This is a genomic window from Enterococcus sp. DIV1337a, from assembly GCF_051712285.1.
In the GTDB taxonomy this organism is placed as follows: Bacteria; Bacillota; Bacilli; order Lactobacillales; family Enterococcaceae; genus Enterococcus; species Enterococcus faecalis.
Genome location: NZ_JBIOOP010000001.1, coordinates 1,276,374 through 1,507,059 on the forward strand (window position 1 = coordinate 1,276,374; position 230,686 = coordinate 1,507,059).

General features: G+C 37.8%; 213 protein-coding genes, 5 pseudogenes, 1 CRISPR repeat array and 2 riboswitches (1 of these 221 running past the window's edge). Of the genes and pseudogenes, 42 read left to right on the forward strand and 176 right to left on the reverse strand.

Features of this window, described 5'->3' with window-relative positions:
- Positions 1 to 15 precede the first annotated feature (15 nt).
- Positions 16 to 1,185 carry a tRNA epoxyqueuosine(34) reductase QueG gene (gene queG, locus IGL49_RS06200; protein WP_104854837.1) on the forward strand — a complete coding sequence of 390 codons (1,170 nt, stop codon included), beginning with the start codon at positions 16 to 18 and terminating at the stop codon, positions 1,183 to 1,185.
- A 12-nt stretch (positions 1,186 to 1,197) separates the two neighbouring features.
- Here queG and lexA read toward each other — a convergent pair whose 3' ends face one another.
- On the reverse strand, positions 1,198 to 1,818 hold the full coding sequence (gene lexA, locus IGL49_RS06205) for a transcriptional repressor LexA (RefSeq protein WP_002357566.1): 621 nt from the start codon (positions 1,816 to 1,818) through the stop codon (positions 1,198 to 1,200).
- 150 nt (positions 1,819 to 1,968) lie between these two features.
- Between lexA and IGL49_RS06210 the strand changes: the two genes are divergently transcribed.
- Positions 1,969 to 2,211, forward strand: a complete 243-nt coding sequence (locus IGL49_RS06210; protein WP_002384502.1) for a DUF896 family protein — start codon at positions 1,969 to 1,971, stop codon at positions 2,209 to 2,211.
- A 71-nt stretch (positions 2,212 to 2,282) separates the two neighbouring features.
- Complete coding sequence (gene tkt, locus IGL49_RS06215) at positions 2,283 to 4,277, forward strand: transketolase (protein ID WP_104854838.1); 1,995 nt, start codon at positions 2,283 to 2,285, stop codon at positions 4,275 to 4,277.
- Positions 4,278 to 4,327: 50 nt separating this feature from the next.
- Here tkt and IGL49_RS06220 read toward each other — a convergent pair whose 3' ends face one another.
- Positions 4,328 to 5,518: an MFS transporter gene (locus IGL49_RS06220; RefSeq protein ID WP_104854839.1), complete on the reverse strand. Its 1,191-nt coding sequence runs from the start codon at positions 5,516 to 5,518 to the stop codon at positions 4,328 to 4,330.
- A 354-nt stretch (positions 5,519 to 5,872) separates the two neighbouring features.
- Between IGL49_RS06220 and IGL49_RS06225 the strand changes: the two genes are divergently transcribed.
- The 4 genes from IGL49_RS06225 (at position 5,873) to IGL49_RS06240 (ending at position 10,114) form a co-directional block, all read left to right on the forward strand.
- Positions 5,873 to 6,733: a glucosaminidase domain-containing protein gene (locus tag IGL49_RS06225; RefSeq protein WP_002357562.1), complete on the forward strand. Its 861-nt coding sequence runs from the start codon at positions 5,873 to 5,875 to the stop codon at positions 6,731 to 6,733.
- Between the two features lie 228 nt (positions 6,734 to 6,961).
- Positions 6,962 to 7,894 carry a cysteine synthase A gene (gene cysK / locus IGL49_RS06230; RefSeq protein ID WP_104854840.1) on the forward strand — a complete coding sequence of 311 codons (933 nt, stop codon included), beginning with the start codon at positions 6,962 to 6,964 and terminating at the stop codon, positions 7,892 to 7,894.
- A gap of 138 nt (positions 7,895 to 8,032) precedes the next feature.
- Positions 8,033 to 8,476, forward strand: a complete 444-nt coding sequence (locus tag IGL49_RS06235; RefSeq protein ID WP_002357560.1) for a Fur family transcriptional regulator — start codon at positions 8,033 to 8,035, stop codon at positions 8,474 to 8,476.
- Positions 8,477 to 8,773: 297 nt separating this feature from the next.
- Positions 8,774 to 10,114 (forward strand): NADH oxidase, encoded by a 1,341-nt coding sequence (locus IGL49_RS06240; protein WP_002361833.1) that lies wholly within the window; start codon positions 8,774 to 8,776, stop codon positions 10,112 to 10,114.
- A 47-nt stretch (positions 10,115 to 10,161) separates the two neighbouring features.
- Here the strand turns inward: IGL49_RS06240 and IGL49_RS06245 are convergent, their stop codons facing one another.
- Positions 10,162 to 10,770, reverse strand: a complete 609-nt coding sequence (locus IGL49_RS06245) for an NUDIX hydrolase N-terminal domain-containing protein (protein ID WP_104854841.1) — start codon at positions 10,768 to 10,770, stop codon at positions 10,162 to 10,164.
- Positions 10,771 to 11,003: 233 nt separating this feature from the next.
- On the opposite strand from IGL49_RS06245, the pseudogene IGL49_RS06250 reads away from it, so the two are divergent.
- A pseudogene (locus IGL49_RS06250) lies at positions 11,004 to 11,108 on the forward strand (GNAT family N-acetyltransferase); the annotation flags it as partial.
- A 19-nt stretch (positions 11,109 to 11,127) separates the two neighbouring features.
- On the forward strand, positions 11,128 to 11,655 hold the full coding sequence (locus IGL49_RS06255; RefSeq protein WP_104854842.1) for a GNAT family N-acetyltransferase: 528 nt from the start codon (positions 11,128 to 11,130) through the stop codon (positions 11,653 to 11,655).
- A 54-nt stretch (positions 11,656 to 11,709) separates the two neighbouring features.
- On the opposite strand, the gene IGL49_RS06260 is transcribed toward IGL49_RS06255, so the two are convergent.
- On the reverse strand, positions 11,710 to 12,528 hold the full coding sequence (locus IGL49_RS06260) for a helix-turn-helix transcriptional regulator (RefSeq protein WP_104854843.1): 819 nt from the start codon (positions 12,526 to 12,528) through the stop codon (positions 11,710 to 11,712).
- A 136-nt stretch (positions 12,529 to 12,664) separates the two neighbouring features.
- Between IGL49_RS06260 and IGL49_RS06265 the strand changes: the two genes are divergently transcribed.
- The 4 genes from IGL49_RS06265 (at position 12,665) to IGL49_RS06280 (ending at position 17,849) form a co-directional block, all read left to right on the forward strand.
- Positions 12,665 to 14,413, forward strand: a complete 1,749-nt coding sequence (locus IGL49_RS06265; protein ID WP_104854844.1) for an ABC transporter ATP-binding protein — start codon at positions 12,665 to 12,667, stop codon at positions 14,411 to 14,413.
- The gene (locus IGL49_RS06270) at positions 14,406 to 16,184 is read left to right on the forward strand and encodes an ABC transporter ATP-binding protein (RefSeq protein WP_104854845.1); all 1,779 of its coding nucleotides are present in this window, start codon (positions 14,406 to 14,408) and stop codon (positions 16,182 to 16,184) included. Before IGL49_RS06265 ends, IGL49_RS06270 begins: the two co-directional genes overlap by 8 nt.
- An 89-nt stretch (positions 16,185 to 16,273) precedes the next feature.
- The gene (locus tag IGL49_RS06275; RefSeq protein WP_104854846.1) at positions 16,274 to 16,699 is read left to right on the forward strand and encodes an NUDIX domain-containing protein; all 426 of its coding nucleotides are present in this window, start codon (positions 16,274 to 16,276) and stop codon (positions 16,697 to 16,699) included.
- A gap of 139 nt (positions 16,700 to 16,838) precedes the next feature.
- Positions 16,839 to 17,849 carry a hypothetical protein gene (locus IGL49_RS06280; RefSeq protein ID WP_104854847.1) on the forward strand — a complete coding sequence of 337 codons (1,011 nt, stop codon included), beginning with the start codon at positions 16,839 to 16,841 and terminating at the stop codon, positions 17,847 to 17,849.
- A gap of 275 nt (positions 17,850 to 18,124) precedes the next feature.
- Here IGL49_RS06280 and IGL49_RS06285 read toward each other — a convergent pair whose 3' ends face one another.
- The 9 genes from IGL49_RS06285 to cls form a co-directional block, all read right to left on the reverse strand.
- The gene (locus IGL49_RS06285; protein WP_104854848.1) at positions 18,125 to 19,558 is read right to left on the reverse strand and encodes a cryptochrome/photolyase family protein; all 1,434 of its coding nucleotides are present in this window, start codon (positions 19,556 to 19,558) and stop codon (positions 18,125 to 18,127) included.
- A 132-nt stretch (positions 19,559 to 19,690) separates the two neighbouring features.
- On the reverse strand, positions 19,691 to 20,572 hold the full coding sequence (locus tag IGL49_RS06290; RefSeq protein ID WP_162782477.1) for a helix-turn-helix domain-containing protein: 882 nt from the start codon (positions 20,570 to 20,572) through the stop codon (positions 19,691 to 19,693).
- 315 nt (positions 20,573 to 20,887) lie between these two features.
- A complete protein-coding gene (locus IGL49_RS06295) occupies positions 20,888 to 22,309 on the reverse strand; it encodes a family 1 glycosylhydrolase (protein ID WP_104854850.1) in 1,422 nt (473 codons plus the stop codon).
- A 16-nt stretch (positions 22,310 to 22,325) separates the two neighbouring features.
- The gene (locus tag IGL49_RS06300) at positions 22,326 to 24,179 is read right to left on the reverse strand and encodes a beta-glucoside-specific PTS transporter subunit IIABC (RefSeq protein ID WP_104854851.1); all 1,854 of its coding nucleotides are present in this window, start codon (positions 24,177 to 24,179) and stop codon (positions 22,326 to 22,328) included.
- 3 nt (positions 24,180 to 24,182) lie between these two features.
- Entirely contained in the window at positions 24,183 to 25,040 is an 858-nt protein-coding gene (locus IGL49_RS06305) for a PRD domain-containing protein (RefSeq protein WP_104854852.1), read from the reverse strand.
- A 226-nt stretch (positions 25,041 to 25,266) separates the two neighbouring features.
- On the reverse strand, positions 25,267 to 25,428 hold the full coding sequence (locus tag IGL49_RS06310; protein WP_010827425.1) for a hypothetical protein: 162 nt from the start codon (positions 25,426 to 25,428) through the stop codon (positions 25,267 to 25,269).
- Between the two features lie 107 nt (positions 25,429 to 25,535).
- Positions 25,536 to 26,945, reverse strand: a complete 1,410-nt coding sequence (locus IGL49_RS06315; RefSeq protein ID WP_104854853.1) for a glycoside hydrolase family 1 protein — start codon at positions 26,943 to 26,945, stop codon at positions 25,536 to 25,538.
- Complete coding sequence (locus IGL49_RS06320; protein WP_104858667.1) at positions 26,945 to 28,819, reverse strand: beta-glucoside-specific PTS transporter subunit IIABC; 1,875 nt, start codon at positions 28,817 to 28,819, stop codon at positions 26,945 to 26,947. The genes IGL49_RS06315 and IGL49_RS06320 overlap by 1 nt, the downstream gene beginning before the upstream one ends.
- A gap of 282 nt (positions 28,820 to 29,101) precedes the next feature.
- Complete coding sequence (cls, locus tag IGL49_RS06325; RefSeq protein ID WP_104854855.1) at positions 29,102 to 30,562, reverse strand: cardiolipin synthase; 1,461 nt, start codon at positions 30,560 to 30,562, stop codon at positions 29,102 to 29,104.
- Positions 30,563 to 30,741: 179 nt separating this feature from the next.
- Here cls and IGL49_RS06330 point away from each other — a divergent pair, with 179 nt between their 5' ends.
- Positions 30,742 to 31,293: a DUF2179 domain-containing protein gene (locus IGL49_RS06330; protein ID WP_002361848.1), complete on the forward strand. Its 552-nt coding sequence runs from the start codon at positions 30,742 to 30,744 to the stop codon at positions 31,291 to 31,293.
- A 58-nt stretch (positions 31,294 to 31,351) separates the two neighbouring features.
- Here IGL49_RS06330 and IGL49_RS06335 read toward each other — a convergent pair whose 3' ends face one another.
- The 29 genes from IGL49_RS06335 to IGL49_RS06475 all read right to left on the reverse strand — a co-directional run bounded on the left by IGL49_RS06335 (position 31,352) and on the right by IGL49_RS06475 (position 60,715).
- Positions 31,352 to 32,236 (reverse strand): DUF1803 domain-containing protein, encoded by an 885-nt coding sequence (locus tag IGL49_RS06335; protein ID WP_104854856.1) that lies wholly within the window; start codon positions 32,234 to 32,236, stop codon positions 31,352 to 31,354.
- A 71-nt stretch (positions 32,237 to 32,307) separates the two neighbouring features.
- Positions 32,308 to 33,234 (reverse strand): manganese-dependent inorganic pyrophosphatase, encoded by a 927-nt coding sequence (locus IGL49_RS06340; protein ID WP_104854857.1) that lies wholly within the window; start codon positions 33,232 to 33,234, stop codon positions 32,308 to 32,310.
- Positions 33,235 to 33,328: 94 nt separating this feature from the next.
- On the reverse strand, positions 33,329 to 34,093 hold the full coding sequence (gene pflA / locus IGL49_RS06345; protein WP_002357530.1) for a pyruvate formate-lyase-activating protein: 765 nt from the start codon (positions 34,091 to 34,093) through the stop codon (positions 33,329 to 33,331).
- A gap of 76 nt (positions 34,094 to 34,169) precedes the next feature.
- The gene (pflB, locus tag IGL49_RS06350) at positions 34,170 to 36,416 is read right to left on the reverse strand and encodes a formate C-acetyltransferase (RefSeq protein WP_002357529.1); all 2,247 of its coding nucleotides are present in this window, start codon (positions 36,414 to 36,416) and stop codon (positions 34,170 to 34,172) included.
- A 289-nt stretch (positions 36,417 to 36,705) separates the two neighbouring features.
- On the reverse strand, positions 36,706 to 39,168 hold the full coding sequence (parC, locus tag IGL49_RS06355; RefSeq protein WP_002357527.1) for a DNA topoisomerase IV subunit A: 2,463 nt from the start codon (positions 39,166 to 39,168) through the stop codon (positions 36,706 to 36,708).
- A 12-nt stretch (positions 39,169 to 39,180) separates the two neighbouring features.
- A complete protein-coding gene (gene parE, locus IGL49_RS06360) occupies positions 39,181 to 41,238 on the reverse strand; it encodes a DNA topoisomerase IV subunit B (RefSeq protein ID WP_104854858.1) in 2,058 nt (685 codons plus the stop codon).
- Between the two features lie 204 nt (positions 41,239 to 41,442).
- Positions 41,443 to 41,871 (reverse strand): CoA-binding protein, encoded by a 429-nt coding sequence (locus IGL49_RS06365; RefSeq protein ID WP_104854859.1) that lies wholly within the window; start codon positions 41,869 to 41,871, stop codon positions 41,443 to 41,445.
- An 87-nt stretch (positions 41,872 to 41,958) separates the two neighbouring features.
- A complete protein-coding gene (locus IGL49_RS06370) occupies positions 41,959 to 42,402 on the reverse strand; it encodes an ethanolamine utilization protein EutQ (RefSeq protein WP_104854860.1) in 444 nt (147 codons plus the stop codon).
- Positions 42,403 to 42,414: 12 nt separating this feature from the next.
- Positions 42,415 to 43,515: an ethanolamine utilization protein EutH gene (gene eutH / locus IGL49_RS06375; protein ID WP_104854861.1), complete on the reverse strand. Its 1,101-nt coding sequence runs from the start codon at positions 43,513 to 43,515 to the stop codon at positions 42,415 to 42,417.
- A 12-nt stretch (positions 43,516 to 43,527) separates the two neighbouring features.
- The gene (locus IGL49_RS06380) at positions 43,528 to 43,791 is read right to left on the reverse strand and encodes a EutN/CcmL family microcompartment protein (protein WP_002357519.1); all 264 of its coding nucleotides are present in this window, start codon (positions 43,789 to 43,791) and stop codon (positions 43,528 to 43,530) included.
- Between the two features lie 12 nt (positions 43,792 to 43,803).
- The gene (locus tag IGL49_RS06385; protein WP_104854862.1) at positions 43,804 to 44,403 is read right to left on the reverse strand and encodes a TIGR02536 family ethanolamine utilization protein; all 600 of its coding nucleotides are present in this window, start codon (positions 44,401 to 44,403) and stop codon (positions 43,804 to 43,806) included.
- Between the two features lie 14 nt (positions 44,404 to 44,417).
- The gene (eutD, locus tag IGL49_RS06390; protein ID WP_002357516.1) at positions 44,418 to 45,053 is read right to left on the reverse strand and encodes an ethanolamine utilization phosphate acetyltransferase EutD; all 636 of its coding nucleotides are present in this window, start codon (positions 45,051 to 45,053) and stop codon (positions 44,418 to 44,420) included.
- 3 nt (positions 45,054 to 45,056) lie between these two features.
- Positions 45,057 to 45,626: a hypothetical protein gene (locus IGL49_RS06395; RefSeq protein ID WP_164982861.1), complete on the reverse strand. Its 570-nt coding sequence runs from the start codon at positions 45,624 to 45,626 to the stop codon at positions 45,057 to 45,059.
- A gap of 67 nt (positions 45,627 to 45,693) precedes the next feature.
- Positions 45,694 to 45,984: a BMC domain-containing protein gene (locus IGL49_RS06400; protein ID WP_002357513.1), complete on the reverse strand. Its 291-nt coding sequence runs from the start codon at positions 45,982 to 45,984 to the stop codon at positions 45,694 to 45,696.
- A 123-nt stretch (positions 45,985 to 46,107) separates the two neighbouring features.
- Positions 46,108 to 47,586, reverse strand: a complete 1,479-nt coding sequence (locus IGL49_RS06405) for an acetaldehyde dehydrogenase (acetylating) (protein ID WP_002357511.1) — start codon at positions 47,584 to 47,586, stop codon at positions 46,108 to 46,110.
- The gene (locus IGL49_RS06410; protein ID WP_002357510.1) at positions 47,577 to 48,095 is read right to left on the reverse strand and encodes a BMC domain-containing protein; all 519 of its coding nucleotides are present in this window, start codon (positions 48,093 to 48,095) and stop codon (positions 47,577 to 47,579) included. The genes IGL49_RS06405 and IGL49_RS06410 overlap by 10 nt, the downstream gene beginning before the upstream one ends.
- A gap of 13 nt (positions 48,096 to 48,108) precedes the next feature.
- Complete coding sequence (gene eutL, locus IGL49_RS06415; protein WP_002357509.1) at positions 48,109 to 48,762, reverse strand: ethanolamine utilization microcompartment protein EutL; 654 nt, start codon at positions 48,760 to 48,762, stop codon at positions 48,109 to 48,111.
- A 13-nt stretch (positions 48,763 to 48,775) separates the two neighbouring features.
- Positions 48,776 to 49,687, reverse strand: coding sequence for an ethanolamine ammonia-lyase subunit EutC (gene eutC / locus IGL49_RS06420; protein WP_104854863.1), 912 nt, complete (start codon positions 49,685 to 49,687; stop codon positions 48,776 to 48,778).
- A 17-nt stretch (positions 49,688 to 49,704) separates the two neighbouring features.
- On the reverse strand, positions 49,705 to 51,069 hold the full coding sequence (locus tag IGL49_RS06425; RefSeq protein ID WP_002357506.1) for an ethanolamine ammonia-lyase subunit EutB: 1,365 nt from the start codon (positions 51,067 to 51,069) through the stop codon (positions 49,705 to 49,707).
- 17 nt (positions 51,070 to 51,086) lie between these two features.
- Complete coding sequence (eutA, locus tag IGL49_RS06430) at positions 51,087 to 52,535, reverse strand: ethanolamine ammonia-lyase reactivating factor EutA (RefSeq protein ID WP_104854864.1); 1,449 nt, start codon at positions 52,533 to 52,535, stop codon at positions 51,087 to 51,089.
- A gap of 66 nt (positions 52,536 to 52,601) precedes the next feature.
- A complete protein-coding gene (locus tag IGL49_RS06435; protein WP_002357504.1) occupies positions 52,602 to 54,035 on the reverse strand; it encodes a sensor histidine kinase in 1,434 nt (477 codons plus the stop codon).
- Entirely contained in the window at positions 54,036 to 54,608 is a 573-nt protein-coding gene (locus tag IGL49_RS06440; RefSeq protein ID WP_002384488.1) for an ANTAR domain-containing response regulator, read from the reverse strand.
- Between the two features lie 27 nt (positions 54,609 to 54,635).
- A complete protein-coding gene (gene eutS, locus IGL49_RS06445) occupies positions 54,636 to 54,983 on the reverse strand; it encodes an ethanolamine utilization microcompartment protein EutS (protein WP_002345864.1) in 348 nt (115 codons plus the stop codon).
- A 159-nt stretch (positions 54,984 to 55,142) separates the two neighbouring features.
- Positions 55,143 to 56,273 (reverse strand): 1-propanol dehydrogenase PduQ, encoded by a 1,131-nt coding sequence (locus tag IGL49_RS06450; protein WP_010707558.1) that lies wholly within the window; start codon positions 56,271 to 56,273, stop codon positions 55,143 to 55,145.
- Positions 56,274 to 56,565: 292 nt separating this feature from the next.
- Positions 56,566 to 56,715: riboswitch (adenosylcobalamin (AdoCbl) riboswitch) on the reverse strand.
- A gap of 44 nt (positions 56,716 to 56,759) precedes the next feature.
- Positions 56,760 to 57,341 carry a cob(I)yrinic acid a,c-diamide adenosyltransferase gene (locus IGL49_RS06455; RefSeq protein WP_104854865.1) on the reverse strand — a complete coding sequence of 194 codons (582 nt, stop codon included), beginning with the start codon at positions 57,339 to 57,341 and terminating at the stop codon, positions 56,760 to 56,762.
- Positions 57,338 to 57,781 (reverse strand): EutP/PduV family microcompartment system protein, encoded by a 444-nt coding sequence (locus IGL49_RS06460; RefSeq protein WP_010707557.1) that lies wholly within the window; start codon positions 57,779 to 57,781, stop codon positions 57,338 to 57,340. Before IGL49_RS06460 ends, IGL49_RS06455 begins: the two co-directional genes overlap by 4 nt.
- A gap of 141 nt (positions 57,782 to 57,922) precedes the next feature.
- Positions 57,923 to 58,690 (reverse strand): ABC transporter ATP-binding protein, encoded by a 768-nt coding sequence (locus IGL49_RS06465; protein ID WP_104854866.1) that lies wholly within the window; start codon positions 58,688 to 58,690, stop codon positions 57,923 to 57,925.
- Positions 58,687 to 59,694 (reverse strand): FecCD family ABC transporter permease, encoded by a 1,008-nt coding sequence (locus IGL49_RS06470; protein WP_104854867.1) that lies wholly within the window; start codon positions 59,692 to 59,694, stop codon positions 58,687 to 58,689. The genes IGL49_RS06465 and IGL49_RS06470 overlap by 4 nt, the downstream gene beginning before the upstream one ends.
- Positions 59,687 to 60,715 carry an ABC transporter substrate-binding protein gene (locus IGL49_RS06475; protein WP_164982885.1) on the reverse strand — a complete coding sequence of 343 codons (1,029 nt, stop codon included), beginning with the start codon at positions 60,713 to 60,715 and terminating at the stop codon, positions 59,687 to 59,689. The genes IGL49_RS06470 and IGL49_RS06475 overlap by 8 nt, the downstream gene beginning before the upstream one ends.
- A 118-nt stretch (positions 60,716 to 60,833) precedes the next feature.
- Positions 60,834 to 60,993: riboswitch (cobalamin riboswitch) on the reverse strand.
- 205 nt (positions 60,994 to 61,198) lie between these two features.
- Here IGL49_RS06475 and plsY point away from each other — a divergent pair.
- Positions 61,199 to 61,828, forward strand: coding sequence for a glycerol-3-phosphate 1-O-acyltransferase PlsY (plsY, locus tag IGL49_RS06480; protein ID WP_104854869.1), 630 nt, complete (start codon positions 61,199 to 61,201; stop codon positions 61,826 to 61,828).
- 41 nt (positions 61,829 to 61,869) lie between these two features.
- On the opposite strand, the gene IGL49_RS06485 is transcribed toward plsY, so the two are convergent.
- From IGL49_RS06485 to IGL49_RS06540, 12 genes are all read right to left on the reverse strand, one after another.
- Positions 61,870 to 62,745, reverse strand: coding sequence for an aldose 1-epimerase family protein (locus IGL49_RS06485; RefSeq protein ID WP_002363997.1), 876 nt, complete (start codon positions 62,743 to 62,745; stop codon positions 61,870 to 61,872).
- A gap of 33 nt (positions 62,746 to 62,778) precedes the next feature.
- Positions 62,779 to 63,561, reverse strand: coding sequence for a GTP-sensing pleiotropic transcriptional regulator CodY (gene codY / locus IGL49_RS06490; protein WP_002357492.1), 783 nt, complete (start codon positions 63,559 to 63,561; stop codon positions 62,779 to 62,781).
- A gap of 20 nt (positions 63,562 to 63,581) precedes the next feature.
- A complete protein-coding gene (hslU, locus tag IGL49_RS06495) occupies positions 63,582 to 64,985 on the reverse strand; it encodes an ATP-dependent protease ATPase subunit HslU (protein ID WP_104853664.1) in 1,404 nt (467 codons plus the stop codon).
- Positions 64,986 to 64,999: 14 nt separating this feature from the next.
- Positions 65,000 to 65,548, reverse strand: a complete 549-nt coding sequence (gene hslV / locus IGL49_RS06500) for an HslVU peptidase proteolytic subunit (RefSeq protein ID WP_002357489.1) — start codon at positions 65,546 to 65,548, stop codon at positions 65,000 to 65,002.
- Positions 65,549 to 65,576: 28 nt separating this feature from the next.
- Entirely contained in the window at positions 65,577 to 66,476 is a 900-nt protein-coding gene (gene xerC, locus IGL49_RS06505) for a tyrosine recombinase XerC (protein WP_002357488.1), read from the reverse strand.
- 211 nt (positions 66,477 to 66,687) lie between these two features.
- Positions 66,688 to 67,995 (reverse strand): FADH(2)-oxidizing methylenetetrahydrofolate--tRNA-(uracil(54)-C(5))-methyltransferase TrmFO, encoded by a 1,308-nt coding sequence (gene trmFO / locus IGL49_RS06510; protein WP_002357486.1) that lies wholly within the window; start codon positions 67,993 to 67,995, stop codon positions 66,688 to 66,690.
- Between the two features lie 107 nt (positions 67,996 to 68,102).
- Positions 68,103 to 70,181 carry a type I DNA topoisomerase gene (gene topA / locus IGL49_RS06515; protein WP_002357484.1) on the reverse strand — a complete coding sequence of 693 codons (2,079 nt, stop codon included), beginning with the start codon at positions 70,179 to 70,181 and terminating at the stop codon, positions 68,103 to 68,105.
- A gap of 184 nt (positions 70,182 to 70,365) precedes the next feature.
- A complete protein-coding gene (locus IGL49_RS06520; RefSeq protein ID WP_104853665.1) occupies positions 70,366 to 71,019 on the reverse strand; it encodes a CPBP family intramembrane glutamic endopeptidase in 654 nt (217 codons plus the stop codon).
- Between the two features lie 90 nt (positions 71,020 to 71,109).
- Entirely contained in the window at positions 71,110 to 71,973 is an 864-nt protein-coding gene (dprA, locus tag IGL49_RS06525; RefSeq protein ID WP_104853695.1) for a DNA-processing protein DprA, read from the reverse strand.
- 60 nt (positions 71,974 to 72,033) lie between these two features.
- Positions 72,034 to 72,801, reverse strand: coding sequence for a ribonuclease HII (locus tag IGL49_RS06530; RefSeq protein ID WP_438748977.1), 768 nt, complete (start codon positions 72,799 to 72,801; stop codon positions 72,034 to 72,036).
- Position 72,802: 1 nt separating this feature from the next.
- On the reverse strand, positions 72,803 to 73,654 hold the full coding sequence (gene ylqF / locus IGL49_RS06535; RefSeq protein WP_104853666.1) for a ribosome biogenesis GTPase YlqF: 852 nt from the start codon (positions 73,652 to 73,654) through the stop codon (positions 72,803 to 72,805).
- A gap of 275 nt (positions 73,655 to 73,929) precedes the next feature.
- Entirely contained in the window at positions 73,930 to 74,871 is a 942-nt protein-coding gene (locus IGL49_RS06540) for a 2-dehydropantoate 2-reductase (RefSeq protein WP_104853667.1), read from the reverse strand.
- A 176-nt stretch (positions 74,872 to 75,047) separates the two neighbouring features.
- Here IGL49_RS06540 and IGL49_RS06545 point away from each other — a divergent pair, with 176 nt between their 5' ends.
- Positions 75,048 to 75,938 (forward strand): LysR family transcriptional regulator, encoded by an 891-nt coding sequence (locus tag IGL49_RS06545; protein ID WP_002369350.1) that lies wholly within the window; start codon positions 75,048 to 75,050, stop codon positions 75,936 to 75,938.
- Positions 75,939 to 75,941: 3 nt separating this feature from the next.
- Here IGL49_RS06545 and IGL49_RS06550 read toward each other — a convergent pair whose 3' ends face one another.
- The 8 genes and pseudogenes from IGL49_RS06550 to ptb all read right to left on the reverse strand — a co-directional run bounded on the left by IGL49_RS06550 (position 75,942) and on the right by ptb (position 83,807).
- On the reverse strand, positions 75,942 to 76,994 hold the full coding sequence (locus IGL49_RS06550; protein ID WP_104853668.1) for a PTS sugar transporter subunit IIC: 1,053 nt from the start codon (positions 76,992 to 76,994) through the stop codon (positions 75,942 to 75,944).
- Between the two features lie 143 nt (positions 76,995 to 77,137).
- Positions 77,138 to 78,073, reverse strand: a pseudogene (locus IGL49_RS06555) (dihydrolipoamide acetyltransferase family protein); the annotation flags it as partial.
- Between the two features lie 192 nt (positions 78,074 to 78,265).
- Positions 78,266 to 78,436, reverse strand: a pseudogene (locus IGL49_RS06560) (biotin/lipoyl-containing protein); the annotation flags it as partial.
- A 22-nt stretch (positions 78,437 to 78,458) separates the two neighbouring features.
- Positions 78,459 to 79,445 (reverse strand): alpha-ketoacid dehydrogenase subunit beta, encoded by a 987-nt coding sequence (locus IGL49_RS06565; protein WP_104853670.1) that lies wholly within the window; start codon positions 79,443 to 79,445, stop codon positions 78,459 to 78,461.
- A gap of 21 nt (positions 79,446 to 79,466) precedes the next feature.
- Positions 79,467 to 80,459 carry a thiamine pyrophosphate-dependent dehydrogenase E1 component subunit alpha gene (locus IGL49_RS06570; protein ID WP_104853671.1) on the reverse strand — a complete coding sequence of 331 codons (993 nt, stop codon included), beginning with the start codon at positions 80,457 to 80,459 and terminating at the stop codon, positions 79,467 to 79,469.
- Between the two features lie 10 nt (positions 80,460 to 80,469).
- Positions 80,470 to 81,879 (reverse strand): dihydrolipoyl dehydrogenase, encoded by a 1,410-nt coding sequence (gene lpdA, locus IGL49_RS06575; RefSeq protein WP_104853672.1) that lies wholly within the window; start codon positions 81,877 to 81,879, stop codon positions 80,470 to 80,472.
- A 5-nt stretch (positions 81,880 to 81,884) separates the two neighbouring features.
- Positions 81,885 to 82,967, reverse strand: coding sequence for a butyrate kinase (gene buk / locus IGL49_RS06580; protein WP_104853673.1), 1,083 nt, complete (start codon positions 82,965 to 82,967; stop codon positions 81,885 to 81,887).
- 18 nt (positions 82,968 to 82,985) lie between these two features.
- The gene (gene ptb / locus IGL49_RS06585; protein WP_104853674.1) at positions 82,986 to 83,807 is read right to left on the reverse strand and encodes a branched-chain phosphotransacylase; all 822 of its coding nucleotides are present in this window, start codon (positions 83,805 to 83,807) and stop codon (positions 82,986 to 82,988) included.
- Between the two features lie 282 nt (positions 83,808 to 84,089).
- On the opposite strand from ptb, the gene IGL49_RS06590 reads away from it, so the two are divergent.
- Entirely contained in the window at positions 84,090 to 85,124 is a 1,035-nt protein-coding gene (locus IGL49_RS06590; protein WP_104853675.1) for a YdcF family protein, read from the forward strand.
- 59 nt (positions 85,125 to 85,183) lie between these two features.
- Here IGL49_RS06590 and IGL49_RS06595 read toward each other — a convergent pair whose 3' ends face one another.
- Positions 85,184 to 85,906 (reverse strand): TraX family protein, encoded by a 723-nt coding sequence (locus tag IGL49_RS06595; RefSeq protein ID WP_010717608.1) that lies wholly within the window; start codon positions 85,904 to 85,906, stop codon positions 85,184 to 85,186.
- A 104-nt stretch (positions 85,907 to 86,010) separates the two neighbouring features.
- Positions 86,011 to 86,709 (reverse strand): DUF7006 family protein, encoded by a 699-nt coding sequence (locus IGL49_RS06600; protein WP_104853676.1) that lies wholly within the window; start codon positions 86,707 to 86,709, stop codon positions 86,011 to 86,013.
- A gap of 251 nt (positions 86,710 to 86,960) precedes the next feature.
- Between IGL49_RS06600 and IGL49_RS06605 the strand changes: the two genes are divergently transcribed.
- The 4 genes from IGL49_RS06605 to IGL49_RS06620 all read left to right on the forward strand — a co-directional run bounded on the left by IGL49_RS06605 (position 86,961) and on the right by IGL49_RS06620 (position 89,900).
- Entirely contained in the window at positions 86,961 to 87,755 is a 795-nt protein-coding gene (locus IGL49_RS06605) for an SDR family NAD(P)-dependent oxidoreductase (protein WP_104853677.1), read from the forward strand.
- Between the two features lie 128 nt (positions 87,756 to 87,883).
- On the forward strand, positions 87,884 to 88,312 hold the full coding sequence (locus IGL49_RS06610; protein WP_104853678.1) for a MarR family winged helix-turn-helix transcriptional regulator: 429 nt from the start codon (positions 87,884 to 87,886) through the stop codon (positions 88,310 to 88,312).
- Positions 88,313 to 88,322: 10 nt separating this feature from the next.
- Positions 88,323 to 89,285, forward strand: coding sequence for a ring-cleaving dioxygenase (locus IGL49_RS06615; protein ID WP_033596522.1), 963 nt, complete (start codon positions 88,323 to 88,325; stop codon positions 89,283 to 89,285).
- Positions 89,286 to 89,297: 12 nt separating this feature from the next.
- Positions 89,298 to 89,900, forward strand: coding sequence for an alpha/beta hydrolase (locus tag IGL49_RS06620; RefSeq protein WP_104853679.1), 603 nt, complete (start codon positions 89,298 to 89,300; stop codon positions 89,898 to 89,900).
- A gap of 78 nt (positions 89,901 to 89,978) precedes the next feature.
- On the opposite strand, the gene IGL49_RS06625 is transcribed toward IGL49_RS06620, so the two are convergent.
- From IGL49_RS06625 to IGL49_RS06680, 12 genes are all read right to left on the reverse strand, one after another.
- Entirely contained in the window at positions 89,979 to 90,947 is a 969-nt protein-coding gene (locus IGL49_RS06625; RefSeq protein WP_174108231.1) for an NADP-dependent oxidoreductase, read from the reverse strand.
- A gap of 123 nt (positions 90,948 to 91,070) precedes the next feature.
- Positions 91,071 to 91,802, reverse strand: coding sequence for a hypothetical protein (locus tag IGL49_RS06630; RefSeq protein ID WP_104853681.1), 732 nt, complete (start codon positions 91,800 to 91,802; stop codon positions 91,071 to 91,073).
- 1 nt (position 91,803) lies between these two features.
- On the reverse strand, positions 91,804 to 92,658 hold the full coding sequence (locus tag IGL49_RS06635; protein WP_104853682.1) for an ATP-binding cassette domain-containing protein: 855 nt from the start codon (positions 92,656 to 92,658) through the stop codon (positions 91,804 to 91,806).
- Positions 92,655 to 93,023, reverse strand: a complete 369-nt coding sequence (locus IGL49_RS06640; protein WP_002357453.1) for a GntR family transcriptional regulator — start codon at positions 93,021 to 93,023, stop codon at positions 92,655 to 92,657. The genes IGL49_RS06635 and IGL49_RS06640 overlap by 4 nt, the downstream gene beginning before the upstream one ends.
- Before the next feature lie 148 nt (positions 93,024 to 93,171).
- Positions 93,172 to 93,621: a hypothetical protein gene (locus IGL49_RS06645; protein ID WP_162782481.1), complete on the reverse strand. Its 450-nt coding sequence runs from the start codon at positions 93,619 to 93,621 to the stop codon at positions 93,172 to 93,174.
- 114 nt (positions 93,622 to 93,735) lie between these two features.
- A complete protein-coding gene (gene lepB, locus IGL49_RS06650; protein ID WP_104853684.1) occupies positions 93,736 to 94,290 on the reverse strand; it encodes a signal peptidase I in 555 nt (184 codons plus the stop codon).
- 18 nt (positions 94,291 to 94,308) lie between these two features.
- Complete coding sequence (locus IGL49_RS06655) at positions 94,309 to 95,751, reverse strand: S41 family peptidase (protein WP_162782482.1); 1,443 nt, start codon at positions 95,749 to 95,751, stop codon at positions 94,309 to 94,311.
- Between the two features lie 230 nt (positions 95,752 to 95,981).
- Entirely contained in the window at positions 95,982 to 96,200 is a 219-nt protein-coding gene (locus IGL49_RS06660) for a YozE family protein (protein WP_002357449.1), read from the reverse strand.
- A 5-nt stretch (positions 96,201 to 96,205) separates the two neighbouring features.
- The gene (gene msrA, locus IGL49_RS06665; protein ID WP_104853686.1) at positions 96,206 to 96,721 is read right to left on the reverse strand and encodes a peptide-methionine (S)-S-oxide reductase MsrA; all 516 of its coding nucleotides are present in this window, start codon (positions 96,719 to 96,721) and stop codon (positions 96,206 to 96,208) included.
- Between the two features lie 17 nt (positions 96,722 to 96,738).
- Positions 96,739 to 97,383, reverse strand: a complete 645-nt coding sequence (locus IGL49_RS06670) for a YpmS family protein (RefSeq protein WP_104853687.1) — start codon at positions 97,381 to 97,383, stop codon at positions 96,739 to 96,741.
- Between the two features lies 1 nt (position 97,384).
- Positions 97,385 to 98,284 (reverse strand): SGNH/GDSL hydrolase family protein, encoded by a 900-nt coding sequence (locus IGL49_RS06675; RefSeq protein ID WP_162782484.1) that lies wholly within the window; start codon positions 98,282 to 98,284, stop codon positions 97,385 to 97,387.
- A gap of 103 nt (positions 98,285 to 98,387) precedes the next feature.
- On the reverse strand, positions 98,388 to 99,230 hold the full coding sequence (locus IGL49_RS06680) for a DegV family protein (RefSeq protein ID WP_002357444.1): 843 nt from the start codon (positions 99,228 to 99,230) through the stop codon (positions 98,388 to 98,390).
- Between the two features lie 131 nt (positions 99,231 to 99,361).
- Between IGL49_RS06680 and trhA the strand changes: the two genes are divergently transcribed.
- Both trhA and IGL49_RS06690 read left to right on the forward strand, forming a co-directional pair.
- Positions 99,362 to 100,015: a PAQR family membrane homeostasis protein TrhA gene (gene trhA, locus IGL49_RS06685; RefSeq protein WP_162782485.1), complete on the forward strand. Its 654-nt coding sequence runs from the start codon at positions 99,362 to 99,364 to the stop codon at positions 100,013 to 100,015.
- 193 nt (positions 100,016 to 100,208) lie between these two features.
- Positions 100,209 to 100,406, forward strand: coding sequence for a hypothetical protein (locus IGL49_RS06690; RefSeq protein ID WP_002360203.1), 198 nt, complete (start codon positions 100,209 to 100,211; stop codon positions 100,404 to 100,406).
- A 106-nt stretch (positions 100,407 to 100,512) separates the two neighbouring features.
- On the opposite strand, the gene IGL49_RS06695 is transcribed toward IGL49_RS06690, so the two are convergent.
- The 9 genes from IGL49_RS06695 to IGL49_RS06735 form a co-directional block, all read right to left on the reverse strand.
- Positions 100,513 to 101,025, reverse strand: coding sequence for an adenine phosphoribosyltransferase (locus IGL49_RS06695; protein ID WP_002357441.1), 513 nt, complete (start codon positions 101,023 to 101,025; stop codon positions 100,513 to 100,515).
- 2 nt (positions 101,026 to 101,027) lie between these two features.
- Positions 101,028 to 103,340, reverse strand: a complete 2,313-nt coding sequence (gene recJ / locus IGL49_RS06700) for a single-stranded-DNA-specific exonuclease RecJ (protein WP_104853689.1) — start codon at positions 103,338 to 103,340, stop codon at positions 101,028 to 101,030.
- A 154-nt stretch (positions 103,341 to 103,494) separates the two neighbouring features.
- On the reverse strand, positions 103,495 to 103,962 hold the full coding sequence (locus tag IGL49_RS06705; RefSeq protein WP_104853690.1) for a LapA family protein: 468 nt from the start codon (positions 103,960 to 103,962) through the stop codon (positions 103,495 to 103,497).
- A gap of 16 nt (positions 103,963 to 103,978) precedes the next feature.
- Positions 103,979 to 104,767, reverse strand: a complete 789-nt coding sequence (locus IGL49_RS06710; RefSeq protein WP_104853691.1) for an SDR family NAD(P)-dependent oxidoreductase — start codon at positions 104,765 to 104,767, stop codon at positions 103,979 to 103,981.
- Entirely contained in the window at positions 104,768 to 105,709 is a 942-nt protein-coding gene (gene rnz, locus IGL49_RS06715) for a ribonuclease Z (protein WP_104853692.1), read from the reverse strand.
- Between the two features lie 214 nt (positions 105,710 to 105,923).
- A complete protein-coding gene (locus tag IGL49_RS06720; RefSeq protein ID WP_104853693.1) occupies positions 105,924 to 106,490 on the reverse strand; it encodes a DUF1269 domain-containing protein in 567 nt (188 codons plus the stop codon).
- Positions 106,491 to 106,610: 120 nt separating this feature from the next.
- Positions 106,611 to 106,856: a KH domain-containing protein gene (locus IGL49_RS06725; RefSeq protein ID WP_002357435.1), complete on the reverse strand. Its 246-nt coding sequence runs from the start codon at positions 106,854 to 106,856 to the stop codon at positions 106,611 to 106,613.
- Between the two features lie 11 nt (positions 106,857 to 106,867).
- Complete coding sequence (gene rpsP, locus IGL49_RS06730) at positions 106,868 to 107,143, reverse strand: 30S ribosomal protein S16 (RefSeq protein WP_002357434.1); 276 nt, start codon at positions 107,141 to 107,143, stop codon at positions 106,868 to 106,870.
- Between the two features lie 146 nt (positions 107,144 to 107,289).
- Complete coding sequence (locus IGL49_RS06735; protein WP_162782486.1) at positions 107,290 to 108,093, reverse strand: GNAT family N-acetyltransferase; 804 nt, start codon at positions 108,091 to 108,093, stop codon at positions 107,290 to 107,292.
- Between the two features lie 141 nt (positions 108,094 to 108,234).
- Here IGL49_RS06735 and IGL49_RS06740 point away from each other — a divergent pair, with 141 nt between their 5' ends.
- Together IGL49_RS06740 and IGL49_RS06745 are read left to right on the forward strand one after the other, a co-directional pair.
- On the forward strand, positions 108,235 to 108,789 hold the full coding sequence (locus IGL49_RS06740; RefSeq protein ID WP_002357432.1) for an NADPH-dependent FMN reductase: 555 nt from the start codon (positions 108,235 to 108,237) through the stop codon (positions 108,787 to 108,789).
- A gap of 117 nt (positions 108,790 to 108,906) precedes the next feature.
- Positions 108,907 to 109,662 carry a MerR family transcriptional regulator gene (locus tag IGL49_RS06745; protein WP_162782487.1) on the forward strand — a complete coding sequence of 252 codons (756 nt, stop codon included), beginning with the start codon at positions 108,907 to 108,909 and terminating at the stop codon, positions 109,660 to 109,662.
- Between the two features lie 74 nt (positions 109,663 to 109,736).
- Here the strand turns inward: IGL49_RS06745 and ffh are convergent, their stop codons facing one another.
- The 3 genes from ffh to IGL49_RS06760 form a co-directional block, all read right to left on the reverse strand.
- Entirely contained in the window at positions 109,737 to 111,155 is a 1,419-nt protein-coding gene (gene ffh / locus IGL49_RS06750; RefSeq protein ID WP_002360194.1) for a signal recognition particle protein, read from the reverse strand.
- Between the two features lie 4 nt (positions 111,156 to 111,159).
- Positions 111,160 to 111,498, reverse strand: a complete 339-nt coding sequence (locus IGL49_RS06755; protein ID WP_002357429.1) for a putative DNA-binding protein — start codon at positions 111,496 to 111,498, stop codon at positions 111,160 to 111,162.
- 83 nt (positions 111,499 to 111,581) lie between these two features.
- Positions 111,582 to 112,046 (reverse strand): DUF523 domain-containing protein, encoded by a 465-nt coding sequence (locus IGL49_RS06760; RefSeq protein ID WP_104853976.1) that lies wholly within the window; start codon positions 112,044 to 112,046, stop codon positions 111,582 to 111,584.
- A gap of 162 nt (positions 112,047 to 112,208) precedes the next feature.
- Here IGL49_RS06760 and IGL49_RS06765 point away from each other — a divergent pair, with 162 nt between their 5' ends.
- Together IGL49_RS06765 and pnpS are read left to right on the forward strand one after the other, a co-directional pair.
- Positions 112,209 to 112,919, forward strand: coding sequence for a response regulator transcription factor (locus IGL49_RS06765; protein ID WP_002360193.1), 711 nt, complete (start codon positions 112,209 to 112,211; stop codon positions 112,917 to 112,919).
- Positions 112,916 to 114,688, forward strand: a complete 1,773-nt coding sequence (gene pnpS / locus IGL49_RS06770) for a two-component system histidine kinase PnpS (RefSeq protein WP_104853977.1) — start codon at positions 112,916 to 112,918, stop codon at positions 114,686 to 114,688. The genes IGL49_RS06765 and pnpS overlap by 4 nt, the downstream gene beginning before the upstream one ends.
- 40 nt (positions 114,689 to 114,728) lie before the next feature.
- On the opposite strand, the gene IGL49_RS06775 is transcribed toward pnpS, so the two are convergent.
- From IGL49_RS06775 to IGL49_RS06790, 4 genes are all read right to left on the reverse strand, one after another.
- Entirely contained in the window at positions 114,729 to 115,619 is an 891-nt protein-coding gene (locus tag IGL49_RS06775) for a phosphate ABC transporter substrate-binding protein PstS family protein (protein ID WP_104853978.1), read from the reverse strand.
- 110 nt (positions 115,620 to 115,729) lie between these two features.
- Positions 115,730 to 116,908 carry a pyridoxal phosphate-dependent aminotransferase gene (locus IGL49_RS06780; protein WP_104853979.1) on the reverse strand — a complete coding sequence of 393 codons (1,179 nt, stop codon included), beginning with the start codon at positions 116,906 to 116,908 and terminating at the stop codon, positions 115,730 to 115,732.
- Between the two features lie 161 nt (positions 116,909 to 117,069).
- Complete coding sequence (locus IGL49_RS06785) at positions 117,070 to 119,760, reverse strand: alpha-mannosidase (RefSeq protein ID WP_104853980.1); 2,691 nt, start codon at positions 119,758 to 119,760, stop codon at positions 117,070 to 117,072.
- Between the two features lie 11 nt (positions 119,761 to 119,771).
- A complete protein-coding gene (locus IGL49_RS06790; protein ID WP_002357422.1) occupies positions 119,772 to 121,061 on the reverse strand; it encodes a glycoside hydrolase family 125 protein in 1,290 nt (429 codons plus the stop codon).
- Between the two features lie 156 nt (positions 121,062 to 121,217).
- Here IGL49_RS06790 and IGL49_RS06795 point away from each other — a divergent pair, with 156 nt between their 5' ends.
- Positions 121,218 to 122,264 (forward strand): GntR family transcriptional regulator, encoded by a 1,047-nt coding sequence (locus IGL49_RS06795; protein WP_104853981.1) that lies wholly within the window; start codon positions 121,218 to 121,220, stop codon positions 122,262 to 122,264.
- A gap of 48 nt (positions 122,265 to 122,312) precedes the next feature.
- On the opposite strand, the gene IGL49_RS06800 is transcribed toward IGL49_RS06795, so the two are convergent.
- From IGL49_RS06800 to IGL49_RS06875, 16 genes are all read right to left on the reverse strand, one after another.
- Positions 122,313 to 123,242: a LysR family transcriptional regulator gene (locus IGL49_RS06800; RefSeq protein ID WP_104853982.1), complete on the reverse strand. Its 930-nt coding sequence runs from the start codon at positions 123,240 to 123,242 to the stop codon at positions 122,313 to 122,315.
- A gap of 18 nt (positions 123,243 to 123,260) precedes the next feature.
- Positions 123,261 to 123,974, reverse strand: a complete 714-nt coding sequence (locus tag IGL49_RS06805; protein WP_373413000.1) for a carbonic anhydrase — start codon at positions 123,972 to 123,974, stop codon at positions 123,261 to 123,263.
- Between the two features lie 183 nt (positions 123,975 to 124,157).
- Positions 124,158 to 124,790: an orotate phosphoribosyltransferase gene (gene pyrE, locus IGL49_RS06810; RefSeq protein ID WP_002360179.1), complete on the reverse strand. Its 633-nt coding sequence runs from the start codon at positions 124,788 to 124,790 to the stop codon at positions 124,158 to 124,160.
- Position 124,791: 1 nt separating this feature from the next.
- Positions 124,792 to 125,505, reverse strand: coding sequence for an orotidine-5'-phosphate decarboxylase (gene pyrF / locus IGL49_RS06815; protein ID WP_104858733.1), 714 nt, complete (start codon positions 125,503 to 125,505; stop codon positions 124,792 to 124,794).
- On the reverse strand, positions 125,498 to 126,433 hold the full coding sequence (locus IGL49_RS06820; RefSeq protein WP_104853985.1) for a dihydroorotate dehydrogenase: 936 nt from the start codon (positions 126,431 to 126,433) through the stop codon (positions 125,498 to 125,500). The genes pyrF and IGL49_RS06820 overlap by 8 nt, the downstream gene beginning before the upstream one ends.
- The gene (locus IGL49_RS06825; RefSeq protein ID WP_104858158.1) at positions 126,430 to 127,221 is read right to left on the reverse strand and encodes a dihydroorotate dehydrogenase electron transfer subunit; all 792 of its coding nucleotides are present in this window, start codon (positions 127,219 to 127,221) and stop codon (positions 126,430 to 126,432) included. Before IGL49_RS06825 ends, IGL49_RS06820 begins: the two co-directional genes overlap by 4 nt.
- 107 nt (positions 127,222 to 127,328) lie before the next feature.
- Positions 127,329 to 130,511 carry a carbamoyl-phosphate synthase large subunit gene (carB, locus tag IGL49_RS06830; RefSeq protein WP_104853987.1) on the reverse strand — a complete coding sequence of 1,061 codons (3,183 nt, stop codon included), beginning with the start codon at positions 130,509 to 130,511 and terminating at the stop codon, positions 127,329 to 127,331.
- Positions 130,511 to 131,590 carry a carbamoyl phosphate synthase small subunit gene (locus IGL49_RS06835; RefSeq protein ID WP_104853988.1) on the reverse strand — a complete coding sequence of 360 codons (1,080 nt, stop codon included), beginning with the start codon at positions 131,588 to 131,590 and terminating at the stop codon, positions 130,511 to 130,513. The genes carB and IGL49_RS06835 overlap by 1 nt, the downstream gene beginning before the upstream one ends.
- A 2-nt stretch (positions 131,591 to 131,592) precedes the next feature.
- Positions 131,593 to 132,876 carry a dihydroorotase gene (locus IGL49_RS06840; protein ID WP_104853989.1) on the reverse strand — a complete coding sequence of 428 codons (1,284 nt, stop codon included), beginning with the start codon at positions 132,874 to 132,876 and terminating at the stop codon, positions 131,593 to 131,595.
- Positions 132,877 to 132,884: 8 nt separating this feature from the next.
- Entirely contained in the window at positions 132,885 to 133,811 is a 927-nt protein-coding gene (locus tag IGL49_RS06845; RefSeq protein WP_002357411.1) for an aspartate carbamoyltransferase catalytic subunit, read from the reverse strand.
- Between the two features lie 13 nt (positions 133,812 to 133,824).
- Complete coding sequence (locus IGL49_RS06850; RefSeq protein ID WP_002357410.1) at positions 133,825 to 135,105, reverse strand: solute carrier family 23 protein; 1,281 nt, start codon at positions 135,103 to 135,105, stop codon at positions 133,825 to 133,827.
- A gap of 16 nt (positions 135,106 to 135,121) precedes the next feature.
- The gene (gene pyrR / locus IGL49_RS06855; RefSeq protein ID WP_301280621.1) at positions 135,122 to 135,661 is read right to left on the reverse strand and encodes a bifunctional pyr operon transcriptional regulator/uracil phosphoribosyltransferase PyrR; all 540 of its coding nucleotides are present in this window, start codon (positions 135,659 to 135,661) and stop codon (positions 135,122 to 135,124) included.
- Positions 135,662 to 135,998: 337 nt separating this feature from the next.
- Complete coding sequence (locus IGL49_RS06860) at positions 135,999 to 136,904, reverse strand: RluA family pseudouridine synthase (RefSeq protein WP_104853990.1); 906 nt, start codon at positions 136,902 to 136,904, stop codon at positions 135,999 to 136,001.
- A complete protein-coding gene (lspA, locus tag IGL49_RS06865; protein WP_164982859.1) occupies positions 136,891 to 137,367 on the reverse strand; it encodes a signal peptidase II in 477 nt (158 codons plus the stop codon). The genes IGL49_RS06860 and lspA overlap by 14 nt, the downstream gene beginning before the upstream one ends.
- A 5-nt stretch (positions 137,368 to 137,372) precedes the next feature.
- Positions 137,373 to 138,077 (reverse strand): CBS domain-containing protein, encoded by a 705-nt coding sequence (locus IGL49_RS06870; protein WP_104853992.1) that lies wholly within the window; start codon positions 138,075 to 138,077, stop codon positions 137,373 to 137,375.
- A 105-nt stretch (positions 138,078 to 138,182) separates the two neighbouring features.
- Positions 138,183 to 139,853 (reverse strand): formate--tetrahydrofolate ligase, encoded by a 1,671-nt coding sequence (locus IGL49_RS06875; protein WP_104853993.1) that lies wholly within the window; start codon positions 139,851 to 139,853, stop codon positions 138,183 to 138,185.
- A gap of 178 nt (positions 139,854 to 140,031) precedes the next feature.
- Here IGL49_RS06875 and IGL49_RS06880 point away from each other — a divergent pair, with 178 nt between their 5' ends.
- Positions 140,032 to 140,238, forward strand: coding sequence for a cold-shock protein (locus IGL49_RS06880; RefSeq protein ID WP_002357404.1), 207 nt, complete (start codon positions 140,032 to 140,034; stop codon positions 140,236 to 140,238).
- A 104-nt stretch (positions 140,239 to 140,342) separates the two neighbouring features.
- On the opposite strand, the gene IGL49_RS06885 is transcribed toward IGL49_RS06880, so the two are convergent.
- Positions 140,343 to 140,804: an EbsA family protein gene (locus tag IGL49_RS06885; protein ID WP_104853994.1), complete on the reverse strand. Its 462-nt coding sequence runs from the start codon at positions 140,802 to 140,804 to the stop codon at positions 140,343 to 140,345.
- A 100-nt stretch (positions 140,805 to 140,904) separates the two neighbouring features.
- Between IGL49_RS06885 and IGL49_RS06890 the strand changes: the two genes are divergently transcribed.
- Positions 140,905 to 141,312 carry a ribonuclease HI family protein gene (locus IGL49_RS06890; protein ID WP_104853995.1) on the forward strand — a complete coding sequence of 136 codons (408 nt, stop codon included), beginning with the start codon at positions 140,905 to 140,907 and terminating at the stop codon, positions 141,310 to 141,312.
- Positions 141,313 to 141,439: 127 nt separating this feature from the next.
- Here IGL49_RS06890 and ybaK read toward each other — a convergent pair whose 3' ends face one another.
- From ybaK to tyrS, 10 genes and pseudogenes are all read right to left on the reverse strand, one after another.
- Positions 141,440 to 141,955, reverse strand: a complete 516-nt coding sequence (gene ybaK, locus IGL49_RS06895; RefSeq protein ID WP_025187416.1) for a Cys-tRNA(Pro) deacylase — start codon at positions 141,953 to 141,955, stop codon at positions 141,440 to 141,442.
- The gene (gene aroD, locus IGL49_RS06900) at positions 141,952 to 142,713 is read right to left on the reverse strand and encodes a type I 3-dehydroquinate dehydratase (protein ID WP_104853996.1); all 762 of its coding nucleotides are present in this window, start codon (positions 142,711 to 142,713) and stop codon (positions 141,952 to 141,954) included. The genes ybaK and aroD overlap by 4 nt, the downstream gene beginning before the upstream one ends.
- A 155-nt stretch (positions 142,714 to 142,868) precedes the next feature.
- Complete coding sequence (locus IGL49_RS06905; protein WP_104858159.1) at positions 142,869 to 144,653, reverse strand: ABC transporter ATP-binding protein; 1,785 nt, start codon at positions 144,651 to 144,653, stop codon at positions 142,869 to 142,871.
- Positions 144,653 to 146,404: an ABC transporter ATP-binding protein gene (locus tag IGL49_RS06910; protein ID WP_104853997.1), complete on the reverse strand. Its 1,752-nt coding sequence runs from the start codon at positions 146,402 to 146,404 to the stop codon at positions 144,653 to 144,655. The genes IGL49_RS06905 and IGL49_RS06910 overlap by 1 nt, the downstream gene beginning before the upstream one ends.
- Before the next feature lie 197 nt (positions 146,405 to 146,601).
- Entirely contained in the window at positions 146,602 to 146,820 is a 219-nt protein-coding gene (locus IGL49_RS06915; RefSeq protein ID WP_002357397.1) for a YneF family protein, read from the reverse strand.
- A 192-nt stretch (positions 146,821 to 147,012) separates the two neighbouring features.
- Complete coding sequence (locus IGL49_RS06920) at positions 147,013 to 147,906, reverse strand: deoxyribonuclease IV (RefSeq protein WP_002361913.1); 894 nt, start codon at positions 147,904 to 147,906, stop codon at positions 147,013 to 147,015.
- Positions 147,907 to 147,916: 10 nt separating this feature from the next.
- Positions 147,917 to 148,384: a DUF1801 domain-containing protein gene (locus tag IGL49_RS06925; RefSeq protein ID WP_104853998.1), complete on the reverse strand. Its 468-nt coding sequence runs from the start codon at positions 148,382 to 148,384 to the stop codon at positions 147,917 to 147,919.
- Positions 148,384 to 149,046 (reverse strand): YdeI/OmpD-associated family protein, encoded by a 663-nt coding sequence (locus tag IGL49_RS06930; protein WP_104853999.1) that lies wholly within the window; start codon positions 149,044 to 149,046, stop codon positions 148,384 to 148,386. The genes IGL49_RS06925 and IGL49_RS06930 overlap by 1 nt, the downstream gene beginning before the upstream one ends.
- Positions 149,043 to 149,222 (reverse strand): annotated as a pseudogene (locus tag IGL49_RS06935) (hypothetical protein). Before IGL49_RS06935 ends, IGL49_RS06930 begins: the two are co-directional and overlap by 4 nt.
- Before the next feature lie 4 nt (positions 149,223 to 149,226).
- Positions 149,227 to 150,489, reverse strand: a complete 1,263-nt coding sequence (gene tyrS, locus IGL49_RS06940; RefSeq protein ID WP_104854000.1) for a tyrosine--tRNA ligase — start codon at positions 150,487 to 150,489, stop codon at positions 149,227 to 149,229.
- A gap of 184 nt (positions 150,490 to 150,673) precedes the next feature.
- Here tyrS and IGL49_RS06945 point away from each other — a divergent pair, with 184 nt between their 5' ends.
- Complete coding sequence (locus IGL49_RS06945) at positions 150,674 to 153,088, forward strand: transglycosylase domain-containing protein (protein ID WP_104854001.1); 2,415 nt, start codon at positions 150,674 to 150,676, stop codon at positions 153,086 to 153,088.
- A gap of 104 nt (positions 153,089 to 153,192) precedes the next feature.
- Here the strand turns inward: IGL49_RS06945 and ccpA are convergent, their stop codons facing one another.
- On the reverse strand, positions 153,193 to 154,194 hold the full coding sequence (ccpA, locus tag IGL49_RS06950) for a catabolite control protein A (protein WP_002357319.1): 1,002 nt from the start codon (positions 154,192 to 154,194) through the stop codon (positions 153,193 to 153,195).
- A gap of 214 nt (positions 154,195 to 154,408) precedes the next feature.
- On the opposite strand from ccpA, the gene IGL49_RS06955 reads away from it, so the two are divergent.
- Entirely contained in the window at positions 154,409 to 155,512 is a 1,104-nt protein-coding gene (locus IGL49_RS06955) for an aminopeptidase P family protein (protein WP_104854002.1), read from the forward strand.
- Between the two features lie 120 nt (positions 155,513 to 155,632).
- Here IGL49_RS06955 and IGL49_RS06960 read toward each other — a convergent pair whose 3' ends face one another.
- The 6 genes from IGL49_RS06960 to hprK all read right to left on the reverse strand — a co-directional run bounded on the left by IGL49_RS06960 (position 155,633) and on the right by hprK (position 160,640).
- The gene (locus IGL49_RS06960; RefSeq protein ID WP_104854003.1) at positions 155,633 to 156,220 is read right to left on the reverse strand and encodes a YtxH domain-containing protein; all 588 of its coding nucleotides are present in this window, start codon (positions 156,218 to 156,220) and stop codon (positions 155,633 to 155,635) included.
- Positions 156,221 to 156,247: 27 nt separating this feature from the next.
- Positions 156,248 to 156,676, reverse strand: a complete 429-nt coding sequence (locus tag IGL49_RS06965; protein WP_104854004.1) for a DUF948 domain-containing protein — start codon at positions 156,674 to 156,676, stop codon at positions 156,248 to 156,250.
- 178 nt (positions 156,677 to 156,854) lie between these two features.
- Positions 156,855 to 157,751: a UTP--glucose-1-phosphate uridylyltransferase GalU gene (galU, locus tag IGL49_RS06970; protein WP_104854005.1), complete on the reverse strand. Its 897-nt coding sequence runs from the start codon at positions 157,749 to 157,751 to the stop codon at positions 156,855 to 156,857.
- An 11-nt stretch (positions 157,752 to 157,762) separates the two neighbouring features.
- The gene (locus IGL49_RS06975) at positions 157,763 to 158,785 is read right to left on the reverse strand and encodes an NAD(P)H-dependent glycerol-3-phosphate dehydrogenase (RefSeq protein WP_104854006.1); all 1,023 of its coding nucleotides are present in this window, start codon (positions 158,783 to 158,785) and stop codon (positions 157,763 to 157,765) included.
- Between the two features lie 68 nt (positions 158,786 to 158,853).
- Positions 158,854 to 159,687 carry a prolipoprotein diacylglyceryl transferase gene (lgt, locus tag IGL49_RS06980; protein WP_162782584.1) on the reverse strand — a complete coding sequence of 278 codons (834 nt, stop codon included), beginning with the start codon at positions 159,685 to 159,687 and terminating at the stop codon, positions 158,854 to 158,856.
- A gap of 17 nt (positions 159,688 to 159,704) precedes the next feature.
- Complete coding sequence (gene hprK / locus IGL49_RS06985) at positions 159,705 to 160,640, reverse strand: HPr(Ser) kinase/phosphatase (RefSeq protein ID WP_002357309.1); 936 nt, start codon at positions 160,638 to 160,640, stop codon at positions 159,705 to 159,707.
- A 209-nt stretch (positions 160,641 to 160,849) separates the two neighbouring features.
- Here hprK and IGL49_RS06990 point away from each other — a divergent pair, with 209 nt between their 5' ends.
- The gene (locus tag IGL49_RS06990) at positions 160,850 to 161,812 is read left to right on the forward strand and encodes a GIY-YIG nuclease family protein (protein WP_104854008.1); all 963 of its coding nucleotides are present in this window, start codon (positions 160,850 to 160,852) and stop codon (positions 161,810 to 161,812) included.
- Between the two features lie 35 nt (positions 161,813 to 161,847).
- Here the strand turns inward: IGL49_RS06990 and IGL49_RS06995 are convergent, their stop codons facing one another.
- The 15 genes from IGL49_RS06995 to IGL49_RS07065 form a co-directional block, all read right to left on the reverse strand.
- A complete protein-coding gene (locus tag IGL49_RS06995; RefSeq protein ID WP_104854009.1) occupies positions 161,848 to 162,204 on the reverse strand; it encodes a phage holin family protein in 357 nt (118 codons plus the stop codon).
- Positions 162,204 to 162,527, reverse strand: a complete 324-nt coding sequence (locus tag IGL49_RS07000) for a PspC domain-containing protein (protein ID WP_002357306.1) — start codon at positions 162,525 to 162,527, stop codon at positions 162,204 to 162,206. The genes IGL49_RS06995 and IGL49_RS07000 overlap by 1 nt, the downstream gene beginning before the upstream one ends.
- Positions 162,528 to 162,601: 74 nt before the next feature.
- Entirely contained in the window at positions 162,602 to 164,203 is a 1,602-nt protein-coding gene (liaX, locus tag IGL49_RS07005) for a daptomycin-sensing surface protein LiaX (RefSeq protein ID WP_104854010.1), read from the reverse strand.
- A gap of 208 nt (positions 164,204 to 164,411) precedes the next feature.
- A complete protein-coding gene (gene phoU / locus IGL49_RS07010) occupies positions 164,412 to 165,089 on the reverse strand; it encodes a phosphate signaling complex protein PhoU (protein WP_002357304.1) in 678 nt (225 codons plus the stop codon).
- Between the two features lie 14 nt (positions 165,090 to 165,103).
- On the reverse strand, positions 165,104 to 165,862 hold the full coding sequence (gene pstB, locus IGL49_RS07015) for a phosphate ABC transporter ATP-binding protein PstB (RefSeq protein ID WP_002357303.1): 759 nt from the start codon (positions 165,860 to 165,862) through the stop codon (positions 165,104 to 165,106).
- Between the two features lie 10 nt (positions 165,863 to 165,872).
- A complete protein-coding gene (pstB, locus tag IGL49_RS07020) occupies positions 165,873 to 166,682 on the reverse strand; it encodes a phosphate ABC transporter ATP-binding protein PstB (protein ID WP_002357302.1) in 810 nt (269 codons plus the stop codon).
- A gap of 16 nt (positions 166,683 to 166,698) precedes the next feature.
- Positions 166,699 to 167,583 (reverse strand): phosphate ABC transporter permease PstA, encoded by an 885-nt coding sequence (gene pstA / locus IGL49_RS07025; RefSeq protein WP_002357300.1) that lies wholly within the window; start codon positions 167,581 to 167,583, stop codon positions 166,699 to 166,701.
- Entirely contained in the window at positions 167,583 to 168,503 is a 921-nt protein-coding gene (pstC, locus tag IGL49_RS07030) for a phosphate ABC transporter permease subunit PstC (protein WP_002357299.1), read from the reverse strand. The genes pstA and pstC overlap by 1 nt, the downstream gene beginning before the upstream one ends.
- Positions 168,504 to 168,625: 122 nt before the next feature.
- On the reverse strand, positions 168,626 to 169,480 hold the full coding sequence (locus IGL49_RS07035; RefSeq protein ID WP_104854012.1) for a phosphate ABC transporter substrate-binding protein PstS: 855 nt from the start codon (positions 169,478 to 169,480) through the stop codon (positions 168,626 to 168,628).
- 275 nt (positions 169,481 to 169,755) lie between these two features.
- A CRISPR array of direct repeats spans positions 169,756 to 171,044; the repeat unit is 36 nt; unit sequence GTTTTACTGATAAGAAATTATTGAGAGTACAAAAAC.
- A gap of 77 nt (positions 171,045 to 171,121) precedes the next feature.
- A complete protein-coding gene (gene csn2-St / locus IGL49_RS07040) occupies positions 171,122 to 172,180 on the reverse strand; it encodes a CRISPR-associated protein Csn2-St (RefSeq protein ID WP_104854013.1) in 1,059 nt (352 codons plus the stop codon).
- On the reverse strand, positions 172,180 to 172,479 hold the full coding sequence (cas2, locus tag IGL49_RS07045; protein WP_113794144.1) for a CRISPR-associated endonuclease Cas2: 300 nt from the start codon (positions 172,477 to 172,479) through the stop codon (positions 172,180 to 172,182). The genes csn2-St and cas2 overlap by 1 nt, the downstream gene beginning before the upstream one ends.
- A gap of 20 nt (positions 172,480 to 172,499) precedes the next feature.
- Positions 172,500 to 173,414: a type II CRISPR-associated endonuclease Cas1 gene (cas1, locus tag IGL49_RS07050; RefSeq protein ID WP_104854014.1), complete on the reverse strand. Its 915-nt coding sequence runs from the start codon at positions 173,412 to 173,414 to the stop codon at positions 172,500 to 172,502.
- A gap of 210 nt (positions 173,415 to 173,624) precedes the next feature.
- Entirely contained in the window at positions 173,625 to 177,077 is a 3,453-nt protein-coding gene (gene cas9, locus IGL49_RS07055) for a type II CRISPR RNA-guided endonuclease Cas9 (RefSeq protein ID WP_104854015.1), read from the reverse strand.
- A gap of 168 nt (positions 177,078 to 177,245) precedes the next feature.
- Complete coding sequence (locus IGL49_RS07060) at positions 177,246 to 177,443, reverse strand: hypothetical protein (protein ID WP_104854016.1); 198 nt, start codon at positions 177,441 to 177,443, stop codon at positions 177,246 to 177,248.
- Positions 177,412 to 186,732, reverse strand: coding sequence for an isopeptide-forming domain-containing fimbrial protein (locus IGL49_RS07065; protein WP_104854017.1), 9,321 nt, complete (start codon positions 186,730 to 186,732; stop codon positions 177,412 to 177,414). Before IGL49_RS07065 ends, IGL49_RS07060 begins: the two co-directional genes overlap by 32 nt.
- Before the next feature lie 288 nt (positions 186,733 to 187,020).
- On the opposite strand from IGL49_RS07065, the gene IGL49_RS07070 reads away from it, so the two are divergent.
- Complete coding sequence (locus IGL49_RS07070; RefSeq protein ID WP_104854018.1) at positions 187,021 to 188,424, forward strand: helix-turn-helix domain-containing protein; 1,404 nt, start codon at positions 187,021 to 187,023, stop codon at positions 188,422 to 188,424.
- 48 nt (positions 188,425 to 188,472) lie between these two features.
- Here IGL49_RS07070 and ftsX read toward each other — a convergent pair whose 3' ends face one another.
- From ftsX to IGL49_RS07105, 7 genes are all read right to left on the reverse strand, one after another.
- Positions 188,473 to 189,357: a permease-like cell division protein FtsX gene (gene ftsX, locus IGL49_RS07075; RefSeq protein ID WP_002360154.1), complete on the reverse strand. Its 885-nt coding sequence runs from the start codon at positions 189,355 to 189,357 to the stop codon at positions 188,473 to 188,475.
- On the reverse strand, positions 189,350 to 190,036 hold the full coding sequence (gene ftsE, locus IGL49_RS07080; protein ID WP_002361935.1) for a cell division ATP-binding protein FtsE: 687 nt from the start codon (positions 190,034 to 190,036) through the stop codon (positions 189,350 to 189,352). Before ftsE ends, ftsX begins: the two co-directional genes overlap by 8 nt.
- 105 nt (positions 190,037 to 190,141) lie before the next feature.
- A protein-coding gene (prfB, locus tag IGL49_RS07085; RefSeq protein WP_141409943.1) for a peptide chain release factor 2 occupies positions 190,142 to 191,243 on the reverse strand; the annotation gives its coding sequence in 2 pieces (ribosomal slippage) (positions 190,142 to 191,170 and positions 191,172 to 191,243; 1,101 coding nt in all).
- Positions 191,244 to 191,319: 76 nt separating this feature from the next.
- Positions 191,320 to 193,857 carry a preprotein translocase subunit SecA gene (gene secA, locus IGL49_RS07090; RefSeq protein ID WP_002381826.1) on the reverse strand — a complete coding sequence of 846 codons (2,538 nt, stop codon included), beginning with the start codon at positions 193,855 to 193,857 and terminating at the stop codon, positions 191,320 to 191,322.
- A gap of 255 nt (positions 193,858 to 194,112) precedes the next feature.
- Complete coding sequence (gene hpf, locus IGL49_RS07095) at positions 194,113 to 194,664, reverse strand: ribosome hibernation-promoting factor, HPF/YfiA family (protein WP_002357293.1); 552 nt, start codon at positions 194,662 to 194,664, stop codon at positions 194,113 to 194,115.
- Between the two features lie 138 nt (positions 194,665 to 194,802).
- A complete protein-coding gene (locus IGL49_RS07100; protein ID WP_104854019.1) occupies positions 194,803 to 195,489 on the reverse strand; it encodes a ComF family protein in 687 nt (228 codons plus the stop codon).
- Positions 195,479 to 196,795: a DEAD/DEAH box helicase gene (locus tag IGL49_RS07105; RefSeq protein ID WP_104854020.1), complete on the reverse strand. Its 1,317-nt coding sequence runs from the start codon at positions 196,793 to 196,795 to the stop codon at positions 195,479 to 195,481. The genes IGL49_RS07100 and IGL49_RS07105 overlap by 11 nt, the downstream gene beginning before the upstream one ends.
- A 272-nt stretch (positions 196,796 to 197,067) precedes the next feature.
- Here IGL49_RS07105 and IGL49_RS07110 point away from each other — a divergent pair, with 272 nt between their 5' ends.
- A complete protein-coding gene (locus tag IGL49_RS07110; protein ID WP_104854021.1) occupies positions 197,068 to 197,784 on the forward strand; it encodes an AAA family ATPase in 717 nt (238 codons plus the stop codon).
- Between the two features lie 324 nt (positions 197,785 to 198,108).
- Here the strand turns inward: IGL49_RS07110 and IGL49_RS07115 are convergent, their stop codons facing one another.
- Entirely contained in the window at positions 198,109 to 198,444 is a 336-nt protein-coding gene (locus IGL49_RS07115) for a PTS sugar transporter subunit IIB (protein ID WP_002360150.1), read from the reverse strand.
- Positions 198,445 to 198,564: 120 nt separating this feature from the next.
- Positions 198,565 to 198,852, reverse strand: coding sequence for a DUF7662 domain-containing protein (locus tag IGL49_RS07120; protein ID WP_002357286.1), 288 nt, complete (start codon positions 198,850 to 198,852; stop codon positions 198,565 to 198,567).
- Between the two features lie 141 nt (positions 198,853 to 198,993).
- On the opposite strand from IGL49_RS07120, the gene IGL49_RS07125 reads away from it, so the two are divergent.
- The 4 genes from IGL49_RS07125 (at position 198,994) to IGL49_RS07140 (ending at position 201,395) form a co-directional block, all read left to right on the forward strand.
- A complete protein-coding gene (locus IGL49_RS07125) occupies positions 198,994 to 199,656 on the forward strand; it encodes a YigZ family protein (protein ID WP_010708717.1) in 663 nt (220 codons plus the stop codon).
- Positions 199,646 to 199,879 carry a DUF2829 domain-containing protein gene (locus IGL49_RS07130; RefSeq protein WP_002357284.1) on the forward strand — a complete coding sequence of 78 codons (234 nt, stop codon included), beginning with the start codon at positions 199,646 to 199,648 and terminating at the stop codon, positions 199,877 to 199,879. The genes IGL49_RS07125 and IGL49_RS07130 overlap by 11 nt, the downstream gene beginning before the upstream one ends.
- A gap of 84 nt (positions 199,880 to 199,963) precedes the next feature.
- Positions 199,964 to 200,728, forward strand: a complete 765-nt coding sequence (locus IGL49_RS07135) for a 3-oxoacyl-ACP reductase (RefSeq protein ID WP_104854022.1) — start codon at positions 199,964 to 199,966, stop codon at positions 200,726 to 200,728.
- 145 nt (positions 200,729 to 200,873) lie between these two features.
- Positions 200,874 to 201,395 (forward strand): QueT transporter family protein, encoded by a 522-nt coding sequence (locus IGL49_RS07140; RefSeq protein WP_104854023.1) that lies wholly within the window; start codon positions 200,874 to 200,876, stop codon positions 201,393 to 201,395.
- Positions 201,396 to 201,435: 40 nt separating this feature from the next.
- On the opposite strand, the gene IGL49_RS07145 is transcribed toward IGL49_RS07140, so the two are convergent.
- From IGL49_RS07145 to IGL49_RS07210, 14 genes and pseudogenes are all read right to left on the reverse strand, one after another.
- Positions 201,436 to 202,170 carry a TIM44-like domain-containing protein gene (locus IGL49_RS07145; protein ID WP_104854024.1) on the reverse strand — a complete coding sequence of 245 codons (735 nt, stop codon included), beginning with the start codon at positions 202,168 to 202,170 and terminating at the stop codon, positions 201,436 to 201,438.
- 20 nt (positions 202,171 to 202,190) lie between these two features.
- A complete protein-coding gene (locus IGL49_RS07150) occupies positions 202,191 to 202,520 on the reverse strand; it encodes a DUF1648 domain-containing protein (protein ID WP_104854025.1) in 330 nt (109 codons plus the stop codon).
- A gap of 124 nt (positions 202,521 to 202,644) precedes the next feature.
- Positions 202,645 to 203,892, reverse strand: a complete 1,248-nt coding sequence (gene purD, locus IGL49_RS07155; RefSeq protein ID WP_104854026.1) for a phosphoribosylamine--glycine ligase — start codon at positions 203,890 to 203,892, stop codon at positions 202,645 to 202,647.
- An 18-nt stretch (positions 203,893 to 203,910) separates the two neighbouring features.
- Positions 203,911 to 205,453, reverse strand: a pseudogene (gene purH, locus IGL49_RS07160) (bifunctional phosphoribosylaminoimidazolecarboxamide formyltransferase/IMP cyclohydrolase).
- Positions 205,450 to 206,022: a phosphoribosylglycinamide formyltransferase gene (gene purN / locus IGL49_RS07165; RefSeq protein WP_104854027.1), complete on the reverse strand. Its 573-nt coding sequence runs from the start codon at positions 206,020 to 206,022 to the stop codon at positions 205,450 to 205,452. The pseudogene purH and the gene purN overlap by 4 nt, the downstream one beginning before the upstream one ends.
- Positions 206,019 to 207,050 (reverse strand): phosphoribosylformylglycinamidine cyclo-ligase, encoded by a 1,032-nt coding sequence (purM, locus tag IGL49_RS07170; RefSeq protein ID WP_104854028.1) that lies wholly within the window; start codon positions 207,048 to 207,050, stop codon positions 206,019 to 206,021. The genes purN and purM overlap by 4 nt, the downstream gene beginning before the upstream one ends.
- A 1-nt stretch (position 207,051) precedes the next feature.
- Positions 207,052 to 208,491 (reverse strand): amidophosphoribosyltransferase, encoded by a 1,440-nt coding sequence (gene purF, locus IGL49_RS07175; RefSeq protein WP_104854029.1) that lies wholly within the window; start codon positions 208,489 to 208,491, stop codon positions 207,052 to 207,054.
- Positions 208,467 to 210,686 (reverse strand): phosphoribosylformylglycinamidine synthase subunit PurL, encoded by a 2,220-nt coding sequence (gene purL / locus IGL49_RS07180; RefSeq protein WP_104854030.1) that lies wholly within the window; start codon positions 210,684 to 210,686, stop codon positions 208,467 to 208,469. The genes purF and purL overlap by 25 nt, the downstream gene beginning before the upstream one ends.
- Entirely contained in the window at positions 210,683 to 211,357 is a 675-nt protein-coding gene (gene purQ, locus IGL49_RS07185; protein WP_104854031.1) for a phosphoribosylformylglycinamidine synthase subunit PurQ, read from the reverse strand. The genes purL and purQ overlap by 4 nt, the downstream gene beginning before the upstream one ends.
- Entirely contained in the window at positions 211,358 to 211,609 is a 252-nt protein-coding gene (purS, locus tag IGL49_RS07190) for a phosphoribosylformylglycinamidine synthase subunit PurS (protein ID WP_104854032.1), read from the reverse strand.
- A gap of 13 nt (positions 211,610 to 211,622) precedes the next feature.
- Entirely contained in the window at positions 211,623 to 212,336 is a 714-nt protein-coding gene (purC, locus tag IGL49_RS07195) for a phosphoribosylaminoimidazolesuccinocarboxamide synthase (protein ID WP_104854033.1), read from the reverse strand.
- Between the two features lie 147 nt (positions 212,337 to 212,483).
- On the reverse strand, positions 212,484 to 213,608 hold the full coding sequence (purK, locus tag IGL49_RS07200) for a 5-(carboxyamino)imidazole ribonucleotide synthase (protein ID WP_104854034.1): 1,125 nt from the start codon (positions 213,606 to 213,608) through the stop codon (positions 212,484 to 212,486).
- On the reverse strand, positions 213,601 to 214,089 hold the full coding sequence (gene purE / locus IGL49_RS07205) for a 5-(carboxyamino)imidazole ribonucleotide mutase (protein ID WP_104854035.1): 489 nt from the start codon (positions 214,087 to 214,089) through the stop codon (positions 213,601 to 213,603). The genes purK and purE overlap by 8 nt, the downstream gene beginning before the upstream one ends.
- 173 nt (positions 214,090 to 214,262) lie before the next feature.
- Entirely contained in the window at positions 214,263 to 215,129 is an 867-nt protein-coding gene (locus tag IGL49_RS07210) for an SPFH domain-containing protein (RefSeq protein ID WP_002357267.1), read from the reverse strand.
- 149 nt (positions 215,130 to 215,278) lie between these two features.
- On the opposite strand from IGL49_RS07210, the gene IGL49_RS07215 reads away from it, so the two are divergent.
- Positions 215,279 to 216,136: an NAD(P)H-hydrate dehydratase gene (locus tag IGL49_RS07215; protein WP_104854036.1), complete on the forward strand. Its 858-nt coding sequence runs from the start codon at positions 215,279 to 215,281 to the stop codon at positions 216,134 to 216,136.
- A 115-nt stretch (positions 216,137 to 216,251) separates the two neighbouring features.
- Here IGL49_RS07215 and IGL49_RS07220 read toward each other — a convergent pair whose 3' ends face one another.
- The 4 genes from IGL49_RS07220 to IGL49_RS07235 all read right to left on the reverse strand — a co-directional run bounded on the left by IGL49_RS07220 (position 216,252) and on the right by IGL49_RS07235 (position 220,074).
- Positions 216,252 to 217,892, reverse strand: a complete 1,641-nt coding sequence (locus IGL49_RS07220; RefSeq protein WP_104854037.1) for a peptide ABC transporter substrate-binding protein — start codon at positions 217,890 to 217,892, stop codon at positions 216,252 to 216,254.
- Positions 217,893 to 217,956: 64 nt separating this feature from the next.
- Complete coding sequence (locus tag IGL49_RS07225; protein WP_164982857.1) at positions 217,957 to 218,277, reverse strand: cupin domain-containing protein; 321 nt, start codon at positions 218,275 to 218,277, stop codon at positions 217,957 to 217,959.
- A gap of 135 nt (positions 218,278 to 218,412) precedes the next feature.
- Positions 218,413 to 219,432 (reverse strand): branched-chain amino acid aminotransferase, encoded by a 1,020-nt coding sequence (locus IGL49_RS07230; RefSeq protein WP_104854039.1) that lies wholly within the window; start codon positions 219,430 to 219,432, stop codon positions 218,413 to 218,415.
- 189 nt (positions 219,433 to 219,621) lie between these two features.
- Positions 219,622 to 220,074, reverse strand: a complete 453-nt coding sequence (locus IGL49_RS07235) for a DUF2188 domain-containing protein (protein WP_104854040.1) — start codon at positions 220,072 to 220,074, stop codon at positions 219,622 to 219,624.
- 199 nt (positions 220,075 to 220,273) lie between these two features.
- On the opposite strand from IGL49_RS07235, the gene IGL49_RS07240 reads away from it, so the two are divergent.
- Positions 220,274 to 220,444, forward strand: a complete 171-nt coding sequence (locus IGL49_RS07240) for a hypothetical protein (protein WP_010707488.1) — start codon at positions 220,274 to 220,276, stop codon at positions 220,442 to 220,444.
- A gap of 228 nt (positions 220,445 to 220,672) precedes the next feature.
- On the forward strand, positions 220,673 to 221,242 hold the full coding sequence (locus IGL49_RS07245; protein ID WP_104854041.1) for a hypothetical protein: 570 nt from the start codon (positions 220,673 to 220,675) through the stop codon (positions 221,240 to 221,242).
- Between the two features lie 47 nt (positions 221,243 to 221,289).
- Here the strand turns inward: IGL49_RS07245 and IGL49_RS07250 are convergent, their stop codons facing one another.
- The 8 genes from IGL49_RS07250 to IGL49_RS07285 all read right to left on the reverse strand — a co-directional run.
- The gene (locus IGL49_RS07250) at positions 221,290 to 221,934 is read right to left on the reverse strand and encodes a DUF998 domain-containing protein (RefSeq protein ID WP_104854042.1); all 645 of its coding nucleotides are present in this window, start codon (positions 221,932 to 221,934) and stop codon (positions 221,290 to 221,292) included.
- 120 nt (positions 221,935 to 222,054) lie between these two features.
- Complete coding sequence (locus tag IGL49_RS07255) at positions 222,055 to 223,209, reverse strand: AI-2E family transporter (protein ID WP_104854043.1); 1,155 nt, start codon at positions 223,207 to 223,209, stop codon at positions 222,055 to 222,057.
- 240 nt (positions 223,210 to 223,449) lie between these two features.
- Positions 223,450 to 227,424 carry an endo-alpha-N-acetylgalactosaminidase family protein gene (locus IGL49_RS07260; RefSeq protein ID WP_104854044.1) on the reverse strand — a complete coding sequence of 1,325 codons (3,975 nt, stop codon included), beginning with the start codon at positions 227,422 to 227,424 and terminating at the stop codon, positions 223,450 to 223,452.
- Positions 227,425 to 227,571: 147 nt separating this feature from the next.
- Entirely contained in the window at positions 227,572 to 227,979 is a 408-nt protein-coding gene (locus IGL49_RS07265) for a PTS sugar transporter subunit IIA (protein WP_104854045.1), read from the reverse strand.
- A 19-nt stretch (positions 227,980 to 227,998) separates the two neighbouring features.
- Positions 227,999 to 228,808: a PTS system mannose/fructose/sorbose family transporter subunit IID gene (locus IGL49_RS07270; protein WP_002357254.1), complete on the reverse strand. Its 810-nt coding sequence runs from the start codon at positions 228,806 to 228,808 to the stop codon at positions 227,999 to 228,001.
- Entirely contained in the window at positions 228,795 to 229,694 is a 900-nt protein-coding gene (locus tag IGL49_RS07275; RefSeq protein ID WP_002357253.1) for a PTS mannose/fructose/sorbose/N-acetylgalactosamine transporter subunit IIC, read from the reverse strand. The genes IGL49_RS07270 and IGL49_RS07275 overlap by 14 nt, the downstream gene beginning before the upstream one ends.
- 13 nt (positions 229,695 to 229,707) lie before the next feature.
- Positions 229,708 to 230,187 carry a PTS system mannose/fructose/N-acetylgalactosamine-transporter subunit IIB gene (locus IGL49_RS07280; RefSeq protein ID WP_002361968.1) on the reverse strand — a complete coding sequence of 160 codons (480 nt, stop codon included), beginning with the start codon at positions 230,185 to 230,187 and terminating at the stop codon, positions 229,708 to 229,710.
- 2 nt (positions 230,188 to 230,189) lie between these two features.
- A protein-coding gene (locus IGL49_RS07285; protein WP_174108271.1) for a glycoside hydrolase family 35 protein crosses the window boundary here: on the reverse strand, positions 230,190 to 230,686 show its 3' portion. Its footprint extends 1,312 nt past the window's final position; 497 of the gene's 1,809 nt are visible here — the last part of the coding sequence; its start codon lies beyond the right edge, outside the window — the gene reads right to left on this strand; the stop codon is at positions 230,190 to 230,192.

A 230,686-nucleotide genomic window follows, 5' to 3' on the forward strand; every position in this document is an offset into this window, starting at 1 on the left:
AGGGAGGCATGAGCAATGCCGACATTGAAAGAAAAAATTATTCAAGAGAGTCAACGTTTAGGCATCGATAAAATCGGCTTTACTCATGCTGAACCATTTATTGAATTAGAAGATTCTCTGCACGAACAACGAGAGCGAGGATATAATTCGGGCTTTGAACATCAAAATGTGGAAGAACGAATCTACCCAGAAAAAACATTTGAGCATCCTAAAAGTATTATCTCCATTGCTTTAGCTTATCCCACCAAAGCTCAGGAAAAAATGCCTAGAGATGAAAAGCGTGGACAGTTTGCGCGAGCTTCTTGGGGGATTGATTATCATCATATTTTACAGGATCGGTTACAAAAATTAATTGCTTTTATTGAAGAGCAAGCTGCCACTGAAGCAGAAAAAGAACACTGGCGCTTTCGACCGCAAGTGGATACTGGCGAATATGTTGACACCGCTGTTGCTCAGCGGGCGGGTTTAGGATTCATTGGTAAAAATGGTCTACTGATTACCGAAGAATTTGGTTCCTTTGTATATTTAGGTGAGGTGACCACCAATATTCAATTTGAACCAGATGAACCTGTGCCAAATGGTTGTGGTGATTGTACTCGTTGTATCATAGGATGTCCTACAGGAGCATTGTTAGGGGACGGTCGAATGAATGCTCAAAAGTGTTTGTCTTATCAAACGCAAACAAAAGGCATGATGCCTGAAGAGTATCGGAAAAAAATGCGTAACGTCATTTATGGTTGCGACATTTGTCAGCTCGTTTGCCCCTACAATAAAGGAAAAGATTTTCATTTTCATGAAGAGATGGAACCAAAGATTGAGGAAGTTTATCCCAAATTAACACCGTTATTAACTATTTCCAATAAAGAGTTTAAACAGCAATTCGGACATTTAGCAGGCTCTTGGCGTGGTAAAAAGCCGTTGCAACGGAATGCGTTAATTGCGTTAGCAAATTTGGGTGGCCGTGAAGCCATCCCACAAATTATTCTCTGTTTAAATGATCAGCGCCCCGTCATTCGCGGAACAGCTGCTTGGTCGTTAGGTCAGCTCGCAAAAAGAGAACCTGAGCAAAGTTTAGAAGCCTTAAATTATCTACTTTCTGTAGAAACTGAAGAAGAGGTTATCGAGGAAGCCCACAAGGCTATTCACTTGTTAACAAGCAAAAAAGGAAGCCGCTCAACAGAGTGACTTCCTTTTTTATTAAATGTGATTGCGATATAAACCAACAACTTTACCTAAAATTGTGACGTTATCTAAAAGAATAGGCGCTAAGGCATCATTTTCAGGTTGCAAGCGGATATGATCTACTTCTCGGAAGAATCGTTTACAGGTTGCTTCATCTTCATCGGTCATTGCGATTACGATGTCGCCATTATTGGCGTTCGATTGCTTCCGAACAATCACTTGGTCGCCATCCAGAATACCTGCGTTAATCATACTTTCTCCTCGAATCGTCAACATAAATAAAGCATTTTCTTCTGTACGTAAATCAGGAGGTAACGGGAAGAAATCTGATGCTTCTTCCACCGCTAAAATTGGTTCACCAGCAGTTACGACACCTAACATCGGAATAGTTGTCGGTTGAATCCCGATCTTTTCCAAGCCTTCTGGTGTTAATTCGATTGCTCGCGGTTTTGTTGGGTCACGTAAGATTAGACCCTTTTTTTCAAGACGAGCTAAATGTCCGTGAACGGTAGAAGTTGAGGATAAATCAACAGCCTTCCCAATTTCGCGAACGGTTGGCGGATAGCCCTTTAATTCGACTTGTTCGTATATATATTTAAGTACTTCTAATTGTCTTGTTTCTGTACGTTTCGCCAAAACCCGCACCTTCTTTCAATTGATAAAATTAGTGTACCATAAAATGCGAACGAAATCAAACAAGCGTTCGTGTTTTATAAATATCAGAATATAGTTGTTTTTTTAAGGGAGTTCTTATAATATAGACAGTGAGAGTAAGGAGGGATTTTGATGTTATCGAAAGAAAAAATTGCCCGTATAAATGAATTAGCGAATAAAGCAAAAGTGGAAGAACTTAGTGCAAAAGAAAAAGTCGAACAACAAGAATTACGTAAAGAGTATTTAGAGGCATTTCGTGGAGGGATGCGTCACCATATTGAAGGAATGAAGGTCGTGGATCAAGAAGGGACCGATGTGACTCCTGAAAAACTAAAACAAATTCAACGTGAAAAAGGACTTCACAACAGAAAGTAATTGCTTTCATTGTCGAAATAAGCTACACTATGAATAAAGGTAAAAAAAACCTAAATTAGGAGATGATTTTTTTGTTTGACAAGACAGATCAATTGGGCGTTAATACAATCCGGACATTAAGTATTGAAGCCGTACAAAAAGCGAACTCAGGACATCCTGGTTTACCAATGGGTGCTGCCCCAATGGCGTATGCACTTTGGACAAAACATTTAAAGGTGAATCCAACAACTTCTAGAAACTGGGTTGATCGTGATCGTTTTGTACTTTCAGCAGGCCACGGTTCTGCGATGTTGTACAGCTTATTACATCTATCAGGATACAACGTAACAATTGACGATTTGAAAAATTTCCGTCAATGGGATAGTAAAACACCAGGGCATCCAGAAGTGCACCACACAGATGGTGTTGAAGCAACAACGGGACCTTTAGGACAAGGGATTGCTATGGCTGTTGGTATGGCAATGGCTGAAGCACATTTAGCTGCAACTTATAATCGTGATAGTTTCCCTGTTATGGATCATTATACGTACGCAATTTGTGGTGACGGCGATTTAATGGAAGGTGTTTCTCAAGAAGCAAGTTCAATGGCTGGTCATATGAAATTAGGAAAATTAATTGTCTTGTACGATTCAAATGACATCTCATTAGATGGACCAACTTCTAAAGCCTTTACTGAAAATGTTGGTGCTCGTTATGAAGCATACGGATGGCAACATATTTTAGTTAAAGATGGCAATGATTTAGATGAAATTGAGGCTGCGATTGAAGCGGCCAAAGCTGAAACAGATAAACCAACATTGATTGAAGTTAAAACAGTCATTGGTTACGGGGCACCAAAAGAAGGAACTTCTTCCGTTCACGGCGCGCCAATTGGTGAAGAGGGCATTACAGCGGCTAAAGCTGTTTATGGTTGGGAATATCCTGACTTTACTGTGCCAGAGGAAGTCGCTGCTCGTTTTAAAGAAACGATGATTGACGAAGGCCAAAAAGCAGAAGACGCTTGGAATGAGATGTTTAAGAACTATGAACATGCGCACCCAGAATTAGCCAAACAATTTAAAGAAGCTTTTGCTAACCAATTACCTGAAGGTTGGGAACAAGAATTACCTAAATATGAACTAGGAACAAGTGCTGCAAGTCGTGTAACAAGTAAAGAAACGATTCAAGCTATTTCAAAAGTTGTTCCAAGTTTCTGGGGCGGTTCTGCCGATTTATCTGCTTCAAATAATACAATGGTTGCTGCAGAAAAAGATTTCGAACCTGGTCAATATGAAGGCCGTAATATTTGGTTTGGTGTTCGCGAATTTGCAATGGCGGCAGCAATGAACGGGATTCAATTACACGGCGGTAGCCATGTTTATGGAGGAACATTCTTTGTCTTTACTGACTACTTACGTCCAGCAATCCGTTTAGCCGCTTTACAAAAAGTTCCTGTAACTTACGTCTTAACGCATGACTCTGTTGCGGTGGGCGAAGATGGGCCAACACACGAACCAATCGAGCAATTGGCAAGTGTTCGTTGCATTCCAAATGTTCATGTGATTCGTCCAGCAGACGGCAATGAAACTGTTGCTGCTTGGAAAATTGCTATGACTTCTACGGAAACACCAACTATTTTAGTTTTAAGTCGTCAAAACTTACCTGTTTTAGAAGGAACGTTAGAACACGCTTCTGATTCTGTTCAAAAAGGTGCTTATGTATTGTCACCACAAAAAGGTGAACAACCAGCAGGGATTTTAATTGCGACTGGTTCTGAAGTAAATCTAGCAGTGGAAGCACAAGCTAAATTAGCGGAAGAAGGCATCGATGTATCTGTCGTGTCAATGCCAAGTTTTGATTTGTTTGAAAAACAATCTGCTGAATATAAAGAAAGTGTGTTACCTAAAGCTGTGACAAAACGTGTGGCGATTGAAGCTGCAGCAAGTTTTGGTTGGGAGCGCTATGTAGGGACGGAAGGTAAAACAATTACAATTGATCACTTCGGCGCTTCTGCACCTGGCGGTCTAGTTCTTGAAAAATTCGGCTTTACTCCTGAAAATGTGGTTAATACCTATAAATCACTATAAATAAACAATAAAAAACCTGAATGCTTTTGATCGCATTCAGGTTTTTTACTTCATTTCTTTTTGGGAGTGAAGAGTATAAAATGAAAAAATAATGCGAACAATTGGAACCCAATACCAGTTAAAGTAACACCGGACCAACCATAGTTTTGCCACATTAATGTACCAATCAATGAACCTAGTGAACCGCCGATGAAATAGAAAAACATAAAGACTGTATTGTTACGATTGCTGGCTTCTTCTCCCAAATTTTGCACGCGTGTTTGATTGGCTACTTGTCCGAATTGAGTACCGATATCTAAAACAATAATTGCTAAGATTAGCAAAACCACGTGTGTTCCACCTAGAAAAAGTAAGATAAAACTACCGAACTGCATCAGCAGGCCAATCAAAACAATCTTACGTTCTGGATAATAATCGGATAGACGACCAATGATGGGTGCTACGAAAGCCCCCGATAAACCAAAAATTGCTAAAATACCGACTTCTTTCGGTCCCCAATAATAAGCTGGACTACTAACAAAGAAAATTAACGTAGACCAAAAAATTGAAAAGGTTGCAAACATAAAAAAGCCATTGACAGTTGCTTCTCTTAACAAAGGTTGCGATTTGATTAGCATAGGAAGACTTTTCAAAGAACCTAAATAAGTTAATCGATTTGAAGTTTTAGTATGTATCGCTGTTTTGGGCAATTTTATTTGGAGTAGAACGACCAATGCTAACACGAAGACTACGGCGATTAGGTAGACTGTTCGCCAAGAAGCTGCACTAGCAATGAAACCCGAGATCGTTCGAGACAATAAAATCCCTGTCAATAGTCCGCCCAGCATTCGACCCGTTACTTTACCACGGTTCGCTGGTCCCGCCATGACCGCAGCATAAGGAATAATAATTTGGGCGACAATAGAGAGCAACCCAATAAAAAAAGAAGAGAGTGCGAAAAGGAGAAAACTTGGTGCAAAAAACGCAGCACTTAGAGACAGCGAGGAGAGCACAGCTACGCGAATGATTAATTTGCGGCGATCAACGACATCGCCTAATGGAACCAGAAAAAGTAATCCTAGCGCATACCCTAATTGAGTCAGCATAGTAACAAAACCAATAGAACCAATACTGACTTGAAAGGCCTGAGCAATTTGGGTGCCGATTGGTTGAATATAATACATATTGGCGACCACGATCCCGCAAGTTAACGCTAATAAAAACGTCACTTGATTTGTTAAACCCGATTGTTGTTTCTTCATCTAACCACCTACATTTCTATGTAATTCATTTTGTAATACAAAAACTACACAGTAATAGTTGTTTTGACTACAAAAGCAGACTTCTCTTATAAAGTTTGTTCAAAAAGTGACAAGTCCATTAAAAAGTTTATCACAATAAATAAAGAAAAGTAAGAGGATAAATAACAAAAATCTCATCAAAGCGAAAAGAAGAAGTGGTTGTTTTCACAAGTATAGAGAGGGTTAATTAAATACAAACAAGATTTCAATTACATTACAGAAATTTTAAAACTCAAAATTTAATACGTTTATTTCTTGTTTCAATAGGAAATTAACGGTAAAATAGAAAAGTGAGATAGTGAGGAGGAAAAATGAATGAGCGAACAGTTAACAAGAAGTAGTAAACATATTCAAAAAGCTCTTAAAAAGCAAAAAGCTTATAAACGTGCTACCGCCGTTGCGGGGACTTCAATGATTTTAGCACCTGTGGTTGGTGCTGCGGTACCTGCCCAAGCAGAATCAAGCCAGCAAGCATTTATTAATGAAATCGGAAATTCAGCAGCAGCCGTTGCCAATAGCAATGATATGTATGCTTCCGTCATGATTGCTCAAGCGTTGCTAGAAAGTAGTTATGGTAGTTCTGGGTTAGCATCTGCACCAAACTATAACTTGTTTGGTGTCAAAGGAAGTTATAATGGACAATCTGTTTATATGCCAACAAAAGAATATTTAGACGGACAATGGGTGACCGTCACAGCAGCATTTAGAAGTTATAATTCTTATGCGGAATCGTTCCAAGATCATGCCAATGTTATTCGTTCCACTGCTTTTGGGGATACATACCATTATTCAGGCGTTTGGAAGAGTAATACTAGCAGTTATCGCGATGCAACAGCCGCTTTAGCTGGAAGTTATGCCACTGATCCAGGCTATGCCGAAAAATTGAATTGGTTAATTGAAGCATATAATTTAACGCAATATGATTGGGGAGCACCAGTCGCTCAAACCACTAGTTATTCAGATACAACGGGAACCGTTGATACAACAATCGATACAGCGGCTTCTGCAACAGCAACAGCAGAAACTGTAGCTAGTCAAAGTTACACTGTCGCAAACGGCGACACATTGTGGGACATTGCTGCACGTTTTGGAACGACAGTTGATAATTTAATGTCACTAAATGGATTAACATTGGATTCTGTTTTATCGGTGGGTCAAACCATCCAAATCGGTTAATTTTGCAATTATTTAGTTGAAGAAAGACCTTACAAAAGCAGTAGTTTTTGTAAGGTCTTTTATCGTGAAAATAGGTAGGGCCAGCAGCAATTATTTGATGAGTATAATCCGTTTTTTTATTTAATTTTTCACAAACTAAAATTCGTTTTTCTGGTAGAAATCGTTTTTTTGAGCTATGCTTAGAGAAAGAATTATTATATTGTTTGTAAAATTGGAGGATGTAGGATTATGACTAAAGGTTATGTAAAATCAGTAACAGAGTTAATTGGTCAAAGCCCAGTTGTGAAATTAAAACGGATGGTACCAGAAGGAGCTGCAGATGTTTTTGTTAAACTAGAGTTCTTTAATCCTGGTGGCAGTGTGAAAGATCGAATTGCTTTAAGCATGATCCAACAAGCTGAAGCAGATGGTCGCCTAAAACCTGGACAAACGATTATTGAGCCGACTAGTGGTAATACAGGCATTGGGTTAGCAATGGTAGGTGCTGCGTTGGGATATCCAGTTAAGATTGTGATGCCAGATACTATGAGTATTGAACGCCGCAAATTAATGCAAGCATATGGGGCTGATTTATTATTAACCCCTGGTGCCGAAGGAATGAAAGGGGCAATTGCAAAAGCCACAGCATTAGCAAAAGAACACGGATACTTCATGCCTTTGCAATTTAATAATCCAGCTAATCCAATGGTCCATGAACAAAAAACAGGAAAAGAAATTGTTGATGTCTTTGGTAAACGTGGCTTAGATGCGTTTGTTTCTGGTGTTGGCACTGGAGGAACCGTTACAGGAGTTGGCCATGAATTGAAACGGATTTTTCCAGACATTGAAATTGTTGCAGTAGAACCAACTGAGTCGCCCGTTTTAGAAGGTGGCGAACCAGGTCCACATAAAATCCAAGGAATAGGCGCTGGTTTTGTCCCAGACGTTTTAGACACCACCGTTTATCAAAAAGTTGCCGCTGTTTCTAGTGAAGACGCGTTAGAAACTGCTCGTTTAATGGGGCCAAAAGAAGGCATCCTTGTGGGGATTTCAGCAGGGGCAGCAATTAAAGCTGCTATTGATCTCGCAGTCGAATTAGGCGCAGGAAAACGTGTCCTAGCGCTAGTTCCAGATAACGGTGAACGTTATCTTTCGACAGCTCTTTATGAATTTTCAGAATAAAAAACATGGAAAAAGACGAGCATTTCTCTTGGTTTAGTAAAATGCTCGTTTTTTCCACGAGAATCCTACAATAATTCTTGTCAATCGTAATAAGAAATAGTATTATTTAAGAAAGATAGACAGGGGAGGGATACAAAGATGGACAACGTATTGGTTAAAAATGCACTTGCTGAATTAAAAGAAGCCAATATCCGAATTACTCCGCAACGTTATGCTATCTTGGAATATTTAATCGAAAATCATACACACCCAACAGCTGATGAAATTTATCGCGCATTAGAAGATCATTTTCCAAATATGAGTGTAGCAACGGTTTACAACAATCTACGTTTATTTACTGAAATCGGTTTCGTTCAAGAAATGAGTTATGGCGATGCATCTAGTCGTTTTGATTTTAGTTCGAAGAAACATTATCACGTGATTTGTCAAAAATGTGGTAAAATCGTTGATTTTCATTATCCAGGGTTAGAGGACGTTGAAATGGCCGCTAGTAAATTAACAGGCTTCGAAATTAATGAACATCGTTTAGAATTATATGGATTATGTCCAGACTGCCAACAAGCACAACAGGAGAATGTGTAAAAAATTACATACTGTTAAAAATTTATCAAAAGATAAGTCACTTGTCTAGGCAAATTTCACAAGCGTAAGAGTTTTCACTCTTATGCTTGTTTTTTTGTATGGTTATTGACTTTTAAATTCTTAAAAACAAAAAATTAACTAGCTATTATTAAGAATTAGTAATGGTTTGTGAATTTTTTTATATGTAATTCACAAGCATAGAACTCGAATAAGCTTGATTCCTCTGATATATTTTAAACAGACAGAGGGAGACGTCACCTCTGCAAAACAAAGATTGTGAAAGAAGGGATTTACAACATGAAAGTCGTAGTCGTAGGATGTACCCATGCTGGAACTTCAGCAGTTAAAAGTATTTTAGCAAATCACCCGGAGGCCGAAGTCACTGTATATGAAAGAAATGACAATATTTCTTTCCTATCTTGCGGAATCGCCTTGTACGTTGGAGGCGTAGTTAAAAATGCTGCTGATTTATTTTATTCAAATCCAGAAGAACTGGCTTCTTTAGGAGCAACAGTGAAGATGGAACACAATGTTGAAGAAATCAACGTGGACGACAAAACTGTTACAGCGAAAAACTTACAAACGGGTGCAACAGAGACCGTTTCTTATGATAAATTAGTGATGACAACTGGTTCTTGGCCAATTATTCCACCAATTCCAGGAATTGATGCTGAAAATATTTTATTATGTAAGAACTATTCACAAGCCAACGTGATTATCGAAAAAGCGAAAGATGCCAAACGTGTCGTTGTCGTTGGAGGCGGTTATATTGGTATTGAATTAGTAGAAGCTTTTGTAGAATCAGGGAAACAAGTCACTTTAGTTGACGGATTAGACCGCATTTTAAATAAATATTTAGATAAGCCATTCACAGATGTTTTAGAAAAAGAATTAGTTGATCGTGGTGTTAATTTAGCTTTAGGTGAAAATGTCCAACAATTCGTAGCGGATGAGCAAGGCAAAGTGGCAAAAGTTATTACACCAAGTCAAGAATTTGAAGCAGACATGGTGATTATGTGTGTTGGTTTCCGTCCAAATACAGAATTATTAAAAGATAAAGTTGACATGTTACCAAATGGTGCAATTGAAGTCAATGAGTATATGCAAACAAGCAATCCTGATATTTTTGCTGCGGGTGATAGTGCAGTTGTTCACTACAACCCAAGTCAAACAAAAAATTATATCCCGTTAGCAACGAATGCTGTCCGTCAAGGTATGCTAGTAGGTCGTAATTTGACTGAACAAAAATTGGCTTATCGTGGCACACAAGGAACTTCTGGTTTATATTTATTCGGTTGGAAAATTGGTTCCACAGGTGTGACAAAAGAAAGTGCCAAATTAAACGGACTGGATGTCGAAGCGACTGTTTTCGAAGATAACTATCGTCCAGAGTTTATGCCAACAACTGAAAAAGTTCTGATGGAATTAGTCTATGAAAAAGGAACACAACGCATTGTTGGTGGTCAATTGATGTCTAAATATGATATCACACAATCTGCCAATACTTTATCATTAGCGGTCCAAAATAAAATGACTGTCGAAGATTTAGCGATTTCTGATTTCTTCTTCCAACCTCATTTTGATCGCCCATGGAACTACTTAAACTTATTAGCCCAAGCTGCTTTAGAAAATATGTAATTAATAAGAGAAAAAGGATGAAGAACCTCCGTTCTTCATCCTTTTTGTTAGTCACTAAGCGCTCCAGTTGTTTGGTTCATTAATGCCATTAATTGCTCTTTCGTTGTTCGTTTGACAGAAAGAGGAGGGAGATTATCTAAAGAAAAATAAGCGCAATTCGAGGTTTCAACGTTTTTTTCAAAGGGATGATTTTCTAAAATCTCACAAGAAAAGATCATTTTATAGTACTGAAATAGTTGAGGAATGTCTTTTCGTTTATCTGTATCATAAACAGCAAGCAATTCTTTTGCTGTAACAACTAAGCCAGTTTCTTCCAATACTTCTTTTTCAATATTTTCTTTAGGGGAGCAGCCAATTTCGGCATAGCCACCAGGTAATGACCATTCTTTGGTCCGTAAATCTTCAACTAATAAAAAACGATTCTCTTTTTTTATCAAACCACGCACATCTACTTTCGGTGTTGGATAACCTTCCTCTTTAGTTAAGATTTTTTCTAAGTCGGACAAAACAGTCGCTTCGGGTCCGGTTGCGCTAATAAGTTGTAACGTAAGTTCTCGTAGTTCTTGGTAACGTTCTTGATCAAAAGCATCTTTCCCGTAAAAAAGACCTGCATCCGCCAATGCTAGCAACCGCTTGTAGGTGTTCAAATAATCCATATACGCACGCTCCTCATAGACTTAATACGTTTAGTTTAACAGAAAAAAATAAAGGAAGGGCAGATTTAGCGAGAAAAGGCGTCGTTTTAAGGAAATAATAAAAAATAAATGACTAGCTTACATTTTTAAACTACCTATGCTATTACTTAATAAAAAGAAGTGAGATTACAATAATTTTATTATGTAAACAAAGCAAAAAGATTGACGTTATTCGCCAGACAAGTTAATATCATACTATTCGTTTTTACGAATCATTGGGTTTTAAGCGCCTGGAGGTTTTTCCGACATTATGGGACGCTTGGAATCCTTGTTTAATTTTAATTAAACAGTTGATTTAATCTACAAAGGAGTTTTAGTATGTCAGTATTTATTAGAGAGTGTACCGTCGCAGACGTACCAGAATTAGAGGCCATTTGCCAAGAGACTTTTGCAGATACTTATGGAGATGGCGAAAACGAAGAGGATTTACAGGCACATTTTGAGAGGAAATTTAGTCCAGCAGTTTTAGAAAGCGAAATCTTACATAAAGATTCGCAATATTTCTTTGCTTTTTATAATAATGAACTTGCAGGTTATGTGAAATTAAATCACGGTGATGCTCAGATTACCTATCAACATCCACAAGCGTTACAAGTTGAGCGCATTTATATTCGTAAATCTTTTAAGCGTTTAGGCTTAGGCAAACATTTGATTACGAAAGCAATTGAATTAGCAGAAGAAGCAGAAAAAGAGACGGTTTGGCTAGGTGTTTGGGAACATAATCATCCAGCGCAAAAATTTTATCAATCATTGGGCTTCGTCAAAACAGATGAACATGATTTTTATATGGGAAATGAACGCCATACCGATTATACAATGACGAAACAGTTAAAAGAGTCAACGTAAAGCAAAAACAAGGAAACGGACGCAATGAAGCCGACGATTCCTTGTTTTTTTATCTTAAAATTGTGAAGGAGATTTTCCATAATATTTTTTGAATAATTTACTGAAATGATAGGCATCTTCGTAACCAACCGTTTTTGCTACTTCTTTGACACTTAAGGAATCATTTTTCAGCAATTCTTTCGCATGGTTTAAGCGGATTTGAATTAAATAATTGATTGGTCCAACGCCTGTGGCCGCTTTAAAGGTTTTCGACAAATAAGTCGGGGTAACATATAACATTTCAGCTAACTGTTCCAAAGTTATTTCTTCGTCATGGTGGGTTTCCAGATAATAAATCGTATGATTGACTAAATTTCGTTTTCTTTTTTCCGTTTTCGATAGCCGAGTTTCAATTTTATTTTCTTGATCAACTGCTAAGCTTCTTAAAATATAAACCAATAGTTCAATAACTAAAGCTTTAATTTGTAACGCTGATTCAACTTCTTGATGGTTTAATTCATGAACAATTTGCCAAGCTTTTTCTAAAAAAGTACCATGTAAATGACTTAAATCTAATAAAGCTGATTTATTTGGAAATACGTTTCGCGCTAAGCCTTCTAAATAGAGATTTGAAATGCCAATGTGTAGTTGATGTGAGTAAGTTCCTGCTTTTTGTTGCTCACCATGCTCCGTTCGCGGATTAAAAAGAAACACCGTACCAGCAGTGGCATGGTACTGTTGCTCTTGCACAATATATTCAGATTCACCTTCTAAAAGAATAGATATTTCCAGAAATTCATGATGATGGCAATTATAAGGGTGGGTCTCTTCGTTCCAAGGATCGAAGGCATATAAAATTTCAGGATTAAACGTTCGACTATTTGTGTAGTTCATAAAAAATCACTCCTACTTGTATCCGCTTTCTATACTATATTGTACATCAAAATATACAAGAATGCCCATTTCTTTTCCTATAAAAAAACAGTAATCTTATACACGTCCATAAAAACAAGAGAGAGTAGGGGAGAAAATGAATAGTTTTGAATGGATTTGGCAATATGCTAAAAAGAATAAGAATAAGTTACTGCTAGCTGTTATTTTTGTCGTTATTAACGCTATTTTAATTGTTATTATTCCATTGTTATCTGGCAGAATCGTAGACCAAGTAATCAATCAGGGGAAAACTGAAGAGCTTGTCCCAATTCTTGGGATTATGATTGGGGTAACCGTTATTCGGACAGTTGTTCGTTATAGTTATCAAGTCTTGTTTGAATCGGTTGGACAATCTGCGTTATTTGACTTAAGAAAAGATATGTATGTCAAACTTCAAGAATTAGATTTTGATTTCTTTAATCATACACGTGTTGGCGACATTATGGCGCGAATGACAGGGGATACAGATGCTATCCGCCATTTCGTTTCTTGGGTCACTTATAACCTCTTAGAATGTATTTTATGGTTCATCGCAGCCGTGATTGTGATGGGGACGATCAATTGGCAATTGATGCTGGCATTAATTTTAATTACGCCTTTGATTTTTCTGTTAACACAAAAAATGTCGAAGGAATCGCATCCGGTATTTTTTGAGATTCGGGAAAGTTTTTCTCGGCTAAATTCGATGGTCGAAGAAAATATTGGTGGAAATCGGGTGGTTAAAGCTTTTTCTCAAGAACCTTATGAAATTGAAAAGTTTAACAAGCACAATGAAGACTATAAAAAATGGAATATGGCTTCCGCAGATGTCTCTAAAAAATATTTACCGTGGTTAGACGGTTTTGCAGGTAGTTTAAATGTTATTGCCTTAGTTCTTGGTGGCCTCTTTGTGATTCAAGGTCGGATGACAATTGGTGATTTAGTGGCCTTTAACGGCTTTCTCTGGATGTTGAACATGCCGATGCGAATGAGTGGCTGGTTGATCAATGATGTCCAACGCTTTACGGCATCGTCCATTAAAATTCGTCAGTTATTAGCAACGAAACCGAAGATTCCCATTGCTCGGGAAAAAGAAGCAAAACCAATCCAAGGCTATGTGACGTTTGAACACGTGTCCTTTCATTTTTCAGATGATCCAGAAACCCCCATTTTATCGGATGTTTCATTTTCAGCAAAACCTGGTGAAACAATTGGTATTTTAGGGGAAACTGGCTCAGGCAAAACCACTTTAGTTAACTTAATCGCTCGGTTCTATGATCCAACAAAAGGCACTGTTTATATTGATGGAAAAGATGCTAAAAGCTATTCTGTTCGTAAATTGCGAGAAAATATCTCCATGGTTATGCAAGATGTCTTTCTTTTTTCCAATACGATAGAAGATAACATTGCTTTTGGTAATGCACTGGCTAACTTGGAACAAGTGCAAATGATGGCTGAAATTGCTGATGCCCATAGCTTTATTTCCAGAATGCCCGAAGGTTACGCAACAATTGTTGGTGAACGCGGCGTTGGCTTATCTGGTGGCCAAAAACAGCGGATTTCACTGGCACGTGCTTTAACTAAAGATCCAGCTATTTTAATTTTAGATGACACAACTTCAGCTGTTGATATGGAAACAGAATCAAAAATCCAAAAAGAACTAGGCCGTTTGACGGAAAAGAAAACAACATTTATTATTGCCCACCGAATTTCTTCTGTGAGAGAGGCCAATTTAATTTTGATGATGGAAAAAGGCCGTGTGGTAGAAAGCGGTACGCATAGCGAATTAGTCGAACAAAGAGGCAAATATTTTGACGTATATCAAAAACAATTAGGTCTGACAAAGGAAGGTGAGTCGCGTGGCTAGAAATACGTTTGATGTGGATGAGACTTTAGAAAAAGAATTTAATTGGTCCCATTATAAACGATTAGGCGCTTATATTAAGCCTTACAAAAAAGCTGTTTTTAAAACGTTATTTGTCATCATATTAGCTAATCTTGCAAGTATGTTAGGCCCTTACTTTACTAAAATTGCGATTGACCAAGTAATTCCACAAAAGAATCTCTCGTTACTCTTGATACTAGGGGCTATTTTCCTATTTTCTTTGGTGATTATTGGTTGGTGTATGCGGTATCGAATATATGCCATCACAGAAATTGGACAAGATATTTTAAAAGATATGCGTTTTTCAATTTTTGAGCATCTACAAAAATTACCATTTTCTTATTTTGACAGTCGGCCGCACGGAAAAATCTTAATTCGGGTGGTCAATTACATCAATACGTTAAGTGATTTACTAAGTAACGGACTGATAAATTTAATTTCTGATTTATTTAATGTGCTTATTACCTTAATTTTCATGTTATTTATTGATGTGAAATTAACCTTGTACAGTTTGCTGCTATTGCCTGTGTTGTTCGTGATGGTTCTGTTTATCCAAGGGAAACAACGGAAAGCTTACCAAGAGCTTAGCAATAAACAATCAAACTTAAATGCCTATATTCACGAAAGTATTGCAGGAATTAAAATTACACAATCTTTTGCACGAGAAGATGAAAATTTCCAGATTTTTAACGAGGTAAGTGAAGAATATCGTCAATCTTTTATGAAAGCTGTGCGTGTCCAATATTTGCTATGGCCAGCAGTTCAAAATATATCCGTCATTACGACTTGTTTTATCTATTTTGTAGGAATCCGTCAATTAGGTGTGTCCGTTACCACTGGGACGCTAATTGCTTTTATCGGTTATATCAATAACTTTTGGAATCCGGTCATCAATATTGGTAACTTCTACAATTCTCTGATTACTGCAACTGCCTATTTGGAAAGGATTTTTGAAACAATGGATGTTGTTCCAGAAATTCAAGATGCGCCGAATGCTATTGAGTTGCCGCCAATTAAAGGAACCGTCGACTTTCAGCATGTTTATTTCCGTTATGAAGAAGGAAAAAATATTTTGACCGATGTTAGTTTTCATATTGAGCCAGGACAAACAATCGCCTTGGTTGGGCCAACAGGTGCGGGTAAAACCACAATCATCAATTTGTTAAGTCGTTTTTATGATGTGAATGAAGGGGCCGTTAAAATTGATGGTTATGATGTTCGCGATGTGACACTCCGTTCGCTAAGAAAACAAATGGGGGTAATGCTTCAAGATACGTTTATTTTTTCAGGAACGATCATTGAAAACATTCGGTACGGAAATTTAGCAGCCACAGAGGAAGAAGTTATCCAAGCCGCAAAAATTGTTCGTGCGCACGACTTTATCAAGGATTTAAAAGATGGCTATGAAACAGTTGTGGAAGAGCGGGGTAGTACACTTTCAGCAGGACAACGCCAATTAATTTCATTTGCTCGTGCTTTACTGGCAGATCCCAAAATTTTAATTTTAGACGAAGCAACCTCCAGTATTGATACAAAAACAGAAGAATTGTTACAAGAAGGACTACAACAACTTCTGAAAGGACGGACATCGTTTATTATTGCTCATCGGCTTTCTACTATCAAAAATAGCGATAAAATTTTCTATATTGATGGTGGTCGTATTGTGGAAGAAGGATCTCATGATCAACTAATGGCAAAACATGCGTTATATCATCATTTATATCAATCGCAATACGACTTATTAAAGAGCTAGATGATAAAACAGAGAAAATTCTTAGTTGAATCTTTCTCTGTTTTTCTGTATCGTAACCTTAACAAAGGAAAAAAATGATGAGGTGCCAAATGAATCGGAATTTTGAAGTGGAATTAACAACATTATGTATGATTAGAAATCAGAAAAACGAAATTCTTGTGCAAGAACGACAAAAAAAGGATTGGCCTGGTTGGACGTTCCCTGGCGGACATGTTGAAAAAAACGAGGGCATGGAAACAGCCATAGTTCGCGAACTCCTTGAAGAAACAGGATTAGTGCTGAAGCCACAATTAGTAGGTGTTGCAGAATGGCTGAATGATTGTTCGGGTGCCCGCGAATTAGCCACATTATTCATTGCAGAAACAGCGGATGAACTACCAGAAGAAACGGAACAACCCTTGTTTTGGGTCACTGAAAAAGAATTGCGAGAAGGTCCTTTAGCTGGCAGTTTAGCAGAACTTTTCCCAGTATTTTTTGGTGAAAAACAATTTTATTTTAAAAATAATACAGCTTAATGATTCAAACCTAAAAGATTAAATCAATCCCACTTATTAAAAGAGAGGAAATCTAAAATTAAACATTGCTATTTATAAGCAATGTTTGCTATTCTTAATAAAAGGGAATTAATTTTTTATATAATGAGGGGGAAAAAGTGTGTTAAAAAGAAAAGTGGGGATTATCGCAGGCGTTTTCTGTTCAGCTTTGTTACTGACAGGCTGTGGCAAAAGTGCGAAAGACGAGTTCATTCAAGGGATTGGCAATCAAAACGCACAAGAATCTGGGGTTTGGGATTTCTCTATGTCAATTAGTGACATGAAATTTTCACAAGAAGATGGTGCACAAACGAATCCTATGATTGGGATGCTCATCACGCAAATCAAAGACGCATCGCTTTCTGGGAAGATTCAAGTAGATGCCAAAAAAGAAAAAGCATTCAGCTTAGAGATGAAATTAAAAGCGATGGGCATGGATGTACCGATTTCATTGATTGGATCATTAGATAACGAGGGCAAAGAGCCAAAACTCTATTTAGCAACAGATATGATGGAATATATTGTCGCTGTCGCAGACTCAATGACTGACGGTGCTATTGACAGTTCTCAGTTAGATACAGAAAAACTAAAAGGAAAATACATTGATCTTTTAGCCATGAACGAGGAAAGTACGAAAGAATGGCAAGATACAATCAAAGAGTATCAAGAATCGGAAAAAGAACGAAAACAGTCTGCTAAGGAATACAAAGAGTTTTTAGAAGGATTAGACAAGGATGCGTTCGAGAAAAAAGGGGACACCATTACCCATACGTTTACAAAAAAAGAATTACAAAAGTTAATCAAAATTACGACAGAAACATCTGAGAAAGGTAAAGAACAAGATCCTTTCGAAAAAGTCAAAGATGTTTCTGCTAAAGTTTCTGTTAATACAAAAGAAAATAAAACAAATATGTTGATTAATGTGAAACCGCAACAAGACAAGAACGTTGACATGGGACTTGAATCATTATCTAGTAAAATTAGCATTACACAAAAAGCCAAAAAAGCGACGATTTCAATGCCTAAGAAAGAAAATATTTTATCAGAACAAGAAGTTGAAAAAATATTTTCCGATAGTACCTCTATGACAGGTCTATCGACTGAAGACACGACTGTTGCGATCAATCAATAATGATGAATGACCAATAAAAAACTGCAGCAAAAAATCAAAGAAAATTTAATTAACAAACATAATTTTTATAACGTAAATGACAAAATCAGTCTAGATAAATTAAAGACTGGTTTTGTTTGCTTTTCAATGCTTTTTACTCTACTTTGTATAATGTATATTATGTTAACTAGAATAAAATGAAAAACTTTAGCCGATAACTTGTCACTTCTCTTTCGACTAATCAATTCACCCAACTAACCGCAACACTAGTTTGCTGAGCTAGTTGGGTTTACTGTTTATTTAAACGTTGTATTGTTCATTTCTTGATGAATTTCTTTGCTCGCTTCATATAGAAACAATGTTTGTTTTTTACTTAATGCATAATCGACAATGGGTTTTGGATAATTTTCTCCTAAATGAACATGATATTGCGTTTGTAAGGCTTCGTTCATTAGATCTGGTTGATGAATATACTTTTGTGGCACTTGTTTAAGTTCTGGGACATATTTTTTGATGAACTGGCCGTCATTATCAAATTTCTTTGATTGGATAATTGGATTAAAAATCCGAAAATACGGGACAGCGTCCGTTCCTGTTGAAGCAGCCCATTGCCAGCCACCAATATTATTGGCCGCATCATAGTCAATCAACATTTTTTGAAAGTATTTTTCACCCCAACGCCAATCGATGTGTAAATTTTTAACCAAAAAAGAGGCAGTAATCATTCTCAAGCGGTTGTGCATCCAACCAGTTTGATTCAACTGCCGCATTGCGGCATCAATTATAGGGTAGCCAGTCTCCCCTTTTTGCCACTTGACAAACATCTCTGGATCATTTACCCATTGAATATAACGAAATTTTTCTTGAATAGCTTCCTCTTTTTGGTGTGGAAACGTACTATAGATCATATTGTAAAAGTCGCGCCAAGCTAATTCTTTTTTGAAGGTTTCTTTACTTAAACTAGGTGGTGCAGATGCAAGTTCTTGCCAAATGGTGCGAATCGAAAGTTCTCCCGTTCTTAAAAAAGTAGACAGATGACTCGTTTGATCCTGGTAAGGAAAATCACGCTTATTTTCATAGGACTGAAGTTTTTGATCAATAAAAGTATTTAAGCGCCTTCTGGCCGTTTCTTCGCCGACACTATAGTGTGTTAAAGGAATCCTCGCAATCTGCTCACGATATATTGCTTCCTCTTCTGGAAAAAGGCACGCACTAAAAATTTTTTCAGCTGTATAGAACACAGGAATCGGTGTTTCTTTAGGCGCCTCTTTCCATTTATTGTAATAGGGCGTAAACACTTGGTACTGGCTGCCATCGTTCTTCTTAATTTCTTCAGAGCCATGCAAATAGGCATCTTGAAAAGAGAAAGACTGAATATTATTTTCTTCAAAAAAGCGCATAGCTTGCTGGTCCCGCTTTGCCCCAAAGCCACAAGTATCTTCATTAAAATAAATAGCTTGCCAATCGGGTAATTTGCGTTTCAAACGTGAAAATAAATCTAACGGTTCACCGACCATGATTTGTAAATGTGCCTCTTGATCGATTCGTTCTTTAAACGAGGCTAAACTTGCAAAAAAAGCGTTATGATTAGCACTTTCTTGAATAAATTGTTGAGGATTCATTTGGAATAATAAAATCAATTCATCAGTTGCAGAATTTCGTAACGCATGTGCTAATGCTTTATTATCCTGTAATCGTAAATCACGTCTAAACCACATTACTGTTTTCATTTTTAAATCCTCCTAAATACTTCGTCTTGCTTATCGTAACCGTGACTGCTGATTTTTAAAAGCAACTTGCCTAGACTTTCAAAAAGCCGATAAAAACTGAGTTTTCAGCTTTTATCGGCTTTTTGCTTAAAATTAATAGGAAATATTAAAAGCTTTCATATCTTTCTCAATATATTGCAGGACTTCTGTATTGCCAAAAAATTGCGTAAAATAATAGGCTTGGCGATAGTCATCGGCTGTGTCTTCCCCGAGCATTTGTTTGTTAAAGGCTTTTTCATATAAAAGATAATCTAGCAAGTAAATGGAGTGTTTATCCCGACAAATCTGAATCCCTTTTTCGCTTAAAATGACACTTTTTTGGTAGTCTTTTATTTCCGAGTAGAATTTAGCAGAATTATAATAAATTCTACAACGCTCTAAGGAACATTCTAATTTAAAATCTTCCAATTCTTGTAATGATTTTTCGTAATAGACTTGCGCTTTTCTCATATCTTTTTCCAGTTCATATAGCGTACCTAGCGCATTCAGGCTTAAAATGTTGTAAATATTGACTTTACGGTCAATTTCCGCCCCGCGGTATAGATAAAACAAGGCCTCTGCTTTATCTTTTTTTCCTAATAAACAAGTAATCCCCTTATAATATAACAATTTAGTCGTTAGTTCATTATTAGATAACATAAGACCTTCAGGCACTTCTTGTAATAAATTGTAGGCCTCTAAGTGAAATAAGCGTAAAGATAAATCCTCAATTTTGTTTAGTAGATTTTCAATTTTCTTTTCTTCAGAAATCATCATGCATTCTTCTACTTCTAAATCTAATCGGAGGCAAATAGATGAGAAAATATCTAAACTGTCACATAGATTACGATTTTCAATATTACTAATTGTTGCTTGCGTACAGATGCCATTAGCCAGCTCTGTTTGTGTGATTTTTTTAAGTTTTCTCGCTTGTTTTATTTTGTCTCCTGCTACCTTCACGAACAGACCTCCACTTGTATTATTATGTAAATTCATTAAAAGATGTTATACTTTGATTATCAATTAAAGGAGGTACATGCTATGTTTGATTTACTTGCATTATTGACTGGAACATCAACTTATGGCAACGTTCCCCATGTTTAATTAGTCAATGCGTGTCAAGTATGGTCTTCCATACTTGGCATGTTTCCTTTAAAACTGACTCAATCATACTACAAATGAACAGACAAATACAACAGGAAATCATTTGTTTTTTATTAAGAAAAAGAACAGCAAGAAGCGATAACTACTTCTTGCTGTTCTTTTGTTTAGTTAGATATATTTAGGTTTAAAATGATTTGTTTCTTCTTTTTAACAACCTTGCGGATAATCTCTAATTAATTGTTGATACCAATAAAAAGAATCTTTCCGATAACGGTCTAATGTTCCTGTATCATCGTCATGTTTATCCACGTAAATAAAGCCATAACGTTTTTTCATTTCACCTGTTGTGGCACTGACTAAATCAATCGGTGCCCAAGTTAAATAACCAATTACCTCAATAAAATCTTCTGTCATGGCTTTTTGGACTTGCTCAATATGTTGTTGCAAATAATGAATACGATAGGTGTCGTGCACAGTTCCATCTTCAAAAACATCAACCGCTCCTAAGCCATTTTCCGTTATCATAATTGGTAACCCATAACGTTGGTAAAGCATATTTAATAAATAACGAATACCCATAGGATCTATTGCCCAACCCCATTTAGAAACTTCCAAGTGAGGATTTTGAGTGCCACCCCATAGAGAACTTTCAGCGTCGTCATCTCCTTCAAATTTCGCAACTTCGCTAGCATAATAGTTTAAACCAATCCAATCAATTTTACCTTCAGAAAATGCTTGCTGATCTTCGGGCGAAATAGTAATGTGGAGTCCAAGTTTCTTGTATTCCTTTTGTTTATAAAGTGGAAAGGCTCCATTGCACATTGCATCTATCTGATAAAAATCACGAGTTGTTTGTTTTAATGAGTTTAACGCATTCGTTGGATGGCAATCTTTTGCATAGGCTGGTGTCAACCCAAAAACACAACCAATTTGGAAATCAGGATTAATTGCATGGCCTAATTGAACGGCTTTAACTCCGGCAAGTGTCATATTATAGCCAATTTCAGCTAACACTTGTGGTCGATTTTGGATTTTATCGTATTCTAAACCTGTCAAAATATAGGTGAAAGGTTCAGAAGCGTTTGACGAGGGATCAAGGTGATTCATTTCGTTAAAAGTAGACCAATAAGTAACCTTCTCTTTAAACGCTTCAAAAACAGTCTGACAGTAATGCAAATAATAATCAATAACTTTCCGATTTTTCCATGAACCATATTGTTTGACTAAATGAACTGGCATTTCAAAATGATACAAAGTGACAATTGGTTCGATTCCCTGACTGAGTAATTCATCAATGATTTGATGATAGAAAAACAACCCTTCTTCATTCGGTTCGGCTTCATCTCCTTTTGGAAAAATTCGTGACCAATCGATGGAAATACGGAGTGACGTAAAACCCATTTCTGCAAATAAGGCGATATCTTCCCGATAGCGATGGTAAAAATCAATGCCAGTATGCGAAGGATAATACTTGTCTGCCTCAATGGTCTGGGTGATTTCTCGCGGCTGATCTACGGCACCCACCGTAACCAGATCCATGATTGCTAAGCCTTTGCCGCCTTCTTGATAAGCGCCTTCTAATTGATGAGCGGCGATACTGCCGCCCCATAAAAATTTTTCTTTTTTCATGATAAGTGTCTCCTTTTTATACCACGATATTTAGCATTTCTTGATCATACGAAGTACATTCTCCTGTCGTTCCGATAACATCTAAAAATTCATTCGTATTGGTAATTACACAAATAACAGTATCTGAAAGTCCCTGTTGGCGAATGTAATCAAAATCAACGGTGACTAATGATTGTCCTTGTTGAACGTGCTCGCCTTCTGTCACATGGACAGTGAAACCTTTACCATTTAAAGAAACAGTATCAATACCGATATGAATCAATAGTTCTACACCGTCTGCATTTTTAAGTCCGATGGCATGCTTTGTCGGGAAAACCGAAACAACCTCGCCAGAAAAAGGTGCAACCACTTCGGTATCAGTTGGAACGATTCCAACACCTTTACCTAATGCTTCTGTTGAAAAAGCCGCATCTTCTACTTCACTTAGAGGGATGACGGTTCCTTTAATTGCTGCAAAAACAGGATTTTTGGTTAGTAGTCGTTCTTTTTGTGTTGTTTTGTTCGTCTTTGTTTCTTTAGGTTGTTCATTTTCTTCTGATGGAATCCCTAGGATAAACGAAGCAACCGCTGCACCAACAAAACCGACAATTACTGCGATTAGCATAGCCATAAAGTTCTTCGTATCATTTGTTTTACCTAAATAAGAAGGTAAACTAGTTAGGCCCCACACATAGCCATAAGTTTTGACTTTCAGCAGTCCAGCAATTAGGCCTCCTAAACCACCGCCAATCATTACAGCGATAAATGGCCGACGGAATTTTACGAATACACCATAGACAGCAGGTTCCGTCACTCCCATCAATGCAGTAAAACTAACTGAGCCAAATAATTCACGTTGTTTTGCTTGACGAGCACGCAAGAAGTAACCAAACATGGCTCCCGCAACAGCAATATCTGAAATTGTTGAAGCATGTAAAAAGATGCTATCATAACCTTGCTCACTTAACATTTGCATAATAACAGGCATAACAAAATTACCAGCACCCAATAAAATTAAGAATGGTTGGCAAGCGGCATACAAGGCTGTTACAGCCCATGAACCAACAGTATTTTGTAAAATATCACAAACGAAGAACAATGCATCGCCAATCCATGTACCTAATGGTCCAAAAATCAATAATGTTACTGGTAAGGTAATCAGCATAATTAGTAATGGATTTAAAAAATATTGCAAAGCATCAGGTATCCATTTTTTAAAGCGTTCAGTTAAAATTCCCATAAACCAAACACCTAAAAAGATTGGCACAAAACTGTTTGAATACGTGATTTGTGGTAGTCCTAAGCCAAAAATACTCAGACCTTTGACGCCATCAATTGAATCAGATAACAACGTAACTGCTAACAAAACGGCTAAATAGGGACTTGCTTTGAGACGTTTAGCTGCCGATGCTGCAATAAATACTGGTAAAAATTGAAAAGCAGCGGTACTAATTGTGTTTAACACAATAAACGTTGAGCTGTCTTCTTGGATAATTCCAAGTAATTTAAATAATGATAAAAAGCCTGCCAAAATCCCTGCAACAAAAATCGGTTCGATTAAGGGTGTCATTGTTTCACTCACGACATCGACAATTGCTTTGAATGGATTAGTCTTTTTCTTTGGTGCGTCTGTAGTTATTTCCCCTATTCCTAACATAGGTAATAATTCTTGATAAATATCTTTCACTTGTGTGCCAACAACGACCTGATAAGCCACATTATTATCGATAACGTCAATCACCTGTTTCATTTCTTGGATTTCGGCTGTTTTGGCTTTACTACGATCTTTTAATTGAAATCTCAAGCGCGTGACACAATGTGCCACACTATCAATATTTGCTGGCCCGCCAACTAAGGCAATTAATTCTTTTAAAAATGTTTCATATTTCATTTTCTACACATCGCTTTCTTTTCGCTTTTCTGTTCGTTCAGTCATGCGATGAATGTGCATCATTAAGTATGTTTTTTCATCTTCAGAAATCAGTTTTCCAAAAGTGCCAATGACATACAATTCGATTTTTTTCACCGCACCATAAGCTTCTGGGTAGAGCTGTGAAATTTGTTGATATAACTCAGAATCGTTTTCACTATACGTATCATTGGTTAAAATCCGTTGGACGAAGTATTGTAAATGCTGCATAAAACGCGTGTAATTAATGGATTCATGGTTGATTGGTGTACCAAGATGGTATTGAACGATGGACACAATATCTTTCATAATTTCTGTGACTTTTTCATTCTCTTGGCTGTTTTGAACAGCTTCTTGGATATTTACTAAATGTAGCGCAATTGAGGCTGCTTCGTCTTCTGGAAATGAAACGTTGTATTCTTTGTTTAATCGTTCCACTACTTCTACTCCTAATTGATAGGACTTCGGATAATAGCGCCGTACTTCCCAAAGAAGAGGATTGGAAATATATTGGCCTTTCTTACCACGTTTCAGGGCGTAGTCAATATGATCTAAAAGCGTTAAATACAGGTAATCAGTTGCTTTTTTTTGAAAAAGTTCCTCCGCTCGTAAAATAATGCTACGAACAATTTCAAATAATGATTCTTCTGTATTCGCTAACAAATAACTAAAATGCTCTAAAACATCTGCCGAGTCTAACACAAAGACTTTGTCTACTTCTTCTTTAGAAACTGATTGGCCTACTTTTTTTCGAAAAGCAATTCCTTTAGAATAGACGATTACCTCATTGGTTCCTTTTGTTAAAATCGCTACATTGTTATTTAGTATTTGTTTGACTTTCATATAACCCCTTCTTCCTATAAAAAACCGCGAAAAAAACTCAACAAACAAACTGTCATCCTTAACCCATGTAAAGATTTATAACAGTTGTCTGTTGAGTTCTGCCTGGTCGAACCAGTGACATACTCTTTTCTTGCAACCCCTTGTTGCAATCGTTTTCTTCTTATCCTTATAGTAACAATTTTTACTCGAAATTACAACATCTTTTTGTCTGTTTTATCAATTCCCCTTAATTCCAAAGCACAGAGATTAAATAATACAACAACATGATTCCTACAAATACACCGAGCATTAGTAAAACATACCACCAATTTTTGGCGCTATAGGTTTCATTTTTATTTTTTTCGGTTCGTTTACCTGCAACCCATTTCCATAAATCGTAATTATTCATCTCTCTCACCACCTTTAACGGGTTTATTAGTAAGCCTAACACGGAACGACAAAACTTGAAAACAAAAGGATCACCCGCTTATGCCAACGGATGATCCTTTTTGGTCATTATTCTTCTGGTAAACCGTTATTTTTAATCACTGATTGGTACCAATAAAAACTATCTTTTTTAATACGTCGTAAATCTTTTAACTCATGGTCTTCACGATTAACGTAAATAAAACCGTAGCGTTTTTTGAATCCTTGATGGGAACTTAAAATATCCATGACCGACCACGGGCAATAGCCAAACAACTCAACACCGTCAGAAATGGCCGCATGACAAGCAGCAATATGGTCATGTAAATACGCAATTCGATAGTCATCATGAATTTTTCCGTCTTCTGTTAGGTGATCTGGTGTGCCTAAGCCGTTTTCTGTAATGATTAACGGCAAACGGTATTGACGATAATAATCATTTAAAACTAAACGTAGACCAGTTGGATCAATTTGGGCACCATACTTAGAGGTTTTTAGATGTCGATTTTTTTCGATTTTAAAATAACCGTATAGATCAAAATCAATATCCTTTTCTTTCGTACCCAATGGGTGTTGCTCATCTGTCGGTAAATAGCTAGCGACTAACGTCCGATAATAGTTAAGGGCGATAAAATCTGGTTTAGCGGCTTTCAAAATAGCTTGATCTTCTGGCTGTGTTTCGGGATAAATACCGCATTTGGTTAAATACTCTTGATAGTAACCAGGGTATTCGCCAAAACAATACATTTCTAGAGCGTAATTCGTTTTAAAGTTATCATTCATACGAGCCGCCCAAACATCTTCAGGCTGATTGGAACTAGGATAAGTCATCGTTGAGGAAACAGAGGGACCGACTTTTCCCCCAGCAACCAATTGGTGACAATCATTCGTAGCTAACGCATGGGCAACAAACATATGGTAATCCATTTGTGCACGAATTTTTTCAGCATTTTCTGGTGCAACATCGTACATATTCATTCGTTCATTGACACGAATCATTAAGTTTTGTTCATTTGTAACTTGCCAATTTTTGACTCGATCACCAAACGCTTGATAACAGACTTGCGCATAGCGTTGAAATGCAGAAACGCAGCGACGATCCGCCCAGCCATTGTATTTTTCCACCAACGCAAAAGGTAAATCAAAATGATACAGTGTGATAAACGGCAAAATATCGTTTTCTAAAAGTGTATCAATGACAGCATTATAAAAATCGATGCCGGCTTGATTAATTTCGCCATCACCTGTCGGAATGATTCGTGCCCATGAAAGAGAAAAACGATAGGTTTTTAAGCCTAATTCTTTCATTAATGCAATGTCCTCTTTGAAACGATGGTAAAAATCGCTGGCGACTTTTGTATCTGCTTGAACAGTTGACTTTTTAAAAGAATTGTAATCAGCGACTGTTAGGCCTTTGCCGTCCTCATTCCAAGCGCCTTCAATTTGAAAAGCGGAGGAAGAAGCCCCCCATAAAAAATCGTTTTTAAATTGTTTAACCATTAGTTTTGCTCCTTTACTTGCATGAAAAATAAATTTGTTTGTGGTGTAATCTCTGTTTGTTTGGTTGTCTCGATTACAGCCATTTCCGCAGTATTCGTTACGATGACTAAGACGGTTGGATCATAGCCAGCAGCTTGGATGATTTGTTTATCAAAAGAGAGCAGTTTTTGTCCTAATCTGACCCTTTCTCCTGCTTTTACGAACGTTTCAAATCCCCGCCCCTTTAATTCGACTGTATTGATTCCAATGTGAAGGAGGATTTCAGCGCCCTTGTCTAACTTTAAGCCAATTGCATGATGAGTTGGATATAAAGCCGTCACTTGCCCATTTCCTGGTGAAACAATTTGTTCATCTTTCGGATCAATAGCCAGCGTTTTTCCCATTTGTTGAGAAGCAAAAACTTCATCGTTGATTTGGTCTAAAGATACGAGTTGTCCTTGAACCGGCGCTTGAATCCGTTGCTTTTCTTTGACTGTCCCTGTCTTTAGGACTGGTTCTTGACGTGACTCGTCAAGCGGTAAATCATTAAAGCCTAGAAAAATCGTTAATAGAAATGCACCAAAAAAAGCAATGCCACAACCTAATAAGTAACAAATAAAGGCTTTGGTCCCTGCTTCTGCGTAAACCGGGATGGTCAAGAGTCCTTGATTAGCGAAGGCTGTCCCGTAGGAGCCGCCCCAGCCCATTAAGGCCCCACCCGCTGCTCCGCTAGCCACCGCATAAATCATCGGTTTTTTTAGCCGCAAGTTTGCACCATAAATGGCCGGTTCTGTGATACCAAATAACGCAGTCACTGTTGCAGAGGCAGCAACGGCTTTCAAGCCTTTATTTTTTGTGCGGACAAACACGCCAAATGTGGCGCCCGCTTGAGAAAAGTTCGCTGCACCAGCAAACGCTAGCAAATTTTGCCGTCCTGTTCGAGCGACATCATTAATCCCAATTGGCACAAGCCCACGGTGAGCACCAAAAATGACTAAGACACACCAAATTCCGCCGATAAAACCGCCTAACAAGATGGGACTAAAATTCATTATATAATAATACAACCAATTCACGCCGTCACCTAAATAAATCCCTATTGGTCCAAATAATAATAAAGTGGCTGGAATCATTAAAAGTAATGACAGCGTAGGAACCATAATAATTTTTAGAACTTCTGGAATAACTTTTTCCAAAAAGCGTTGCACATAAGCTAACATAAATATTGCAAGAATAATTGGAATTACCGTGGAAACATAATTGGCTTTGGTCACATGTAATCCAAACAAGGTAACCGCTGATTTTTCAGTCATTAATGAAACGATGGTCGGATAACATAAGGTAGCACCAATTACCATGGCGATATATTCGTTTGTTTTGAAAACCTTGGCAGCTGAATAACCTAAAATAACTGGCATAAAATAAAAAAGTGCATCGGAAGCGGCGCTTAAAATAATATACGTATTCAAAGGTTTTAAATCGACTTGGTAAAAATTGTTCGCGACCATCACAGCAATCGCTAGAATTCCTTTTAACATGCCAGAAGCGGCAATTGCTGGTACGACAGGCGTGAAAATTGCAGCAACAGTATTTAAAATTCGATTGCCTAATGAATTTTTTTCTTTTGTGGATGTTTTGGTCGTAAGTTGCTGAGCTAACAAAGGTTCCAGAGTATTGTAGACATGCGCAACTTTATTGCCTAAAACCACTTGATACTGACCGCCACTTTCAACAACAGAAATGACACCTTCTGTTTGTAGTAAAGCTTCTTTGTTCGCTTGTTTCGTGTCTTTCAATACGAAACGTAATCGTGTATAACAATGTGTGACATCCACGATATTGTCTTTGCCACCTACGTCTTTCAAAATTTCTTTTGCTATTGCTTGGTAGTCCATGGTGACCACTCCTTATCTATAAAATAACAGCTCAATAAAAAAGACCAAATCACACATGCACGTTTCAGCAAACACACTCAATATTTGCTCGTCGTGAATGTCCCCTTGATCTGATCTACGTAATAACTATGTTTCTCACGATAGAATAGCTGATTGAATTTATTTTTAATTTACCATTATTTAGAGGGATTATCAATGAATTAGGTAGACCACTTCAGTGTTTTGTTACTAAAATCAGCAGTGAAAATAGTAGTTTACTACATTCACTGCTGATTTATTTGATTACAAGACTGGGGACAACAAGCGTGAAAAGTTTTGCTTGAAGCGTAGCCAGTACCCTTGTTTTTTAATTATTTCGTCGGTTAGTAAGACACTTTTTTCTATATCTTCTTCAAAGACTTGCGCTAACATCCACGCAATGTCGGGATTGTAAATAAACGTACTTACCTCAAAATTCAATGAATAACTGCGAATATCTTGGTTTGTTGTCCCCACCATAGCTAATTCATCATCAATCACCATTGTTTTTGCATGAATAAACCCACCGTCATAGATATAAATTTTAATGCCGCGTTTGTGTAAGTAATTTGCGTAATATTGTGTCGCGCGGTAAATAAAGGGATGGTCAGGCATGCAAGGAATCATAATTCGCACGTCGACACCTGAACGAACCGCCACTAACAACGCATTAATCATACTATCGTCAGGGATTAAATACGGTGTTTGAATCCAGACGCTCTTTTCTGCAGAAAAAATCATCCGAACGAACCCGCTTTTCAAAATTTCTTCTTCTGAATCAGGACCATCTGAAACAACTTGTAAGGATAAATGTTCCACTTCATGATCTTCTGGTAATTTAAAATATTTTTCATGATACGTCATACGTTCTTCAGGATATTTGACTGAAGCATTCCAATCCATGATAAATATCTCTTGCAATGAAAAGACGGCCGTCCCGACCAAACGAATATGGGTATCTCGCCAGTAACCAAATTTTTCGGTGACATTCAAATATTGATCTCCAACATTGAACCCACCAGTCCAGCCAATTTTCCCATCGATGACAACAATTTTTCGATGCAAGTGATAGTTTAGACGTGTTTTCCGGATCATATCGCGAGAAGTAATAAAGGGAGCTACTTTTCCTCCAGCATCAACGTAACGTGCAAAAAACTTTTTATTTGCCCCGGGTGAACCCCAAGGATCGTAAATTAAGTAGACTTCCACGCCTTCATGCAACTTTTCGATTAATACATCTAAAAACTGATTGCCAATCGTGTCATTAAAAAACGCATAATATTCGACGTGAACGGTTTCTTTCGCTGCACGAATATCTTCAAATAATGCTTGGAATTTTTCTTGGCCATCTGTAAATAATTGCAAGCTATTTCTTTTGGCCAGCGGTGATGCGTCCATATTCCGGAAATAACGATTTAAAACTTTCGCATCATAAAGTAAATCATAACGTTTATCGCGCCCGGCTTTTTTGTTATCAACGTCCACTTTTTCTTTGATTCGTTGAACCATTTGTTTTTCATCATCAGACAATTTAAAAACTTCTTGTCCATCGATACCCCGCCCACAGAATAAGTAAATAATAAATCCGATACCAGGCAAGAAAATCAACGTCATCATCCAAGCTAAAACGCTGGAGATGCTACGGGGTTTTCTAAAAACAGTAATTAAGGCAGCAATAACGTTAATTACTAATAAAAATAACAAAATCCAAACAAAAATTTTCATTGCTTACCTCCTTCTGACTTCATACTAAGATTATATCAAATAACAGTTAAATTAGGCGAATGATATGAGCGAGTATTCAAAAAAGAATTTATTTCTATAAGTGTTTCGCCTTTGATTCTCAGTTTTTCTGTACTATAATGAGGGCTAGATGTAAAGATTTTGAAAAGAGGTACTTATTTATGGTCGTTGATTTAAAAATGTTAGCCATGATTTTTATCATTAATTTTGCGTATATTACCTTAAACACTATTCGTTTTATGCTAACAATGAAAGGCTATCGAGTCATTGCACCCCTCGTTAGTATGGCTGAAATAACAATCTATGTCTTAGGACTAAGTATGGTTCTGAATCGTTTAGATAATCCGTTAAATTTACTTGTCTATGCGCTTGGTTACGCTGTTGGCATTAGTGTAGGAATCAAAATCGAAGACTATCTGGCCTTGGGTTATATTATGGTATCGGTTATCCTACCTTCTACTACTGAACAATTTCATTTACCAGAAACACTTCGTGAACACGGCTATGGTGTTACGCAAAGTGTCGCCTACGGACGCGAAGGAGAGCGAATGGTTTTAGAAATCCTTTCCCCAAGAAAAAACGAACGTACATTGTACAAATTAATCAATCAATTAGAGCCGAGAGCATTTATCATCTCCTATGAGCCTAAGTTCATTTCTGGTGGTTTTTGGACGAAAAAAGTTCGCAAAAGAAATGACGCCATTTCTCACTAAGAAAGGGCGTCATTTCTTTTTATTGATTTCTAGTTTACATAATAAAATTATCGTAACTTTAATTTATTCTAAGATAACTTAGAGAGTTCATACCTAGTTGCTCAATCAATTGTTGCATAAAAACTAAGCGTTCGAGGGCCGATCGGTCAGCAATTTTTTCATAATAAAAGGCTAGAATATCCGACTGTTCTTCTAATGGCTCTGTTGATTCAGTTGCTACTGGTAAAAGGAGTTTTAAGTGGTCCTGGTCAATCGCAATCACTTGGGTCAGGTGCAAACTTTCTTGAAAAATATTAGGCACAGTACTGACTTTGCGGCCTCGCAGAGCTTGTTTAATGACTCTTCTCGCTTGCGAAAGATAGTATTCAGGATTTACGTCCCCTAGCAAGTCATATAAAGCGCTGAAGGCTTCTGGCAAGACTTGTTCTTTGCCCAAGTAATCAAAATAACGAGGTATTGTTGGAACCTCTGTCTTTTCTTTTTCAAGCGTAATTATAGATAGTTGTGCCGAGGCCAATTTTTGTTTTTGATAAAATGAGGGGCCACCGCTCACGCCAAAAAAATAGTCTTCCTCTTCTGGAAACACTTGTGGCCAAAAAGATTCAGCTAGCCAAAATAATTGCTCTGTTACAGTTCCTTTAAACTTAGGAAGTTCGTCTTCAGCCATGGTCAAACTCGCAACTTCAGCTGCCGTATAAATAGGAAAATTCAAACGATATTGACGATTTTCCCGAATGATTAACTGACAATCAATCATTTCTGATAAAAATTGTTCTAACTTGGCTTCTGTTGCAAAGGCCGCTTTTAATTGTCTTAAAATGATTCTTTCTTCCCGATGTTCATACATAAAAGTAACAAGAGGGAAAAAAAGTGATTGGTTGAGCAAATGATTGTATTGTTTCGTTTGTTGCGGAGAATGATAGTAAATTGCTAAATCATTCATGTTAACGCCCCTTTACTATTGAAGCGCCTAAGCAACAAGGAATTTATCGCGTTGCTTAGGCGCTTACGGTTTTAGTTAAAGACTTCTGTTAATTGTGGTACTACTTGTTTTTTACGAGAAACAACGCCTGGTAAGAACGCACGATTGTTAACTAATGTTACATTGAATGCTGCTTCAATTTTGGCTTGTTCCGCCCCAATCACTAATAATTCAGAATCACTGTCTAGGATATTCGTAATAATTAAGACAAACAAGTCATAATTATTGGCTGCATTTTCTGCGGCCATAGCTGCTTCTAATTCAGCTTGACGATCTAAAACTTCTGCTAAATCGACGGTATTTACTTGGGCAACGCGAACTGTTTTGCCGTTCATTGGGAAGCTTTTAGCATCTAAATCTAAAAGGACTTCAGCTGATTTATCGCTTAAATTTGTCCCCGCTTTTAATAAGTCAAGACCATAGCCTTCTAAATTAATTTCAGCAATATCAGCTAGGGCGTGCGCTGCATTGATGTCTTCTTGTGTACAAGTGGGTGATTTAAATAATAATGTATCAGAAATAATCGCTGAGACCATCATACCAGCAATTTGCGCTGGAATTGTCACGTTATTTTCTTTAAACATTTTATAGATGATTGTACTGGTACACCCTACTGGTTCTGCACGATAATACAATGGATCTGCTGTTTCGAAGTTGGCAATACGGTGATGATCCACTACTGCTAAAATGTTTACTTCAGCGATATCTGAAATGCTTTGTTGGAATTCGTTATGATCCACTAACATGACTTGGTTTGTTTCGCTAGCTGCTTCAGTGACAACACGTGGTGCTTCAATATTGAAGTAATCTAAGGCATATTGTGTTTCTTCGCTTGGTGTTCCTAAAGCGACAGCTTCTATCTCTTTTCCTAATTCTTTTTGTAAGTAAGCAAAACTAATTGCTGCTCCGATAGCATCTGTATCAGGATTTTGGTGTCCAAAAACTAAAATTTTTGACATAATACACACTCCTTGGTTTTGATTCACTCTTAATGATAACAAAAAATAGAAAAGAAACAACAAAAAAATTGTCTTCTTTTCTATTTTTCGTTGGTTAACGTGCTAGATAACCTTGATAGTCCTCGACATGTAGTAGTTTTTTCGCATTTTCAACACGATCATTTTTAGGAGGCTCAATTCCTTCTAATGGATAAGGAATACCTAGTTCTTCCCATTTGTACTTGCCCATCGTATGGTAAGGAAGCACTTCAACTTTATCTACATTGTTTAATGTTTTTATGAAGGCATCCAGACGGATTAAATATTCGTCGTAATCACTACGTTGAGGCACCAATACGTGGCGAATCCAAACAGGTTTGTCAATTTCAGATAAATAGGTAGCCATTTCCAAAATATTATCATTTGATTGCGTTGTTAATAGTTTATGTTGCTCGTTATCAATATGTTTGATGTCAAATAAGAGTAAATCTGTATACTTCATCAATTCATCAAATTGACTAATGAAGGGTTCTTCCCGAGTAAAAGGCTTGCCACATGTATCTAAGGTTGTATGAATGCCTTGTGCTTTGGCTTTTTTAAATAAATCGATTAAAAAGTCCATTTGCAATAGCGGTTCACCACCACTGACAGTGATACCACCTTTTTCGCCCCAATAAGAGCGAAAGCGTAATGCTTCCTCTAATACTTCGTCAGTCGTCACAACACGACCGCCAGAACCAATTTTCCAAGTATCTGGATTATGACAGAATTGACATCTCATGCGACACCCTTGTGTAAATACGATAAAACGGACACCTGGGCCATCAACGGTACCAAAATTTTCTGTTGAATGAATTCTACCTGTAACTGGTGTTGTCATAATGATCCCTCTTCTTTCAAACGAAAAGGATGACACGTTAAATGTCACCCTTTCAGTTAAATAATGTAAATGTTTTTTATAGTCTGTCGTGTGAAGTTCTTGAAATAACGTCTGCTTGTTGTTCAGGAGTTAAGTCACGGAATTTCACGGCATATCCAGATACACGGATAGTTAAGTTTGGATATTTTTCTGGATGTGCTTGTGCATCTAATAATAATTCGTTTGTAAATACGTTTACGTTTAAGTGGTAACCACCTTTATCAAAGTAGCCATCTAATACGTTACGTAAGTTGTTAATTCTTGTGTCGTCGTCTTTACCTAAACCATTAGGGTTGATGGTTTGTGTATTAGAAATACCATCTAAAGCGATTGTATATTCTAAACGAGCCGTTGAGTTTAATGAAGCTAACAAGCCATTTTTCTCACCTAAGAATTTACCGTCTTGATAACTTGGGTTCGCACCTGGTGCAAGAGGTTTGCCGGCACGACGTCCGTCAGGTGTATTCCCTGTTGCTTTACCATAAACAACGTTTGAAGTGATTGTTAATAATGAAGTCGTTGGTTTAGAGTTACGGTATGTGTGTTGACGTTTAATTTGTGTCATAAAGTAATCTAAAATCCAGTTAGCCATTGCATCAGCTTCTTCGTTATCGTTTCCGTATGTTGGGAATTCTTTTGTTGGTACATAATCAATGGCCATCCCATCTTCGTCACGGATTACTTCTACTTCACCGTGTTTAATTGCCATGATACTATCAGTCGCATGAGAGATTCCGGCAATACCAGTTGCGAATGTCCGTTGTAAGTCAGTATCCATTAATGCTAATTGTGGTGCTTCATAGGCATATTTATCATGCATGTAATGAATAATGTTTAATGTGTTAACATACAATTCAGCTAACCAGTCTAAGATGTCTTTATAGCGTTCCATGAATTCGTGGTAATCTAATTTGTCACCAGTCATTGGACGATATTTTGGTGCTACTTGCATTTTAGTTTTTTCGTCGACCCCGCCGTTAATTGCATAAAGAACAGCTTTCGCTAAGTTCGCACGAGCGCCGAAGAATTGCATATCTTTACCCATAACTGTTGCAGAAACACAACATGCGATTGCACAGTCGTCAGAGCCCCAGTTTTCACGTAATAAGTCATCGTTTTCAAATTGGATAGATGAGCTTTCTTTCGCAATTTTAGCTGCATATGTTCTGAAGCCTTCTGGTAAGTGAGAAGAATACAATACAGTTAAGTTCGGTTCTGGAGATGGTCCCATGTTTGTTAAGGTGTGTAAGATACGGAAGTCATTTTTGGTAACTAATGAACGACCGTCAATACCCATTCCAGCAATAGATAATGTTGCCCAAATTGGATAACCAGAGAATAATTGGTTGTATTCTGGTGTCCGTGCAAATTTAACCATACGTAATTTCATGATTAAATGGTCAATCATTTCTTGTGCTTCAAATTCAGTGATTAAACCAGCTTCTAAGTCACGTTGGATATAGATATCTAAGAATGCTGAGATACGACCAATTGACATTGCCGCACCATTTTGAGATTTAATGGCACCTAGGTAACCAAAGTATAACCATTGGATTGCTTCTTGCGCATTTGCAGCAGGACGAGAAATATCGAAACCATAAGAAGCAGCCATTTGTTTTAAGTCATTTAACGCACGGTATTGTTCAGAAATTTCTTCACGTAAGCGAATAACATCGTCTGTCATTTCTTTGTTACCAGTGTTATCATGATCTTTTTTCTTTTGTTCCATTAAGTAGTCGATACCGTATAATGCGATACGACGATAGTCACCGATAATACGGCCACGGCCATAAGCATCTGGAAGACCAGTAATGATTTTGTTTTTACGTGCTAAACGCATTTCAGCTGTGTAGGCATCAAAAACACCTTGGTTATGTGTTTTTCTGTATTCTGTGAAGATTTTTGTCATTTCTTCGTCAGTTTCATAACCATTTGAAACTAAGGCATTGTTCGCCATTTTAATACCACCAAATGGCATAAATGCTTGTTTTAATGGTACATCTGTTTGTAAACCGACAATTTTTTCTTCTTCTTTGATTAAGTAACCAGGTTCATGTGACGTAATAGTTGCTGGGATATCGCTATCCATGTCATAAACGCCATTTTTTTCATGTTGGATTTCAAATAATTCTTGTAGTTTTGTCCATAATTTGTCAGTGCTCGGAGCGATTGGTTCTAAGAAACTGTCGTCGCCTTTGTACTCTGTGTAGTTGTTTTGAATAAAATCACGAGTGTCAACGCTTGTTCTCCATTTGTCGCCTTTAAAGCCTTCCCATTGTTTCATGAAGTGTTTGCCTCCTTAGTTAACTGCTACTTGATTGTATGTAACAGCTTTATGTGATTAGTATAACACATAACCTTTTAGATGCAAGCGTTTTTTTATTATTTATTGCACTTTCTTAATAAATAAACGGGGAGAAAAGATTATAAAGGCTGATATATAAACATTTATACTTGTGAAAATAAGAACGATTTATAGTCGTTATCACTTGTGAAAAATGTACTTCTGTATTAAAAATAGCAGCCATCTGTATTAATACAGATGGCTGCTGTGGAGATATTTATAACACAGTTTAGTTTGTTTGTTCTTCTTCAATCACTGCAGAATGCATCTCGTGGACTTCCATTACTTGGCCATCTTTTTGTTCATCAATGACAAAGGAACCGTTGGATGTTCGTTCACTGATTGGATAGTTTTTCGACTGAATAACTTCTTGTGTACCTTTTTGTGTAGTAACTAATAAATCTAAATCGGTACTTTCAGACATAAAGACAACACGATGTGGATTTTTTTTCAATTCTCGTAAGACCATTAATCCACGTTTTGCTCGTCCTAATTGTGTTAATTCTTGGGCTAACATGCGTTTAACACCGCCACGTTGGGTAACGATGACAATCGGTGTATCCCCTTCAGAATGAACCAGTAAACCATTAACGACATAATCGTCTTCTTTGAGGTTCATTGATTTAACTCCAGCCGCTTTACTACCCACAACAGGTACTTCATATAATGGATAACGTAAGCCAAAACCGCGATTGCTAACGAGGAAAACATCCAATAAGTCTTGATCATTTGTTAAATAAACATTGGTAATTTCATCTTGGTCTGATTTTAATTTCATACAAGATGTCGGGCGGCTCTTATAAGTACGCCAAGGTTCAAAATCAGCCATTTTGGTTTGTTTAATCATGCCAGCTTTTGTAATGAAAACAAAGGTTTTTGTCGGACTTAACTCTTTATAAGGATATACAGCAATAATCGATTCATCGATAGCAAGATTTAAAATGGTTTGAGAAATATGTTCGCCAATTTCTTTCCAGCGTAAATCTGGCAACTCATGGACGGGTCGATAGATCATATTCCCTTTATTTGTTACTAGTAAAAGATGATCTAATGTATTGACTTCGCCAGCATATAGTAAAAAGTCGCCTTCTTTCATGCCGATTTCTTCTGGTTTTGATGCTGTATAAGAACGAATACTACTCCGCTTGATATAGCCTTCGTGCGTTACGGTTACGACCACGTCTTCCTGTGCAACTAACACGGCTGTTTCAATCTTGATTTCTTGGATTTCCTCTTCAATTTGAGTTAAGCGAGGATTGCCATATTGCTTTTTAACTTCGCGAAGTTCTTTTTTCATGACTGAGAATAGCTCTTTTTCATTGTTTAAAATGTTCAATAACTCAGCAATTTGTTGCTCTAAGGTTTTCGCTTCTTCTTGTAAATCAGTAATATCCGTATTGGTTAAACGGTATAGCTGTAAAGTAACGATTGCTTCAGCTTGTTCTTCAGTAAACGCGTAGTCGGATACCAAGTTCTTCTTCGCATCTTTTTTATCTTTACTGCCACGAATTGTTGCAATCACTTTATCTAAGATAGACAGTGCTTTAATTAAACCGGCAACAATGTGCTCACGTTTGCGAGCTTTATCCAGCTCAAATTGACAACGATTAATGATAACTGATTTACGGTGCGTAATGTAACTTTCTAAAATCCGTTTTAAGCCTACTTGTTGCGGGGTCATGTTGTCAATCGCAACCATATTAAAATTATAGTTAATCTGTAACTCAGTATTTTTAAATAGATAATTTAAAATACCTTCTGCATTGACATCTTTTTTTAGTTCAACAACAATTTGCAAGCCAGTTCTGTCACTTTCGTCACGAACTTCAGCAATGCCGTCGACTTTTTTATTTAAACGGATTTCATCCATCTTTTTCACTAGCGTTGCTTTATTGACTTCATAAGGAATTTCAGAAATGACAATTTGTTGTTTGCCGCCTTTTAAGGGCTCAATCTTTGTCTTCGCACGTAAAATTACTTTACCACGGCCGGTTTCGTAAGCTTTTTTAATTTCTGCTTTTCCTTGTAGAATCCCACCTGTTGGAAAATCTGGTCCTGGAATGTATTCCATTAATTTCTCTAAACTTGCATTAGGATGATCAATTAAATACACGGTCCCATCAATAATTTCCGCTAAATTATGCGTAGGAATTTCTGTTGCATAGCCCGCTGAAATCCCCGTTGAGCCGTTTACCAATAAATTAGGATATTTGGCTGGTAAAACAGTGGGTTCTTTTTCTGTATCGTCAAAGTTCCAGACGAAATCGACGGTGTTTTTGTCGATATCTTTTAACAACTCACCACTTAACTGTGATAAACGAGCTTCGGTATAACGCATCGCCGCTGGTGGGTCGCCATCCATACTTCCGTTGTTTCCGTGCATTTCAATTAGTACTTCCCGTAATTTCCAGTCTTGACTTAGACGGACCATCGCTTCATAAATACTACTGTCACCATGGGGATGATAATTCCCCATAATGTTTCCGACAGATTTTGCTGATTTACGAAAACCTTTATCAAAGGTGTTGCCGTCTTTATTCATTGAAAAGAGAATGCGGCGTTGTACTGGTTTTAGCCCATCTCGAATATCTGGTAGGGCCCGTTCTTGAATGATGTATTTGGAATATCTTCCAAAACGATCGCCCATTACTTCTTCAAGGGTTAATTCTTGAACTTCTTGGCGTTTTTCCAAAATTGTCACTCCCTACTCTATGTCAAACAAACTGATTTCAGTGTCACCGGTTTGTTCTGCTTCTTTTGTTTTTTCCGCATCTAAAAGACTTTCTCCTGTTGGTGCAGAATTGTCTTCTTCTGAACGATCTAAAATACTACCATCTTCTTCCAACGTAAATTGAACATGTTGCTCAATCCATTTTCGACGAGGTTCAACTTTGTCGCCCATTAGTGTGGTCACACGGCGTTCTGCTTGCGCTGCATCATCAATCCGAACACGAATTAACGTTCTGGTCTCAGGATCCATCGTTGTTTCCCAAAGTTGTTCTGCATTCATTTCACCCAGACCTTTATAGCGTTGGAGCATATAGCCTTTACCAACTTTATCAATCACTTCTGCCAATTCACCATCGGTCCAAGCATACTCAATGACTGATTTTTTCCCAGTTCCTTTAGAGACTTTATAAAGAGGTGGTAAGGCAATGTAGACTTTGCCGGCTTCGATTAATGGTTTCATATAACGATAAAAGAACGTTAATAGCAACACTTGAATATGGGCACCATCGGTATCCGCATCGGTCATGATGATGATTTTATCATAATTACAATCTTCAATTGAAAATTCAGGACCAACGCCTGCGCCGATCGTATAGATCATAGTATTGATTTCTTCATTTTTCAAGATGTCTTGCATTTTCGCTTTTTCCGTATTAATGACTTTTCCTCGTAGCGGTAAAATGGCTTGGAACTTCCGGTCGCGTCCTTGTTTTGCTGAGCCTCCAGCCGAGTCTCCTTCGACAAGATATAATTCATTTTTCTTAGGATTTCTGGATTGAGCCGGTGTTAATTTTCCAGAAAGTAATGATTCACCTTTTTTCCGTTTTTTACCGTTACGGCTTTCTTCACGGGCTTTACGAGCTGCTTCACGGGCTTCACGGGCTTTAATCGCTTTCCGAATTAATGACTGACTCATTTCACTGTTTTCTTGTAAATAGAAGCCCATTTGTTCGCCTACGACGTTGTCGACAACGGTTCTTGCTAAAGGCGTACCTAATTTTCCTTTGGTTTGGCCCTCAAACTGTAGTAAGTTTTCTGGTACTCGAATAGAAAGGACGGCTGCTAAGCCTTCACGGAAGTCGCTACCTTCTAAATTTTTATCTTTTTCTTTTAATAGTCCCACTTTCCGCGCATATTCATTGTACGCCTTTGTCATTGACGTTTTCATACCGACTTCGTGGGTACCGCCATCTTTTGTGCGGACATTGTTCACGAACGATAAAACATTTTCAGAATAGCCATCGTTGTATTGGTAGGCTAATTCAACTTCAATACCTTCTTTGGCTCCTGAAAAATAAACAACGGGTGTTAAGGTATCTTTTTCTTCATTTAGATAGGCAACAAATTCTTTAATTCCTTCTTCATAATGGAAAATTTCTTCTTTTGGTTCTTCGCCGCGTTCATCGCGTAACGTGATTTTGACCCCTTTTAACAGAAAGGCCGATTCTCGTAAACGTTCAGCTAAGATTTCGTAAGAAAAATTCGTTGTTGAAAAAATACGATCGTCAGGTAAAAATGTAACAGAGGTGCCGTTGCGTTTTTTTGTTTTGCCGATTTTTTTTAAGGTACCAACTGGTTTACCGCCGTCCTCAAATCGTTCCATGTATTCTACGCCATCACGAACAATATGAACTTCTAGCCACTTAGATAAGGCATTAACAACACTGGCACCCACCCCATGGAGTCCGCCTGAAGTTTTATAGCCACCTTGGCCAAACTTACCACCCGCATGTAAGACAGTAAAAATGACTTCTACTGTTGGGATACCAGAAGCATGCATCCCTGTTGGCATTCCGCGGCCAGAGTCTGCAACACAAATACTATTATCTTTTTGGATAGTCACGTTGATTTCATTCCCGTAGCCAGATAACGCTTCATCGACTGCGTTATCGACTATTTCATAGACTAAGTGATGGAGTCCACGGCTATCGGTTGAACCGATATACATACCAGGTCTTTTCCTCACTGCTTCCAATCCTTCTAGGACTTGGATAGAGGCATCATTGTACTCATTGTTAATTTTTTTAGCCAAAGAAAAAACTCCTTATACTTAGATTCTCGTTTAGTTAATAATCGTACATTAACTATTTCTTAAAGAATTAGAAGAAGAGTGAGCGGGTTTCTTGCGTTTACCGTTCGCTCCTTCTAAAACCATCATTACAATAATACTCTATCTGGGTCAAAAAAAAAAGAGCTTTCCGTTCAGGACGCTCTTTCTTTATAAAATTACACGTGTTTACTCAGCATCTGCCATTTTTGCCAATTCAATTTTAATACAACGGTCCATAATAACTTGACGACCTTCATTTAATAACAAGTTCGCTGCGTCTTCATTTTCCAAACCTAGTTGGGCCCAAAAGACAGGCGCTTCTGTTTTCAATGTTTCTGCGGCCACTTCTGGCAAAAATTCACTCCGCCGAAAGACGTCAACAATATCAATCTTTTCAGGGATCTCTGTTAATGCCCCATAAACCGTTTCGCCAAGCACCGTTTCACCTTTTAAAACTGGATTGACAGGCAATACACGATAGCCATGTTGCTGTAAAATTTCCGCAATTTTGTAACTCGTGCGGTCGGGCTTGTTACTCAAACCAACTACCGCAATATTTTTTGCTTGTTTTAGAATATCAAAAATTTGATTTTGACTTGGATTCTCAAATGTCATTCACTCAACCCCTTTTTTCGTTCTTATTTATTATAACGCTGCGTAAAGGGTTTTGGCAAAATTATTCTCTGAATACCGACAAAATAATTATTGGCTTTGCCAATCTGCTGGATAAGTCACGTAGACAAAGCGGGCATCACCCGTCACTGAAAATTGAATTTTGCTACTTTTCGGGATTAAAATAATTTCGCCGGCTGTTGCAGAAATTTTACGTCCGTCAATCAGTATATCCAGTTGTCCTGAAATAATATAATCAATTTCATCGTATTCTAGTGTCCAGTCGAAGGTGGTATCATTCATCACCATTAAACCGCAACCAAGACGCGGGCTTTCTTCTAAAGAAAACAGATCTTTTGTGTAAACAATGTCCGCTGGGTTGCCTGTATCTAAGCGATCGTCTTCTGTTACGTCGATTTCGGGTAATTTGATGGACATAATTCCACTTGGATCCACTTGTTTAGTCGGCATTAATTTTTCTGTGACAATTTGTCGAACAAGCGTTTCAATCATTTCACGATTTAATTCTGTCATATTTACACCTCGTTATTTCACTTCTGTTTCGGGTTTTCCTAGCATTCGATTTGCCATAAAGATAGCTACAAAAATGGCGGTAATCCCTCCAACTAATTTGCCAACAATCATTGGAAAAATCATTTCTTTTGCTACGCCTGCAGTAAAACCAAGGTGGTCACCTAAAACGAAAGAAGCCGAAACAGCAAAAGCGATATTAATAATTTTTCCGCGATTATCCATGTCTTTTAACATTTGGAACATGGGAATATTGTTAGCTAATGTAGCAACCATTCCGGCAGCCGATACTTCATTCATTCCTAAAACTTTGCCTAGTTTCATCAATGGTTTATTAAAGACTTTCGTAATCACTGCTACTAAACAGAAAGCGCCGGCTAAAGTTAAAGCAATCCCGCCAACGACTTCAATTCCTTCAGTAACTGGTGCAATGCCAGGAATCACTGTAATCCCTAATAATAGTTGAATCGCCCCCACAACTAAACCAAAGATAGCGACAATCACTACGCCTTGACCAAAAATTTGGAAGCCTTTAATCATGCCTTTTGGCGCTAACCATAAACCTAAAATAATTAAAGCGGCAACAATAATAATTGGAATTAAGTTAGGAACAATCAATGACAATGGCATGCCAGCTGTTAAACCACCTGCTAATAAACCAAAAGGAATTGTAATAATCCCGCTCAAAACACCTGTTGCTAAGAATTGTTGGTCGTCTTTTTGGATAATGCCAAGCGCTACTGGAATTGTAAAGACTAATGTTGGTCCCATCATTGCGCCTAAGATTGCCCCCGCAAATAAACCAGCTTGTGGATCATTGGCTAATTGTTGCGCTAACGCAAAGCCGCCCATATCATTAGCCAATAAGGTTGTGGCAAACATTGCTGGATCAGCCCCTAGTAATTCATAGACAGGAACGACAATCGGACTTAAAAGATTGGCTAAGACAGGCGCTAAAGTGATAATCCCTACCATAGAAAGCGCTAGAGAACCCATAGCCATAATCCCTTCCTCAAATTGCTCCCCTAAACCTAGTTTGTTGCCAATACATTTATCGATTCCTCCAATAATCATGAAAAGAACCATAATATACATAATAATTTCATTAATGCTCATGTCTCGTCCTCCCTATTCTTCCTCTGTAGAATCAATGACACCAACAATCATTGCATCAATTGGGACATTCGGATCTTCTGCCGAAATACGGGCAGCATTGCCTTGACTAATTAACACTTTGTCCCCGACACCAGCTCCAGCGTTGTCAGCAGCAATTAAAAATCCTTGCTTTTCGTCCTCTTGATTCAAAATATCAACCATCATAAATTTCCAGCCATTTAATTTTTCATCTTTTCTTGTTGACCAAAGGCTACCAGTCACTTTTCCTAAAAGCATCGTTTTCCCTCCTTACGTCAGCAATTGATGCTTCCGAGCATAATCTGTCGCTAACGGGGTTAAATAGGCGTTTTTACTTAAAGAAACACCTGATTCTGTCATTCTTATCAATTGTTTTTCAGTAATGTAGGTTCGTTTGGTCTCCGCCACAGAACGAAGTTGTTTTTGACAGGCCGCCTGAAACACAGCGTAATTTTCTGAATCATGATAAAAAATCAGCCCAAACTGTTGGCACATGTCCACGTTTTCCTGAATCGTTTGTTTCAAACGATACTTCAATCGTGAATTTTTAGTCACTGAAGGTATTGGGGTTAAAACCAATACCGGCTTACCTTCAAATAAGAATGCTAAGATGTTTTTGACTAATTCATCCGTTTCCTGTAAATGCGCAATCGCATTTACTTGGGAAAGCGTTAGCCTCTTTACAATCAAACCTCGTGCTAGCTTCTGCTCCTTGGTTACCCAATTTACATCAGGAAAACGAATAAACATTTCTTCAGGAAATGCTTCTTTTGCTTCTGCTAAAGCCACTGAATAAGACGACGACAGCAATTGTTGACAAATTTGATCAGTAATCTGTTGAATCAAATTTTCCATTTCAGAAACGTTCATTGTCCTGCCTCCTTTTACTTAAGAATGTAGCCACGAGCTCCTTTAGTTAAGCCGCAAGCGTTGGCTTCATCGTAGTCAATGTGCATGTACGTTGCAAATCGCGGACTGATTCGCACAACCACATCATCAAAGATTAACGGACGTGTGCCTTCCACTTTGACTTGCACAATTTGGCTATTGCTTACTTTATTTTTTAAGGCATCTTCTGGTGTCATGTGAATATGACGTTTGGCAACAATTAAGCCGTGACTTAATGTCACAACTGCTGATCCGTTCATCAGCGTGACACCTGGTGTCCCTTCTGTCTTGCCACTCTCTCTAACTGGGGCATTAATTCCTAAAATACGTGTATCCGTCATAGAAACTTCGACTTGTGATTCGCTACGTTCAGGGCCTAAAATAACCACATTTTGAAAAAGTCCTTTAGGTCCAGCAACCGTAATTCGTTCTTTACAAACGAACTGTCCAGGTTGTGATAAATCTTTCACTTTTGTTAGTTGATATCCTGGTCCAAATAAAGCATCAATCTCTTGACGAGACAAGTGAACATGTCGGCCAGAAGCTTCAACTTCAAAAGTATTTTGTTGTTGTTGCTGAATTCGTTTAACAACTTCTTCAACAATTTCATTCATTGAATCCAATTTGTTCATCTCCTAGTTTCGTGATATTTCAGCCATGGTGCTAATTAATTCTGTAGCCCAAGATTGAAAAAGGCCGAACAGTTGTGATTCTCCTTTTAATTGGAGAATAATTTTATCTAGTTGTAATTGAATTTCTTTTGAGGAATAGCGCCATTGTCTCTGTTGGTTAGTCAGAATAGTTACCTTTGATTCCAAAATGACTGGTTCCGTTACTAGCGACTGTTCTAAAATAAATTTCTCTAACCACTGTTGTTGTTGTTCGAAATATAACCAACCTTCTGTTGATAACGCTTCATTTGTTAAGAAAGGCAAATACAATAGATGGCTTAAGTGCCGAATCTCATAAATTGTTTCTTTCGATAAATGTTCTTGTTTTTGTTTTTGTGAGGAGGCCTTCACTGAATGAACCTCAGAAAGCAATGGGTTTGCTGAAGAGAAGCTACTATTAATCCGATGCTCGCGTAGATAGCTTTTGGCGGCTGGCGTCAGAAAACTGCCTACAGGAAACACAAAATCCGTACCATCTTCTAGTTCTTTTTTTAGCCTTTTGATGCGAAGCATATCTTCTGTAATAACTGTCATAACACCCCTCCTCAATGAAAGTTTAGGACAGAAGTAATGAACCTACCTCTGCCCCAAAAAATCGAAATTATAATTCAGTTGTTGCGTGTGGTAAAATAGCGTCTACTTCTGTATGTGGACGTGGAATTACATGGACAGATAATAATTCACCAACACGTTCTGCTGCAGCAGCACCAGCATCTGTTGCTGCTTTCACGGCACCAACGTCACCGCGAACCATTACTGTAACTAAACCGCCACCGACTTGTTCTTTTCCAATTAAAGTAACGTTTGCCGCTTTCACCATTGCATCGGCTGCTTCGACAGCACCTACTAAACCACGAGTTTCGATCATTCCTAAAGCATTTGTACTTGACATTATAATTTCCTCCTAAGATGTATGTTTTATTTTTAAAAATTTGGGACAATTATCAATTTGACTTAGGTCCCAAACCCTAAATCCAATAATTCATTTGTTGCACTCTTGCTCGCTAGTTTCTTGTTAGTTTAAGCGAGCTAAAACTTGAGCCACCACGGCATTTACTAGTTCTTCTTGATTGGTTGTTTCGCAAGAAGTAGCCACAGATGTGGTTGATGTTTGACCAAATTCTTGACGAATCTCTTCTAAATCACGCACGCCATAAGCAACACGACGTAAATTGAACAGATTTTCAACCCCAATATTATCAGAAGTTGAGCTGCCACCAACTGCACCACAGCCAAGTGTTAATGCTGGCACTAAGTTAGTTGAAGCACCAATGCCGCCAAGTGTACCAGAGGTGTTAACAAGCAAACGAGAGACGGGTTTTCTTAAGCCAAATTCACGAATGACTTCTTTGTTTTCTGTGTGAATACCCATCGTATGACCCGCACCTTCACCTTTCAAGATTTCAATTGATAACGCGCAAGCTGCTTCCCAGTTTTCAACTGTATAGAAAGCAATAATCGGTGCCAATTTTTCTCTTGAAAATGGATATTTCAAGCCTACATGTGTTTCCTCGGCAACAATTAAGCGGCGATCTTTTGGAATAGATAAACCAACTAATGAAGCAATATGTTGAACGGAACGACCCACGATTTGCGGGTTCATTGTACCGTTTGGTCGTAAAATAAATTTAGCTAATTTGTCGGCTTCGGCTGGACTTAAGAAATACGCTCCCTGCTTAATTAACTCTTCTTTGACCGCTTCACGGTTGACAGTTTCAACAATAATTGATTGTTCCGATGCACAAATTGTACCGTTATCGAAAGTTTTTGAATCCATTATTTGTTTCACTGCATGAGGAACATTTGCGCTTCGTTCGATGTAGGCTGGTCCATTACCAGGCCCAACACCGATTGCTGGTGTCCCAGAAGAGTACGCGGCTTTAACCATTGCGTTTCCACCAGTAGCTAAAATTAAATTTGTTTCTTTATTTTTCATTAATTCGCTGGTCGCTTGCATAGTTGGCGTTTTGATGACCGAGACACAACCTTCTGGTGCCCCTGCAGCAATAGCCGCTTTTTGGATAATTTCCACTGTTTCAATAATCGATTTCAACGCATTGGGATGTGGTGAAAAAACAATGCTGTTGGCAGCTTTTAATGAAATTAATGCTTTGTAAATGACTGTTGATGTCGGGTTGGTAGAAGGAATTAATCCTGCAATCACACCAACTGGGACAGCAATTTCAGTGACTTTTTTGGCAGCATCATCATGGATCACACCAACTGTAGCTTTGTCCTTCATTTCGTCATATACTACTTTTGAAGCGAAAGCATTTTTGATGATTTTATCTTCATAGATACCAAATCCTGTTTCTTCATTGGCCATTTTCGCTAACTTTTCTCGTTGGTTAAACGTAGCCTCTGAAACTGCTTGGACAATCGCATCGATTTGTTTTTGCGAAAATGTTGCTAATACTTGCTGTGCCTCTTTGGCTTTTCTGATTAAATTTCTTGTTTCTTGGATGGAACGTAAGTCTTTATCTACTAATTCCACTCGTCTTCACTTCTTTCTATTTCAGCCATGATTGCTTGAATTAAAGCTTCTTTATTGGCAAATTTAATCTCACTTTTCTTTAAACTACTTAGGTTCATTTTGTAGGCTTGTTTGCGTAAATCAACCACGCGTTGTGTTTCTAATTTTTGGCGTGTGCCCGTGTGTTCTTCCAAATCTGGCGTTTCAATCTCTTCTTCAATTACTTCTACTTGTTCCATCGGTTCAGGTGCTGACTTGGGTTCTGGATCTGATAAAATCACTTCCGTTTGAGCATCAACCCGTGAAATCACATGATGAGCAATTAAACAATTTAATTCTTTAGCTACTTCCGTGCCTACTTCAACGGCAGCTTGGACCGCGGCAACGTCACCAATCAGTTCCACAGTTGTTAAACCGCCATTAATAATTTCAGCTTTTAACAAAGTAACGTCGGCGGCTTTCAATGCCGCATCGGCCACACTAATGGCACCTAAAAACCCTTTGACTTCGACCATTCCTAATGCTTTCATTCAGGTCACATCCTTAATAACTCAACGGATTGTCAGCGATATTTTGAATGACTTGTTCAAACGCACTGCAAGCAGCTTTACATGCAGATTGACTACCTGTCAATAAGGCGCCGCCAAAGTTCGTTTCAGAAGGCGGGCCATAAAAGACACCCATTTGAACATCGGCAGCTTTCATTGCTGCATCTAAGCCAACCATCGCTTCTAGCGGTGGAGCAATCAGATAAGCAATCGCTTCACCTTCAGGAATATTCGCTTGTTCAGACAAAAAGCTACCCGTTCTTGACACTACATGTGCAAAATAAACAATACTGTCATCTTCGTTAGCACTATAGAAGCTGGCTTCTTCTTCAATGACTTGCGTAATGACACTCAAGCCACTATTGACTTCGGCAGGACTCGGACCAGCAATAATGCCAATCACTTCACCGGCTAATTTGGTTGAAGCATTTGCTGCGCCGGCATACATACTTTTACCGTAAACTACAGTAACATCGGCGGCTTTGGTTGCTTCATCTAATGCAACGTAAGTGACATCATCACAATCGGAAGTAACAATTCCTAATGAGCGATGTTCTGGTTTCAATGATAATTCTTTTGCTAATGCCGGATCGACATTGGGAATGACTTTCATACTTAGGACATTTGCACCTAGACGATCATTTTTCATGAGAAATCCTCCTTTATTCAGCTTCTTTTAAATCAATACCAGATTTTTTCTTGTCTAACATTTTTTTGATAATTTCGGCAATGTAGGCCCCTGCTTCAACAGCCGGTGTCCCACCTTTGTGAATATTTGAAATAACTGTCCGCCGTGCTTCTGGCATACCGACAGTTGGTTTGTAAGCAATGTAGGCACTCATAGATTCAGCTGTTACTAAACCAGGACGTTCGCCAACTAGCAAGCAAACAACATCAGCGTCAGTGATTTCACCAATTTTATCCATTGCTGGCACGCGACAATATTTAACAAAAACAACATTGTCGAAATCTAAGTTGTACATGTTTAATCCTTGTTTAATTGCTGGTAGGACTTCTTTAATATTCGCTTCGATAGCAGCTGAACTAAGGCCATCCCCTACGACCATTTGGATTTTGGCTTTTGGTGTCGTATTTTTCCGAATGATTTCACTATTTTCTTCATCAAATTGACGACCATAATCTGGACGTGTTAAATATTCATCTTTACTATTACAGATTGTTTTTGTAGAAATAAAATTCATTTCTTTTATCAAGTCTTCGCTTACGTCTGAAAAGACCGCATCTTGTGCTGCCGCATGGTCCGCTCGGAAACGTAATGTTGAACTAGTCATATAACGCGTCCCTGCACGACCAACGCCTAAACGAGCTGGCGAGAAAGCTTTCATTTTTAATAGTGCTTCAGGATCTACGGCATTTTTCAATAGTAATTGTTTACGTAAATCGACTTCAGTAATGTCAGGAATTAGGCCTTCTTCAATTTCTGTCGTTTCAGTGACGTGTGTTGTGACTGGTTTTTCTTCAGCAGTCACAGTGGCAGTCGAAACCGCTTGATTGTCAGCGACCATTTCTGTTAAAATTCCGGCAATCATTTCTTTTAATTCTTTTTCGTTCATTTGTATTCTCACCTCGTTTATTTAATAAATACAGATGCATCGCCAGCGCGACTTGTTAATTTTCCGTTTTCCATTAAGCCCATTTTTTCCATCCATTCTTCAAATTCTTTAATTGGACGTAAGCCTAATGTTTCACGAATCGTCGCCGTTTCATGGAACCCAGTTGTTTGATAATTTAACATGACATCATCGCCATGAGGAATCCCCATGATATACGTACAACCAGCTGTTGCTAATAACATGGCTAAGTTTTCCATATCATTTTGATCAGCTTTCATATGGTTGGTGTAGCAGACATCACAACCCATTGAAATTCCTGTTAATTTGCCCATGAAATGATCTTCTAAACCAGCGCGGATGACTTGTTTTGAATCGTAAAGATATTCTGGTCCAATAAAGCCAACAACGGTATTTACAATATACGGATCAAATTTTTTGGCTAAGCCATAACAACGCGCTTCCATTGTGACTTGGTCTGCGCCAAAGTTCGCTTCAGAAGAAAGTTCTGAGCCTTGACCTGTTTCAAAATACATCACATTAGGACCAGCTGCTTGACCACTGTGAAGCGCTAAATCTTGTGCTTCAGCTAAAATTTCTGCATTTAAACCAAATGCTGTGTTTCCTTTTTCTGAACCAGCGATGGATTGAAAGACTAAGCCAGTTGGCGCGCCTTGACGCATGGCTTCCATTTGTGTCGTTACGTGAGCAAGCACACAAGTTTGTGTTGGAATTTCCCATTCGCTACGGAACTCTTCAAATTTGTTTAAGATCCGTTTAACACTTTCTGTAGAATCATCAACAGGATTCAAACCAATTAAGGCATCACCGGCGCCATAAGAAAGACCTTCCATAACTGATGCCATAATGCCATCGACATTATCGGTTGGATGGTTCGGCTGTAAACGATTTGAAAAAGTTCCGGGACGGCCAATTGTTGTGTTGGCGGTTTTTTCAATATTGATTTTTTTTGCGCCAACAATTAGATCCATGTTGGACATTAATTTACAGACAGCAGCAATCATTTCTGAAGTTAGTCCACGGGAAATTCGTTTGATATCAAAATCGGTTGTTTCCGAAGATAAGATAAATTCGCGTAATTCTGCGACTGTCCAATGTTTAATACTTTCAAAAATTCGCATATTGACTTGGTCAATAATAATGCGTGTTACTTCGTCTTCGTCATAATCAACAACGGGATTGTTAAACAAGTCATTTAAGGACAATTCCGATAAAACGACTTTCGCTGCCACGCGTTCTTCGGCTGAATTAGCAGCTACGCCAGCTAACTTGTCGCCAGACTTTTCTTCATTGGCTTTGGCTAAGACTTCTTTAACGGATGTAAATTGATAGACTTTGCCAAATAGTTTGGTTTTTAAAATCATCTTTGTGTCGCTCCTTTTTAGTTAAATACTAAGGTCTTAACAATGACTGGAAGGACGGCTCCTTCTGCCACTGGTAAACCGATATCTACATAATCACCGTTTTCTACTTTGACAGAGTCAAGACAGATAAACGGATAGTCTTTTGGCAGATGGGCACTTAAGGCATGCCCTAAAGCTTTCGCCATGTCTTCATCCACCATAACAATAATGGGAATTTGTTCAGCAACTAAACTAGCTAATCCTGCCACAATCCCTTGACCATAGCGTTGAATATCAGCAAATGTTGGATTGCTCATGCCTCTAATTGCTAGGGCAATCTGGGGCGTTTCTTCAATACGATGCCAATTGAGTTTTTCTTGGATTCGCTGGCCTAATTCTGTCACAGTAAGGGTTTCATCCTCTTGCGCTAATTTTAGAATTGGGATATTTTTTACCGGCAAAATTTGCTCACGGTAAGCGATCGTGCTTCCGCTAATTTCAGCAGTGTGTGAACCTGCTCCGACGACCGTCGCTCGGATTGTTTCTGTGCTTTCTAAAACTTCTTTTTCCGAAAAAATCAGTGACTTTCTCAAGTATTTCCCTAAAAGTAAGCCGATGTCCCCATATTTAAAGAGATTCGTACTTGTCGTATTTAAGCAATCAGCCACACCACCAGAAAATGTTACAATTGGTAATTCCTCACCTTTTCGTAGTGGATGGTTGGTTACTAATAACTGGTAGAACGGACTTTGTGTCCCCAAGCCAATGCTATTTTCTAACACGGCAACTAATTCCGAAATAATTGGCAGTAAGTTTTGTTCGGTGGCTTGGTCACCAAGGTGCAAGGTTAGCCCTTTTTTATTTATAATTTCTTGAATCTTCGGAGCTATATAGGTGATTTTTTGTTGTTGATCTAATTTAATTAAGCGTCCGCCAATGTCAAAACAAGCCGTGTCAATCACTTCGCCATCTTTAAAGACAGCTAAATTTGTCGTTCCCCCACCAATGTCTAAATTAACCACCGGTTTGCGTTTCGTTTCAGAATAAGTTTGAGCACCAGCGCCTTTCCCAGCAATGATACTTTCTAAATCAGGACCAGCCGTAGCAACGACAAAATCACCTGCATAGCCACTAAGTGCTCGTAGCACATTGTTGGCATTGCTTTTTCGAGCAGTTTCACCTGTGATAATTACCGCACCCATTTGAATATCTTGTTTATGAATGCCTGCTTGGCGATATTGCTCCGCTACAAACGCTTTGATAGGTTCTGCATCAATTTCTGATTGGTTAAGTAAGGGTGTAAAGATAATGTCACTTCGGTAAATGACTTTTTTATCAGAAATGCTGATACGTGGTACTGTAAACGCAGAGGCAAAATTTTCAACAGTTAATTCTGACAAGACTAATTGGGTTGTAGACGTCCCTAAATCAATCCCTACGGTTAAAAGTGTTTCCTTCGACATCGCCTGACTCGCCTCCTTTTGCATACAAAAAGGCACTTAAAGAATCGTTAGAAAATTTCTTTCTACTTTTCTTTAAGCGCCTTTGCTTAATCAATGAACAACATCACTGGTGTTCTGTTCGAAATAGAAACAGGTTTTAGTTCCCTGTTTATTGGATTCAATTGTAATTTTTCCTTTTAATTTATCTTTTACGTAGCTTTTGACAATCATCAAACCTAAACTGGTCTCGTTACTTTGATGAACGTCATAGCCTTTACCATTATCTGTAACAGTAATGGTAATCATTTTATTATCTAATGTTCCACTAAGTTTAACAACGCCACTTGTTTGTGGCTCAAATGCGTGATCAAAAATGTTTTGTAATAGTTCGTTGACAACAAGGGAAATGGTGACCATTTGTTCGCTAGAAACCATAATGGCTGGATCAACATCCATCATCATCTCAATGGGTTGTGCGCCTTGAAAAAGATGTCTAAAATTATACATCACTGCTTCCAATGTTTGCCGTAAAGCAACGTCATCTTTGACTTGTTTTGACAGCAATTCATGGGTGGCTGCAATCGCCATAATTCGATTGACACTTTCATGAAGGACTTTCTTTGCTTCGGGGCTTTGCGTTCGCCGTTCTTGAATACGCAATAAGGAAACCACCGATTGCAAGTTATTTTTAACACGATGATGAATTTCACGAATCGCAACAGATTTGGAAATAATTTCCGCTTCTTTTTCTTTAAATTCTGTATTGTCTTGAATAATCATAATCAGTTGTTCTTCTGATGCCAACCATACTTTTCGAACTTTAAAATAATAATTAAGGTAGGTCGTTTTGCTTTCAATAGGTTGATTACTCATTTTATATTTCATTTGATACAACACATATTCAAAAGTTGTATAATCGATGGACAAATTGTCATAACTCATGCCAATGATATTGTCCCGATAACCAAGTTTGCGATAAAGCTCTTGTGCATTGTGATTGGTAATTAATAAGTGCCCTGCTGCATCAAAAATCAAAACGGCTTCTGCCAATTGATCAATAAATAACGCGTCGACTTGACTAGTTGATTTTGCTACTTTTGCTAACTGGCAGTTATTTAGCTCCTCTTTTTGTAAGTCCGCTTGAATCTCTTCATCTGCCGCAATCTCGACAATAATGACACCAATCGTTCGATGTTCATTGCGAATGGGATAGATATTTTGCTTAATCAAACGATTTTCCTGAGTCACTGCTAACAAACCAATGCTATTTAAGCTAGTTTGCATGGTACGCAGAACACCAGGTTCATTTTTTAATAAAGCTTCCATCCCGACGACATCTCCGCTATATAAAGAAGTTGTCTTCGCAGGCGGCTTATGATAAACGACTAGTGCTTGCTGTGACATTTCCTTATACACATCAATAAAAACATCTGCACTTTGATACAGTGTCGTCGAAGAAAGATAACGTGCTGTACGTTGTAATTCTTTAATGTCTGATTCTGAAAGATTGGTATATTGGTGACATAATTGCTCTAATCGTTTCATTTATTCATCATCCATTACAATCAATTCTGCAATTTCGCTCATACGTGCGCGTTTGTTCATACTTAACGTACGCAACATTTGGTAGGCTTCTTCTTCCGATATATGATTTTCTTTTACAAGAATACCTTTGGCTTTTTCGATAATTTTACGTTCTTCTAATTTTAAACTTAATTTATCGATTTGACTTAGTAACAGCTGCGTTTGTTTACCTCGTTCAATGCTCATTTCAATTGTAGGTATTAATGATTTTTCGTCTAGAGGTTTAACTAAATAACCCAGTGCACCTAATTTTTTAGCCTTGTCCGTATTTTGTACGTCACTGTATGCAGATAAAAAGACAATACTACTGGCTAGTTGGTCTTGAACAATTTTTTTACCTGCTTTTAGACCATCTAAAATTGGCATTTGAATGTCCATTAATACTAGGTCAGGTTGTGTTTTTTTACATACTTCAATTGCTTCAAAACCATCGGCTGCTTCACCGACTACTTCGTACCCTGCTTCTATCACAATATCACGAATATCGAGTCTCGTAATAGGTTCATCATCGACTATTACAATTCGTCCATCCATTTTCTTCACGCCCTTGTCCTTTCAACGCTATGTTCTGGTAATTTTACAAGTTACAGAAAAGTTTAAAATCTGTTGTAAACCTTCAATCACCGCTTGTAAGGCTGCTTCCACTGAGCTTACGTCACCAGAAATGACTACCGATCCAGAAAAACGATCAATAAAACCGATTTGGATATCTCCGCTTTTAGTCGCAATATCAACAGCGATAATTGCCGCTTCGCTCGGAGTGATTGTCAAAATACCTAGTGCATTGCTGGTGCCTTCTGGCAACCCTAATTTTGTATAAATTTCTTTATTAGGACTAGCAATGATGTGCGCTAACGTTACTTGTTTCCCAGGAACATATTCTTGAATCATTCGTTGTTTTTCTTCCAACCAGACTCGCTCCTTTAATTTAGCAAATAAAAAATCCTCAATAAAAAACGTAAAGGTTCCACTTTCGCTTTCTACTAAGGAGCTTCTTTGCTCTTAAATTTTGAAGCACGCCGTTGTGCTACCCACATTATATGTTATCGATTTCATCCTGTCAATCGCTTATAAGATAGAATTTAAAATTTTTGTCACTTCTGCTGCTGTTGGTTGGACAGGATTTGTTTTGGTGCAACCATCCATCAATGCGCCTTCAGCTATTTTTGGGATCGCAGCTTGGACTTCTTCTTTTGGTAAACCATAGTCACTAAAAGTGGCAGGCATGTTTAATTTTTGACGGAGTTGCTTGATTTGTCGAATAAATTGTTGAACACCAATCCGTGCATTGGTTGTCTGTGTATCATTTAGACAATTTGCTAACTGCGCATAACGTTTAGCTGTTGGTTCGTTGGTGACTTTGCCATTCGCTAAGCCACTGTTATATGCAATGACTTCAGGTAAGAGCATTGCATTCATTCGTCCATGTGGCACATGTAAACGCGCACCGGCCGCATGAGCAATACCGTGATTCAAGCCTAACGAAGTAACATTAAACGCCATCCCTGCCATACATGAAGCTAAATGCATATTTTCACGGGCTTGTTGGTTGCTACCCTCATTAAAGGCTATTTCTAAATTGTCGAATACTAAGCGAACGACTTTTTCGCACAACGCATCTGAAATCGGATTTGCTTCTGTTGAAACATACGCTTCAATAACATGCGTTAAGACGTCCATTCCTGTATCCGCTGTGATTTTTGGTGGCACACTCATCACTAAATTTGTATCTAAAATCGCAATTTCTGGTTGAATTTCATCCGTTACAAGCGGGATTTTGGTGCCAGTTTCAGCAACCGTAATCACTGAAAAATTCGTAACTTCTGAACCAGTCCCACTAGTTGTAGGAACCGCAATAAACTCAGCAATCTGAGTTTGCAAAGTACGTTTGCCAAAAAATTTCATTGCTTTGGCCGCATCAATAGCGGATCCCCCACCTAAAGCTAATATCGTATCTCCTTGAAATGTCGCTAACTGCTTAATTCCCGCAGCAATCTTATCAATTGGTGGATCGGGGATGATGTCACTAAAAATTTGCCATTCACTTTTTGTTAAATGCTTTGTCACTTCATTCACAAATCCAGAGTCAACCATGAATGGATCTGTGACAATGAAAACACGTCTATCATGAAGTGTTTCCAAATTGGCTAATGCGCCTTCTCCTACCCATAGTTCGGTAGGGAAATGAATTGTTTTCATCTCAATTCCTCCTTAATAAAATACAAAAAGACACTTCAAACAAACGAAAAATCATCTGTCTGAAGCGTCTTTGCTTCCTTATGTATACGCCATTGTACACGAAACCTTATCCATAGAGTACAACGCCTTTAATTAATTGTCAATAAAAAAAGGGAATATAGCAGTACGTCATTGTACCTGAAATCTCCTTCAACATTGAAAGACCAGCCCAAAATTCCCGAAAGCACTTCCTCGTGCCATTAATTGGATTAATACAAATATCTTGGGCTGGATTTTCAACACAAGCGTTGTTAAGAAACATCCTGTTTTGCCTCGAAACAGCATGCCCAATAATGAAAAAATGAAAAGACCTGACTTAAAAGCAACCTTGCTTCTTCACAGTGGCGGGACCGTGCCAGATTCTCACTGGCTTCCATTCATATTTTTCATAAAATATTCGTTTAATCTATCTGAAATTTACCATAAGTTTTTTAGAAAAGCAACTGTTTACAATCCATCTTCTTTAATTTTATGGAAAACCTTTTCGCTTCGTTCATAAAAAACATCAGGTCGTTGTGCTTGAACATTTAAATAGCGAGCCAACGCATAAAAATAATCCGATAAACGATTGGTAAAAATTAATACCTCTTCGTTAATTTTGGCTGTCCAATTTAAACGAACAATGATGCGCTCTGCGCGCCGTGCAATCGTCCGAGCCACATGAACCATACTGGCTGCTGGAGTTCCGCCAGGTAAAATAAAACGATCAATATCTGGTGATTGTGCGGTGTAAACATCAATCCGTTGCTCCAACCAATGGACACTTTCCTTTTGTAATTTAAATGGTCGTTGTGCTTCAATCGGTGTTGACAAATCTGTTCCTGCATCAAAAAGTAAATGTTGTAAAGCTTCTAGTTCTTCTTTAATTTCTTGATTTTCTTGTGGAAGTTGGCTGATAATGTAGCCGACCCAAGAATTCAATTCATCAATCGTTCCATAACTTTCCACTCGATCAGAATCCTTAGCGACGGTTGAGCTGCCGACTAATTTCGTCATTCCCTTATCGCCAGTTTTTGTATAAATTTTCATTCTGCTTCATCCTCCTCTAAATAATCTACTAATTCTTGCAAGCCAATTTTTTCAACAGAAGAAATTTCAAAAATTCTTGTTGCACCCGCACTTTTTAATTGTTGCCGAACAATCTCTAACTGCTGAGAATCTTGTGCTAAATCAATCTTGGTTAAAATACCAATGATTTCTTTCGGGAAAATACTACCAAATCCTGGTGAAAAAACTTGTTGTGTTTCTACAGCACTTTGGACCAAACCGATCACATCTGCTTCTGCCGCTGTGACGTTTAACGCATTATAATATTGCCGATGCAAAATAAACTCGCCTGGTGTATCAATCATTTCTGCATGAAATTCCACCGCCTGTGTTTTATCATAAATTAATTCTTTGCCTTGCAGAGCTTGACATAACGTGGTTTTGCCACAACCGATTGCCCCCATTAAAATGATTCGTTTCATCGCTACCTCCATAAAAAAGGAGCCCAAAGCAAGTACCATTACGTACTTAGTCTTGGGCTCCTTTGCCGATTTGTTAAAACACGCCATTGTGTTTCCGCTTCTTTACCTTTATCTTACCTGTTTAAAAAAAACTTGTCAAAGTTATTGAATAGTTTCCCAAACTTTATGTTGTTTCTGAAAATAGGAAACAATATCTGTTTCAAAAATCGTTTGTAGAAATTCTTTTGAAGCCAACGTTTGGAAATCACCTTGCGCAGCCACTTTCCCTTGCTTCATAAACACAGTTTTTTCACTGAGCGTTAAAGCTAAACGGATATCATGAAACACACCGATTAGCGTTTTGCCTTCTTGCGCACTCCACTCATTTAACTGCTGAATTAATTCTTGTTGATACCGAATATCCAAATGATTATTGGGTTCATCCAATAAAATAATTTCTGGATCTTGTACAAATAATTTAGCCAAAAATACTCGTTGTTGTTGTCCTCCGGAAAGCTGATTGACAACTTTATCTTTTAAAGGCAATAAACCCGTGCGTTCTAAATAATAAAGGACTTGTTCTTTTTCTTGTTTAGAAACAATAGGTAAAAAACGTTGTGCTTGCTGTCGATACGCCCCCATCAAAACTGTTTCGTAGACCGTATAATCAAAAGCAACTGTCGTGAATTGACTCATCATCGCTACTTTCGTTGCCAATTCTTTCCGCTTTTGTCCATGAACTTCTTGACCATCAATTAAAACAGAACCACTATAAGGGATAAGTCCGGCAATCGTTTTTAAAAGTGTCGTTTTGCCACAACCATTTGGGCCTAAAATACAAGTTTTACTACCTGTCGGAAAACAGAGGGAGGTATCTTTTAAAATGGGACTTTGTTGGAGTGTTACAGCTGTTTTTTTTAATTCAATCATACTGCAATGCTCCTTTTTTTAAAGTAAATATACAAGAAGAACGGTGCTCCAATCAGGGCTGTTACTGCCCCGATGGGAATTTCTCTTGGTGATAAAATCGTGCGGGCAATTGTGTCCCCTATTACCATGATGGTCCCACCTAAGATTGCTGAACCGGGAATCAACCAGCGATGAGTCGCCCCTAAATAGCGACGGACAATACGTGGCGCTATTAAATCAACAAAACCAATCACACCGACAAATGAAACCGCACTTCCTGCTAGTAAACTAGCCAAAAGAATAATGCGTAGTTTTGCTGTTTTGACTTCTACTCCCGCTAACATTGCATGTTCTTCTCCTAAGCCAAGAACATCCAATGCGCTGGCATCAAACCAAAGAAACAGACTGCTGATAAGCAAGATTGGACAATAAATCGCAATTTTTTGCCAATTACTGCCAGAAAAACTACCCATTTGCCAAAAGACTAATTGTTTCAAATAATCTTGGAAAAGTGCTGTAATCAACGTCAAAATAGCACCGACAAACAAGGTCATAATCATCCCCACTAAAACAACTGTTTGATTGGACATTTGACTATCCATTGTTTGCGTAAATAACAAAACTAAAAAGACTGTTGCTAAGCCAAAGATAAAACCAGTTAAAGGTAATAAAAACGCACCCAAGATCGAAGCAGTTACACCGGTTACCATGATTAACGCAGCACCTAAGGATGCTCCTGCTGATACGCCCAAAGTATACGAAGAAGCTAAAGGGTTACCTAAGAGTGATTGCATCACCGTGCCACTTACTGCTAAGCCTGCGCCAACGAGATAGGCCATCACGACACGCGGTAACCGAACATTCCAGATGATTCCTTCTAAAATGCCATCTTCTGAAACCGTCTTTTTCACTAAAATTTGAAGCAAATCCGTTAACGAAATCTGAACACTTCCAATTTTAATACCCAAAAAGAGCATGCTCATACTGATCAAGAGCATCAGTATGAGACACGTTTTTTTACTCATCTTTTAAATCCTTGTATTCCTCTGGATAAACAGCTTTTGCCATTTGTTTTAATGCTTTGGTAATGTGGTTATTTGGTAAAGAGCTAGACATGTTATCGATTTCGAAAACTTCTTTGTTTTGAACTGCAGGAACGTTTTCCCAGTTTTTACGAGCTAAAATTTCTTTGGCGGGGTCTTTCATATAGTTAACATTGGTTAAAATGACTTCTGGTTTTGCAGCAATGGCCGCTTCTTCTGTCACGGGTAACCAGCCTTTTTCATTTGCCAAAACATTTTTTGCCCCAATTGTTTCAATCATTTCATTTAAAAATGTCCCATTACCAAAGCTATAAATGTCTGGTAAGGCAGCCACTTCAAACAAAACAGTTTTTGGTTTTTTTATGGTTTTACCAATTTTGGCTACTTCGTCGATTTCTTGATCCATTGTTTTGATTAACTTTTGTCCTTTTTCATGTTCAGACAAGCTATCCGCGATGAATTGGACGTCTTCTTTGATTGCTTTGATGCTTGTACTAGTGGGAATATTAACGACTGTAATTCCAGCATCTTCCACTTGTTTCCAAACACTTTCTGAGCTAGCTAAATTGATGTCATTCACATAAACAATTTGTGGTTTCAAGGCAATCAATTTTTCGGCATCGACAGCCATCATATCCATTTGTGGTAATTTTTTTAAATCAGTCATCATTGTGCTACTTTGAGTATCAACTGCGATTAATTGATCGGTTTTACCTAAGTCTTCAATCACTTCTGTTGTTGATGGCACTAGGGAAATAATTTTGTTTGCTTCTTTGGGTAAAGTAATTTCTTTACCACTACGGTCTTTGGTTGGTAACGTTACTTCTGTTTTTTCAGAAGAGGCAGTTGCTTTCTTTTCCTGTTTGCCACATCCCGCTAAGCCAAGTGTCGCTACTAAACCTAAAGTCATCATTGTTAAAGTAAATTTTTTCATTTTTTCATCCTCGCATTCGTCTATTTTATTTTGGGGAAAATTTTCTGAAATGAACCTCCTTTGTCTCAACGTCAAAACAATACAAAAAAACCACTTTTTTCTCCAATAGAAAAAAAGCAGTCACTTAACTATGCTAATGATATACTCAGCCAGTTATCTTCAAAGCCCCTTCTTTTTCCTACAAAAGAATGATTAGACTTATCAAGCCGGTATCCTGACTTAGCTTCTTCTTACTCCCAATCCTTCCAGAATAATCTGTGGTCTTATTGGTTTCATCCGCCATACAGTAGGTAGGTCTGTAGAGGATTCACACCTCTTTCCCTGACACTTCATAAGTACATATATATTGTATCTTCGTTGATAACTAATTTTCAAACCAGTGATTAGACGTCCTTGTCTAATGACACACATTTATTATAACGGTTATCAACCATTTGTCAACGCTTCCTCAAGCAAAAGAAAAACTTTTCTTGTTTTAGTTATTAGACATTGTTCCGTTTTTCTATTCATGATAAAATAAATCCTAGTTTGAATAAGAAAGAGGTTAACTTGATGAAAATCGTCATTTTGTTACTTGTTGCCTATTTATTAGGTTCGATTCCCTCAGGTGTTTGGATTGGCAAACTTTTCTTTAAAAAAGATATACGCCAATTTGGTAGCGGGAATACAGGAACAACCAATACATTTCGGGTCTTAGGGAAACCTGCCGGAATTACGGTATTATTAATGGATATCTTGAAAGGAACGTTAGCCACTTCATTACCCTATTTGTTTGGTTTACAAAGTGTGAACCCGCTCTTCTTTGGGGTAGCAGCTGTTTTAGGGCATACCTTCCCTATTTTTGCCAATTTCAAAGGTGGTAAAGCCGTAGCCACTAGTGCCGGCATGTTATTAGCATACAGCCCCACATTTTTTATTTATTCTGCTCTTATTTTTGTGATTTGTCTGTATCTAACCAGTATGGTGAGTTTAACAAGTATGATTAGCGCTGTACTAATTACACTTTCTACTATTATTTTGCCTTTCACTGTCCCAGCTATTTTACCAACATTTAACTGGTTATTAACCGTGATTGCGATTGCTTTGACTACTTTTATCTTTGTCCGTCATCGTGAAAACATTCAGCGAATTAAAAATGGAACAGAAAGTCGCCTTTCTTTTGGCTTACGTGCAAAAAAATAAAGAAAAAGGCTGTGAACAAATAATGTTCACAGCCTTTTTCTTTATTTTACACTAATCATATACTGTGTTTTAAATAGTTCGTTAGCTGGTAACTTATTGATGCCAAATTTTTCAGCAAGTTGGCCAGTTGCGTCGACAGCATCAGCAATCCCGCACCAAGGTTCGATACAGACAAAAGGCGCTTCTTTCGGTGTCGGTGACCAAATCCCCACAAAAGGCATTTCTGGATAACTCAAAGTGACTTGATGGTCACTTTCGTCTGTGGCAATCGTAATTGCTGTTTGACCTTTTGTTTCAAAAATCATTGCATCATTTTCAAATAATTGATGCGTTAAGTCAAAGCTAGTATTCGTTTGGGCTAGCGTTTTATTCGCTAAATCAATAAACGGGCCTGCTAAGGGAATTTGTGTCCGTGATTTTTTAGGTGAAAAACTTAGATAATAATCTTCAAACGTTAGTGAAGATTCTAAAGGTACATTAAAGGCTGGATGACCACCAATCCCAAAATACATCTCTTCTTTCCCTGTATTTTCTACTTGGTAGTTTACAGTCAATTCTTGATGTTCTAATGTATAAGTAATCACTAGTTCAAAATCAAAAGGATACTTCTTCTTGGTTTCTTTTGTTGATTTTAGTGAAAAAGAAACTTCTTCTCCACCTTTTTCAATCACATCAAATACTTGATCACGAGCAAAACCATGTTGAGTTAAATGATACGCTTGATTTTGGTACATATACGTATCTTCTTTTAGACGACCGACAATCGGAAAAAGTACGGGCGCATGGCGGGCCCAAAATTCAGGATTTCCTTGCCAAATATATTCAATGCCGGTTTCTTTTGATTGTAAACTTACTAATTCTGCTCCTTCTTCAGCAAATGTTGCGATTAGAAATTCATTTTCAATTTGTACAGTCATTGCGTTGTCCTCCTAGTTGATACGAGCAATTGCTTATTTTTCCAACTCTTTAATAAATTGTTGATTTAATACTTTTAAATAAGTCCCTTTCATACCAAGAGAACGTGATTCAATAATTCCAGCTGATTCTAATTTTCTTAAGGCATTCACAATTACGGAACGAGTAATGCCTATTTCATCTGCAATACTTGAAGCAGTTAAACGACCTTCTTCGCCATCTAAGGCTTCAAAAATGGCATGGACGGCTTTTAATTCACTATAGGAAAGAGTGTTGATGGCCATTTGCACGGCAGTCGCACTGCGAACTTCTGCTTCAATTGTTCTGGATTGATGATACAAAATTTGCATGCCGACAACGGTCGCACTATATTCAGCTAACACTAAATCATCCTCGTTAAAGGATTTTTCAACACGCGCTAAAATAATCGTACCCAAGCGTTTGCCAGCACCGTACAAAGGCACAATAGTGGTTAAACCAAACGGATACAGCTCTCGTGATTCAAAAGGAAATGCAGTTAAATCACTATCTATTGGAATATTGGCTTCGGTTACTTTGAGCATATCCACGGCCTCGGTGTATCCTTGAGGAAATTTTTTCTCTTTAAACATATTTTTGATACGGGCATTATTAACATCTAATTTTTCAGTATACCCCAACAAATCCCCTGAACTGCTAATAATATACGCATTACTTTCTAAAATATCCCCTAAAATCATTGCCATTTTGTTGTACGGAAGTTCTGCTTGTACGTCAAACAGATTGTTTTTTTGCAAAAGCTCGTTCACTTGACGTGTTTTTTCTAATAATGTAGCCATCTTTTCTCCTCCAGCCTTTTTTATAAGATGTAACGACTTAAATCTTCATTTTGAACAATGTCATTCAATTTTTCATCGACATATGCTTCGGTAATCGTAATTTCACCCATTTGCATATCTGGTGCTTCATATAATAAATCTTCTAATAAACGCTCTAAAATTGTGTGTAAACGACGCGCCCCAATGTTATCTGTATCACGGTTTACATCATAAGCGATGTGTGCTAACCGTTCAATTGCTTCTTTTGTAAAGATGACTGAAACATTTTCTGTGCCGATTAATGCTACATATTGTTTAATTAAAGCATTGTTTGGCTCAGTTAAGATACTTACGAAGTCATCAGCCGTTAAATCATCTAATTCAACCCGAATTGGGAAGCGGCCTTGTAATTCTGGAATCAAGTCACTTGGTTTTGACAAGTGGAAAGCACCTGAAGCGATAAATAAAATGTGATCCGTTTGTAAAGGACCATACTTCGTGTTAACTTGGGAGCCTTCAACAATCGGTAAAATGTCTCTCTGTACTCCTTCACGAGAGACTTCGCCCGAATTTTGTTGGCTTTTAGAGGTGATTTTATCAATCTCATCGATAAAAATAATTCCGCTTGATTCAGCTAAACGAATCGCTTCACTATGAATATCAGCATCATTGACAATTTTTGCTGATTCTTCTTTCACTAATAATTCTTGTGCTTCTTTTACCGTTACAGTACGTTCGATTTTTTTCTTTGGTGACAGAGCGCCTAACGTTTCATTTAAGTCGATACCCATTTGTTCTAGGCCATTGTTCATAGCTGGCATCGTTTTTTTCGGTTCTTCAATTTCAATTGTTACTTCACGATTATTTAATAGACCTTTTTCCAGCTGTTCCAAAATTGTTCGGCGATTCGTTCGAATATCTTCCGTTACTTCTTCTTGTGCTTCTTGCTGTTGCTGAGCCATGTTAAACATGTTCATCATTTGTTCAAATTGATTACCGCCAGCCTGTTTTTGTTCTTTTTTAATTCCAGGCACTAATACTTTGACTAAACGTTGATTGGCCTTTTTCAACGCTTGCGCATACACGCGACTGTATTGTTGTTTTTCAACAATTTGGATCGCATTTTCTACTAAATCCCGCACCATTGATTCGACATCCCGACCAACATAGCCTACTTCTGTAAATTTGGTTGCTTCAACTTTTACAAAAGGCGCATTGACAATTTTTGCGAGACGACGAGCAATCTCAGTTTTACCAACACCTGTTGGTCCAATCATTAGTAAGTTTTTAGGCGTAATATCTTGTTGCATATTTTCTTCTAATTGCAAGCGACGATAGCGGTTACGTAAAGCTACCGCCACTGATTTTTTGGCAGCTTGCTGTCCAACAATATATTGATCTAGTTCTTTGACTATTTCTTTTGGTGTTTTGTTTAATTCATTCATGGATTTTCCCTCGCTTATAATTCTTCTACAATGATATTATGATTCGTAAATACACAGATATCTGCAGCAATATTTAAGGCATTTTTAGCAATCTCTTTCGCTGGCATTTCTTTATCGCCAAAGTTTTTCATGGCTCTTGCAGCAGACAAAGCAAAATTACCGCCAGAACCAATTGCTAAAATACCATCGTCTGGTGTAATGACTTCCCCAGTTCCTGAAACTAAGAGCATTTCTTCCTTATTCATCACAATCAGCATGGCTTCTAACTTTTGCATGGACTGTTGTGTCCGCCACTCTTGGGCTAACTCAACTGCAGCTCTGGTTAAGTTTCCGTTGTATTCATTTAATTTCCCTTCAAACTTTTCTTCTAATGTAAAGGCATCTGCCACACTTCCTGCAAAACCGACAACGACTTCATCATTGTAAATACGGCGCACTTTTTTGGCCGTACCTTTCATAACGACAGATTCGCCCATTGTTACTTGGCCGTCACCAGCCATTGCAAATTTTCCATCTTTTTCGACTGCACAAATTGTTGTAGAGTGAAATTGTGATTCAACCATTATTGTTCCTCCTAGACGTTTACCTCCATTATGCACGAGGATGAAACGTTCGATAATTTTTTTGTAAACTTTCTTTTGTCACATGCGCATATATCTGAGTTGTTGATAAATTAGCATGTCCTAATAGTTCTTGAACTGTCCGCATATCGGCGCCATTGTTTAATAAATGTGTCGCAAATGTATGGCGTAACATGTGGGGATGAATTTCCGCATTTAATGAACTTTTTTTAATTAGTTGGTTTAAGACATATTCAATCCCTGTTGGCGTGATTTGTTCGCCATGATGATTAACAAAGACATACGGATGTTTTTTTTGATATTTTGTCATTAATAGCGCGCGGCCATTCTCTAAGTAATCCTTTAAGGCGTCTTGTGCAAATGAACCAAAAGGCACATAGCGGTCTTTATTTCCTTTTCCGTGAACCAATAAAACAGAAGCTTGAAAATCAACTGCATCCACCGTTAAGTTTGCACATTCACTGACCCGAATACCAGTCCCATACAGAACTTCTAGCAACGCTTGATTTCTCAAATCAAGCGGTTGCTCCCCTTGTGCGCTCTCAAATAATGCATCCATTTCTTTTTCATAAAAAAAACGGGGCAACCGTAACTGTTTCTTTTTCATATGAACATAGGAAAAAGGATTTTCTTGGATTGCTTCATTTTTTAATAAGAATTGATAAAAAGAACGCAAACTGGCAATTTTTCGACTAATCGAATTGCGGCTATATTCCTGATCGTATAATTCGCTCAAATAAGCCCGAACATCCAAATGTTCCACAGTCAAATAATTGTCATTACCTGAAGTCTTTAAAAACGAAAAAAAATGTTGTATATCTTCTTGATATGCTTTTTTTGTTTTTTCTGAATAGCCTCTTTCGACAATAAGATAACGAGCAAATAACTCAGGCCAATTCTTTTCTTCCATGTGATAGCCCTCCTCATTCGATTACAAAGTAACTTTAGCATAACCTTTTTCAAAAGACAATTAAGTTGTCAGAATTTAATCAATATTTCTAAATATGTTCACAATTTTAACTATTCTTTAGCTTTTGTTATTTTTTTCTAAAAATTAAAAGACTGAGTATCATCGCAATTCTTAGCAATGAAACTCGGTCTTTTCTCATATTTCTTCTAATTTAGTCTAAAGATTGGATAACTTGAGCTTGAACATCTAAGGCCCGATTAGCAATCGCTTCGTAGCGTTCTTTTTTGTCACGAATTCGTTCAGGTAACTCTGGGAAAAGCCCAAAGTTTGCATTCATTGGTTGGAAATGTTTACCTTCTGCATGCGTAATATAATAAGCCATGCTTCCTAAAGTCGTTTCGCGAGGAAATTCAATTGGCTCTTCCCCTTTGGCAAGACGAGCTGCATTAATACCTGCGAGTAAACCACTTGCCGCACTTTCAACATACCCTTCAACACCAGTCATTTGTCCAGCAAAAAACAGGTCGTCACGTTTTTTTGATTGATAGGTTGGCTTCAGCAATTCTGGAGAATTCATGAAACTATTACGGTGCATGACGCCATAGCGCACAAATTCAGCATTTTCTAATCCCGGAATCATGCGGAATACTCGTTTTTGTTCGCCCCATTTTAAATGCGTTTGGAAACCAACAATATTGTATAAAGAAGCTGCGGCATTATCTTGACGTAATTGAATTACAGCATAAGGCCGTTTGCCTGTTTTAGGATCTTCCAGTCCGACCGGTTTCATTGGACCAAACAACATGGTTTTAATGCCACGTTGCGCCATTACTTCGATGGGCATGCAGCCTTCGAAAAACTTCTCTTTTTCAAACGTGCGTAAAGGAACCACTTCTGCATTGACTAACGCTTCATGAAAAGCATTAAATTCTTCTTCAGTCATCGGACAGTTTAAGTAAGCCGCTTCTCCCTTGTTATAACGAGATTTTAAATAAACTTTATCCATGTCAATTGTTGATTTATCAATAATTGGTGCTGCTGCATCATAAAAATAAAAACCTTCAGAACCATTAAATTCTTGAATTTTTTGAGATAAGCTTTCAGAGGTTAAGGGACCCGTTGCAATAATGACAATTCCTTCCGGAATATCTGTGATCTCTTCATTTTTGATTGTAATTAATGGATGACTTTTAATTTTTTCAGTGATTGTTTCAGAAAAAGAATCACGGTCAACTGCTAAGGCGCCGCCAGCTGGTACAGCGGTTTGATCCGCACTACCAATAATGATTGAATTTAAACGGCGCATTTCTTCTTTCAAAACACCTACCGCATTGGTTAAACTATTTCCACGTAATGAATTAGAACAAACTAACTCTGCAAAATTTTCTGTTTGATGCGCTGGTGTCTTTTTGACAGGGCGCATTTCATATAAATCAACTGGTACGCCAGCATTGGCTACTTGCCATGCCGCTTCACTTCCGGCTAAACCGGCACCAATAATTGTGACTTTTTTTGTCATGTATAAAAATTCCTTTCTATGTCAAGAAGTTAAGAGCTATCTCTTACAAACTCAATTCATTTTACTAAAAGAGAAGACCGAAGTAAATTCTTCGGTCTCAATTTTTCTTATTTTTGGACGTTTTCTTCATAATCGCCATTGATACAAACGACTTGTTTGCCGCCTTTAACTTTTTTCTCTACTAGATATTGCCCACATTTTGGACATGGTCGGCCTACTGGTTTGTCCCAAGAAGTGAAGTCACACTCTGGGTACCGACTACAGCCATAGAAAATCCGATTTTTCTTTGATTTCCGTTCAATAACTTGTCCTTCGTGACACACAGGACACGTCACACCAATTTCTTTGACAATCGCTTTTGTATTTCGGCAATCTGGGAAATTACTACATGCATAAAATTTTCCGTAGCGACCCAGTTTAATCACCATTGGATGCCCACATAGTTCGCAGTCAAAGCCTGCTGGCTCATCTTTAATTTGGATTTTTTCTATTTTTTCTTCGGCGTTGGTTAATTCTTTTTCAAATGGTTTGTAGAAGCGATCCACGACTTCGACCCATTTTTCTTGCCCTTCACCGACTTTATCTAAGTCCGTTTCCATTGTCGCTGTAAAATGTGTATCGACAATTTGTGGGAAAAACTCTGAAACTAATGAATTCACAATTTCACCTAATTCCGTTGGTTCAAACCGTTTATTCGTTAGCTTCACGTAATAACGCCGTTGAATGGTTTCTAGTGTGGGCGCATACGTAGATGGTCGTCCCACGCCATTTTCCTCTAAAGTACGGATTAACGTGGCTTCACTAAAACGAGCCGGTGGTTGAGTAAAGTGTTGTTTCGGTTCGATATCGACGGATTTAACAACGTCACCTTCCACTAATTCAGGTAAAATATTTTCCTTGTCTTCTTTACCATCATCGCGTCCTTCAACATATACTTGCATAAACCCTTTAAATTTTACTTTTGAGCCATTGGCAATAAACGTTACGCCGTTTTGTTGAAGTGTGACCTTCATGGTATCTAAAATCGCTGGTGTCATTTGACTAGCTACAAAGCGCGACCAAATAAGAGTATATAATTTTAATTGATCTTTATCTAAATACTTCTTCATTTCATCGGGTGTTCTTAAAACGCTTGACGGACGAACCGCTTCATGGGCATCTTGTGCACCTTGCGTATTTTTAGCTTTGCGGCCGCCATGTGCTGAGAACTCATCCCCGTAGGTTTTTTCAATGAATTCAGCAGCTTCTGCTTTGGCGGAATCGGCAATTCTGGTTGAGTCTGTACGCATGTAGGTAATCAGCCCCACAGTGCCTTGTTTCCCTAAAGCAATTCCCTCATACAATTGTTGCGCAACCATCATGGTTTTACGCGTTCGGAAATTTAATTTACGTGCCGCTTCTTGTTGTAAACTACTAGTTGTAAAAGGTAATGCAGGGTTACGTTTCCGTTCTTTTTTCTCAACTTTTGTAACATCGTAATCTTTTCCGTCAATCCGAGAAGTGATTTCTTTCACCGCTTCTGCATTTGGTAATTTTTTCTTTTTACCATCTACGCCCCAGAAATTTGCTTTGAATTTCTTGCGACCTTTTTGGAAATTCCCATCAATGCTCCAATATTCTTCAGGTTTAAATTCTCGAATTTCATTTTCCCGATCAATAATCATTTTTAAAGCAACAGATTGCACACGACCAGCACTCAAGCCTTTTTTGACTTTACGCCATAAAATAGGACTAATCGAGTATCCGACTAAACGGTCTAAAATGCGCCGTGCTTGTTGTGCATCAACTAAATCAACGTTAATGGTTCTAGGCTCTTTAAATGCTGCTTTTACCGCTTCTTTAGTTATCTCGTTGAATACCACGCGGTTTTTATCTTTTAAATCAAGGCCAAGAAGATAAGCTAAATGCCAAGCGATGGCTTCACCTTCTCGGTCCGGATCGGCTGCAAGATAGACTTTTTCAGCTTTTTTTGCAGCCGCTTTTAAACTTTTGATGACATCGCCTTTTCCACGAATCGAAATATAATGAGGTTCATAATTATTTTCAATATCAATCCCCATTTTACTTTTTGGTAAATCGCGAATGTGACCAACACTGGCAACCACCTTGTAGTTTCTTCCTAGATATTTTTCAATTGTTTTGGCTTTGGCAGGTGATTCTACAATCACGAGATACTTATAGGCCATTCAATTAGCTCCTTTCGCGTTCGCTTTCCTACTATATAATATATGTAAAAAACGCACAAATCGTAATACATCATATGCTATATAGAATAGGTTTGTCAAGACTAGGCTTTCTAACATTTCTGTCATTTCTGTTTGACTGTCCGAATTTATAAATAAAAAATGCCTATGATTTATAGATTTTATCCTAAAGCATTAAAATACCCAAAACATTCCAACTAAAATGAGTCAAGACAGCAGCTTCAAAGCGACCCGTGCGTAGATAGACCCAACTTAAAGCTAATCCCATGCCCCAATAAATAACAAAACTACCTATATCCGTGGGCGTGTGCACAAGTGCGAATAAAATAGAAGAAACGAGTATGCCTATTTTTGAAGCTGGCTTGAAAAACGCTTGAATCCCGACACGAAAAATTCCCTCTTCAAAAATTGGCCCAAGCACACCTGCAAAAATAAGTATAAGCCCTTTAGGAATGGCTTGAACAATTTCTTCAACACTTTGTTGGTTAGAGGTCGTCTCTAGTCCTTCCAGACGTAATAAGAAATCACCAAGTATTCCCACACAAAAGATTATCACCAAACCTAACAAGACCACTGGCAAGGTTTCTTTGATTCCTAAAAAAGTCCAAGTTATGAGCTTTTTCTTTTTCAAAAAAGCAACAAATAGATAGACGAAATAGGCACCAAGTCCAACAGCCACTAATCCACTAACAATGCGAAACCAAAATTTTTCTGTAGAATATTGAACAATCAAGACCAACATCAAAGGAATTTGATCCAAAATCAAAAAGCCCAGTAGCTGCATACCAAACAACCATCTTTTTCTAACAACCGTTTCCATTTAGACACTCCTAACTAACAACCAAAAGATTAAAATCTGATTAAATAGTACCGAAGTGAACGTAGGTTGTCAATTCACAATTAGTAAAAGTCACAATTCTTCACAAATATCATCAATTGTCTGAACACATTTAGCACCGTCCTGAATTAATTCATGGCAGCCCGTTGAAAAAGACTGGAAAATACTTCCCGGTACGGCAAATACCTCGCGTCCGTAATCCATCGCCGATTGTGCAGTAATTAAAGAGCCACTATTCTTACGAGCTTCCATCACGCAGACCCCTAAAGATAATCCAGCAATAATGCGATTACGTGCAGGAAAATGATATTTTTTCGGCCCACTCCCATTCACATATTCTGTTAAAACAAGCTGATTCTGCTTCATAGTTTGCTGTAATTCTTTCTTTTCGTACGGATAATATACGTCTAAACCAGTGCCTAAAATTCCAATTGTCTGGCCCCCGTTCTGGATGGCCATCTCATGGCTACGACTATCGATACCTTTGGCAAGACCGCTGACGATTGTGAACCCTTCTTTGACTATTTTAGGAACCAGAGCTTCAGTCACTCTTAACCCATATGAAGTGGCATAGCGAGCGCCGACGATGCCAATTTTCCTTCTGTTTAACAATTGTAAATTTCCTCTATAAAAAAGAATTGCTGGTGGATTATAAATTTCTCGTAATAATTTAGGATAGACGGCATCTAAAATTGTCATAAATTGGTGTTGGCATTGTCGTATATATAACGCTTCACTATGAATCGTATGGTGTAACCAAGATTGTTCAAATAATTCACGATATTTCTTGATTTCAGCGATTCTAATAATTTCTGTACTGGAAAAATCAACACGCTTTTGTGCGATAGCTTCTTGTAACACTTTTAAGATACCTAAATTGCCAATTCCTTGGCATACCGCTAATTTAAATAATAATTGTCGTTGTAAAATTTCCAACAAAAAACACCTCTTTCACATCTTCTTAAAATAAGAATACGTAAAAAAAGTGTTTTATTTTTAAATCATATCTTTTATTGGCGCAAAAGTACGTCGATGAATGGGTGTTACACCGTATTTTTCTAACCCGAGAAGATGTTCTTTTGTTCCATAGCCTGCATTGTTTTTAAATCCATATCCAGGATATAATTCATCATATTCTTCCATTAATCGATCTCTTGTTACTTTTGCAATAATACTGGCTGCTGCAATCGAAATGGAGCGTGCATCCCCTTTAATCAAACTTTCTTGTGGTTGGGGAACATCTAACTGCATTGCATCAATTAATAAATAATCTGGTGTAAAAGCTAAATCATCAATTGCCATTTTCATCGCTTGTTTAGTTGCTTGATAAATATTAATTTGATCAATGACTCCTTGATCAGCGATACCTAACCCGATAGCGACAGCCTGTTCTTGAATCTGGTTATATAACGTTTCCCGTTTTTTAGCAGATAACTTTTTTGAATCATTTAAGCCTAATAATTGACAATCCTTCGGTAAAATAACTGCAGCTGTCACAATGGGACCAGCTAATGGTCCGCGGCCTACTTCATCAATTCCCGCAATTAAACGATGGCCTTTTTTATAGGCCGCTTCCTCAAATTGACTCATTTCTTTAAAAAGTTGCCACTCTTTTTCTTTGGCTAACTGGCGACGTTCCCATTGTTTGATAGCTTGTTGCACTCCTGAACGTTCATCTTCTCGCCAGCTTGCCAAACGTTCATCGGTTGCATCAGTGACCGTTAACAACGCTTCTTTGATTGCCTGAATCGACTCTTTTGCCATGTTATTCGTCTCCTAGTTCTTCCCAGCGGTCCAAAGTATACGTACCTAATTTTCCACTGCGAATTTCTAAAATAATCATTTCGCTGGCTCGATTATAATCATCTCTAAAACCACGTTTTTGGCTAATTAACATCAACTGTTCTGGAGCAGGTAAAAATAGCTCTTCCTCTGTTAAACCATATCGTTCCGTTAAACGTTGCGGATAAAAATGTGCAAAAAATTCTAGTCCATAAATCGCCAAATCATCTAAATGCAATAATTGATCTTTTATAGCGCCAGTTAAAGCTAATTTTTTTCCAATTTCTTCATCTTCAAATTTTGGCCAAAGAATTCCTGGTGTATCCAGTAATTCCAATTGGGAACCAGAGCGTAACCATTGTTGTCCTTTCGTCACGCCTGGTTTGTTCCCAGTTTGCGCAATTTTTTTTCCGACTAAACGATTCATTAAGGTTGACTTACCAACATTTGGGATCCCAATACACATTGCACGAATCGCACGCGGTTTCAAGCCTTTCGCCTGTTCACGAGCCAATTTTTCTTTTAACGCTTCCTTGGCTGCTGGTACAATTTTATTGATTCCTTTATTTTGTTGGGCATTGATGACTAGGGTTTGGTACCCTTTCTTTTGAAAGTAATGTTGCCATTTTTTATTTTGGTCGTTATCTGCTAAGTCCCCTTTATTTAAAAGGACTAATCGTGGTTTTTGTTGGACAATTTGGTCCATCATTGGGTTACGGGAAGAAAGCGGTAACCGCGCATCAACTAGTTCAAATACAATATCGACATATTTGATTTTTTCCGAAACTTCTCTTCTTGCTTTGGCCATATGGCCGGGAAACCATTGAATGGTCATAATCTGTTCAAATCCCTTCTTTAACACATTGTTTCTTTGATTCAATTCGTCAACGAGTCCTGTGTTCCGCGTAGATTCTTGCGAAAAAACACCTTCTCTAGTTTAACATATTTTTCACGGATTTGATTTATTTTCTGTAGTGTTCTTTAAAAAACAAAAAAGCTGAGACAAACTCACTTTGGATTTTGTCTCAGCCTTGTACACTGGCAAAGTATAGAAAGAAGTAGGTCAAGCTCTTCTCAAGCCCGACTCAAGAGTATTTCTGTTTTTACTCGTTATTTGGCATGAAGTAAATTTTCTTTACAATGAATTAACTCTGTTAAAAACTGACAGTACGGTGTAGCAATCCCATAGGCTTTCCCTTTGCGAACAATTGCTCCATTGATATAATCAATTTCGGTTAAACGATGATTGGTTATTAAGTCCTGATACATCGATGGATGGTGCAGACCAATTGTTTCTCGATTATAACACGAGCGGATTTGTTGAAGAACTGCTTGTTTGTCTAACGTAACTTGTTCCGCTTCAGCGACTGCTAAAAATTCATTAACTATTTGTTGAACAATTTGATCTGCTTGCTCTGTTTCGCCAAAGTCTGCCATATTACAATCCAACAAAGTACATAAACCATTCATTGTTCCATTCACACAGGCCTTCTTATAAATGGATGATAAAATATTCTCAGAATAACGAGCATTTAAGCCAGCGTTATTTAATACCTTAATGACTGCTTCTGCTGCTTGTTCACTTTGCGCTCCTAAATTTTGTAAATCAATCGAACCATTGCCAAATAATTTTACTTTACCCGGACCGTCTAACCCAGCGGTCCACATTGTGTTTCCTAATAAAATATTTTCGTAAGGCACGTATTTTTTGATAATGTCTTCGTGCCCAATTCCATTTAACAAGCATAAAACTTTCGTATTTTTATTAAGGAAATGTTCTAATGCTTCAAGCATTCCTGCCAGTTGCATTGCTTTTGTAAATAGGATAACTAAGTCTGCTGTAAAATCGATGCTTGCTACTTCTGTCTGAGGATAAATAGGAATTTTAGCGGTCACCACTTCGCCATTAAAATCAGCAACTAACCCGTTTTTTCTTATTGCTTCAATATGTTCTGGCCAACCATCGACAAAAATAACATCATTTCCTGCTTGATGTAACATTAGTCCAAAGCGACTGCCCATAGCGCCAGCACCTGCGATAATAATCTCCATTTCTTTTCCTCCGTTCAATTTTTTATTTTTAGGTAAAAATCTGCTAAGAAAATCTCTATCTCTTGCTTTTATAACTATAAAAAGGCAAAACTTATGTTATATTATAAGTGATGTATTTGTTATTTTTTATTCAAGCGCTTTTATGTAAGCGCTTTTAAAAAGAAAGGGAGTTTCTGATGAATATTCAGCTTTTAAAGTACTTCATTGAAATTGTTAATACCCGCAGTTTATCGGCGGCCGCTCGCAATTTATTTGTCACCCAACCAACACTTTCTTTAGCATTGAAAAAAATGGAATCGGAGTTAGGCACAGCTTTGTTTGATCATTCTGATCAACCGTTTCAATTGACCGATACGGGGGTTTATTTATATGAACATGGCCAAGAAGTTGTTTTTCAATTCGATCAATTGGTAACAGATATTCGTGAAATGAACCAGAAACCAGTAAAAAAACAATTACGTTTAGGCTTAACTACTTTATTTGCTGTCCAATTTATGAAAGAAATTTCACGATTTTTAACAACTCACCCACATGTGAATTTAATATTACAGCAAGATGGCTCGCCAAAATTACAAACAATGTTAGCAAATAAAGAAATTGATATGGGACTAATTTCTTTTCCAAATACCTTACCGGAAATTATTCATATTGAACCCTTAGAAACGACTACCAAAGGCTACCATGTTTATGTCGTGGTACCAGAATCAAATCCTCTCTCCCAATATGAAAAATTAACTTTTAAAGATTTGAAAGATCAACGATTTTCATCGTTAAGTGATAATTTTATGATTGGTCGTCTACTACTAGATCGGACTCGGAGCTTCGGTTACGAGCCGAATATCATTTTGCATAACGATGATTTACAAGTACTTCTTTATAGTTTGCAAAAAAATAATTCGATTTGTTTGTTGCCGATTGAATATTATGAAGTGGGAAAAAGTCAGGGACTGAAATGGATTCCTTTAAAAGATAAGTTTGACTATTTCCCCATCGGTATTGCTTTGCGCCGCGATTTTAGTCTGACAGAAGATGTTAGAGATTTTATCCAAATCATTAAAGAAAATTAATGGCTAGCCTTGATAAGCAAAGACGACTTTACTATCATAAAGTTTCAACACTTTTTCAAATAAGAATTTTGAGAATAAACCCGCGACAATTGGAACAACAAACCAAGAAAAGAGTAAGGGTAAGATCCCTAAGCCCGCATCCAATGAAGCAAGCGGCCCGACGAGTCCAACCAAGCCAAAGCCAGCCGATTGTGGGGTTCCTGAAATGTTGAATAGAACTACAGGAATTGCTGAAATAGTCGCTGTAAATAAACAAGGAATTAAAATAATTGGGTATTTAAATAAGTTAGGCATCATCATTTTCATGCCGCCCAAAGAGACAGCCAGTGTCACTCCCGATTGGTTGACATTCCAAGAATTAATTACAAGAACAACAGTTGTGGCTGCAATTCCCATTGCAGCAGCACCAGCAGACAAGCCATTCAACTGAATCGCCAAACCGATTGCCACAGTAGTGATTGGCGAAATAATCAGTGCAGCAAATGAACAAGCAATTAAAATACTCATGATAATTGGCTGGAAGTCAGTAAAATTGTTAATCACTTTCCCGATGGCGACCGTGATTTGTGTCACATATGGATAAATCAACATGCCAAACAAGCCTGCACCTACTCCAACAACGATCGGTAAAGCAATGATTTCCACTGAACCGAATTTTTTATCGATGACTAATAAAAGTAAGACTGCAACAGAAGCGGTAATCATAATATTAATGATGTCACCAGTGCCTGCACCAATAAAGCCTTTCACATCTGAATTAAATTTAATCACGCCCGAGCCAGCGAACGCTGCACCGCCAGCAATCATCATTTTCTGTGGCGTTAAGCCAAATTGAAAAGCAATCAGTCCCCCAATAATTAAAGGGGTGGCTAGTTGGAAAATTTGCGCCGCATGAATAATCATTTCGATAATCTTGTATTCTGCAAAATATTTTAAAATGGCTCCTAATACAGCATTGGGAATTAAGGCGATAATGGTGCCGGAAGCTGTTCCAGCTAACACTTTGTTAAAAAATATTCTTGGGGTTAATTGAGCATCCAGTTTATCAGTGGGCATTTTCAACACTCCTATTGATTATTTTTGTTTTTTTAGAATAAGTTTGAGAATGATTGAACTTTCTGTTAGATAAAGAGCGGCCTCAAAGAAGAGCGCTTATTTCTTTGAGGCGCTTTTTATTTAACTAAAGCAAGGAACGATTTTTAATATACATCCGTATCCGCATTATATTTCGCTAAATTATCTTTAACATCTCGCAAGAACTTACCTGCTTGTTGTCCATCTAAAATTCGATGATCAATAGAAAGACATAAGTTAACCATATCTGCCACTTTAAAGCCTCCATCTGCGGTTGGCACAAGGCGTTTATTAATTGACTCTACTTGTAATATCGCAGCTTGTGGATGGTTAATAATTCCCATCGATTGGACGGAACCTAGTGTCCCAGTATTATTAAGGGTAAAGGTCCCCCCTTGCATTTCTTTGCTTGCTAGCGTTCCTTGTCGGACTTCTTGTGCCAAGCGATTGATTTCTTTAGCTAGCCCTGCAATCGAATAGTTATCCGCTTGTTGAATCACTGGCACATAAAGATGCTCCTCTGTCGTTACAGCTATGGATAAATTAACATCTTTATGATAAATAATTGAGCCATCATCCCAAGATGTATTAATTTTTGGATTTTTCTTTAACGCTTGAATGACTGCTTTAGCAAAGAACGGGAAGAAGCTTAGAGACAGGCCCTCTTGTTGTTTAAATTCATCTTTTAATGAATTTCTAAGTTGGACTAAGTTGGTCACATCCGCTTCCACCATTAACCAAGCGTGAGGGATTTCGTTGACACTTTGAACCATTTTTTTAGCAATCGCTTTACGTACAGGATCTGCAGAGACAATTTCATCTGTGGTTGTTTCAGTTGGACTAGCTGTTGTTGCGCTTTCATTTTGCGAAACAACTGATTCCTTTGAAATTGAAGAGCTAGCTTCTGGACTCACTGCTTGCTCAGGTGTTCTTGCCTGTGTTGGTGTAAAGTTTGTAACATCTTTTCTAGTAATTCGACCATCACGACCTGTCCCTGTAACTTGTGTTAAATCAATCTTTTTTTCTTGGGCAATTTTAAGGACTGCTGGGGAATAACGACCATTATTTTTTTGGTGGTGTGTTACAGTGCTTATTGTAGTAACCGTTTCATGTTCTTGCGCTTGTTCCGCACTTGCTTCTTCCACTGGTGCTAAAGTAGCTTCTTCTGTTTCTTCGGTTGTTTCTTCTGTCTCTAACGTCATCACCGCTGTTCCGATGGGCACATCTGTATCTAGAGAAATCAGAAATTCTTTTACTACGCCATCAAAATCTGATGGTACTTCCGTGGTGACTTTATCAGAAACGACTTCCATTAAGGGATCATAGCGTTTCACTGAATCTCCTGGTTTAACTAACCATTGGACAATGGCTGCCTCTGTGACACTTTCGCCTAGATGAGGCATTTTGATTTCTTTTGTGGCCATTTATTTTTCCTCCTTACTTCAATTAAAATTCTGCTAATTCTTTCATTGCTGCTAATACTTGTTCTTCATTGATTAAAAATTCTCTTTCTAAAGGTAATGCATAAGGCATGCTTGGACAATCAGGTCCTGCAAGTCGTTGAATTGGTGCATCTAAATCAAAGAGAGCATCTTCTGCAATCATTGCCGCAATTTCACTCATCACGCTGCCTTCTTTATTGTCTTCTGTTACGAGTAAGACCTTCCCTGTTTTCTTAGCTGTAGCCACTAATGTTTCGCGATCTAAAGGATATAATGAGCGAACATCGACGATTTCGGCATCAATTCCTTCAGCGGCTAGTTTTTCCGCCGCAGCTAAAGCTAATTGCAAGGTCATGCCGTAACTAATCACGGTTAAATCACTACCCGTTCTAACGACATTGGCTTTGTCAATTGGTACGATATAATCATCTGCAGGCACTTCATCTTTTAGTAAACGATATAAACGCTTATGTTCGTAAAAAATGACTGGATCATCGGAACGAATCGCTGCTTTAATCATCCCTTTTGCATCATAAGGATTAGAGGGGGTCACCACTCTTAATCCTGGTTGTCCGCAAAAAACTTTTTCTGTAGACTGAGAATGATATAGCCCACCACGAACACCGCCGCCATAAGGTGTCCGATAAACGATTGGCGCAGTCCAATCGCCTTTTGTTCTATAGCGCATTGTCCGAGCCTCTGATAACAATTGATTGGTTGCAGGCAAAATATAATCCGCAAATTGAAATTCACCAATTGCGCGATAGCCCATTAAACCTAAGCCAACAGCTAAACCACCAATTAAGCCTTCTGTTAACGGTGTATTAAAACAACGCTCGTCACCGTATTTAGCAGCCAAGCCCTTTGTTACACCGAACACGCCGCCTTTGTCGCCGCCGACATCTTCTCCAAAAATAACTACTTTTTCATCACGAGCCATTTCTTCAGAAATTCCTAAGTTAATTGCTTCTAAATAAGTCATCTCAGCCATTTTATTTCTTCTCCTCTTCTCTTATTGTGCATACACTTCTTCTAAAATTGATGTCGGTACAGGATCTGGCATTGCTTCTGCTTCATCGGTTGCTTGATTGATTTCTGCACGAATTTCTTCATCAATTTTGGCAATGTCTTCGTCTGTTAAATAGCCCTCTTCTAATAATTGTTTTTCAAAAAGCTTCACTGCATCGTTCTTTTTCATCTCTTCAATTTCTTCTTTTGAACGATAAACAGATTGATCATCGTCAGCGGAATGAGAAGTCAAGCGAGAAACCATTAATTCAATCAATTTTGGTCCTTTTTTCCCGCGAGCCGCTTTTACTGCTTCTTTAAATGCTAGATAGACTTCAGTAAAATCACTACCATCAACGGTTACACCTTCAAAGCCATAAGCTTTCGCACGATCGGCCATGCGTTTATTGGCATACTGTTCTTCAATTGGGACAGAAATCGCATATTCATTATTTTCAACAACAAAAATGACTGGTAATTTTTTTACGCCTGCAAAGTTCATAGCTTCTTGGACTTCTCCTTGATTGGCAGAGCCTTCCCCAGTGGTGGTCAATGCAACAAAATCAGCTTTTTGAAGTTGCGCTGCATAACCAACACCTGTCGCTAATGGCATTTGTGTACTTACTGTTGAAGAGAAGGAAACAATATTATGCTCTTTTGAACCATAATGATTCGGCATTTGACGACCATGGGAAGAAGGATCCGCTTCTTTTCCAAAAGAACCCATTAAAATATCTTTGGAGGTCATGCCCCAAACCAAGCACGCAGTCATATCACGATAATACGGTAAAAAATAATCTTTTTGAGGATCAAAAGCCATCGCCATCGCTACTTGTGCAACTTCTGCCCCTTGACCAGAAATATTGAAAGAGGTCTTACCAATTCTTGTTAATTGCCACAACCGTTCGTCTAAACGACGTCCTCGTAGTACTTGACGATATGCCTGAATCAATTCTTCTTTGGATAAACCTGATTTTTTAAGCGCTTTCATTTTCATCAACCTTTCTCTATTTGTGAATCGCTAAGCCATAAGTATCTAAGGCTGCTTCTTGCAATACTTCTGTCATTGTTGGATGCGCATGGATTGCTTCACCAATTTCAATGGGCGCGGCATCTAAATACATGGCAGTACTTGCTTCGGCAATTAAATCCGTGACATGTGGGCCAATCATAGAAACCCCTAATAAATCATCGGTATTCTTGTCACGAATTACTTCTATAAAGCCATCTGTTTCTCCATACACAAGTGATTTACCATTACCGTTAAAATTAAAGGTGCCAATCACTACTTCTTTATCTGCTGGTAAAGTTTCTCTAGTATAGCCGACACTTGCTATTTCAGGATTTGTATAAACACCTCGAGGCACGTTTGTATAATTTAAAGGTTCAACTGTCTCGCCTAAAAGATGCTGAACAGCTAACTCTCCTTCTTTCATAGCAACATGGGCTAGTTGAAGTGTATTGATACAATCACCAATCGCATAAATATGTCCTTCTGTAGTTTGATAAAATTCATTTACTTCAATGCCTTTGTCAGTATATTTCACTGAGGTATTCTGTAACCCTAACTTATTGATATTGGGTTGACGTCCAATTGCTACCATGACTTTGTCAACGGTGAGGGTATCTTGACCTGCAACTTCTACTTGAACCTTCTGTCCAGTAACTTTCGCTTCTTGGACTTTGCTACCTAATGAAATGTTGATTCCTCGTTGCTCTAAACGTTTCTTTAATTCTTTAGAAATTGTTGCACTTTCATTTATAAGTAACCGATCCAAAAATTCAATGATAGTTACGTTGACACCTAAACTATTTAATAAAGAAGCCCACTCGACACCAATAACGCCGCCACCAATAATTGCAATTGATTCTGGTAGCTCTTCTAATTCAAGCATCCCATCAGAAGATAAGATAAATTCTTCATCCAGTGGCAAATTAGGTAACGTTTTAGGACTAGAACCTGTCGCAATAATGACATTTTTAGGAACGATAATTTCTTCTTCCCGTGTTGGATCATTAAACGTAACTGCCACTGCGCCAGAGACTGGTGAAAAAATAGAGGGACCTAAAATTGCACCTTCGCCTGCTAAAATTTTGATTTTATTTTTCTTGCATAAGCCTTCAACACCTTTGTGTAACTGCTCAATAATTCCTTCTTTCCGTTGTTGTATTTTAGAAAAATCAATGGACGCTGCCTCTGTTTCAATCCCAAAAGAAGCTGCTTGTTTTAAGGTATCAAAAACCTCTGCGCTTCTTAATAAAGCTTTTGTAGGGATACAGCCTTTGTGCAAACAAGTGCCACCTAATTTGTATTTTTCAACAATTGTGACGTTTAGCCCTTTTTGTGCGGCTCGAATTGCTGCTACATAGCCTCCTGTTCCGCCACCTAAAATCAGTAAATCTGTTTGTTCCGCCATTTTGATCACTCCTGCTCAATTTTTGCTTCACTATAATTTAAAGCTTGTTCTTCCCCTGTTAATACTCGATTGACGCCTTCATATAAAGCAGCCATCTCCATTTCACCTGGGTAAACCTTAATTGGTGCAATCCAAGTGACTTTTTGACTAATTTCTTGAACAACGGTTTGCGAATAGGCTGCGCCCCCTGTTAAAATAATTGCATCAATTGCGCCTTCAAGAACCACGGCCATCTCGCCAATACTTTTTGCGATTTGGTAACACATTCCTTTTAAACAGTAATTTGCTGTTTGGTTACCTGTAGCTATTTGTGCTTGGATATGCCGTAAATCTGTTTCACCTAGGTACGATTTAAGACCGCTATTCCCCGCAATTAGCTTTTTCACTTGGCTAATCGTTAACTCCTGTTCAAGTATCCATTGCGCAAATTCAACGAGCGGTAAGGCGCCACTGCGTTCAGGTGTATAAGGACCTTCACCATCAAGCCCATTTACCACATCCACCATGCGGCCTTTTTGATGCGCCCCCAAGCTAATGCCCCCACCTAAATGAACAACGATAAAATTGCTTTGCTCATATGTTTTCCCTAAATCCTCAGCGATTTTTCGAGCGACCGCTTTTTGATTTAAGGCGTGACCAACGCTACGCCGCTGAATGCCTTTTAATCCGGAAATCCTGGCTAATGGCTGTAGCTCATCTACAACAACAGGATCGACAATAAAGGCTGGCACGTGATATTTTTCTGCAAACTCATTAGCTAAAATCGCCCCTAAATTTGAAGCATGGGTATTAAAGCGTTCTGTCCGCAAGTCTTCTAGCATTTGTTGATCGACAAGATACGTACCGCCAGGAATAGGCTTAAGCAAACCACCACGCCCCACGACAGCGGCTAATTGTGTGATGTTATGTGTTTCTAAAAATTCCGCGATCATTTGTTTTCGAAATGATGTTTGACTGACAACATTTTCAAAAGGTGCCAATTCTTGGACGCTATGTCTAAGCGTTTCTTCCGCCAAGCAATCATGATTAGCAAAAAGCGCTAACTTAGTGGAGGTCGAGCCAGGATTAATAACCAATACTGTTTCCATTGTTTTCTGCTCCTTTTTTTAAACTTGTCTCATGGCAAATCTTAATGAATGGAATTTACTTTCTGTTGAATCGCTTCTAGATGTTAAAACGACTGGGACTTTTGTGCCAACAATCGTTCCTCCCACCTTGGCGTGCCCAAACAAGGTTAATGATTTGTATAAACAATTGCCAACATCAATAGTTGGGACCACTAAAATATCTGCATCCCCCATGATAGGACCGCTGTAACGTTTATGCGCAACCGCTTCTTCAGAGGTCGCTAAATCAAGCGAAAGTGGGCCAAAAACCGTAGCCTCTTGTTGATCATTAAAATGTGCCGTGACTTCTTTTGCTAAAACAGACGAAGGCATTTTAGGATTAAAATTTTCCGCTGCGCTTAACAAAGCAATTTTTGGGTGATGCAGTTCCAATTTTTGGGCGACTTCTTTAGCATTTTCAACAATTTCAATGAGTGTCGCTTGAGTGGGGGCGATATTCATCGCACAATCGGTTAACAAGAAGGTTTTTCCCGCAGGCAGCTCCACCATTGCTACATGGGAAAGAATCGGTTTATTTTTTAATTGATGCTCACTTTTCAACAGTTCTTTTAGTAATGTGTGGGTCTGAATTATTCCTTTCAATAAAATTTGTGCTTGACCGGTTGCAACTAAACTGACAGCTTCCTGTGCTACCGTAGCCTCATCTGAGCAATGAACATATTTCCAGAGATTTTCAGTATCAAGATTTTCGTTTGTATCAAATACAATAAACTGCAACGGTTGCTCAGCTTCTTTTAGCGCTTTTTTAACTAACTGTAAAATCTCTGGTTGTGAACCTCCTGCAATTGAAACAGTGATCATTTTCTCACCTCATTTTTTCTTCTTTACACTTTAAATCTACCCCAGTATGTAAGCGCATACAAATTGTTAATTTTTATGCCCTTATTAATATTTTTTATAGAGAAGGAAAAGCTTAGTAAATCAAGCTTTTCCTTCTCTAAACAATTGTTATCTAATTTACTTTTCATGAAAAAACTTTTTTTCTAAGAATGAAAGGATAACTTATGCTTTGGCACAGCTGTTTATTTATGTCAGCTCCTAAAGCGTGTTATACTTTAGATACTTATTTTTAGGAGGAATTAAATGGCACTACTACTATTTTTTTTGCTTATCGCCCTATTAGGATTTGGTATATTAAAAATTAATAACCGCAGTATCCTCGGCGGTATCACTCTGGCTTCTGGCACCTTATTGTCATTAGTCACCTTACTATTTATCGGACTAGACAAAATTTATTTACATTTTAAGAATGGCGACCTAATTACCTTGGCCATTGCTTATCTATTAATTCCCGCTGTGTTTATCGGCATTTGCCTTTACTTTATTTTTAACTCACGTACGATGCAAACGAAAGAAGGCAAAAGTGTCACGGCTAAATTGTCGGCGGGCTTAGGGCTAAACTTATTAATTGCTTTACCAGCCTTTCTATATTTATTATCAGTTGGCACAGCGCAAATACCTTATGTGCTTTTTCTGTTCTTACTTTTTCTATTGTTAATGGATCTTTTGCTGACCTTTCTATTTGCTGCTTACGTCTTGTATTCATGGATGTACCAAATGATTCCTTTAAAAAAAGCGGTTGATTATATCATTGTTTTAGGTTCGGGAATTCGTAGCGAGGAAGTACCTCCGCTTTTGAAAAGTCGGTTAGATAAAGGGATTGAATACTATGAAAAAAATCCCACCGCTAAATTTGTAGTCAGCGGTGGTCAAGGTCCTGACGAACCTGTGGCCGAAGCTTTCGCAATGAAAAAATATTTGCTTTCACAAAATATTCCTGCAGAAGCAATTTTAATGGAGGACCAATCCACAACCACTTATGAAAATATGTTGTTTTCTAAAGCAATCATTCAGGCAGATTGGCAAAAGATGCCGTCTGATTCTAAACAGCCCTCTGTTATTTTTTCAACAAATAACTATCATGTCTTACGAGGAGCTATGTATGCCCATCGTGTCGGCTTAAAAGCTGAAGGTGTCGGGGCGCCAACTGCCTTATATTTTTTACCAACTGCTCTAATCCGAGAATACATTGCCTTACTGGTTCATGATAAGCGAATTGTGCTTTTTGTTTTTCTACTTGTCACTCTTCTTTTAGGAATCAGTATCTTACCCATCTAAAAAAACAGCGACTCACATTTTGGTGAGTCGCTGTTTTTATTCTTTTAATATAAAAAGGTTTAATGAACGTAATTGGCTATCAATGCAATCAGCCATAAATGAAGCGGATAGAATCCGTAAAATAAATATTTGAAAAACGGTGCTTTGCTCCCTCTCTCACCATTGTAAAGCGATATAAATGGTAACACAGTGATAAACATAAAATCAGAATTATAAGCTAACATTTCAATTGTTGTTGGCCAATCTCCCAACCATTGAAAACTTGTAACTAAGAAAAAGAGCGCTAATGCACCATATAAACAGTTCCGTAAGACAAGTCTCTTTCTGGCAAGATACGTAATCAACATAAAAGGTAACATCACAATGCCACCTTCAGCAAACATTGCTCCTATTCCTAAAATTGCTAATACACTAATTAATAAAACAATTTTTAAACTGATTTTTGGCATTTCTAGCATCGCTTTTGTCACAATTAACATACTGACCCCAAGGGCTAAGGTGAAGAAAATATTATTGTGAACAGCGACAGCTGGATTATTCACTAAATGATTTAGAAGCGTATTTCCAACAAACATGATTGCTGCCCAAATATACAAACGACCATTGTAGCGATAAACATTCCGTGTATAGTTAAAGCCTTCTACAGCCATGTAACCAAAAAACACGCCGACACAACGAGTAATCACATGAAAAATCAGTGCCCATTCTGGTGGAACAAAATAACTAATATGGTCAAGAACCATTAACCCCATCATCAATAACTTTAAGCGATTTGCGTTCATGAATCGTCTCCTTTGCTGTTTCTACAGAAACTATCATATCTTTTTATATAACAGAAAACAACGAACATTCTTGTTAGATTCAACCATTCTTTTTGTCACTTTTGTTAAACTTGATACCGCAAAGATAAATCTTCGAATAAATAATGTTGGTATTTAAATTGTTCAAAATGAATTTTTCGAATTTCTTGCTTAATGGCTGTTAAGCATTCATCGACCGTCATCAATGATTCTTCTTTTAGAAGCGCCTCTTCTATTAATAATTTGCATTGGCAATCAATCAATAAAAGTTGACTATAGAATGTGTAAAATGTTTCTTTATTTAATTTTTCAATCAAATTTTTAGCTTGATTCTGCAGTTTTTGATAGCATTTGGTCAATTTTTGGTAATCCATTAAATCAACTAACTGACCTTGTTTTAACATGTTACTAAAGTCTAAGTCCCAAAGCATTTCTTTAGTCGGTTGTTGTAATAAATAATACATAGAATGACTACTAATAATTTCAGTGGTCGGTTCTTCAATTGTTTCATAAAAAGTCACAAAATATTCTCGCTCAATCACGGCAATAATTTCTTCTTCTGAAAGCTCACAATCTTCTAAATTTTGATAGAATATCAACAACTTGATGCGCTCGTCTATTTTATTCAACGAAGCGACTAATTCAGGAAAAAAGACCGTCTGACAGTTTTCTACTAATTCTCTTGCCTTACTTTGTTCGTTTTTATAAAAGCTATATAATTTTTCCTGCTGCTTTAATGAGATCAGTAATTTATCGGGTATATTCCAGTAATATTGTTTCTTCATAGCATTCCCACTCTTCTTTTTTATGTACGACTTTACAAAAATTGGTCTTAGCCAATTTCGTCTCTAGTTATTCTATCAAAAAAGTGACGCTTTTTTACTGACAATAATTACTCGTTTTACGCCCAAAAAGTGAAAATTCAGCTGTTAAGTAATTATTTGGGCTTGTTTCCCGCAGGCCGAAAAAACTTTTTCCTTTTAAAAGTCCAGAAAAAGACCTACACTAGATATAGACAAACGTTGGAGGGATTTAAATGGATTTACACTTAACGAATAAATTAGCATTAATTACTGGTTCAACCAAAGGAATTGGCAAAGCAATTGCGATTGAAATGGCTCGTGAAGGGACCGATGTCATTATCAATGGGCGCAATGAAGCCGAAGTAACCAAAGTTGTTGAAGAAATACAAACAATGTTTCCAGACACTCATCCTCATGAAGGAACTGCCGATCTTTCCATTGAAACTCAACGAACTACTTTACTTGAAAAATTCCCTAAAGTCGACATTTTAGTGAACAATATGGGGATTTTTGAACCAATGGAATACTGGGACATCGATGACGCCACTTGGGAAAAATTTTTTACTGTGAACGTGTTGTCAGGCAACGCATTAGCAAAAGCTTATCTACCTAAAATGCTGGCGCAAGATTTTGGTCGCATTATTTTCATTGCTAGCGAAGAAGCGGTAATGCCTTCTGGCGAAATGCCTCAATATAGCATGACAAAAACGATGAATCTTTCCTTAGCTAAAAGTTTATCCAATTTAACTGTCGGCACACATGTCACAGTTAACACAGTAATGCCTGGCTCAACCCTTACCGAAGGTGTAGAAAAAATGTTGGAAGATATGTACGCTGATTCAGACATTCCCAAAGAAGATTGGGAAAAAGATTTCATGAAAAATCATCGTTCTCGTTCACAAATCCAACGACTCATTCGACCAGAAGAAATTGGTCGTTTTGTTACCTTTGTGGCCAGCCCAGATTCTTCTTCCTTCTCAGGAGAAGCCTTAAGAATCGATGGCGGCTTAGTTCCAACAATCTTCTAAAATAAATAAAAAAGACAGCCAGCAAAAAATGTGAATTTTTGCTGGCTGTCTTTTTAAGCATATTAATTGATCACTTACCAAAAGTAAGTTATATTTATCTCGAATTCGAAATAAAAAGAGGTGAAACAATGAGCCAACAGCAAGAAGCTTTAAAAGCCTATATCGGTTTATTAAGAACCAGCCATCAACTAGAGCAACTTGCCAAGCAAGATGTCACTTGTTATTACTTAAACATTACAGAATTTTCAGTGTTAGAGCTGTTACTCCATAAAGGTCCTCAGACCATCCAAAAAATTAAGGAGAAAATTTTAATCGCTAGCAGCAGCACCACTTATGTTATTGATCAATTACATAAAAAAGGCTATGTGACGCGCACTCCCAGTGAAAAAGACCGACGCATTACTTACGTTGAATTAACAGAAGCTGGAAAAACATTAATTGAAGAAATTTTTCCGATGCATGCAAAGCGAATTGCAGAAGCATTTGAACAACTCTCTTCCGAAGAATTAACACTTCTTCAAAAAACTTTACGAAAAATAACAAATGAAACGAAATGAGGAAATAATGATGAAAAAAGAAGATCAATTATTAGGAATCCACCACGTTACAGCTATGACAAGTGATGCAGAAAAAAACTATCACTTCTTTACAGACGTTTTAGGGATGCGTTTAGTCAAAAAAACAGTGAATCAAGATGATATCTATACTTACCATACCTATTTTGCTGATGATTTGGGTACACCAGGTACAACCATGACCTTTTTCGATTTTCCCAATAACCCTAAAGGATTAAAAGGAACCAATACAATTTCAAGAACAGGGTTCCGTGTTCCTTCAGATGCAGCTTTGACTTATTATGAAAATCGCTTTAATGAATTTGCGGTCAAACACACAGGTATTTCTGAAGAATTTGGCAAAAAAGTCCTTCGCTTCTGGGATTTTGATGATCAAGCGTATCAATTAATCTCTGATGAATTAAATCAGGGCGTTGCAGCGGGCACCCCTTGGAAAAAAGGACCTGTTCCAACAGAATTTGCGATTTATGGCTTAGGACCTGTCGAAATAGCTATTTCCTATTTTCATGAATTCAAAGAAGTCTTTGAAGAAATTCTAGGCTTTCACGTAGTGGCACAAGAAGGCAATCGCTATTTACTTGAAGTTGGCCAAGGTGGCAATGGTGCCCAAGTCATTTTGGTAGACGATGATACTAGCTCACAAGCGCAACAAGGATATGGTGAAGTACATCACGTTGCATTCCGCCTAGCGGACCGTAAATCACTTGGGACTTGGCAAGCGCTCTTTGATCATTTAGGCTTACAAAACTCTGGTTATGTCGATCGTTATTATTTTGAGTCATTGTATGTTCGCATTGGGCATATTTTAGTCGAATTAGCTACCGATGAACCAGGATTTATGGGAGATGAACCTTACGAAACATTAGGAGAAAAGTTATCTCTTGCGCCATTTTTAGAAAACCGTCGTGAGTATATTGAGAGTGTTATCAAGCCTTTCAATACAAAACGAGCCTAAGGAGGAAAAAACATGCATTCAATTTTTAAAAAAGGACATTCCGAAGCACCTGTCTTTGTGCTACTTCACGGTACTGGGGGTGATGAAACATCCCTCCTACCAATTTCCCAAGAGCTAAATAAACAAGCCACTGTACTAAGTATTCGGGGTGATGTTTCAGAAAATGGGATGAATCGTTATTTTAAGCGCCTAGCGGAAGGTCATTATGACTTAGAAGATCTAGAAAAACGTGGCGAGGCGCTTCATAAATTTATTCAACAAGCCGCTAACGAGCATCAATTTTCATTGGATAAAATTATTTTTATTGGCTATTCAAATGGAGCTAATATCGCTATTCAATTACTGCTTACTCATTCCGATAGCTACCATCAAGCTGTGCTCTATCATCCCATGTTTCCTGTTGAATTAACCAATCAACCAGACTTGACCAACACTTCTGTTTTATTATCTCTAGGAGAGCATGACCCGATTGTCCCACTGCCTGAGAGTATGCGTGTGATTCAATTATTTCAGAATCATGGAGCAACCGTACAAGAGGTTTGGACACAAAGTCATCAATTAACTTATCAAGAAATTAAGGAAACACAAACTTGGTTGGGACATCTGTCCTCTTAACAAAAAAGTGGGGCCTAAGTCGAAATGACTTAGGCCCATTTTTCATATTTTAAGATAATCCACTGTCTGAGGTTCTTTTTATTCTGTCATTTGAACAACTATTTTACCAACTGCATGGTGCGTTTCACTAAGTGCATGGGCATCAAAAATCCCTTGTCTAGAAAAAGGGAAAACTTCACCAATAATTGATTTCACTTTTCCAGCTGCCATCAAATCAGCAATTTTTTGTAATTGTTCTCCATTTGGTTGCAGCCAAATACTTTCAGCAGAAATATTTTTTTCGGCTGCCAATTGTTCATCTTCAATGCCCACAATTGAAACAAGACGACCTGTGTTTGGTTTCAAGACATCAAAACTATTTTTTTGAACCTCGCCACCCATTGTATCAAAGACCAAATCAATATCAGCTAACACTTCTGCAAAATTCGTTGTATGATAATCAATCACTTCATCTGCACCAATTTTTTTCAGTAAGGCATGATTTTTTGCGCTAGCGGTCGTGATGACATGTGCGCCCGCTTCTTTTGCTAATTGAATCGCATAAGTACCGACCCCACCTGCACCAGCATGAATTAAAACAGTTTCTCCTTCTTTAAGGTGACCATGATCAAACAATGCTTGCCAAGCGGTTAAACCAGCCAACGGAACGGCAGCAGCTTCTTCAAAGCTAACTGTTTCAGGGATTTTTGCTAATAAATGATCATCCACAATCGTTACTTCTGCATAGGTGCCAAAACGAGTAGTTTCAGGACGAGCAAAAACTTTATCGCCAACTTGCCAATCCGTTACTTGACTCCCCACCTCTGTAATCACACCAGCGACATCCCAACCAAGAATAATCGGAAAGGACCAATCAAACATCTGTTTTAAATATCCTTCACGCAATTTCCAATCAATCGGATTAATTGATGTCGCGTATTCTTTTATCAACACTTGATGTTCCGATAATTCTGGCAGTGTTACTTCGGCTTCTTCAAGTACCTCTTTACTTCCGTACTGATTAATCACAACAGCTTTCATAAACCAACTTCCTCTCATTTGTTTCATTTTTCACACTTTTAGTATACGCCTATTACCTTCTTTTTATATAAGAATATGCTTTAATTAAATGTTGTTGTTTTGAGAGAAAGTGTATTCATTATTAATCTCGATCTGTTTTAATTTAATTAGTTATGCATTTACGCGTTTAATTTCACGATGTTTATTCAATAAATAGGCCAAACCAAGATTAATGCCAACAAAGCAACTAATTGTCAGAAAAAGTGGCAGGACAGTAAAACCAGTGGATTGATAACCAACCATTGCTTGCAAGACGTGAAGCATTCTCAGGCGCATTGGTGCCCCCCCTAATTGTGCAATCGTGCCCAGTAAAATAGGAATCATTAATAACAGCAGCAAAACAATGATTTTTTTTACGCCATCTACGCGATCATTAAAGACACCTGCTAACAAGCCAAGTGAGCCGGTAAGCATTAATAAGATAAAAAAGAGCAACCACGACATGAAAAAGTTTCCTTGCGCATAGACATCAATTAATTTCATTGATAATTGAAAATGAGAAATGAAATTGCCGCTAAATACTTTAATCAGCACAAGTACAACGAAGGATCCAACCAAAGATAAAATAGCATTACTTACAAAATTCACCAAAAAAATCGTCCAGCGGGAAAGCCCGTTTTGAATAAACAGTTTAAAATCTGTGTTCATCCCCAAAAATGATAGTATCCCCATAAAAACTAGACAAGGAATTACCGCATCAGAGCTGACAGTATTCACGTCGTTAGAAAAGAGCAACCCAATAAGAGGAAAAAGAATGCCGAACAAAGCATAAAAGCCAAAATAAATCGCTAAGGAACGGGCTTGATAAATCACACGATACTGCAAAGCTGTTTTAAATTTCATTTTACTTTTCCTTCTTTCTATTGGTTAATTGCACAAAAAACGTTTGTAAATTTAGCGGCGCAATTTGAACCTCTGCTTTTTCAGTCGGCAAGTCGCCGTACACGTAAGCCGTAACTGCCCCACCTAAAGTGTCCATGCCTAAGATTTCCAATGACTGAGTATAGCGCTCTACTTGTTCTTTCGGTCCCGAAATAATGCGACCATTTTTCAAAATTGTTTCAATGGATTCTGCGCGAATCAATTTTCCTTGATCAATGATGATAATATCTTCTAATAAATTTGCAATTTCTTCAATCAAGTGGGTTGAAATCACAAACGTACGGGGACGTTCTTGGTATGTCTCAATTAAATAAGTATAAAATAATTCCCGATGATTGGCGTCTAAACCTAAGACTGGCTCATCTAAAAAAATATACTCGCAGGGAACGGATAGCGCCACTATTAGTTTAGCAATACTCCGATAACCAGTTGATAATTTTTTGAATGTCTTTTTACTATCTAAACCAAAATCGCTTAACATTTGTTCGGCCAAAGACCAGTCAAAGGATCCATAAAAACCTTCAGTCGTTTTAAAAATATCTTTAATTTTTAACTGAGGAGGAAACAAATTATCTTCACTCATTAAGTAAATATGAGTCAAAGCAGCCTCATTATCGGTCACTGTTTCTCCCGCCAATTTAACGGAACCTGAAGTGGCAAAACTTCGATTATTTATGATATTTAATAACGTACTTTTACCAGCCCCGTTTCTGCCTAAGAGCCCATAAATCGTTTCTTTTTCAAAAGTAATTGAAATATTATCTAGTGCCTTTTTTTGATGATATTTTTTGCTTACTGATTCCACCCGCAAACTCATGCGTCATACCCTCTTTCAATTAGTTGTTTTAATTGTTCAGCTGTAATCCCTAATTTTTTAGCTTCTGCGACAACTTCTAAGACTTCTTTATTTAAAAATTCTTCTTTCCGTGCACTTCTTACTCTCTCTTGAGCGCCTGGTAAGACAAACATGCCAATCCCCCGTTTCTTTTCAATCAACTGTCGTTCTACTAATAAATTCATTCCTTTTAAAACGGTGGCTGGATTGATTTGGTAACTTTTTGATATTTCTGTGGTTGAGGGAATTTGTTCGCCTTCTAAGTAAGCGCCATTAAAAATTCCTTCAGCAATCTGATCAGCTACTTGCTGAAATAAAGGCTTTTCCCCCGAAAAATTAAATTCCATTTTTACACCTCGCTTAAACGGTTAACTACTTATGTAACTAACTATATATCTTAGGGATTTTTTTGTCAACAAAAAAACCATTGTTTCCAAAGAAATTTTTCTTTGAAAACAATGGTTTTACTTTTAGGTTTATTGAATGCGTTCATTTTTATAAGGTTCCATTATATAACAATTCATCGGTTGTTTCGTTGACAATTTTTAAGCGATTTTGTTTTTTTATCAAAATACTTTTATAGGTCGTTCCTGTAGCCTTTTCTTCCATCACAAGAATGCGTTTATACTCATTATCAGTGACTTTTTTAATCGTTGTTTGAGTCAAGGAAGGAATTTTTTCTTTTAGCGTTTTTTCTTCCGCCAGACCTTTTAAAATTTCTGATTCTGTAGTGGAACTTGTGGATTTGCTAGAATCGCTTGATATTGCTTCGTTATTAGACGCACTTTCAGATGACTTGCGACTTGATTCAGTTACTTTAACCTGTGATGATTCACTGGTATTGGTTGAATTCATTTGAGTTTGGGTTTGATTCCCACATGCACTAATCAGCAACCCAATACCTAAGATAGAACTTGCTAAAATTGTTTTTCTAATCATTTGCATGACCTCCTACATCTATCATTACTTTAACCTTAACATTTTTCAGCTAAGAGAACAATTTTTCAGATTAGAAAAGACCACTAGCCGTTATTTAAATAAACGAGCTAGCGATCTTACTTATTTAGGAATGATCTTCATATGAGTGATTGGGTAATAAACAAATTGTGCTTTCCCTAAGATTTGATCTGCCTGGATTGCACCAAAAGAACGGCTGTCTTTGGACATGCGGCGATTATCACCCAGCACAAAATAGCTATCTTTAGGTAACTTTTCTTGCATTAACAATTCTTTTGAATCAAAATTCGTAGTGTAAGGCACCGTTTCATGATCTTTTTTTCTGTTTTTAGTTAAATACGGTTCAGCGATCGGCTGATTATTAACATATAATTGATCGTTTTCGTAACGCACAGCTTCTCCTGGTAAGCCAATCACACGTTTAATCAGAATCGATCCTGTGTCTGTTTTAAAGACCACCACATCAAACCGTTTAATTGCGGAGAATTTTTCCATCACAATCATATCTCCTTGATTCAAGGTTTTTTGCATGGAATGGCCATCCACCCGAACAGGAATCAGGAAAAATCCTCTTAAAATAAAAACGGCTACGATTGCTGGTACTAAGATTTTCAGAAAATACATTATATACCCAACATAATCACGTTTCTTCTTCAACTTCGTGCCACCTTTTTTCTAGTTTTTTTGAATTTCTTTGACTGCTGTATCGTAGGCAGCGTCATTTTCAAGAATTAATTTACCTAAAGTGGCTTCAATTTTTGTGGCTGTTTCATTGTCGATTTCTCCAGTTACAGGCAAGCCATTTTTCTGTTGAAGATCGCTAACCGCTGCTTTTGTTTCTGCGGTGTAGTTTGCATTGTTTTCATCAACAGGATACGCTAATACAGCTAAAATAGCATTTAAGTTCTGAATATCTTCAGATTGATCTCCTTCTTTTAGCGTTTTATCGCGAGGAATCAATTTCAAATAGGCATACTCGGGGTAATCAGCTTTGATGGTTGGTTCAATTCCTTTTTCGTTGATCCATTCGCCTTTTGGTGTTAACCATTTTAAAACAGTCAATTTTATTTCTGTTTGGTCATTTAAATCTTTCACCGTTTGGACCGTTCCTTTGCCAAATGTTTTCGTTCCAATTAATGGGACATTCGCAGATTCATGCAGTGCTGCAGCAAAAATTTCGGATGCACTGGCACTATTGCCATCAATGATCACTGCAACAGGTTCTTTTACTTTAAAGCCGTCGTCTAATTCTTTGGAAGCAACTTCTTTCATCGTACGTCCTTTTTTGTCTTCAAATTGAACAATTGTTTCGCCATTTTTTAAAAACATACTGGCCATTCGCTCTGCTTGATCTAGCAGTCCACCAGGATTTTGGCGTACATCAATTACAAAAGATTTAGCTCCTTTGGCACGTAAATTCGTGATTGTTTCTTTCAATTCATGATATGTTTTTTTACCAAAGGACGTAATTTTAATCGAGCCAATTTGTGCATCTTTTTTGTCTAACTCACCAGTCACTGTTTTAACGGGAATTTTCCCACGTTTAATTGAGATATTTTTAGTTTCTCCCTCTCTTTGGATAGTCAATTCAACGGAAGTCCCTTTTTTACCTCGAACTTTTGAGACGACTTCTGCTAGTTTCATCCCTTTTGTAGCTGTACCATCAACTTTTTCAATAATATCGCCTTCTTTGATTCCCGCTTTTTCAGCCGGTGAATCTGCTACAGGGGCCTCTGCTACAACTGGTTCGCCATCTTTCATTGTCATAGTGGCACCAATTCCTTCAAAATCGCCAGATAAGCTTTCATTTAAATCACTGGCAGCAGATTCATTTAAATAAGTTGAATATGGGTCTCCAATGGCTTCAGACATGCCTTTTAAGGCGCCTTCAACTAATTCATTTTTATCTACCTCACCTACATAATTGGTACTAATTTCATTATATAAATCCTGCACTTTGCTTAAATCAGCATTGGTAATTGCTCCTTCTTGACTCATCTTTTTAACACGATGATCAAAATAAATATAACTACTTCCTCCAGCTAAAAATGCGACACAGAGGAGCGAAATAATATATTGATAAAAAGGAACAGTTCGTTTGTTCTTCATAGATTTCATCTCATTTCTAACAAATTCGTCACTACTTTTGTTTACTATAACATGAATGAAAAAAGAGGTCGGGCCAGAAGCGTTTAACTCCGAGAAATAAGAAGGAATTTCCGAAAATTGTTCTTTAATTTTTGGAGAATTCCGGCTTATTTCCGAAGGAGTTGCTTCTGTTCCCGCCGTTTATCAGTTTTTGAGCGTGGAGCAAAAATCCAAAGTGATTTTTGTCCCACGCTCTGGATTTATTTATTGTTTTCAAGGTACTTTTCCCATAACTCATCAAAGATGTCCATGTTGCTTAAATAATCAGCATTCATTTCTAAATAAGAAGAAAGTTCATGATAATCCTCAGTTTGTTTTGGAAACTGAATATCTTTGGCCGCTTCATTGGCAAAATCAGTTTCAGGATCTTTAGCCGGACCTTTTAATGTCATTAAGTAATGGTAAAAGCTTCGTCTCATTTAAATTAGTCACTCCATTTTTCTTCGATAAATTCACTTCTACGTTGATGAGACAACCCATAACGCAAAGCGTCTTTTTTATAAAAGTCTTGATGGTATTCTTCAGCAGGATAAAATGGTGCTGCTGGTTCGATGGTGGTAACAATTGGTTCTGTAAAACGGCCGCTATTAGCTAGACGTTCTTTACTTTTCTCAGCAATTTCTTTTTGTTCTTGAGAACGATAAAAAATAACTGGCCGATAATTATCGCCGCGGTCTTGAAACTGACCCAAAGCATCAGTAGGATCCGTTTGTTGCCAATAAATCTCCACTAATTGTTCGTAAGAAATAATCGCTGGATCAAAAGTGATTTCTACTGCTTCCGTATGGCCTGTTGTATGTGTTAGAACCTGTTCATATGTTGGATTAGGCACGTGCCCACCTGTATAACCCGAAACAACTGAGATAATCCCTGGTTGTGTATCAAAAGGCTGCACCATACACCAGAAACAGCCGCCTGCAAAAATTGCTTTTTCTTCCATCTCTAACACTCCTTTTTTTATTTCTCTTTTGGCAAGTATATATTCATCCGAATGTCATCGTCAACTAAATTAATCTTTTCTGCTCGAACAAATAGACCATTTTGCATTCTAAACTGATCTAAACGTAATAAAACAGTTTGATCATCTGGATTGATTTCAACCCATTTAGGTAGTTTGTAAGAACGTTTAGCAAATTTCAATACTTCTTTAATTGGCAAGCCTAACGTTCCTATAGATAAACTTTTTGCTTTTAATTGTACATTACCATTCGCCATCACGTAAGGATCAAAATATAAGTAAAAAGGAATGTCATGCCCTAACACTTGAAATGTTCCATTTAATAAAGCATCATTTTCTAAATAAAATTTATATTTGATCTCCGAGTCTTTTTGAAAGTCGGCTAAATAAAAGTCAATCAGTTTGTTCACTTGTTGTTTTTTTGACTGAATAGTGACGACTGGCTCGCCTTCTTTTTCAACAATTGCTGGTATTTTCTTTAAATCTGGTTCGCGAACTTGTGTTGCTCGAAATGTTACGAAAGCTACACTACCAATGACTAAACCCACTAGAACAAGAAAAGCGATTTTCCAGGGATTTCGTTTAGGATTGGTTGGTTGTGTCTTTTTAATTGATTTACTTGTTTTTGGCTTTTCTTCATTCATTTTATTCACTACCTTCTGATTTGGTTATCCATTCTTTCTCTGTCTTGACCATTTCATCCCGGACAGCTCCAGCCATGATTTGGTAGCCAAGATTATTCGGATGGAAGCGGTCTTCTTCATATAACAAATTGTTTAAATCCTCTTTGCTAGCACTACTTCCTGTAGTTTCTGAGTCGCCACCAGTTACGCCAACTTCATCGCCACGACCTTTATAGAGTAAATCATTGATAGGAATGAAATAGGCTCGTTTTTGCTCTTGAACCATTTCTTTGGTTGCTTGATTCCAGTTATCAACGATTTCTTGCATTTCTGTAATTTCGGAAAAGTTTAAATAGAAGGGATTGTAAATTCCTAAGACATAAATAGGGGCTTTCTCGTTGTATTCGCGGATTTCTTCAAGTAATCGTCTTACTCGGCGCTGATAAGCTTTTTGTGGACGATTGAACGAGCTGACTTTTAAATCGAAAATATTACTACTAATTACTTTCATTAAGTCATTGCCACCAACCGTTAGCGTAATCACGTCCGCAGAGGCAAGCCCCTTTTGAATTTCAGGTTTCTCTTTGATTCGCTTTAAAATTTGGTCACTACGATCCCCATTTTTCCCAAAATTGTCTGTTTGAACACCATTCAAGTTGTAGTGTTCTTTTAAATCATCCGCCACAATGGGAACAAAACCTCCACTATTCGTCAAATCGCCAATTCCTTCAGTTAAAGAATCACCTATTGCTGTATAATGAATGACTTCTTTTTGATTTTTTTGAGCAGTTGTGGCCACTTTCTCTTGCTTTAATAGTGGTTTCGCTTTGGGGATGGCCACACTTAACAATGTAAAAACACCTAGCGCAATGAGGATAGGTGTTAAGACGGTCAGCAAAATATGCTGTGTTTGTTTTTTCATCTTCGTCACTTCCTTTTAAATAAACCAACAAGAAATTTTCCTTTTCTTGTTAGAAAGAGGTTGCGTCTACTCATTTAAGAGTGAGACCCAACCTCGTTATTTCTTAGTCTGTATAGTACATAATAGCAAAGGCATTTTTTCCTGTATGTGTTGCAATGACTGGATTCGTATGTAATACGGGAATATCCATGTCTTTAAAGATTGCTTGTAATCCTTCTTTGAATCCATTTGCTAGTTCTAGCCCATCCGCATGAGAAATACCAATTTGTCGAACATTTGGAATCTTACTTAATTCTGATTTCAATTCGTCAAACCATTTATTAAACGTTTTAACGCCTCGGCCTTTCGCTACAGGAATCAATTCCGTATTTTCAAAGTCCATGACAACTTTCATATTAAAAATGTTTGATAATAATCCTGTTGTGCGACTGATTCGTCCACCTTTAACCAAATTATCCAATGTTGAAATGCCAATGTATAATTTAGTATTTTGTTTGACGCGTTCAATTTCAGCTAAAATTTCTGGAACACCCGCTCCCGCTTGTGCCAATTTTGCTGCTTGAATGACTTGGAAAGACAAACCTTGGTCTGTAAAATCGCTATCAATCACCGTTACTTTACTTGATGATAAGTTGCTAGCTTGACGGGCCGCTTCAACCGTTCCACTTAAGCCTTTTGTCATGTGAATCGAAATTACTTCACTGCCATCTTCACCTAAGCGATCATATAATTCTACAAATTCACCAATTGGTGGTTGACTGGTTTTGGGTAAGGCCTTCGCATTAGCCATCATGTCCATAAATTTTTCGCCTGGCAAATGATCATCATCTGGATAAACAACGCCATCAACCATAATTGATAAAGGCATCATATGGATATTTAATTCATCTCTAAGACTTTTTTCCATCGTACATGAAGAATCCGTTACGATTTTAACGTTTGTCATAAATTTATCACTCTTTCTTTAAAAGGAACCTGTTTTCATGGTAGAATACCATTAAACGGTTAATTATCTAGTTATAGTATAACAGACACTGCCGAATTTTTCATCAAATTAAAATAAAGGAAGTGAATTTATTGGAAAAAACGCATTTCTCCAAAAAATACCTAATCGTGAACGAAGTCTTAAATGCAGTTACGCATGGCATAGGCGCAGGTTTAAGTATTGCTGGCTTAGTCATTTTACTCGTTAAAGGGGCTCGTTTAGGCTCACCAATTCACGTGGTATCTTATGCTATTTATGGCTCCATGTTGATTCTACTTTTTTTATCTTCAACGTTATTTCATAGTTTAATTTTTACAAGAGCCAAAAAGGTCTTTCAGGTCTTCGATCATAGTTCTATTTTCTTATTGATTGCTGGCAGCTATACGCCGTTTTGCTTAATTAGTATTGGCGGTTGGTTAGGTTGGACCTTGTTTAGTTTAGTCTGGTTAATCGCCATCGTCGGTATTGTCTATAAATCCCTCACGTTGCATAAACAAGAAACAGTGAAAAACATTTCAACGATTATTTATATTGTTTTAGGTTGGCTCTGTATCATCGCTGCTCGTCCGTTATATGAATCTCTTGGGTTTACAGGAACAGCGTTATTGGTCGCAGGGGGCGTGGCTTACACATTAGGCGCAGCCTTCTATTCATTGAAAAATGTGCGGTTTATGCATGTAGTTTGGCACTTGTTCGTCATGCTTGCCGCAATCCTCATGTATTTTTCTGTTCTCTTTTATACGTAATCACAGCACAATAAGAACACGATGCTTTGAGCATCGTGTTCTTTTATTGCCCTAAATCTCTTTATTATAAAGGAATATTCTTCTTTTCGAATTATTTTAACATAAATTAGTAGAAAAGACTTTACAAAACGAACATACATTCGTATAATAACAATACGAACACTCGTTCGAATCAAATGAAGAGGTGATACACATGGAAGCAATTCGTCGTGTTGGATTTTTATTTTTTGTATTGGTTATCGGTATTTTTTTGGGAACATTAGGATTACGTCTTGCTTTTATGATCGTGACGCCGTTATTTATTCTTTGGTTTATGTCATGGGATGAGAAGCGTTATACACGTACACGTAAACAACAGCAAGCAAGATACGTTTATCGTAAGTTCCCTTAATAAATAATAAAACGGTGTGTTCCCCCCAAGCTACGCTCCGTTTTTATAAATATGTCAAAGAAAGAGCGAAGGATTAAATTCCTTCGCTCTTTCTAATTAAATTAGATTAATATTCCATTAAGGTAACAATATCGTAGCCATCAATTTTATCACGGCCGTGTAAATCCATTAATTCAATTAGGAACGCACAACCAACCACAATACCACCTAATTGTTCGACTAATTCGATGGTTGCTTTAATTGTACCGCCAGTTGCTAACAAGTCATCACAAATTAAAACACGCTGACCTGGTGTAATGGCATCTTTGTGCAACGTTAATGTATCTGAACCATATTCTAAATCATAAGTCACTTCGATGGTTTCACGAGGAAGTTTTCCTTTTTTACGAACCGGAGCAAAGCCGACCCCTAGTTCATAAGCCACTGGACAGCCGACAATAAAGCCACGAGCTTCCGGTCCTACAACCATATCAATTCTTTTCTCTTTCGCGTAATCCACGATTTGTTTCGTTGCTTCACGGTAGGCATCCCCATTAGCCATTAATGGAGAAATGTCACGGAACACGATCCCTTTCTCAGGATAATCTGGAATGCTTGCAATGTAATCTCTTAAATCCATTTTTATTTGTCCTCCTCATTCCACAGCCACTGTTGTATTGTTTGACAATCACTGTAAAGTAGAAATTCTTCTGTTTTTATTTTTTTCAATCGTTGTTGGTATACTTGACTTTCAGTCAATGGTCGATTGTTGGGTTTTTCAATACTGTTTAAAACACCGCTTTCTATTGTAACAAATCCTAAGTCAAAAAACACCTGTATCATGAAAATTAATAATTTTTCTTGGATATTTAAGTAATTTGCCACCTTTGATAGCTGAGAACGTAGATTTACTTCTTTTTGCTGCAAAATAAATTTATACAATGTTGCAAATTGTTCACGTGAAGCCATACCGTTTAAATAAGCTTCTTCTGGTGAAATAAACATCATGTATATACGTTGTATCTCAGTCGCTTCAACAATTTCTTTGACTGTGATTGCTTCCACAGGACAGTCGACAAAAACCAGTTGTTCGATTTTATTTTGAGAAACAGCTTCCACCAATTCTTCTTGGCTTGACCAAACGATCATTTTAGCGGTTGGATCTGAAATGAATTTTTGATTTTTTTTATCAAACAAAAGATAAGCTGTTGCTTCTGAAGGAATTGGTTTCGTTTGATTATTTTTCCCACGAAAATCAAATAATTGTCTTCCCGATACAGCAAAATCGGTCACCATTAATTGTGGCTTCTTACGACCATTCCATTCATTGATGGAAAGTTGTCCTACCACATCGGCAGTTCCTTGTGCTAGTTCATCCGCTTGAGGCCCCATTTGAAAAGCAATTGCATCCAATTGTGCCCCTTCTTGATTCATTTGAAATTTCAGATGTGCATTATCTGCACCAATTTGACGAATTTGCGTAGGCGTGATTTCCTTAAATACAAAAGTTGGAACAGTATTATCAGTCCCAAAAGGCGCTAAAATACGCAATTGATCAATAAAAGCAGTCGTTGCCTGCGAAACCGCTAAGCTCTCACTAATGAGTAACTCTTGTCCATTAGCCATATCAATTTGATTTTTTTCAATAAAGTGTGCCAAATGTTCTTGAACAAAAGGAATATTTTCAACAGGTAAAGTCATTCCCGCTGCCATATGATGCCCACCAAAATGAGTGAATTGCTCACGCACTTCGTTCAACGCCTCATAGAGATTCAATGCGCTAATGCTACGTCCAGAGCCTTTTGCGGTTTTACCAGATTCATCTATTGCTAAAATAATGGTTGGTTTTCCCGTTTCTTGCATAATGCGGCCCGCGACAATCCCCAAGACGCCTTCATGCCAGCCTTGTTTCGCTAAAATGTGGACCGGCGCATGCGGGTCGACTAATTCTAGCGCTTCTTTGGCAATCGTCGCTACAATGTCTTTTCGTTCATTGTTTTGTTGATCTATATATTTAGCGATTTCCAGCGCTTGCTCTTCATCAAATGTAGTCAGCAATTCAACACCTGGTGCGGCTTCCCCTAATCGACCTAACGCATTTAAACGAGGTCCGATGGTAAAGCCAATTGATTCTTCTGAAACAGCTTCTTTTTTCACACCCGCTTCTTGTAGTAAAACGTCTAAACCAATCCGATCGCCAGTTTGAATCATTTGCAGGCCCATTTTGACAAACGTTCTATTTTCATCGGTTAATGAAACTAAGTCAGCAATTGTCCCAATTGCTACCAAATCTAATAACTCAATTGGCAATTCACCAAGTAACGCAGTAGCGACTTTGAAAGCCACGCCAACACCAGCTAAATCTCCAAAAGGATAGTCTCCTTGTGGATGCCTAGGGTGGACAATCGCATAGGCTTCTGGTAATTGTTCAGGCAATTCATGATGGTCTGTAACGATTACATCTACCCCTTGAGCCATAGCGTAGCTAATTGCTTCATGTCCGGCTACACCATTATCAACGGTTACAATTAATTGGACTCCTTGTTCAATTTGTTCAGCAAATACGTCTTTATTAGGTCCATATCCATGAACAAAACGATTCGGTAGAAAGTACTGAACCATGCCACCGACTAATTCGATTGCTTCTTTCATAACCGTGGTACTAGTGATGCCATCTGCATCGTAATCCCCATAGATAAGGATTTGTTCACCCGCTTCGACAGCTTGCTGGATGCGGGCTACCGCTTTCTCCATATCATGCATTAAGAACGGATCATAAATATCTTCGATAGTTGGATGTAGAAACTTACGTAATGCTTCTTCTGTCCGGATATTGCGGTGCCATAAAAGTTGGCCAATTACTGGATTAATTTCTTCTTTTTTTAATTGTTCTATAAATTCTACAGGTAATTCTGTCTTTGTCTGTAACTGCCATTGATAGTTTGATTTTTTCACGACGTCACTCCTAACCAAGTAATTATAGCAAAATTTTTCCAAAAACTAAAGAAAGCATTTTTTTAAATCTGAGAAAAAAACTGTGATATCTGTTAGATAAATAGCAGATATCACAGTTTAATTTTAAAAGAAACTTAGCGATAAAGTCTCTTACTTATTTTTGTTCCTCTTCATTCACACGAGGTTTCACATAACGATCAATACGACTACCTGACACAGGCGTTGCGTCTACTTCTGTGTTTGATGTTTGTTCGTTGACCACTGGTTCTGAGACTTGTGTGGCTACCGCTTGTTTGGCTTGCAAATCAGCCAATTGATTATCAAAAGAACGTTGAACTTTTTCCGTTTCTTCTTTGACTAATTTATCCATATCATTTTTGTAAATATCCAACTCTTTTTGTAAAGATTTTAATTCCTTACGTTGGTTCCAAATAGTGGTCGTCGAGGTTAGTAATCCAACTAGTGCACCAATAATTGCAGAACCTAAAATAATTAAAATTAACGGTCCACTAATTTTAGTAAAACCAAAGTTTACTGGAACAGCTTGATTATTTAAAACAGCAAAAATAACAACAATTAAGACCAACACAAGGCCCAAAATAACACGCCATTGATTTTTCATGACTTGATCGACTCCTTTATTTTTTATTTAAAATATTCCCCGCTATGAAATCTCCTAAATGTGGAAACATTGTATAAAAGCGGGCAGCTGCTTCCATGACAAATGGACGATTAATCTCACGTCGAGAAGTTCCCATACTCCCAACCACTTCTTTCGCTAATTTCGTAGGGTCCAAAATAATTTTATCCACCGCAGCTAGATATGTGCCTGTCGGGTCCGCTTTATCAAAGAATTCTGTTTGGATTGGTCCTGGATTGACAGTCGTTACTGCTACACCCAAGGGTTTCAACTCTAAACGTAAGGCATTTGAAAAACCTAACACAGCAAATTTTGTTGCAGAATAAACGGTTGATTTAGCTGTAGCCATCTTCCCAGCCATTGAAGCAACGTTGATAATATGTCCTTGCCCAGCTTCAATCATTTTAATGGCTACTTTTTGAGTAAACGTCATCATTCCTAGAACGTTGACATCAAACATTTGGCGCGCAACAGCCAAGTCAATTGCAACAAAATTTTCAAACAAACCAAAACCAGCATTGTTGACTAAAACATCTATCGGACCAACTTCTGCAGAAATAGCTTCAACCACACGTTCAACACTTTCTGGATCGGCAATATCTAATTGATAAGAAAACGCTTCTCTTCCGCTTAAAGCAGCGCAATGCTGGCGAACTTTACTAATCAAATTAATTCTGCGGGCGCAGACAACGACGACCGCCCCTTGTTTAGCTGCTTCATAACAAATTTGTTCACCTAAACCAGCTGAACCTCCAGTTACGACAACGACTTTATTGGTTAAATCCATCTAAACTCCTCCTTCATTGGCAAATGGAATCTCAATGATATCCATATCTTTCACGATTTTTGTATTGGGGAAAATTTCTTGGGCTTCTTCTTGAAGCTGATAGGCCTCTTTGGTTAAATAACGGGCACTAATATGCGTTAAAATAAGTTGTTTTACTTGTGCTTCTTTTGCGACTTCAGCTGCTTGTTGACTGGTTGAGTGAAAGTAGGCTTTTGCCATTTTTGCTTCATGTTTATTAAACGTACTTTCATGGACTAAAACATCCGCTCGTTGTGCTAAGGTTACGCTATTTTTGGTTTTGCGAGTGTCTCCTAAGATCGTCACGATTCGACCAGGTTTGCGCTCTCCCACAAACGCTTGTCCATTAATTTCCTGTCCATCAAAAACAATCGTTTCTCCACGTTTGATTTTGCCATACAATGGCCCAGAAGGAATCCCTAAAGCTTGAAGTTTCTCTACTTGTAATTCTCCTTCATGTGCTGCTTCCTCAATTCGATAGCCAAAGCTCGTGATGCCATGGTCCAAGATATTACAGCGAACAGTGAATTGTTTATCTTTAAAAATAACGTCATTTTCTTTCGTCAATTCAATAAATTTCAGTGGGTAGGACAACCGTGATTGTGAGACCCGTAAAGAAGTCTTGACAAAGTCAGCAATTCCTACTGGTCCATAGATTTCTAAAGGTTCTGTCCCGCCCTGAAAAGAACGACTACTTAATAAACCAGGTAAACCAAAAATATGATCCCCATGTAAATGTGTAATAAAAATCTTTTCAATTTTTCTTGGGCGAATACTACTTTTTAAAATTTGCAATTGAGTCCCTTCGCCACAATCGAAGAGCCATACTGCATTTCGTTCATCTAATAATTTCAACGCAATCCCTGTGACATTGCGATGTTTTGCTGGCACACCAGCGCCTGTTCCTAAAAATTGTATTTCCATCTGCTACCATACTTTCTTTTAAACTTCCTTTTTATTTTAGAAGAAGTTTGCTCCTTTAGCAAATAATAATTTATCCATTTTCTCAAAGTTTTCTTCTTAGTTTACCGTATTTTACGATAAAATAACAAAAAATTAGCAAACTACCATAAAAAACCGTAATTTCTCAGTATTTTAAAAGACTGTTTCCCTTTATGCAGAAAACAGTCTTTGATCCTTATTCTTCTTTCGATGTCGTTTCTTTATGTTGTTCTTTTTTTGCTTGCCACGATTGTTTCGCTTCATTTGCAACTTCGTTCGCATCATTAATTTCTTGTTGGACTTCCTCTAAATCAAGCCGCGTGATTTCGCCGCCTAATTCGAACATAACCAATTGGTTGAGCGGACGGTTGTCTTCTTCTTCTGCAATTAATAATAATCCCGTTTGTCCTTCATCAATCTTTTGAATCACATGTTCAAAAACCGTTTGTGCTTCTTGAATTTCTTTGGCGTCTTTGCTTGCACCATACATACTACCAGCAAACCAGCCAAAAAGAATGCCCAAAGGACCACCTAATATGCCTACTAACATCCCAATCATGCTATCTTTTGACGTATGATTGTTGCCTGTAAAATCGATAAAATCATTGATTTTAAATTGATGCTGGCCGTCATTAACATGCGTAACAACCGCCATTTGCTCACCTTTAAGCTGTCTTTCTGCCTGCATCTTTTTTATTTCGGAAAATGCTTGGTACGATTTACTTTCAATATCAAAGTTCATAATGATAATTCGTTTTGTCATACAAATCGCTCCTTTATTCTGGATACATCCATTTTAGCAAGAAAGGCCTGTCTCTAGCAATGAAAACTTTTTCGTTATGTATAAAAAAAGAAGATAGCTAGGCTACCTCCTTGTTAATGCTTATTTACCATCAAGAATATTTAAACGGACCTTTTTCGGACCATCGATACGTACACTATAAACAATTGTCCGAATTGCTTTTGCAACACGCCCTTGTTTACCAATGATACGTCCAATATCTTCTTTGGCCACAGTCAAATTATACTCAAGGAAGTCAGTTGATTCCTCAATTTCTAATGAGACTGCTTCAGGTTGACTGACTAACGGACGGACAATAGTTAAAATTAACTCTTTCACATCTGCCATATTCAATCACCTTATTTCTTAACGTTTTTAGCTTCATGATGTTTTTTCATAACGCCTTCTTTTGAAAGGATGTTACGAACTGTATCAGAAGGTTGCGCACCTTTAGATAACCAATCTAAAACTAAATCTTCTTTTAAAACTACTTCTGCAGGGTCTTTCAAAGGGTTATAAGTACCTACAGTTTCGATGAAACGTCCATCACGAGGAGAACGAGAATCAGCTACTACAATACGGTAAAAAGGACTCTTTTTAGAACCCATACGTTTTAAACGAATTTTAACTGCCATTATTAAATACACCTCCATTAACTTAATCACAAGAGTTAGTTTAACAGATTAACAACAACCTGTAAAGAGTTTTTTCTTGACACCTTTACTTTTTTTCAATTTTTTTAGCCAATTTGCAGGAAATCAAACGAAATAATGAAGAATTTTTACAAAATTTGATAATAGTTGTACTGGTTTCTCACTTGAAAGCCTTCTGTTTGATAGAGATGAAGCGCTGCTTGATTTTCTGTTTCAACTTCTAAAAAAATAGTCGCTGAAGCTGAATTTTCTAAAATCATTCGGAGCGCAGACTGTAACACTTGACGGCCAAGACCGCGACCTCGGTGCGTTTTTGTCACAACAAAGCCATAAATCCCCCATTCGTTTTCAAAATGATCCAAACGTAGCGTGGCTAAAAGTTGATTGTTTTCTTTATAAAGAAGTGTTCGTTGAAGGTCCTCCGGCAAAGGCGTACCTTCGAGTAACCTGGCCAAGGAATGCAAATCAGCCGCTTGTGGTCGGAGAAGTGTCAGCTTCGCCAACGCCTGTGAGGAAGTTTCTCTTTGAAAAACCAGATACTGTTCTGAAAAAGCTGGGACAATTCCTTGTCTATTAAAATAATCCAGGCCAACAGATTGCTTGTCGTCCATCACGAGAAAGACTTCTTTCATTCCCCGCAAAGCTGCTTGCTTTTCGAGTTCTTGAACAAGTTCTTCAAAAAATGGTCCTACATTTGGCGCAACAATCGTCGCTTCCAAGGTTTCCCCATCAAAACAATACCCTACGATATACGCTTGAATGGTTTGTTCTTTCCTGTATACACCATAATAAGTATAAGCTGATTCCTCAGGAAATGTTTGTTCCAATTTATAAAAAGTCCCTTGTTTAATCATTTCCTTGTTTCTTAATTCAGTCAATGTTTGTTTCTCCAACGGTGTTAACTGTCGGTGCCAATTTATTTTTTTATTCAAGCAGTTGCTCCTTTACTCATCCTTTTACTAGCTATTATACGTGAAGTTACGAAGTTCAACAATGTACAAGGATAAAACGTTTGCGCTTTTTTCGAAAAAGTACTATCATAAAGTAAGTAAAAGAAAAATGGAGGGATTTACATGACAAAAAAAATTGGTATTTTTGTAGGGAGTTTAAGAAAAGATTCATTTAACAAATTGGTAGCAAAAACAATGGCGGACTTATTTCCAGCTGATTTCGAACCTGTTTTTATTAACATTGGTGATTTAGAATTATACAATCAAGATTTGGATGATGAAGGAACCCCCACCGAAGCTTGGACTACATTCCGTGAAGAAGTCAAACAAGTAGATGGTGTGATGTTTGTAACACCAGAATATAACCGTTCAGTACCAGCTGTTTTAAAAAATGCATTGGATGTCGGTTCACGTCCGTATGGCGAAAGCGTTTGGGATAAAAAACCAGGACTTGTGGTGAGTGTTTCACCAGGTGCAATTAGCGGATTTGGTGCGAACCATCATTTAAGACAATCATTAGTCTTCTTAAATGTTCCAACTTTACAACAACCTGAAGCCTATATTGGCGGTATTACGAACTTAATTGGTGAAGATGGTAAAATTATTGATGGCACTGTTGGTTTCTTACAATCAATTGTAGATGCTTACGTGGATTTCTTTAATCGCCTAACTGCCTAATTGAATCAATCGAGAAAAAGTGAGGCAACTTTTTTATAGGTTGTCCCCCTTTTTTATTTTTTTGCTTGACCTTCTCGTTACGTAAAGGTTTATGATAGGTTTTGTCAGGGGGAATGAATGATGGAATATACAATTAAAAAAATGGCTTCACTGTCTGGCGTCAGTGCACGGACGTTACGATATTATGATGAAATTGGTCTTCTTCAACCAGCCAAAATTAATTCTTCTGGTTATCGAATTTACGGGCAAGCCGAGGTGAATCGTTTGCAACAAATCCTTTTTTACCGTGAATTAGATCTGAAACTAGACGAAATTAAAGAAATTTTGGAGCAACCTGACTTTAATGTCGAACAGGCTTTATATGAGCATCAACAAAAACTATTGGAAAAGCGCAATGAAATTGATCGTCTTTTAGCCTCTGTTCAACAAACCTTACACCACTACAAAGGAGAGATAAACATGTCAGATCAGCAAAAATTCGAAGCATTCAAACAACAAAGAGTTCAAGAAAACGAAGAAAAATATGGTAAAGAGATTCGGGAAAAATATGGCAACGAAACGATTGAACAAGCCAACAAAAAATATTTAAACTTGACGGAAAAAGACATGCAAGCAATGCAGAACGTGGAAAAAGATTTATTTTCTAAGTTAGCCATGTATCAAAAATCACCCAAGTTGACTAGTCAACTTGGGCAAGAAATTTTCCAATTACACAAAGATTGGTTAATGTACTCTTGGTCAAGCTATTCGCCAGAAGCACACAAAGGGTTAGGCCTTATGTATGTTGGCGATGAACGATTTACGTCATATTATGAACAACACGGCGCTGGTTTTGCCGAAGCGTTAAACGCAATTATCCAAAACTACGCTTAAATAGAAAGTGCGCCATCAGTCTCTTCAACTGATGGCGCACTTTCTATTTCTTACGATAATTAACTAAAGCTTGTTTATCTTTTTTTCTTTTTCTTCTTTTTGTTTTTCTTCATCATGCGATTCATGGCCATTTTGCCTAGCTTGCCTTTAACGCCGCCACCTAGCATTTGATCCATACCAGGAATGTTCATATCCCCTTTGGACATTTGTTGCATCATTTTTTTGGATTCTTTAAATTGTTTAATCATACGATTGACTTCAACCACACTATTTCCTGAACCAGCTGCAATTCTACGGCGGCGACTAGGATTTAATAGATCAGGATTTTCACGTTCTGCAGGGGTCATTGATAGGACCATCGCCCGTTTCCGTGCCACATCTTTAGGATCGACTTTGACATTTTCAATACCAGGCATGTTACTCATTCCAGGGATCATTTTTAATAAGTCTTCAATCGGTCCCATGCCCATCACTTGATCCAATTGCTCAATGAAATCGTTAAAGTCAAAACTGTTTTCTTTCATTTTTTGAGCAAGTTCTTCTGCTTTTTTCTCATCGTAATCTTGTTGCGCTTTTTCAATTAGCGTCAACATGTCCCCCATACCTAGGATACGACTCGACATACGATCGGGATGGAAAATTTCTAAATCGGTTAATTTTTCACCAGAACCGACAAATTTAATCGGAGCGCCCGTTACTGCCCGAATTGACAGTGCGGCCCCCCCACGAGTATCGCCGTCCATTTTGGTAATAACAACCCCAGTAATTCCAAGCTGTTCATTAAAACTATCTGCAACGTTGACAGCATCTTGCCCCGTCATCGCATCAACAACTAACAGAATTTCATTGGGATTAGCCAACTCTTTAATTTGTTTCAATTCGTCCATTAAAGCTTCATCAATGTGTAAACGGCCGGCCGTATCAATTAAGACATAATCATTTTTCTTTTCTTTTGCTAACGCTAACCCTTGACGAACAATTTCCACTGGATTAGCATCTGTTCCCATATCAAAAACGGGAACTTCTAATTGTTGACCTAAAACCTTCAACTGATCAATCGCTGCTGGACGATAAACGTCACCAGCGATTAAAAGGGGACGAGCGTTTTCAGTTTTCATTAAGTGTTTGGCTAATTTACCAGTAAAAGTTGTTTTACCAGCCCCTTGTAACCCTGTCATCATGATCACTGTCGGGATTTTTGGAGATTTATTCAGTTCAACCGTTTCTGAACCTAACGTTTTCGTTAATTCTTCATCAACAATTTTTACAATTTGTTGGGCTGGTGATAAGCTTTCTAATACTTCGACTCCTACTGCACGTTCTCTGACGCGTTTCGTGAAATCTTTGACCACTTGTAAATTAACGTCGGCTTCTAATAAAGCCAAACGGATTTCTCGCATCATTTCTTTTACGTCGGCTTCGGAAACTTTTCCCTTACGACGGATTTTACTCATTGCCTGTTGTAGGCGGTTTGTTAAACTCTCAAAAGCCATAGTTTCATTCCTCTATTTCTTGAATTTGTTCAATATATTTTTTGATTTCACTATCTTTTGGATAGGTTTCTTGAACATACTGCTGTAGTTGTTCAAGATATTCTTTCCGTACAACATAGTTTGAATAAAGATGTAACTTTTTTTCGTATTCTTCTAAAATTTTTTCGGTTCGTTTAATGTTATCATAAACCGCTTGGCGACTAACCTCATATTCTTCCGCAATTTCTCCTAAAGAAAAGTCATCAGCATAGTAAAGCTCCATATAATTCATCTGCTTTTCCGTTAATAATGTCGAATAAAATTCAAATAACGCATTCATGCGGTTTGTTTTTTCCATTTCCATGAGCCGTGCTCCCATCTTCAATCCCTTATAGGTTACCGATTTCATAGGGAATAGTCAATCTTTTTTTACTAAGTTTTTACCTTTTAAAAAGAAATGTCCGCAAGTTGCCATGTTTCTTCAGAATAAACGGTCATTCCTTGTTGAATAAAATAAGCAGTTGCGACTCCAACTCCAGCTTTTTTAATGCCAGAAAATTGTCCATCATAAATCAGCTGGCTGCCACAGCTGGGACTTTTTTCTTTCAAAATCAAGGTTGTAATTTGTTGAGTTTTTAATTTTTGATACGCGCGTTGTGCCCCTGCTTTAAATGCCTCAGTCACGTCTTCCCCGTTATCCGTATATACATAAGCAGTATTCGCCCAAACATCAAAGCCATCCCCGCCAATGATTTCTGCTGGCGGACGTGGAATGGGCAACTCTCCTAAAACTTCGGGACAAATCATTAGTGCTTTTCCATTAGTTACAAGTTGTTTTAACGCTTCTTGTTCTTGAGATTTTCCATCGTAACGGCAACAAATCCCACCTAAGCAACTACTAATACCAATCATTCGCTTCTCCTCATTTCATTTCTCTATTATACCATGAGTTGACTTTTCTCAAAAGTAGCATTCTCGCTTACTTTAAAGTACGTTCTTCCTCTAAAAATATGTTAAACTAACAATAGTGAAATATACACTTATTTTCAGAAATTTCTTGAAGGAGTTATGTAAATGAAAAAAGTTCTTGTCGTCGATGATGAACCATCGATTTTAACTTTGTTAACCTTTAATTTGGAAAAAGAAGGCTATCAGGTGACTACTTCCGAAGATGGTAAAAACGGCTTCGAATTAGCTTTGTCTAATCAATATGATTTTATAATTTTAGATGTAATGCTTCCTGGTATGGATGGCTTAGAAATTACCAAAGCACTTCGTCGAGAAAAAATTGACACGCCTATTTTGATTTTAACTGCCAAAGATGAACAAGTAGATAAAATCATCGGCTTAGAAATTGGGGCAGATGATTATTTAACAAAACCTTTTAGTCCCAGAGAAGTCCTAGCACGCATGAAAGCTATTTTTCGTCGTTTAAAACCTACCACGACCGAACCGCTTCAAGAGGACACACCTAAAGCTCCGCTTGTGATTGGCGAGATTCGTGTGGATGAACAAAATTATGAAGTCTTTGTGCGCAATCAGCCCATTGAGCTAACACCGAAAGAATTTGAATTACTCGTTTACTTCATGAAACGCAAAGATCGGGTCATTAATCGGGAAACCTTGTTGGAACGAATTTGGCAATATGACTTCGCTGGACAAAGTCGCATCGTCGATGTCCACATTAGTCATTTACGTGATAAAATCGAGCCCGATCCCAAACGGCCCGTTTACTTAGTAACTGTCCGTGGCTTTGGCTACCGTTTTCAGGAGCCAAAGCGATGAAAAAGAGACTGCGGATTGAATATTTTTTAGTTGCGGCAGTCATGCTTTTATTATTTGTCGGGAGTATTGCGGCGACCAATTTTTTCTTTCAAAAGGAAATGGTTGCTCAGCAAGAAACCTATTTAAGAAGAAAAAATACCCTTTTAACAGACCAGTTGCCCCCTGCCGTTTTCGAAAAAGGACAACTGACAAACCAACAACAACTCCTTGTCACCCATGCGTTAGATGATGCAGAAGAACGGGTAACTTTGTTGCAAAAAAATGGTACCGTCTTTTTTGACAGCAGCCAAAATGAACCGCTAGAGTCGCACAAAAAACGACCTGAAATCGCTGCGGTTCTATCAGGAGCTACCTATGGTTCAGCTTTACGAAAGAGTAAAACGTTAAATAAAGAACTTCTGTACGTTGCCACGCCTGTTTTAAAATCAGGAGAAATCGTTGGTATTATTCGGATTTCGGAACAAACTGCGCTATTTTCTAAAAATATCCAATCTTTTCGTCGCTATATTATCTTTACATTTGGCATCTTGTTCCTACTAATTACCTTGTTTATCTTTTTATTGTTACGGCAAAAAAATCAACCGCTAGTGACTGTCTTACCGATTCTGAAACGAATGCTTAAACATCCAGATGAAAATCGCTCCATTATCCAGCAATCTTCAGAATGGAATGAACTTTACGAAACCATTAACTTACTGAGTCAACAAGTAAGTCAAACGTATAAAGCATATACGTCTGCGGATGAGCAATTTCACGAACTTTTAGATGAGCTGATGATTGGCGTCTTCATCATTGATACGCAAGGACGGCTTCGTTTGTTGAACCCTAAGATGCAGGAAATGTTAGGACTCTCTGCTAAAAATATGCAAAGCAATTATCTTGAAGTGATTCAAGACGCCGACTTGATTCATTTAATCCATCAAGTCGTCGCTGAAAAAAACAGTTTACATCAAGAAATCACTGTGACACAAGGGCCAACGCCTTTACGTTTAGATCTTTCTCTTCGTTACTTGGATGATCAAAGCGCCAATGATTATCAAGTGTTAGGCATTGCCTATGATTTAACGCGCGTTCGCCAACTAGAAAAAATGCAAAAAGATTTTGTATCAAACGTGTCTCATGAATTAAAAACGCCTGTCACTTCTCTTTTGGGCTTTACCGAGACACTCATAGATGGCGCCAAAGAAGATCCGGAAGTCCTTGATCAATTTTTGCAAATCATGCAAAAAGATGCCCAGCGTCTACAACAATTAATTCAAGAAATTTTAGAACTTTCTCGGGGCAGCGCAACAATTCCTTATGCAGAACAAGAAATTACTTTAGAAAAATTTATTACAGAAATTCTCAGCTCTTATCAGCAACAATTGGCAGCAAAACAGCTGAAAACAGTCGTTCATGGTCTGCCAGAGAGCCAGTTTTTCACCAAATACGAATTGTTTTATCCAATCGTGAAGAATCTAATTGAAAATGCCATTCAGTATTCCCAAGAAAATGGTCAGATTACTATTTCTTATGCTATAGAAAATAAGCAATTACGTTTATCTGTTCAAGATACTGGCATTGGCATTAGTCAAAAAGACCAAGAACGGATCTTTGAACGGTTCTATCGCGTCGATAAAGCACGTAGCCGTCATTCTGGTGGCACCGGTCTAGGTCTAGCTATTGTCCAAAATTACACAGAATTATTAGGCGGTAAAATCACCATTGATAGTCACTTAGGCTTAGGCACCACTTTTACAGTTACCTTGCCTTTAACAAAAGAAGCCTAAAAAAACTCAGCCAATCCTGTTTATTGGCTGAGTTTTTTGTTTATTTTTCAGTTACTTTTCCGTTTACATCACGTTCTACTTGCATGTCTGTGATGGCTAAATAACCTAAGTCTTTGACAATTGTTTTTTGAACATCATCGGTGACCATATAGTCTAAGAAGGCTTTTACATCTTTATTAGGCTCCCCTTTTGTATACATATGTTCATAAGACCAGATTTTCCATGAATTGTCTTTCACGTGTTCTTCTTTTGGTTCAACACCATCAATGCTTAAGGCAACGGTGGAATCATCCATATAAGAAAAAGCTAAATAGCTGATTGCTCCTGGTGTTTGTTCAACAATTTTACGAACTGTTCCCGAAGAATCTTGTTCTTGTGATTGAACTGGTTTAGCCCCATCTAAGCCCCATTTTTCAAATGTTGCTCGGGTGCCACTTCCGTTGGCGCGATTGATTACGACGATTTCTTGATCTTTGCCGCCCACTTCTTTCCAGTTTTTGACTTTGCCAGTAAAGACGTCAATCAATTGTTGCTTCGTTAAATTCTTCACGCCGACTTCTTTGTTGACCACTGGTCCCATACCAACCACGGCCACCCGATGATCGACTAATTTAGAGGCATCAACGCCATCTTTCTCTTCCGCAAACACATCGGAATTTCCAATGGTCACTGCGCCATCTGCAACTTGCGAAAGTCCTGTTCCGCTGCCGCCACCTTGGACAGAAACCGTATAATTGGGATGTTCTTGTGTAAATTGATCTTTCGCAGCATCTACTAACGGTTGTAAAGCGGTGGAACCAACAGCGACAATTTTAACTGGTTTGTTATTATCCGCTTCGCTGGATTTTTCAGTTGTGCCTCCTTGAGCGCCACACCCAGTTAATAATAACCCTAGACTCAGCATAGTTGCTGCAATTACACGTTTTTTCATCTTTGCACTTCCTTTTCAATTAGTTACAAGTTTAGTCTACCAAGACTCTGTTAATTCTGTTTCAATTAAATGTAAATAAAAGGTAAAGCTGTGTAAAGAATCTATAAAGGTTAGTGCGTTACGCGGTGTGTCGCCATGTAATGTGCGATTCGTTCCATGGCCGTTGTTAATTTATCCATCTCGGACGCATAACTAATTCGGACGTATCCTTCTGCTTCTGGGCCAAAAGAAATACCTGGAATCAACGCTACTGCTTCTTTTTGCGCTAAATCAATACAAAATTTCATAGAATCTTGTTCATAACCAGTAGGAATCTTAGCAAAAATATAAAAGGCGCCATTTGGACGCGCAACCTCAAACCCCAATTGAGTCATTTGTTCATAAACAAAATCGCGCCGTTTCCGATACTCTTCTTTCATAATTTCAGCATCATGTATTCCTTCGATTAAGGCACGGACAGCCGCTTTTTGAGACACAGTGGCAGCCGCAGTAACTAAATACTGATGAACTTTAATAATCTCCGCTGTTAAAATCGCTGGTGCAAAAATAAAGCCAATCCGCCAGCCTGTCATAGCATGTGATTTCGACAAACCGTTAATTAAAATCGTTTGGTCACGTAACATTTCAGCAATCGAAACATGACTCTCATCATAAGTTAACTCACTATAAATTTCATCACTAATCACAAAAATGTCGTATTTTTTTAGAACATCAGCAATGGCTTGCAACTCTTGGCGGTTATAGGTGACACCAGTTGGGTTGCTAGGATAATTTAAAATAATTGCTTTGACTTGGTTCCCATGCTCGGCCATCGCCGCTTCAATCATTTCAGGGGTCAAGACAAAATCATTGTCTCGTGTATCCAAATATACCGGTTCCGCCCCCGCCAATGTAATAATTGGTTCATACCCTGGGTAAATAGGTGCTGGTAATAGCACTTTGTCACCTTGTTCTAAAATTGCTAATAACGAAGCTGAAATCGCTTCTGTTGCTCCAACTGTTACTAAAATTTCTGTCGCAGGTTGGTAAGTCAAATCGTACTTTTCTTTCATAAAATAAGCGGCTGCTTCACGGACATCTAATAAACCAGACATCCCTGTATAATGAGAAAAATTCGCATCAATTGCTTCTTTGGCTGCTTTTTTGACATGCTCAGGTGTGTTAAAATCCGGCTCTCCTAGCGTTAATTTTAAAATACCTTCAATTCCTGAGACTTGTTCGTCAAATTGACGAATTAAAGAAACAGCAATTTTATTTAATTGACGATTAAAACGATTGGTTAAATCCATTTAGCTTCACTCCTTCAGTTGACGTTATAGTAGCACAAATTGACCGTAAAATGAATGATTTTCTCATTGTTTCGCTAGATTTTTATTATAAATATCTCAAAAAAACAGCAGAGAAGAAAATAGGAGAACTTTGTCCTTTTCAACAAAGTTCTCCTATTTATTTATTTTTCGAAACGCCATGTCCGAATTTCAAACGGACGTAATGGTGCATCAACTTCTATCGCTGGTGTCAACGGTTCTTCTAATACATTTGTTAAACAAGTCGCTGGTTGTGTCTCTTTGTGAAGTTCACAAGGAATATTTTGCGCTGTTAGATTAAAGCCACGAACGACTAAATGATTCGTTTGCTCTTGACGTTTAACGGCTGTCCAACCAATCGGTCCTTCTGCCGTTGTCAAATAAACATGGTTCGGTGCTAGTTTACCTTCATGACGCGCAGTAGTAGCTGCAGTAAAAGGAATTTGTGCACTATAAGCTTGTTGATACGTAGCAAAGCGTTCTTCTGGTTTGCCATGCAATGACAAACCATATTTAAAGGTATATTCTCCTTGGCATTGTGCTTCTGGTGTCGCAAAATAGCCCCAATCACCTAGTTCGCCAACACAACGAATTAATGTGACCGCAATGGTTCCATCTGCTAAGACTTCATACTCATTTAAGCCTTCATTGAAGATAGTCACGCCTTTGTTTTGATCATGAACATTCACAAACGCTTGTTGGTGCTGCGGGTTTGTTGGATTTTCCCATGTGTCACTTACTTGATTTGGTCGTGTCACGACTTCATAAATACTATCCGCTTCGTGTGTTTCTGTGACCATGCCAGTTGGGAAAAGTACGCGTAAACGATGATCTTTGATTTGATTATTAATGGTTGTTTCGAAGAATAATTGGTTACTTTCTTTGATCATTGTAACCACTGTCGTTATTTCGAACGGGCGAAGCGTCGTTGAACGTTGTGCATGGCGTTCTCTAAACTCACGAACAGCCTTTTGTTCTTCTTCTAATCGTTCATCTGCTGAAACTGGTAACATGACGGTTTGTTTAATTTGATAACTTGCTTTTACAGGGGAATTTTCTTTATTCGTGATTTCAGCCGTTACATTTTCGGTTGTAATTCCTTGGTCTTCGGTCGGTTTGAAAAAGATATATTCATTCCCAATATCGCCAGTATCTTCAAATGTTAACAATTTTGAAAATGTTTCTCCTGTTTTTTTGTCAGCAATGGTTAAGCTACCATTGTTTTCAATTTTCACTTGAATAAATTCGTTTTCCATTTCATTTGTTGCTGGTTTAGCCAAAAGACTTCCTTCAAAAGCTTTCATTTCTCCTTGAATCAATGCAAAGCTATCCCAAGAGAATGGCGCCATTTCTTTGACGGATAATTCGACCGTTAAGTATTTAGCCATGTACGGTTGACGGAAGGCATCTTTAGGTAAATCGTAACCAAAACGAACATCTTCTTTGACAATACGGCTTGCAACGGCTTGTCCAGTTGGATCAATCACTTGATAATCTGGTGTCGCTTTTTGTATTAATTCATGATAAAGATCTTCAGGTTTTCCTGTATAAAATGGCAATCGTTCAATCTCCACTTCCACAGTGACAACCTCCGTTTTCTGATAGCCACTAGTATTAAATAAAACAAACGGGTGCGCTTTTTCTGGGAAAACACTTGTATCAATTGCTTCTGTTAATTGTCGTGTTGCTTCATCTGCTAAGAAACGCCCGACATCATTGGCATTTTCAAAGCGAGTCATCATGCCTCGGTGAACCTCGTCGACAGAACAGCCACAAATACTATCGTGCGGATGGTTTTGAAGCAATGTTTTCCAAGCATAATCAAATTGGTCATGGGGATAGTCGCCAGTTACTTCGTAAGCCATTGCTGCTAAAGGTTCTGCGATATTTTCTAATTGACGTTGGACTTTTGTGTTCCACTGTTTTAAATAGACGCGAGCAGAAGAAGTATTGGCTAATGTGTACCAGCCATCCGTTTCTTGACTCGTTAATTCACCTGTTACTGTTCCTAAATCTTCTGGTAACTCCTCTTGAACAGCTTTCAAATAGTCATCGAAATTGGAATGAATAAATTCATATTCTGGGAATAGTTCATTGGCTAAAGCGATGGCCTTAGTAATATCTCTTTGTACCGGTTGGTGGTCGACCCCGTTCATCATCAATAAATGGTTTGTGGAAGCGTAACGTTCCACATCAGCCAATTTTTGTTTCCAAAAAGTGATTGCCGCTTCTTTTTCTGAAGGAATTTCGTTCCCATTACTATACCAGTTCGCAAAAAGCAAGCCGAAAATTTTCGTTTGGTCAGGACCTTCCCACCACATTTCAGAATATTGTGAGCTATAGTCGCTTTCTAAGACTTGATTATCAAAGCCAATCGGTTTCACCCCGCGTCCAAAGGCAGCCGCAGGCAGATTTGCTAATTGCATCATTTGAGGCGTTTGACCCATATTCCCAAATGTATCCGGGAAGTAACCTAATTGAACTGGTGCTCCCCATTTTTGACTTTCTAAATGCCCAATCAGCATGTTTCGAACATTGGATTCAGAACTAATTAAAAAGTCATCTTGTAAAATATAAAATGGTCCGATTTTTAGTTTACCTGCTTGGACAGCTTTTTTCACGGCTTCTTTTTTCTCTGGGCGAACTTGTAAATAGTCGTCTAAGATAATCGTTTGTCCATCTAAATGGAAACTGTTAAACTCTGGATCATTTTCAATTAAATCTAATACATTATCCACTAATTCAATTAAGCGCATATGATGTTCTTCATAAGGAAGATACCATTCACGATCCCAATGACTATGGGAAACAATATAGACTTTTTTCTTTGTCATCACTTTTCCTCCTATTTTTCCACTCGGATGTCAAAATAATCCATAACTAATTCACAAAACATCATATTAGCCCATGAAAACCATTCTCTTGTATAATTTTCAGGATTATCTACGTCAAAACCTTCATGCATCAAATGAGTCCCCGCATCTGTGGCAACTAATAAATCTAAAATTCGTTCTTTTTCTGCTTTATCTTTGGTTGTCATTCCTTCCATTGCTAAAGCAATCGGCCACACGTAATTTTCTGGTGTATGCGAGCTACCAATCCCTTTCGCATATTTACCTTCATAGAAGTAAGGATTTTCTTTACTTAATAAAGTTTGGCGGGTTGTTAGATATTGTTCATCCTCTGTTGAACAATAGCCCAGATATGGAGCTGCTACTAAATTGGGAACATTACTGTCATCCATCACGCTTGCATTGCCTAAACCATCCACTTCATACGCGTAAATCGTTTCGTTATTTTGATTTTTTGTTCGTCCAAATGTTTGAATGCCTTCTTCAATCTCTTCTTGTAATTTTTTAGCTATCGCCACAATCGTCGCGTCTTCTAAAACATCAGAGAAAATTTCTTGAATATAGCCTAAAATTACGACTGCAAACATATTAGAAGGAACTAAGTAACCATATTGGCAGGCATCATCACTAGGACGGAAGCCTGACCATGTCATCCCTGTTTTGCCAACTGGCGTTCCTTTCCCTGCTTCAACCAACGTATCTTCTTGACGCCACGTATCTCGTTCAAATAAATAAGGTGACTGCGCGTGATCTTGTTCTGTTGTGAAAACGTTGAGAATTTTTTTGACGCCTTCCACAAAGTCTGAATTAAATTGTTCGGTCATCCCGGTATTTTTATAAAGTAAATAGGCTAATTGGACCGGGTAACATAATGAATCAATTTCATATTTCCGTTCCCAAATCCAGCCATTCATTTCTGTCTTATCTGTTTGATGGCCTGCATGATTATCTGTTTCATTAAACGCATTGGCATAAGGATCAATGCAAATATAACGAAACTGGCGCTTAACCAAACCAGCAATCATTTGAGCAAGGTCTTCGTCTTCTTTCGCAATCACTAAGTATGGACGAACTTGTGCTGTTGAGTCTCTTAACCACATTGCTGGAATATCGCCTGTTAATAAAAAGGTAGTACCATCTTCTTGACGTTTCACTGTTGTTAGTAAAGTATTGGCAAAGGCCGCCTGAAAGTTTTTTGCCCAATCTTGATGTGCTTCACCGCATTTTTCTGTAATTGTCTCCATAAATGTTGCTACGGATTTTGGAACTTCTGTATAAACCATTCTCGTCACCCCTTAAATTTGATATATCATTTTACACTTGAATTATAGCGTTTACATTTCGCTTTGTCTAGTGATTTCGATCATTTTTTTCATTTTAAAACCAATTAATTTATGGTAAACTATCAATAAGATATATCTTATTGTGAGGTGAAATGAATGAAGCAACCATTATATCAACAAATTATTGATTATTTACAAAATGAAATTGATTCAGGGCGATTGCCTGTTGGAGCGCAAGTGCCTACCGAAAAAGAATTATCGGCTCAGTTTAACGTCAGTAGAATTACGTCCAAACGAGCGCTAACTGAGTTGGAAACGCAAGGCGTAATCCAACGTCACCAAGGAAAAGGAAGTTTTGTTCAAGCACCAAAGCCTCCTCTCCATACCTCTTTAAATAAAGTTCTTTTTTTATTGCCTTTTGCAGACGATTTATCAGTAGGAAATTTCTATAGCGGTTTGACCCCTACTATTCAAGCAGCTGGATTAGAAGTCTTTATGACCTCGCCTAATTTTTTGAGAGAGAAAAATGCTGCGGACATTGTGAATGAGTTTGCCGGGCTTGTCTATTATGCTGCTACTAGTAATGACTACCTCGACTTACTGTTCGAGTTGGCTTTGATGAATTTTCCAGTCGTTGTCTTGGATAAAAAGATCCATGATTTACCTTTTGCAACCATTCAATCAGACAACTTTGCTGGTGGTAAAACAGCAACCGAACGCTTAATTGGCTTAGGACATACGAAAATTGGATATATCCTTTCGGGAAGTCCGGCCTTACAATCCGTTCGGCAACGTTATTTAGGTTATCTCCAAGCTTTAAAAGAAGCCAATCTGGCATTTCATACAGCAATCACGGAAACCAATCTCTTAGATGAACACAACTTTAAACAGTATTTTGAGACGCACCAACTCACAGCCGTGGTCTGCGATAATGACTTCAGCGCGTTACATTGTTTACGAAACTGTAAAAACCTAGGTATTCATGTACCAGCAGAATTATCGATTATTGGTTTTGACGATATTCAAGCAGCAGCATTTGTCGAACCTCCATTAACAACTATGGCACAAGACTTTAAAGAAATGGGAAAACTAGCTGGCGAAGTGTTATTACAAACGATGCAACAGGACCTTCAAATCATAGAAGACATTCAAGTGCCTGTCACATTAATTGAAAGAGAAACCATTGCTACTGTTTCAAAATGAGCCAAAAAAGAAGGAACTATCAGTCAAACCACTGATAGTTCCTTCTTTTTATTCCTTAGTGCTAAACGTTTTGGTATCAATCTCTTTTTTAAACAATGCTTTTAGTTCTTTGATAAAGTAGCGACCAATCGGACTGATTTCCCGATTTTTGGGAAAGAGTAAACAAATACGATTTTCCAAGGCTGGCGCCAATGGCACTAACCGAATTTCTTTCTTCGTAAAACCCGTTACGACTCCTGAACCAGAAGCATAAGCATTGGTTTCTACCAACAAATTCATTAAAGTTCCACGATCCGTAGTATGAATGACCGATTCCTGTTCAGGAATTTCAACTAAATCTTCAGAAAAATAGGAAAAATTGCTTCCTTCTTGATTAAAGCGAACTTGTGGATAGGGAACTAATTCCTCTAAATGAATTTCTTTTTGCTTGGCTAAAGGATGATGATTTCCTAAAAAAATGTGTGTATTAAAAGTACTGATTACCTCGTAGGCTAGATTAGCTTGTTCTAAATACCGTTCAATACTGACACTATTTTGTTCATTTAAATAAATAATCCCCAACTCACTGTGAAATCCTTTGACGTCTTCAATTACTTTTAAGGTTGTGGTTTCAAAGACACGAAAATCTTTATATTGATCCCCATACTTTTTAAGAACTTTGGCAATTACCTCACCTAAAAAATCGTAATGTTGCGAAGAGATGGAGAATCGTTCGCTGGTCACTGTCTCGCGATAGCGATTTTCCAATAACTCCATTTGAACTAAGACTTTCTCTGCTTGTTCTAAAAAAACCATTCCTTCTTCTGTTAAAAAAGCGCCCTTATTGGTACGTAAAAAGAGGGAAATCCCTAGTTCTTCTTCTAATTCCCGAATACTATTTGACAAGCTAGGTTGTGTAATAAATAGTTTTTTGGCTGCTTCCCGAAAACTCCCATTGTTAGCTATGGCAGCAACATACTTCATTTGTTGAATATTCAACACTTTTCCCTCCACACACTAATCATTTGAAAAATAAATCTTACGCCCATTCAACGGCTGAAGGGGCCGATTGTTAAAGGCCAACATGCCTTCCTTGATCTTATTTAAAAAGGTTTGATCCATTTTTTGAATGGTATCAAATACAAACCATTTCACTGGACCCTTAGTTGGCGGTGTTGTTAACGAGCCTACATAATGGTAGTGTAGTCGCTTCTCTGGTAAAAAGATTGACGGATTAAACCATTGTTGGTGCGTGCCGTTTTCCCAGTCCATCGGATGATTCGCTTCTGAAAAACGATTTTCTTCCTCAGTGATGGTAAACAAGCAACCGACAACTAAATTTTCGCCAGCATCATTCATATGAACTAAATGGAATTCTAGCGGATACTGCTTTCCCGATAACAAATGTTCGCTAGGCATATGAAAATGGATATCGGTTAAATAATACGCAACATTTTCAAACATTACGTAACTTTCCGTATTTGGTGGTACAAAATGAAACGTATTTTTGAATTCCTTTTCAGTGAATTCTTCTTTTTTATAATGAAACGTAATCTGAGAATTTACTATCTCAGCACTTTCTTTTTCCAAAGCAATTGGCGATTGATAAGCAAACTTAGCACCTTCTGCAAACCAGTCACATAGCGTATGCCAATGTTCCGGTCCATCGTTGCCTGTATAGCTCCATTCAACGTCCATATTTTTTATTTTTTTCATACACTCTTCCTTCATTTCCACATAGTAATCAGGTAAAACTCATGTTAAAACTCTATCCTAACATCTTTTCTGCGTCAAACAAAAGAACTTAGATCATTACGCTCCTCGGCAAATGACCTAAGTTCTCCTACCGTTAAATCTGGTTACTGAAAATAGCACTAAAAAATCAGACGACAAGAACCGTCTTTAGTTCAACGGTTATTTGCCCCAGTTTTCAGGATCTTTTTTCCATTCTTGTAATAAGGTAACATCTTTTTCTTCGATATAGTTTGCTTCTAATGCAGCATCAATTAAAGTTGAATAATTGGTTAACGTTAGTAACGTCATCTGTTTATCTGCAAAATTTGCCGTTCCTTTAGGTAACTCATAAGTGAAGATTGCCGCAACGCCTAAAACCGTTGCTCCTTCACGTTCCGCCGCTTCTGCCGCTTCTAAAACGCTACCGCCTGTTGAAATTAAATCTTCGATAACTACCATTTTTTGTCCTTCAGAAATTCGGCCTTCAATTTGATTCCCTTTGCCGTGGTCTTTGGCTTTACTGCGGATATAAACCATTGGTAATCCTAAAATATCGGCTACCCATGCCGCATGTGGAATCCCTGCGGTAGCTGTCCCAGCAATCACTTCGACTTCTGGGAAAGTCTCTTTAATTTTCGCCGCTAAGCCTTCTGCAATTTCTTTACGCACAGCAGGATAACTCATCGTGATACGGTTATCACAATAAATTGGGCTTTTTATGCCACTAGCCCAGGTAAACGGCTCATTAGGGTTTAAAAACACCGCTTCAATCTCTAATAAATCTTTGGCAATTTTTTTTGCTACTTTTGTCATGTTACTTTCCGCTCCAGTCTTTTTTGATTTCTTGATAGGCTTCATAAGGATTTTCTGCTTGGGTAATAGGTCGGCCAACAACGATATATGTGGACCCGATTTCGCGAGCATGTTGCGGCGTAACGACCCGTTGTTGGTCACCTACTGCACTTCCTGCTGGACGAATACCAGGTGTTAAGCAAATAAACGTCTGCTTAGTTGCTTCTTGAATACCACGTGCTTCTAAGGCCGAGCAAACTACGCCATCCAGACCCGCTTTTTCCGCACATTTAGCATAATGAATGACACTTGTCTCTAAAGGAACATTGATTAATTGATCATGGTGCATCTCTTCTTCACTAGTAGAAGTCAACTGGGTTACAGCAATTAACTCAGGAACCTTAGCGCCTGGTTGAGTCCCTTTGATTAGACCTTCCTTAGCTGCTTGCATCATTCGAACGCCCCCTGCTGCATGGACATTGGTAATTGTAACGCCTAATTTTGCTAAATTTGTCATAGCTTTTTCCACAGTATTCGGAATATCATGTAATTTTAAATCCAAGAAAACATCGTGGCCTTGTTCTTTAAGCCAGCGAACAATCGCTGGTCCTTCTGCGTAAAAAAGTTCCATCCCTACTTTAACAAACAAGGCTTCTTCCTTAGAAAATTTTTCTAAAAAAACAGCCACTTCTTTTTGCGTGGGAAAATCTAACGCAATAATTGGTCTATCATGCATTTTGCTGCCCCTCTCTCACTTCTTTAATTAATTGTTCCAACGATTCAATGCCTAACTCTTCCATTCGCTTAGGTAATCCGTCAATCAACTTCGGACAAATATATGGATCTGTAAAGTTGGCCGTACCAACCCCGACAGCACTAGCGCCTGCCATGAACATTTCCAAGACATCGTCCACTGTTTGAACACCACCCATTCCAATAATTGGTAACTGAGAAACACTGGCTACTTGTCGGATTAAGCGAATGGCGACAGGTTTAATGGCTGGGCCAGATAGTCCGCCAGTTTGATTGGCTAAAATAGGTTTTCTCGTTTTTAAATCAATGCGCATCCCTAGCAATGTATTAATCATAGAAAAACCGTCTGCGCCCCCTGCTTCAATTGCTTGGGCGATCGGCACAATGTCCGTTACGTTTGGTGATAGTTTAACATAAATCGGAACAGAGGCGACTTTTTTGACTGCTTGTGTTAATTGAAAAGCAACCTCGGGATCTGTACCAAAAGCTATGCCGCCATGTTTCACATTGGGACAGGAAATATTCAGTTCAATTGCTTTGACGTTAGGCGCTTGCCCAATTTTTGCGCAAACAGCCACATAGTCCTCTTCGCAAGCACCTGCAACATTTGCGATAATCGGTAAGTTAGGGTACTTTTCTAATTTTGGTAATTTTTCTTGCATCACCACTTCTAAACCTGGATTCTGCAATCCAATGGCATTTAGCATACCACTAGGTGTTTCAGCTACACGTGGTGTGGGATTTCCATATCGTGCTTGGGGGGTTGTTGCCTTAATCATAATTGAACCTAATTGATCAAGGTCATAATAGTTAGCATATTCTTCCCCGAACCCAAAGCAACCACTGGCAGGAATAATCGGATTTTTTAATGTTAAACCTGGAATTGAAACGGCTAAAGGATTTTTCATCATAAGATAACCTCACTTGCTTTAAAAATCGGACCTTCATCACAGACCTTGACACTTTTTGCTCCAGTAGTGTCTCCTTTTTTATGGCAAACGCAGGCATAGCAAGCCCCAATTCCACAGGCCATCCGTTCTTCTAAAGAAAGGTAAACATGGGGATGTGTTGGAAATAAAGAATCAATTACTTTTAACATACCATTCGCCCCACAAGCATAAACTGCATCAGGGATCCGTCCTTTTGCTAACGCTTCTGACAATAAACGGCCCACGTTACCATGAGCGCCAAACGAGCCATCATCTGTAGCAAAATGTGTTTCTCCTAATGCCATAAATTCTTGTTGGTAATAAGCAACCTCTTTTGATGCATAACCAAGAAAATGAATCACTTTCACGCCTTTTTCATTGAGTTGCTTTGATAATTCATACAATGGGGGAATTCCGATTCCTCCGCCAACAATAAAAGCAGTTTGACCAGCTGCTACGGTAGTTACATCAAAGCCGTTTCCTAAAGGACCTAAAATATCTAATTGTTCACCAGCCTTCATGGTGGCAAAAACTTCCGTTCCAGAGCCTTCGACTCGATAAATCAAACGACAGGTTTCGTTCGAATGATCAATTTGGTTGATGCTAATCGGTCGCCGCAAAAGTAAATCTGCACGCGGAACCTTGATATGCACAAACTGTCCTGGTCGTGTCATCTCTTTCACTAGCTCGCCTTGTAAGTCTAACTGAAAAATGCGTGGCGCTAACTGTTTTTGAGCTACAATGGTCATCATTTCTTGCTTTCTCTGCATCAGTATCCTTCACTCCTTTATTCTCTAATTCCCCTATAAATGATTTTCTATTTCTTCGTAAAAGAATCTGGAACAGTCCTCCTCAGACGATTGTTCCAGATTTTTGCTTAAATGGCTTCTGTCGTAAAGGCTCTTGATTCTAAAACTTTTAAAATCGCATTTGCTGTGTCAAGTGAGGTAAATAATGGAATCCCATGTTCAACTGCTTCCCGACGGATTGAAAACCCATCTTGGTTGGCACTGGAACGATTTTTATCCATGGTATTGATTACCACTTGCGCATTGCCATTGCGAATGACATCCAGCACGGTTTCCCCTTCAGGATTAGAAATTTTCGTCACTTTCTTAACAGGCAACTGATGCTTTGCTAAAAAGTCAGCAGTTCCTTCCGTTGCGACTAAACTATAGCCAATTGCTGAAAAACGCTTAGCAATTTCTAGAGCCTCTTCTTTTGTTTCGTCTGCAATGGTGAAAAGTACAGCCCCATAACTTGGCAAATGCAAGCCAGATGCTTCAAAGGCTTTATACAAGGCTTTTTCTAAATAATAATCACTACCCATAACTTCCCCAGTTGATTTCATTTCAGGCCCTAAGTACGTATCTACTTTTTGTAGTTTCGTAAAGGAGAACACAGGGGCTTTCACATGAACTTGTTTACTTTCGGGGTATAATCCATCTTGATAACCTAGGTCAGTCAGTTTCTCACCAAGAATCGCTTTTGTAGCAACTTGTGCCATCGGAATCCCTGTGATTTTACTTAAGAAAGGAACTGTTCGACTCGCACGAGGATTCACTTCAATCACATAAACACGATTTTCATGAATAACAAATTGAATATTCATCATGCCTACACAGTTTAAACCAAGTGCCAGTTTTTTTGTATAATCGGCAATCGTTGCTTGAATTTCTTGAGAAAGATACTGCGGCGGATAAACCGCCATTGAATCGCCAGAATGCACGCCAGCTCGTTCAATATGTTCCATAATCCCTGGAATTAGTACTGTTTCACCATCACAAATGGCATCGACTTCACATTCCTGTCCCAATAAATAGCTATCAACTAAGACAGGATGTTCTGGCGAAGCTTTGACTGCATGTCGCATATAATCTTCCAAATCCTTTTGATTTTCGACAATTTCCATTGCACGACCACCTAAAACATAACTTGGACGCACTAAAACGGGATAGCCGATACGATCAGCAATCACGACTGCTTCTTCTGCACTTGTGGCTGTATCTCCTGGTGGTTGAGGAATCGCTAACTCTTGCAAAGCTTGTTCAAATAAATCACGATTTTCCGCACGATCTAAATCTTCAATCGTTGTTCCAAGAATTTTAACGCCTTGTTTTGTGAGCGGCTCAGCTAAATTAATCGCTGTTTGTCCACCAAATTGGACGATCACGCCAATCGGATTTTCTAAATCAATCACATTCATGACGTCTTCTAAAGTTAATGGCTCAAAGTATAATTTATCAGAAACAGAGAAATCTGTTGAAACTGTTTCAGGATTACTATTCATAATAATTGCTTCATAACCAGCCGCTTGGATCGCTTTGACAGAATGAACCGTTGCATAATCAAACTCGACCCCTTGACCAATGCGAATGGGACCAGAACCTAATACTAGTACAGAAGGCTTTTTCGAAACATTGCTTTCGTTTTCTACTTCATACGTGCTATAAAAATAAGGCGTGTGTGATTCAAACTCTGCAGCACACGTATCCACCATTTTATAGACGGGCACAATTTGATTGGCTCTGCGGAAGTCAGCGATGGCTTGTTCTGTTTGTCCCCAAAGTGCCGCAATTTTCCGATCAGAAAAGCCATTTTGTTTGGCTTCTTTCAAGACAGCTACGTTGTCCACGTGACTTTCAAGGGCCGTTTCAATTTCGATAATGTGTAAAAGTTTATCCAAGAAGAATAAATCAATTTTCGTTAAACTTTGTAATTCTTCGATGCTATATCCTCTGCGAATGGCTTCTGATAAGTAGAACAATCGATCATCTTGCGCATGAACCATTTTCTTCGTTAATTCCAAGTCGCTGACATGACTTAGTTCTGCTAACTCGTTGTGATAAGCACCAATTTCTAAAGAACGAACTGCTTTTAATAAGGATTCTTCAATATTGCGGCCAATTGCCATGACTTCCCCGGTTGCTTTCATTTGCGTTCCTAGTTCTCGGGCACCTTTTTCAAATTTGTCAAAAGGCCAACGAGGAATTTTGGAAACAACATAGTCCAAAGCCGGTTCAAATTCGGCATAAGTGGTTCCAGTAACTGGATTTTTCATTTCATCTAATGTTAAACCAACAGCAATTTTTGCAGCTAACTTCGCAATGGGATACCCTGTGGCTTTACTAGCAAGTGCAGACGAGCGAGAAACACGTGGATTCACTTCGATCACATAATAATTAAAGCTATGCGGGTCCAAAGCTAATTGAACATTACAGCCACCTTCAATTTTTAATGCACGAATAATTTTCAAGGACGCATCTCGCAACATTTGGTATTCAGAATCTGATAAGGTTTGACTCGGAGCGAAAACAATCGAATCCCCAGTGTGAATGCCGACAGGATCAAAGTTTTCCATGTTACAAACCACGATTGCATTATCAGCCGAATCACGCATCACTTCATATTCAATTTCTTTAAAACCAGCAATACTTTTTTCAATTAAACATTGTGTAACTGGTGATAATTTCAGACCGTTTTCAGCAATTTGGCGGAGTTCTTCTTCCGTATCACACATGCCGCCGCCTGTTCCGCCTAAGGTAAATGCGGGACGAACGATAATTGGATAGCCAATTCGTTTGGCAAAAGCCACGGCTTGTTCCACCGTATTGACAATTTCACTTTCTGGAATCGGTTGTTCTAATTCTTCCATCAATTGTTTAAATAAATCACGGTCTTCCGCTTGGTCAATCGCACTGAGCTTTGTTCCCAGCAATTCTACATTTAGCTCATCTAAAATTCCTGATTCCGATAATTCCATCGCCATATTTAATCCAGTTTGACCACCTAACGTTGGTAGAAGAGCATCAGGACGTTCTTTTCGCAAAATTCTTGAAACAAATTCTAAAGTAATCGGTTCAATATAAACATGATCCGCGATTTCTTTATCGGTCATGATGGTCGCTGGATTTGAGTTTACTAAGACAACTTCATACCCTTCTTCTTTTAGCGCTAAACAGGCTTGTGTGCCTGCATAGTCAAATTCTGCTGCTTGTCCAATAATGATTGGTCCTGAACCAATCACCATGATTTTCTTGATGTCCGTTCGTTTTGGCATTAGTTTTGCTCCTTCCATGCATCCATTAATTCCATAAATTCGTCAAATAAATGAAGACCATCGTGCGGTCCTGGAGCCGCATCTGGGTGATATTGCACAGTAAAAGCTGGATACTCTCGATGACGCACGCCTTCAACCGTGCCATCATTGACTTCCACGTGGGTCACAAGTAATTTTTCCGGATCAATTGTTGCTTCGTCCACGGCATATCCGTGATTTTGTGAAGTGAAATCAATGCGTCCTGTTGCAATTTCTCGTACAGGATGATTCAAACCGCGATGGCCAAACTTCATCTTATACGTATCCGCACCATTCGCTAATGAAAATAACTGATGACCTAAGCAGATGCCGAAAATTGGAACTTTTCCTTGAATTGCTTGAATCATTTCAATAGCTTCAGGCACATCTTTGGGATCTCCAGGCCCATTTGTCAACATGACACCATCGGGACTTAATTCTAAAATCTCTTCTGCCGTTGTATTATAAGGCAACACGGTCAAGTTGCATTGCCGTTTTGATAATTCTCGCAAAATACTATGTTTCAACCCAAAATCAACGACAACCACATTACGCCCGATCCCTGGACTTGGATAAGGCTTAGTGGTGGAGACTTGTGCCACTTGATTTTTCGGCATGACCGTCGCTTTTAATTGATCAAACGCATGCGGTAAATCATCCACGGCATCAATGATGCTCCCTTTCATTGTTCCAGCTGATCGTAACTTACGAGTCAGCGCACGCGTATCAATCCCTGAAATTCCTGGAATCCCTTTGCGCTTTAAAAATTCATCCAAGGTCATTTGTTGACGCCAATTTGAAGCAACCCGCGCATGCTCTTTAACAATGACACCTTTACAGGTTGGTGCAATGGATTCATAATCATCTCGGTTGACCCCGTAATTTCCAACTAATGGATACGTAAAAGTAATCATTTGTCCATTAAAACTTTGGTCAGTAATTGCTTCTTGGTAACCTGTTATGCCAGTAGTAAAAACAACTTCACCTACTACATTACCTTCTGCACCAAACGCTTTCCCTTCAAATACTGTTCCGTCTTCTAAAATCAATAACCTTTTCAAACCTACTGCGCCTCCTCCGACCAAGCTAATGCTCCGTCAACAAATGTCATAAGTGTCTTTCCTTTGACTGTCCACCCTGTAAATGGTGTATTGACAGCCATTGATTCAAATGCTTCTGCATCAATTGGGGCAGCTGTTGCTAAGTCAAAAACTGCAATATCTGCTGGTGCACCAATTGTTAGTGTTCCTGCGTTTAATCCAAAAATTTCTGCCGGTTTCACTGCCATCCAATTAATCACTTGTTCTAACGTGAAAATGCCTGTTTCGACAAAGTTCGTATAAATCAATTGGAAGGCCGTTTCACTACCGACAATACCAAAAGGTGCGTTTAAAAATGATTGTTGTTTTTCTTCTAAGCCATGGGGCGCATGATCGGTAGCAATACAGTCAATCGTGCCATCTAACAAGCCGTCAATTAATGCTTGTCGATCTGCTAAACCACGTAATGGCGGGTTCATTTTCCAAAACCCTTCGTCAGCAGGAATATCCTCATCGACTAAAATTAAATGGTGTGGCGAAACTTCGGCTGTTACGTGAATCCCTGCTTTTTTAGCATCTCGAATAACGCGCACGCTTTCTTCTGTTGAAACATGACAAACATGATAATGAACGCCTGTTTCTTTTGCTAAAGTAATATCCCGAGCAATTTGTGAAGCTTCCGTTGCACTTAAAATCCCTGGTAGGCCTAATTTCTTAGAAACTTCTCCTTCATGCATCACACCACCAAATAATAAAGATTCATCTTCCGTGTGCGCAACAAGCGCCATATTTAATGCAGCCGCTTCTTTCATGGCTAAGTACATCGTTCCTGCCGTTTGGACACCAACACCATCATTCGTAAACGCAAAGGCACCCGCTTCTTTTAAGGCCTTCTGATTGGTTAAAACTTCACTCCGTAGCTCTTCTGTAATGGGGGCATATTGTAAGACTTTCACGACTGCATCTTTTTGAATTAAGTCGTAAACCTCACTTAATTTTTCAGCCGTATCTGGTACTGGATTCAAATTGGGCATTGCACAAACCGTAGTAAAACCACCGCGAGCAGCAGCTTTACTACCCGTTTTAATTGTTTCTTTATACGTAAAGCCTGGTTCTCTAAAGTGAACATGCACATCGACCAAGCCTGGCGTGATTAGTTGCCCTTTCGCATCAAACACTTGCTCAAAATCTGCTTCGTCAAACGATTCCCCGATTGCGTGAATCACACCATTTTCTAGCCAAAGTGCTGCCTCAATCAATTGATTCTCTTTTTTGATGATTTTTCCATTCTTAATTAACGTCTTCATTTCTCCACCTAGGCCTTTCCATGTAAAATTGCTTCTAAAATTGCCATGCGCATAAAGACTCCGTTGCTCATTTGAGCGACGATTCTAGATTGCAGACTTTCCACTAATTCATCTGCCAGTTCAACATCCCGATTGACTGGCGCTGGATGCATAATAATTGCATGTTTCTGTAAACGAGTTGCCCGTTCGTTGGTTAAACCATATTCCAAATGATAGCCTTCTTTTGAAAAACTTTCCTTACCATCATGACGTTCGTGTTGCACGCGAAGCAACATCATCACATCGACTTTTTCAACAATTTCATCTAACGGCACATATTGTCCATAGACATCAAACTGATGATCATACCACTCTTCTGGACCTGAAAAATAAATTTCAGCGCCTAAACGGTTTAATAACTGCATATTTGATTTAGCAACACGAGAATGTGTAATATCTCCCACAATCGCCACTTTCAAGCCTTCAAATCCACCAAATTCTTCATAAATGGTCATCAAATCCAATAAACATTGTGTAGGGTGTTGTCCACTCCCGTCCCCACCGTTAATAATAGAACATTGAATCGTTTTACTTTGAATCAATTCATCATAATAATTTTCTTTACCATGACGAATGACTGCTACATCTACACCAATTGCCGACATTGTTAGTACTGTGTCGTATAACGTTTCTCCTTTTTGAACAGAACTTCTACTCGCTTCAAACTCAATCACTTCTAAGCCTAATTTTTTCTCAGCTACCTCAAAACTTTTATGTGTTCGAGTACTATTTTCAAAAAACAAGTTTGTTGCAAAATATTGACGTTCTTCTGGGTGCCATTTTGCTCCCTGTTTAAATTCTCCTGCACGACGGATTAACCCCATGACTTCACGGTCGGTTAAAGCCTCTGCAGTTAAAAGATGTTTTAAACTAATTCGTTCAGATGTAATAATCATTCGTCCAGTCCTCCTACTGTTCTTCGCTACGTGCGTTTTCCGGTAAAATTAAATTCAAAACAATTCCTAAGACGGTTGCTAATGCCATTGAAGACAATTCAAAGGTTCCTACTTTGAAGACTAAGCCACCAATGCCGATGACTAAAATTACTGAAGCAATCAATAAATTCTTTTTCTTATCAAAATTAATCTTATTATCGATTAAGATTTTCAAACCACTTGCGGCAATCACACCGAACAAGACGAAACTAATTCCTGAAATAACTGGTCCTGGGATACTTAGAATCAAGGCACTTAATTTTCCAACAAAGCCTAAAGCTACAGCGAACACCGCGGCTCCACCAATCACGAAGACACTGTGCACTCTTGTAATTGCCAGCACGCCGATATTTTCACCATAACTTGTAACTGGCGGTCCACCAACAAAACCTGCAACAATTTGCGCTAAGCCATCTCCCATTAAAGTTTTAGATAAGCCTGGGTCTTGGAAAAAGTTGCGCTTGGTTAATTTATTCAAGACCATTAAATGACCAATATGTTCTGTCATTGTTACAAAAGCAATTGGTGCCATTGTTGTAATGGCATTTAAATACAATTTCGGTTCATATTGAACAAAAGGTACTTCAAAATTCGGTAAAGCAAACCAAGCAGCTTCTTTAATAGGGGTTAAATCAATAATTCCAAAAGCTAAAGCAACCAGGTACCCACTAACAATTCCCAAAAGAATTGGAATTAATCCTAGGAAGCCTTTGAAAAACATGTTGTAAAAAATGGTTAAGCCTAAAGTAATTAAGGCTACGGCAATATATTTAAAATCATAAACGTTGTTGTTATACATTGCGTTATTTGCGGCATTAGCTGCCAAGCCTAAACCGATAACCATCACGACAGGCCCTACAACGATAGGCGGTAAAATTTTATCCAACCAGTCAGAACCAATTTTTTTAATGATTAATGAAACGATTAGGTATACCAAGCCGGTTGTCATAGCACCTTGGGCAATGGCTGGATATCCATCACTCTTCATTAGCATCTGCATCGCTGCAATAAAAGCAAAGCTACTGCCAAGATAGGCGGGGATTTTTCCTTTTGTAGTAATCAGATAGACCATTGTTCCTAATCCTGAACTGACTAACGCAATCCCCGGGTCAATTCCCACTAAGATTGGTACTAAAACCGTTGCACCAAACATCGTAAATAAATGTTGTAAACTTAGGCCAACCCAGTGAAAAGCTTGCGGTCTATCTTTAATATCTAAGACTGCATCCTCATTTCGAAATTCTTTTTCTGACAACGTTGTTCACTCCTTTTTATTCGTTTCCTTTACTGATCATAATACGATCTGCGCCGTCACGCTCTTCCATTTCCACAATAATTTCCTCAGTTTTTGATGTTGGAATATTTTTTCCTACATAATCGGCACGAATCGGTAGTTCCCGATGCCCACGATCTACTAAGACTGCTAAAGAGATTTTTCTCGGACGACCTAAATCCATAACAGCGTCCATCGCAGCACGAATGGTCCGGCCCGTATACAAGACATCATCTACTAAAATAACTTCTTTACCTTCAATTGAGACTGGTACGTCAGAAGAATGTAATTCGGGTTCCTCCATATCTTTCACATCATCACGATACAAAGTAATATCTAATTCTCCAACTGGCACGTCAATATCTTCTAATTGTTTTAAGCGTTCGGCTAGACGTTGTGCAATGTATATTCCACGTGTTTTAATTCCTACTAAAACAATGTCTTGGATTCCTTTGTTTCTTTCAATAATTTCATACGAGATTCGAGTAAGCGCTCGTTTCATTGTGACTGCGTCAACAACTTCTTTCTTTGGCATAATAATTTCCTCCTCATTCTTTTTTATCTACGTCCTCGCTGTCTTGGGGTCAGCGATTCTTCCTTCAATTGAGCAGCTGAAAAATAAGTGGCTTTTTATTGAAATTGTCCTGTTATTTTTTTCAACAAAAAATCCTCCTACCCGTATGAGGATAGGAGGATGTCGGTTACAGTTTAAAAAGGTACAAGGGTACCATGTAGCCCACACAACTTACTAACTAAGCGCACCTAGTGTTCTTTTGCATGATTCCTTCTTAGCCTCACGGGACTAAACTTAAAGGTTACAGTTATTTAGTTATTTTTCTTCTTAAAAAAGAGTTTACCTCTTCTTCAGATAAAAATCAATGATTATTTCTTAATTGGCGTAAAGTTTTTTCAAAAACTTCTGGTAAAGGTGCCTCAAAGACTAATTGTTCACCTGTCGTAGGATGTGTAAAGCCTAATAACTTCGCATGTAAAAATTGCCCATTGCCAGGTAATGTTTTTCTCGGTCCATATAACGGATCTCCAGCTAATGGATAACCGATATATTTCATGTGAACACGGATTTGATGTGTCCGGCCTGTTTCCAGTTGTAATTCAACTAAGGTAAATGCATCAAAGCGCTCTAAAACAGTAAAATGCGTGACTGCTTCTTTACCGCCTTCAATGACCGCTTGCATTTTTCGGTCAATCTTGGAACGACCGATAGGCGCATTTATTTCTCCCTTATCGTGAGGAATAACACCGTGGACCAAGGCAACGTATTTACGTAACGATGTTTTTTCTTTTAGCTGCTTAGCTAATGATTCATGGGCTTGATCATTTTTAGCCACCATCAATAGCCCAGAAGTATCTTTATCAATTCGATGAACAATTCCCGGTCGCACCACATCATTAATCGCCGATAAGTGATCCGCATGATGAAGTAACGCGTTCACTAATGTACCATTAGGATGACCTGCCGAAGGATGAACAACCATGCCTTGAGGTTTGTTGACGACAATCACATCATTGTCTTCATAAACAATGGTCAAAGGAATATCCTCTGCTACCATATCTAAAACTTCTGGTTCAGGAATTGTTACCACAATTTCGTCGCCTGCTGTAACTTTGTAATTGGCGCGGACCGTTTCACCGTTAACTGTTACGTGTTTTTCTTTTAACCATTGTTGAATTTGCGAGCGGGAATGATTGGATAAATGTTCACTTAATACTTTGTCAATCCGGCCTTTTTCTGTTTGAATCGTTACGTTAATTTGTTCCATTTTTGCCTTCCTTTGCTGCTTTTTCATCTAAAATCAAATAAATAAATATACAAATAACGCCGACCACTAACGTACTATCTGCAACGTTAAAAATAGGAAAATTCATAAAATCCGTTTGGAACATGTCCACCACGTAGCCTAAGCGTAAACGATCAATAAAATTCCCAATGGCGCCTGCTAAGACAAAAGATAAACCTACTGAATACCAGACACTTTTTTTATAATTCTTAATTAATAAATAAATAATCACGACACTAACAATTACTGTGATGACATAAAAGAAAATCATTTTCCCTTCTAACAAGCTCCAAGCAGCTCCGGTATTTCTTAAATGGGTCAGCGACAAAAATCCAGGAATGAATTCTTTCGTTTCACCCAAAGAAATGTTTTGGACCGTCAAATATTTGCTCCATTGGTCAAGTCCTACTAATAAGGCACTGATTAAAAAATATACTACTAACAATCGCGTCATTCCTTTTCTCTATGAATACTTGCTAAATCTCTTGGTCGAACAATGCCTACTAACTCACCATTAGGATGGCCACTTTTACTAATAAGCACGGCTTCCAAGCGTGGCTGCTCCCGAAACATTTGTTCAACTTCAAAGACGGTTGCTTCAATTGAAACAAATTGATAGTTGCTACGTTTATAATTTGATGCCAACAATTCTCGCACCGTTCGGTTGGCAATGTGAACTTCTCCTTTGGTGCTCTCAATGGCAAACCATACACCAATCCCTCGAACCGTGATTAATCCTTTAAATACACCTTTTTCATAAATTGGAAATTGAGAATATTGTTTTTTTGCAATAATCGTCAATAACGTTTCTAAAGATGTGGTGATTTCAAAAGCTGTAACACGTTTCGCAAATTTAGGCACTACTTTTTCTGGTTTTGTTAAAGCTTGTTCAATCGTTGCAATTCGTTGAACCGCCCATTCGTTCGGCTCTGCAATGACAAAATCATCAGCAATTCGCTCATGAACGATGGCATTTCTTAACTGAGCCATTTGAAGCAAATCCTCTTCAAATTGAGCAATCTGTCCCTTTTCTTTTCGGGAAAGACGTCTTGTCATTTCACTGAATCCCATGTTGACAGGATTGTTCAGTCTCTCTCTCATCCACTTTTCAATGCGATTAAAGTGTGCGATAAATGTATCTGCTCGTTCCCCCATAGTCGTTGCTCCTTATAATAAACTACGCAATAAATTTCCGTCATTATTTTTTTATTGAGCTACTTTCAAGTATATACTAAAAATAGGTCTCAGGAAAGAGCGGCTTTAAAAGAGACCGCTCGCTTGCCCCGTTTCGTCCACATCCATATTTAACGCAGCAGGAACTTTCGGCAAGCCAGGCATCGTTAAAATGTCACCCGTTAACGCCACGATAAACCCTGCACCGATTTTTGGAACTAGTTCACGAATCGTAATCGTAAATCCTTCTGGCCGTCCTAATTTTTGAGGATCATCAGAAAGCGAATACTGTGTCTTCGCCATGCAAATTGGTAATTGATCCCAACCATTTTTTGTAAAGTCTGCAATTTGTTTTTGGGCTTTCGGAGAAAAAATTGCCTGTTCTCCGCCGTAAATCGTTTGTACAATGGCTTGAATTTTTTCTTCAATTGTTTGGCGAGGATTATATAAAGGTTGAAACTGCTTTGTATTGGCTTCAATCTCTGCTACTACTGTTTTTGCTAGATTCGTACCACCTGCACCACCTTGCGCCCAAACACTTGTTAACTCGACTGGCACGCCTAACGCTTGGCAGGCTTCTTTCAACAGTTGAATTTCCTTCTCTGTATCCTGCGTAAACTCGTTGATCGCAACGACTACTGGTACATCATAACGTTGCATGTTTTGAATATGTTTTTCTAAGTTGGCAAAGCCTTTTTGTAACGCTGGTAAGTTTTCTTGCGCTAACTGATCTTTTGCCAAACCGCCATGCATTTTCAACGCGCGAATCGTTGCCACAATCACAACGACATCTGGTGCTTTTCCTAAAGAAGGGACTTTAATATCTAAAAATTTTTCGCCACCTAAGTCACCACCAAAACCCGCTTCTGTTACGACATAGTCCCCCAGATGCAAAGCTGTTTTTGTCGCTAAAATACTGTTACACCCATGAGCGATATTGGCAAAAGGACCACCATGAACAAAAGCTGGAGTTCCTTCAATCGTTTGAACTAAATTAGGTTTTAAGGCGTCTTTTAATAATAACGTCAGCGCACCTGCTACGTTTAAATCTTTAACCGTCACCGGCTCTTTTTGGTCATTATAGGCGACAATAATCCGACTTAAGCGTTCTTTTAAGTCCGTTAAATTTTGCGCTAAACAAAGAATCGCCATAATTTCGCTCGCCACAGTAATATCGAAACCGTCTTCCCTTGGTACACCTTGGAAAGGACCCCCTAAACCAACAACGACCTGTCTGAGCGCACGATCATTTAAATCCACTGCGCGTTTCCAAATCACCCGCCGAGAATCAATCTTTAATTCATTTCCTTGCTGTAAATGATTATCTAGTAACGCAGCTAAGGCATTATTAGCTGTCGTAATCGCATGCATATCACCAGTAAAATGCAAATTGATTTCTTCCATTGGCAATACTTGTGCGTACCCGCCACCTGTTGCGCCACCTTTAATCCCCATCACAGGACCTAATGATGGTTCTCTTAGGGCAATAACTGTTTTTTTATTAATTTGATTTAATGCATCTCCTAAACCAATAGTCACGGTTGACTTTCCTTCTCCTGCTGGTGTTGGATTAATCGACGTAACGAGGATTAATTTACCTTCTGGCTTCGCTTCTAGGGATTGAAGCGTTGGAAAATCTATTTTCGCTTTGTATTTTCCATAAAGTTCTAGCGAATCTTCTGAAAGACCGATTGTTTCGGCAATCTCTTGAATAGGTTTTAATGTTGCTGCTTGTGCAATGTTAATATCTGTCTTCATAACGGACCCCTTTTCAATTCTTTATCGTCTTTGTGACACATTGTTTCTTTTAAATTATAGCTTGTATTGAATAGAATGGCTAGAATAACCTTTTTTAAACGACCCAACCATTGACGTTTGGTAGCCTTTTCTCGTATAATGAAAGTGTCTTTACAAATCTAAAAGGAGCGTGAATTGGATGCAAAAAGGAATTGTCAAATGGTTCGATAACAGAAAAGGTTATGGTTTTATCGTTTACAACGAAGAAGATGAGATTTTTGTCCACTTCACTGCTATAGAAGGTGACGGATTCAAATCACTTGATGAGAATCAATCTGTAGAGTTCGAGATAATGGAAGGCAATCGCGGGCTACAAGCAGCACATGTCAAAAAAATAGATAACTAAAAAAGCTGAACCAACAGCGCTTAACTTCAAAAAGCAAGTAAACGTAGCGTTTGTTTCAGCTGATTATTTTAAGATTTTGAGAGTGGGTCACCAGTCGTTTCGACTTATGACTCACTCTTTTTTTTTTCTTCTTTTTTATGAAGGCCCAAAGAATGATCTTCTGCTACCTTCAATTCAGGCTTTTTTACCTTAAGCGCCTCAAGAAATAACGGAATCGTTTTCTTTTTCATTAAAAAGACTTTTGAGCCTTCCTTAAATTCTGAGGAAAAAATTTCGATGCTTTTTTCATTGTAGGTTACTTTTTCTATCTGAGAAAGCGGAAGTGCTTTTTTACGAAACCATAAAACATCTCTGACAATTAAAGATGTTTCTGTCATGTTAAAAGACCGCGCAATTCCTAGATAAGCAAACACAAAAAATGGAACCATCACCAGATTACTAATCAAGTAAGGACCATTATTTTCCAATGCTAAAATTAAACTAATAAATAATATACAAAATGTGCAAGACCAGTAAATAATTGCGGATGCTAATTCTGGCTGCCAATAGAATTTCTGTTTTTTCATAAAGTGCCCTCACTACTTCTGGATCAACGCCACTAAATTTAAATATGTTATAATAGTAACATACTTTTTTTAAGAACAAAAAGAAATTAGGAGTAATTTTATGTTAAGAATTTATGTAGATGCTGCAACAAAAGGCAATCCAGGTGAATCTGGCGGCGGTATCGTTTACCTTACTGACCAATCGCGGCAACAATTGCATGTGCCTTTAGGCATTGTTAGTAATCACGAAGCCGAATTTAAAGTGCTGATGGAAGCTTTAAAACAAGCGATTGCCAATGAAGACAATCAACAAACAGTTCTTCTCCACTCAGATAGTAAAATTGTTGTCCAAACCATTGAAAAAAACTATGCTAAAAATGAAAAGTACCAGCCTTATTTAGCAGAATATCAACAACTAGAAAAGAATTTTCCTTTGCTCTTAATCAAATGGCTACCTGAAAGTCAAAACAAAGCAGCCGATATGCTTGCACGGCAAGCATTACAAAAATTTTATCCCAATAAAAAGTAGCACAGATTAGTTAATGTTTTTCCTTTATTAATTTGATAGTTAAGCGTGGAGCAAAAATCCCTAGTGTTTTTTGCTCCACGCTTAAAAACAGATAAACGGTTCTGTCTCAACCTCTTCTTATAACCACTTATTCTTCTGTCGTTATTCCCGCAAATTGTCCATTGGTTAGCGAAAGGATTGCTTCAGGCGCTAATTCAATTTGCATGCCACGTTTGCCTGCAGAAACAATAATTGCAGAATATTGTTGAGCTTCTTCAGCCAAATAGGTGGGAAATTGCTTTTTCATCCCAATTGGTGAACAGCCCCCACGAATATAGCCTGTGGTTGCTTCTAAATCTTTTAAGTGAAGCATTTCTACCTTTTTGTTGCCACTAGCTTTCGCTAATTTTTTCAAATCTAATTCTTGATTACCAGGAATGACAGCCACGACTGGACCTGTTTTATTACCTACTGTAACCAAGGTTTTAAAAATTCGTCCTTTTTCAATACCTAAACTTTCAGCGACACTTTCTGCACTTAAATGATCTTCGCTCCAAGCGAATTCATATTCTTTATATGGTACTTTATGTTGTTCCACCATGCGCATCGCATTCGTTTTTTGTTGTGTTTTTTTCTTTGCCACTTCTTTCACCTTCTGAATCACTTGTTTTGTTCGAATGTCTTTAAATAATTTCTTAATACTTGTACGGATAGTTGGCCTGGTGCAGACGCTTGCTGGGCTGAGCCAAAAGTTAGTGCCGATCCGAACAGTTGACCTGTTATGCGACTAATCATCCCTAACTGTCCCATTGACATAGTAACGATTGGAACGGATGCATAATGGGTGTACATTTCATTGGTTGCTGAAAGTAACGTAAGTACATCTGTCGCATCTTGTGGCATCACAGCTATTTTACAAATATCCGCCTGACGCATTTGCATTTGGCGTAACCGCGCGACAATCTCCTCTTGCGACGGTGTTTTCTGAAAGTCGTGATTACAGAGAACAATTTTAATCCCCGCCTTTTTAGCTTCGTGAATTAACGTATCTGCCGCCAGCGGATTCGCAAATAATTCAATATCCAATAAATCCAACGCACCCTTTTTCACTAATTCATGATACAAAGCAAAATAATTTTCCTCGGAAAAAGCCATTTCGCCGCCTTCTTTTTGTGTACGAAAAGTTAACAATAACGGTTTTTGCCCCAACCGTTCCATTACTTGTTGTGAAAGATTACATACATCGGAAAAATCAGCGACATTTTCATAATAGTCTAAACGCCATTCCACCAAATCACAATCTAGTGTTTGGCTCGCCGTTGCTTCGGCCAAAATATCCTCGGCTGTTCGAGCAACAATGGGCACCACAATTTTGGGATTGCCTTCACCTATTCGCACATGTTTGACTATAACTGGCTTCACAGTTCCACCTAACTTCCTCGTTTATTTTTCTCTCTTCATATCATACCATTTCTCTTCTTTTTTGCAATTTAAAGAGCTACAAAGACACCTAGAATTAGGAATTTCCTAACACTAAATGCCTTTGTTTGGGTTATTTAACTTTTTCAGTTGTTACATTAAACTTCCGTACTTTGTAACTGATACATATCCGCATAAAGACCACCTTCAGCCAATAGCGTTTCGTGCGTTCCTCGTTCTACAATCTGTCCTTTGTCTAAAACTAAAATCAAGTTTGCATCACGAATTGTCGAAAGGCGATGTGCAATCGCAATTGTCGTTCTCCCTTGACGCATTTTGGCTAATCCTTCTTGAATCAACCCTTCTGTTTCTGTATCAATATTAGCGGTTGCTTCATCTAAAACTAAAATTTTGGGATCAGTCACAATCGTTCGCGCAAACGAAATTAATTGACGTTGTCCGCTAGAATAACTCGCTCCTCGTTCAATGACTTTCGCATGATAGGTATTGGGTAACGTGTGAATAAATTTATCCGCCTGAACAAATTCCGCAGCCTGTTTGATTTGCTCATCTGTAATATTGGGATTCAGTAAACGGATATTTCCAGCAATATCTCCATAAAACATGAAAGCGTCCTGTAATACCAAGCCCATCTTTTCTCGTAATTCTGTCATGGGAAAATCACGAATATCACGATCATCAATTAAAATCTGCCCTTCATAAAATTCATAGAAACGCATGAGTACATTAATAATTGAACTTTTACCACTTCCTGTATGACCGACTAAAGCGACGGTTTCTCCGGGATTTGCAACAAAGCTAATATTTTTCAATACTTCGTTTTTGCCGTCATAAGAAAAAGTAACATTGCGAAATTCAATTTTCCCGCGAATAATTTCCCCATTCGCACCTACTGATTGTTGCGGCGTTAATTCTTCCGTATCCATAATTTTTAAAATACGGCTGCCTGCGACAATCCCATCTGTAAAGATACTTAGGAAGTCCATCATTTGCGTCATCGGATTAAAAAAAGCTTGGACATACGTTACAAAAGCATAAATCATCCCCGCTTCAACAGGAGAATCTAAAGCATCGATGCCAAACATAGTTAAGGCCAATGCAATCGCCAATGTATACAACAAATTAATGATGGGACTTAATAATAACGAATTCATGCGAATCATTGCTACTCGTGTTTTTAAATAATCCTCATTTGTTTCTTCAAATTCTTTTTCCAAACGTTTTTCTTGGCGAAATTGTTGAATGATTTGCATACCAGAGATGTATTCATTTAATTTGGTGTTTAATTGACTTAATTTTTCCCGCATGCTGCGATATAATTTTGAACTAAATTTTTGGTAATACCAAATCACAACTAATAAAATTGGCAAGAAAATTAGACAATAAAATGAAATTTCTGGACTGAGTTGAAACATTGCAAAAAATGACGAGATTACGGCAAAAATTCCTGTAATCACCATTAAGAATACATACCAGAATTCAAACAATGTTTCTGTATCATTTGTAACACGAGACACCGTCGAACCAGCCGGTGTTTGATCAAAATAACGCATACCTAAAGTGTGTAATTTTTCAAATAATTTCACTCGTATATATTGATACGTTTTTAAAGAAGCCATCGAATACAAATACCATTGGAAAAACCAAACAATACTTTTAACAATGACACCAAAAAAATAAATAGCAGCAAAAGTTAGAATCACTTGCATTGTAGCAGTTTTAGGGGTTAAATAATTATCCATAAAAACTTGAATGACTCTAGGCAAAAGAATATTGATAATTGATAAGCCAAATGCAAAGAGAATGGCTGTGTAAAACATGCGTCGAAACGGTTTGGCAAAACGAAACAAACGCTGAACAATCGTTAATTGTTCTTTCATCGGTAACTCTCTGGACCATTCGGATTGATACTTTTCTTCCATTAACTCTCACTCCCTTCAATTTTCGCTTCTAATTGCTGTTTTTCCCACATCCGCTGATACCAACCGTTCTGAGTCAGTAACTCTTGATGTGTCCCCCGTTCAATAATTTTCCCTTCATCCAACACTAAGATTTCTTTTGCATGCATGACACTACTTAAACGATGCGCTGTAATAATAGTGGTTTTTTCTTGGCGCGTTTCTTTTAGATTTGATAAAATTGCTTCTTCCGTTTTCGCATCGACTGCAGATAAGGCATCGTCTAAAATTAACAATTCTGGTTCAACAATCAAGGCCCTCGCAATAGAAATCCGTTGTTTTTGTCCTCCAGAAAGCGAGACACCACGTTCTCCAACCATTGTGTCATAACCTTCAGGAAAGGCTTTAATTTCTTGGTTAATAAATGCTAATGCTGCCGCTTGTTCAACTGCTGCTTGTTCCATGTGTGGTTTAGCAAAACGAATGTTATCTCGTACCGTCATGGAAAAGAGAAAATGGTCCTGTGGCACATACCCCATTGCCCCCATCAATGCATCCAATGTGTAATTTTTAATGTTATGTTTACCAAAGGAAATCGTTCCTTGGTATTGGTCATATTCACGCATCAACAACTTCAAAATAGTGGTTTTACCAGCGCCTGTTTTACCAACAATCCCCAAGGTTTCTCCTTCTTGCAACGAAAATTGGATATTTTCCAATGCCACCGTCTCTTCTTTTGGATAAGAAAAAGAAGCAATCTTCATTGAAATTGTCCCTTGCGCCATTGTTTTGGTAGCATCTTTTCGTTCGATAATATGCGTTTTTTCATGCAATAATTCGTTCACACGATCGTAACTAGCATTCCCACGTTCCAACACATTAAATAAGCGCCCAATCGCAAACATTGGCCAAACTAGCATCCCAATATAGGCAATAAAAGAGACCAACTGACCTAAACTAATCGTTCCTTGCATGATGAAACGACCACCAATAATAATTGTCACAACATAAGAAACACCAATAATCAGCGTGATAAACGGATCAAACAGTGCATCTAAAAAGTTCGTTCGTTTATTTTTGACGATAGCATCATCAATTTTCTCTGTAAAATCAGCAAGATCTTCTTTTTCTTGCCCGAATGTTTTAATGACTTTAATTCCAGTGATACTTTCTTGTGTTTTATCATTAATCGCTGAAAAAGCGGCTTGTGAATCTCGAAAGGCATCATGCAACTTAGAACCTAGAACTCGTGAGGTGACGGCTAATAAAGGCAGCGGTAATAAAGCAATTAATGTTAAGCGCCAATCGACAAATAGAACCATTGCGATAATCGTTGTGCCTCCCGTAATCACAGAGTCGGCAAACGTTAAAATCCCGGCTCCAGCCACATTTTGGATGGCATTTAAATCATTGGTTGCATGCGCCATCAAGTCACCTGTCCGATATTTCTGATAAAAGATGCTATCCATTTTTGTGAAATGATGAAATAATTGAGTCCGTAGCTCTTTTTCCAAACGAGCGGCACTCCCCCAGATATGCATCCGCCAAATATAGCGAAAAAGATATTGGGCAAGCCCAGCACCAATCAAGAGTGCCACCCACACGATAATTTTCGTTAAGCGAATTTCTTTGTTAACGATTTCATCTACAACGACGCCAATAACTTTGGGCGGGACTAATTGAACAAGAGCGACCATCATTAATGAGAAAACCCCAATAATATAACTTTTTTTCTCTTGCTTAAAAAACCAGCCTAATTTTTTGAATATGGACATTCAGTTGTCCCTCCTTTTACTTTGTTGTTCTACGAAGACTACTTTCGAGCTAGAAGGTTTCTTCGTTATTGTTGTTTTTGATTAAACGTCTCGCTCTTTTCCTCCTAGATTATCCTATTCTCCCGCAAAACAACAAAAAAACGGACTGAAAATCAGCCCGTTTTTACACTTATTCATGATTACCTGAATAACCTTTACTATTTTCCTTGGTTTTTCATTTGTTGCATCATTTGTCTAACCTTTTTCTCTGACGGTTTTTGACCCATTGATGCCATCATCATGCGTAACATATCCTCATTAACGGGAGGATTTTTTTTGAAATAATCTTGCATATATTTGCGTGCAAGGAAAAAGCCCCCTGCAGCGCCTACTAATAAAGCGATTACTGCGATTAATACTACCCAACCTGTTGCCATTGAAACTCTCTCCTCTCCGTATAGTTTTGCTCTCAATGAATTATTTTACTAGAAATAGCAAAAAAAGAAAAGTTCTTTTTGCGGGATTTCTCTTAAATAATGAAAAAAGTCTGATTTTTTTGCAAAATAGTGATTAAAAGTCAAAATATACGCTCTTAAATGCCCATAGGACCTTTAAGAGCGATTCTTGCTTTAGTTTTGTCCTTGAATTTTTTCCAATAATTCTGGATCAAATGTTTGATTTTTTAACATCGCAATTTCAAAGCCGTAAGGGGCCTTTTTATTTTTTTTGTCTTCTCCGACATAAGGTGTTTCTAAAATTTTTGGTAAAGCAGCTAATTTTTCATGGTGAACCACACCATTTAAAGCTTCAAAACCAATAGTGCCAAAGCCAATATTGGCATGACGATCTTTATGTGAGCCCATAGGATTTTTAGAATCATTCACATGAATAACTTTTAAACGATCCAATCCGATAATTTTATCAAATTCAACTAATACGCCATCAAAATCATCTTTTACATTATAACCTGCATCATTAATGTGGCAAGTATCCAAAGTGACAGAAAGTTTATCATTTAGCGTAACTCCGTCAATAATCGCAGCTAGTTCATCAAACGTACGGCCGATTTCGGTTCCTTTACCAGCCATTGTTTCTAAAGCGATTTGAGGGATTTGCTCTTTCCACAAGACTTCATTTAGACCTTTAACAATTTGTTTAATGCCGGCTTCTGGACCTGCACCAACATGCGCACCTGGATGTAACGTGATTTGCGTTGCTCCCAATGCTTGTGCTCGCTCAATTTCTTGACGCAAAAAGTCTACGGCAAAACCGAAATTTTCCGTTTTAATTGTATTACCTAAATTAATAATATACGGGGCATGAACGACGATATTACTTAAATTGTGTTCCTTCATAAAAGCTTGCCCAGCTTCAATATTCATTTCTTCAATCGGTTTCCGGCGCGTGTTTTGTGGCGCACCTGTATAAATCATAAAGGTTGTTGAGCCATAACTAGCCGCTTCCTCGGCAGAGCCTAGTAGCATTTTCTTGCCACTCATACTAACGTGTGATCCTAATAACATGTGGTTCCTCCTAATAATTCTTCTTTTTCTTTTGGTGGTGTTGATACTGTTGCAGCCATTCTTCTAGCGTGATTTTTGTTACTAATTCGCCAATTAGTTCATAGGGTATTCGCTTAGGATTAGTGAAACGAAGACAACTTTTTCCCATGTTTAGCTTTGTTGACACTTGTTCCTGATAGGCTTCTTGAAACCAACTTCGGACGGCTTCATTTCCCATTAAGCCCATGTGATATAAAGCTACTTGCCTTTTAGTAGCGCCTAAGCTGATAAATGGTAACGGTTCATCCACACGGTTAAGATAGCCTTCTGGAAATACTGAAAGCGGCACAACAAAGGTTGGCATGCCATATTGCATCGTTAATTCAAATCCTGCTGGCAAATTTTGCGAAACGACGTCTAATACTTGCTGATAAGCAATTCGCCAGTTTGGTTCAACTGTTTCGATGTATGCTGTAACTGTTTCAATTGACTGCGCCATTATTTCTTCCTTTGCTGATAAAGAGCTTTGGTTTTATAGCCTTCTTTTAAAATGACTAACATTTCAGTTTGCCGCTTTTTCCGTGTCTCCGCTCGCTTTGCACTAAACACATACCGCGCCCACTCTTTTTGATAACCAGGCGTTAATGCAGCGAATGTCGCTGCAGCAGCTGGTTCTGTTTGTACCAACGCTTCAATTTCTGGTAGATATTGAACATAATCCCCAACAGCAGAACTGGTCTGATTCTTCGCTGGCTTTTTAAGAACATTCTTCATGCCGACAACCGTAAAAGTCTCATCTAAACTAACCATGCGATTAAATTTTAAGGTTGAGCCTTTAATATATCCATCTGCCTCGTTTACTTGTAGTGTTGGAAAAATTTCATCTCGGTGGACAAAGGTTTGATACATTTTATTGCCTTTTTTCGGATAAGCCACATATAACAACCCATTTTCTACTAAATGTTGACCTTCAATCACCATTGAAACAATCTCTTGAAATTCCGCCATCGTTTTCACAAATGTAAAAATCAGCTCAACTGGTTCTGAGGGTAATTGCTGCGCGGCTGAAGCAAATTCAGATAGATACTCTGCCTGCGGTCTATTTAAAATAACTGGTTGCTGATACTTCGTTAAGTTTAACTTTTCGACAATTGATTTCATAACCTACTCCTTATAGCGACTGCACTTTTTATTCTAGCATAGCACAAGTTATCTGTAATTGAATATGCCCAATAGTAAAAAAGAGTTTTTTATAACAGAATTAATCCCAATTTATCTTTTTTAAAAGCGAAAGCTTGGAACCTGTTGTCTAAACGACCTTCGTCCCAAGCTTTCATTTTTTTAGTATTTTAACAAGAAATATTTTTTCTTACCGCGACGAATCACAGTAAATTGCCCTTCGATTTTATCAGTTTCTGTCAATTCAGCTGCTAAATCTTGTCGACGCTCTCCATTGACATAAATCGCTCCATTTTGAACATCTTCACGGGCTTGACGTTTGGATGGTTCTATTTTTGAGGTAACTAATAAGTCGACTAAACTTAATTGATCCTCTGGTTGCACCTCATAAGTCGGTACATCTTTAAAGCCTTGTTTAATTTCTTCTGCTGTTAAACTTTGGATATCCCCGCTGAACAAAGCTTCTGAAATTTTAACCGCTTGATGATAGGCTGCTTCACCGTGGACTAAAATGGTCACTTCTTTTGCTAACGCTTTTTGCGCAGCACGTTGACCTGGGTTCGCCGTAAATTCTTCTTCAATTGTTGCAATTTCGTCCAATGTTAAGAAAGTAAAGTATTTCAAGAATTTCACTACGTCACGATCATCTGTGTTTATCCAGAATTGATAAAATTCATACGGCGAAGTTTTTTCAGCATCTAGCCAAACTGCGTTTCCTTCTGTTTTACCAAATTTGGTACCATCCGCTTTTGTAATTAAAGGCATGGTTAAGCCAAATCCTTGAACTTCTTGTTCTCGGCGTAATAATTCAATCCCTGAAGTAATGTTTCCCCATTGATCACTGCCGCCTAATTGCAATAAACAACCTTCTGTTTCGTACAATTTCAAGAAATCATACGCTTGTAATAATTGATAAGCAAATTCAGTATAAGAAATTCCTGTTTCGATTCGGCGTTTCACGCTTTCTTTACTCATCATATAGTTAATTGTAAAGTTTTTTCCAACATCACGTAAGAAATCAATTAAAGAAAGCTCTCCAAGCCAGTCATAGTTGTTTGCTAGAATCGCTGGATTTTTTTCATCTTCAAAATCGATAAAACGTGACAACTGACCCTTAATACTTTCAGACCAAGCTTTCACTGTATCAAGTGTGTTTAAACTACGTTCTGCATCTTTGAATGATGGATCACCAATCATGCCTGTTCCGCCACCAACTAAAGCAATGGGCACATGACCATTTTGTTGGAAACGACGTAACATAAGAATTGGCAGTAGATGCCCGATGTGTAAACTGTCTGCCGTTGGATCAAAGCCGATATATAATTTAACAGATTCTTCATTTAATTGTTTTTTTAAGGCTTCTTCATCTGTGACTTGGTAGACCAACCCACGGGCTTTTAATTCTTCAAAAAAAGCTGAATTCATGATTTTCCTCCTATAGTAAAACATAATAATAGATCAAATTCCCCTATTCATAGTAACCGATTCTGTCACACTTGAAAAGTCAAAAAATGGGATTTCCCTATTTTCTCTTAAGTTTTTTCAACAAAAAATGGCAATTGGTGTAGAAACTATTCATAGAAGCTTTTTTTTGCTATAATAACACAGAATGTATCATTTTATTGAGGTGAAGCTTTTGAAAAATAATTCAAGTAACAATAAGCAAAAACCAACGACCTCTTCTGGCGGCAATGTCTTTTTACTTATTTTAAATGTCATTATTCGCGTTTTTCAGTCATTAGTGGTTTTTGGGGTTATTCTGATTGTCTTAGGTGGCTCTCTTGGCTTAGGTATCGGAATGGGCTATTTTGCTTTTCTAGTTGAAGATACACAGCCCCCAACGAAGGAAGAATTGCAAAAAGAAATCAGTGATATTACCGAAGTGTCAAAAATGACTTACGCAGATGGTACTCCGATTGCTAACATCAAATCAGATTTAATTCGGACACGAATTAACGGCGATCAAATGTCTCCATTGCTAAAAAAAGCCATTATTTCAACAGAAGATGAATATTTTGAAGAACATCATGGGGTGGTCCCAAAAGCGCTAGTTCGAGCGCTGATTTCTGATGCGACAGGCATCGGCGGTTCTTCTGGTGGTTCAACATTGACTCAGCAATTGGTGAAGCAACAGATTTTAACTGACGAAACGACTTTTAAACGGAAAGCCAACGAAATTTTATTAGCTTTACGTATTGAAAAATACTTTTCTAAGGACGAAATCGTAACAACTTATCTAAACGTCTCCCCTTTTGGTCGTAATAACAAAGGTGAAAATATTGCAGGCGTGGAAGAAGCAGCCAAAGGACTCTTTGGTAAAAGTGCCAAGGACTTGAATCTTCCTCAAGCGGCCTTTATCGCAGGACTTCCCCAAAGTCCCATTGTTTACACGCCCTATACTAACACTGGTGCCTTGAAAGACGATTTGTCTTTAGGAATGAAGAGAAAAGATTTTGTTCTTTTCAGTATGTACCGAGAAAAAGCTATTTCGCAAAAGGAATATGAAGAAGCCAAAGCTTACGACTTGAAAAAAGACTTTTTACCAACAGAGCAGGCCAATGTCAATACAGAAGGCTATCTATACTATACGGTGTTAGATAAAGCAGTTGAGATTGTCATGGATTTAGATATGAAAAAAGCTAAAGTTAATCGTGATGATTTAGATCAAGTTGGTTTAGATCAATATGAAGAACAAGCACGTCGTGAAATCCAGTCGCAAGGCTATACAATCCAATCGACTATTGATCAGAACATTTACAACACGATGCAAACCGCTGTCGCAAATTATGGTTATTTGCTTGATGATGGCACTGCAGATGTTAATGGAAATACAATGATTGAAACTGGGAATATTTTAATGGATAATGCTACTGGTCGGATCCTCGGCTTTATCGGTGGTAGAAACTTCGATATTAATCAAAACAATCATGCCTTTAATGCCGATCGTCAAGTTGGATCTACGATTAAACCAATTTCTGTCTATGGTCCTGCGATTGATCAAGGACTCATTGGTTCTGAAAGTCGTTTGGCCAACTACACGACTACTTATTCAGATGGCACTCCTTTTGCTAACTCAACAACTGTGGATTTAAATCAATTTGTAACCGTTCGAAACGCTTTAAACTGGTCTTTCAACATTCCTGTGTATCATGTGAACGAAGAATTGAAAAAGAAAAAAGGTGATGATAATTTTTCTTATAATCACTACTTAAGCAAAATGAACTATCCAGCTTCAGATGCTTGGGCTTACGAATCCGCGCCTTTAGGTCCAGTCGAAACAAATGTCGTAACTCAAACAAACGGCTTCCAAGCGCTTGCTAACAAAGGTAAATATCAAAAAGCCTACATGATTGAAAAAATTACAGACAATAGCGGACATGTGGTCTACGAACACAAAGATGAAGGAACGCAAGTTTATTCACCAGCGACCGCTTCTATTATGAATGACTTGTTGCGTTCAGTGGTCGATTCTGCAAATACGACAAAATTCAAACCAACATTAGCTGGCTTGAATCCTCATTTAGCTAGTGCTGATTGGGTTGGAAAAACTGGGACGACTGATGACTATAAAGATTCCTGGCTGATTGTCTCTACCCCAACTGTGACACTAAGTTCTTGGGCAGGACATGATCTACCAGCGCCAATGACGATGACCAGCGGCGACAACAACGGGAACTATATGGCGAACTTAGCCAACGCGCTGTACTATGCGAATCCGGAATTGTTTGGCATTGGTCAAAAATTTGAATTAGATCCAAGTGTCATTAAATCAAAAGTTTCTGAATTTACTGGTGAAAAACCTGGCTCAATTACCTATAATGGTGCCAAATTCAATACACCTGGTAAAACTACGACTTCATACTATGCCAAAGATGGTGCGCCACAAAGTACCTATAAATTTGGGATCGGTGGAACAGACAGCAATTACGCTTCTTACTGGGGAAATCTTGCTCCACGTGCTACCACAAATAATAACAACAACAATAACAATAAAAACAACGATAATAAAAAGAACAATAATTAACTCGCTAAAATGAGCCAGAAAACGTATTTTTCTGGCTCATTTTTAGGTATCAAAAAACGGCTAAACTAAGAGTTAACGTTCTTAGTTTAGCCGTTTAATTCAATTTATTTTGTTGAACCTTTTTGATCAATTCCATAAGGTAAAACAACTGTTTTTTCTTCAATTTCTTCTTTGTTCATTAGTTTTGTTAATAAACGCATTGACACGGCACCGATATCATATAAAGGTTGTGTAATACTTGATAGACGTGGACGAGAGACTTCTGTAAGCAATGAGTTATTGCTTGTAATGATTTCAAATTCTTCTGGAACTTTCACGCCAGCATCTAGCATCCCATCTAATAAACCAATCGCTAGCTCATCATCTGTAACAAAGGCAGCTGTTGCTCCACTGTTACGGACACGCTCAGCCAAATTAATGCCTGCTTTAAATTTATATTCAGATTCAAAAACTAAGCCTTCATTATAAGACAAGCCATTTTCCGCTAAGGCTTCTTTGTAGCCTTTCATTCGGTTTTGACCATTAATTGGATCGATTAATGCACCACTAACAAAAGCAATTTTTTTGTTTCCATTTTTCGCTAAAGTCGCTGTTGCATCTTTCGTTGCTTCTGTGTAATCAATATTAACGCTACCAACTTGTTCGTCTGGATCAATTGAACCTGCTAAGACAACAGGTGTTTTTGAACGTGAAAATTCACCACGAATATCATCTGTAATGCGATGACCCATAAAGATAATCCCATCTACTTGCTTGGCAAGTAAATTGTTTAATACAGTGACTTCTTTTTGATCGTCTCCATCTGAATTGGCTAAAATGATATTGTATTTATACATTGTAGCCACGTCGTCAATACCACGTGCTAATGAAGCAAAAAATGCATTACTAACATCTGGAATAATGACACCCACTGTTGTCGTTTTTTTACTTGCTAAACCACGTGCGACTGCGTTAGGACGGTAATCTAAGCGATCAATCACTTCTAAGACTTTTTTACGTGTTGCTGGTTTTACATTGGGATTACCATTGACAACACGAGAAACAGTAGCCATTGATACATTTGCCTCTCTAGCAACATCATAAATTGTAATTGTTTGTTTTTCCATGTTTCTTCTCCTATAAATATGAATTTGTTCTCATTTTCTGAAAACACTGTTTACATTTCTTTCCTAGCCTAGAATATCAAAATTCTTCTATTTTTGCAACCGTTTTATCGTTTTTTCATGAAAATTTACTTTCCATTTCAAAAGGAACTTTTTGTCATTTCATGTTATGATAGTACTGTGATTCACTTCAGAATAAAAGAAAGAAGGATGTTTTATGAATCAAGAAAAAATTGCCGACTTAAAAAATTGGATGCACCAAGAAAAGATTGACTTCACTTATATTAGTGATCCTGGTCATATCGCTTACTTTTCCGGTTACGAAAGCGAACCTCACGAACGCGTGTTAGCTTTGTTTATCGCAGCGGACGACCAATCATTTTTATTTACACCTGCATTAGAAGTCGAAGATGCCGAAAATAGTAGTTGGACTTATCCCGTTTATGGTTATTTAGATAGCGAAAATCCTTGGGAAAAAATTGCGGCTTTATTAAATAAACGGACACAAGGTACACCACGCTTTGCTTTAGAAAAACAAGCTCTTTCCTTAGCTCGTTTCGATCAATTGAAAACATATTTCCCAGCTAGCGATTTTTCGCATGATGTTACGCCTTTAATTGAAAAACTTCAATTAATTAAAACAGAACCTGAAATTCAACGTTTACTAGAAGCTGGTAGTTGGGCTGATGTCGCTTTTGAGATTGGCTTTAAAGCAATTCAAGCAGGCGTTGCGGAACAAGAAATTGTTGCAGAAATCGAGTATCAATTAAAACGTCAAGGTATTCGCTCGATGAGTTTTGATACGCTAGTCTTAACAGGAAAAAACGGAGCTAGCCCTCATGGTGTACCTGGCGAAACAAAAATTGAACCCCATGACTTAGTATTATTTGATTTAGGTGTCGTTCATAATGGCTATTGTAGTGATGCCACACGAACAGTCAGCTACTTGGAACCTTCTGATTTCCAAAAAGAAATTTATGGAATTGTTTTAGAAGCACAATTAGCAGCAACTGAAGCGGTGAAACCTGGGGTTACAGCAGGCGAATTAGATGATATTGCTCGAGATGTAATCACAAAAGCTGGTTATGGTGAATACTTTAACCATCGCTTAGGCCATGGCATTGGAACCACTGTCCATGAATACCCATCGCTGGTTCATGGCAATGATTTAGTCATTGAAGAAGGTATGTGTTTCTCTATTGAGCCCGGTATTTACATTCCCGGAAAAGTAGGCGTTCGTATTGAAGATTGTTTACACGTAACGAAAACAGGCTCCGAACCCTTCACTAAGACAACCAAAGAATTGCAAATTATCCAATAGAATAAAAATAAAATGAGGCCATCAGTCAACCGGACTGATGGCCTCATTTCTAAATTTTAAGGTAAGCCGCTGAACCAAAGCAACACGATCCGTTGCTAACTTTCATGAGCTAAACGCTTATTACCCTTTAAATTCTTTTTTTACGTCTTTCGCTGCGTCTTTAACATCTTCTTTTGCTTCTGCAGCTTTTTCAGGAACGTCTTTGGTAGTTTTTTTTGCTTCATCGACACCAGCAGAAACAGTTTCTTTGGCCGCTGCCGCAGAATCTTTAACGTCAATATAGATATCTTCTGCTGCATCTTCGGCAATTTCACCTAAATCTTCTGCGTGATCTTGTGCATCGTCAGCTGCTTTTTTAAATTGATCAGATAAATCACCTGTTTGTTTTTTAAAGTTATCAAGCATGTCGCCAGAAACACCTTGTGCTTTATCCAACGAATCTTTTGTTTTTTCTTTGACAGATCCTGCCAAATCAGAGGCTTGATCTGATAAAACGCCGGCTTTTTGTTTTGCGATTTCTGTTAATTCTGTTCCTTTTTGAACAGCATAATCTGTGTAATCTTGCGCTTTGTTTTTTAAATCATCTGTTTGATTTGATAAATCATCACGTAATTCTTTACCTGATTTTGGTGCAAGTAATAATGCGGCAACAGCTGCTGCAGTTCCACCAATTACTGCTCCTAAGAAAAATCCGCCTTTTTTAGCCATAAAAATCTCCTCCAATTAATTATTTAATTATTTGTTTTTTGTATTTTTTGAACGCATTGCTCTAAAAGCAGAACCGCCTACTTTACTCACTAAACCAGCTTTTGCTGTGCCTTTCCCTACGGTTCCTACCTTCGTAATCAAATGTTTACTTGAGGTGTTCAATTCAGAGACACTTTCGCTTAAATCAGCAACGGCCGTAAACAACGGATCAATCGTTGCCACTTTTTGATTCACATCTGTCAATAGTTCATTACTTTTAACAAGCAAGCCTTCTACTTGGCGACTCAATACATTCACATCGCTAGTCACGACTTTAATTGTTGTATTTGTTTCATCAATCGTATCTTCAATTTTTGAAACAACTTGAGAAACTTTATATAACACAAGTACTAAAAAGATGACTAAAACAACAAATGCCACCGCTGCAATTAAGGCAGCAATTTCCCCACCTGACATATCATTACTCCCCTCTGAAATTTTATTTATAATCTTAGGATAACACCAACTTATATTTTTCACAACTCATAAAGCTAAGAATGACAATTTATTTTATAAAATTCTCATGGCCTTTCCTTTAAGAAAAAAAAGCGTAAAATTTCTTTCTAACGAATTGAAATTTTACGCTTTTTTCTATTTATTTTTCTTTTGGTTGCTCTTTTTTCGCTAATTGAGCGCCAAGTTTAATAATATATTCTCGTAAATTATCTTTTACTTCTGGATGGGTTAAACCATATTCAATGCTTGTTTTCATAAACCCAAATTTATCGCCAACGTCGTAACGTTCTCCTTTAAACTCACGAGCAAAAACGCGTTGTGTTTTATTTAAAGTGTCAATCGCATCTGTTAACTGAATTTCGTTACCAGCTCCTGGTTTTTGATTTTCAAGTACATCAAAAATTTCAGGGGTTAATAAATAACGACCGATAATCGCTAAATCACTTGGTGCTTCCTCAGGTTTTGGTTTTTCAACAAAATTCTCGACATTGTAAAGTCCTTTTTCGATTTCTTTTTCTGGATTGATAATACCATATTTTGAAGTATCTTGGTGCGGCACTTTCATTACAGCAATCGTCGAGGCATGTGTTTCTTCATAATCGTCCATTAATTGTTTCGTTAATGGTACTTTATCTTCCATTAAATCATCGCCTAACATCACAACAAAAGGTTCATTGCCAACAAATGCTTTCGCTTGTAAAACAGCATGTCCTAAGCCTTTCGGATGGGATTGACGAATAAAATGTAAATTAACATCCGTTGTTTCTTCGACTAATTTCAATAAATCAGTTTTATTTTTTTCTTTTAAATTATTTTCTAATTCAACATTTGAATCGAAATGGTCTTCAATCGGACGTTTGGCTTTGCCTGTCACAATTAAAATATCTTCGATTCCTGAAGCAAGTGCTTCTTCTACAATAAATTGAATCGTTGGTTTATCAACAATTGGTAACATTTCTTTTGCCATCGCTTTGGTAGCCGGCAAGAAACGTGTTCCTAACCCAGCTGCTGGAATAACTGCCTTTTTAACTTTCATCTTTTTTCCTCCTAAAAATCAAGTGTAAATTCGTTTTCGGTTTTACCATCGCGCAACATAATTTCTTTTGCTGCTTGTTGTACATCTTCGTCATTGTACAAGACATTGTAGATGGTTTCTGTGATTGGCATTTCAACCTCTAGTTGTTGTGCCAATTCATAAGCTGCTTTAGTTGTTGAAACACCTTCCACAATCATGCCCATGTTTTCTAAAACTTCATCTAACTTGTGACCTTTTCCTAACAAATTACCCGCACGCCAATTTCGAGAATGGACACTTGTACAAGTAACGATTAAATCCCCAACACCACTTAAACCAATAAATGTTAATGGGTTTGCTCCCATCGCAACCCCTAAGCGACTAATTTCTGCTAAACCACGAGTCATAATCGCCGCTTTGGCATTGTCGCCAAAGCCTAAGCCATGAATCGCTCCAGCGCCTAAAGCAATAATGTTTTTTAAGGCTGCCCCTGTTTCTACACCAATCACATCATCATTCGTATAAATTCTGAAGTAGTCATTCATAAACAACTCTTGCACATACACAGCATCTGCTAAATTTTCGCTTGCTGCTGTAATGGTTGTAATGTCATGAACAGCGACTTCTTCTGCATGGCTTGGACCAGATAAAACCACAATCCCTTGCCGTTTTTCTGCTGGAATCTCTTCCGCTATCACTTCTGAAATCCGCTTATGTGTACCTTGTTCGAGCCCTTTACTTGCATGAATAATAATTGGTTTTGTTTTTAAATGTTGGACCACTTCTTGTGCTACTGAACGAATAGCTTTAGTTGGTACCACGAACAGTACCGCATCAACATCTACTAAAGCAGTGGCTAAATCAGTGGTTGCCTGAATTGAAGCAGGTAATGTTAGTTCTGGTAAATAATGTTTGTTGGTATGTTTTGTATTTATTTCATCGATTTGCTCTGGTTTATTTCCCCAAATACAGACCTCATGTCCATTTTCGGCTAATACTTGAGCTAAAGCTGTCCCCCAGGAACCTGGACCTAAAACAGCGACTTTTTGATTCATCGGTGAAACTCTCCTTTCGCTAAACAACGTTACTTCTTTAGTTTACCATATTCTTCGATCAAGTTGGATTAAGAAGTTGTTATTTTTTTCTTTTGTTTCTCCCGATTGTAAAATTTCAAATTGGGATTTCTTCTGCGAACGATCACAATAACAATTGCTACCACGAACATCACTAAAGACAACAATTGCGAGACACGAATATTACTAAACGCATACAAACTGTCCATCCGTAACCCTTCGATGAAGAAACGTCCGAAAGAATACCATATTATATAACCTAAAAAGACTTCGCCTTCTTTTAAAAAGTGTGGCTTTTTGCGTAATAGCACTAAAACGATAAAGCCTAAAACATTCCAGACAGATTCATATAAAAATGTTGGTTGATGATACGTTCCGTTGATATTCATGTTATCAATGATAAACCTTGGTAAATGGAGATTTTCTAAAAATTGTCTGGTGGTCGCTGGTCCATAGGCTTCATGATTCATAAAGTTGCCCCAACGACCAATTGCTTGCGCTAAAATCACACTTGGTGCGGCAATATCTAAAAAAGTCCATGTAGAAATGAAACGATGACGCGTAAAGAAAAACAGCGCCAGTCCCCCACCAATAAGACCACCATAAATCGCTAAGCCACCATTTCGAGTAAAGAAAATTTCAATCGGATTGTCTACATAATCTTGCCATTGAAAAGCGACGTAATACAAGCGCGCGCCAACAATTGCTGCAGGTAATCCCCAGAGCATAAAGTCAAAGACATCATCTTCTTTTAAACCAACACGAACGGCTTCGCGACTACTTAGCCAAACAGCTAAAGCAATCCCTGAAACAATAATAATTGCATACCAATAAACGGGAATACCGAAAAGGCGAAATGCAATTGAATTTACTTGAGCTAACATCATCACATCTCCTCCTTCTATTCTCCTGAATTTTCTTCAATCAAACGAGTTAAGCGCTCTTCGAACGTTTTTGTTGCATCATAGCCCATTGTTTTCGCGCGGAAGTTCATTGCTGCTACTTCAATAATAATGGCCACATTTCGGCCAGTCTTAACAGGAATGCGAATCTGAGGGACATCAACGTTAGCTATTTCGACCATTGCATCATCACTACCAAGGCGATCATATTTCTTGTCTTTTTCCCAGGCCTCTAAATAAACGACCAATTGAACTTGCATAAAGCCACGGACCGCGCTAGCACCAAACAGGTTCATGACATCAATAATCCCGATACCACGAATTTCAATTAAATGCTGCAAAATTTTTGGTGGTTCTCCAACCACGGTTAATTCATCCTGCTGATAAACATCGACACGATCGTCTGCAATTAGCCGATGGCCACGTTTAATAAGCTCTAAAGCTGTTTCACTTTTACCAATACCGCTATCCCCTTGAATCAATACACCAAGTCCATAAACATCCACTAAAACCCCATGGACACTTGTCCGAACAGCCAAACGGCCATCTAAATAACTGGATAGTTCCCCTAATAAACGGGAAGTTGAAATCGGTGAACGTAACACAGAAACCCCATTTTCTTTTGCTGCTGTAATCAATTCTTCGGGGATTTCTAGTCCTCTGGATACTATAAAGGCTGGAGTATCTTTCGCACATAAACGGCGCATCACTAATAAACGCTCTTCAGGCATCATTCGTTCCGCAAAGGTAATTTCTTTGCTCCCAAATAATTGTAAACGATCATGCGAATAATAATTAAAGTACCCAGTTAATTCTAAACCTGGCCGGGAAATTTCACCAGTTTTAATTGTTCTATTTAAGCTTTCTTCATCTCCATAAACTACTTCTAAAGAAAGATTTTCTACCAGTTGATAAATCTTTACCACTTCTGTCATATCGAATGTCAGTCCTTTCTGCTACTTGTTATATTTTATCATTTAAAAATACAAGTTTCTAGCTATTCACTAGATAATTCCTAGAATTATCATATTTCAAAAAAAAGAAATTATTTTTCAGTGAAATTACCCATGCTATTTCTGTTACTTGACTATTTCAGAAAACTTTGTATACTTGAAGCCGATCCTTTTAAGAAAAGAGGAAACTTATGAAAGAATATTTAAAGGAAAAAGCCCATCAATTACCGTTAACGCCGGGTGTTTATTTAATGAAAGACGCAACCGACACAATTATTTATGTGGGTAAAGCCAAAAAATTAAAAAATCGCGTGTCGAGCTATTTTATTAATAGTAATCAACATTCTCGAAAGACGATGCGTTTAGTCAAACAAATTATAGACTTCGATGTTCTCCATACTGACACAGAATTGGATGCGCTCCTCCTAGAATGTCAACTGATTCAACAGTATCGGCCGCGCTACAATCGCCAAATGAATGCTTATGAACAATATTCTTATGTATCGGTAGCCGTTAATGAGCGGCAATTAGAGATTAAACTCTTAAATATTCCCACTAAAGAGAACTGTTTTGGTCCTTATTCGATTCGTCGAAAATTAAACCGTTTAAAAATAATTTTGGATAATATCTACGATCTCGTCCCAACCAACTATTGGCATCAAACCTTTCAAAAAGAGAGTGCCATTCCGACCGAACTATTTCAACAAGAATTGTTCGACTTTTTCCATAATCAAGGACGAGAACCAATCAAACGAATTGCTCAACAAATGCAAGAGGCTGCTGAAAAACAAGCCTTCGAAAAAGCGGCAAAACTCAAAGAAGATTGGCTCTTTCTGACACGTTTTGCAAACCAAAATCAACGAATTAGTCAAGCTAACCAAAGAGATTGGCAATTGATGTGGTTACCTTATCAGAAAAAAATCAAATACTATTTAATTTACCAAGGCTTGGTGGTAGCAACACGTGTTGTAACTAAACAAACGTTTCAAAAATATCCAACGCTTGAACTAGCAAAAAAAATCATGCCCAAAAAACCACCGAAAACAATCGAACATTATTCGAAGCAACAAGTTGATTTTTTAAACATTTTATATGGCTATATCAGCCGCCATCCAGAATGTCACCTAGAAAATTTAACCATCGAAAAAGCCTGAAGAACGCATTTTAGGCTGCGCTCTTCAGGCTTTTTTTATTCATATTTAGATAAATTGTGATCCGTAACGATCGTATTGACAATTGACATAATTACAGCCATTAGCACCGCTGCCCAAAAACTTGAGAAGCCAAAGTTCATTTCGCCCACAAAAAACGAGGTCATTTGTAAAATCGCTGCATTGACAACAAAGCTAAATAGACCAAACGTTAATAAAGTAAATGGGAGCGACAAGATTGTTAAGACTGGTTTCACCAACATATTTAGGATTGAGAGAACAAAGGCGGCAATAATTGCAGGCATTATGCCTCTCACATGAATCATGCTAGGAAAAACAACTGATAAAGAAATGAATGTCAGTGTATTAACAACCAATCGCTGAAAATATGTCATTAAAAGTCACTCCATTCGTCATCATCAATTTTTTCCGCTTCTTTACGTTGCTTTTTATTGGCAGCATAAGGATTTTCATTGCGAACATTTCTATTATAAGGATTTTGATGGCCGTAGCCACGATCGCTTCCTGTTCTTCCAGAAGGGATCAAGACTGCTAAGGCAATGTATAAGAGAATGCCTGGAAATCCTGCTGAGAAAAAGCTGAGCAAGACATAAACGACACGAATAATTGTTGGGTCAATTCCTAGCCAATCAGCAATCCCAGCTAAGCTTCCTGTTAAAACCACGTTATTCGGAGATTTTGTTAGTTTTCTTTTCATATGTTTTCACCTCGTCTACTAAATTTTACACTAGAAAGGCTGATTCGTCAGCCCATCTAGCTTAAAATTATTAATTATTTATCAGTATCTTTTAGGAAAATACTTCCCGTTGTTGTAGAAGCATTAATTTGAGCCATTGATTCTTCCAATACACGTCTAAAATGTAATTGTTGATTGCCGCGATCTTTCTTTTCACGAACCACTTCAATATCTGTTAAGCGGCTGTTAATACTACCTAAATTAGTTTTCACTTGCCCTTCAACGCCTAAGTCATTAGGCAAGGCCAATTTGATATTCCCATTTGCAGAGCTTGCTTCAACACGACGAAGCGTTTTTTCTTTAGCTGTAATGCGGATATCTCCATTAATCAGAGAAACACTTAGACTTTCTGGTGCCGCGGAAATAGACACATCACCATTGACTGTTTCAATAATGTTATCTAAAATTGTCCCTTCTAAAACTTTAATTTCACCATTCACGCCTTCAATTTCTAACATAGTTGCATCAATTTTTTTAAACGTAATCGTGCCATTCGTCGATTTTGTGTAAACATCTTTCGCTGTTAACTCTTCTACTAAGACATTTCCGTTTAATAATTTAACAGATACATGATCGTAAGTACGTTTTGGTAAATAGAACGTTAAATCTGCTTTCACCCGTTTATTTGGCACTTGGAAAGAAATCGTTTCATCATCCACATCAATGTCACTTCGTTCTAAGAAAGCTTCCATTGGTGAATCTCCTGCCATTTTACCATATAATTTGATTTTTGCTTCGACTCTAACATCTTCTTGATCCCAAGTTTTGAAAACCACAGTACCATTTGCTACCTTGACATCAATTAAACTAGCTTGTGGATTTGGATAGTTAAACTCATGTTCAAACTTAGTTGTTGCCACACCAGGAACTTTCATTTTAATGTCTTTCCATTCCACATTATCATTCATGGTATCACTGAAAGAATTAAATGTTTTTTTCAAGAATTCTCCCACTTGGCCGCCAACTTCGGCAACTTTGCCGCCGACTTGGTTAAAGGTGTCTGTGGCTTGATCTTTCCACTCTTCAGAGAATTGAGAAGAAACTTTTTCTTTTGTATCATTCCATTGGCCTTTCCATTGTTCTTTGCGAATGTTTTTTAGTTCTTCTTCCAGTGCTGTTTTTTCAGTACTTTGAGTCGCTAATTTTTCTTCTAATTGTGCAAGTAAAACGTGCAAGTCTTTTCGTTGAACCTGTTCATCTTCTGTTAATGCATCTAATTCTTCTTTTGTATCTAATGTTCCAATTTCTTCTGCGACTTCTTTAATTTCTTCTTTGATGCCGGCAATTTCTGCGTTGACTTCGTCCAATTCAGCCGAAGCACGATTGGCTTTTGTTGCTAACTCATCAAGAATTCTTTCTAAGTTTTCACGATCTTTTTCTGCACTGTCCTGTGTATTTTCTTCAAACGAATCAACAGTAGGTCCTTCTGATTCGCCTTTTTCTAATGCATCCATTAAATCTGCGACTTGATCTTCTTTATTTGTTGTTCCAATATTTTGTGTATCAACTTTTTCAGCAGCTTTTTCGATTTGTTTTTCATCTTTTTCAGTTGCCATATTTTCTAATAAAATTAACGCTTCTTCTGACGTTAGAATACCTTTTTTCACTAATTCTAATACGCGTTCTCTTTCTTTCATGGATATTGCCTCCTTAGCAAATTTTTCACTCAATAGTGTTTTCCTTACATGCATTATTATGCCTTGTTTTTAATCATTTGTCATAGGACTTAAGAACGATTTCTTCTCATTAGTAAGGACTAGTTTTATAAAATCAGTTCATTTTACGCTAAAAAAACTAGGAATTGGTCTAAAAAAGGCCGTCTCCTAGTTTTTTTATTTGTTTATCTTAAAATTGTTCGTCACGATTACTATTCAATTCGGTAATTTTACCAGTTGCCAAGTAAACAATCCACTCACAAATATTTGTGACATAGTCGCCAATTCTTTCCAAGTATTGTGCCACATGTAGATAATCAGTTCCGCTAATGACCGTTTCTGGATTAGCTTTCATTGCTTCTACGGCATGTTTGTAAATACTATCGAAATATTCATTAGTACGATCATCCATTTGTGCAATCATTCGTGCATCTTTTTGATCCGTTTTAACATAGGCGATTAAAACATTATCCACCATTTTTTTCACATAATCAGACATATCTGAAATTTCTTTTTCAATTTCAGGAATACGTGTTTCTCCTTTTAAGCGAATCGTTGATTTAGCAATTGAAACGGCATGATCCGCCATTCTTTCTAAATCCGAACTAGCTTTCATAACAGTGATAATCATACGCAAGTCCGTTGTCACTGGTTGTTGTAACGCAATCATTTCAAAACTCTTTTTCTCAAGTTTGACTTCCATATCATTAATTTCAATATCACGATCGATCACTTCTTGAGCTAATTTTTTATCATGATTAATATATGCTTTCACGGATTTATGGACGGCACTACTAACCATCATACCCATTTCATAAAATTGATTGTGCAGATTCAATAGTTCTTCTTCAAATTGTGTCCGTAACATTCTTTTTCCCCCTTTTAACCAAATTTACCAGAAATGTAATCTTCTGTTTGTTTTTCTTTTGGATTTAAAAATACTTTTTTCGTGTCATTAAATTCAATTAAATCACCTTGTAAAAAGAAGGCCGTTTTATCAGAGATCCGTGATGCTTGCGACATATTATGTGTCACCATAATCATGGTATATTTCTCTTTTAATGTTAACAGCATGTTTTCAATTTTACCACTAGAAACTGGGTCCAAGGCGCTAGTTGGTTCATCTAATAAAATAATATCCGGTTCCACAGCTAAAACACGAGCGATACAAACCCGCTGTTGTTGTCCACCAGAAAGTGAAAGTGCACTTTTGTGAAGTTTATCTTTGACATCCTCCCAAACGGCAGCGGCTTTCAAACTGGTTTCAACTGCTTCATCTAAAACTTGCTTGTCTTTGACTCCTTTTAGGCGCAAGCCATAAATCACATTTTCATAAACTGAAAATGGAAATGGATTTGGCTGTTGGAAAACCATCCCAATTTCTTTACGTAATTCAACGTTATCTGTTTTCGGTCCATAAATATCTTTTCCTTTGTAGACGACACTTCCAGTAATAGTTACGTCTGGGATTAAATCATTCATACGATTCAAGCAACGTAAATACGTTGACTTCCCGCAACCAGAAGGACCAATCATGGCAGTTAATTCTCCTTGATTAAAAGTTAAATCAATGCCTTTCAATGCTTCTTTTTTCCCGTAATATAAATGTAAATCTTTTGATGAAATAATTTCTTTGCCCATCTTGCTCCTCCTAACCAAAATGTCCTGAAACGTAGTCTTCCGTTGCTTGAATTTTTGGTCGTGTAAAGATTTTTCTTGTATGGTCGTATTCAATGACTTTGCCCATATAGAAGAAAGCTGTATAGTCACTAATCCGTGCCGCTTGTTGCATGTTGTGTGTCACAATGATGATGGTGTAATCATCTTTTAAATTCACTAACGTTTCTTCAACCGTTCCTGTTGAAATCGGATCTAACGCACTTGCTGGTTCATCTAACAATAGAATATCAGGTTTCATCGCAATTGCCCGAGCGATACACAAACGTTGTTGTTGCCCACCAGAAAGAGCTAAGGCGCTTTTGTTTAGGTTATCTTTCACTTGATCCCAAAGTGCGGCTTGCTTCAAACTAGTTTCAACGATTTCATCTAATTTTTTCTTATCCTTTTCACCATGCTGTTTCAATGCGAATGTGATATTTTCATAGATAGATTTACTAAATGGATTGGGCCGCTGAAAAACCATGCCAATGCGTTTTCTCATTTCGTAGACGTCAACTTCTTTTGTGTTGACATCGACATCTTTATACATGATTTTTCCAGTAACACGTGAATTGGCAATGCCATCGTTCATACGATTTAGCGAACGTAAATACGTGGATTTACCGCAACCAGAAGGGCCAATTAAGGCGGTTATTTTGTTCTTTTCAAATTGTAAATCAACACCTTTGATAGCCTCATTGTCCCCGTAAAAGACATGTAAGTCTTCCGTGTGTAACGCAATCGGGTCTTTTTGGCTATCTAGTTGAAGTAAATGGGTATCATTTAAATTGTATTCTTTCATGCTAATTCCCCTAACATTAAGCTGATGTCATTCTCTTATAAAGACGGTTGCCGATAAAACGAGCGCCAAAATTGAAAAGTAAAACTACTAAAATTAGCACAGCAGAAGCTCCCGCTGAGACCGCAGCGCCATCTGGCATCGTTCCTTCGGTATTAATTTTCCAAATATGCACAGCCAACGTTTCCGCTTGACGGAAAATGCTAATTGGACTTGATACACTCAATGGATTCCAATTACTAAAATCTAAGGCAGGTGCACTTTGTCCTGCTGTATAAATTAGCGCAGCGGCTTCACCGAAAATCCGACCAGAACTCAAAATAACACCTGTCAAAATTCCTGGTAACGCTTCTGGCAAAATAACTTTTTTAACTGTTTCCCAGCGTGAAAGACCTAAGGCTAACCCCGCTTCACGCTGTGTATAATGAATGGCTTTCAAGGATTCCTCAACATTTCTAGTCAATAATGGTAAGTTAAAAAATGTTAATGCTAACGCACCAGATAAGATTGAAAAGCCATATCCGATTTGTACAACGAAAATCAAGAAGCCGAACAGCCCCACAACAACTGAAGGCAATGAACTTAAAATTTCAATCGAGGTACGAATTAAATCAGTTAACCAATTCTTTTTCGCATATTCCGATAAGTAAATTCCAGCACCCAATGAAATTGGAATACTAATAATCATTGTAATCAATAGTAAATATAGTGAGTTAAACAGCTGAATACCAATCCCACCACCAACTTGATAGGCTCTGGATGGTTGTGTTAAAAATTCCCACGAAATATGTGGAATCCCTCTAGCTAAAATGTAAATCAGTAAGGCCGCCAAAATTAAAACAATGACGCCAGATACGGCATATAAGATACCTGTTGCGATTTTATCTGCTTTTTTTGCATTCATTATTTTAAGGCTCCTCTCTTACCGATAATTCGGATAACAATGTTGAATAGTAAAGACATCAACAATAGAATCAAGGCTAAAGACCAAAGAACGTTGTTTTCAACTGTTCCCATAATCGTGTTCCCAATCCCCATTGTCAAAATACTTGTTAGCGTCGAAGCTGGTGTTGTCAAACTAGTTGGCATCACAGCTGCATTTCCGATTACCATTTGGATTGCTAAGGCTTCACCAAACGCACGAGCCATACCAAAGACAACCGCAGTTAAAATACCAGGCACAGCTGCCCGCAAGACAACTTTATAAATCGTTTGCCAACGCGTGGCACCAAGCGCCAACGACGCTTCACGATAATGTCTAGGCACAGCTTTTAGCGCATCCACGGTCATTGTAGTGACCGTTGGTAAAATCATGACAAATAGCACAAACGTACCAGCTAAAATACCGAAGCCAGTTCCGCCAAAGATTGAACGGACAAAAGGAACAATGACAGATAAACCAATAAATCCATAAACAACAGAGGGAATCCCTACAAGTAATTCAATAACTGGTTGTAAAAATTTCGCTCCTTTTTTTGGTGAAATTTCTGTCATAAAAACAGCCGCTCCAATCGCAAATGGCGTCGCAACAATTGCTGACAAAAACGTTACAATAAAGGAACCCGCAATCATTGGTAAAGCTCCAACCATGGGTTTACCGTCTGCGCCGATATCACTTGGGTTCCAGTTTGTTCCAAATAAGAAATCAAACACGTTAATCTTATCTTTAAAGAATGTAGCAAGTCCTTTACTTGCAACAAAATAGAAAATTGAAACAACCACTGCTACAATTAAGGCAATACATAGGAAACTAATAAATTTTCCTCGTTGCTCCATCTTGGCTCTTTTCGATTTTGTTAATAATTTTTTCTGTACATCTTCCAAGAATATTTCCTCCTCAAACAATCCAACTTTTACAGATAAAAATAGTGTACCTTTTTTACATCAATTTGTTTTTAATAACATGTAAATTTTATGTTAAGTTTGTAAATTTTGTGTTAAGAGAATTATTTAATGACATTTCCTTGCCAATCCCGTTCAATTTTCATTTTCGAAACAGGAATATACCCTAATTGACCAATCACACGTTCTTGGATATCATCTGACAACATAAAATCTAAAAACTCTTTGGTTAAATCACTTGGATTTTTACGAGTGTACATGTGTTCATAAGACCAAATAATCCATTTATTGTTCATTACATTTTCATCTGTTGGCTGAACACCATCAATACTTAAAGTGGCTACTTCATCAGTAACATAAGAAAATGCGGTATAACTAATCGCTCCTGGTGTATCAGAAACAATGGAACGAACCATGCCGCTAGAATCTTGTTCTTGCGCACGAATGGCTGTTTTATCTCCCAAGACCCACTTTTCAAAAGTAGCACGCGTACCACTACCAGCTGCTCTATTCAAAATAACAATTTTTTGATCTTTTCCGCCAAGTTCTTTCCAGTTTGTTACTTCACCTAAAAAGATTTTCTTTAAATTTTCCATTGAGATATCTTTGACACCGACATTTTTATTAACGATTGGTGTAATCCCAACGACAGCAACTTTATGATCAATTAAGTCTTCCGCTTTGATGCCCTTTTTCTCTTCCGCAAATAAATCAGAATTACCAATGTCTACCGCGCCAGATTGGACTTGACTCAGACCTGTTCCGCTTCCGCCACCTTGGACATTAATAAATCTTCCCGGATTTTGGCTTTGATATTCCTCACTCGCTGTCTCTACTAATGGTTGTAAAGCTGATGAGCCTACCGCTGTGATGGATTCACCACGATCAATCCATTTTGCACATCCTGTTAAAGTAAGTATACTTGCCAAACCAATAAATAATAGCAATCTTTTTTTCATCGATTCATTATTCCTCCAATTAATTTCAATCTATTCCATTTTACCATTATATGTAGGACTTGAAAATTATAAGTTATCAATTTGTTGGTACAACTGAGAAAACTCTTAAATTAAATAACAAAAAGTATCTGAAGAAGCCAATTTGGCTGTTGCTTCAGATACAAACAATTATGCTAGAAAGATGTCTATATTTAAGAATTTGGTGGGAATGACTTTATTTGAAAGATTATTGGGAGTACAAAAATAATTTATTCATGGTATCTCCTTTCAATAAAGTTTTACTGATAAGAAATTATTGAGAGTACAAAAACTGCTGTTTCTTTACATATTTGTACGTACTGTTTTACTGATAAGAAATTATTGAGAGTACAAAAACATCTCCTTTAATACATTTTTATTAAAGTATGTTTTACTGATAAGAAATTATTGAGAGTACAAAAACGTTAGCCATCTCATAGTTTAATGCTTCATTGTTTTACTGATAAGAAATTATTGAGAGTACAAAAACTATTAATGACATTTTTATATAACTAATAAGGTTTTACTGATAAGAAATTATTGAGAGTACAAAAACCAAGCTGGTGATATTGTTGAAGTAGATGTTGTTTTACTGATAAGAAATTATTGAGAGTACAAAAACTGCTTCCAGTAACTTCTTGCACTTTATAACGTTTTACTGATAAGAAATTATTGAGAGTACAAAAACCTGTTGCAGAAGATGCAGGAAAGCAAGTACGTTTTACTGATAAGAAATTATTGAGAGTACAAAAACATAAACCACAATATCTAAATATTGTTAGGGGTTTTACTGATAAGAAATTATTGAGAGTACAAAAACCCATATCTTGCCAACCCGCGTTAGAATAGTGTTTTACTGATAAGAAATTATTGAGAGTACAAAAACAGCCAACCTTTGCTTGTGGATCTGGCAAATGTTTTACTGATAAGAAATTATTGAGAGTACAAAAACAAGAATTCTTTAGTGGACTTTGGGATTCAAGTTTTACTGATAAGAAATTATTGAGAGTACAAAAACGGGGGAAAGTCAATCAATTAACCCCAGTTTGTTTTACTGATAAGAAATTATTGAGAGTACAAAAACCCATCGAGTTACAAGATAGTTGAGGGCTTGGTTTTACTGATAAGAAATTATTGAGAGTACAAAAACCAATGAGGTTGCCTACCACCCTACCCACCTGTTTTACTGATAAGAAATTATTGAGAGTACAAAAACTAGTCCCGCATGGAAATCGCCACAGAGTCGGTTTTACTGATAAGAAATTATTGAGAGTACAAAAACCAGCTAAGGAAAATTAAAACACCAGTTGAAGTTTTACTGATAAGAAATTATTGAGAGTACAAAAACAAATGATTCGCCCAGATTCCATAGAGGTACGTTTTACTGATAAGAAATTATTGAGAGTACAAAAACTGTCGGGCAAGTATATAACGATGTGGACTCGTTTTACTGATAAGAAATTATTGAGAGTACAAAAACAAACTGCAGGGACTCAGGTAGATTTTAAAAGTTTTACTGATAAGAAATTATTGAGAGTACAAAAACCTCAAATTTAAAATTTGAAATCTCATTAGTAAGCTTTTTGACAAAAAATATAACTTTACGCGGTCAAAATCCCAGATTCACTCTTTCCACAATAACCGTTCACGAAAATATTGTTCTTCCAACACAGTGAGCTTTCCCATCGACGTCTCGACACTCTCACTATTGTCATCTAACAATTCTTTTAACAATTTTAATAATATCATATCTCTAGGTAAAAGATAATTTTTTGTATACTGATCACCAACAAAATGACAGACTCGATAAAAAGCATCAACCAATTGCTGATTCGTCCAAACAAATTCATCGGGATAATGACGCTCAATACTTTGACGAAAAATATCAAAGGCTGGCAACTGTTGGTACTGATCGTATAACAAAATCGTTTTCTCAATATCTTCTTCTGTATAAGCCAAAGGCAAACTTCGATTACTAAAAATAAAAAACTTTAACTGATTTGTTTCCCGTGCTATTTCTTTTAATTGTTGAAATAAATAGTGGATTGACTTTGTCTCCAAAAAACTTTCAGGATTGACAATAATTACCCAAACAGGCTGTTCTTTTCGATAGATACTTCGCTTCAATAGATAAATAAATTCGTCCAATAACTCTCCGGAATCCATCATTTCTAAAGGTAGCGACTGACTGTTCTCTAAATAGTTTAAAGACAAATGATGCTTTAATAAATCTTGAAAGTTTATTTCTAAAAAATGTGGTTCAATATTCGTTAAATAATGATTTAACTTATCGTTCATCAAACTTTCTAAATTTAATAGTTGATCATTTAATTTTTCCATCTGCATCGCAATCTCAAAATCATCCTGTAAACAAAGTAATTCTTGATGAAGTAAAGTGTTTTTTATGAAGTCCATTTGTTGAAAAATACTGGTATTGTCTTCTAAAAAATAAAAATCCATTTCCTTATCCTTTACCTTTTTTTCTTCTAAAAAAATTTCAATCCCATTATCTCCATAAACCGTTTCCTCTAAATCATTTAAGGCTTTTTGTTTCGCAAATCGTTTAAGTGTTCGTAATATTTTGCGACGCCATTGATTTTCTCCTCCATAAAAAAATAAATAATCTTCTAAAGAAAACTCAATAAATTGTTGATATTGATATTCCAGACGAATCTGTTTCATTAAATCACCACCAATCGGCGAATACCAACCACTTCTTCTTGACAACTTCGACTACCAGCCAATAACAACATATCTTGAAACTGCGTTTCCGACACATATAACAAGCGTACATTGCCACCTTGTGGAACTTTTCTCTTTAAAATCGCTTCGTATTTTTTTAACGCACTACGATTGGGCAAACTTCGATAATAAATAGAATACTGCAACATAATAAACCCATTTTCCAACAAATGTTTTCTAAAAATTCGGTATTCTTTTTGTTCTTGTTTCGTTTCAAAGGGTAAATCAAACAAACACATTAATCGCACGATTCCTAAGCTCACTTCCCCTCACACTCCAACATATTTTCCAAATGAATTTTCTGAACGTTCTCAAAATCAGCTGTTTCCATCGCTTTCACAAAAGCAGCCACATACTCAGACATCGCTTGGTTCATATAGATTTTTTTATTCTTCACTTTAATCTTTTGGTGTAAAAACTCCACCAACGTCAAACGGCTATGATAAGTTAAATACTTTTCTTTATTTTTCAATACGGTTTGATGAATATACCAATCCATCAATGGCCGAAAAGGTTCCATTAAATCATCCACTAAGTTGAACGAATTGTATTCATTTTTATGAAAAATCCCTAACATCGGTAATAAACCTAATGCTACAACGCAACGTGCCATTTGCGCCCGAATCACCGCATAGCCATAATTCATACATGCATTTGGCAAACACTCCTCTTCACGAGTAAACCCAACGCCATATAATGAATTAAAATAAACTTTTGCAACATGACCTTCACGATTCGTAGTATCACCTGGTAAAATACCTTCACTGAGCTTTTCTAATACCTCGATTCGTTCGGCATCTGTTCCTAAATATTTCGCAACTGCGATCTGATTTTGAATTTTTTGTGTGACAATGTGACACCATGCCAACTGTTTTTGCTCTTCTGTCCAATTGCTTTGCCAGATTGCGCGTTTCGCACTACGATGGTATTGACCAACACCAAGAAAAACACCGGCAGGCATAAAGGTATTATCACAAATAACTGTATCAATATGGTATTGGGCAAATTTTGCTAACAAACGTGTCGTAACAACCGTTTGATCCCCTTCTAAAATCACACTTTCTATATCTGCCAAAGGAATCATATAAGTATGTCCTTCTTTCAATACTTCTAAATTATCTAATTTCACTTTTAACTTTTCTCCGTTTTTAACGAAAACTGTCCGAAATCCCAACAACGCTCCCTCCTTTTTTATAAAAAAACCGCCCTACAAATGTAGGGCGGTAAATTCGGCAAAATGCCTTATTTTTGTAGATTCTCAATAATTTCTTATCAGTAAAATTATTAAAGACGTGTTTCGTCAAACACGGTAGTCCGTCGACTACAATTAAAGATTACTACAAAAACACTAATCATGCAACCCTTTTCTTTTTATTTTCCCTTTTTATTTAATAATATTCTTTGGTTCTTTTTCATAAGATAGATGATGTTTCTTTCCTAAAATATCTGTATTGAATTTTCGTAACTTATTGCCTTCTTTGCCATATTTAGCAATATTTAAATTGATGGCTCCATTATTATAAGGTTTTTGCTTAAATTGATTTTCTGCTGGCATCATTTCTTGTTCTAAGCCTTTAAAGTTAATGCTATTAGCACTTTGAAAATTATAAAAACGCACATCATAGCGTTGGCTATCTTTCCATTCGATTTCCAAACCATCATTTTTTTGTAAAGAGAAGCAGAAACGTACGACTTGTCCCTTTGTCTGCTCGGCGACTTTCTTCATGTATTCTTTTTCTGTAATTCCATACTCACCTTCCACAAAACGCAAGTCAGAATAATATAGTTGCACTGTATAGTAAGCCTTCGTTTCTAAATCTTGATAAATATCGTAACGATAGGGTTTTAGACTTTGTAAAGTAACTTTGCGACCATTTTTGGTTTGTTCAACTGGTCGACCTTTTTCGTCTTTGGTAATATTGATATGTTTGTTTAATTTGCCATCGTAATATTTTAAGCTACGGATAACTGGACCGTTATTTTTTTTCGCATATTTTCGAATCGCTGGAATCCCATTTTCTTCGCAGTAAACAGCAAATGGTGAGCGCTTCACACGTTTCACCTTGCCATTTTTTTCTTCCACTTCTTGAAAATCTGGCGTTGTTGCTGCAATGGTCACTAATAATTCGTACGTTTTTTCATCAAACTCTTTCATTAATAGTTTGTCTTGTTTTTTCTTAAATGCTTCCCAACCATCTACCGTGTAAATATCTTTAATTTTGCCGATGGTATATTCATCTGTCGTTATTTTTTCTTTACCACTTTTTAGTGTTTTGACTTCTGTTTTTTCACGAACAGAGTAAATGGTTGCATCACTGAGTTTGCGATTAGCTTTGCGATCCACTTGATGAGAAAATTTAATTTTTGGATGAATCGTTAGTGGTTTTAATTGTTCCCGAAAATTTGACCATTTGACTTGGTACGTTTTTCGTTCATAATGTTTTGCTTTTTTGTATTCTCGATACGGAATTTCATCGAGAATTTCACCAGTTTCAACATCAATTTCACGCATGAACTTTTCACCAGTTTCTTCGTTGACCGCGTAGTGATAACGACTGACTTTCACAAATGGTGTCACTGCACAAAGGCTTGCATCAATCGCGTGATGGTGGTGCGTTTCACGGGTTTTATCCAAGTCAGCACCCCATTTTTTACGTAAGGTATGAGTGAAACTACCATTTACCACTCGAACAATTGTGTCTTGATTTTCAAAAAAGCTTTGCAACGTATTCAAAACCAAACGACTGGCATAACGCGTATCGTTAAGATTTCGTGACAGAAAATTTTGAACTTGTTCACTATCAAAAATATTCCGTGTTTCCAATAAATTATTTGCTTTTTTACGACTGAACGGACGACTTTCTACCCACTTTTGATACTCATCCCAGTTGCTAAATTTCCCATTAATCTTTTTGAATGCGCCAGCCATCCAAGCATCATAAGGTGTTTGTTGTCCTTTGACTTGATTCGCGTGACTTAAAACCAAGACTTTATTATTAATAGAATCATCTAGACTAATCGAAATTGGAATAATATGGTCAATTTCTGTTGAATCACTGACTAATAATTCAGGAGAAATAGGATTTCCCGTATAGGCACATACCCCGTCTTGTTCAAAGTAGTATAACAATTTGGCTAAAAAACGACGATTTTTGTGAATGGTTGCTTGAAATTTTTCTTGACTCCAACCTGACTTTTGTAGAAAGTACTGTTGACTGTCATTTTTTCGTTGACTATTCTTTGTTTGTAGCTCTTTTATCCGTTTTCGTTCTTCTTCTTCGTTATCATCACGTGGCATTTCGACGGTAATATAATGGATTTGGTCTTTGCCATATTTTTCCAACAAAGCATCCATAACTTTGAAGGCTTGACTGACTGTTTTGTTCACTGTAGGATTATAAATTTCTGCTAGAACCTCTTTGGTTGGTAACTTTTTATAATCACTGTAGCGTTTTCTGACACCTGCTTTTAACTGAAACTGTTCTAAGAGCGTATTTTGTTCCGATGTGGATTTGATTAGTTCTGGAATTAATAGGTGTAACGTTTTTAGAGAAAAACGGTGCCATGCTTGCGTGCTAATACTTTGACTTAATTCTTTGTAATGATCCAAAACCAGTGACTTCACCGGTTCTGCTAACTCAGGAAGTTCAAAAGCTAATGTGTTTTCAACCCCTTCGCGTTCGGTATTCAATGTTAGCACTTTCGCTAAACAGTCAATCGTTTCTGTTGGTAAAGTAGCCAAATCGATCCCTGCTTCCGCAAAAATTTTCCGCCAGTTGCGATAGCCTTTTAATGTATGAATTTCTGGTTTACCTTTTTTATCCAATCGCCAGCCGCTGAGTTGCTCTTTTTTTACACCTAATAATTTAGCGATATCGTTGACACCAAAACGAGCAAATTCTTTCGTCATTAGTTCTGTTAAAATGAATTCCTTTTGTGTAGGCGAAAGTGGTTGTTCTCCATCAATTTTTAAATTAGTTAAATCATTGAGTAAATTATATTGTTGTGCAGATAAACTTAAACCACTCGCTCTCAATTCTCCTTGAAAATCTTTGCCAATTAATTTATCAAAAATATTTGCTGCTGGTTGCCCTGTTTTTTGGAAATCAGACCAACGACCATAAGGACTATTATTGGCTTCATTTCCTGGCCCATGGTAATAAGGACGCTTTCGATAAATTAACCCGGCATCCTCTGCAATACCTGGTTGCACAAATAACGCAATCCAATCATCTGTTAATTCATTTGGATACAAGGCCTGTTGAGTTTTCAAGATGGTAGCCAATTCATCGGCATAAGCAGAAACTTTAAAGACATTTAACTGATAATTACCTTGACCATTAATCCCTGTTTTCACTCGATTGTTTTCTTTCAGTCGCTGCAATTGAATTTGACCAGGCGTATACTTTGTTAACAATTGAGCATTTTTTCTGACTTGTTCTTTGTAATCTTGGCTTTCTTTTGCGGCTTCAGCATCATCTTCATCCAAGTAACTAATCCCACGTTTTTTGACAATATGAAGCACAACTTTGTAAAGCTCTCCCTTGGTTAAGCCCTCAGTCAAACCTTTTACTCTTAATTGATAAGGACAAACATTTTTTAATGCCTTGTCTTCATAAAAGCCAATCGCTTCAAGTAATTTCTTCGCATCTTTTAAGCGATTTGTTTTCCGTCGTATTAAGCGACGAGCACCACGACTAGTTCGTCGTTCTAAATTTTTCTCACTATTTTTTGCACTAAATAAGCGAACACCTAAGTCCACAATTTTCCCTGTTTCTTCATCAATGACTGACCAACCAACGCTACTAATCCCTAAATCTAACCCTATACTGTACATAAGAGCCTCCTTTTATGTGATTACAATGAATAATTTAATTATACATTATTTTTTGTAAGTGGATACATTTTTCTATAAAAATATATTCTATTGTTTCTTTATCTATCTTCATTTAAACACAAAAACAACGACTTTCTTCGTAAGAAAGTCGTTGTTTTTGTTATTTACCTATTTTGATTCGTCTTCTCCCACAATCGTAACCGTTGCTGGATTTGTTTTTTCTTTCGTGACTGTTTCCCGTTGCTTTTCGGTCACTTTTTCTGTTGTTTGTTGCTTTTGCTCACTTTTTTCCTTATCTTTTCCTTTACAACCACTTAAAGAAAAAATCAAAAGACTAGCGAGGAGTAGTGTGGCGATTTTTTTCATTGTCTTTCCTCCTTGTTACAAAATAGATGCTTCCCGCACTGATTAACAGAATCATTCCTACGCTCATTAAAAGAATATCCGATTGACTACCTGTTTTCGGCAAGGCTTTTTTAGCGATTGGACGTTTTGTCATTTGCGGTGCCTTTGGTGACTGAATGTTTTGTTTGTTCGTTTTAACTATTTTTTTCTTGTTTTCTTTGACAATTTTAGTTATAACTTCATTTGTTAAAATTGGCTCATTTGGTGTATTATTGCTCACTGCTTCTGCAATATTTTCAATTTGTGTTTCGGCAGTTTTTCCAACTGTTACATTGAAGGTCACAATGTATTCTGGATTATCTTGATTGATTTTTACTTCACCAATTCCTAGTTGATTATTCGACCAAACATTGTCTTGATATTCTTTGCCGTTAATCTTAGTTGAGCCTTTCACGTAGCGAACGTGAGCTGGTAGCGTATCATAGATAGCCCCTTCCCATTCGCCAGTTCCTGGAACATGAGTGAAGCGTAATGTGTAAGTTAAGACATCCCCAATTTTTGCTTGATTACTTTGGGTATCTTTTTCTTGACCATTGCGAACAAATTTTTCGGCAGTAATTTGACCTGAATCTTGAATCGTCACATCTGTACTTGGCTGTTGTGGCTCAAGTGGTTGATCTGGTGCATCTGGCGTGTCAGGATTTGGTGTTGTTCCTTCAACTGTGGCAATATTGATTCGTTCACCACGCGCTTTTTTATCAACTTTTACCTTGAAAGAAACAACTAATTCTTCTTGACCTTTCAAACTACCTAAGTTTTCAGTGACTAATTTTTGTCCGTTAACTTGTGCATCAGGTAATGATTTTTCAGTGCCGTCTGGTAATGTTACTTTTAAGCTGCCCGCTTGATACATTAAATCAGCTGGAATAGCATCTTTTACGACAACATTATTTACAATTGTATACGGCGCTTCTGAATTTCTAACTTTGATTTGGTATTGAATGACATCGCCAACAGTAATTGTTTGTCCGTCAATGGCTTCTTGTGCTTGGTTCAAAACAAATTTAGATGCTTCTAGTTTTCCTGGACTTGGAATAACATCAGTTGTCACAGGTGGTGATTCAATTTCTGGATCGTTTGGATCATCAGAAATTCCTTTAGCAATGTTAACAATTGTTTGATTTAAGGCACTTTCATTGATTGTAACCTTAAAGGTGATGACTAGTTTTGGTTTGCCGTTATCTAGTTTCACATTTGGAATAACCACTTTCTCTCCATTCCAAACTTCTTCGTCAGCAACTGCTTGTCCATCTACTTCAATACTGTTTGGTTGATACGTAACATGCTCTGAAAGCATATCTTCTACTTTCCCTGACCAAGTTCCTTCCCAACGTCCCGTATTTTCTTTATGGGCAACTTCGATTTCATACGTTAACGTGTCGCCAATGTTGGCACGGTTTTTATTGGTCGCATTAACTGTTTTCTTCACCGTTACTTCGCTTGGAACTTTGACTTGAGTACTTGGTTTTTCAGGTTCTAAAGGTGTTTCTTCTGTCGAACGATCTGGATCTCCTGTTGGCGTTGTTCCAGCAACAGTCGCAATATTGATCCGTTCACCATTGGCTTCTTTACCGACTTTCACTTTAAACGAAACAACTAAAGATTCTTGTCCTCTTAAGCTACCAAGCTTTTCGGTCACTAATTCTTGACCTTTGACTTGATTGTCAGATAAAGCTTTTTGGGTCCCATCTGGTAAAGTGACTTTCAAACTACCTTTTTCATAGATTAAATCAGCTGGAATACTATCTTTAATCACAACATTATTAACAATTGTATGGGCTGCTTCTGGATTTTTAGCCGTAATCCGGTATTCAATCACGCTACCGACTGTAACGTTTCGGCCATTGATAGATTGTCCTTCTTGATTGACTACTTCTTTAGCTGCTTCCAGTTTCCCTGGACTTGGTACCACTTTTGTTGTGACTTCATTGGTTGGTACTTCTGGTTGATTTGGATAATTAGGGTCATCCGTTGGCTGAGCTGTTGCTTGGTTTTTAATGGTTGTATCAACAGCACTTGCTTCAATCACAACTTCAAACGTTACAACAACTTCATCTTTTTCGTTATTTAATGACACATTTGGAATCGTTAGCTCTTGTTTATTCCAAACGGTATCTGCTACTTCTTTTCCATCTACTTTGGTACTTCCTGCTTGATAACGAACATTTGCTGGCAAAGTATCTTTAATAACACCTTCCCATTGACCGGTATCTTTCACATGCTTGTAGACTAAACGATAGGTTAATTTGTCGCCGACATTCTTTTGATTTGCATGAACGTCATTGACAAATTTTTCGCCAATAATTTGACTTGGCACTTGAACTTTTGTTGTTGGCTTTTCAGGCGTTACTGGCACATCTGGTTCACCAGGTTTGTTCGGATCCGGTGTGGTTCCTTCGACAGTCGCAATATTGACGCGCTGACCACTAGCCTCTTTCGCTACTCTGACTTTAAAGGAAATCACTAAAGATTCTTGACCTTTTAGACTACCCAGATTTTCAGTCACTAACTCTTGGCCTTTGACTTGGTCATCAGATAAAGCTTTTTCTGTACCATCTGGTAACATTACTTTCAAGCTACCTTTTTCGTAGATTAAATCAGCTGGAATACTATCTTTAATCACGACATTGTTAACAATCGTATGAGCTGCTTCTACATTTTTTGCAGTGATACGGTACTCAATTACATCATTGACGCTAATTTCTTTTCCATCAATGGCTTGGCCAGCTTGGTTAAAGACGTCTTTACTTGCTTCTAATTTCCCTGGACTTGGTACCACTTTGGTTGTGACTTCATTGGTTGGTACTTCTGGCTGATTTGGATAATCAGGATTTTCAGTTGGTTTGGCAGTGGCTTGGTTTTTAATCGTGGTTCCCAAGGCGGATTCTTGAATGATTACCTTAAATTCCACCACAATTTTTGATTGTTCATTGTTTAAAACAACATCAGGAATACGTAGTGTTTCTCCTTGCCAAACTGTATCTTCAACTTTTTTGCCATCCACAGTCGTTGTTTCAGGTTGATAACGAACGTTTGCTGGCAAGGTATCCGTAATCGTCCCTAACCATTGTCCAGTATCTTTGACATGTTGATAAACAATTCGATAAGTTAAGCTATCACCAACAAAACGTTGATTATTCGTTACTTCATCAACAAATTTTTCGCCAGTAATTTCGCTTGGTACTTGAACGTTGGTTGTTGGTTTTTCAGGGGTTACTGGAACATCCGGTTCACCAGGTTTGTTTGGATCTGGTGTAGTTCCTTCGACAGTCGCAATATTGACGCGTTCGCCACTGGCTTCTTTTGCTACTTTTACCTTAAAGGAAATCACTAAAGATTCTTGGCCTTTTAGACTACCAAGATTTTCAGTCACTAACTCTTGGCCTTTGACTTGGTCGTCTAGCAAGAATTTTTCGGTCCCGTCTGGTAAAGTAACTTTCAAACTACCAACTTCATAAATTAAATCAGCTGGAATACTATCTTTAATCACCACATTGTTAACAATCGTATGAGCTGCTTCTGGATTTTTTGCAGTAATACGGTATTCAATCACGTCATTTACTTTAATTCCTTGTCCGTCGATTGCTTCACCCTGTTGGTTGAAAACACCTTTCACTGCTTCTAAACGACCAGGACTTGGTAAAATCTCCGTTTCAACCGGTGGTGTTTCAATGTCTGGTGTATTGGGGTCGTTAGAAATAGCTTTCCCCACATTAACAATTTTCTTACCTAAGCCACTTTCATTTACCGTGACTTCAAATTCAACAACGATTTTCGGAGCGTCATTATTCAAGGTAATATCGGAAACTGTTAATTGCGCATTTTGCCACAGTTTCTCATCTTCCATTGCTTTCCCGTTGACTTTCGTCGAACTTGGAACATACGTCACGTGTTCTGACAAGATATCTTGGATTTCTCCTTGCCATGAACCAGTCCATTCGCCTGTATTTTCTTTATGCCCAACTTCAATGCGATAAACTAGTTTATCACCAACACGAGCTTGATTACTAGTGACACCATCAACCGTCTTAACGGCTTCAATTTCACTTGGCACGTTGACTTTTGTTGTTGGCTTTTCTGGTCGTAGTGGACGTTCATTAGGATCATTAGGATCTAATGGTGGGCGCGTTCCTTCAACGGTTGCAATATTGACACGTTCGCCACTAGCTTTTTTATCTACTTTGACTTTAAAGGAAATAACTAGTGATTCTTGCCCTTTTAGACTACCTAGATTTTCGGTGACTAATTCTTGCCCTTTGACTTGTTCATCTGATAATGCTTTTTCAGTGCCATCTGGGAATGTCACTTTCAAGCTACCTTTTTCATAAATCAAATCAGCTGGAATACTGTCTTTAATCACCACGTTATTGACAATTGTATTTGCTGATTCAGGATTTTTTGCGGTAATGCGATATTCAAGTAGATCATTCACTAACACATCTTGACCGTTAATATCTTGATCGTTTTTATACACAGATTTTTCTGCTTCTAAACGTCCTGGTGCAGGTTTCACGCGCACAATGGCATGATCATCAACAGGTGGTAAATTAGGGTCATCTGGTGTTGCTTGTGCAAAATTGATAATTTCTTTGTTAAGACCTTCTTCCGTTACACGGACACGGAATGTAATCAGAAGTTTTGACTCTCGTTCATTTAATACGGCATTTGGAATCGTCAACTTAGAAAAATCATCATCCCAAACAGTATCTTCTGTTTTTTCAGAATTGACTCTCGTTGAGCCTGGAATATATTCAAGGTAATCTGGTAATTTATCTTGAATTGTCCCAGTCCATTGTCCTGTTCCTCGAACGTGTTCTACTTCAATTTGGTATAAAATTTCATCTTCTACATAGGCATTGGTTTCATCTACATGTTGGACGCCATCTTTACCAAAAACGGTTTTTCTTAAGAAAATTTCAGCAGGAACTTTGACTTCTTTTGAATCTTCCACTGGTGTTAACGGCTCATCTGGCATAGATGGATCCTCAGAAGGAACGGTTCCTTCTGCTGAAGCAATATTGACCTTTTCGCCAGTTGCTGTTCGATGCACTAGAACTTTAAAACGAACTTCTAATGATTCTTGACCTCTTAATTTGCCAAGACTTTTGGTTGCTAATTGTTGTTCTATTACTGAATTATCTGATAATGTTTCTGTTTTTCCATCTGGATACGTCACAGATAAGGTTCCTTTTTGATAACGTAAGCCTTCTGGAATTGCATCTCTTACCATAACGTTATTCACAATGGTGGTTGGATCTTCGGTATTACTTACTTTAATTCGATACTCGATTTTGTCGCCAACCATAACGGTTTGACCATTGATATCTTTATCAAATTTAAAGACGCCTTTTTCTGCCTTTAATTTACCTGGTGTTTCAACTACATCTGTGATAACTGGTGGTGTCGTTACATCTGGTGTATCTGAATCATCCGTTGGCGCTTTTAAAACAGCAGCATTGGCTATTTTCTTGCCTAACGCACTTTCTAAAACTTCTACATCAAAAGTTAAAAACATTTCATTATCTTCTTCATCTAGAGAAGCTTCATAAGAAAGTTCATGATCTTTCCAAACCGCATCGTCATCTAATTTGGTGACTCCTGCATGACCTAAATAATACACTTCAGTAGTGCCTGGAACATAGCGAACATCTTTGGATAATTTATCCATAATACGTCCTTGCCATTCGCCACCTTCTTCATGTTTGATACGAATGGTATAAGTTAAAACATCGCCCACTTTTGCACGGGTATTTTTTTCACCATCTACAAATTTTTCAATAGTAACGACTGGAATTGAAACTTCTTTTTCATCGTCATCTGAGACCGGTGTTTCTGGTTCTCCTGGAATCGTTGGTGGTGTGGTTCCTTCAACCGTTGCAATATTAGGTTTATCCCCTTTAGCACCTTTTGCTACTTCCACTTCAAAGGATACCGAAAGTTCTTGACCACCATATAAACTACCTAAAGAATCTGTTTTTAATGACTGACCTTGAACATACTTGTCTTCTAATGGTTCCATTCGTCCATCTGGGTAAGTGACTCTCAGTGTTCCTGACTTGTAAATAAGCCCCTCTGGAATCTCATCTAGTACTTTTACATCATTGACAATTGTGCTTGGTGCACCACTATTTTTGGCAACAATTTTATATTTGACTGTTTGACCCACACTGATACTTTCCCCATCAATATCCTCATCTTCACGGTTATAAACAAATTTCTCTGCTTCTAATTTACCTGGTAAAGGATTTAACGCAATCCCAACTTTTAAAGACTCGATAACTGGTAAACCATCAGCTACAACTGCCGCCGAATTCCAAGCAGCTCTATTTTGTGGTTCTTGTGAAAAATCAAGATTTAATTTTTCGACTGTTTCTTGGTTAGGTAATTGAATATCATAATAAATGTCAATATCTTGACCATTTGCAAATTCATACCCTGGTTTTAACTCAATTTTGACACTGTGGATTTTAGTGAAATCAGCAGGATTCTCTTCCCAAACAGCCTCTTCTGCATCAGCTGGATCTGTCGGCTCTGCTAAACCATGGTTTGGCGTCACTTTGTTATAAAGAATATTTGAGCGTTTAGGATTTTTGGATTCACTATAACTAACCGTCACCGCATCTTGCCAACTCGCTGGAATTTTAATTGGACCAGCTAACATTGGTTCAAATTGACTACCACGTTGAATATTATCAGTAATACCTAAATCACCAATTGATGGTAAAACATCTAACACGGCAATATTTTGGAAATCTTTGCCTGTTTCGTTACTGATTTTGACACGGTACTGTGCTTTTTGATTGACCATTCCTTCTGTAAACATTTGGAAATCGGCATCATCAGAAGCTTTAATTGCTTTTTCAATGGTTAAATTATTTTTGTTTCTGACATAGTATTCATTACTGTTTTCAATTCTTGAATGATCTGCAGGATAATCTACAGACATTAAGTCTTGGTTATCCGTTAATTGGGTAGATCCTGTACCGCCAGCTGTTACGCTCAGGTTGTTATTTTTCGCATAGGTAAAAATTTTCGGCACTAAGATATTTGGTGACTTATCTGAAACAGTCACCGGTACATCCGCAACGACTTTATTCCCTGCTTGAATATTGCCTGCCCAATTTAAACGGAGCATTTGACGTCCTGAATTATTGTAATTATCAGAAATGACTTCCACAGAAGCTTTACGTCCTTCTGGAGAAACGAGCTCTCTTGAAGAATCGTAGATTGTCCCAACAGGTAATAAAAGATAGGATTCTGGGTTTTCATAGGCAGGTTGATTTTTCCCAGTAACAATTGTTGCTTGTAAGAACTGATCTCCTGCTTTAACTGATTCACCACGTTCAAATCCTTTGTACTCAATGTAATTATCCACAAGAACCTTTTGAGTACTTGGATCAACTACTTGTAAATAACGAGGACCATAATAGTCTTTAGAATTTGTTGAAGAAAAACTACTTGTTTTTCTATTATTAGCTGCATCTCGTCCACCAGATGAAGTAAAGAATGTATTGGTAATTTGCCCTGTAGCATCTTCTCTTACATTAAAGGTGTAGTAACTAAATATTTGTGATAAAGGTTCACCATTACGAATTTGGAACATAATTTCTGTGACAACATCGGTTTCTGAAATACCCAGCATTTCCGCAGTAATCTGCGCTTTTTCTTGGTTATCCATGACACGGTCTTCTTTGATTAATCGGGTAACCAAGGCATCGTAATTTCTAACTTCTCCATTAACAATTACACGAAGTTCATAACTAGGTAGTAGATATTGTGCCGGACTATATGGGACTCTATTTCTTCCAAGTAATTGAAATTCTAGGTTTTCAAAGGCTAACTTCTTACCATCTGGTCGATACGTACTATTGATATATTCAATTCGTTGTGTTCCGCTGTTTGCTTGATAAAAATTCGCTCCAGTCATAAAACGGACTTGATCACCTGGGAATACAGGTAATTTTTGATCATTAACCGTATATCCTGTGTCATAATTATTTGTTTCAGCTGGTCGCCTATGAACCGGAATTCCAGTTGCTCCGGAATTAGTACTACCACTGCCACTGCCTTGTGCGATAACTTTATCTTCATTTGATACTTGGCTAATTTCATCACCTGTTGCAGTAACAGCTGTCACATTAGCGGTATTCACAAACTCTCGTTGGTCTGAGAATTTACCTGAAATCTTTGTTGTTAATTCAATAGTAGAAATCTTTTCTAACAGATTGTCACCCATTTGAGCATTTTCTTGCTCTTGATAGCTTGGCGCTGGAAATTCAAAGGTAACTGTTCGACTTCCTGCATCATAACTCCCGGTAATTTCTTTTCCATCATAAGTTGCTTTAGATGAAACATAGGTCAAGTTAGCTGGTAATTTGTCGCTAACTTTAATAGTGCCATTCTGGTAAAAATAAAGAATCCCCGTTGTTTTAGGTGCTGAGACATCAATTTTCCAATCAATATTATCCCCTTCTACAAAAGGCTTAGGTTTATGGGTTTTCTTTACAACAACTGGATTATTTCCAATAATATCTCCGTAGGCTTCTTCATGAATCGTTTCTTGTCCTTCAATATAAAACTCGCCAACAAGATTGACACGGTGTTCTTTTATGAAGCCGTTTTTTGTTTCAATTGGGAGATATGTTTCGTAGACTTTTCCAGCGGTGATTCGCTCGAATGAATAAATTAAACGTTTGGCATCCTCATCGTATTTAGGAATGACCCCATCAATACTTAATTTTGCTAATGCTTCTGGTGACGAATCGAAGAAAACAATGTCTGTTTTTAAGCCTTCAATTTTTATTGCTAAGCGAGCATCCTTCACAATTGTTTCAGGACCCGTAATTCGAAAATTATTCTTAAAATAAACCGTTTCTCCAGCCAATACTTTTTTTCCTGGCCCTTGAACCGAATAATCTAATTGAACTGATTCTTTCCTTTCATTTTCTACTTGCTCCTCATAAGGGGGAGCATTTTTATCATTAGCAGTTGCTGGATCATCTACAGTAGCATCTGTTTCAGTGATTGGGGGAATCATTTCACTAGATACATTACTGTGAGACTCAGCCTCTGATTGTTTCTGTTCTTCAGTAGCGATTCTTTCACTTCCTGAAGATGAACGCTGCTCTTCAATTGTTGAAGAACTTGTTGTGCTAGATTGTTCTTGTGAATCAATCGCATAAGCCAAAGTTGGCATTAGCGTTTGGATGCCCAGAGAAGCAACCATCAAAACTTGAATAAGTTTTTTCATACACTTTCCTCCTTTAAAAAATAGGTCACGTATACAAAAAAAGATGTATACGTGACCTATTTTACTATTATAAGGTAACACTTTTTTACTTTGTTCTGTCCAACCTATACCCTCGGATAAAGTAATTCATATTACTAGTAATACGCCGTAAAATTCATTAAAATAGATATTTAAAGATAACGATGGGGTGATTCTATTAATACTCAAGAGGTAATCAAAAAATATATTCTTCCAAAAAAATGTTCAAAAAAACTAGATATTTTTCTATTTCTCCTTCGAAATAATCAAATGACAACAACAAAAGTAGCAAAACACTTTAAAATTTCAAGAAAAAATCTTATGCTCTGTTTACATGAGCTACAAAGTGACTTTAATGAGATTGAAAAAAGCGATATTTCTATTTCTACTAATAATGGAACAATCTACATACATTCTGACAACATTGGCATCCAGTATTACTTATTGTTTAATAATTACTGCATCAATTCCACTGACTATATCTTGCTACGCGCCTTACTCTGCAAAGAAAACACGTCTGTTACTTTAATCAGTGAAGCAACAAGTTATAGTCCTTCATATATATATACTCGTTTAAGAAATATAAATAATTTACTTAATTATTATGGACTCTCAGTGGGCTTTTCCTCTACTTCAGAACGCATCGTAGAAGGAAGTGAATTTCAAATACATTATTTTTTCTTAGATTTTTATTGGACTATCTTTTTGAACATTCCTGCTTTTTACAAAAAAGAAACGATTTTTTATCCAGTCACCTTAGAAAATTATATTCGTCCAGAAATTATTAATCAACTGGATACCGCTTCTCAAGCCAAGTTGCATTTATTGATAAAAATAACTAACTATCGCTTTACTTATTCTGATTCAGAAGACATTAGCATTGATTATAATAAGCATCCTTATTTAATAATTTTTTTAAATGACGGAATTGATATTACACTGAAACATGCGGATTTTTGTAAAAAACAACGATTAATTATTAATGTGATTACAAGAACGTTAATCGCCAATATAGACACTGAAACCTCCGTCTCCCTTTTATTTAAGCAGTTACAAAATCAAAAAGTAACTGAATATTCTTATGTTACTAACTTATTCACTGCATTTTGCAAGGAATTTTCTCTTGTTGTTGATACAAAAGATCAATTGATGTATCAATTTCTTTTACTAAAACTGATTATTTGTAATCAATTATTTATTTATGATCAGCCTACTAGCTCGATTCGCGCCTTTACTTCTACCAAAGATGCCCTTTTGGTAGAGAGAATCACTTTTTTTTATGAGTCCTATAAACAAAAAAGTGAATTTGATCAATTAACGTTTAAAGATATTGAAAAACCTTACTGGATCATCGAATTATTAACGCATGTTTATAAAAAATTTACGCTACCGCCACCTGTGATTATTGGGATAAATTATACCCGAGACTTTGATATTTCTTTAGAAATCCAAAGAAGAATTACTGAATGCTTTAATAATGATAAAATCCGTTTTGAATATACCAATTTTCAAGAATGCGATTTAGTCATTTCAGACAGATTACTTTTCGATTTACCAACAAAAACTAATGTTTTTCAAATCTTAGATGAGACCATAGATGATTATGACTGGAAGCAGATTTTCTTTTGCATTGGGGACACAATCGCCAAAAATGGAACAAAAAAACCATTATAGACTAAAAAACCTGTTAACGATAACCGTTAACAGGTTTTTTTATAATAATTAGATCTTCAAGAAACGACGCATTGAAATAACTGAACCTAGTGATCCAATAATCATTCCTGTTGCAATCATTAATAGATTAACTTTCCAAATAAAATCTTCTGGACGAATTAATGAATAATTCGAACGCAATAACTGCGGGTTGAACATGTTATAAACTTGATGGTAGCCTAACGTCATAATAATGACTGGCACGATTGCGCCAATCAACCCAATCCAAGCCCCTTCTAAGAAGAACGGCCAACGAATGAAACTGTTTTTCGCTCCTACAAGACGCATAATTTGGATTTCTTTTTGACGAGATAAAATCGTAATCCGAATGGTATTGGAAATTAAGAACACCGCAACGAATAAAAGTAACGCAGCAGCTGCTAAGCCCCAAGTTCGAACGGTTTGAGCGATTTTAAAGATTTTGTCTGAGTTCACACCGCCGTAATCAGCTTTAAAAACACTTGGGAATTTGGCTGCTTGTTTCGCAATATCTTTCGTGTCTTCTGGTGTTTTCGCACGGACATAATACACATCGTATAATGGGTTACTGTCGCCTTCGAAAAGATTCCAGGCATCCCCCATTTGTTCTTGGATTTTTTTCAATTGTTGATCTTTGTTTGAATAAGAAATATCTTCAACATTGTCTAATCCTTTAAGTTGTTTTTCTAATGTTTTCATTTCATTTTGTTTTGTACCAATATCGACAAAAACAGACACTGTCACGTTTTTTTCGACATCATCAGCAAGTTTCGTTGCATTAAAAATAACGCCCATAAAAATACCAACTAAAACTAATGTAATTGTAACCGCACTTGCTGAGGCAACAGTCATCCAACCGTTCCGTTTTAAACTTTTGATACTTTCAAATAAATGAGAAAAGAATGTTCTAATCATCGTAGCCGTATTCTCCTTCCACTTGGTCACGGATAATGCGACCATTTTCAATGGCAATAACACGGTGACGAATCGTATTTACAATTGTACTATTATGCGTTGCCATCACGACTGTTGTTCCTTGTGCGTTAATCCGGTCCAACAATTTCATGATTTCCCATGAATTCTCTGGATCTAAGTTTCCAGTTGGTTCATCGGCAATTAAAACTTTTGGTGTATTTACAATGGCTCGTGCAATGGACACCCGTTGTTGTTCCCCACCAGAAAGTTCGCTTGGAAAAACACGTACCTTATGTTTTAGACCGACTAAATCTAAAACTTCCATCACGCGTTTCTTGATTTCGCGAGGACGTCGTCCAATAACTTGCATCGCATAAGCCACATTCTCATACACAGTTTTCTTTGGTAATAGTTTATAGTCTTGGAAAACGATGCCGATTTCACGACGTAAATAAGGAACTTCTTTATTTTTTATTTTCATTAAATCATGACCTGCAACCGTCAAATTACCCTTTGTTGCTTTTTCTTCACGATACATTAATCTAATAAAGGTTGATTTCCCTGCACCTGAGGGACCAACCACATAGACGAACTCGCCTTGGTCAATCTCTACTGAAATATTCCGAATCGCTGTTGTACCATTCGAATATTTCTTCATTACATCTTTCATTTCAATCATGGCGTTCTCTCCATCTCTTTTTTCTTCAATCCTACTCATTATAACATGTCAATATTGCAAACTTCTTGCATTAAGTTACATTTTTATTTCAATTTAATGAAGAGCTTAACTTAAGCGCTGTTTTAAGTAGGCATCAATGAAACCATCAAGGTCTCCATCCATCACAGCTTGTACATTGCCAGTTTCATAATTCGTCCGATGGTCTTTGACCATTGAATACGGATGGAACACGTAAGAACGGATTTGTGAGCCCCAGCCAATTTCCATTTGTTCACCACGTAAACTTGCTGCTTCTTGGGCTTTCTTTTCCATTTCCAATTGATATAATTTGGCTTTTAACATACTCATTGCTTGCTCACGGTTTTTTAATTGAGAACGTTGTGCTTGGCTTGCGACAACGGTGCCTGTTGGAATATGTGTGATTCGAACAGCCGATTCTGTTTTATTAATATGCTGACCACCGGCACCACTTGCTCGATAGGTATCAATTTTTAAGTCATCTGGATTAATCGCAATTTCTATTGTATCGTCTAATTCAGGCATTACATCAACTGAACAAAACGAAGTATGACGGCGTTTAGCGGAATCAAAGGGCGAAATCCGCACAAGACGATGGACACCTTTTTCAGATTTAAGGTAACCATAAGCATTGTAACCTTTGATTAATAAGGTGACACTTTTGATCCCGGCTTCATCTCCAGCTTGGTAATCCAACGTTTCAACTTGAAAGCCGTGACTTTCTGCCCAACGTGTGTACATTCGTAAAAGCATACTTCCCCAGTCTTGTGATTCAGTACCACCAGCACCAGGATGTAATTCAATGAGCGCGTTATTATGATTATATGGCTCATTTAGTAGTAAGGATAGCTCATACGTTGTTAAACGTTCTTGCAAGAGATGAATTCTTTCTTCCAATTCTTCTTGAATCTCTGCATCATATTCTTCTTGTTGTAATTCAAACATCACCGTTAATTCGTCAAGTTCCTCAGAGAGCTGATGAAATTGTTGATATTTTTCTTTCAAACTATTGGTTTCGTTAATTAGCTTTTGAGCTGTTTCTGTGTTGTCCCAAAAACCAGGTTCTCCCATCCGATTTTCCGCCTCGGCAATGTCTTCTTCTAACTGGTCTAAGTCAAAGAGACCTCCTGAAGCTAGTAATTTTTTGTGTCATTTCGTCTAATAATGTACGAATTTCTGGATTTTCCAAAATGATTCCTTCTTTCTCTTTATTGTAAAAAGAGCAAAGGCGGGACAAATTGCCCCACCCTGCGTTTTTTCTTTAATTAAGCGTTTCTTCCATGACAATTTTTGAATTTTTTGCCACTTCCGCATGGGCATAAATCATTACGACCCACTTTTTTATCTACACGCACAGGTTGACGCTTCGCACTTGTGTTGCTTTGTGCAGCTGCATCTTGTTCTGTTTCTGGATGTTCCGCTTGTCCTTGAGCTACTTGCTCACGTTGGACATTTTGGCGAATTTCCGATTTCATGAATAAACGTGTTACTTCATATTCGATTGAACCCACCATATTGTTATACATAGAATAACCTTCTGTTTGATATTCTACTAATGGGTTGTTTTGACCGTACGCACGTAAGCCGACAGATTGGCGTAATTGATCCATTGCATCAATGTGATCTGTCCATTTAGTATCGACGACACGCAAGATGACAACTTTTTCAAATTCTAGCAATTGTTCTTGACCATTCAATTGTTGAGATTTTTCTTCAAATACTTCTTGCGCACGTGCCACTAAATAGTCTTTGATTTCTTCAGCTGATTTATTTTCTAAGTCTTTTTTAGAAATCGTATCTTCATGGACAAGTGTTGAGGCTGCAAAATCGACAATCCCATCTAAATTCCATTCTTCTTTTTCTAATTGCGTATGGCTATCCACCACTCGGCCAATCGTCCGTTTTACCATGCCCATTAATACATCAGACAAGTCATTTTCTTCCATAATTACTTCTTGTCGTTGCGCATAAATAACTTCACGTTGCTCGCGCATCACATCATCGTATTGTAAGACATTTTTACGTGTGTCATAGTTATTTCCTTCCACACGTTTTTGAGCAGATTCTACTTGGCGAGTAAACATTTTGCTTTGAATAACCGCATCTTCTTCTTGCACATTCATTCGCTCTAAGAATGTTTTAATACGTTCTGAACCAAAGCGTTTCATTAAGTCATCTTCTAAAGATAAATAAAATTGTGAAACCCCTGGATCTCCTTGACGTCCTGCACGTCCACGCAACTGATTATCAATACGACGTGACTCATGACGTTCTGTTCCGATAACCGCTAGACCACCTAGTTCAAGCACACCTAAACCAAGTTTAATATCCGTTCCACGACCAGCCATATTTGTTGCAATTGTGACTGCACCTTTTTGACCAGCATTCATAATGATTTCGGCTTCTTTAAAGTGATTTTTCGCATTTAATACTTCATGAGGAATTTTAGCTGCGTTTAATTTATCAGAAAGTAATTCTGATGTTTCTACCGCAACAGTCCCCACCAACACTGGTTGTCCTTTGTGGTAGCGTTCTTTAATATCTTCCACCACTGCATTAAATTTACTTTCCAAGGTTGGATAAAGTAAATCTGGACGATCGTCACGAATAATCGGACGATTGGTTGGAATTTGAATGACTTGAATATTGTAAATTTCACGGAATTCTTCTTCTTCTGTTTTAGCAGTACCAGTCATACCGGCTAGTTTTTTGTACATCCGGAAGTAGTTTTGGAAAGTAATCGTCGCCATTGTTTTTGTTTCATCTTCAATTTCGACGCCTTCTTTTGCTTCAATCGCTTGATGCAAGCCATCAGAATAACGACGACCATCCATGATACGACCAGTAAATTGGTCAACAATTAAGACTTTATTGTCTTGAACCACGTAATCAATGTCTAATAACATGATATAGTTTGCCCGTAACGCTTGATCTAAATGGTGCGTTAATGCTGTATTTTCAATATCGTAAAGGTTATCCAGTCCGAAAGTCTGTTCAGCTTTTTCAATACCAGCTTCTGTTAAACCAATTGTTTTAGACTGAATATCAATTTTGTAATCTTCGTCTTCTTTTAAGCGTTTGACAAAATTATCCGCACGCGTATAGAGTGCTGTCGATTTTTCAGCTTGTCCAGAAATAATTAATGGGGTTCTTGCTTCATCAATTAAGATTGAATCCACTTCATCGACAATTGCATAGTTTAATGGACGTTGAACCATTTGGCTGCGATAAACTACCATGTTATCACGTAAATAGTCAAATCCTAATTCGTTATTTGTACTATAAGTAATATCACAGTTATATGCTTCACGTTTTTCATCAGAAGATTTAGAGTTAATGTTTAAGCCAACGCTTAAACCTAAGAAATTATATAATTCTCCCATTTCGTTAGAGTCACGGGTTGCTAAGTATTCATTAACTGTAACAACGTGTACTCCTTCGCCAGATAGTGCATTCAAGTATACAGGCATTGTGGCAGTCAAGGTTTTCCCTTCACCTGTTCTCATTTCAGGAATGTTCCCGTCATGAAGCACAATCCCACCCATTAATTGGACACGGTACGGGAATAAACCTAGTACTCGTTTAGCGGCTTCACGAACAACCGCAAACGCTTCTGGTAAGAGTTCGTCTAAGGTTTCCCCTTTTTGATAACGGGCTTTAAATTCATCTGTTTTTTCACGTAATTGTTCATCGCTTAGTTGTTCCATTGCACTTGCGTGTGCATCAATTTTATCGGCGATTTTTTCTAATCGTCTTAATTCTTTTTTATCGTTTTCAATCATTTTTTTCAAAAAATTTGCCATTGGTATCTGTGTTCCTTTCAATTACCTCTTTTTATTTTTGTATCCTTTTTGTACAAGAAGCACAATCTATCCGTTTTATTTTATCATTACTTGACGAGAAAGAAAACCATTTCTCTCTATTTTGCAGACATTTTCCTTTAAAAGAGGTACTTTTAAAGTTATTTTATGTATTTCTTTATTTTTTCTTTCTTGCGTACTTTAAAGATGTTTAAAGAGCTGAAATGCACAAAGGCATTTCAGCTCTTATTTTAAGCTTTAGTCTGTTTCAATCAAGCCATATTTACCATCTTTACGACGGTAAACAATGCTTGTTCCATTTGTTTCAGCATCTTCAAAAATGAAGAAGTTGTGTCCTAACATGTTCATTTGTAAAACAGCTTCTTCACTGTCCATCGGTTTTAATGATAGACGTTTTGTACGAACGATGTCTAATTCTGAAGGTGTTTCTTCTGTTTCTTCACCAACTAAGAAGACAGCGGCTTTTGTATTGTTACGTCCTGTTTCACGAGATTTTCTGTTGATTTTTGTTTTAAATTTACGAATTTGTCGTTCTAATTTATCGACAACCAAATCAATACTTGCGTATAAATCAGGTGACGTTTCTTCAGCTCGTAAAACTAGATAAGGAAGAGGAATAGTAACCTCGACTTTGGCTGTTTTTTCAGTGTACACTTTCAAATTCACGTGAACCGTTGCTTCAGGTGAATCGCTGAAATATCTTTCTAATTTACCGACTTTTTTCTCAACATAGTCTCGAATCGCTTCGGTTACCTCGATATTTTCTCCACGTACATTATATCTAAACATAACAATTACCCCTTTCATCTACCAGTAAAGAAAAGATTAAAGGACCACTCTTTAATTCCCTTCTTCTTAATTTCATTATATCGAATAATCTGGGTTTTGCCAACAAAATAGTCATCAATTTTATGAATTCTTTTCTTTTTACCGCGCGAGAGTAAACGTATTCAAACTTTTAGGATAACAGTTATTGATAACAGCAGCTGCGTGAAAAAGAGTTCGTCCAGTGGTATAGATGTCATCCACCAAAATAACAGAACAATTTTTTAATTTTTCTTGATTTTCTTTTTGGATCGCGAATGGTTGTTGCAACCGCATCCTTTCCTTTCTGGTTTTCTTAGATTGCGGAATATTTTCCTCTTTTCTGATTAAAAAAGGTGTGTATAGAACATCAGCCGCTTCTAGCAAGCCAATTACTTGATTAAAGCCTCGTTCTTGCATTCTTTTTTCGGATAAGGGCACCGGAATAATATAGTCCGCAGAATGTTGCTGAAAGTAAAAATTTATTTCCTCATTAAAACACGTTCTTAAGCGATAGTCTCCTTGAAATTTATAGCGTTCCATCCACTCTTGCATTTCTTCATCATAATGAAACAACGCTGCATTATGAAAAGAATACTCTGGATAAAGTAGCTGCCACCTTTGACAATCAAAACAATAATGCTCTCGGCTGACTCGACTGCAGCCAAAACAAGTGCCTGTCATTGGCAGTTTCTGGAACTTTGCTTGGCATTGCTGGCAAAGTGAAGGACTCGCCCATGTTTTAAAACGTAAGAGCATTTTTAATGTTATCTCCAAACGAATGGGCTCTGCGCAATTTTTACAATCCATCTAACATCCCTCGTTTGCTAGCCAAGCGATTCATTTGCTTGATTTGCCGAATCGCCTCTTTCATATCTCTTGTTTCTCCATCATGTAAAAATAAAACTTCACCGTAATTGAATTCTTGCCTTCGATCGACTCGACCCGCGATTTGGACAAGTGTCGAAGAAGTGAAGACTCGATGATTGGCACCATAAACAATAACTGAGACTGCATCAAAAGTCACACCACGTTCTAAAATGGTTGTAGTGATCAAAATATCCGTTTTCTGCTGACGCATTGCTTGAACTTTTTCCAGGCGAAGCTCATCACTACCATAAACGGCAACAACTTCTTTGTCGGAAAATCGCTTAGCTATTAATGCATGTAATTGGTGAATTAATGAAATGCTTGGGCAAAATAGTAAAACTGAATTACGCGCCAATAAACGTCTCACATGATGTGCAATGAGTTTAATATTTTTGGTAGAAATACGTTGCCACGACTGAACCCAAAATCGACGTGGCACAGGTAATGGCCTACGATGATATCTTGCTGGCAAAATACTGGCTGCTAATTTTTTTTGCTGTAAAAGCTTCCGCAATTCTTTCGTAGGGGTTGCTGTTAAGTACACCAAACTACTTCTTTTTTTTCGTGCGTTACGCACCCCATAATAAAGATGCTCGTTATTAACAAAAGGAAAAGAGTCTACTTCATCAACGATGAGTAAATCAAATGCCTGATGAAATTTCAATAATTGATGTGTGGTGCAAATCACTAATTTCGTATAACGATACGCTTCTTGACTGTTTCCATGAAGTAAAGCAATCGCTTCATGAGGAAAAACCGCTTGGATTCTGGGATACAGTTCTAAGCAAACATCGACACGCGGCGAAGCCAACGCAATCCGTCCCCCTTCTTGTAAGGTTTGGTGCAAAACAGCAAATAACATTTCCGTCTTGCCTGCACCCGTAACTGCCCACACTAACCGATTCTCTCTTACTTTTGCTGTCTCACAAAGTTCAACTGAGATTGCTTGTTGTCCCTTTGTTAATTGTCCAGACCACTCAAAAAAGACAGTTCTTGGGCTATTGGGCCTTTCTGGTAAATGACAAAATTTTTGACAAGAAGTCACACGTCCTAATTGAATGCAAGCATGACAGTAGTAAACATTTGTCGCCAGTCTATTTTCTTTTTTGGATACGACTTCCCCGCACCGCTGACATTGAATGGTTAGGGGTGAACGCTCTAACATGGTTGGTAAATAAACCAGTTTTGTCTGTATTGAACGTTCTGTTTCTTCAAGAATTATTTTACGACCATGTAAATCTTCCATGTTAACCACCTCATTTATAAAATACGCATTTCTCTAACTTTTTTGCGAAAAAGGAAATCTCCAACCGCTATCTTTCTATTCTTATCTAGTTGTGACCTACTAAACGAACTCTTGATACGCTTTATTGTTTACACCATTTTTCTACTCTCGACTTGCCTATATGCAGATTTTTGATAAACAAATTTATCTACCTTTAAAGAAAAATTAATGTTAAAGTATATCTAGTACTCTAAGCTTTAATTTGAAAAGACTAGAAAGGAGTAAGTTTTATCATGGAAAACATTTTTTTAAAAAGACTAGAACTCAAAGCTTTTGAAGAAGATTCTGTTTTTTCAAAAATTGAAGGGCTGAATAAATTTAATTCACTAAATTTAAAAAAACCTATTACTTTTTTTTCAGGTGAAAATGGAACTGGAAAATCCACTTTACTAGAAGCAATCGCAGTCAATTGGGGATTTAATCCTGAAGGCGGTAGTATTAATTTTAATTTCTCTACAAACGATACTCACTTGGATTTACAGAATTATTTAACTGTTGGGAAAAGTGTAAAGCGTGCTACGGATGGTTTCTTTTTAAGAGCTGAAAGTTTCTACAATGTTGCTACATATGCAGAAAATATAGACTTAGATTTTTCTGAATACGGCGATAAATCCTTACATCATCAATCACACGGCGAAAGTTTTTTGAATCTGGTGAACCATCGGTTTAGAGGGAATGGTCTGTACCTATTAGATGAACCTGAAGCGGCTCTCTCACCTCAACGCCAGCTAGCTTTAATGGTCTCTATAAAAAAACTAATTGATGAGGGATCTCAGTTCATTATTGTCTCTCATTCACCTATATTACTTGCAATGCCTGACTCACAAATTATTTCTTTTGATAAAGATAGACCTTTGGAAATCTCGTATGAAGAAAGTATGCCTTATGAAATAACCTCATTATTTTTAAACAACAAAAACAGAATTCTCTCTCATTTATTTGCTGAATAAGTCTGTTAATTGCTTGTGTCATACTATAATGACTGGTATATAAAAATATTGTTAATCATTCTTTGAATGATTACTTTCAGACTACGGAAAAGTGCGTTCAATATTCAGAAAATAGATTGTTAAGTATGTTTTTTTCTTAGTATCCAGATCAAAGTAAAAAAATTAAAGACAGTTGTCTTTCTCTAGCTCACAGGGCTAATTTCGGTTCTATAATTTATGGAACTGATGAACCAGAGTGGATTCTTCAGCCCAATTCTAATTAACTAAAGTCACAAAAAAGACAAGTTGCTTTTTCGAAGATTCTCGAAAAAACAACTTGTTTTTTTACTCTTTTTTATCTGCTTGTGCTAACAAACCCAAGGCTTGTTCCAAAACTTTTTCCCCGTTCATTAAGCCGTAATCTGACATGCTAATGACATCTGTTGGGATACCTTTTGGTGATAGACGCTTTTCAAAATCACTCTTCATATAACGAACTTGTGGACCTAACAATAACACATCGACTGGATTATTTTCTAAATTCGTTTCTGCTTCCGATGCAGAAGCCGCAAATATATGGGCATCTAACCCTTGATTAAATGCTGCTTTTTGCATTTTTGTAACAAGCAAACTAGTACTCATTCCTGCGGAGCAAACTAACATAATTGTTTTTTTTGACATTTTAACAGCCCCTTTTACCATTGCCTTTTTCAATTTTCAACATTGTCTATTAAAAATATTATAGTGTAAAGTTAATTTTTGTCAATCATTCTTGTTTTTTAAAGCGGATACAATCTTGATTTAAACGTACCATGCTGACTTCAGCAATTTATTAAATACCACATATTCTTTTTCCAAATTCACTTGAACTACTTGGTAACTCGCATTCAACCAACCATAAGCGCCCTTTTCTGGATGCTTATAATCGTTCGCCCACCAATCGACATCTGTCTTAGCAGTTTTCGGTAAACCAGAATGAGGGAATAACAATTCATCAAACTGGGTAAAGGTCAAGGTAACTTGGGAACCGCCATTCGTTTTCAAATAATGAGTAATTGTATCATATTTTTTCTGTCGTGTATGTACCATTTTCCAGCGCCTCCCTTTTCTCTATCATACCTTATTATAACGTTTTTTTCCAAAAATCTCACAAAAAAGATGAGATAAAAAGTTGCTATTCAGTTGATTCTTTTTTATACTGACTTTATTACGAGAGAAAAGGATGCCCATATGTTAGAAAGCTATATTACAGTCAAACAAGATGGTTTCAGCGAGATTGAAATCAAGAAATCGCGGTTTATCTGTTCTGTAAAGCGCGTAACATCAGAAGAAGAAGCAAAAGCCTTTATCGCCGCAATAAAAAAAGAACATTGGAAAGCCAATCATAATTGTAGTGCTTTTGTGATCGGCGAAAAAAATGACATTCAGCGGAGCAGCGATGACGGCGAACCTAGTGGCACTGCTGGTGTTCCAATGCTGGAAGTCTTAAAGAAAAAAGAGTTAATCAATGTAGTGGCTGTTGTCACTCGTTATTTTGGCGGAATAAAATTAGGCACTGGTGGTTTAATCCGAGCATATAGTCATGCTCTTTCGCACACTTTAGATGAAATTGGTTTAGTCATTGGCAAATTGCAACAAGAGCTATTGATTACGATCGCCTATCCTTTATTAGGAAAAGCCCAAGCCTTTTTGGAACATAGTCCCTACACGCTTAAAGAAACTATTTACACAGAATCTATTCAGTTGATTTGTTTAGTTGATGAACAAGCAACAGAAACATTTATAGCCGAAATGACGGATCTACTTAACGGTCAGTTGACAATTGAAAAAGGCGCAACAAGCTATCACGAACTACCATTTAACGAAAAAGGAGCACAATCAAATGACATTTGAAGAAGTATTGCCACAGATTAAAGCAGGAAAAAAAGCCGTACGTAAAGGCTGGAGCGGTTTTGAACTTTTTATTGAATTACGTGATGAAATTGGCACCTCCGAAGGTGAATTTTTACAAGTTACCCCGTATTTTTTAATCAAAACTTCTGATGAAGGCTACAGCATGTTTTCACCAACACCTTGTGATGTCTTGGCAGAAGATTGGGTGATTGTTGAAGCATAACTACACACATAAGGTCTGGCAGATTACGGCGATTGCCCGTTCCTCCAGACCTTAATTTTATAAACGTTTAAAGGAGTTTTTCTTATGCCAAAAGAATTTGAAACAAAACGGGTGCTTGTAACCGGCGCAGCTTCAGGGATTGGCCAAGCACAGGCAATTGCCTTTGCTGAGCAGGGCGCTGAGGTTATTGGCATCGACCTAGACGAAACAGGACTAAAGCAGACAGCCGCACTGGTTAACTTAGATTCTACTAAGTCGTTTACTTATTTTGTCGGTGATGTGTCTTCTCCCTCATTTGTGCAAGCCACGATGAAACAAATTGTGAAAGACAAAGGACAAATTGATATTTTATTAAATACGGCAGGTATTTTAGATGATTATCGTCCTTCTCTAGAAACTTCGGAAGCTTTATGGGATCAAATTTTAGCAACCAATTTAAAAAGTGTTTTTTTAGTGACCAATGCTCTATTACCTTATTTCCTCCAACAAAAAAAAGGAGTAATCGTTAATATGGCATCTATCGCTGGCTTAGTAGCTGGGGGCGGCGGTGCAGCGTACACTGCCTCCAAACACGCAATCATCGGGTATACAAAACAACTTTCCTACGATTATGCCAAATTAGGCCTTCGAGCAAATGCGATTGCGCCAGGTGCCATCCAAACACCCATGAACGCAGCTGATTTTGCAGGAGAAGGCGAACTGGCTACGTGGGTAGCACGTGAAACACCCGCGGGCCGTTGGGCACAGCCACAAGAAGTAGCAAAACTTTCATTATTTCTAGCTAGTGATAACGCTGATTATATCCATGGTACAGTCATGACTATTGATGGTGGTTGGACCATGAAATAAAAAGACTTTACAGAGTGTCTATTATTCAGTAACATGTAACACAGTGAGGTAACTCACACCATAACACTTCAGTTGGCTTTGCTGCCCTTCCTTTGGTTATGGTTATCACTAAAACACGTTGTTGTTTTATAAAGGAGAATCTCAAATGAATCATTCATCAAACCCACAAACCAGTACGTGGTCAGCTACGACTTTGGCTAAAATGGCTTTGGTTACCGCCTTGTATGTCGTCGTCACTGTACTTCTCGCTCCGCTTAGTTTTGGTCCGATACAGCTTCGTCTTGCCGAATTATTTAATTATTTAGGCGTTTTTAACAAGCGATATATCTGGTCCATTACGTTAGGGGTTGCGATTGCCAATACCGCTTCGCCTCTTGGTATCATCGATATAGTCATCGGTAGCTCTGGCACGTGCGCAGTCTTATGGATTGCCTATTTGGCGACAAAAAATCAGCAAAATTTGTTGATTAAACTGATGCTGACGGCCATTATTTTTGCTTTGTCCATGTTCACTGTCGCCGGACCCTTAACGTTCTTTTACCAGTTGCCTTTTTGGTACACTTGGTTAACCGTTGGCCTTGGTGAACTTCTTTCAATGACAGTCGGCGGTATCCTGATTTACGTGTTAAATAAAAAAATACAGCTTGTAAAACGCATCGAAGAATAAAAAAGCGCTTGGGATATAAATTCCAAGCGCCTTTTTGACTCTATCCTTTAAGTTGAATGAAGTCTGCTTGCCATTTCCCAAGAGAAGGATTGTAATCAAAATACCAAAGTTGTGAAAAGTATTGTTTTTGATGCTTGTATCCCGATAAAACACGACCGCTTTGAGCATCTTCCTCGTAGTCAATACAAGAAAAATGAATCATCAGTGAAAAACTAGTTTCACTAATATGATGATAATTCGAAGCTGGCGCTACTTTCACTTTTTTCACATGATTTCTGATGCCCGCTTGTTGATTTGCTTGTAATACTGCAAGATGTTTTTGATAAAGTTTTTCTGTATAGTTATCTTTGACTACAGACAAGTTTTCTTGATCCCACGCTTGTTGTATTTCTAAAAACGTTTGTTGTATTTCTTTTAAGAATGCCTTTTTTTCTTTTGATGTTCCAGGTAAGGCCGCCCACATTTCTTGAAAAGCACCTTCATCGACTGGTTGATTTCTACGACGTCTTTGCAAAATCACCGCGCCCCCAAAAAGGACAAAAAACGCTGTTGAAATTAAGCCTTCCAGTGGCGTTGTGTTGCTGGTTCCTGTCTCATTATGATGAACATAACTCCTTGATCCATTACCGCCTGACGAAAAACCATTCGAGGGATTGCCACCGCTAGGACTTTCTACACGACCACCGCCATAGCCACCAGCTACAGCCGCCGCTTGATTCGGCCATAAAAAAAAGACCATGACACATCCCACAAAAACCAAAATTAACTTTCTCATTTTCTCACCTTTCGATCCCTTCAAACCAACAAATTAATAAATAGACGCAGAATACTAAACAAAGCGCCAAGATTAACAATGATTAAAAACACCTTTAGCCATCTACCGTATGGTTGTGCTGATTGATAACTTCGTTGATAAATGCTTAAGCCAAACAGGACTACTGGCCACATAAATATACTAGATCTTGGGCCAAACGAATTACCCTCGCCCCAAAAGTTCACATGAATGGGCACATGAGCTGGTAAATCAGGATAAACCACCGCACTTAATAACAGTAAACTGACTGCCAAGACACTTGTAACAATAAACAACCCCTGACTAATTTTTTCAATCTGCTTCTCTCTCATTATCTTAGCTTTCTCCTCTAGTTTAATGATAAATATACTATCAGTTTATGCCTCCCTATTTGAATTTGCAATAAAAAAAAGACAAGGAAACATTCGATTAAATGTCCTTGCCTGTTTAAAAATGTTAAACCAAGCCTTTCAGGCCTATATCTTTTCGAAAATACATTCCAGGAAATGAGTAATTATCCAATGTCTGATAAACTTTTTTACGCGCTTCTTCAAGAGTCGAAGCAGTCGCTTCTACTAAAAAGATTCGTCCGCCAGCCGAAACCAGAGACTGCTCTGAACGGGCTACTCCTGCATAATAGATGGTTTCACCAGACATTTTTGGCAATGGCAGGCTTGTCTTGTATTGATTAGGATAGCCTTCTGCTGCTACAACAACACCAATACTCGCTAACTCATTCCATTCAATCGTTGGTTGCTCTTTCGTCAACAATGAAGAAATTATTTCTGAAAGGGGACTCTCTAAGCGGGCCAACACAACTTGTGTTTCTGGATCCCCAAATCGAGCATTAAATTCAATAACCTTGGGGCCAGTTGCTGTTTGGATTAGACCAGCATATAAAATCCCTTGAAACGGACGTTTTTCATTCACCATTCCTTTAGCAGTCGGTTTCAGGACTTGGCTAATGGCTTGCTGAACCGCTTCTTCTGGGATCTGAGGCACTGGTGTGTAAGCGCCCATTCCCCCTGTATTCGGCCCAATATCCCCATCGAAAATCCGCTTATGATCTTGAGCAATCACCATAGGATATACCTTCTCATTAGAAACAAAGGCCATTAAGGAAAATTCTTCTCCTTGCAAAAATTCTTCGATTACGACCGTTTGACCGCTTGCTCCAAATTGTTGGTCCTCCATCATCGCAACTAGCGTTCGTTTTGCGGCTGCTTTTGTTTCAGCAACCACTACTCCTTTTCCAGCTGCCAAACCATCTGCTTTAATAACAATTGGTACTCCTTGCTGTTCAATATATTCTAAGGCAGGTGCCAAACATTGAAAGACCCGATAATCCGCCGTCGGAATCTGGTATTTACGCATAAAATCTTTCGCAAAACTTTTTGAACCTTCAATTATTGCGGCTGCTTTTGTCGGCCCAAAAATCAGTAATCCCGCTTCTTGAAAGGCATCTACAATCCCTTCAATTAATGGCGTTTCCGGGCCGACGAATGTCCAATCAATCTGATTATCCTTCGCAAATTGAATTAATTCCGTTTGCTGCTCTTCATTGATAGGTACAGTCCGAATATTATCACCATTCATACCAGGGTTACCTGGTGCACAATAAACAGTCTTGACTTTGTCTTCTTGCTGTAATTTTTTGGCGATTGCGTGTTCACGTCCACCACGCCCAATCACTAATATGTTCATCGGTTTCTCCTTTAAATATTAATGTTTGAAATGACGAGTCCCAGTAAAAATCATCGCAATACCATAATGATTCGCTAGATCGATTGATGCTTGGTCTTTAATGCTCCCGCCTGGCTGAATAATTGCTTGAATGCCATGTTGTGCAGCATATTCCACGCTATCTGCCATGGGGAAAAAGGCATCACTTGCTAAGACGGCCCCTTGTAATTTTCCAGCTGCTTGGGCTTGATCAACTGCAATTTTTACTGAACCAATTCGATTCATTTGACCAGCGCCAATCCCCACCGTTTGGCTTTCATTGGCTAAAACAATAGCGTTTGATTTTACATGTTTGACTGCTTTCCAAGCAAAGTTCAAGGCGTCTCTTTCGGCTGGTGTGGGTTGGCGCTCTGTAACAACTTGCCATGCTTGGTCATTTTCAACAACTGTATCCTGTTCTTGAATTAATAACCCGCCCATAACAGAAACTAATTCCACCGCTTTTTTTTCTTGAGCATGAAAATCTAACGTTAACAAACGAAGATTCTTTTTCTGAGATAACAGTGCCAAAGCTTCTTCCTCAAAACTAGGCGCAATAATTATCTCTAAAAAGATTTGATGCATTTCAGCCGCAGTCGCTTGGTCCACTGGACGATTCAAAACAACAATGCCACCAAAAATTGAAACTGGATCTGCTTCAAATGCCTGACGATAGGCTGCCAAAATCGTTTTTCCTGTTCCAATTCCACATGGGTTCATATGTTTAACAGCGACGACCGTTGGTTCTGTAAACTCGCTAGCAATCCGGAGTGCTGCATCAGCATCTCGAATATTGTTATATGACAGTTCTTTGCCATGAAGTTGTCGAGCGGAAGCAATGGATAATGATACAGGTACAACGGATTGATAAAAGGTGGCTTGTTGATGGCTATTTTCGCCATAACGCAATGTTTGCTTGCGTTCATAAGTGAACGTCTGTTTCTCTGGTTCAGTTTCACCCACTTGCGTCGTTAAATAGTCAGCGATAAGCGCGTCATAAGCAGCGGTATGACGAAAGACTTTTGCTGCTAATCTTTTTCTAGTGGCTAACTGGCTAGTTCCAGTGCTGCTAATTTCACTTAATACCTGTTCATAATCACTAGGATCAACCACTGCTGTTACGTCTTGATAATTTTTTGCCGCTGAACGTAACATGCTAGGACCGCCAATATCAATCATTTCAATCGCTTCTGCTTCAGAGATCGCTGGTTTTAAAATTGTTTCTTTAAATGGATAAAGATTCACTACTACAAGGTCAATAAAGTGAATGCCTTGTTCAGTCAGTGCTTTTTGATGCGCTTGGTTTCCCCTTTTCGCCAAAAGTCCACCATGGATGTTCGGATGTAACGTTTTGACACGGCCATCTAACATTTCTGGAAAGCCAGTGATGTCGTCAATAGCAAGTGTCGGTACCCCCGCTTCTTCTAAGACAGTCCTTGTTCCCCCCAGTGGAGATAATTTCAAAGCCATTTGCAACTAAGCCTGCTGCAAATGTTGTCACTCCTGTTTTGTCTGAAACGCTAATCAATGCTCTTTTGGTCATTTCGTTGTCTCCTTTACAATTTGTGAAATTACTTTTGGGTACCATTCGTGCTCAAGAGCATGAATTTTCTCTGTTAATGTGTCCAATGTGTCTTCGGTGTCAATCTTGGTTGTTGTTTGGAAAATAATCGGTCCTGTATCAACCCCAGAGTCAACATAATGGATAGTGATTCCTGTTATTTTCACTCCATAATGAAATGCCTCTTCAATTCCTTGAAGACCTGGAAAACTAGGTAACAGAGAAGGATGAATATTGACGATTCTCTTTGGATAAGCCTCCAGTAAAGTCTTGCCGATAATTCTCAAATAACCAGCTAACACGATTAAATCGATCTGATGCTCTTTTAAATGTTTCAATACTTGTTCCTCATACTGCGCACGAGATGGAAAATCAGATGGTGAAAAGCAAACAACGGGAAGCTTGCGTTTTTGGGCGCGTGTCAATACGTATGCTTCAGGCTGGTCACAAAAGACTAAGCTCAACTGCCCTGCGATTTTTTTCTGGGAAAAAGCTGTAGCAATCGCCTCAAAATTGCTACCATTGCCAGAGGCAAAAACAGCTATCTTCATAAGGCTTCCTTAAAAATAACGGCTTTCGTTTCCCTAGGTACCAAACGACCAATTTCAAAAGCTTCTGGCAAAAGCTCCTGAAATTTTTCGACATGCTCTGGACTTACCGCTAAAATCATCCCTAGACCCATATTGAAAATTTCATACATTTCTTCAGGCGGAATTTCACCATATTTTTGAATCAACTTAAAAATTGGTAGCACTGGCCAACTGTTTAATTGAATCTCTGCAGCTAATGAGGAAGAAAACATTCTTGGTAGATTTTCCAAAAAACCGCCGCCAGTAATATGTGCAGCCCCATGTACGAGTCCTGCTTTTAACAATGGCAATAATTCCTTCACGTAAATTTTTGTCGGTATTAATAATTCTTCCCCTAACGTTTTGGGGGCCAATTCTGGAAACTCGTCCGTTGTTTTAAACGAATGTTTCTTAAAAAAAACATCTCTTACTAAAGAGTAACCATTAGAATGAAGACCACTTGAAGGAAGACCAATCAAGAAATCGCCTTCTTTTACATTACTTGGTGCCAAGAGTTGACTTTTCTCAGCAATACCCACGGCAAAACCAGCCACGTCATAAGCATCTGCTTCATACATATCAGGCATTTCAGCTGTTTCGCCCCCAATTAAGGCTGCATTTGCCTCACAACAGCCAGCCGCAACACCCGCAACAATTGCTTCAACTTTAGCTGGATTAACGGTTCCTAACGCTAAATAATCTAAAAAATATAACGGTTCGGCTCCTTGTGCGACGACATCATTGACACACATTGCTACACAATCAATTCCGATTGTCTCGTGTTGCTGTTCTTCAATTGCTAAGAGTAACTTTGTACCTACGCCATCTGTTCCTGATACCAAAACTGGTTCTTTAAGCTTGTAACTACTTAAATCAAAACAACCGCCAAAACCACCAAGCATGCCCAACGTTCCCGTCCGTTGCGTTTTTTGGCTATGCTTTTGAATTCGTTCTACTACTTCGTATCCCGCCTCAACATTTACGCCAGCTTTTGAATAGGCATTTTCCATTTCAATTCCTCCTAGTTTCTTTTTTCAAGGATGCTTGATATTGTTCTTCATAATCATACAAAGGCGTTGGGTAGTCTCCATTAAAGTAAGCCATACACAACCCAGAATAAGGAGCATCATAATTTAATTGAATCCCATCAATCAGCCCTGCTTCACTCAAAAAAGCAAGCGAATCTGCGCCAATCTGCTCTTTGATCTCTTCAATTGAATAGTTTGCCGCAATTAGTTCGTCCCTAGTCTGTATATCAATGCCATAAAAACAGGGATATTTTAATGGTGGTGAAGCAATTCTGACATGAACTTCTTGCGCTTCTGCTTCTTTTAATAAATGAATAATACGCCGAATAGTGGTCCCACGAACGATCGAGTCATCAACTAAAATGACTTTTTTCCCTTTGACCACGCCACGAACTGCCGATAGTTTCATACGGACACCTTGTTCTCTTAATTCTTGTGTTGGCTGAATGAATGTTCGAGCGACATATTGATTTTTTACTAAACCTAGTTCGTAAGGAATCTTTGCTTCTTCTGCATAGCCACTAGCTGCAGACAATGACGAGTTGGGCACTCCAATCACCATATCAGCTGCAACTGGACTTTCGATTGCCAAGTTCTTCCCCATTCTTTTACGTGCTGTATGCACATTAACTCCAGCAATATTTGAATCTGGTCGCGCAAAATAAATATATTCCATTGCGCAAATCGCTGGTTGGACTTCCGTAGTGAAAACCTCTATTTGCAAGCCTTCATCAGAAATGATGACTACTTCACCAGGTGCCACATCTTGAATAAAGCGAGCGCCAACTGTTTCTAATGCACACGTTTCGGATGCCACAACATACGCGCCATTGTTCATTTGTCCGATGGAGAGAGGACGAAAGCCATTGGAATCGAGTGCAGCAATCATCATTGTTTCTGTTAGTAAAAGATAAGCAAAGCCCCCCTTAACCAAATTCAAGCTCTCTTTTAGTTTATCGAGAAACGAGGCAGCAGTGCTTTTTCGAATCAAGTGCATTAAAATTTCAGTGTCTGAATTGGAATGAAAAATTGCCCCCTCTGTTTCTAGTTGTTTTCGTAAACGCTTGGCATTTGTCAAATTGCCATTGTGCGCTAACCCAATTTGACTATCATAAAATTTAAACAAAAATGGCTGGATATTATCCACGCTACCCGTACCAGCGGTTGCATAGCGTACATGACCAATAGCCGCTGTTCCCTCTAACGCATTCAGTTGTTCTTGCTTTTGGAAGACTTCTGCTAATAAACCTAAATCACGGTGCCCATCTAATTTCCCAGAATTGTTCGCCACAATTCCCGCGCCTTCTTGGCCTCGATGCTGTAAGCTGTGTAAGCCAAAATAGGTCACTTGTGCCGCTTCTGGATGACCCCAAATACCAAAAATACCACACTCTTCATTTAAGCTTTTTGCTTCATAAGACATGGAATCGCATCCTCCCATAAGGCTTTGGCTTCTTTTGTTGAACAATTGATCACATCATCTAACGCATGAATGACCAAACCAGTTTCAGTCACTTTCCCAATGTGTTGGGCTTTTTTTCCAATAAGTGTTTCAAATGCTTCTTGATGCTGGGGACTAACTGAAAGAATAAAACGGGATTGCGTCTCCGCGAATAGATATTCTTTTTTTAATGGCAGTGTCACCTGTAACCCCAATTCGTTGGCAAAAGTCGATTCGGCTAAAGCAACGGCAACGCCGCCTTCAGCGCAATCATGGGCGCTAGCAACCAGGCCCGCTTGAATTGCTTTTAAAACTAATTCTTGGTTTGCTTTTTCCTCTTTTAAATCAAATGAGCGTAATTGCCCTTCAATTCGACCCAGTTGCATTATTTGAATTTCTGAGCCGTTAAAATCTGCGTGAGTTTCACCGATGAGATAAATTAAGTCATCAATTTGTTTAAACGCTTGTGTGGTAATATGTGATACATCTTCAATCACTCCCACCATGCCGATCATCGGCGTAGGATAAATGGCTTGACCATCTGTTTCATTGTAAAGAGAGACGTTCCCTGAAATCACGGGTGTTCCTAGTTGACGGCAGGCTGCGGCGATTCCATCCGCTGATGTCCATAATTCCCAAAAACTTTCTGGTTTATCTGGGGAACCATAATTCAAGCAATCAGTGATAGCCAAAGGTTGTGCCCCACTTGCAACAATATTACGAGCTGCTTCTGCAACCGCAATTTGCCCACCAATTTCAGGATTTAAATACAAATAACGGCTATTACAATCTGTCGTCATCGCTAAGGCTTTGTTGGTGCCCCGCACTCTTAAAACAGCTGCATCACTTCCTGGTTGCACCACTGTATTCGTTTGGACTTGACTATCATAGGTTTCGTAAACTGATTTTTTTGATGCAATCGTTGGCTGTTGCAATAGACGTTTTAATAATTCCGTACTATTCGCAATTTCTGGAATGAAGGGGGCTAATTTTTTAAAAGCACGCATCCGTTCTGGTTCTTGATAAGCTTTCTGGTAGACAGGTGCTTCTTCTGCTAAAGCATCTACTGGTACATCTGCGACTATTTTGCCCCTGTGAAAGACACGATACTGTCCATCATCTGTTACGGATCCAATCGCTACCGCTTCTAAGTCATACGTTTGAAATAATTCACAAACTTGCTGTTCTGTTCCTTTTTCCACACAGATTAACATCCGTTCTTGGGACTCAGACAAGAGCATTTCATAGGGACTCATCTGCGTCTCTCTCTGCGGAACTTTATCTAGCTCTAGAATCAAGCCTGAACCTGCTTTTGATGCCATTTCAGCACTTGAAGAAACCAAGCCTGCCGCCCCCATATCTTGGATGCCGATTAAAATATCTTGATGATTTTTGATTAAATCAAGACAAGCTTCCAATAATAATTTTTCCATAAACGGATCACCTACTTGTACCGCAGATCGTTGCTGTTCTTCGCCTTTACTAAATTCTTCTGAAGCAAAGGTCGCACCATGAATCCCATCTCGTCCTGTTTTCGCACCTACGTAAAGAATGCTATTTCCGACGCCTTTTGCTTGGCCTTTTTGAATCTCATCATGACGAATCAATCCCACACACATAGCATTAACAAGTGGGTTTCCTTGATAACATGGTTCAAAAGCAATTTCGCCGCCAACGGTTGGAATACCAATACAATTTCCATAACCGCTAATCCCCGCCACAACTTCTTGAAACAAATAACGTGTTCGCGCATCCGTCAGTTCGCCAAATCTTAACGAATCCAATAAAGCAATCGGCCGCGCGCCCATACTGAAAATATCGCGAATAATTCCACCAACGCCTGTAGCTGCTCCTTCGTAAGGTTCCACTGCAGAAGGATGATTATGGCTCTCTGCTTTAAAAACAACAGCTAATCCTTCACCAATATCGACAATCCCAGCTCCTTCACCAGGACCTTGAAGCACTTGTGGCCCTTCCGTCGGAAACTTTTTTAAAACGGTCTTGGAATTTTTGTAAGAGCAATGTTCACTCCACATCACGGAAAATAAGCCAGTTTCTGTATAATTAGGTTCTCTTTGCAAAATGGTCTCAATCTGATGATATTCTTCATCTGTTAATCCCCATTCTGCATACAACCGTGTCTCCTTGATTTCTTTTGGTGTTGGTTCATTCATCATTGGCTTAATTCCTTTCCAAAGTTTTTAATGATTGAAGCAAAAAAGCTGCGTCCATCTGTTGAACCTAACAATTCTTCCATCGCTCGTTCCGGATGAGGCATCATTCCTAGAACATTGCCCTGTTCATTACAAATACCAGCAATATTCGCAAGACTACCGTTCACCCTTTCTTGATACGTAAAAACAATTTGGTTCTTTTCTTTCAGCTCTTTCAACGTTTTTTCATCACAATAGTAATTACCTTCGCCATGTGCTACTGGTAAATGTATCGAGACATTTTCAGGATACTCGCTTGTAAACTTTGTGTGCGTATTCACTTTCAACGGGACACTTTTACAAATAAAACGAAGCGAATCATTTCTTAGCAACGTACCAGGAAGCAAGCCAATTTCTGTTAAAATTTGAAAGCCATTACAAGTACCAAAAACCATTTTGCCTTCTGTAGCAAAGCGAATCACCTCATTGATAATTGGTGAAAACCGAGCAATTGCACCACAACGTAAGTAATCGCCATAAGAAAAACCACCAGGCAACAACACGCCATCAAATTTTGCTAAAGAAGTTGTATCGTGTCGGACAAATTCTGCATCGACGCCCATCACATCTTTGACAGCCCACAATAAGTCTGCATCACAATTGGATCCTGGAAAAACAATCACTGCCAATTTCATTTAAATTTCCTCCAAAGATAAAATTTCAAAACGATAGGATTCCATATTTACATTGGCTAATAGTTGATCGCAAATTTGTTCAATTTTCTCTTCAACTGATTCTGTCTGCTGGACGCGCATTTCAAAATACTTACCGACACGGATTTCGGCTACTTCTGTAAAACCAAACCGATGGACTGCTTCCTTAACCGCTTCACCTTGGGGATCCAAAATTGATTCTTTATACGTAACATAGACTTTGACAAAATACATAAGCACTTCCTCCTCAATTAGCTGTTAGTAAACGTTGTAAAACTTCTTCATATACAGGAACTATTTCTCCTAGTTCACGGCGATAAACATCTTTGTCCAGATGTTCGTTTGTGTTTAAATCCCATAGGCGACAGGTGTCTGGAGAAATTTCGTCTGCCAGTAACAATTGATTGGCCTTCGTCCGACCAATCTCGATTTTAAAATCGATCAAACAAATATTCAGGCGTTGAAAGAGTTGACTGAGCGCCTGATTAATTTGTAACGCCAACGCTTTAATCTCCACAATTTCAGCAGGGGTGGCCACCTTTAGAAATTGAATATGGTCTTCGTTAATAAAAGGATCATCCAGACGATCTTCTTTGTAATAAAATTCGATAATGGGCGTCACTAATTTAGTGCCCTCTTCAATCCCTAAACGCTTCGAAAAACTTCCTGCCGCATAATTACGTACGACAACTTCCAAAGGAATCATTTCTACAGCTTGAATTAATTGTTCGTGATCAGAGATTTTTTTAATAAAATGATTGGGAATCTTCTGTTGCTGTAAATGTTCAAAAATTAGACTAGTGATTTGATTATTCAAAGCACCTTTCCCAAGAACTTTATCTTTTTTTTGACCGTTTAAAGCTGTTGCTTGATCAAGATATTCCACAAAAAGAACCGCTGCATTTTCTGTTTGATACAACTTCTTCGCTTTTCCTGTATACACAAGTGCTTTCTTTTCCATTCTTTCCCTCTTCTCGTTAGCTTCATGGACCCTATTCTTTCTAAGTCGGCTGATTCACACCAAAAACTTACATTAGTTACAAAAAAACAATAATTGTTCGTGTTTGATGGATGTAAAAATAAAAAACTTGCTTGGAGCAAGCATTTATTAAGTTACGTTCCAAATTCCAACAGTCTCAATTTCCTTTAACGTTTCTGATAAACTAGGTGTTGTAATGGTGACGTGGCCCATTTTTCTGCCAACTTTTGATTCGGCCTTCCCATAGTAATGGATTTGCCAAGTGGGTTTTGACGTGCATAACTGGTAGCTTTTTTCTAAGTGTTCGCCTAAGAGATTCACCATAACCGCTGGTTGAAGTAACTGGGGTAACCCGATGCCCCAATTGCTAATCCCTCGAATATGCGCATCAAATTGACTAAATGAGCAAGCTTCAATAGAGTAGTGAGCTGAGTTATGAGGCCGTGGCGCTAATTCATTAACATACAGCTCTTCTGAATCCGTTAAAAACAGTTCGATAGCTAAAACCCCAGATAAATTTAATTCCTCAGCAATTTGTTGCGCTAATTCCGCTACTTTTTGTTGCACATCCTCAGAAATTCGAGCGGGCACAATTGATTCATGCAAGATATTCTTTCGATGAATGTTTTCTGACACAGGAAAGGCTTGATAGCCATGCTTATTCCCCGCAACAATGATTGAGAGTTCTTTAGTGAAAGGCACCCACTTTTCTAGTTCACATGTGGTGTTAGCTAATAATTCAGTCGCTTGGGACAAATCCTCATCGCATTTTAAGATGACCTGTCCTTTGCCATCATATCCACCTTGAATAGTCTTTAATACACACGGAAAACCAATCTTTTCTGTTGCTTGTGGCAGCTCTTTCTGGCTTTTTACTTCCGCAAAAGGAGCAATCTTACAGCCAATCGATTGAAGAAACGTTTTTTCAAGCAATCGATTTTGAGTAATTTTTAACAATTCTGTTCCTTGTGGCAACTTTTCTAGTGGAATAGCCTTTTCTAAGGAGCCCACTTCAATATTTTCAAATTCATAGGTGATCACATCGCATAACTCTGCTAGTTCGATTAAAGCAGGTGGATGATGAAAGGCTGCCACAATTTGACGGTCAGCTACTTGACCAGCTGGACTATCAGGCGTTGGGTCCAACACAATCATTTGGAAACCCATTTTTTTACCACTCATGACTAGCATTCGCCCTAACTGTCCCCCGCCTATAATGCCAATAGTTGCTCCGACTTTTAAAGGTTTATTCAAGTTGTTCCCCACTTTCCATAACCGCTTTTTCCAGTGATAGCCGTCTCGCTTGGATTTTTTCTGCTAACCGTAAATCATCAATACTTAGTATTTCTGCAGCTAATAACCCTGCATTGGTAGCGCCTGCTGAGCCAATCGCAGTTGTTGCTACAGGAACTCCGCCTGGCATCTGTACAATAGACAACAGTGAATCAACACCGTTTAATGTTCGTGTTTTAACTGGAACACCAATCACAGGTAAGGTTGTCTTTGCAGCCACCATCCCTGGTAAATGAGCTGCTCCACCTGCGCCAGCAATAATAACCTTCAATCCTTTTGTTCGTGATTCCTCTGCAAAGCGAAACATCAAATCAGGGGTTCTGTGTGCTGATATCACTCGTTTTTCATAAGGAATTTCTAACTCTTCCAACACAAGACAAGCAGCTTTCATCGTTGCCCAGTCTGAGGTACTTCCCATAATTACAGCGACTAATGGTTTCATGAATGTAATAACTCCTTCCGCCTTTTTTCACTGTTATTCTAACAATGAGAAAAAGAGATGTCAAAGAAAAACCGAAATATCATAAATTAAAATTATATAATGTTCGTATTTATCAAAAAAAGAGCCATCGGAAAGATGACTCTTTTTTTGGTATTTTTAGCGTTGCTTCCTCTTTAAGAAGAAACGTCGCCTGTATTAATAACTGGTTGTGTGCCCTTATCAGTAATGATTGAGACTAGTAAATTATTAATAAGTTGGACTTTTCGTTCATCGGTAAAATTAATTTCTTGCCCTTCTTCAATCTGTTCTAAGGCCATTTGTGTCATACTTACCGCACCTTCAACAATTGTTTGTCGGGCCGCTAAGATTGCTTTTGCTTGCTGTCTTTGCAACATGGAGCTAGCAATTTCAGTTGCATAAGCTAAATGATTCAACCGTGTTTCGATAACCTCTACACCAGCCACTGCCAAGCGTTCTTGCAATTCTTTGGTTAACTCCTCGGAAATTTGTTCGGTATTTCCTCGCAGAGTTACATCATTATCTGAAAAAGTATCATAAGGATATTGTGTTGCTACATGCCGGATTGCCGTTTCGCTTTGAATTTCCACAAAGTCTTGATAATAATCAACATTAAATAACGCCTTAGCTGTATCGACTACCCGAAAAACGATGACCGCAGAGATTTCGATTGGATTCCCGTCAGAGTCATTGACTTTTAACAGAGAACTATTGAAATTTCGTACTTTCAAAGAAATGTTCATTTTTTGCGTAAATGGAATGGTAATAAACAACCCATTTTCTTTAATCGTGCCTAAGTAACGACCAAAAAATAAAATAGCTTTCGCCTGATTGGGACTAACAATAGTTAAGGAACTTAAAAATAAAATAGCCCCAACTAACAAAATAATACCTAAAACAACAAGAACACCATTGGTATGACTCGCTCCATAAATAAATAAACCAATTCCCGCAATTAAAATAACTAATAAGCTCGCAATTCCTACGTAGCCACTCATATAAAATGTTTTTTTCTCTTCCATCTGTTTCGCTCTCCTAACTCATTTATCTGGTCCTTATTATACACCTCATTGCCTTCAATAGAGTAACTTTTAACATTAAATAAACTGATTTTTTCGGTGTTCTTGTAGTATACTGAGAACAAAGAAATCCCAAGAAAAGGAGTGATAGAATGCGCTATTTAAGCAAGGACATTTTAAAGGAAGTCATCACTCAACGCCCCTCTGACTCTTATAAAAACAATTTTGGGCGTGTTGTATTAATCGGAGGAAACCGACAATATGGCGGAGCCATTATCATGAGTACCGAAGCGTGCATCAATAGTGGCGCTGGTCTCACCACTGTGATTACTGATGTTAAGAATCACGGGCCTTTACATGCAAGATGTCCAGAAGCCATGGTCGTGGACTTTGAAGAAACAGTCCTTCTGACGGACGTCGTAGAGCAAGCGGAGGTTATTTTAATTGGTCCAGGTTTAGGCTTAGATGCTACTGCACAACAACTGTTAAAGATGGTGCTCGTCCAACATCAAAAACAACAATGGTTAATCATCGATGGCTCAGCGATTACCCTGTTTAGCCAAGGTAATTTTTCCCTTACCTATCCTGAAAAAGTTGTTTTCACACCTCATCAAATGGAATGGCAACGTTTGAGTCACTTACCTATTGAGCAACAAACGCTGGCAAATAACCAGCGCCAACAAGCAAAATTAGGCAGTACGATTGTTTTAAAAAGTCATCGCACCACAATTTTCCACGCAGGAGAACCTTTTCAAAATACAGGTGGCAATCCTGGGATGGCTACTGGCGGAACTGGGGATACCTTGGCTGGCATCATTGCTGGCTTTTTAGCTCAGTTTAAGCCGACAATTGAAACAATTGCTGGCGCCGTCTACTTACACAGTCTCATTGGTGATGATTTGGCCAAAACCGACTATGTTGTTTTACCAACGAAGATTAGTCAAGCCTTGCCGACATATATGAAAAAATATGCACAGCCACACACTGCACCTGATTCTGAACTACTGTAACAGAAGCGTTCGAGAGAAAACCCGAAAAGACTAAATGGTGACAAAGCTTGGGTTAAAAAGTAGGATTTAAGCCTGGGCCGAAAATCAAAAGCGATTTTCAGCCCAGACTCTCTCTTTATTTTTCCTTATAAACATTTTTTAACGTTAATGGAGCACCAAAGGTATGAAAATTCAAGCCTTTGACTTTATCATTTTGCAGGACTGTTTGTTCATTTTGGCTAAGTGGAATCATGCCAGCAGTCGTTTCAATCACTTCTTTTTCAGCTGCAATCAGTGTCGCCCATCTTTTTTCTGGCTCTAAGGCATAGGTTGTGGCTGCTTCATCTAATAATTTGTCATAGACAGGGTTCTGATAATTGCGATCATTACCCTTGTATAAAGTCATCAGAGTAGAAATAGGATCTTGATAGTCCGGTGTCCAATAAATTAAGAATAAATCATAGTCGCTTTCTCGCCCAAAGTTCAATGCAGCTTCAGTTGGCAATACGGTTAGCTCTATTGTCAAACCAGGAAACAGTTCTTGCAGCGAGCCTTGCAAACTTTCACCAATTTTTTTGTAAGAACCATCATCTGTTACCATCAATTCAATGTTCACCTTTTCTCCTAATTCTGCTTGTGCTTTTTTCCAATAACTTTGTGCTTTTTCTTTGTTATAAACCATTAAATTACCTGCTTCTTGACGAAAATCGAGGTTCGTTGTGGGATTCGCCACAAAACCTTCCGTGATTGCACCATGTAGCGCTTTAGAACCATCTGCAATAATATTATTGACTAGATTTTCTTTATCTATTCCTAAAGCGAACGCTTTACGCAGGTTTTGATTTGCAAGCGGCGTTGCTTGCCCTTTCCGTTTTTGATTTAAGCGCAAATAGTTCATTGTCGCTGTTGGGTACGAATGATACAACGTATTATTTTTATTCTGTTGCGCCAGTTCACCACTTAGTGTAGCCACATCTAATTGTCCATCTTCAAAAAGATTCAATGCGGTAGATGTTTCTTTGATAACCGTATAATTGATAATGTCTGAGCGCACGTTCTGGTGATCCCAATAGCGATTATTCTTTGCTAGTTGCCAGTCCATCTTTGTTTGCTGCCAATCTTTTACCACGAAGGGACCATTATAGACGACTTTATCACTAGCAGTTCCATAGTCCGCACCAAATTGTTCAACTACTTTTTGATTTTGCGGGAAAAATGTAGGAAAAGCTAACAAGGACGTAAAATACGGTTTTGGCTCTTTGAGCGTCACCTTTAATGTATAATCATCCACAGCTGTGACACCAAGTTCATTGGTTGCTAATTTCCCAGCTGAGATTTCTGCGCCATTTTGAATTGTTTCAACGATGAGGAAGCTATAAACAAAGCCGTTTTTAGGATCAATCATTTTTTTCCAAGCATATTCAAAATCATGTGCCGTTACAGGATCATCGTTACTCCAAACCGCTTCTTTTCTCAAAGAAATCGTGTAGGTTTTTCCATCTTCTGAAATCGTCGGCAATGCTTTTGCTACGGCTGGTACCAATTGGTCTTGTTCATCTAAACTATATAACCCTTCAAACGCTGCTGTTTGGACAATAGCATCTGGAAAATCCAATAATACAGAGGTATTGAGCGTTGTTAATTCCGAGGGTGACATCAGTTGAACGGCTTCTTTGGTATTTTTCTGTTTCTTTTTATTTTCACTTTTATTGGTACACCCAACTAAAAATCCTACTAATAAAACACAAACCATTGTGATTTTTAAATATTTTTTCATCTTCTTTCTCCTATAACTCTTCATTTTTTTATGCTCTTACTTCCAGAAAGGCAGGCCTCCCCTTTTATTCTGTCCTTTCCACAAGCATCCAGACAACGACCGCAGGCTCCAACCCAGCATTATAATTAATGTGACCCTCACCAGCTTCAATTAATTGGGCTTGTCCAGCTTTTCCAACTAAGTCTTGACCATCTTCTAAAATCGTATGTGCTTCGCCAGAAATCACATAAGAATATTCATCCTGTTCATGGCGAGCATATCCAGCTAAAGGCCGTTTTTCACCAGGCTGTAATGTAATAATGCCCATTTGAACTTGTGCATTTGGTTGGTTTTCTTTATCAAAAAAAATCGTCATTTCTTTTGATTCTGCTGATTTAATAAGCAATCAATTTCCCTCCTTTTTTTAAATCTTGTATCTTCCATTATTCCTTTAAATAGTATCAAAGTCAATCTTTTTATAGAAAATTCTGAATATTCAACACAAAAAAAAGAGAGCGTGAATTCTCTCTTTTTTGTCTCTTTAAACTTTAACAATCCAGCCTTCTGGCGCTTCTTTGTCACCAAACTGTATGCCAACCAATTCATCATATAGTTGTTTGGTCACTGGCCCAACTTCTGTTTCACTATAAAATACATGAAAATCTGTGCCGTTTTGAATCCCACCAATAGGAGAAATAATCGCCGCTGTGCCACAAGCACCTGCTTCGGAAAAGTCCGCTAATCGGTCAATGTAAACATCTCCTTCAAGCGCCGTCATCCCTAAACGTTCTTTTGCTAGCGTCAATAATGAATATTTAGTAATACTTGGTAAAATAGACGCTGATTTCGGCGTAATAAAAGTACCATCTTTGGTTATGCCAAAGAAATTGGCTGCACCAACTTCTTCAATTTTCGTATGCGTATACGGATCTAAATAAATGCAATCACTAAATTCTTTCTCATGTGCTTCTGCACCTGGTAAAAGACTAGCTGCATAATTGCCCCCCACTTTAGCGGCCCCAGTTCCTCGACCCGCTGCTCGATCATATTCAGAAACGATAAAGTTGGTGGGTGCTAAACCATTTTTAAAATACGAACCAACCGGCACGCAAAAAATAGAAAAAATGTATTCTTTGGCAGGTGCTACGCCAATATTATCGCCGACACCAATCATATAAGGGCGAAGATACAACGTACCGCCCGTTCCATATGGCGGTAAATAAGCAAGGTTGGCTTTCACCACTTCTTGGCATGCAGAAACAAAGGTTTCTACTGGCACTTGTGGCATCAGTAGACGCGCACAACTTTTTTGTAGCCGTTTGGCATTTTTATCTGGACGAAACAAATTGACAGAACCATCTGCACATTGATACGCTTTTAATCCTTCAAAACATTGTTGGCCATAATGTAGAGCAGGCGAACCTTCACTAATCGTTAACTGATTGTTATCTGTTAGCGTGCCTTCTTCCCACTTGCCATCTCGCCAATAACTAATATAACGAAAGGGCGTTTTAATGTAAGAAAATCCTAAATTATTCCAATCAAGATTGGCTTTTTCCATTGTCGTAGCACCTCAATTATTTTGATTTTTTATCTTAATTAGTGTAATTGTACCCACCAAAAACTAGAAAAGCAAGCCTTATTCTCATTCTTAACTTTTGTTATTTTTTCTTACTTGTCCATTTCTCCTCGCAAAAAAACCTTGACAACCGTTTCTTGAATTGCAACGGAATATCAAGGTTTCGAAAAATTATTCAGTATATTCTTTGGTTTCTTGTAACGTACCATCTTGCTTATAGATTTTCAGCTTTGTTTGCTTATTCCGAGCAATTTCTTGAGCTCGTTCAACCGCCTCTTGTTTGTGAATAAATGTATTACTTGCTTTTTCAGCGCCGTCTGAAATCACCAACCATTGGCCGTCTTTATATTTAACGTTGACAGCCGCCGTTAATAATTTTCCCGCATGTTTATCCTGTGTATGCGAATCTTGTTTCGTAGGATTTGCTTCTTGTTCGAAGGCTTTTTTGTCTGCTGCACTTGCCTCTTGATACCATTTCTCCGCTTGACTAATCGCAATTGGAATGGCGCGATCATCAGGGTAGCCATCCGCAAGCAACGCATTGCCAATATCTATCGCTTTTTTCCGAATCAAAGGTGCTAAATTTTTCATTGATGTAGGATAATCATTCATATTCCAAGGCATCAAAATCTCCTCCTTAAATTCTGTCTATTACTAGCTTACTACAGAAAAGGAACATTTGAAAAAGAAACGAATCAAAGACTTATTTTTTTTAAGGTTAACTAAAAATATTTGTTTACAATGTAAAAAAATGCTATCTTTATTTATGGAAGCTTAAGCAGAAGTAAAAATTTATAAATCCAACAAAAGGAGTTGCTAATTTATGGCTAATGTAAAATATATTGGAAACGATACAAAAAAATCTGAAAAAGGGAAAATCCACGTAAGAAATGGCAATTATACAGCTTGTGGAGCTCGAATCGATGACAATCCTGAAGACTGGGAAAATACAACCCAATATGTTACTTGTGAAAAAAGAGGCTGCAAAAAATAAAAACTATTAATAAAAAAAGAAGCTAAAAACCATCAAATTCTAAAAAAAATGCTTAAGTTTCCAATTTATACTACTGATTATATAACAATAAATTGTTAAAAATATAAATACATTTTAAAGTGGATTCCCCTTCCAAACTTCTCAATCTTTGAGTGTATGATTACTCATTTCCCTTTGAATCAGTTATGATAAAGGAAGAAATAAATAAATTTTTTTGGAGGGATTTTCATGAAAATGTCTAAAGTACTCACCACTGTTTTGACGGCAACTGCTGCTCTTGTGCTGCTTAGTGCTTGTTCATCTGATAAAAAAACAGATAGTAGTTCTAGTAGCAAAGAAACAGCTAATTCAAGTACAGAAGTAGTCTCTGGTGCTTCAATTAGTGCCAAGCCTGAAGAACTCGAAATGGCGTTAAGTGATAAAGGAAATTGGATTGTCGCAGCTACTGATAATGTCACTTTTGATAAAGAGGTAACAGTTGCTGGTACTTTCCATGATAAGGGGAAAGATTCCAATGATATCTATCGTAAATTAGCGCTTTATTCCCAAGATGATAATAAAAAAGTAACTGCTGAATATGAAATCACGGTTCCTAAGCTAATCGTTTCTTCTGAAAATTTCAACATCGTTCACGGGACTGTCAAGGGTGATATTGAGGTGAAAGCAAATGGCTTTACTTTAAATGGTACCAAAGTTAATGGCAATATTACTTTTGAAAAACAAGAATACAAAGATTCTGCTGACTTAGAAAAAGATGGTGCCACTGTTACTGGTGAAGTCACCGTAGCCAATAATTAAGTCATTACCAAACAATTTTAACTAGTAAAAAAACCAATGACAAATGTTCAATCAAATTTGTCATTGGTTTTAGTTTGTAAACACAGTGCCAGCATTGGTAAATAATTACAAAATGAACTCACTCTTTGCCATAAGCCTAAATAATTAAATGGTTTTACCTGTTGCAACTGTGGAATCCTTGCTAAGCCATATAAGCCGGCTGCAAGCATACATAAAATAAACAAAAAGCCAAAAAGGTTTTTATTTTTTTGCGAACCGTATTTACTATAGATAACGGTTAAGACGCCCGATAACAACAAAAAGCCTGTATAACCGACTGCTGATCCTCCGTTATGAATTGCGGCGGCAACTGTGCCAGCGGTTGAAGTGTCCACACTGAAGAGACCACTGAAAATACAGTCAAATAAACCATAAGCGCCAATCATTGCCACTACTAACCAGGCACCTTTTTTTGTTTGTCTGGAAAAAATAGCATATATCCTAGGTAAACTTGCTAACATTAACATTCCCGCGATGATAGTTAAACGATTAAAGGTTTCCCTGACTGGACTATTCACATCACCTAATAAACTGATTACTTCCGTCAATTGGTTGTAAGATTGATCTTTGAATCCGACATAATACGGTGTAAAAAAATCAAGTAAGACCCCTAAAACTAAAAAATAGCCGCCATATTTTTTTAAAAACTGCATCTATTCACCTCAATTTTGATTTTATATTCACTTTAAATATAGCCTATCTAACATTACGAATAACTTAACTTTCTTTCTCACTAAAAAACTTTTCGTCGACGCGAGACGAAAAGTTTTGCTTTAAGGTTCAAAAGAATCTACGATCTTATCAGATTCTTTTGATTCATTTAGCCACTCCGAGACAACAATTTTAATGATTGCAGCAACAGGAACTGCTAAAAACATCCCTAAGACGCCGAAGTACGCTCCTCCAATCGTGATTGAAACAATAATTAAAATCGGATTGACATTTAGGGCATCTCCCATAATTCGAGGACCAATAATATTGCCGTCAATTTGTTGTAAAATTAATAAAACCAGTAACACCGTAATGGCTTGAGTAACACCACCTGTGAAAAGCGTAATCACACCAGCAACAATTGACGCAAAAATCGAACCAAAATAAGGAATCATATTACAAATACCTAATAAAATTCCCAAAGTCACAGCAAATTTCACATTTAAAATACTTAACAAAAGCGTTGATGAAACGCCAATTATACAGGCATCAAGAAATTGGCAACTGATAAATTTATAGAAAATTTTATTCGTTGTATTTAACCAAGTTTGTGTTTGCTTGTACACTTTTTCAGACAGCAATTTATGGGCAGCCTTTTCAACAAATGTCAAAATAGATTGCTTAAATACCAGCGCATAAATTGAGATAATCAACGTTAAAAATGCATTTAAAAAGAATGAGGAAACATTCTTAGTCAACGTTCCTAATGAAAATAGCGCTTGTGTCCATTGATTTAAAAAACGTTCCGGCGACAAATCTTTAAGGACACTATTTAAATATTTTTCAATCGCGGCTGTTTTTAAAATCCCTTTATCTTCTAAGCTCATCACAAACTGAACCATGTGCTCATAAAAAGTGGGTAAAGAGTTTGCTAAATCTACTAAATTACTAATGAGTAGCGGAACGATATAGTTTAATGTCAAAACAAAAATAAACAAAATAATTAGGTACAAAAGGAGTACGCTCAAGCCATGTTTCGCTTTTTTAACAACTGGTAAAGGAACTCTTTCTAGTAACCCCTTTATTTTTTTCTGACTTCCACTCAATAAATAAGCAATCACGAAACCAGTAATAAATGGGGATAAAATTCCTAACAAGCCCGAAACGCTATGGACAAAGTGCTGATAATTCGTGATTAATAAATAGCCAACAATCAGCGCCATTACAAATAAAAAGCGGATAACCCAGTAATTCCAATCAACATTGTATTTCTTCAATCACTTCACCTCTAAATAAATTATACCTATCATTATAATTGTAAACGATTTGTGGCAAAAGGCAAGTTTGTCCATTCATTCTTGATGAACTACACAAAGAAGTCTGACACTTTAAAAAATGTGTCTGTTTATTCTGCAGTCTAAAAGTGCAGCTCTAGACCTTGATTCTTTTCATAAAAGAAGAAACTTGGGCTACAAGTTAAAACTACTTGTAGCCCAAGTTTCTTAGGTAGACTAAATTTATTTTTTCGATTCCACTGTGACAGTAAAATTATCCATAATGAAATCTTTATCGGCACCTGTTGTAAAAATACCAAACGTAGTGTTTCCTGAAGCATCCCCAATTATTTCTGCTTCATAATGCTTGGTTTGACCATCTGCTGCTGTCGAAGTCAACTCACCGACTGGCTTAAAGTCATTGTTATTTTTAAACTCCCCATTAATGGTCCCAGCAGTAAAGACATTCTCACCGTCAGTTTGATAATCAAATTGGACCGTATATTTCTTGTTCGGTTCAAATTTAATATTTTGTGGAATTGTTTGAAGCATCAAACCTGCCCCTTGTTTATGGGCTTTCAAGGACCAGTTGCCGTCTAATACATCTGAAACAAGATTTCCATTCCATCCATATTGTGTGTAAGGTTCATTTCTTTCTGATAAATGAATCCGTGGATCTTCTACACCACCAGCTGAGCCTTTAACAAACGGATATAAACCAACTGCTTGTGAATCTTCAAAATCTTGCTTAATGACTGTTTGTTTGTCTGGGTTCATGATATCAGTTTGACGCTCAACAATTCGTAAATCATCAAATTTTGTAACGGAATTGCCTTTATCAACTGCTAACGTCACCGAGCCTTTTTTGGCATTATCTGGGATTTCAAAATCAATCCGCAACTTTTGCATATACTGTGGATTTTTCCTGCTTGTGTGGTTAATATCTGCCTGAATATAGTTTTGGGCGACCGAATTATTCACTGTCCGCGTATATTTCTTACCACCAATTTTAACAGTTACTGTGGCTTTGCGATCATGTGTTTCTGTGTTTAAATACAAACTATATTTTCCTGGTTTAGGAAGAGTGATGTCTTGTTTGATTTCGGTTCTTTCTTTTTCTGAACTAAAGACATAATCACCGTTGGCATCTATTTTAACCTCACCATCCCCTCGGAAAACTTTCCAGTTATTTTTCAAGGTATTGGCTTCATTAAATCCAGGATCTTTAAATGGTGTTCCTGTTCCAAATGTCATCGGTTCAATACTGTCAGGTTCAGCAATGACATACGGCGTATTCGCCTCGGCTTGGATGGTCACCTGGTTATTTGTAGCGGCAATTGCGCCTTTATCAATACGCCCTTGATCTGTTAATTCATATAAGTGTAAATTCGTTTTTCCTTGCATTTTCTTATCCAATGACCAAGTGCTGGTACCGCCTTTTGGATTCCAATGATATAGTTTGTCTTGACCATTAACATTCCAAGGCAGTAGATACGCATCACCTTTTAGAACTTCTGTCTCATTTAACTTAATGCTTCTTGGTGAATTGGCATCTGCTTGAGTAACGGTCACTTTTTCAGCGCCGTTCGCTAATTTAATCGTGCCATAGATTTGACCATCTTCTGCTGTTGTAGTTTCCCAGTTGGTAATTTGGTAGTGTTGTAAGAACTTAGTTGGGACATTAATGGCAAAAGTTTTTTGGCGATAGATATTAAAATTGGTTTTACCCACCCAACCTTCATAGGCTTCAAATTCGGCTCCACCTAATAGGGGATTGTCGGAAATAATCCAAGTGTCTTTTTGGTGATTCCGAATAAAACGAACGATTGTACTGTTAAAGCCTTTCGTTGTTGTACCGCCGTAATCTTTTTCTGCAGACCAATGGTTCCAAACCGAGTCATACTCTAAAGCATTCGGAAATTCATTGGTTGTAAACCAACCGAGTGAATTAATTTCTTTACTTAGTTGACGACTTGCCCAACCTGATTCGCCTTGATTGCCCCAAACATCAACATAAATATAATCTAGATTCGGTGCTTTTTGTTTTAATTCTTTAAAGCGCTCATAGCGACGACCACTCAATGCATCGGGTCTTTGTTTAATAAAATAAGACGGATCTAACCAATCCCAGCCACGCTTCGTTGGATCAACTAATTCCTCATTAAATCCTTTTGCTTCTGGGTAAGACTCGGTGTCATTAATATGCACACCGAAAACGGCATTTAATTTATGGCCTTCGTCAATTAATTGATTCAACGCTTGTTCCCCACCAGGTCGCTGACCAATAGCACCGTAATCTGGATGCGCAGAATCATGTCCTTCATTTTGATACCCTTTTAGTAAATTCATTTGTCCTAATCCATCTGTTAAATTGTAAATGCGTTTTGATTCGTCTAACGTCACTAAGAATGGGTTTGTCGCCTGACTAGCAAAGTTAAAAGGAATCCGTTGGTTGACTAATTCAGGGACTTTTTCTGCGCCCATTGGATTATTCATGATTGAACGGAACCCAATTGCCGCATCTTGCCAATCCACCCGATTGTCGTCGTTGCTATCTTTTGAGAATTTAACTTTCACTTCTGGTGTTTCTCCAGTTGTGTAATCTGCTGGTGCATCAAATGGTCGATAGGTCCACGCTCCACTTGACAAGCTTGTTACAAAACCAGTCGCTGCTTCTTTCGTTTGTTTATGGATTCGATTGTTGTCACTACCATCGACAGACCCGTCTCCATAGGCGTTCGTCCAAAAACTTGCAGCATAATTCGCTGTATTTAAGAAACCATACATATATTTTTTCGTTTCTTCTTGGCTTATTGTAGTTAAATCTTGGATAGTATCACCATTTTTATTTCCGTTATTTGCATTTGTCCCAGTATTCATCACAACGCCAGCAAAAGTCGCCCCTTCATCTGTACTATTGACAGAAATCAAGCCTTGATTTGGAATTGAAATTGTGTGTATTTTGGTTCCTTCTTCACGAATATCAGAGAGTTTCATAGCTAGTTCTTGGCCCTCTGAAACAGTCAAGGTCGTTGTGAAACGCAGACCAATTTCTGGGACTGCTACGTTATAAACGGCTTGATTTACTTCACTCTTTTGTTTTTCAGCAGTTGCTTGATATGCTTTGCCATCAATCATTACTTGGTCTATTTTCTCGTGTTGGCCATTAAAAATCACTTGATTATTCTGAGGGTCCTCGTAGCGAATAATTCGAGGAAATTGTGGATCAACCACGGCTGTTAAATCTGCGGAAGAGATTTTGTCGCCTTTTTCAGCTTCATCGTCTTTAGCAACAACAACTCTGGCTTTTGCTTTGATGTTTGTATTTTCCAAAGTACCGTCGACTTCAAAAGTTCCTGGTTCTTTGTATGCATCAGGATTGATTTCATCCCAACTGACTGCTTCATTGGTTTCTTTACCAGTATTATAGGTCACTTTTACTTGTTTCGGTAATTTTGGTGCGACACCAATTTTTGTAAAAACTTTGACTGGAGCAATTTGCGTCACTTCTGGCACAATTTCCGGAATACTATCTACAGGGCCATTTTTAAAATAGTCGTAATTGACAATTTTTTTGTCATACCACAAACGGACACCCATATGTCCGGCTTCTGTTGGAATTTTGTCCCCGTTGGCCAAAACAGGTTCTCCTTCGTAAATCAACGTGGTGTTAAGCCAGATAGTAATTTTTTCACCAACATAACGTACTTTCAACAAATAATTCGTATCTTCATTCAACGTTGGTCCAGAAATCGAATCATTCCACGAATTAGGGCTTTCAACTAACCATTTGCCATTCGCGTTATAACCTACAAAAACCCAGCTATCTTTGGCGTTGCCACGAATAATCACACCCGTTCGACCGCTTCCAGCAGTGTATTTAAACCTTGTTTCTACTTCACCATCAGCTAATTTAGGGGAATCTAAATTTAAAGAGACGGCATTATTACCTGCTGCTGCATCTCGTGAAATCGCCAACGACTCTCCTGCTAATTCTCGATTTGTTTTACCAATCACATCTTGCCACTCACCAATTTTCCCTCCTGGAAAATCAGATTGCCACAATTTTTCTTCTGTTGCGGCAGGTTCCACCATTGATGAGCTTGTTTCAGTGCTGCTGTTTGTTGTTTCTTCTGCAGACGTACTCAATGGTACTAAAATCGTTGCGCTTGCCAATAGTGTCAATGTACTAAATCGTTTTATTTTTCCATGTTTCATTTGATAAATCAGCCCCCTAACATTTTTGAACACGCTTTCATTATTAACGATTAAAGGGGCGTTCCAAAAATAAATTCTTTTATTTTTGGAACGTCCTCTCTAAATCATTCTCTTAAACCTTTGATAACTTACGACGACAAGTCAGAATTATTCATCCTCATCATCTACTGCAACATTTAGCAACAATTCATTAACTTTCACAATACTTTCTGCTGATTCCTTAACATAGTCACCTTCAATCGCTAATAAACTTGCATTTACATAGCTGATAACCATCGGTAAATTCATCCCTGTATATAAGTCAAACGAAGCACCTTGCATAATTTTTTTGGATAAAATATTACAAGGTGTCCCCCCTAATAGATCAGCAAAGACAACAAAATCTTCTAACGATTCCGTAATCGCTTCAAATTTTTCTAAAAAGTCAGCTTCTCCTTCTTCTGGTAATAAAGCAACAGTGGAAATTGTTGCTTGCGGTCCCATAATCATCTCCGCACTTTTTTTCAATTCCTCGCAAAAACGGCCATGACTTACTAAAACTAAATGTGTACTCATCGATTTTCTCCTGTCTTACTTATTTTGAAATAACACCTAACGCAGACAATGCGACACAGACAATTAATACGATAAAAATGGCTTTAGTAGACGTCATATTCTTTTTACCTAGCATCCAGTAAACGCCACCGACAATTCCTGCAGGTAGTAGACGTGGTAAAATCATATCCAAGTTATTTTGCATGTTAAGTGTTACATCCCCAATACTTGGTGCCCATGATAGTTTCACATTAACCATCGTTGCCACTAAAGCGCCAACCATGAAGACCCCTAGTAAAGTTGCAGCATCTGTTAAGGCAGTTAAGCGGTGTTGCATAGTTGTTACCAAAGAAATTCCTTCGCGATACGCAAATTCCAATTGTTTCCAACGGAAGACCATCACCGCAATTTGAGCAACAATCCAGATAAAGATACCAGTTGGGTTACCATTAATCGCCATGTTGGCAGCTAGGGCCCCAAAAATAGTTGGAATTAAAGCTGCGAAAATTGAATCCCCAATTGCTGCAAACGGTCCCATTAAACCAGTTTTCAAACCTGAAACTGTTTGTTTTCCAGCAATGCCTTCTTTTTCTTCAATGGCCAAATCGATCCCTGTAATAATTGTATTAAAGAAGTTTGAAGTATTGAAAAATTGCGTATGCGTTTTCATCACTTCTTTTAATTCAGGCGTATCATCCCCATAAATTTTACGCAATTGTGGCAAAATCGTATACAAGTAACCTGATCCTTGCATTCTTTCGTAGTTCCAACCTAATTGGAAAGTAAACAAGCTTCTGCGATTAATTTGTTTAAAATCTTCTTTCGTCAATTTATAATTAGATTTCGTCATCTTCAATCTCTCCTTCGTCTGAATCATTCGCTGCATGTTCTTTTTTGGCTGCTGGCCCACTCGGAATCATTTGGCCATTTTTGTAGCTAATTGCGGCTAAAGCGAAACCAATTAAAGCGACTGCTAGCATTGGTAGTGCGTTAAATACACCACTGAAGTCTTTCACAACGCTCGCAACAGATGTTCCTAAAAGTTGCATGTTTGTAAAGATTGTTCCTAGTAAAGCAGTTACAGTGAAACCAAGAATTAAATAAGGGAAATGTTTTTTCACTGGTAAGTAACGTAGTAAAATTGCAAAACCGACCGCTGGTAAGACCGCCCCAGCAACAGACAAGCCATCACCTAACCATTTCAAATCGCCATTTAGGACAGATACAACTTTTTGTACTAAACCACCACCAAAAGCAAGTGCTAAGAAGACTGGAATCATTCGAGAAAGAGACCAAGGTAAGGCACCCATTAAGAAGTTACGCTCAATTCCTTTATAGTTCATATCTTCGACCATTTTATCAATCCGATGTGCAAAGTAGGTATTCGCAAAACGAGCCAAAATGTCTAATTGAATCATTAAACTAGCAACTGGTACTGCAATAGCAGCGATTGCTTGTTCAGGGTTCATTCCTAAAGACACAGAAAATGCTGTGGCAAGAATCGTGCCTGAGTTAGCATCAATTTTAGAGGCACCCCCGAAAGTCCCCACTCCTAATACAGTTAATTGCATACTTCCACCAATAATAAGTCCTGCTTTAATATCCCCCATCACTAATCCTGCAAAAAGACCGGCAAACACTGGCGCACTTAATGAAGAATAAATTTGTAATTCATCTAAAATTTGGTATCCTGCGTATAATGTTAATAATAAGATCTGCCACCATAAGATATTCATTTTTTGTTCCCTCCTATTTTGTTATCAAACTCATAAAGTCTTCCGCTTTGTCACTTGGCACCATTTGAGCAATCAGATGGACGCCTTTAGCATTTAACTCTTTAAAAACCTCAATATCTTGATCGACCACATTGATTGACTTAGTAATCGACCGTGTTTCGTTTGTTTGTGACATGTTCCCAACATTGATTTCTTTAATCGGTACCCCAAGTTCTACTAGTTTTAATAAACGATCTGGTTTCCGTACCACAATTAGTAAACGTTGTGAGTCGTACTTTCCTGCTAAAATATTTTGAGCAGCTTTTTCAACTGGTAACACGCTTAGTTTCACGCCAGCTGGTGTTGCTAATTTCAAGCCACTTTTTTCAATGGCATTCCCTGCAACTTCATCATCAACGACCATAATTCTGGAAATATTCAATTTTGTCGCCCATAAATTTGCCACTTGTCCATGAATCAAACGTCCATCAATTCTTACGCCAATAATACTCATTGTCATCCCTCTTTCATTTCTTTATATAGTGGTTCTTTTACTAACTGAATTTCTGGTTGGTACGTTCCTTCCGTTTCAAAAATGACGATCTCATTTTGCCCTTCTTTTAATAATCCTTTGGGAATATATAAGGAAAGCGTCGGGCCAACATTCCAGAAACGACCAAGATTAATTTGGTTAACAAAAACAATTCCTTTGCCGAATTTAGAAACATCAATAAATGTATCTTTCACTTCTGCTAACTCCACATGATACTGGTAAAAGCTCGGTTGATCAGGTTGCCATTCTCTTGAATAGTCTACCTGTTCACAACTTGTCATAGGTAAACAATATTGTTGCCATTGCGTCATAAAATGTAAATCCGCCATAACACCCGTTCGAATCCCTTTTTTCTGAGTATCTGCAAATAGTTTATGCCCGTAATTGACACGACCCATATTTTCCATTAAAACATCGATTTGATTATTCTCTTGTGGCAATGTAACGTAAATATCTTCAC

Coding starts and splice junctions, on each gene's coding strand:
- queG (WP_104854837.1), top strand. CDS start 16: ATGCCGACATTGAAAGAAAAAATTATTCAAGAGAGTCAACGTTTAGGC.
- IGL49_RS06210 (WP_002384502.1), top strand. CDS start 1,969: ATGTTATCGAAAGAAAAAATTGCCCGTATAAATGAATTAGCGAATAAA.
- IGL49_RS06220 (WP_104854839.1), bottom strand. CDS start 5,518: ATGAAGAAACAACAATCGGGTTTAACAAATCAAGTGACGTTTTTATTA.
- IGL49_RS06225 (WP_002357562.1), top strand. CDS start 5,873: ATGAGCGAACAGTTAACAAGAAGTAGTAAACATATTCAAAAAGCTCTT.
- cysK (WP_104854840.1), top strand. CDS start 6,962: ATGACTAAAGGTTATGTAAAATCAGTAACAGAGTTAATTGGTCAAAGC.
- IGL49_RS06235 (WP_002357560.1), top strand. CDS start 8,033: ATGGACAACGTATTGGTTAAAAATGCACTTGCTGAATTAAAAGAAGCC.
- IGL49_RS06240 (WP_002361833.1), top strand. CDS start 8,774: ATGAAAGTCGTAGTCGTAGGATGTACCCATGCTGGAACTTCAGCAGTT.
- IGL49_RS06245 (WP_104854841.1), bottom strand. CDS start 10,770: ATGGATTATTTGAACACCTACAAGCGGTTGCTAGCATTGGCGGATGCA.
- IGL49_RS06255 (WP_104854842.1), top strand. CDS start 11,128: ATGTCAGTATTTATTAGAGAGTGTACCGTCGCAGACGTACCAGAATTA.
- IGL49_RS06260 (WP_104854843.1), bottom strand. CDS start 12,528: ATGAACTACACAAATAGTCGAACGTTTAATCCTGAAATTTTATATGCC.
- IGL49_RS06265 (WP_104854844.1), top strand. CDS start 12,665: ATGAATAGTTTTGAATGGATTTGGCAATATGCTAAAAAGAATAAGAAT.
- IGL49_RS06275 (WP_104854846.1), top strand. CDS start 16,274: ATGAATCGGAATTTTGAAGTGGAATTAACAACATTATGTATGATTAGA.
- IGL49_RS06285 (WP_104854848.1), bottom strand. CDS start 19,558: ATGAAAACAGTAATGTGGTTTAGACGTGATTTACGATTACAGGATAAT.
- IGL49_RS06290 (WP_162782477.1), bottom strand. CDS start 20,572: ATGAATTTACATAATAATACAAGTGGAGGTCTGTTCGTGAAGGTAGCA.
- IGL49_RS06295 (WP_104854850.1), bottom strand. CDS start 22,309: ATGAAAAAAGAAAAATTTTTATGGGGCGGCAGTATCGCCGCTCATCAA.
- IGL49_RS06300 (WP_104854851.1), bottom strand. CDS start 24,179: ATGAAATATGAAACATTTTTAAAAGAATTAATTGCCTTAGTTGGCGGG.
- IGL49_RS06305 (WP_104854852.1), bottom strand. CDS start 25,040: ATGAAAGTCAAACAAATACTAAATAACAATGTAGCGATTTTAACAAAA.
- IGL49_RS06310 (WP_010827425.1), bottom strand. CDS start 25,428: ATGAATAATTACGATTTATGGAAATGGGTTGCAGGTAAACGAACCGAA.
- IGL49_RS06315 (WP_104854853.1), bottom strand. CDS start 26,945: ATGGTTAAACAATTTAAAAACGATTTTTTATGGGGGGCTTCTTCCTCC.
- IGL49_RS06320 (WP_104858667.1), bottom strand. CDS start 28,819: ATGGACTACCAAGCAATAGCAAAAGAAATTTTGAAAGACGTAGGTGGC.
- cls (WP_104854855.1), bottom strand. CDS start 30,562: ATGAAAATTTTTGTTTGGATTTTGTTATTTTTATTAGTAATTAACGTT.
- IGL49_RS06330 (WP_002361848.1), top strand. CDS start 30,742: ATGGTCGTTGATTTAAAAATGTTAGCCATGATTTTTATCATTAATTTT.
- IGL49_RS06335 (WP_104854856.1), bottom strand. CDS start 32,236: ATGAATGATTTAGCAATTTACTATCATTCTCCGCAACAAACGAAACAA.
- IGL49_RS06340 (WP_104854857.1), bottom strand. CDS start 33,234: ATGTCAAAAATTTTAGTTTTTGGACACCAAAATCCTGATACAGATGCT.
- pflA (WP_002357530.1), bottom strand. CDS start 34,093: ATGACAACACCAGTTACAGGTAGAATTCATTCAACAGAAAATTTTGGT.
- pflB (WP_002357529.1), bottom strand. CDS start 36,416: ATGAAACAATGGGAAGGCTTTAAAGGCGACAAATGGAGAACAAGCGTT.
- IGL49_RS06365 (WP_104854859.1), bottom strand. CDS start 41,871: ATGACATTTGAGAATCCAAGTCAAAATCAAATTTTTGATATTCTAAAA.
- IGL49_RS06370 (WP_104854860.1), bottom strand. CDS start 42,402: ATGACAGAATTAAATCGTGAAATGATTGAAACGCTTGTTCGACAAATT.
- eutH (WP_104854861.1), bottom strand. CDS start 43,515: ATGAGCATTAATGAAATTATTATGTATATTATGGTTCTTTTCATGATT.
- IGL49_RS06380 (WP_002357519.1), bottom strand. CDS start 43,791: ATGCTTTTAGGAAAAGTGACTGGTAGCCTTTGGTCAACAAGAAAAGAT.
- IGL49_RS06385 (WP_104854862.1), bottom strand. CDS start 44,403: ATGAACGTTTCTGAAATGGAAAATTTGATTCAACAGATTACTGATCAA.
- eutD (WP_002357516.1), bottom strand. CDS start 45,053: ATGAACAAATTGGATTCAATGAATGAAATTGTTGAAGAAGTTGTTAAA.
- IGL49_RS06395 (WP_164982861.1), bottom strand. CDS start 45,626: ATGACAGTTATTACAGAAGATATGCTTCGCATCAAAAGGCTAAAAAAA.
- IGL49_RS06400 (WP_002357513.1), bottom strand. CDS start 45,984: ATGTCAAGTACAAATGCTTTAGGAATGATCGAAACTCGTGGTTTAGTA.
- IGL49_RS06410 (WP_002357510.1), bottom strand. CDS start 48,095: ATGAAAGCATTAGGAATGGTCGAAGTCAAAGGGTTTTTAGGTGCCATT.
- eutL (WP_002357509.1), bottom strand. CDS start 48,762: ATGAAAAATGATCGTCTAGGTGCAAATGTCCTAAGTATGAAAGTCATT.
- eutC (WP_104854863.1), bottom strand. CDS start 49,687: ATGAACGAAAAAGAATTAAAAGAAATGATTGCCGGAATTTTAACAGAA.
- IGL49_RS06425 (WP_002357506.1), bottom strand. CDS start 51,069: ATGATTTTAAAAACCAAACTATTTGGCAAAGTCTATCAATTTACATCC.
- eutA (WP_104854864.1), bottom strand. CDS start 52,535: ATGCAAAAGGAGGCGAGTCAGGCGATGTCGAAGGAAACACTTTTAACC.
- IGL49_RS06435 (WP_002357504.1), bottom strand. CDS start 54,035: ATGAAACGATTAGAGCAATTATGTCACCAATATACCAATCTTTCAGAA.
- IGL49_RS06440 (WP_002384488.1), bottom strand. CDS start 54,608: ATGGATGGACGAATTGTAATAGTCGATGATGAACCTATTACGAGACTC.
- IGL49_RS06450 (WP_010707558.1), bottom strand. CDS start 56,273: ATGAAAACAATTCATTTCCCTACCGAACTATGGGTAGGAGAAGGCGCA.
- IGL49_RS06455 (WP_104854865.1), bottom strand. CDS start 57,341: ATGAAAATTTATACAAAAACTGGCGATAAGGGAATGACGAAATTAGTC.
- IGL49_RS06460 (WP_010707557.1), bottom strand. CDS start 57,781: ATGAAACGAATCATTTTAATGGGGGCAATCGGTTGTGGCAAAACCACG.
- IGL49_RS06465 (WP_104854866.1), bottom strand. CDS start 58,690: ATGATTGAATTAAAAAAAACAGCTGTAACACTCCAACAAAGTCCCATT.
- IGL49_RS06470 (WP_104854867.1), bottom strand. CDS start 59,694: ATGAGTAAAAAAACGTGTCTCATACTGATGCTCTTGATCAGTATGAGC.
- plsY (WP_104854869.1), top strand. CDS start 61,199: ATGAAAATCGTCATTTTGTTACTTGTTGCCTATTTATTAGGTTCGATT.
- IGL49_RS06485 (WP_002363997.1), bottom strand. CDS start 62,745: ATGACTGTACAAATTGAAAATGAATTTCTAATCGCAACATTTGCTGAA.
- codY (WP_002357492.1), bottom strand. CDS start 63,561: ATGGCTACATTATTAGAAAAAACACGTCAAGTGAACGAGCTTTTGCAA.
- hslU (WP_104853664.1), bottom strand. CDS start 64,985: ATGAATGAATTAAACAAAACACCAAAAGAAATAGTCAAAGAACTAGAT.
- hslV (WP_002357489.1), bottom strand. CDS start 65,548: ATGGTTGAATCACAATTTCACTCTACAACAATTTGTGCAGTCGAAAAA.
- xerC (WP_002357488.1), bottom strand. CDS start 66,476: ATGGAAGAAAAGAATTGGCCTGAGTTATTTGCTCGTTATCTTATTGTC.
- trmFO (WP_002357486.1), bottom strand. CDS start 67,995: ATGACAAAAAAAGTCACAATTATTGGTGCCGGTTTAGCCGGAAGTGAA.
- topA (WP_002357484.1), bottom strand. CDS start 70,181: ATGGCCTATAAGTATCTCGTGATTGTAGAATCACCTGCCAAAGCCAAA.
- IGL49_RS06520 (WP_104853665.1), bottom strand. CDS start 71,019: ATGGAAACGGTTGTTAGAAAAAGATGGTTGTTTGGTATGCAGCTACTG.
- IGL49_RS06530 (WP_438748977.1), bottom strand. CDS start 72,801: ATGGCAAAAGAGTCGATTCAGGCAATCAAAGAAGCGTTGTTAACGGTC.
- ylqF (WP_104853666.1), bottom strand. CDS start 73,654: ATGACCATTCAATGGTTTCCCGGCCATATGGCCAAAGCAAGAAGAGAA.
- IGL49_RS06540 (WP_104853667.1), bottom strand. CDS start 74,871: ATGGAGATTATTATCGCAGGTGCTGGCGCTATGGGCAGTCGCTTTGGA.
- IGL49_RS06545 (WP_002369350.1), top strand. CDS start 75,048: ATGAATATTCAGCTTTTAAAGTACTTCATTGAAATTGTTAATACCCGC.
- IGL49_RS06550 (WP_104853668.1), bottom strand. CDS start 76,994: ATGCCCACTGATAAACTGGATGCTCAATTAACCCCAAGAATATTTTTT.
- IGL49_RS06565 (WP_104853670.1), bottom strand. CDS start 79,445: ATGGCTGAGATGACTTATTTAGAAGCAATTAACTTAGGAATTTCTGAA.
- IGL49_RS06570 (WP_104853671.1), bottom strand. CDS start 80,459: ATGAAAATGAAAGCGCTTAAAAAATCAGGTTTATCCAAAGAAGAATTG.
- lpdA (WP_104853672.1), bottom strand. CDS start 81,879: ATGGCGGAACAAACAGATTTACTGATTTTAGGTGGCGGAACAGGAGGC.
- buk (WP_104853673.1), bottom strand. CDS start 82,967: ATGGAAACAGTATTGGTTATTAATCCTGGCTCGACCTCCACTAAGTTA.
- ptb (WP_104853674.1), bottom strand. CDS start 83,807: ATGATCACTGTTTCAATTGCAGGAGGTTCACAACCAGAGATTTTACAG.
- IGL49_RS06590 (WP_104853675.1), top strand. CDS start 84,090: ATGGCACTACTACTATTTTTTTTGCTTATCGCCCTATTAGGATTTGGT.
- IGL49_RS06595 (WP_010717608.1), bottom strand. CDS start 85,906: ATGAACGCAAATCGCTTAAAGTTATTGATGATGGGGTTAATGGTTCTT.
- IGL49_RS06600 (WP_104853676.1), bottom strand. CDS start 86,709: ATGAAGAAACAATATTACTGGAATATACCCGATAAATTACTGATCTCA.
- IGL49_RS06605 (WP_104853677.1), top strand. CDS start 86,961: ATGGATTTACACTTAACGAATAAATTAGCATTAATTACTGGTTCAACC.
- IGL49_RS06610 (WP_104853678.1), top strand. CDS start 87,884: ATGAGCCAACAGCAAGAAGCTTTAAAAGCCTATATCGGTTTATTAAGA.
- IGL49_RS06615 (WP_033596522.1), top strand. CDS start 88,323: ATGAAAAAAGAAGATCAATTATTAGGAATCCACCACGTTACAGCTATG.
- IGL49_RS06620 (WP_104853679.1), top strand. CDS start 89,298: ATGCATTCAATTTTTAAAAAAGGACATTCCGAAGCACCTGTCTTTGTG.
- IGL49_RS06625 (WP_174108231.1), bottom strand. CDS start 90,947: ATGAAACAAATGAGAGGAAGTTGGTTTATGAAAGCTGTTGTGATTAAT.
- IGL49_RS06630 (WP_104853681.1), bottom strand. CDS start 91,802: ATGAAATTTAAAACAGCTTTGCAGTATCGTGTGATTTATCAAGCCCGT.
- IGL49_RS06635 (WP_104853682.1), bottom strand. CDS start 92,658: ATGAGTTTGCGGGTGGAATCAGTAAGCAAAAAATATCATCAAAAAAAG.
- IGL49_RS06640 (WP_002357453.1), bottom strand. CDS start 93,023: ATGGAATTTAATTTTTCGGGGGAAAAGCCTTTATTTCAGCAAGTAGCT.
- IGL49_RS06645 (WP_162782481.1), bottom strand. CDS start 93,621: ATGCAAATGATTAGAAAAACAATTTTAGCAAGTTCTATCTTAGGTATT.
- IGL49_RS06655 (WP_162782482.1), bottom strand. CDS start 95,751: ATGAAATCTATGAAGAACAAACGAACTGTTCCTTTTTATCAATATATT.
- IGL49_RS06660 (WP_002357449.1), bottom strand. CDS start 96,200: ATGAGACGAAGCTTTTACCATTACTTAATGACATTAAAAGGTCCGGCT.
- msrA (WP_104853686.1), bottom strand. CDS start 96,721: ATGGAAGAAAAAGCAATTTTTGCAGGCGGCTGTTTCTGGTGTATGGTG.
- IGL49_RS06670 (WP_104853687.1), bottom strand. CDS start 97,383: ATGAATGAAGAAAAGCCAAAAACAAGTAAATCAATTAAAAAGACACAA.
- IGL49_RS06675 (WP_162782484.1), bottom strand. CDS start 98,284: ATGAAAAAACAAACACAGCATATTTTGCTGACCGTCTTAACACCTATC.
- IGL49_RS06680 (WP_002357444.1), bottom strand. CDS start 99,230: ATGACAAACGTTAAAATCGTAACGGATTCTTCATGTACGATGGAAAAA.
- IGL49_RS06690 (WP_002360203.1), top strand. CDS start 100,209: ATGGAAGCAATTCGTCGTGTTGGATTTTTATTTTTTGTATTGGTTATC.
- IGL49_RS06695 (WP_002357441.1), bottom strand. CDS start 101,025: ATGGATTTAAGAGATTACATTGCAAGCATTCCAGATTATCCTGAGAAA.
- IGL49_RS06705 (WP_104853690.1), bottom strand. CDS start 103,962: ATGAAAAATCAATGGCGTGTTATTTTGGGCCTTGTGTTGGTCTTAATT.
- IGL49_RS06710 (WP_104853691.1), bottom strand. CDS start 104,767: ATGGATTTAACCAATAAAGTCGTTGTCGTAACTGGAGGTTCAGCTGGT.
- rnz (WP_104853692.1), bottom strand. CDS start 105,709: ATGGAAATACAATTTTTAGGAACAGGCGCTGGTGTGCCAGCAAAACAT.
- IGL49_RS06720 (WP_104853693.1), bottom strand. CDS start 106,490: ATGACAAAACGAATTATCATTATGAACTTTGATATTGAAAGTAAATCG.
- IGL49_RS06725 (WP_002357435.1), bottom strand. CDS start 106,856: ATGGCAGATGTGAAAGAGTTAATTTTAACTATTGTCCGTCCGTTAGTC.
- rpsP (WP_002357434.1), bottom strand. CDS start 107,143: ATGGCAGTTAAAATTCGTTTAAAACGTATGGGTTCTAAAAAGAGTCCT.
- IGL49_RS06740 (WP_002357432.1), top strand. CDS start 108,235: ATGACAAAAAAAATTGGTATTTTTGTAGGGAGTTTAAGAAAAGATTCA.
- IGL49_RS06745 (WP_162782487.1), top strand. CDS start 108,907: ATGATGGAATATACAATTAAAAAAATGGCTTCACTGTCTGGCGTCAGT.
- ffh (WP_002360194.1), bottom strand. CDS start 111,155: ATGGCTTTTGAGAGTTTAACAAACCGCCTACAACAGGCAATGAGTAAA.
- IGL49_RS06755 (WP_002357429.1), bottom strand. CDS start 111,498: ATGGAAATGGAAAAAACAAACCGCATGAATGCGTTATTTGAATTTTAT.
- IGL49_RS06760 (WP_104853976.1), bottom strand. CDS start 112,046: ATGATTGGTATTAGTAGTTGCTTAGGTGGGATTTGTTGCCGTTACGAT.
- IGL49_RS06765 (WP_002360193.1), top strand. CDS start 112,209: ATGAAAAAAGTTCTTGTCGTCGATGATGAACCATCGATTTTAACTTTG.
- pnpS (WP_104853977.1), top strand. CDS start 112,916: ATGAAAAAGAGACTGCGGATTGAATATTTTTTAGTTGCGGCAGTCATG.
- IGL49_RS06775 (WP_104853978.1), bottom strand. CDS start 115,619: ATGAAAAAACGTGTAATTGCAGCAACTATGCTGAGTCTAGGGTTATTA.
- IGL49_RS06780 (WP_104853979.1), bottom strand. CDS start 116,908: ATGGATTTAACCAATCGTTTTAATCGTCAATTAAATAAAATTGCTGTT.
- IGL49_RS06785 (WP_104853980.1), bottom strand. CDS start 119,760: ATGACAAAGAAAAAAGTCTATATTGTTTCCCATAGTCATTGGGATCGT.
- IGL49_RS06790 (WP_002357422.1), bottom strand. CDS start 121,061: ATGGTTTATACAGAAGTTCCAAAATCCGTAGCAACATTTATGGAGACA.
- IGL49_RS06795 (WP_104853981.1), top strand. CDS start 121,218: ATGAAGCAACCATTATATCAACAAATTATTGATTATTTACAAAATGAA.
- IGL49_RS06805 (WP_373413000.1), bottom strand. CDS start 123,974: ATGAAGGAAGAGTGTATGAAAAAAATAAAAAATATGGACGTTGAATGG.
- pyrE (WP_002360179.1), bottom strand. CDS start 124,790: ATGACAAAAGTAGCAAAAAAAATTGCCAAAGATTTATTAGAGATTGAA.
- pyrF (WP_104858733.1), bottom strand. CDS start 125,505: ATGCATGATAGACCAATTATTGCGTTAGATTTTCCCACGCAAAAAGAA.
- IGL49_RS06820 (WP_104853985.1), bottom strand. CDS start 126,433: ATGATGAAAAATCCTTTAGCCGTTTCAATTCCAGGTTTAACATTAAAA.
- IGL49_RS06825 (WP_104858158.1), bottom strand. CDS start 127,221: ATGCAGAGAAAGCAAGAAATGATGACCATTGTAGCTCAAAAACAGTTA.
- carB (WP_104853987.1), bottom strand. CDS start 130,511: ATGCCAAAACGAACGGACATCAAGAAAATCATGGTGATTGGTTCAGGA.
- IGL49_RS06840 (WP_104853989.1), bottom strand. CDS start 132,876: ATGAAGACGTTAATTAAGAATGGAAAAATCATCAAAAAAGAGAATCAA.
- IGL49_RS06845 (WP_002357411.1), bottom strand. CDS start 133,811: ATGATTATTACATCTGAACGAATTAGTTTAAAACATCTTTTAACTGCA.
- IGL49_RS06860 (WP_104853990.1), bottom strand. CDS start 136,904: ATGGAACAAATTAACGTAACGATTCAAACAGAAAAAGGCCGGATTGAC.
- IGL49_RS06870 (WP_104853992.1), bottom strand. CDS start 138,077: ATGGGGGAACGAGCAGATACATTTATCGCACACTTTAATCGCATTGAA.
- IGL49_RS06875 (WP_104853993.1), bottom strand. CDS start 139,853: ATGAAGACAGATATTAACATTGCACAAGCAGCAACATTAAAACCTATT.
- IGL49_RS06880 (WP_002357404.1), top strand. CDS start 140,032: ATGCAAAAAGGAATTGTCAAATGGTTCGATAACAGAAAAGGTTATGGT.
- IGL49_RS06885 (WP_104853994.1), bottom strand. CDS start 140,804: ATGAAAAAACAGAAATTCTATTGGCAGCCAGAATTAGCATCCGCAATT.
- IGL49_RS06890 (WP_104853995.1), top strand. CDS start 140,905: ATGTTAAGAATTTATGTAGATGCTGCAACAAAAGGCAATCCAGGTGAA.
- IGL49_RS06905 (WP_104858159.1), bottom strand. CDS start 144,653: ATGGAAGAAAAGTATCAATCCGAATGGTCCAGAGAGTTACCGATGAAA.
- IGL49_RS06910 (WP_104853997.1), bottom strand. CDS start 146,404: ATGTCCATATTCAAAAAATTAGGCTGGTTTTTTAAGCAAGAGAAAAAA.
- IGL49_RS06915 (WP_002357397.1), bottom strand. CDS start 146,820: ATGGCAACAGGTTGGGTAGTATTAATCGCAGTAATCGCTTTATTAGTA.
- IGL49_RS06920 (WP_002361913.1), bottom strand. CDS start 147,906: ATGTTATTAGGATCACACGTTAGTATGAGTGGCAAGAAAATGCTACTA.
- IGL49_RS06925 (WP_104853998.1), bottom strand. CDS start 148,384: ATGGCGCAGTCAATTGAAACAGTTACAGCATACATCGAAACAGTTGAA.
- IGL49_RS06930 (WP_104853999.1), bottom strand. CDS start 149,046: ATGAAATCAATTGTCGAAAAGTTAAACTTAACGAAGTATCAGCAACCA.
- tyrS (WP_104854000.1), bottom strand. CDS start 150,489: ATGAATTCAGCTTTTTTTGAAGAATTAAAAGCCCGTGGGTTGGTCTAC.
- IGL49_RS06945 (WP_104854001.1), top strand. CDS start 150,674: ATGTATCATTTTATTGAGGTGAAGCTTTTGAAAAATAATTCAAGTAAC.
- ccpA (WP_002357319.1), bottom strand. CDS start 154,194: ATGGAAAAACAAACAATTACAATTTATGATGTTGCTAGAGAGGCAAAT.
- IGL49_RS06955 (WP_104854002.1), top strand. CDS start 154,409: ATGAATCAAGAAAAAATTGCCGACTTAAAAAATTGGATGCACCAAGAA.
- IGL49_RS06960 (WP_104854003.1), bottom strand. CDS start 156,220: ATGGCTAAAAAAGGCGGATTTTTCTTAGGAGCAGTAATTGGTGGAACT.
- IGL49_RS06965 (WP_104854004.1), bottom strand. CDS start 156,676: ATGTCAGGTGGGGAAATTGCTGCCTTAATTGCAGCGGTGGCATTTGTT.
- galU (WP_104854005.1), bottom strand. CDS start 157,751: ATGAAAGTTAAAAAGGCAGTTATTCCAGCAGCTGGGTTAGGAACACGT.
- IGL49_RS06975 (WP_104854006.1), bottom strand. CDS start 158,785: ATGAATCAAAAAGTCGCTGTTTTAGGTCCAGGTTCCTGGGGGACAGCT.
- lgt (WP_162782584.1), bottom strand. CDS start 159,687: ATGTTAGCTCAAGTAAATTCAATTGCATTTCGCCTTTTCGGTATTCCC.
- hprK (WP_002357309.1), bottom strand. CDS start 160,640: ATGACAGAAGTGGTAAAGATTTATCAACTGGTAGAAAATCTTTCTTTA.
- IGL49_RS06990 (WP_104854008.1), top strand. CDS start 160,850: ATGAAAGAATATTTAAAGGAAAAAGCCCATCAATTACCGTTAACGCCG.
- IGL49_RS06995 (WP_104854009.1), bottom strand. CDS start 162,204: ATGACATATTTTCAGCGATTGGTTGTTAATACACTGACATTCATTTCT.
- IGL49_RS07000 (WP_002357306.1), bottom strand. CDS start 162,527: ATGAAAAGAAAACTAACAAAATCTCCGAATAACGTGGTTTTAACAGGA.
- liaX (WP_104854010.1), bottom strand. CDS start 164,203: ATGAAAGAAAGAGAACGCGTATTAGAATTAGTGAAAAAAGGTATTCTA.
- phoU (WP_002357304.1), bottom strand. CDS start 165,089: ATGTTACGGACACAATTTGAAGAAGAACTATTGAATCTGCACAATCAA.
- pstB (WP_002357303.1), bottom strand. CDS start 165,862: ATGGGCAAAGAAATTATTTCATCAAAAGATTTACATTTATATTACGGG.
- pstB (WP_002357302.1), bottom strand. CDS start 166,682: ATGAAAGAATACAATTTAAATGATACCCATTTACTTCAACTAGATAGC.
- pstA (WP_002357300.1), bottom strand. CDS start 167,583: ATGAATGCAAAAAAAGCAGATAAAATCGCAACAGGTATCTTATATGCC.
- IGL49_RS07035 (WP_104854012.1), bottom strand. CDS start 169,480: ATGAAAAAAAGATTGCTATTATTTATTGGTTTGGCAAGTATACTTACT.
- csn2-St (WP_104854013.1), bottom strand. CDS start 172,180: ATGAAACAGATTCGTCTGGAATATCAATATCAACAATTTATTGAGTTT.
- cas2 (WP_113794144.1), bottom strand. CDS start 172,479: ATGTGTTTGTTTGATTTACCCTTTGAAACGAAACAAGAACAAAAAGAA.
- cas9 (WP_104854015.1), bottom strand. CDS start 177,077: ATGTACAGTATAGGGTTAGATTTAGGGATTAGTAGCGTTGGTTGGTCA.
- IGL49_RS07060 (WP_104854016.1), bottom strand. CDS start 177,443: ATGAAAAAAATCGCCACACTACTCCTCGCTAGTCTTTTGATTTTTTCT.
- IGL49_RS07065 (WP_104854017.1), bottom strand. CDS start 186,732: ATGAAAAAACTTATTCAAGTTTTGATGGTTGCTTCTCTGGGCATCCAA.
- IGL49_RS07070 (WP_104854018.1), top strand. CDS start 187,021: ATGACAACAACAAAAGTAGCAAAACACTTTAAAATTTCAAGAAAAAAT.
- ftsX (WP_002360154.1), bottom strand. CDS start 189,357: ATGATTAGAACATTCTTTTCTCATTTATTTGAAAGTATCAAAAGTTTA.
- ftsE (WP_002361935.1), bottom strand. CDS start 190,036: ATGATTGAAATGAAAGATGTAATGAAGAAATATTCGAATGGTACAACA.
- secA (WP_002381826.1), bottom strand. CDS start 193,857: ATGGCAAATTTTTTGAAAAAAATGATTGAAAACGATAAAAAAGAATTA.
- hpf (WP_002357293.1), bottom strand. CDS start 194,664: ATGTTTAGATATAATGTACGTGGAGAAAATATCGAGGTAACCGAAGCG.
- IGL49_RS07100 (WP_104854019.1), bottom strand. CDS start 195,489: ATGGATTGTAAAAATTGCGCAGAGCCCATTCGTTTGGAGATAACATTA.
- IGL49_RS07105 (WP_104854020.1), bottom strand. CDS start 196,795: ATGGAAGATTTACATGGTCGTAAAATAATTCTTGAAGAAACAGAACGT.
- IGL49_RS07110 (WP_104854021.1), top strand. CDS start 197,068: ATGGAAAACATTTTTTTAAAAAGACTAGAACTCAAAGCTTTTGAAGAA.
- IGL49_RS07115 (WP_002360150.1), bottom strand. CDS start 198,444: ATGTCAAAAAAAACAATTATGTTAGTTTGCTCCGCAGGAATGAGTACT.
- IGL49_RS07120 (WP_002357286.1), bottom strand. CDS start 198,852: ATGGTACATACACGACAGAAAAAATATGATACAATTACTCATTATTTG.
- IGL49_RS07125 (WP_010708717.1), top strand. CDS start 198,994: ATGTTAGAAAGCTATATTACAGTCAAACAAGATGGTTTCAGCGAGATT.
- IGL49_RS07130 (WP_002357284.1), top strand. CDS start 199,646: ATGACATTTGAAGAAGTATTGCCACAGATTAAAGCAGGAAAAAAAGCC.
- IGL49_RS07135 (WP_104854022.1), top strand. CDS start 199,964: ATGCCAAAAGAATTTGAAACAAAACGGGTGCTTGTAACCGGCGCAGCT.
- IGL49_RS07140 (WP_104854023.1), top strand. CDS start 200,874: ATGAATCATTCATCAAACCCACAAACCAGTACGTGGTCAGCTACGACT.
- IGL49_RS07145 (WP_104854024.1), bottom strand. CDS start 202,170: ATGAGAAAGTTAATTTTGGTTTTTGTGGGATGTGTCATGGTCTTTTTT.
- IGL49_RS07150 (WP_104854025.1), bottom strand. CDS start 202,520: ATGAGAGAGAAGCAGATTGAAAAAATTAGTCAGGGGTTGTTTATTGTT.
- purD (WP_104854026.1), bottom strand. CDS start 203,892: ATGAACATATTAGTGATTGGGCGTGGTGGACGTGAACACGCAATCGCC.
- purN (WP_104854027.1), bottom strand. CDS start 206,022: ATGAAGATAGCTGTTTTTGCCTCTGGCAATGGTAGCAATTTTGAGGCG.
- purM (WP_104854028.1), bottom strand. CDS start 207,050: ATGGAAAATGCCTATTCAAAAGCTGGCGTAAATGTTGAGGCGGGATAC.
- purF (WP_104854029.1), bottom strand. CDS start 208,491: ATGTCTTATGAAGCAAAAAGCTTAAATGAAGAGTGTGGTATTTTTGGT.
- purL (WP_104854030.1), bottom strand. CDS start 210,686: ATGATGAATGAACCAACACCAAAAGAAATCAAGGAGACACGGTTGTAT.
- purQ (WP_104854031.1), bottom strand. CDS start 211,357: ATGAAATTGGCAGTGATTGTTTTTCCAGGATCCAATTGTGATGCAGAC.
- purS (WP_104854032.1), bottom strand. CDS start 211,609: ATGTATTTTGTCAAAGTCTATGTTACGTATAAAGAATCAATTTTGGAT.
- purC (WP_104854033.1), bottom strand. CDS start 212,336: ATGGAAAAGAAAGCACTTGTGTATACAGGAAAAGCGAAGAAGTTGTAT.
- purE (WP_104854035.1), bottom strand. CDS start 214,089: ATGAAACCATTAGTCGCTGTAATTATGGGAAGTACCTCAGACTGGGCA.
- IGL49_RS07210 (WP_002357267.1), bottom strand. CDS start 215,129: ATGGAAGAGAAAAAAACATTTTATATGAGTGGCTACGTAGGAATTGCG.
- IGL49_RS07215 (WP_104854036.1), top strand. CDS start 215,279: ATGCGCTATTTAAGCAAGGACATTTTAAAGGAAGTCATCACTCAACGC.
- IGL49_RS07220 (WP_104854037.1), bottom strand. CDS start 217,892: ATGAAAAAATATTTAAAAATCACAATGGTTTGTGTTTTATTAGTAGGA.
- IGL49_RS07230 (WP_104854039.1), bottom strand. CDS start 219,432: ATGGAAAAAGCCAATCTTGATTGGAATAATTTAGGATTTTCTTACATT.
- IGL49_RS07235 (WP_104854040.1), bottom strand. CDS start 220,074: ATGCCTTGGAATATGAATGATTATCCTACATCAATGAAAAATTTAGCA.
- IGL49_RS07240 (WP_010707488.1), top strand. CDS start 220,274: ATGGCTAATGTAAAATATATTGGAAACGATACAAAAAAATCTGAAAAA.
- IGL49_RS07245 (WP_104854041.1), top strand. CDS start 220,673: ATGAAAATGTCTAAAGTACTCACCACTGTTTTGACGGCAACTGCTGCT.
- IGL49_RS07250 (WP_104854042.1), bottom strand. CDS start 221,934: ATGCAGTTTTTAAAAAAATATGGCGGCTATTTTTTAGTTTTAGGGGTC.
- IGL49_RS07260 (WP_104854044.1), bottom strand. CDS start 227,424: ATGAAACATGGAAAAATAAAACGATTTAGTACATTGACACTATTGGCA.
- IGL49_RS07265 (WP_104854045.1), bottom strand. CDS start 227,979: ATGAGTACACATTTAGTTTTAGTAAGTCATGGCCGTTTTTGCGAGGAA.
- IGL49_RS07270 (WP_002357254.1), bottom strand. CDS start 228,808: ATGACGAAATCTAATTATAAATTGACGAAAGAAGATTTTAAACAAATT.
- IGL49_RS07275 (WP_002357253.1), bottom strand. CDS start 229,694: ATGAATATCTTATGGTGGCAGATCTTATTATTAACATTATACGCAGGA.
- IGL49_RS07280 (WP_002361968.1), bottom strand. CDS start 230,187: ATGAGTATTATTGGCGTAAGAATTGATGGACGTTTGATTCATGGACAA.